Here is a 224394-nt window from a genome sequence, read left to right as displayed (position 1 = left end):
TTTCCCGCAACGGCGGCACCTCGCCTGTCGTCGAGGGCAGCTTCGGCCCGGTCATCCTGCGCATCACCAACATCAAGCCTGAGAGCGCGAAGAGCTTCGACGAGGTCAAGGAAGACCTGCGCAAGCAGCTCGCCGTCGCCAATGCATCGCAGCAGATGATCACCGTTCACGATCAGATCGAAGACCTGCGCAGCGCCGGCTCGACGCTCGACCAGATCGCCACGCAGCTGAAGCTCAAGGCCGTGACCATCGACGCCGTCGATGCAACGGGCCTCGACAAGGCTGGCAATGAGGTCAAGGACATCCCGGAGAAGCAGCAGGTGCTGGGCGCGGTGTTCCGTGCCGAAGCTGGCGCTGACATCCCGTCGCTCTCGATCGGTACGGATGGTTACCTCTGGTTTGCTCTCGGCGACGTCACGCCCGAGCGCGACCGCCCGCTTGCCGAGGTTCACGACAAGGCTGTCGCCGACTGGACCGCCGAACAGCAGAAGACGGAGCTCGCCAAGAAGGCGGATGAGCTGAAGCAGCAGGCCCAGAAGGGTACCTCGCTCGCTGACATCGCCGCACCGCTCGGCATTCAGGTCGAGAGCAAGAGCGGCATCACCCGCGGCATGGACGACGTGGTTCTTGGCACCGGTGGCGTCAACGCCTCCTTCTCCGGTCCGGTCGACACGATCGCGACCGCTATCGGCGCCGATCCGACGACACAGATCCTGATGAAGGTAACGGAAGTCAACACCGAGCCGACCGGTGACGTGCTTGCCAACCAGGACCAGCAGATCAACGCGATCGCCAACGCCGCCGGTGACGACATCCTGGACCAGATGGTCTCCCTGCTGCAGACGCAGTATGGCGTGTCGATCAACCAGCAGCTCGCCGAACAGGCAGCCTCGCGCTAAGGGGAAGATGAACGCATGACCGATCTGAAGCCCCTCCTGGCGAAGGCCGCAAGCCGCGAACCTCTGACACGTGAGGAGGCCCGCGAGGCCTTCGACATCCTGATGTCCGGCCAGGCCACGCCTTCGCAGATCGGCGGCTTTCTGATGGCGCTGCGCGTTCGCGGCGAGACGGTCGACGAGATCGTCGGCGCCGTCACCACCATGCGCTCGAAGATGCTGACGGTGGAAGCGCCAGCCGATGCCATCGACATCGTCGGCACCGGCGGTGACGCCAGCGGCACCTACAACATCTCGACGCTGGCGGCTCTGATCGTCGCCGGCGCCGGCGTACCGGTCGCCAAGCACGGCAACCGCGCTTTGAGTTCCAAGTCCGGGGCGGCGGACAGCCTTGCCGCGCTGGGCGTCAAGCTCGACGTGACGCCTGAGGTCATCTCGCGCTGCATTCGCGAGGCCGGCGTCGGCTTCATGTTCGCGCAGCAGCACCATTCGGCCATGCGCCATGTCGGCCCGTCGCGTGTCGAACTCGGCACGCGCACGATCTTCAACGTTCTCGGCCCGCTCTCCAATCCGGCCGGCGTTCGCCGCCAGCTGCTCGGCGTCTACTCGCCGCAGCTCGTCATGCCGATCGCCGAAGTCATGCGCGATCTCGGTTCCGAGAGCGTCTGGGTCGTGCACGGCAATGGCCTTGACGAGATCACCACGACGGGCAAGACCAGCGTCGCAGCACTCGAGAACGGCAAGATCAAAAGCTTCGAGCTGTCGCCGTCCGATTTCGGCGTCGATACGGTCGAGCTCCAGGCGATCAAGGGCGGCGACGGCGTGGTCAACGCGGCTGCGCTGCGCGATGTGCTGAGCGGTGCGAAGAACGCCTATCGCGATATCGCGCTTGCCAACGCCGCCGCCTCGCTCGTCATCGCCGGCAAGGCTGAGACTCTGCACGACGGCATGCGGCTGGCCGCCCAGTCGCTCGACAGCGGCGCCACCGCGGGTGCGCTCGACAAACTTGTCGCCGTATCCAACGACCTGGACTAGGATTGCGACATGACCGACATTCTGCAGAAGATCGAACTCTACAAGCGCGAAGAGATAGCAGCGGCGAAGGCCAAGGTTTCGCTCGCGGATCTGAAGGCGATGCAGCAGGACCAGACCGCGCCGCGCGGTTTCCACAAGGCGCTGGTCTCCAAGCGTGATGCGGGCCAGTTCGGTCTGATCGCCGAGATCAAGAAGGCAAGCCCGTCCAAGGGACTGATCCGTCCTGATTTCGATCCGCCGGCTCTGGCAAAGGCCTATGAGCTTGGCAGCGCCGCGTGCCTGTCCGTGCTCACGGATACGCCGAGCTTTCAGGGCGCGCCCGAGTTCCTGATGGCGGCCCGCGCAGCCTGCAAGCTGCCGGCTCTGCGCAAGGATTTCATGTTCGAGACCTATCAGGTGCAGGAAGCCCGTGCCTGGGGCGCCGATTGCATTCTGCTGATCATGGCCTCGCTCTCCGACGACGATGCAGAACGTTTGCAGGACGAGGCCTTCGGGCTCGGTATGGATGTGCTCGTCGAAGTGCATGACGCCGAAGAGATGGAACGGGCGCTGAAGCTCTCGTCCCCGCTGGTCGGGATCAACAACCGCAACCTCAGAACCTTCGAGGTCAGCCTCACGGTCAGCGAGGAACTGTCGGCGATGGTGCCGGATGACCGGCTGCTGGTCGGCGAAAGCGGCATCTTCACGCATGAGGATTGCAAGCGGCTGCAGGCTTTCGGCATCAACACCTTCCTCGTCGGCGAGAGCCTGATGCGCAAGGACGATGTGACGGCGGCCACGCAGGCGCTGCTGTTCGGCCAGGCATCGCTGGCGGCCGAATAAGATGAGTGGCGAGAAAGCCGGCCTGACCCATATCGACGCGGCCGGCGAGGCGCATATGGTCGATGTCAGCGACAAGGCCGAGACCACCCGTATCGCCACCGCTGAGGGCCATGTGAAGATGGCACCGGCGACGCTTCGGCTGATCCTCGAGGGTAACGCCAAGAAGGGCGATGTCATCGGCACGGCGCGGCTCGCCGGCATCATGGCCGCCAAGCAGACCAGCAATCTCATCCCGCTCTGCCATCCGCTGATGCTGACGAAGGTTTCCGTCGAGATTACCAAGGACAGCGCCCTGCCCGGCCTGCGCGTCACCGCGACCGCCAAGCTCACCGGCAAGACAGGCGTCGAGATGGAAGCGCTGACGGCCGTCTCGGTCGCATGCCTGACGATCTACGACATGGCCAAGGCGGCCGACAAGGCGATGGAGATCAGCGGCATCCGGCTGCTTGAGAAATCGGGCGGGAAGTCGGGCGATTTCCGGCATCCGGAGCATGCGAAATGAGCATGCTTCCCGTTGCCGAAGCGCAGGAACGCCTGCTGTCGCGTGCAAAGCCCATTATGGTGCCCGAAACCGTCTCCCTCGCCGAGGCCGAAGGACGCGTTCTCGCGACCGATGTCACCGCGCGCCTGACACAGCCGCCCTTCAATTCATCGGCGATGGACGGCTATGCGCTGCGCGGCGAGGATGCGCTTGAGCCCGGCAGCGAACTACTGATAATCGGGACGTCGTCCGCAGGACACGCCTTTGACGGCACGATCGGCGCCGGCGAGACCGTGCGGATCTTCACCGGCGCACCAGTTCCCGAGGGCGCCGACAGCGTGTTGCTGCAGGAAGATGCTGAGAAGACCGAAGGCGGCATCCGCACGACCTTTCCGGTTCGGCCAGGCCAGCATGTGCGTCCGCACGGGCAGGACTTTCGTGAGGGCGAGCCGGTGCTGATGGCGGGCACGGTGATCGATTTCTCGCGACTGACCGTTGCCGCTGGCATGAACCACGCGACGCTCGATGTCCGGCGCAAGCCTCTGGTGGCGCTGCTTGCCACCGGCGACGAACTGGTGACGCCAGGACAACAGCCCGGCCCCTCGCAGATCATCGCTTCCAGCACGTTCGGAATTGCGGCACTCGCACGTAAGGCAGGCGCCGAGGTGCTCGATCTCGGTATCGTTGCCGACGACAAGGCTGCAATCACTGCCGCCGTCGAGAGAGCACAGGAAGCCAAGGCGGACGTGATCGTGACACTGGGCGGCGCGTCCGTTGGGGACCACGATCTCGTGCAGGCAACGCTGCTTGCCGCGGGCATGGAGCTCGATTTCTGGCGGATCGCGATGCGACCGGGGAAGCCGCTTATGGTGGGCAGTTTCGGCGATACGCATGTGCTCGGTCTTCCGGGCAATCCGGTTTCCAGCCTCGTTTGCGGCCTGCTGTTTCTCGAACCGCTGATCCGCAAGCTCGCGTCCCTACCTCCAGTCAAGCGGAGCGCTACGGCCGAAGCTGCCATCAGCATGAAGGCGAACGACCAGCGGCAGGATTACGTCAGGGCAAGAGCGGTGCGTTCGCCAACGGGCGTTTTGCGGGTCGAGCCATTCGGCAAGCAGGATTCGTCGATGATGAAGATCTTCGCGGAAGCCGACTGCCTGATCATACGGCCGCCGCACATGCCCGAGCTTGCGGCCGGAGAAGCGTGCGAAGTGATGCTGATTCGCCCGGAGCTGCTCGGCTAAACGCTCGACCGGGCGCACCTGCCGACTAATTGCTGTTGTTATGGTGACTTGTGCGGATAGCGTGCGTGTTCCACACTTCATGCATCGTCACTCACAGCCGGAGAGCTTGATCATGACCACCCAGCCGGTTCGCGATACGAAGGCCATGCTGCGTGGCATGACGCCGAGCCTTGATGCCAAAGACTATGTGTTTTGCATGACCGAGGACGAGCAACTAGCCGTGCAGGCTGTGCCTTTGTCGCTCGGCTGGTTTCGCGAAGACGAAGGCGTGTCCTTGATACTGGCGCTCGGCGACGCTCAGCGGCTGGGATTCGACAACACTCTCCCGATGCGACGGATCACGCTCACTGTGTTCTCATCGCTTGAGGGCGTCGGGCTGACGGCCGCCGTTGCAACCGCGCTCGCCAATCACAACATTTCCTGCAACATGGTCGCCGCCTATCATCACGACCATGTATTCGTCCCAACGGCCGACGCCGAAGAGGCCATGCGGGTGCTGCTGGACCTGCAGGCTGCGGCGGGCTGACGTTGGAGCGCCTGGAATTGGCTAGCGGTCAGTAACCGTGGCCAAGCTGAAAATACCGGCGCGCACCTCTGCTCCTTCGCGACCCAGACCGAAATCCGGCACGGAATACTCGGCAATGCAGTGCAGCTTCTCCGTTGGCAGCGGCACGCGATAGGGATCGCCGATCAGGACGTCGATGCCGGCGGCGCGGCAGGTTTCGAGAAACGCCAGCGCGCGTTTTGCCAAAGCTTCGTCGTAGAAAAGATCACCGGCGAGAACGATATCGACCGCAGGCGGCGGACCGTCGAGGAGGTCGGTATGAACAAGATCGATCTCGACGCCGTTGACGCTCGCATTGAGGCGGGCGGCGGCGATGGCGTTTTCGTCGATGTCTGCGGCGACCACGGATGTCGCGCCTGCCTTGGAGGCGACGATCGCGACGAGACCGGACCCAGTGCCGAGGTCGAGCACGCGGCGGCCGTGCAAGAGGTGCGGGTTTTCAGCGATGTAACGTGCAAGCACCGCACCACCGCCCCAGCCATAGGCCCAGTAAGGCGCGGGCGCGTCGGGATCGGTGCCGCCGAGGCGTGACAACCGGCTGCCGGAATGGGCGGTGTAGAGCTGAATATTTGCGAGACCCGGGACGGGCAAAAGCCGCAGGTTCCTGGCGATGAAGGCGCTGGCGTCGAAAGACGACGTGCGCTTCTGTGGCTGGGCACCATCGTCAGTGGAAACGGATGTCATGCGCTCGGTCTTATCATGCATGGCGTCACCCGGTCCGGATCAGCAACCGCGAGATTCATGTTTCGCGATTGCTTGATATGAGGAACAGCAAGGCATGGCTGCCAAGTCGAACATTGCCCTGAAAATCAAGACCATCCGAACGACTGGCGGCGCATGCGATCCTCGCCGTCATGCTTCCGGGCCTCAGCCCTTCTTCTTGGAGAACTTGGGCTTCGGGCCGTTGCCGTCGAACTTAGGCTTGCCCTCGTATTTCGGCTTACCGTCGAACTTAGGCTTGCCGGGCTTGCTCCACGGCTTGCTGTCGCGCTCGCCGGACGGGGCGGCATCGCTGCGTGGTCCCTTCTTGAAGCCGCCGTCGCGCGGGCGATCGTCGTAGCTCTTCTTGGCAGCGTAAGGCTTCGGGCCGGACTTGTTGAAATCCGACTTGCCATAATCCTGGCGACCGAATTCCGGCGTGCCGGGGAGACGGCTGACGCGGATGCCGCGTTCCATCGTCTTGTTCGGGCCGGTCGCAGCCAAGAAGGCATCGGCGCTGCCGGCTGCGATCTCGACGAACGTCTCTTCCGGCTGCATCTTGATGGCGCCGATGTCACGCTTGGTGAGGTTGCCGTTGCGGCAGATCATCGGGATCAGCCAGCGTGGTTCGGCGTTCTGCTTGCGGCCGACCGACAGAGAGAACCAGACGCTGGGGCCGAAATCGTCGCGCGGGCCGCGTGGGCTGGTGTCGCGCGGGCCATCGGCGTTGTCGCGCGGCTTGCGCGGACCGGCCTGCAGGCTGATCTCCATCAGATCTTCCGGCGCCGACTGCTTTGCGCGGTAGAGATTGACGAAGGCGTTGGCGAGCTTCTCGGCGCCATGCGCGTCCAGCAGGCGCTTGACGATGTCCTGCTCTTCCTCGCGCGGCGCCTCTTCGAAGATCGGATCGGCGAGCAGACGTTCCTCGTCGCGGGCAATGACTTCCTCGGCAGACGGCGGCAGCGCCCAGGTGGCGGCGATGCCGGCATTGTCGAGCAGACGCTCGGCCTTGCGGCGGGCGTTGAGCGGCACGATCATGGCGCTGACGCCCTTGCGACCGGCGCGGCCGGTACGGCCCGAGCGATGCAGCAGGGTTTCCGGATTGGTCGGCAGATCGGCATGGATGACGAGATCGAGGCCACGAAGGTCGATGCCGCGGGCCGCGACGTCAGTCGCGATGCAGACGCGGGCGCGACCATCGCGCATGGCCTGCAGCGCGTGGCTGCGCTCGTTCTGCGTCAGTTCGCCAGAGAGCGCGACGACGTCGAAGTTGCGATTATGGAAGCGGGCGGTCAGATGGTTGACGGCGGCGCGGGTCGAGCAGAAGACGATGGCGTTGGTCGCCTCGTAGTAGCGGAGCACGTTGATGATCGCGTTTTCGCGGTCGCTCGGGGCGACGGCCAGCGCACGATATTCGATATCGACGTGCTGCTTCTCCTGCGTCGTGGTGGCGATGCGCACGGCATTCTTCTGGTAGCTCTTGGCGAGCTTGGCAATCGCTGCCGGCACGGTTGCCGAGAACATCAGCGTGCGGCGATCTTCCGGGGAGGCATCGAGAATGAATTCGAGGTCTTCACGGAATCCTAGGTCGAGCATTTCGTCGGCTTCGTCGAGCACGACGGCCTTCAGATCGGAGATGTCGAGCGCGCGGCGGCGGATGTGATCGCAGAGACGGCCGGGTGTGCCGACGACGATGTGGGCTCCACGCTCGAGCGCACGGCGCTCGCTGCGGATATCCATGCCGCCGACGCAGCTGACGATGACGGCACCGGTCAACTCATAAAGCCATTCCAGCTCGCGCTTGACCTGCAGCGCAAGCTCGCGGGTCGGCGCGATGACAAGCGCCAGCGGGGTGGCGGCCGGCTCGAAGCGATCTTCATCGCCAAGCAGGGTCGGCGCCATGGCGAGGCCGAAGGCAACCGTCTTGCCGGAGCCGGTCTGCGCCGACACCAGCGCGTCGGATGCGGCAAGCGCCGGATCGAGCATGGATTGCTGAACGGGGGTGAGCTCGGAATAACCGCGCTTCGCCAACGCCTTGCCGATCGCCGGAACGACGCCGCTTATCTCTGTCATTTTGTCTGTCTTTCGGAATAATCGGGCGCACGGTGCGCCGTCCGGAACTTGCCGGTTGAAAAGTTGGGCTGTTCCTACTGCGTCACACGACAAATGTCAAAGCGGATGTCCGCGCCACAGGAAGACATCGATGCTTTCGGCGCGGCCCCTGATCCTGGCTGAGACCGGCCCTTCAATATGCCCTTGATGGTTGGGTGCTGCCCCCGCCCCCGCCGCACTCATCAAGGGGGCGCTGAGCGCGAGCTCGAAACCATGGCTTGCCGCCACTTCCATGAGGCGGCTTGCGACGTTGACGGTATCGCCGGTCGCAGTGATCTGCTGGCGCGTGCCGGTGCCGAGACGCGAGGCAACGACCGTGCCGCAATGGGCGCCGACCTTGAAGCCGATCTTGCGCCCCGAAAGCCCGGGATCTGCTGAAAGCCAGGCCCTCAGGCGATTGCCGAGCCCGACAGCGCAGGCAGCCGCCCGCAAGGCGTCGTCATCAGCCGGTCGCGGGAGGCCGAAGAGGATCATCGCGCCATCGCCCATGAAACTGGTGATCGCGCCGCCATGGGCGCGCGCCTCGTCGTCGACCAACTCGAAGAAGCCGCTCAGGACCTCTTGCACGCGCGCAGCACCAATCGCCTCGCTCAATCCGGTGAAGCCCGACAGGTCGACGAACACCGCCGCGGCTTCCTGACGCACCGGGCGTGAGAGGAAGGTTGGATCGCGCGCCAACCATTCGCCGAGGCCTGGCGCCTCGATTCGCTGCAGCAGGTCGCTCTGCGCCGCGAAGTGCGTGGCGCGACGGCGGTCAAGCCAAAGTTCCATGGCGCCGAACAGCAGCACCGGCGGCAGGGTCGCGGCGATCGGAAGGGCGGCGCTGAACCAATAGCCATGCGAGAAGGCGACGATGTTGAATGTCAGCCAGGCCAGCACCGCAGCCGCGATGGCGCTATAGGCCACGGCGCTGCGGCGCCAGCCGAGCAGGCTGATGATCAGCACCGGCAGGGCAACGCCGAGCAGCGCATCGAACGAGCGTACATTGCCGTCGCGCACGATATTGTCGCCTGCAATCAGTCGGGTGATGGCCGTGGACATGACCTCGACACCGGGAAGCACCGGGTCAAACGGCGTCGGAAAGACGTCGCCGCCGCCGGTTACCGTCGAGCCGATCACGACCACCCTGCCCTCGACCATTTTGGCGTCGATCTTGCCGGCGAGCGCATCGGCGGCGCTGAAGGTGGGGATCGTTCCGCGCGGCCCGTAGAAGGTGAGCGGCAGGCGTTGGCCGATGTCTGTGGGAAGGCGCAGTTCGCCGAGGGCAAGAGCGGCCGGCGTGAACGCCGGATTGACGCCGAGCGCGACCGATGCCACGCGCAGCGGGAACGAGGCATCGACCCGCTGCGCGCCGCGCGAGATCAGCGGAATATAGCGCGGCGTTCCGCCCTGATCGGTCGACACATTGACGACGCCGATCGCCGCGGAATCGGCGAAACGGGCGATCGGCAGCATCATCCGATCGGCCACCGGAATGGTGGCGAGCGGATCCTCGGCACTCGATGTCACCGCTTGAAGACTTAACGGGAAAACGCCGGCTGCGGCGATGACTGTTGGTACGCCCTTCAGCGCATCGGCCAGCGCCTGATCGCCGTCCTGGGGCCCGGGATCGACGAGGAGCAGATCAAGCGCGATGACCTTTGGTTTCAGCGCGCCGATGGTTTCCACCAGCCGCGCGAGCGTTGCCCTGCTCAACGGATAACCGTTGGCGCTCGCGGTCTGATCATCGATCGCAACAATGGTGACGACCGAAGGCGCGCTGCTCGGGCCAATGAGATGGCTCCTGAGGTCGGCCAGCGACGCTTCCATTCGGTCTAGAAAGCCGGCATTGCCCTGCATGTGGAGATAGCCGAGCGCACCGCCCCAAAGGGCAGCCGCGATCAGCGATATGGTGATCAGAAGCCGTCTGGCCTGCATGGGCGACTACTGGCCCAGCCGCGCGAGAAGTGCCGCAGCGCGCGCCTGCGGCCAGCGCCGAACCGTGAGCGCACCACTGGTGCGCGACACATCCACGCCCTCGCCCGGCGCCAGCACGACCCTCGGCCCCGCCGATGGCCTGCCCACAGCCACACGCCCACGCACGACGAAGACAGATGTCGTGCCATTCTTGACGTCGACGGCCCAGCGCGTGCCGCGCACGGCGGCGATCGCCTGCGGTGTCACCACCTGGAAGCCGCCACTGTGCCTGGCGCTGTCGACATCAACGAGGACCGCCTTGTTGCGCAGCGACACCGAATCGGGGCGACCGTCGCCATTGCTGTCGACAAGCTGGAAGCGCGCGCCGCCTTCGGCGGTGACGGTCACGCCATCGGCGCAGCGCATGATCTGGCGCGCCGTGCCGGCGACGCGTTCAAGCGTGCAGCCGGCTGGCTGCGCCGATGCCAAGCCAGCCCACAGCCCCGCCCAAAGCAAAGTCGTCGCGGCGATGGCGGTGGCCAGACAAGGACGACCGTACGATACTGTCTCCATGATATCCCCCTGTAGCAATTTCCGCCCCACGACCGAATAGCGCACTCTAACCCCGCCTCGCCCGGCACCGCAATGCGCTTGGCGGCAGTTACACAGGCGATGAGACCATGTCGCGTTCCATCAAAGCGCCTCCGGCGATGGTCCGACATAGCGGGCACGCGGGCGGATCATAGTTCCACTGATCACCTGCTCGATGGCGTGCGCGAGCCAGCCGGCGGTTCGGGAAAGCGCGAAGATGACAAGTGGTGCGTCGTCAGGCAGGTCGAAGTGCCCGGCCATCGCCGCGAGCGCGAAATCGATATTCGCAGGCTCGCCCAACAGTTCCGCGCCGAGAGCGGCAATCTCGGCGTATAGCTTCGGCATCTCGAACGAACGCATGATCGCCGCGGCACGCGGGTCGCCGTCAGGATAGAGCTTATGGCCAAAGGCCCGCACCACGCCTTCCATCGCCAACATCGTCCTGATCGCCTCGCGCGCGCCGATTTCCCGCGACAACTCCATCAGCCGCACGGCGCCCTGCCAGGCACCACCGTGGCGAGGGCCGGTCAGCGTCGAGAGGCCAGATAGCGTGGCGGCGGCCAGTGAAGCGCCCGACGACGCGGTGACACGCGCCGCGAATGCGGAGACGTTGAGTTCGTGTTCGGCGGCAAGCACGAGTGCCCGCCTGATCGGTTCCGCCGCCTCCGGCCGGTCCCAGCTCTGTGCAAGGCGCTCGTGCAGCGGCAAGTCGATTTGGCTTGGAGCAAGTGCGGCTGCCACCGTGGCAAGCACCTGCCCCGCTTCCGACTTCAACGCGGCGCGCGCGCGGCCCAAAGCCGGCAGATCCGCCGCCGCTCTCCTCGCCAGCAAGACGAAAGCGCCAGATATCCTTGATGGCTCGCCTGCGGGCAACTCGATCGGCGGGCATATGGCTGCCGGGCTCTCCCACAACAACGCCGCCACCTCCTCGAACGTTGCCCGTTCGGACAAGGCGACGGCCTCGCGGCCACGATAGTAAAGCCGGCCATACGCGATCATCGAAATCGCGGTCGGCAGGACCGGCTCGCCCCAGTCGATCGTCTCGGCGGCTATCGCCTCCGCCTTTCGCCTGCCCGCATGGCGCTTGGCGAGACGCGCGACGTCCTCGGAGTGATAGAGGCTTCGGCGGCTATCAGCGGCATCGGGCTTCGCGCGGATGCGGCCGCGGCTGACATTGGCATAGAGCGTCTGCGGTTTCGTCCCGAGCCGTTCCAACGCTTCCTCGGCCGTCAGCCACGTCATGCGAGCCCCTTACATTGATCTATCTCATCAAGATTGACGTCAACTTATCTAGGCCCGATCTTTCTTGGCGTAAAGGAGAAACGCAATGAAGAACGGCTTGGAAGATGTGATTGCAGCGGAAACCCAACTGTCCGATGTGGACGGTGAACGCGGACGCCTGGTGATACGCGGCGTCTCGCTGGACGACCTCGTTCCCGGCGAGACATATGAGGGTGTCGCAGCATTGCTGCTCGACGGACTGATGGAGCGTCCGGTCAGCGCGACAACATTGCGGTCGCTGCTCGGGGCCGCGAGGGGCGAGCTCTATTCGCACATCACGCATCTGGACGAAGGGCTTCTGGCGCTGCCACCCGTCGACGCCATGCGCGCGATGATCGCGCACCTTGCCGATGGGCAGGATCTCGATACGGCTCTGCGCCTGATGGCAGCGCCCGCCGTATTCCTGCCCGCCATCCTTAGGCTGCAGGCCGGCCAGCGGCCGTTGGCGCCGAATGCGTCGCTGTCGCAGTCCGCGGATATATTGCGGATGTTGACCGGCAGGATGCCGAGCGCAGAGCAGACGGCGGCGCTGGACGCCTATCTGGTGACGATCTCGGATCATGGATTGAACGCCTCGACCTTTGCCTCGCGTGTCGTCGCCTCCACCCAGGCGGGGCTGACATCCTCGGTACTGGCCGCCATCGGCGCTCTGAAAGGACCGCTTCACGGCGGCGCGCCCGGCCCTGTACTCGATATGCTGGATGCGATCGGAACCGACGCCAACGCCCATGCATGGCTGACATCAGCACTTGATCGCGGAGAGCGGCTGATGGGGTTCGGGCACCGGATCTATCGTGTTCGCGATCCGAGAGCCGACGCGCTGAAGAATGCGCTATCGCCTCTGGTCCGCTCCTGCCAGGTCGATCGTGAACGGATGGCGCTGGCCGCGTCCGTCGAGCGAGTGGCACTTGCCATCCTCAGGGAGCGGAAGCCGGATCGGCCGCTCGACGTCAATGTCGAGTTCTACACGGCGTTGCTTCTCGAATCGCTTGGTTTCGAGCGGCAGGCCTTTACCGGCGTCTTCGCAATCGGGCGCACTGTGGGCTGGATCGCCCATGCCCGGGAGCAGGCACTCAACGGCCGATTGATCCGCCCCCGCTCGATCTATACTGGCCCTCTACCAAAGGTCGCATAATCCGAAAAACTCAACACTAATAGAGATTTAGCGAATATTTACTCAAATCCCATAGATTTGCCCGGCGTGCGGTTTGGCACGCTTGGCATATCGGGGTTTGTCCATGGTCGGATTTCTATCAAGCATCGGCTCCTCCAGCAGCGCCGTGCTGGACGCGTTGAACAAGTCGCAGGCAATCATCGAATTCGACCTCACCGGAAAGATTCTGACGGCCAACGAGAATTTCTGCAAGGCGGTCGGCTACGAGCTCAGCGAGATCGTCGGCAAGCATCACCGGATGTTCGTCGATCCGGCCGAGGCGAACTCGAAAGACTATGCGGATTTCTGGGCGCGTCTCGGCGAAGGCAAGTTCGACCAGCGCCAGTATCGACGCATCGCCAAGGGCGGCCGCGAGATCTGGATCGAGGCGACGTACAATCCGATCTATCGCGGCAACAAGCCATACAAGGTGATGAAGTTCGCGACCGACATCACCGCCGCCAAGAAGCAGGCGGCCGAGGACAAGGGCAAGCTCGAAGCGCTGTCGCGCGCGCAGGCCGTGATCGAGTTCACGCCTGAGGGCAACATCATCACCGCCAACGAGAATTTTCTGGCGACGCTCGGCTATTCCTTGTCCGAGATCGTCGGCAAGCATCACGCGATGTTCTGCGAAGCGGATTACAGCCGTTCCGCCGAATACAAGGCCTTCTGGGCGAGACTGGCAGCTGGCGAGTTCGCGGCCGACCAGTTCAAGCGGATCGCCAAGGGCGAGCGCGAGATCTATATCCAGGCGTCCTACAATCCGATCCTCGATGCGTCAGGCCGCGTCTTCAAGGTCGTGAAGTTCGCGACCGATGTCACCGAGCGGATGAAGGTCGTCAGCGATCTCGGCGCCGGACTTGCCCGTCTTTCCGAATGCAATATCCGCCAGACGATCGACGAGCCCTTCGTCGGCGAATTCGAGACCTTGCGCCGCGATTTCAACACTTCGATCGGCGCGTTCCAGGCAACGCTGGTGAAGGTCCTGCAGCAGACCAACGCGCTGAACGGCAATAGCCAGGAAATGCGCGACGCCGCCGAGCAGCTCTCCGCGCGCACGAAGGAACAGGCGGTCTCGCTGGAGGAAACGTCTGCGGCGCTTGAAACGGTGACGGCGACGGTCAAGTCCTCGACCGAGAACACACAGGCGACGCGCAAGCTGGTACAGAGCGCCCGCGCCTCGGCCTCGACCTCCGCTGCCGTCGTGCGCGAGACGATCACGGCCATGCAGCGGATCGCCTCGGCGTCGAAGGAGATCGGCCAGATCATCGGCGTCATCGACGAGATCGCTTTCCAGACCAACCTTCTGGCGCTGAACGCAGGTGTCGAGGCCGCGCGCGCCGGTGAAGCCGGCAAGGGCTTTGCCGTCGTTGCGCAGGAAGTGCGCGAACTGGCACAGCGCTCGGCCAAGGCCGCCAAGGAGATCAAGGGCCTGATCGAAAACTCCGGCAAGGAAGTCAACGAAGGCGTTCGCCTCGTCGACGCGACGGGAACGGCGCTCAACGAGATCGAGACTTTTGTCGAATCGATCGACACCAATATGACCGCACTGGCGAGCGCCGCCGCCGAGCAGTCTACCGGCCTCTCGGAGATCAACAATGCCGTCTCGCAGATCGACCGGATGACCCAGCAGAACGCCGGCATGGTGGAGCGCACGACGGGCATTAGCTCGGAGCTTGCTTCGGGTGCGGCTCTGCTGGCCGAGCTGGTCAACCACTTCAAGCTCAACCGGCGCGGCATGATCCGCGATCAGGGGACGGAAGCAGGTGTTCCTGCGCGGGGACAACGCGCGGCGTGAGGCGTCGGATGGCAGATTTGTGAATGAAAGAGCCGCCGCATCGTTGGATGTCGGCGGCTTTCTGCTTTCGCAAGCTGATGGGGCTTCCAAAGCGGCCGCTTAGGCAAACCCCAGAAAAAGGGCTAGAAGGCTGCTGATTGAAAGCATCGTATCACCGTCAAGTCTGCCGAACGTTGGGCCGACCTTTTCACGCCGAACGGTCATCGTTTTATCGATCATGACCTGCGAAATCTTCCTGAGTCCGTTCTCAGCGTTCGGCGCCACTGTCACGCGGACGAGCGGTGCATCGATCAAGGTGCCGGAGAGAAGCAGCACGGTAACGTTGAAAGTCAGATCGAATTGGTCGGCTTGAATGATGAGCGCGGGACGAGGTTTTCCAAAGTCCCCTTGCATCGAGACGGTGACAAGATCACCTCGTCTCATTCTTCGTCATCGATGTCGGCAAGTGCTTCGTCCATAAAGGAGCCGAGATCGGCATCCGTCTCATCAGCTTTTGCTATCAACAGTGATTGACGGCGGCATTCCTCAGAAAATCCGGGCTGACGTGTGTCAGGCACCCAAATTCGGATGGGCCGCAACCCGGCCGCCTTGAGCGCTTCCTGCCTCTTGCGCACTGCAGACGTCATCGTCGCCTCCTTCTGTTTTCTACAAGATGGAAGCGACGATGAAATTCGTCAAGCTTGGGCTGGATTAGACCAACCGGCTCTGCTCGGTTGCCGCTTCGATGAAGCTCTTGAACAGCGGGTGCGGTTCGAGTGGGCGGGACTTCAGTTCCGGGTGGTACTGGACGCCGATGAACCAGGGATGGTCAGGGTATTCGACGGTCTCGGGCAGCACGCCATCCGGCGACATGCCGGAGAAGACGAGGCCGCAGTTTTCCAGACGGTCCTTGTAGTCGATGTTGACTTCGTAGCGGTGGCGGTGGCGCTCGGAGATGTCGGTCGAGCCGTAGATCTCGGCGATCTTGGTGTCCTTCTTGAGCGCGGCCTTGTAGGCGCCGAGGCGCATGGTGCCGCCGAGGTCGCCGGCAGAGGTGCGCTTCTGCAACTCGTTGCCCTTGACCCATTCGGTCATCAGGCCGACCACCGGCTCGTCGGTCTTGCCGAACTCGGTCGACGAGGCCTTCTCGATGCCGGCCAGATGACGGGCCGCTTCGACGACCGCCATCTGCATGCCGAAGCAGATGCCGAAGTAAGGAACGTTGCGCTCGCGGGCGAACTGGGCGGCAAGGATCTTGCCTTCCGAGCCACGCTCGCCGAAGCCGCCGGGCACGAGGATGCCGTGGACCTTTTCGAGATACGGCGCCGGGTCTTCTTTTTCGAAGACTTCCGATTCGATCCACTCGAGATTGACCTTCACACGGTTGGCGATGCCGCCATGGTGCAGCGCTTCGATCAGCGACTTGTAGGCGTCCTTGAGGCCGGTGTACTTGCCGACGATCGCGATCGTGACCTCGCCCTCGGGCGTGCGGATGCGGTTGCAGACCTCTTCCCAGGAATCGAGACGCGGCTTTGGAGCGGGCTCGATGCCGAAGGCGGCCAGGACTTCGTTGTCGAGGCCTTCCTTGTGGTAGGCGATCGGCACGTCGTAGATGTTGGCGACGTCGAGCGCCTGAATGACGGCGCTCTCGCGGACGTTACAGAACAGCGAGAGCTTGCGACGCTCGGCTTCCGGGATTTCGCGATCGGCGCGAACCAGCAGGATATCGGGGTGAATACCGAGCGCCTGCAGTTCCTTGACGGAGTGCTGGGTCGGCTTGGTCTTCAGCTCGCCGGCTGCCGGGATATAGGGCATCAGCGTCAGGTGGACGTAGACGGCCGTGCCGCGCGGCAGGTCGTTGCCGAGCTGGCGGATGGCTTCCATGAAGGGCATCGCTTCGATATCGCCGACGGTGCCGCCGATTTCGCAGATGACGAAGTCGTACTCGTCATTGCCTTCGATCACGAAGTCCTTGATCTCGTTGGTGACGTGCGGGATGACCTGAACGGTCGCGCCGAGATAGTCGCCGCGGCGTTCCTTGTCGATGATGTTCTTGTAGATACGGCCGGTGGTGATGTTGTCGGTCTTGGTAGCCGAGCGGCCGGTGAAGCGCTCGTAGTGGCCAAGATCGAGATCGGTTTCCGCGCCATCGTCGGTGACGAAGACTTCGCCGTGCTGGGTCGGGCTCATAGTGCCCGGATCCACGTTCAAATAGGGGTCGAGTTTGCGCAGCCGCACCCGGTAACCACGGGCCTGCAGCAACGCTCCGAGAGCGGCGGCCGCAATTCCTTTACCGAGAGAGGAAACCACGCCGCCAGTGATGAATACGTATCGCGCCATGGGAGCTACCGCTTACCTTTTCAAAAACGATTCCACCAGCCCTAAAATTCATGTCCTGAATTTTAGGGCTCTAATTTAACAGCATTCTTCCCGCGCTTGCCGCGCGATCGCTGTCGGTGACTTCAAGACAAAAGAAAACCGGCAGACCCTGGGGCCTGCCGGCGGTTTATGCGTCGTTCGGCTTACTGCCCGCTGGGAGCAGTCGCCGGTGCCGGAGCGGCAGGCGTCGTGGCCTGCGGTGCTGCCGGAGCAGTTTCAGTCGCTGCCGGAGCCGGCGTGGTCGCGGCGGGAGCCGGTGCGGTGGCTGCAGGAGCAGCCGGAGCGGTCGCGGCAGGTGCGTCACCGCCGGTCGGAACGCCGTTGCCGGCGGGAGCCGCGGGTGCAGCCGGAGCGGCGGCGCCGTTCTGCTGCTGGCCGCCGAGCGAATCGAGAATGCCGTTGCCCTGCCCGCTCGTTGCCGGAATGCGGTTCAGAATATCCGTCGGACGGCTTTCGTAGCGGTTCAATACGCCCAGGCCGAGCGAGGTGATGAAGAAGAGTGCTGCGAGGATCGCGGTCGTGCGGGTCAGCGCATTGGCCGTGCCGCGCGCCGACATGAAGCCCGAACCGCCGCCGATACCAAGGCCACCGCCTTCGGAGCGCTGGATAAGCACAACGCCGACAAGCGCCAGCACGATCATGAGATGAATGACAATCAATACGGTCTGCATGGGTCCAGTCCTGCCGGCGCGAAGCGGGCATAAAGTAAAATTCTGGCGCTCTTTACATGAGGTGATCCGCTATTCCAAGCCCTTCAGCCCGGAATATACACGCATCTCAAGAGAGCAACGCCTCGTATGCGCCGTAGATGGCGAGGAAATCGGTTGCTTTCAAGCTCGCGCCGCCGATCAGCGCGCCGTCGACATTGGCGACGCCCATCAATTCCCTGGCGTTACCCGGCTTGACCGAGCCACCATAGAGGATGCGGAACTTGCGGCCGTTGTCGCCAAAGCGGGCGACGAGCTCGGCGCGCATGAAGGCATGCGCCTTCTCGACGTCCTCCACGGTCGGCGTCACACCGGTGCCGATTGCCCATACGGGCTCGTAGGCAATTACTGTCGTCTCCGGCGTGGCGTTCTCCGGCACGGAGGCCGACAGCTGACGCTTGATGATATCGAGCGCCTGGCCGGCCTGGCGCTCGGCAGCGGTCTCACCGATGCAGACGATCGCCGTCAGGTCGGCGGCGGCGGCGGCTTCAGCCTTGGCGCGTACCAGATGATCGGTTTCGGCATGATCGGTACGGCGCTCGGAATGACCGACGATGACATAGGTGCCGAAGCAATCGGCGATCATTTCAGCCGAGAGATCGCCGGTATGGGCGCCTTCGGGGTTCTGGTGGCAATCCTGCGCTCCGATCGCAAGCGGGCTGTCGGTGCAGAGCGCGGTCGCCACGTAAAGCAGCGTCGCCGGCGGGCAAATCAGCGCTTCCACTTTGTTGGAAAGAGGACCCTGGACACCCGAGGCGATCGCCTTGATCTGATCCAGCGAGGCACGCGTGCCATTCATTTTCCAGTTTCCCGCCACAAGCGGTCGCACGTCAGGTGTCATGCCGGCCTTCCCCATTTCTCCGTCAGCACGGGCCTTAGCAAAAGCATGCGGCAATGAAAAGGTTTGGGACGCTTACGTAAGGGAAATTGCGGCGTTTTGCGGCGCAAATGCTTAAAATTTGTCAGCCGTGTTGCCTAAACTATGGCTAGCCCTCTCAATTCTAGGAGGCCAATATCCAGTTCAGCGTCTGGCGCCAATCGATCATACGGATCGGCGTCCCGTGATTGCCGGTCTGGTACAGCGTGAAATGCGTGGGGTAGCGCGATTTGATCAGCGTTTCGAACAGCGCCTGCTGGTCGGCGGCGGCGTAGGTCGGGTCGCGGCTGCCGTGGGCGAACCAGAGCGGCAACTTGGCCTTGTAGAAGGCGCTCTTCATGAAATCGGGATCGGCGACGCCACTCATGATGACCATGCCCTTGAGGCGCTTGACCGTCTCGGCGTCGCGCGTCGCGCCCCAGCAGATCTGACTGCCCATGGAGGCGCAGGTGAGGATGATTGGCCGGCCCGGCGACTGGGCGCTGGCGTAGCGGATGAGGCCGGCGACAGCGGTAACGCCATCGCTGTCGAAGGTCTTGACCGAAGGTGCGTAATAGACGCCGCCATTGCCGGCGACGAGGTTTTTCAGCCGGTTGAAGTTGCCGCCGAAGGTGTAATCGTTGACGCCGAGGCGGCGGTCGCCATCACGACCGTGGATGAAGATCACCGTGAAGGCGGCGTCAGCGCTCGGCCCTACCCTTGCGACGTCCAGCTTGATGCCATCGAGCGACAGCGTTTCGTTGTTCTGGAGCTTGCGGATGCCGAGCGAGACGTATTTCTGCTGCGTGCGTTTTTCCGGGATCTGGTCGCGACCGTTGATATCGCGCATCTCGTCGTAGTCGATAACGTCGAAAGCGCCGCCATTGCCGGTCTGAAGCGTTGTCTGGCTGGAAAACAGGTCGTCCTTGAAGGGCGGCAAGGTGTCGGCAGCACTAAGATCAGTCGATGCGACCATGAAAAAGGCCGCAATTGCTGTGATAGTTATGCAATGACTTGTGGACATTCGCATGCGCAAGGTTCCCTGAGGCGTCTGGCCGCTTGCCATTCGGCGACCCAGGACGCAAATCATTTCTTAATGAAAGTCCGCCCGATGAGGTGGCGTCGCGTATCGAGGTGCTTTCTGGCAGACTCTGCCTGACTCGCAAACGTGACATGAATTGCGGTGATTTTGGGTCGGGCTCAAGCGCAAGCGGCCACCCCACGACAAGATGAAGATCTGAACGGCTCCATGGACGATAGCAACGACCTCTTTTCCGGAATGCCCCTGACCAAGAAGCAGGAGGATGCGCCAAAGCCGGCCGCGGCAGCCCCCGCGCCCGTCGCCGCTTCGGCTGCGCCGAGCGCTGCCGCCAGTGCCGCGCCACGGCAGGCGCCGCCGGCGAGTTCCACGTCCGAGGACTACGGCGCGTCGTCGATCCGTGTTCTGGAAGGCCTGGAGCCGGTGCGCATGCGTCCCGGCATGTATATCGGCGGCACCGACGAGAAGGCGCTGCACCACCTCTTTGCCGAAGTCATCGACAACTCGATGGACGAAGCGGTCGCGGGCCATGCCAACTTCATCGAAGTGCATCTCGACGCGATGGGGTTCCTCACCGTCAGCGACAACGGCCGCGGTATCCCGGTCGAGAACCACCCGCAGGTTCCCGGCAAGTCCACACTCGAAGTCATCATGACCAAACTGCATGCCGGCGGCAAGTTCGACGGCAAGGCCTACGAGACATCGGGCGGTCTGCATGGCGTCGGCGTGTCGGTCGTCAACGCGCTCTCGGATGTTCTCGAAGTCGAGGTCGCGCGCAATCGCAAGCTCTACCGCCAGCGCTTTTCGCGCGGCATTCCGCAGGGTGGCCTGGAAGAGCTGGGCGACGTTCACAACCGCCGCGGCACGCGCGTCCGCTTCCATCCCGATCCGCAGATCTTCGGCGATCACGCCAAGTTCGATGCCGGCCGGGTGTTCCGCATGGCGCGCTCCAAGGCCTATCTGTTCGGCGGCGTCGAAATCCGCTGGAGCTGCGATCCTGGTGTCGTGCAGGAAGGCGGCGAGATCCCCGACAAGGCGGTCTTCCACTTCCCCGGCGGCCTGAAGGACTATCTGCAGGCGACGATGGGCAAGGAGTTCACCGTCACCCGCGAAATCTTCGCCGGCAAGACGGAGAAGACCAGCGGCCACGGCTCGCTCGAATGGGCGATCACCTGGTACGGCGGTGATCCGCAGGTTCACTCCTATTGCAACACCATTCCGACACCTGAAGGTGGCACCCACGAGGCCGGTCTGCGCATCGCGCTGACCAAGGGCCTCAAGGCCTATGGCGAGCTGACACAGAACAAACGCGCCGCGCAGATCACCACCGACGACGTGATGATCTCAGCCGTCGGCATGCTCTCGGTGTTCATCCGCGAACCGGAATTCGTCGGTCAGACGAAGGACAAGCTTGCGACTGTCGAAGCCCAGCGCATTGTCGAAAACGCGCTGCGCGATCCCTTCGACCACTATCTCGCCGATAACCCGAACGAGACGGCAAAGCTGCTCGACTGGGTGATCGAGCGCGCGGAAGAGCGCCTGCGCCGCCGCAAGGAAAAGGAAGTCAACCGCAAGACGGCCGTGCGCAAGCTGCGCCTGCCCGGCAAGCTTGCCGATTGCTCGCAAAACACCGCCCAGGGCGCCGAGCTTTTCATCGTCGAAGGGGATTCGGCCGGTGGCTCCGCCAAGCAGGCGCGCAACCGCGCTAACCAGGCGATCCTGCCTCTGCGCGGCAAGATCCTCAACGTCGCCAGCGCCGGCCGCGAAAAGCTTGGCGCCAACCAGCAGCTCTCCGACCTCGTCCAGGCGCTCGGCTGCGGCACACGCTCGAAGTATCGCGAGGAAGATCTTCGCTACGAACGCATCATCGTCATGACCGATGCCGATGTCGACGGCGCGCATATCGCATCGCTGCTCATCACCTTCTTCTATCAGGAGATGCCCGAACTCGTGCGTGGCGGTCACCTCTTCCTTGCCGTACCGCCGCTCTACAAGATCACGCAGGGTGCGAAGTCGGCCTATGCGCGTGACGATCGTCACCGCGCCGAGCTGATGGAGACGGAGTTCAAGGGCAAGACGAAGGTCGAGATCAGCCGCTTCAAAGGTCTCGGCGAAATGCTGCCGGCCCAGCTCAAGGAAACCACCATGGATCCGAGCAAGCGCACCATGTTGCGCGTGCTGATCGACGAAGTGGATTTCGAGGGCACGCGCACGGCGGTCGACGATCTCATGGGCACGAAGCCGGAAGCCCGCTTCCGCTTCATCCAGGACCGCGCCGCCTTCGCGGAAAACCTCGACATCTGAGGTTTAGGATCAGGCTCAGTCGAGCCTGATCTCGATCACCGTCTTTACCGAGTTGGCGAGGAAGCAGAGTTCGTGTGCCTGGTGGTGCATCTGCTCCTCAAGTTCACGGCTTGGGACTTCGCCGGTGTAACCGACCTTCGGGCGCAGTTCGACGCGGCTGACCATCATGCGGCCATCGACCTTCTCCATCACGCCGATCGCATCATCGACATAGCTGTCGATACCGATGCGTTTCTTCGAGGCGAGCCAGAGATAGAACAGCATGTGGCAGCTGGAGAGCGCCGCGACATAGGCTTCCTCCGGATCGACATTCTCTGCGACCGCATAGGGCAACGGCACATTGTGCGGCGATGCGGAAGCCGGGACCGTGATGCCGCCGTCGAAGGTCCAGTTGTGGCCACGGCTGTAGCGCCCATCGACAAAGCTGCCCTCGCCCAGCTTCCACGCCACCTGTGCGGAAAACGTCGTCATTCCTTTTCTCCTTCGCAGGTAAGCCTTGCGGTCGTCAATTTCAGATGTTGCGAAAGCGCCTGGCGCGCCAGATCGGCGTCTCGCGTGGCGCATGCCTCGATGATCGCCTGATGCTCGCGATAAAGCGTCGGGCGGGCCTCCGAGCCTTTCGGTTGCCGCGCATACGCCCGACGCGATTCACGGCGGTATGTGTCGATCATGTCGAGCAGCCTCGCGTTGCCGCAGCGGCCGTAGAGGGTGCGGTGAAACGCAAGGTCTAGTTCCTCGAGCTGTTGCGGGTCTTCTTCGTCGAGCAAATCCTCGTTCAGCCGTCGAGCCTTGCGCAGATCGCTGTCCGTCAGCGCTTCGATCGAGGCCAGCAGCGCGGTCGTCTCCAAAGACAAGCGAATTTCGGCGAGCTCACGCGCCTGCTCCTCGTCGAGACCCGACACGGCAAGGCTGCGATCCGGGCGGCGCACCAGAAGACCGGAAGCCAGCAGCCTATCCAGCGCCTGTCTGATGGGCTGGCGGCTGACGCCGAAGCGTTCCGCCAGATGTTCCTGTTTGAGAACCGTGCCGGCGCCGAGATGTCCAGCTTCGATATCGCGTCGAAGCGATGTGATGATTTCATTTGTATCCATGGATCCAAACTAGCCGAGACATATGATCGCCGCAAGGTCTCGGAGTGGGATTGGTTCAGCGGATGAGGATCGACCGACGCTTCGCAGGCATGCGGCAGCCAAAAATTGCGGGATCACATTTCCGTCAGATGACGCCAGTTCGTTCCAATATCGGTCGAAACCGGCGCGATCTCGACGAAAATCGCCGATCGCGCAGACCGAGCGTGATCCATGACAAGGATGTCGAAGGGTTTCTGTCTTAATGATTGCGTGATGTAAGGTTATGAAGCCTGCGGATCAGGCCGATGGACCGGCGGCGGGGGCGTCATCGGGCTTAAATCGGTGATGGCGCTTGCGTGCAAAGGATGCATGGCCCATATCCTTAGGTGAAATAAGGGGGAAAAGGACGACGTGAGCCTTCCGAACAACAACATGCAGCGCGAGTCGCGGTGGATCGGTCCATCCTCTCCCGCACGTACGCCGCTCATCCCTTCGATCTCCGCGGCGCGCTGGCTTCTGATCCTTGTCGTGGCCGCAGGCGTCTATTTCTTCTACGGCTTCGTCGTGCCGGTGCTGGCCGCGCTTGTCATCGGGTTTGCAAGCTGGCCGCTTTATCGTCGGCTGCTGCAAAGGGTCGGCGGCAATACGACGGTCGCGGCGACCATTGCAATCATACTCATCGTCACCTTTCTCATCACTCCGATCGTGCTTGCCGTCACCTACACAACGGGCGAAGTGCGCGAATGGGTCGGCTGGCTTATCCATGTGAACCGCTTTGGCGAACCGACGCCGCAGTGGATTTCGGCCTTTCCATTTGTCGGGCCCTATCTCGATGAGCTCTGGGTCAAGTATATCGGCAGCCCCGGCAGCATGGGTGAACTGATCCAGGCGGTCAGCGGCGCGCATATCGGCAATATCTACCGCGCGGTGCTTGCCGCCGGCGGTGGCGCCTTCCATCTGCTGCTGACACTGCTTTTCATGCTGATCGCGCTGTTCTTCGTCTATCGCGACGGCGCGGATTTCTCCCGCCAGATCGACATGCTCGGCGAGCGCATTCTGCCAAACCGCTGGGAGCGGATCTCGCGCGTGGTGCCTGCCACGATCAGCTCGACCGTGATGGGAATGACGCTGATCGCCATCGGCGAAGGCATCGTGCTCGGTGTCGCCTATTGGGTCGCCGGCGTGCCCTCGCCCGTGACGCTCGGCGTCATCACCGGCATCATGGCGCTGATCCCCGGCGGCGCGCCGCTGTCGTTCACACTGGTGTCGCTGTACCTGCTTGCCAGCGGCTCGCCCGTTGCCGGCGTCAGCCTGTTCGTCTGGGGTACCGTCGAACTCTTCATCGTCGACAAGACGCTGCGCCCCAAGCTCGTAGGCGGCCCGATCAAGCTGCCGTTCCTGCCGACCTTCTTCGGTCTGATCGGCGGCGTGAAGACAATGGGCTTCCTGGGGCTCTTCATCGGCCCGGTGCTGATGGCGCTTCTGGTGGCGATCTGGCGTGAATGGATGCACGAGGTTCGCACGGCCGAAAAGCCCGATCTCGGTCCGCAGGTGCTGATCGACGAGCAGGCTCCGCCACCGCCGAGGGTCGCCGAAGGCTGATCAAGCCAGTCGCCGAAGGCTGATCGACGGCGTCACCTTTCCTGATTGTAATCTTGCTCCGCATGGATGCCGGAAAGCGGCCTTCATTTGGTTGAAATTGCTGCGTCTAAGGGGAACGGTTCAATATCGAAAGCGCCCCCATGCAAGCTGTTCTCATCGCCATGACCATCCTCGGCTGCAACGACTCGGTCACGCAGTGCAATTACGTGGCGACGGTGGGAAAGCACTTTGAGACGGTGGCGATGTGCGATGCCGATTCCGAACGGCAGTTGAAGCATTATTCCAGCATCAGCTATCCGACGGTCATCGCCGTCTGTGAGCCGCCGCATCCGCCGCTGCCGCCTGAGCCCAAGGTGGTCGCCGCAGCACCGGCGCCTGCCGTCACCGAGGAAAAGCCGCAGACCGGGGTTTCCGGTCTCGCGTCCAGAATGGCGGCAGAGGTACGCACGCACCTTCCCTCTGGCCATTCGATGAAATCCGCGCTCGCGACGCCTGTGCATTTCGTAACAGGAAGCTATTCCTGGGTCGTCAGGCGTTTGAGCAATTAACTAGGCGGCGGCGAGCGCCGTCATGTAGGCATAGCCGCGTGCCGACTGTCGCTGCTCGGCGACATGCAGCTTCTCGACCATCTCCAGCAGTTCCTGCACCGCGCCATGCGTGGTGTTGCGACTACGGAAGCTCTGCAGCAACCGGCCGCAGACATTGGCAAGCATCGTGCCTGATGTGGATTTCGACGCCTCGCGCCACAGCAAGGTGGCTTCGACGAAGATCACGCTGATGTCGCGCGCAAGGCCAGCCGATTCGTAAAGCGCGCGCACGGCATGCATGCGGCCGGTCGCCAGAATAGAGCGCACCCGCCGCTCGTCGCAGCCGGTCAGATTGACGATGGCGCCGGCGAAGAACTCGATCTTGCCGGAGCAGAGCGTGTGCATGAGGAAGGATGGCGTCAGGCGTCCGCTGACGCGCAGATGCTCCACCAGATCGGCAACCTCGCGCGGCGTGATCTCGCCGGCGATGGCGACGATCGCGGTTTCCGTTGCCTCGCGGGCGACGCGCTGCAGCCGACCGGTTCCGATCGCTGCCTGCGCCAGCGGCAGATTGATGAGGGCGTCGCTGACATGCTGCGTCAAGAGCAGACGGGCATCAGCCGGAAGGTCCGGGCGATCGAGCAGGAGGTTACGAACTTCACAGTCATCGCCCAGCCGTTCGGCAATGCGCTTCAGCGCCTGCGGGGCAATAGCGGCGCCTTCGTTTTCAAGCAGGCACAGCACGTCTTCCGCGCCGCCAATCTCGGCCAAGGCGGCTGCGACCGAGCGCGAAATGCTGGAGCGGGCGGCGATCAGCATGCGGGTAACGGCGCTGCCGCGTGCTGCGAGATCAACCAGATCGGCGTCCGACAGAAGCGGCGAGAAGGTGATGGCATGGCACGCGATCTCGGCCTGATCACCAGCCAGAGACAGGACGATGGCGCGGGGCGCGTCCGGCGACCAGGCGATCGCTTCGGCCATGGCGAGACGAACCTTCGGCGACGGGTCGTCGAGCAGGAAGGTCATGGCCATCTCGGCCGCCTTGCGCTCGTCTAGAGACATTTCAGACTGCAGGTAGGCCCGGCCGAGCGCGCTCGCCGCCTTCGCCCGGTCTCCAACCTTGGCAGTCTCAACCCAACGAAGAAATGCCTCTACGATCACCGCGAACCCCAATCCTCAAGTGCGATTCTCTCGCACCCCAAGTGTTGAGGATGACGGTAACGGCAAAAAGTTTATGATTGGTTCACCATATACTTTAACCGTTCAGCAGCACCGACGGACGATCAGGCCTTGGGTCGGAATAGCTCGAACACGTCGCTGCTTTCGCTGTAATCCATGTAGCCCAGGCGCGCGACCGGTCTCGCCAGCCCCATGTCGATGCGGCCATCGCGCAGGATCGCCTCGTCGATATGGATACCGACGACCTGGCCGAAGATCATGACATTCTCCGACGGCTCGCCATTCAGCGACTTCGGCTCGATGATCTCGGTGACCTTGCATTCCAGAACCGCGAAGGCTTGGGCCACATAGGGAGCATCGACGAGCTCGCCCTTCTTCGGCGTCAACCCGGACAAAGCGAATTCGTCGACGTCGTAGGCCACGGCCGCCGAGGACATGTTCATCTTGTCGATCAGGTTGCGGCTCACGAAGTTGCAGGTGAACTCGCCGGTCTCGCTGGCGTTCCGGTAGCTGTCCTTGCGGCCGCTCGATGAAAACATCACGAGCTTCGGACGATCCGACACGGCGTTGAAGAACGAGTATGGCGCGAGGTTGAGCGTGCCATCCCTGCCCTTGCTGCCGATCCAGCCGATCGGCCTTGGCGACACGATCGCCTTGAAGGGATCGTGCGCAAGGCCGTGCCGGTTCTGATCCGTCGTGTAGAACATCAGCCTTCCCCGCCGACCCAGGTGACCGTCTCGGAAAGCTCGGGGCGCGGGCGCTCGACGGGCGGAAACGTCGTCGAGCCCATGTGGATAAAGCCGGCGACCTTCTCGCCTTCCTCGACGCCCAGCAGCGGATAGGCGCGCTCGTCATAGGCGAACCACTCGGTCAGCCAATTGGCGACCCAGCCATGGGCGTTGGCCGCGAATATGATGTTGAGGCAGACGGCGCCAGCCGACATCAGCTGTTCCCATTCTGGGACCTTGACGTGAGGGCCGGCCTTGCTGACGACCGCGACGACGACGGGCGCGCGGGTGAAGCGGCTGCGCTCGACCTTGATCATCTCTTCGGAGAGATCGGGCTTCTTTTCCAGAGCAAGCTTCAGAAGCTCCTCGCCGATACGGGCACGCTCCTCGCCGCGATAGACGATGAAACGCCAGGGCGCGAGCTTGCCGTGATCCGGCACGCGCGAGGCAAGGCGCAGGATTTCCTCGATCTCGGGCTTTTCGGGACCGGGCTCGGACATCTGGAAGGCGGGGATGGAACGGCGGACGCCAAGGTAGTCGATCAGCTTGATATCAGATCTCATAGGCAAGAAACTCTCATTTTCATCGCGGTATCGGGGATGGGTCTTGAATTTGCCATCCGGTTGGTCTTGAAGTGGCCTCTGTCATTTCAGTTGTCAATTGGTTCGCAAAACACATGCTCGGCATTTTGCCATACGCCCGCTGGAGTGTTGCCGTAGCCCTCCTTGCCTTGATCCCTGCCAGCGCCGGCGCGCAGGAAGCCTTCAAGGAGTTCAAGCAGCTCGACACCACGACGAAGATGCCCAAGCTGAACGCCTTCATCGCGCCCGGCACGACGCCGCAGGGCGCGAAGCTGCATTCCGTCGCGCTCGAGGCGAAGCTCACGGCATCGGGCGAAGCCGTCAAGGACGGGCTCTCCTGGTATGTGTTCAGCCCTGTCGCGGGCAGCGACGGCAAGCTACCGCTGATCGCCAGCTCCCAAGGTGGCTCGGCCGACTTCCAACTGGCGCCGGGGGACTATTTCGTCAACGTTTCCTTCGGCCGCGCCGGCGTGACGCGCAAGCTCTCGGTTCCCGACGACGGCGCGCTTGAAAAGCAGACGATGGTTCTGGAGGCCGGCGGACTGTTGCTCAACGCGGTCTCCGGATCGGACGTAAAAATCCGGCCGGATCAGCTGAGTTTTTCGATCTATTCCGCCGATGTGCGCGATGACGGCGAGCGCGGTCTGGTGATGGCTGACGTGCCGCCGAATACCGTCGTGCGGCTCAACGCCGGCACCTATCACGTCGTCTCCGATTACGGCGAGACCAACGCATCGGTGCGCGCCGACATCCAGGTGGAAGCGGGCAAGCTCACCGAGGCGACAATCCAGCACAAGGCGGCGCAGATCACCTTCAAGCTTGTGTCCGACAAGGGCGGCGAGGCCATAGCCGATACCGCCTGGTCGATCCTGACGGCCGCGGGCGACAGCGTCGGCGAAAGCGTCAGCGCGTTTCCGACGATGGTGCTTGCCGAAGGCGAGTATTCCGCCGTCGCGCGCAACAAGGACAAGATCTATCAGCGCGAGTTCAAGGTCGAGGCCGGCAAGAACACCGATGTCGAGGTCCTGATGAAGGACGTGCAGCCGGACCAGGGTCCGGCCGCTACGACATTGCAGCAGCTGCCGCCGGAGCAGCAGACCCCGACGGAACAATCCCACGCCGCGCAGCCGCTGCCTTCGTTCGAGCAGCTGCAGAGCGGCGCCGCATCAGGCGGCGTCGATTCCGACTGACGCATCTACATCGCTGTCAATGCAAAACGCCCGGTCATTGCTGACCGGGCGTTTTCGTTTTTCAGTCCGGGATCACGAAGGCCTCAGGCGGCCTTCGCCTTTCTGGCGGCTGCCTTGCGCAGCACATCCGGCGGCGTCGCTTCGTGCGTCAGGGCAGCGATCGCGTCATCGAGCGACATCGAGCTCTGCTCCTGGCTGCCGAGACGGCGGATGTTGACCGTGCGCTCTTCGGCTTCTTTCTTGCCGCAAACGATGATGACCGGCACCTTGGTGACCGAGTGTTCGCGGACCTTGTAGTTGATCTTCTCGTTGCGGAAGTCGGTCTCGACGTGGAGGCCTGCCTCGCGCAGCGCCTCGGCCACTTCTTCGCCGTAAGCGTCGGCTTCCGACGTGATCGTCGCGACGACGATCTGCAGCGGCGACATCCACAGCGGCAGATGGCCGGCGAAGTTCTCGATCAGGATACCGAGGAAGCGCTCCATCGAGCCGCAGATGGCGCGATGGATCATCACCGGCTGCGTCTTTTCGGAGTTGCTGTCGATATAGAAGGCGCCGAAGCGTTCCGGCAGGTTGAAGTCGACCTGCGTGGTGCCGCACTGCCATTCACGGCCGATGGCGTCCTTCAGCGTATATTCGAACTTCGGACCGTAGAACGCGCCCTCGCCCGGCAGGATGCCGGTCTTGATGCGGCCTTCCGACTGCTCCTCGATCGTCTTCAGCACTTCGGTCATGACGGCCTCGGCGCGATCCCACAGAGCGTCGGAGCCGACGCGCTTTTCAGGACGGGTCGAGAGCTTGACGACGATTTCCTTGAAACCGAAGTCTTCATAGACCGACAGGATCAGATCATTGATGCGCAGGCATTCGGCCGCCATCTGCTCTTCCGTGCAGAAGACGTGCGCGTCGTCCTGGGTGAAGCCGCGAACGCGCATCAGGCCGTGCAGCGCGCCGGAGGCCTCGTAACGGTGCACCGTGCCGAACTCGGCCAGACGGATCGGCAGCTCGCGATAGGACTTCAAGCCGTGCTTGAAGATCTGCACGTGACCTGGGCAGTTCATCGGCTTCAGCGCGAAAACGCGGTTGTCGGCTTCCTTGTCCTCCGGATGCGTGAAGGCATAGGCCGACTTCACCGCGAACATGTTCTCCTGGTACCAGCCCCAGTGACCCGAGGTCTCCCAGAGCGAGGCATCGAGAACCTGCGGCGCGTTGACCTCTTCATAGGTGCCGGCAAGGCGGCGACGCATGTAGGAGGTCAGCGCCTGGAACATCCGCCAGCCCTTGCCGTGCCAGAATACGACGCCAGGGCCTTCTTCCTGGAAATGGAACAGATCCATCTCGCGGCCAAGCTTGCGGTGATCGCGCTTTTCGGCTTCCGCCAGCATGTGCAGGTAGTTGTCGAGATCCGCCTGCTCGGCCCAGGCCGTACCGTAGATGCGCGACAGCATCGCGTTGTTGCTGTCGCCACGCCAGTAAGCACCGGCAACCTTCATCAGCTTGAAGGCCGTGCCGATCTGGCCGGTGGAGGCCATGTGCGGGCCGCGGCAAAGGTCGAACCATTCGCCCTGATTGTAGATCTTCAGATCCTGTCCTTCAGGGATCGCGTCGACGAGCTCGACCTTGTAGTTTTCGCCCTTGGCGGCGAAGACTTCCTTAGCCTTCTCGCGCGACCAGATCTGCTTGGTGAAGGCAGCGTTGCGCGAAATGATCTCCTTCATCTTCTTTTCGATCTTCGGCAGATCGTCAGGCGTGAAGGGCTCGTTCTTGGCGAAGTCGTAATAGAATCCGTTCTCGATCACCGGGCCGATCGTGACCTGCGTGCCGGGCCAGAGCTCCTGCACGGCTTCGGCCATGACGTGGGCCGAGTCGTGGCGGATAAGCTCGAGCGCGCGCGGATCGGTGCGGGTGATGATCTCGATCGTGCCGTCGACGACGGGATCGGAAAGGTCGCGCACGGTGCCGTCGATCGCGATGGCGACGGCCTTCTTGGCAAGCGACTTGGAAATGGATTCAGCGACATCCTTGCCGGTTGCGCCAGCGTCGTAGCTGCGCACGGAACCATCGGGGAATGTCAGGGAAACGGATTGGGACATTTTAGACTTCTCCTTGTCCAGTCCCGCCAACGAATGCGGGTGGTTGCAATGATGCGTTTCGGATCACGAATACGCCGCCGCCTGATACCGGGATTTGCCGTCGCAGTAAAGAAAAAGACGGTTTAACCGAGCATTTCGGCGAGGCCGCGAACGGTGTTCCAGTTGCGCAGCGTGCCGACACCCATGCGCTTGGTCGTCAGGGCGGAAAGCAGTTTCCATTCGCTGGGCTTGCCGGCGAAATCGATCCAGAGATCGCCGCCGATGACGGCAAGGCGCTGGTTCGGCTGGGCGTAGGACTGCAGCCTCTCGATGACGGTACGGTCGAGCGGCTTTCGCATGACGCGCAGGATCACCTGGCTGCCATCACCATCAGGGAACGGATTGGCGGCGGCGATCTTGCGCCAATCCTCGGCCGTTCTGACGAGGATATCGACCGGCTTGCCGAAGCGCGTGAGGAACGCCTGCTCCAGCCGCGCCTCCATGTCTCCAATCGGTGACGATGGCGCCTCGAAGACCATGTTGCCCGTTGAAACGAGCGTGCGCGGATTGCGGTAGCCGAGCGACGTGGCCATGTCGCGGAGGTCGGACATGATCACCCTGCGGCCCGGCGCCAGAACGATGCTATGGAGGAGCGCGACGTAAACGGTCACGTCGGCTTGCGGCCGAACGCGAGATAGCGCCACGGCGTCCACCAATGGAAACGGTCACCCAGCACCTCCGGCACGCGGTCGAGACCGCTGGTGCCGCCGGGGCCGCAGCGGCCGACGCGAAACAGCGTCATCCATCCACCGCTCCACAGGCCGTGCCGGGCAATGGCCTCGTAGCCGTATTCGGAGCATGTCGGGATGTGGCGGCAGGAATTGCCGATGAAGCCGGATAGGGTCAGTTGGTAGAGCCGGATCAAACCCATGCCGAACAAGCGGTCCGGTGTCTTGCGGAAAGGGCCGGTATAATTGCGCGAGTGATGAACTGGTTTCTTCCGCGGCGAAGCGGCCGCGCCGCCTTCGTCCTCGTCGTCATCGTGGTTCAGCGAGCAGAACTGGCACATGGCGATCCGCTCAGGCTTCCACGGTCTCGGCACGCTTGGCCTCAACCTGCCCGATCGCATCGACCACGGCGTCGAAGGTCAGCATGGTGGAGGCGTGGCGGGCCTTGTACTCGCGGACCGGCCGGAGATAACGCATGTCCTCGAAACGCCCCGACGGCCCCTCGCCGTCTTCCTTCAGCATGGCGAGCATATCGGCGCGCGCCTGGCGCAACTCCTGCGCCGTTGCGCCGACCACATGCCGGGCCATGATCGAGGACGAGGCCTGGCCGAGCGCGCAGGCCTTGACGTCGTGGGCGAAGGCCGAGACCGTATCACCGTCCATCTTCAGCCAGATCCTGACCTTCGAGCCGCAGAGCTTGGAGTGCGCCTGGGCGCTGGCGTCGGCATCGACGATAGCGCCGATCAGCGGAATATTACCGGCAAATTCGAGAATTTTACTGTTGTAGATGTCGTCCATCGGGTATTCCGCTCCATATTTCATGCGGATAGGCGGCTGATTGTTTATTGTAGCACAAACAAAAACACACCGTGTCGCGCTGGAAGACTTACATAGCGATGCCGTTTTCCTATATGTATGTCGTTCGAAGGCCATAAAAATGCAATGGCCTCGGGTAAGTTTGAATGGGAAACCGTGCCGGATGGGCCGCAGAATTTCGCCCTGAAAGCCCCGGAGCCTGCCAAAGGTGCACTATTCCCGAGTGGGATTGCCAGTGGCTAGTCCGAAATACGGTCCGCATTGCGGATCAGGAGACAGTTGCAGATGGACGCCATCGTAAAGAACTTTCCGCAGACCACGCCAGACGCCAATCGCCCAAGCCAGAAGGAAGCCGAAGACGCGGTGCGTACGCTGCTCCGCTGGGCCGGCGACGATCCTGCGCGCGAGGGTTTGCTGGATACGCCGGCGCGTGTCGCGAAAGCCTATCGCGAGCTTTTCGCCGGCTATGAGATGGATGCCGAAGAGGTGCTTGGCCGCACCTTCGAAGAGGTCGCCGGCTATGACGACATGGTGCTGGTGAAGGACATTCCGTTCTTCTCGCATTGCGAGCACCACATGGTTCCGATCATCGGCAAGGCGCATGTGGCCTACATGCCCGACGGCAAGGTTCTAGGCCTGTCGAAGATCGCGCGCGTCGTTGAAATCTATGGCCGCCGCCTGCAAACGCAGGAAACCATGACCGCCCAGATCGCCCGTTCGATCGACGAAACGCTCGCTCCGCGCGGCGTCGCCGTGATGATCGAAGCCGAACATATGTGCATGGCAATGCGCGGCGTTCAGAAACAGGGCTCGACCACATTGACGACAACCTTCACCGGCACATTTAAAACTGAGCCGGCTGATCAAGCCCGGTTTATTTCCATGGTGCGGAGCCGCTGACCGGCTTCATTTCAGAAAGCCGCGATGATGCCATTTGCCTTCAATGCGCCGTCCGAAGACAAGTCCGAGCTCGAGGATGCCGGTGATTTCACGCCGCGGTTCGATGACCGCGGCCTGATCACCGCTATCGTGACGGATGCCCATGACGGCGAACTGCTCATGGTGGCGCATATGAACGCCAAGGCATTGGCGCTGACCATCCAGACCGGCCAGGCCCACTATTTCAGCCGCTCGCGCGGCAAGCTCTGGCTGAAGGGCGAAACCTCGGGCAACATCCAGACGGTCAAGGAAATCCGCACCGACTGCGACCAGGATGCAATTTGGCTAAAGGTCGAAGTTGCCGGTCACGACGCGACCTGCCACACTGGTCGCCGTTCCTGCTTCTATCGGACGGTGAGCCTGGAAGACGGCAAGCCGATGCTCGAAATCGCCGACGACGAGCGCCAGTTCGATCCTCACGAAGTCTACGGAAAAGAGCCGTAACAACGGCATGCCGTCTCTTTTTGGGTCAGGAGGGGCGGCCATATACCAATTCGAAAGGGTGGCGGCGCACTAATATTTGCCTGCGCGTCGTGCCACGGGGAGGTTTGCCATGGTGAGCTGGAGTTTGATCCGTCAAGGCTCCGAAGCCGTCGGTTCCGACGCTGGCATCGCCTCGCCCTCCGACATCAAGCTCCCCGCCCCTACACCGAAGAAACCGAAGCTGGCACTTGCCCTTGGTGGCGGCGCTGCGCGCGGCTGGGCGCATATCGGCGTGCTCAGGGCGCTCGACGAAGCGGGCATCGAGATCGGCATGATCGCGGGAACGTCGATCGGCGCGTTGGTCGGCGGTTGCTATCTGGCGGGCAAGCTCGATGAGCTCGAGAGTTTCGCGCGGTCGCTGACCATGCGCCGGATCGCCAGCCTACTCGATCTGACCATTGGTGGCAGCGGCCTGTTCGGCGGCATGCGGCTCACCAAGCGCATGCAGGAACACCTGGAAGGGCTGAATGTCGAGGATCTCGACCGCCCGTTCGTCGCGGTGTCGGCCGAAGTCAATAGCGGCCACGAGGTCTGGATCGCCAACGGCTCGCTGATCACGGCGCTCAGGGCGTCTTATGCCCTGCCCGGCATTTTCGAGCCGGTTCGCAGCAATCATCGGACGCTGGTCGACGGCGCGCTGGTCAATCCCGTTCCCGTCTCGGTCTGCCGTGCCTACGAGCAGCCGTTGGTCGTGGCCGTCAACCTGAACTACGACATTTATGGCCGCTCGGCCGTGGTGCGCCACAGCGCCAGCCTGACGCCGTCGGAAGTGCAGAAGCAGGAACACGCGCCTTACGCCAAGCTTGGCATGACAGGTGTGATGGTGCAGGCGTTCAATATCATCCAGGACCGCATCGCGCGGGCGCGTCTCGCGGGCGATCCGCCGGATATCTCGCTTCAACCGAGATTGAGCGATATCGGTCTCTCGGAGTTTCATCGCGCCGGCGAAGCAATCGAGCGCGGCTATCAGGAAGCCACGGCGCGGCTTCCCGAGTTGAGGCGCATGCAGGAGTTGTTCGCCGGCTCCAGCTGAGCAAGCCGGCGCGCCTTCATTCAGCCTGCGATATAGGCCTTGATGTCCTCGGCCTCGCGTTCGACCTCGGCGATACGGGTCTTGACCACGTCACCGATCGAGATGATGCCGGCAAGCTTGCCAGCGGTTTCGACCGGCACATGGCGGAAGCGCCGGCTGGTCATCAGCTCCATCAGTTCGTTGACGGTCGTTGCCTCGTTGCAGCGATAGACCTTCGCCGTCATCACCGATGCGACCGAGCTATCAAGACAGGCGGGGCCAGACTTTGCGATGGCGTGAACCACGTCGCGCTCGGTAAAAATCCCGGCGATCTTGTTTTCCATGCCGACGATGACGATGGCGCCGATCTTCTTCTTGCTTAGAATCGCGGCGGCTTCGGAAACGGTCGTGTTGGGGCCGGCGGTGACGACGTCCCTGCCCTTGGCATCCAGTATGGCTTTGACTGTATTGGACATTTGAACCTCCTATGTCGAAAGTGAGACACTTCAGCTGATCACAGGCATCCGCGGCGGTCTCTCCTCCCAACGCGGATCAGTTCGAATGGTGCACTTCAACGGTCAGGATTGCAATATATCCGCATCCTCTGAAATAGAGGGAAGTTCGGGCGGCGGGCGGTCGAAAAGCGAAAACAGCACGAAGCCGAAGAGAAAGCCGCCGATATGGGCGTCCCAGGCGATCGGCGCGCCGGTGTCACCGATCAGTGGGATGCCGACGGCGATCAAAATATTGCCGACGAACCAGAAGAGCATGAACATGACGACGGTGCGGCTGCGGAAGGTTTCCGCGATCGAGAGCCGAGGATTGAGATGGGCGGGAAGCGCCACGCGGCGCTCCGACGGGAACGCAAAGCGGCAGGCTGCGCCCATCAGGGCCGACACCACGCCGGAGGCGCCGATCAGCACCGTGGCCTGTCCCCAATTCAGCGCGGCGTGAAGAGCTGCCGATGCGACGGCGGCGAGCACCCAGAAGACCGTGTAGCGAACCCAGCCGATGCGGCGGGCGACCGGGGCGCCGAACGCCATAAGCCAAAGCCCGTTGAACAGGATATGCTCGATATTACCGTGCAGCAGCGAATAGGTGAGCGGCGTCCAGAACAATTGCGGGCCCTGCTCCGCCAAAGGCGTGATGTAGCGCAGCGGGATGAAGCCGAAATCGAAGAACAGCGTGTCGACGCCGCTTTCAGTCAGGAAAATCGCCTGCACGGCATAGATCGCCGCCAGGAGACCGATCGTTGCGACAATGGCGCCTGGAAGATTGAAAATGGGCGGACGCGGCGGCTTGGCGGCGGGCTCGGTCGGCTGGTGCGGCTCGTTCGTATCGTCCATTGCATTCCTCGTTCACTTCGCGTGCACTGGCTTACAGGACGACAGGTCAAAAAAAAAGCCGTCCGGCAATCTACCGAACGGCTTGCTGAGCGTCCCCCGAGAATGACCTCGCGCCCGAGCAATTCATGCTGAACTTCCAATACCGGAAGCAATGAAAAGATACTGGCACGAGAGGCCGCCACAGACAATCGAAACCCTTCCTTAACCTTAACTGCCCGGATCTGGCATGAAATCCGCATGGCATGGGGCAGGGTGGCCATGATGGCCGCTGTTTGAACCGAAATGAAACAGATCGGCAGTTCCATGCGCCTCAACACCACCATCCAGATCTTCGACTACTGGAACAAGCTACGCGGCAGCGAGATCGCTCCCCTGCGGACGCAGGTGGAGCCACGCGATATCAGGCAGCTTCTCTCCAGCCTCTTCATGCTCGAGACGTCAGGCGCCGGCCGCGTCACCTTCCGTCTCGCCGGCACGCGTATCTGCGATCTCTTCGGCCACGACCTTGGCGGCAGCTGTCTGTCGGAGCTTTGGGCGCACGGTCACGAGGACATCGAGAAGACGGCTGTCGGCGTCATGGAGCACGGGATCCCGGCCTTGCTGAACGCCACAGGATACAGCACTGCCGGCCATCGCGCCGCCTTCGAGATCATTCTTCTGCCGCTGCGCAATGCCGAGGGGGAATGCGACAAGCTGCTCGGTGCGATAGCGCCGGCCACGACCGCGAGCTGGCTGGAGGTCGTTCCGCTGCAGTTCCTGGCGCTCGACCGCAGCCGGTTGTTGCATGAGCAGCTCGACCCGGCGGAGAGCACGCAAAGCGGCGCGAACGAGCCCCGTGCGGCGACCAGCGGCAGCCGGTCGATCGCCGATACGGTGCGCCGTCTGATGTCCAGCCTGATGGATGAGCCCGTGAAACAGGATGCACCATTTCGGCACTACCGCTGAGCGGTAAATCACCCTCGCCTGAACAACCTTCTGTTAATGGATTGCGAGTAAAGCTTGGCGCCAAGCTATTTTTAAAAGAAGCCCTTTGATGCACGCTTTCCAGCAAGCTCAGACGCAAAAAACTGCGCCTCGCCTTGAACAAGGTGCATTCCAGCGCGTGCCCATCAATATGCAGGGCCGCCTGATGCTGGCAAATTACGAGGAATTCGAGTGCCTGGTCATCGATATGTCGCCCGGCGACATGTATGTGACCTGCCAGGGCCGCCCGCGCGTCAACGAACGCGTCGTTGCTTATATCGATCACCTCGGTCGCGTCGAAGGCTATGTCCAGACGCTCGACAGCCGTGGCTTCAACATGTCCATTCACGCCACCGAGCGCAAGCGCGAGAAGCTTGCCGCACAGCTGACGTGGCTTGCCAACAAGCACGAACTCGGCCTGCCGGAAGATCGCCGCCACGATCGCCTTATGCCTCGCGAGACGCAGACGGAAATCACGCTCGAGGACGGTACGCAGTATATGTGCCGGATCATGGACTTGTCGCTTTCCGGCGCCGCCGTCGACGTCGAGGTTCGCCCGGCGATCGGCACAGCGCTTCGCCTCGGCAACATGCGCGGCCGCGTGGTGCGTCACTTCGTCGAAGGTGTCGCGATCGAGTTCCTGTCGCTGCAATCGCGCGATACGCTGCGCGAATTTCTCTGATCACCGTCATCCCGGCTTCACAAAGCTGATGGATTGAAGCGCCTCTTCAGGAGGTGCGAACAATGTCGATTCTTTATCCCGAGATTGAAGCTTACGATCACGGCCTCCTCGATGTCGGAGACGGCCATCTGATCCATTGGGAGAGCTACGGCAATCCGCATGGACGGCCGGCGCTCTATCTGCATGGCGGGCCGGGCTCCGGCGCATCGCCCTCGGCGGCACGCTATTTCGACCCGTCCGCCTATCGGATCATCCTGTTCGACCAGAGAAATTGCGGCCGCAGTCTTCCCAATGCCGCTGACATGGGGGCGGATCTTTCCACCAACACGACTTGGCACCTGATCGACGACATAGAGAAACTCCGTTGTCATCTTGAGGTGACTGATTGGGTGCTGTTCGGGACATCCTGGGGATCCACGCTTGCGCTCGCTTATGCGCAGACCCATCCGGCCCGCGTCGCGGCCATGGTGCTCGCCGGCGTGACGACAACGCGGCGATCGGAAATCGAATGGCTGACACAGGGAATGGCCGCGCCGTTTCCCGAGGAATGGAATCGGCTCAACGCGTCCCTTCCCAGTGACATGAGAGCCAAGGGCGTTCTTGCGGGTTATCGAGAATTGCTCAATGGGCCCGATCTCGACGTGCGGTTGAAGGCGGCGCGGGACTGGCACGATTGGGAGGCGGCGTCCATCCTGCTTAACAATCCCTTGGGCTATCCGCGACGCTGGCGCAATCCGGAGTATCTGCTCACCCGCGCGCGGATCGTAACCCACTACTTCAGCCATGCGGCGTGGCTTGAGGAAGGTGCGCTGTTGCGGGACGCAGGAAAGCTGGCCTCGATCCCCGGCGTTCTCGTTCAGGGACGGCTCGACCTAGAGGCGCCATTGACCACCGCATGGGAATTGGCGCGCGCGTGGCCGGGAAGCGAGCTCATCATCGTCGAAAACGCCGCCCATGCACCCGATAACGACGGCATGGCGCGCGCAATTATCGCCGCGACCGACAGATTTCGCGAAATTTCTCAAAAATAATTTTCGACGCATCACCTTAAAAAGCGGCCCAAAACGCGTCATTTACGGGCGAATCCGGCCTTCCGGCGGCCTACAGAACGCCAATTCCCTCCAAGCCACATGATGAACGCAATATTACCGAAATCGCGCCGTGGCCGTCGGCGTTAATCTTTTGCCTCGAAACGAGCCATCCGATGGCGGCGAGGCTTTTCGAGAAAGATAAAAGTTGAAGCAATCTTGGTAAAGATTCCCCTCGAATTTCAGTAAAATTCGATGTTGATTTTAGTTGAATTCGACGCGCTTTTAAATCAACTAAGCCTTTAATTTTGCTTCTGAATTTTGCGTCGAGTAAAAACACGTCTGGCAATGTCTCCACACAAACGGGGACATACAAATGACGATAACAAACTTCATCAAGGGCGGCCTCGCCGCTGCTGCGATGCTCATGTCGATGGCAGGCGTCGGACAGGCCGGCTACCAGAGCATGACCGTTCTCGGCAACACCAGCCCGCCGATCGGCGCCTACCAGTTCTGCAAGGAAATTCCTGAGGACTGCAAGAACGCGGCCGGCGACCAGGGCACGATGGTGCTGACCGAAGACAGCTGGAAGACGATCCTGAAGATCAACTACCAGGTCAACTCGGAGATCACGCCGATGACCGACATGGAAATCTACGGCGTCGAGGAACGCTGGGCCTATCCGAAGACCGCAGGCGACTGCGAAGACTACGCGCTTCTGAAGCGCAAGATGCTGATCGAAGCCGGCTTCTCGCCGTCGAACCTGCTGATGACTGTCGTGCTTCAGCCGAATGGCGATGGTCACGCCGTGCTGACCGTTCGCACCGATCGCGGCGACTTCATTCTCGACAACATGCGCAACAAGGTCATGCTCTGGGCCGATACCGAGTACACCTACCTGAAGCGCCAGTCGTCCAGCGATCCGACCCGCTGGGTCAAGCTTCAGGACGGCCGCGCCGTGGCTGTCGGTAGCGTCAAGTAATTCCATCCGCCGGAGCAAATCCGGTGGGCAAGCAAGGCGCCTGGTCCCGTCCCCGCATGCACGTCCAGACCGGCGTCTCAAGAGCCGCTCCTGCTGTCCCAGGAGCGGCTCGCTTTTTATGGGCCATCGGCATGAGTTCGGCGCCCCGATTAACGATTAATTAACCACGCAAGCCCGATCATCGCCCCATAGATCAGCGACACCGGCGGCTCACGTTTTTCCTGCGACGGTCAGATATGCGAAAGCCGTCATGCGCCAGGCCATTCAGAGCTCCACAGAGGTCGAGGAATCCCCTCTCCTGTCGACTGGCTTTCTCATCCGCACAACCATTGCCATAGCGCTTCTGGCGGTGCTCACCGTTGCCATCAGCGTTGGCGGCCGATGGTTTGGCGCGCGCGTGTCGCTTGCTGGAAATACCGACAGCACCGCGCCGGTGACGCTGACGATCGGCCAGGACACGCTGCAGCTCCAGGAAAACACGATTCGCTTCCCCAGCCAGCGACATAGCGGCACCACCGAGCGCGCGGACGTCTATCTCGCTTGGCCGCAAATGCAGGGTTATTCGAGCGAGAATCGCGATCGCTTCGACGATATCGCCAAGTCCCCGGACCTGATTTTCCTGCAGGTCACGCAGGCGACCATGTCGCGTGACATGTCCGGCCGGTTCGAGCCGATCTACTCGCATCTGATCGACCCAACCCCGCAGCCATTTGCTAACGGCATGACGCTCCACAAGCTTCGGGCCGATACCGGATATGGCGACGAAGTGCTGCTGACGGCGCCGCGCCAGGGTGGTCCCGACTACGTCGTACGATGCCTGCTGCCGGCGAGCCCCGAGCAGACGACCAGCGGCGATTGCCAGCGCGACATCAAGGTCGGCCGCGATTTAAGTGTGCTCTACCGCTTCTCCAGCCGTCATTTGGCGGAGTGGGAACATATTGATGTCGCTATTGCCCAATTTGTGGAAACGCGCCTCATGAACCGTTCCGCGACATCCAGGTAGAATGGTCCGAAACGGTGAAACAAACGATTAATCATAAACGGATTGGTAACCCCGAAGAGCTACCTTCATTGAGGTTGATCGTGCGGGCGAAGCGCGGTCCCGATTCTTCTAAACTGCAAGCCAAGCAAAGAGTGAAATAGTGTCAAGGTCAGCTTCTTCCGCTTCCCCGTCCCGCTCCAGCAATTTCCTGATCAAGGCGATCGTTGCGCTGTCCATGGCAGTCGGTTTGGTTGGCCTGGATACGGTCAATTCCGACGCGGAAGCTGCCAATTCGAAGTATGCCGGCATAGTCGTCGACGCCAATACCGGCAATGTCCTCTACAGCGAAAACGCCGATCGCTTGCAGTATCCGGCTTCGCTGACCAAGATGATGACGCTCTATCTGACGTTCGAAGCGCTCGAGCAGGGCCGCATCCGTCTCGATAGCGCCGTTCCCTTCTCCGCCCATGCATCCGGCCAGGCGCCCACCAAGCTCGGCGTTCGCCCGGGCGCCACGATTTCGGTCGAGCAGGCCATTCTCGGCCTCGTTACCCTTTCCGCCAACGACGCCTCGACCGCGCTTGGCGAACTGCTCGGCGGTTCGGAAGACCGTTTCGCGCAGATCATGACAGCGAAGGCACACGCGCTCGGCATGACGCGCACCACCTACCGCAATGCCAACGGCCTGCCGAACACCGCGCAGATGACAACGGCGCGCGACCAGGCCCGTCTCGGCATCGCGCTGCGCCAGCATTTTCCGCAGTATTACGGCTATTTCTCCACGCAGAGCTTCAAGTTCGGCAACCGCATCATCCGCAGCCATAACCGCCTCGTCGGTTCGGTGCGCGGCGTTGACGGCATCAAGACCGGTTACACCCGCGCTGCCGGCTTCAATCTGGTGAGCTCGGTTCAGGTCGATGGCAAGTCGATCGTCGGCGTCGTGCTCGGCGGTGCTTCCACGCCTGCCCGCGACACCCAGATGCGCAACCTGATTGCCTCCTACCTGCCGAAGGCTTCGACCCGCGGTGGATCCGCACTGGTTGCCCAGGCACCGAAGATTTCGTCCGAAACCGTCATTCCAGTGACCGTTGCCAAGCAGGAAGTCGCGGAACTGCCGCCGACGCATCCGCTGCCGGTCAGCCGCACTGAAGTTGCCTCGGCGCAGGTCGCCTATGCCGGCACGTCGTCGTCCAAGTCCGACAATCCGCTTCTGCAGGAAATGCCGCAGCCAACGAAGGTGAAGACGCAGCCGATCAAGCAGGCCGCTGCCGCGCCGGTTCCCACGCCGACCACCGCCTACGTTCCGCCGGAACAGGGTGATACCTCGGTCGACAACGTTACGACCGCATCGACCAAGCAGGCGCAGCCGGAAGGCTGGGTCGTACAGATCGGCGTCTCGGCCAGCCGCGAAGCAGCCATGGACCTGCTCGACGGCGCCAAGAACAAGGGCGGCAAGGCACTGCGTTCCGCGAAGCCCTTCGCCGTCGCCTATGCCGGCAGCTATCGCGCACGCTTCGGTGGCTTCGACGACCAGAAGCAAGCCGTCAACGCCTGCAACTCGCTGAAGCGTGCCGGCGTGAAGTGCTGGGCCTCCGCCCAGTGATGAAGACCACCGCCGCCTATGGTGTTCAGGCGGCGGCCCGGAATTCGGCCTTGATCGGTGTTCGCGACAGGGCCGGCCTTCCTAGACCTGATTTGTATTGCGTACGGGGATAATTATGGCGATCAACGAGAATGTTCCGGAATTTCCGGCCGAAGGTCGGTTGACTGGCAAGAATCCGCGCTCGGTCCTGCATCCGCTTCACGAAGCGGCGATGCGTCTTGCCGAGATTGGCATGCCGCGGCCGAAGGCGAAGACGGCCAAGACCAAGGACCTGATCAATCTGCTCTTGTCGCATGGCGCACGCGCCTGGCGTTACTCGCAGCCCGAAGCCAGTATCCATCTTCACGTCACCAACCCGGAAGGCCGGGCGCCGGTGACGATGCGGCTCCGCTGAGCCGAAACGAACAGGTCTTTCTCTGACGTGATGCGTCGCGTCAGAGAAGGCCGAGTTCGGAGAGCTCGCGGCGCAGGTCCGCGGGCATCTCGGCGACGCCGTCGCCGAGCGTATCGAGATCACGCGGGCGATCCTCTTCCGGATAATAGCGCCACCCCTGAAAGGCACGTTTCGGCTGGACCGCCGTTTCGATGACCTCGGGGCCAAGCACCAGATGGCAGCGGCCAATGCCCTCGCCATCGGTAAAGCTCTGGATATCGAGCAGCTTCTGCCGCGCCTGAACCTGGCCCTTGATCACCCAATACAGCGAGCCGCCGTCGAGCAACTCTTCAACGCGCTTCGGGACCATTCGGGTCGTGTGGACGGAGTGCGGTTCCATGCCGGCGGCGATCGCCCTCAAAGAGCGTTCGGCCACCCATTCGCGCAGGTCGTCGATCGAGTCGGCGCCGACGCAGAGTTTGATAAGATGCAATGCCATACCGCCGTTCAAATCCTTTTGCGCGGCAGCGTCAAGCGGCTTGAACGCACCGGCGGCCTCTAGCCGCCGGTTTTCCAATCACAGTGTGATACGCCTTCCAGACCGCGGTAGCCGGCCCGGCCTATCAACACTCCACGACGTTGACCGCGAGGCCGCCGGTCGAGGTTTCCTTGTACTTCTCGCTCATGTCGTAGCCGGTCTGGCGCATGGTCTCGATACAGGCGTCGAGCGGCACGAAGTGGCGGCCGTCGCCCTTGATCGCGAGCGACGCGGCGGTCACAGCTTTCACCGCGCCCAGCGCGTTGCGCTCGATGCAGGGAACCTGGACGAGACCGGCGACGGGATCGCAGCTCATGCCGAGATGGTGTTCCAGCGCGATTTCGGCCGCGTTCTCGATCTGCTCAGGCGTGCCGCCCATCACGGCGGCGAGGCCCGCGGCGGCCATTGCGGCAGCCGAGCCGACTTCGCCCTGACAGCCGACCTCGGCGCCCGAGATCGAGGCGTTGTGCTTGATGATGCCGCCGACGGCCGCTGCCGTCAGCAGGTAGTCGCGGATGCCGTTCTGGTCCCAATCATCGTGGAAATGCTCGTAATAGCGGATCGTTGCCGGGATGACGCCTGCGGCGCCATTGGTCGGCGCGGTGACCACGCGGCCGCCAGCCGCGTTCTCCTCGTTGACCGCCATGGCGTAGACGCTCAGCCAGTCGTTGGCGAGCAGCGGATTGATACGGTTGCTGCGCCACTCTTCCTGCAGCTTGTCATGAATGGAACGGGCGCGACGGCGGACATTGAGGCCACCCGGCATGATGCCGTCGACCTTGAGGCCGCGCTCGATGCAGGAGCGCATCGCTTCCCAGATCCGGTCGAGGCCTTCGTCGAGTTCCTCGCGGCTCCGCTGACTTTCCTCGTTGGCACGCTTCATCTGCGCGATCGAGACGCCTGAGCGCGCCGCCATATCGAGCATCTGCTTGGCGGTAGAGAAGGGATACGGCACCTTGACGCCATCCGACGGCATCTTCTTCTTGGCGCGCATGGTCTCCAGTTCCGTATCTGTGACGACGAAGCCGCCGCCGACGGAATAGTAGATGCGGCGCACGAGCATCCGGCCGTCCTTGTCGAAGGCCGAGAAGGACATGCCGTTGGCGTGGCCCGGAAGCGGCTGCTTCTTGTCGAATACCAGATCGGTCTTCGGCTGGAACTGATAGGCCGGGTGTCCTGATGGCGTGATGCGGCCGGAGCGCTCGACCTTGTCGATGATGCCGTCCATCTGGTCGGGATCGACGCTATCTGGTTGCTCACCCATCAGGCCGAGAATGACGGCCCTGCCCGTCCCGTGGCCGATGCCGGTGTGGGCGAGCGAGCCGTGTAGGCTGACCTTGATCGCCGCGACATTGGCACCCGAAGACGGGCGCGGCCATTCATCCGACAGAATCAGATCGAGAAAGCGGTTCGCCGCCGTCATCGGCCCCATCGTGTGGGAACTGGAAGGGCCGACGCCAATCTTGAATACGTCGAAAACAGAAAGGAACATGTGTGCGTCCTGTTGAGATTTTACTGATTCAGGCTACGCCAGCGCAGCCTGCGATCCGTTCGGTTCCCCGACATAGCATTTCACGCGTGCGACATCATCCTATGAAAGGTTCCATGTCCGCCCGTTGTTGCGGTCAGCGCTTCTATCTATAGAGTGGGCGCGTGGAGAGGGACTGAATCAATATAATGATGACGACACCAGATTACATCGCCCTGTGCTTCTTCGCACTCATGTGGTTCGGTTATGCGCGACTGTTGCGCAGCGCAAGCCTCTTCGGCCGCACCAGCCTTACGCATGCGATGATCGAACGGCGGCGCGAGTGGATCTACAATTCTCTGCGCCGCGACCTGAAGATGATCGATACGCAGATCATGGCCGGCCTACAGAATGGCACGGCCTTCTTCGCCTCCACCTCGATCTTCGCCGTCGGCAGCTGCTTCGCGCTGCTTGGCGCGACGGAGAAGGTGGATGCTGTGTTCGCCGATCTGCCGCTGGTCCTCCATAGCGGCCACGCGGTGTTCGAGATGAAGGTCGGCGGCTTGGCCGCGCTATTCGGCTATGCCTTCTTCAAGTTCGGCTGGTCCTATCGCCTGTTCAACTACTGCACCATCCTGTTTGGCGGTATCCCGATGATGCGCGACACGGAAAACGACGTTCTGGCGGCCGAGCGGGCCGCTGAGCGTGTCATCCGCATGAACATCATCGCCGGTGGTCATTTCAACGAGGGGCTCAGGGCGATCTTCCTGTCGATCGGCTATCTCGGCTGGTTCATTAACCCCTACGTCTTCATGCTGACGACCGCCATCGTCATCGTCGTTTTGACGCGTCGGCAGTTCTTCTCGGAGGCGCGGCTGGCGATCATGGATCGCGAGCCGTCATCAAATCTCCACCTTTCTCCTATTCCCCGCAGCAATCCGTCGGCCGACGGAAGCGACTCACCTGGGGGAATGTGAATGACTGTTCCGGCGACGGAGACCACAGCGACGCCTAAGCCGCCGCGCATCGGCTTGCTCGACACGCTGCGTGGCGCGGCGCTGATCGCGATGGCGACCTATCATTTCACCTGGGACATGGAGTTCGTCGGCTACCTCACGCCGGGCACCGCAGAGACCGGCTGGCTGAAGCTCTATGCCCGCGCCATCGCCTCGACCTTCCTGTTCATCGTCGGCGTCAGCTTGGTGCTTGCCAATACGCCCGAGACACGCTGGAACTCGTTCTGGAAGCGGTTCGGGATGATCGCCGCCGCGTCGGTGGCCATTTCCGTGGCGACTTATTTCTTCATGCCGGGAGAATGGATATTCTTCGGGATCCTGCACTGCATCGCCGTGCTGAGCGTGGTCGGCGTACTGTTGTTGCGGTTGCCTCTGCCCGCTATCGTCGCCGTCACCATCGTGGCGGTCGCCGGCTGGATTGCCGATACGTGGGTATCGCCGGGTCTCCTGCGCTCGCCGTTCTTCGACCCACGCTACCTCGCCTGGATCGGCTTCGCCGAGATGCCGCAGCGCTCCAACGACTATGTTCCGCTGTTTCCGTGGATGGTGCCGTTCCTGCTTGGGCTGACGAGTGCTGCGATCGCTTTGCGCACCAAGCTGCCGGAGAAGCTAGCCGGTCTAGGGACCGGATCGAGCCTGCTTGCGCGATTGGGCCGACACAGCCTCGCCTTTTATCTGATCCACCAGCCGGTGCTGATCTCGATTGCGTTTGCTTTGGCTTACATCGTGCCGCCGGCTAAGCCCGATCCCGTGCAGACCTACCTGCAGCAATGCAACACGTCCTGCAGCCTGCAGGAAGGCGAAGCGCTGTGCCGTAGCTTCTGCCAGTGCACGCTCGACAAGCTTCAAGAGCAGAAGCTGTTCACGCCGTTTCAATCCGGCGAGGTCAAGGCCGATGATGGCCGCATCCTCAGCCTTGCCAGCGAATGCAGCGCCGCGCCCCAATAAGGGGCGCGTTGACTGATCAGGTGCCGACGCCGATTTCCGCAAGGCGGCCGAGGCAGGATTCTTCGATATTGTCGAGTTCGGCCAGCGTGTCGTCGATATCCTTGCGCTTCTGGCGCAGGTCCTCGCGCTTCTCGTCAACGCGCTTCATCAGCAGCTTCAGCTGACCGAGCTCGCCCGGCGGCTCCTTGTAGACCTGAATGATTTCGCGAATTTCGGCGATGGTGAAGCCGATGCGACGACCGCGCAGGATCTCCTGGATCAGGCGCCGGTCGGTCGGGCGAAACAGCCGAGTGCGGCCACGGCGCTCCGGATGAATGAGGCCTTCGTCTTCATAAAATCGAAGCGTGCGCGTCGAAACTCCGAATTCGCGCGTCAACTCCGTGATGCTGTAATATTTGCTTACCGGCATGGATCCCTCGATATTCAGGAACCCATAATATTGACTTTTACGTAATAGTCAATTTGTGCAACCCGGTTGCGAGTTGTCTATATGCCAAACCACCAGGTGGCGATCCCCAGAAAAGCGAAGAAGCCGGTGCAATCGGTGACCGTGGTCACGAAAACCGACGAGGCGATGGCGGGATCGGCGCCAACCTTATCCAGCAACAACGGCAAAAGAATGCCGGCGACGGCGGCTGCGAAGAGATTGATGATCATCGCCGAACCGATGACGAAGCCGAGCTGGTAGTCATGAAACCAAGTCGCGGCGATGGTGCCCATGATCACCGAGAACATGGCGCCATTGGCCAGACCGACCGCCACTTCTCTTCGGATGACGCGGCCGGCATTGTAGATGTCGAGATCGCCGGTCGCGAGCGCGCGCACGGTCACGGTCATGGTCTGCGTACCGGCATTGCCGCCCATGGAGGCGACGATCGGCATCAGCACGGCGAGCGCGATCATCTTCTCGATCGAGCCGTCGAACAGACCGATGACGCTAGCTGAAAGCAGCGCGGTACCGAGATTGATCACCAGCCACAGGAAGCGCGACTTGACCGTCGAGAAGACGTTATCCGACAGTTCTTCGTCGCCGACACCGCCGAGGCGCTTGATGTCCTCGTCGGCCTCTTCGTGGATGACGTCGACGACGTCGTCGATGGTGAGCACGCCGACCAACCGGTCGTTCTCGTCGACGACGGCGGCGGAGAGAAGGTCGTATTGCTCGAAAAGCTGAGCCGCCTCTTCCTGGTCCATCTCGGCCGGGATCGGGTGGTTGGTCTCGCGCATGATCGTTTCGATCTTGTTCTGCCGCTTGGTGCGCAGGATCTTGTCGAGATCGATTGCGCCGAGCAGCTTGAACGTCGGGTCGATGACGAAGATCTGCGAGAAGGAATCCGGCAGATTCTCCTCGTCGCGCATGTAGTCGATCGTCTGGCCGACCGTCCAGAACGGCGGCACGGCGACGAACTCCGTCTGCATGCGGCGACCGGCGGAGCTCTCCGGATAATCGAGCGCCCGGCGCAGGCGAACGCGCTCGGTGAACGGCAGCTGCGCCAGGATCTCATCGCGGTCTTCCTGGTCGAGATCTTCCAGAATGTAGACGGCGTCGTCCGAATCGAGCTCGCCGATCGCGGCTGCGATCTGCTCGTTCGGCATCTGGTCGACGATCTCGCGGCGGATCGCCTCGTCGACCTCCGTCAGTGCCGTCATGTCGAACTGGTCGCCGAGCAGGCGAACGAGTGCTAAGCGCTGATCGGGCTGGATCGATTCCAGCAGATCGCCCAGTTCCGATTCGTGCAGGCGTGCGACGTGCTGTCTGAGGAAGATCGTATCGCGATCGGCGATGGCCGCGCCGACAAGCGCCAGGAAGTCGCTGCGGACGTTTCCGTTCTCGTCGTAGAGGTCGGCTTCGCTGTCCTCCGGACGCGTGCGGACGAGCTCTTCTGCGTCGTTCGTCATCTTTGCCGCCCTCGCATCTCTTTCGAAGTTTAGAACGCTTCGATACGCCGGAATTCAACCCGTGCTAGCCGAAAGATATGGGAACGTCCAGCGTTAAACCGTTCATACGGATGACAATTCGCCAGTCGGAAGATAGTTTCGGCGCATCTGAAATCAGGAGAGGTTTTCGTGACCGTCCGCGCCATTCTACGCTTCCCTCACCCCGGTCTCAAAACGCCCTGCGCCCCGGTGACAACCTTCGACGACACATTGCGCACGCTTGTCGCCGACCTCCTCGACACGATGCGTGCGGCGCCCGGCGTCGGCATCACCGCCGCGCATATCGGCGTATTCGAGCGCGTGACCGTCATCGAGCTTAGCCGCGAGGATAGAGTGCGGGTTTACGTCAATCCGGAGATCGTCAACGCATCACAGGAGACAAGCCGTAATACGGAGGGCAGCGTCTCGATGCCTGGGGCGACCGACGAGGTGATCCGGCCGAACGCAATCCGGTTCCGCTATCAGGATGTCGATGGAAACACCCACGTGGAGGACGCGGAAGGCTTTCTCGCCATCTGCATCCAGCACGAAATCGACCAGCTCGACGGGATTTTCTGGCTGCAGCGTCTGTCGAAGCTGAAGCGCGACCGATTGGTGAAGAAGTGGGAGAAGGCCGGCGGCTGAGGCTGGATTACATCTCAACCGGTGCCGGCAGCGGCTTGCGTTCAGGTTCAGGTGCGGCGATCTGCGAGGCCAGTTCTTCCGGGGTCACGAGGCCGCCGGAGATCAAAAGCTTCGCGGCGTCTTCCGGCGACATGTCGAGCAGCACGATCTTTTCGCGCGGCACAAAAATCAGGAAGCCCGCCGTCGGCACCGGGGTCGGCGGTAGGAAGACGCTGACCATATCGTGGCCCATGGCGTTGAACTTCGAGGCAATCTCACCCTTCGCATCCGTCGCGATAAAGACCATCGCCCAGAGGCCCTGGCTCGGATACTCGATCAGCCCGACCTTCTTGAAAGAGTTGCTGCGCTCCTTGAGAACCGTCTCGAAGATCTGCTTGACGCTCTTGTAGATGACACGGACCAACGGCACGCGGCGCACGAGGGACTCGCTGAACATCACGATCTGCTGGCCGATCAGGTTCTTGCCGAGAAAGCCGATGACGGTGATGATGATCAGGCCGATCAGCAGGCCGGAGCCCGGAACGGCGAAATTCAAGTAGTTGTCGGGATCGTAGCGCGCCGGAAGGTAGGGTTTCACCCAGCTATCGGCCCAGCGCACCACCGACCATGTTAGCCACAGCGTGATGGCGATCGGCGCGCAGATGATGATGCCCGCCAGAAAGTTGTTTCTGATGCGCGATGCGACCGACAATCGGGGCAGTTTTTCCGTCATCGTATGCCGACGAACTCCGTTGAGTTTAGCTGCGATCGGAAATCAGTGCCCCCGTGCTTTCCGTGCCAAAAACTGCCAGAATTCGCCGCGCCGCACAAGCCTCGGTCGGACGGCCTCACTCGACCGTGACCGACTTGGCGAGGTTGCGCGGCTGATCCACATCGGTGCCCATGAAGACCGCCGTGTGATAGGCGAGAAGCTGGATCGGCAGCGAGAAGATCATCGGTGCGATGATCTCGTCGACATTGGGAAGAACGATCGTCGCCATGGTCGGCAGCTTGGAGTGGGCGGCACCCGCTTCATCGGTGATGAAGATGATGCGGCCGCCGCGGGCTGCCACTTCCTGCATGTTCGACACGGTCTTTTCGAAGAAGCGGTCATAGGGCGCGATGACGATGACGGGCATGTTCTCGTCGATCAGCGCGATCGGGCCGTGCTTCAATTCGCCGGCCGCATATCCTTCGGCGTGGATATACGAGATTTCCTTGAGCTTCAGCGCGCCTTCCATGGCGAGCGGATAGCTGGTGCCGCGGCCGAGATAGAGCACGTCCTTGCACTTCGACAGCTCGCGCGACAGGGTTTCCATCTGCGGCTGGATAGCGTTGAGCACACGGCTCATGATGCGCGGCATCTCGGCGAGATGGCGCACCAACTCCTTTTCCTGATCCGGGCCGATCGTGCCCCTCGCCTTGCCGGCGCCCAATGCCAGCGATGCAAGAACGGCGAGCTGGCAGGTGAAGGCCTTCGTGGAGGCGACGCCGATTTCGGGACCGGCCATGATCGGGAAGATCGCATCCGATTCACGGGCAATCGTCGATTCCTTGACGTTGACGACGGCGCCGATCTTCAGGCCATTGTCCTTGCAATAGCGCAGCGAGGCCAGCGTATCGGCGGTTTCGCCCGACTGCGAGATGAAGAGTGCTGCCTGCGTCGGCGACAGTGGCATTTCGCGGTAGCGGAACTCGGAGGCGACGTCGATCTCGACAGGCAGGCGCGCATAGCGCTCGAACCAGTATTTGCCGACGAGACCGGCGAGATAGGCGGTGCCGCAGGCGGAGATGGCGAGACCGGTCACCGACTTGAAATCGATCGCCGCCGCGTTGGCGCTGATCGTGTTGCTGGCGAAATCCACATACTGGCTGAGCGCGTGGGAGATGACCTCCGGCTGCTCGTAGATTTCCTTTTCCATGAAGTGGCGGTGATTGCCCTTGTCGACGACATAGGCCGTCGTCTGCGAGATCTGGCGCGGACGCGAGACTTCGTTGCCGTCGAAATCGAGGATGGTCGCGCCGTCCTTCGTCAGAACCGCCCAGTCGCCATCGACCAGATAGGTGATTTCGCTGGTAAAGGGCGACAGCGCGATCGCGTCGGAGCCGAGGAACATCTCGCCCTTGCCGTAGCCGACCGCGAGCGGCGGGCCGGAGCGCGCCGCCATGATCGTGTCGGGGTCCTTCTGCAGCATGACGGCCAGCGCATAGGCCCCGGTGACGCGGTTCAGCATCTTCATCATCGCCGCGCGCGGCTCAAGGCCCTCACCGAGATACTTCGCGACCAGGTGCGCCACGACTTCGGTGTCGGTCTGCGTTTCGAACACGGCGCCTTCGGCGGTCAATTCGTCGCGCAGCTCGGAGAAGTTCTCGATGATGCCGTTGTGAACGACGGCGACGCCCTTCACGAAATGCGGGTGGGCGTTGGTTTCGTTCGGAACGCCATGCGTTGCCCAGCGGGTGTGGGCGATACCCGTCATGCCGGGCAGCGGCTCGCTATCGAGGCGTTTTTCGAGATTGAAGAGTTTGCCTTCGGCGCGGCGGCGGTCCATGGCGCCATCGTGGATGGTGGCGACGCCGGCAGAATCATAACCGCGATATTCAAGCCGCTTTAGCGCATCGACCAGACGCACCGCTACAGGGCTGTTACCAACGATACCAACAATACCACACATAAAGAAATCCCCAGAGCCAGCAATCAATTGCAGGCAGTCGTAACAATTTTCACTTTTTACTCAATCGGCCCGGCGGTCACTTTCGGTGACCGCGCGTTACGAAGGCAATCAGCCTTTCGCCTTCTTGGCGGCCTTCTTCGCAAGCGCCAGTTCGCGCAAGATGGTGGCGCGGCCGGGCTTGATCTCCTGGCGCGCGCGTCCGAAAGCAAGCGCATCGGCCGGCACGTCATTGGTGATGACGCTGCCCGACGCGATGTAGGCGTTGTCGCCGATGCTGACGGGTGCCACCAGCGAGGAGTTCGATCCGACGAAAGCGTTTGCGCCGATGATCGTCTCGCTCTTGTTAACGCCGTCATAGTTGCAGGTGATCGTGCCCGCGCCGATATTGGCGCCAGCGCCGATGCGGGCGTCGCCGATATAGGTCAGGTGATTGACCTTGGCGCCCTCGCCCACCTTGCCGTTCTTCACCTCGCAGAAATTGCCGACCTTCGATCCCTCGGCGAGATCCGCACCCGGCCGCAGGCGTGCAAACGGGCCGACCGTCGCACCGGCGCTGACATGCGCGCCCTCGATATGCGAGAAGGCATGGATGATGGCGCCGCCATCGATCACCACGCCGGGACCGAAGACGACGTTCGGTTCGATCAATGCATCCTGGCCGATGACGGTGTCGTAAGACAGGAAGACGGTTTCGGGGGCGATCATGGTGACGCCCGAGATCATCAGTTCGTGGCGACGGCGCTCCTGCCAGAGCCGCTCGATGACGGCGAGTTCGGCGCGGTTGTTGGCGCCGGTCATTTCGACCTCGGGGGCATCGACGGCGGTGACGCGGCCGCCCTGCGAGCGGGCGATCTCGACGAGATCGGTGAGATAATACTCGCCCTTGGCGTTGTTGTTGCCGATGAGGGCCAGAAGCTCCAGCGCCTTGCGGCCGTTGATGGCCATCAGGCCGCTGTTGCACCAGGTGACGGCGCGCTCGGCGTCGGTCGCATCCTTTTCCTCGCGGATGGCGATCAGCTCGCCGTCCTTGACCAGCAGACGGCCATAGCCGGTCGGCTTGTCGGTGTGGAAGCCGATGACGACGATATCGCTGCCATCCGCCAGCGCCTGGCGTGCGGCCTTGAGCGGCGCTGCCGTCTGCAGGGGAACGTCGCCGTAGGTGACGATGACGTCGTCATAACCGCGCGCAATGGCCTCGCGCGCTGCAAGCACAGCATGGCCGGTGCCCAGGCGTTCCTTCTGGAGATAGGCCTCGATCTCGACACCGCCGACCGCGGCCGCCTTGGCGACTTCATCAGCGTCACGACCGACCACGAGTGCCACGGCACCGATATCGGTCTTGGCCACGGCTTCAACGACATGGGCGATCATCGGGCGGTTGGCCACCGGGTGGAGAACCTTCGACTTCGACGATTTCATTCGCGTGCTGTCACCCGCAGCGAGAATGACGGCAAGACAAGTGCGTTCCATGGTCTGCTCCCAAGAATCCGTTACAGGCGCGTTGCCGCCTCATAGCAGCAAGTCGCTAACGGAACAAAGATCAAAAAAGGATTAGGCTGGAACCTTGGTCATTCCGGCATAGGCGTCGTGGACGTGATCGCGGCCCTCGACGATGACCGCCTCCATCGCTGAACGCGCCGCCGGCACATCGCCCGCCGCGATCGCCTTGACGATGCGCATATGCGTTTCGGCGATGTTCGAGAAGCCGTTCTGCGACGGCGGCGTGCTGATGCGGAACATGCCGACGAGTGCGGCCTCGATGAGGCTTCCGAGCGTATGCATGAAAGGATTGTGCGCGGCGTCAGCGACGGCAAGATGGAACTCGAGATCGGCCATCGCGAGGCTCTCGGTCGTATGATCGGGCGCCGCCATCTCCTTGGCGAGATCGGTCAGAAGCGCGATCTCCTCAGGCGTTGCCCGCTCGGCCGCCAGACCCGCCGCGAAGGGTTCGACGGCCAGTCGGATATCGTAAAGCTGCAGCAGGAACTCCTCGGTCACGTCGTCATCGAAGTGCCAGGCGATCACCTCGCTGTCGAACATGTTCCACTGGCTCTTTTCGGTGACCCGAGTACCGACGCGCGCCTTGGCGACGATCATGCCCTTGGCGGCCAGCGTCTTCATCGTTTCGCGAAGAACCGTGCGGGACACCTTGAAGCGCTGCGCGAGCTCGATATCGCCGGGGAGAATGCTCCCGACGGGATAGGTGCCGGCGACGATGGAGCGGCCGAGTTCGTCCACCACCTGTGCGTGGCTGGTGCGAGATCGCCGTTGTGTCTTTCCGGTGTCCAGAATTCTATTGCGCAAGCCACGACCCCCGTCAGGCATACCTCTTGTTCAAACTCGAGAGGAACAGGATGGCCTTCTGCATCAGGATGAATGCAAAAAGCAGCAGGCCGATCAGTATCTTCGTCCACCAACTGGAGAGTGTTCCATCGAAGGTGATGTAGGTCTGAATCAACCCCTGTATCAGGAGCCCGATAAAGGTCCCTGCTACAAATCCCGCTCCACCCGTCAGCAAAGTGCCCCCAATAACAACCGCCGCGATGGCATCGAGCTCGACACCGACAGCCGCCAACGAGTAGCCGGCGGACGTATAGAGGGAAAAAACGATTCCGGACAGGCCGGCAAGGAAGCCGGAAAGCGCATAAATCTGAATTGTGGTGCGACCAACCGGCACACCCATCAACTGCGCCGTGTGCGCACCGCCGCCTAGCGCGTAAACGTTGGTGCCGAAGCGGGTGCGGTGCGCGATGAAGATGCCGACGGCGAAGACCAGGAGCATCACGGCGCCGATCAAAGTGAGTCGGCCGCCGCCCGGCAGCTTGTAATAGAGGCCTGACAGCGTGTTGTAATAATCGTGGCCGATCGGGATGCTGTCGATGGAGAGCACGAAGGCCATGCCGCGCGCCAGGAACATGCCGGCAAGCGTGACGATGAAGGCTGGCATCTGCAGATAATGGATCACCGCGCCCATCGCCGCCCCGAAGGCGGTGGTGATGACCAGCACCAGCGCGAAGGCGACCAGCGGATGGATGCTGGTGTTCTGCAGGATGACGGCGAGGAACACGCCGGTGAAGGCGATGACCGAGCCGATCGAGAGGTCGATACCACCCGAGATGATCACGAAGGTCATGCCGACGGCGGCGATCCCGAGGAAGGCGTTATCGGTCAGGAGGTTGCCGACCACGCGCGTCGACAGCATGCTCGGATACTGCATGGCGCAGACTGCATAAGAGAGGATGAAGATCACGATTGTCGCAAGCAGCGGCAGGTATTTCGAATTCATTTCTGCAGTTCCCCTCTCGGGCTGGAGCGACGCCCCATAAAGACGGCTGCCGATTGCACGGCCGGCGACTGGATCACCAGGATGACCAGAACGATCACCGCCTTGATGATCAGGTTGAACTCCGGCGGGAAGCCCGAGAGCAGGATGCCGGTGTTGACCGCCTGGATGATCATCGCGCCGATGAGCGAGCCGACGATGCTGAAGCGGCCGCCGAGCAGCGAGTTGCCGCCGACGACCACCGCGAGGATCGCGTCGAGCTCGAGCCAGAGGCCGGCATTGTTGGCGTCGGCACCCTTGATGTCGGCGGCGACGATGATGCCGGCGATTGCCGCGCACATCCCGCTCAGCATGTAGACGGCCATCAGGAGCACCGGCGTGCGGACGCCAGACAGCGTGCTTGCGCGGCGATTGATGCCGGTTGCCTCGACGAGCATGCCGAGCGCGGTGCGGCGGACAAGTAGCGTGACCAGAACGCCAACGACCAGCCAGATGACGACGGGCATCGGCATGAAGGCGAAGGAGCCGCTGCCGAAGAAGATCAGGCCGTCATCGTTGAAGGTCATGATCACGCCTTCGGTGATCAGCTGCGCGATGCCGCGACCCGCGACCATCAGCACCAGCGTGGCGATGATCGGCTGGATATTGAGGACCGCCACGAGGAAGCCGTTCCAGACGCCGCACGCGAGACCGATCAGCAGCGTCAGCACCAGCGTCCAGCCGAGCGAATTGCCTGAGACGATCGACGACGCGGCGACGGCGCCGCAGATCGCGATGACCGCGCCGACGGACAGGTCTATGCCCTTGGTGGCGATAACCAGCGTCATGCCGATCGCAAGAAGCGCGACCGGCGCACCGCGGTTCAAGACGTCGATCAAGCTGCCGTAGAGCCGGCCGTTTTGAATAGTGACATTAAAAAACTGCGGGAACATTATGAAGTTCAATAGCAATATGACTGCAAGCGCGATCAATTGCGGTGCCAGGCGGATGAGTAGCGCCTTCTGTGACGACGTCATGCGTCCTCCGTCTTCTTCTGCACGGCGGCGATTGCCTGGACGATGCGCGACGTACTGACGTTCTCACCCGTCAACTCCGCCACGTGCTCGCGGTCCCGCAATACCAAAATACGTGAACTATAGGCGATAAGCTCTTCTAATTCCGACGAAATAACGATCAGCGACATGCCCCTTTCGCAGAGCTCCTCGATCAGCTTTATGATCTCGGCATGGGCGCCGACATCGATGCCTCGGGTCGGCTCATCGAGGATCAGGAAATCGGGATTGGTCGCCAGCCAGCGGGCCAGGATCGCCTTCTGCTGGTTGCCGCCGGACAGCAGGCGGATCGGCTTTTCGCGGTCGGTGGTGCGGATATCGAGCGCCTTGATGTACTGGTCGGCGAGCGTGTTCTGCTCACCCCGCGACAACGGCCGCGCCCATCCACGGCGCGCCTGCAGCGCCAGCGCGATATTCTCGCGGATCGACAGATCGCCGATGATGCCGTCGGTCTTGCGATCCTCCGGGCAGAAGCCGAAACCGGCGCGGATCGCCGCGCGCGGGTTGGAAAGAGCGACCGGCTTGCCATCGATCTTGGCGGTGCCGCTATCGGCATTCTCGATGCCGAAGAGAAGCTCTGCCGTTTCCGTGCGTCCGGAGCCAAGCAGACCGGCGACGCCGACGACCTCGCCGACGCGCACGTTCAGGTCAAACGGCTTCACCTTGCCGCGCTTGCCGTATCCCTCGAAGCTGTATTTGACGGGCCCGGCCGCGACGCTGCGTTCCTTCACGGCGGCTTCCGCATGCGCCAGTTCATGGCCGAGCATCATCGAGATCAGGCCCTGGCGCGGCAGCTCGGCTTTCTCGCGGGTGCCGACCAGCTTGCCGTTGCGCAGCACCGTGATGCGGTCGCTGATGTCGTAGACCTGCTCAAGGAAGTGGGTAATGAAAACAATACCTAGCCCGCGTTTCTTAAGGTCGCGCAATATACCGAAGAGCATTGCCACTTCCTGCGCGTCGAGACTGGCCGTCGGTTCGTCGAGGATCAGCACCTTGCCGGAGAGATCGACGGCGCGGGCGATGGCCACGACCTGCTGGACGGCGACCGAGAAGCGATCGAGCTGCGCAGTGACGTCTATCTCCATGCCATATTGTCGCAGCAGTTCGCGCGCCTGGCGGTTCATGGCGGAAACGTCGATCATGCCGAAGCGCTTCGGCTGACGCCCGAGAAACAGGTTCTCCGCGACGCTCAAATTGGAGAGGAGATTGACCTCCTGATACACCGTTCCGATGCCAAGCCGCTGCGCAGCAAGGGTATCGGCCGGATCGATCTCGGCGCCATCAAGCGTGAGGCTGCCTTCGTCGCGGCGATAAGCACCGGTAATGCACTTGATCAGCGTCGATTTTCCGGCGCCGTTTTCACCCAGCAGCGCGTGCACTTCGCCCTTGCGAAGGGTGAAATCGACCTTGTCGAGAGCAACGGCTCCGGGGAAGAATTTCGATATGCCTGATGCGGCAAGGACGTTCTCGAAATTGTGAATCATCAAGTGGGCTTTTCCTGATATTGACCGACATGGCCTGATAGCAACCCGACATGATGTCTGGCAGCGTTCGCGGCAGTTCCGCACCGGTCCATGATGGACCGGTGCGGTTCATGCGTCAGATCAGTAGCCGAGGCCCTTCTTGGACTCGTAGACCTTCTTCGGATCGTCAGCCTGCGTGTAGAGCTTCGATTCGGTCTGGATCCACTTGGCCGGAGCCTTCTTGTCCTTGAGGTAGGCGTCGAGCGCGTCGAATGCCGGGCCTGCCATGTTCGGCGTCAGCTCGACGGTCGCGTTGGCTTCGCCCGCTTCCATGGCCTTGAAGATGTCAGGAACGGAGTCGATCGAGACGACGAGGATGTCCTTGCCCGGCTTCAGGCCGGCTTCCTTGATCGCCTGGATACCGCCGACAGCCATGTCGTCGTTATGGGCGTAGAGGGCGCAGATGTCCTTGCCGCCGTTCTCAGCCTTCAGGAAACTTTCCATGACTTCCTTACCCTTCGTGCGGGTAAAGTCGCCGGTCTGGCTGCGAACGATCTTGAAGTTCGACTTGCCGGCAATGGCTTCCTCGAAGCCCTTCTTGCGGGCGATAGCCGGCGAAGAGCCGGTGGTGCCCTGGAGCTCGACGATGTTGCACTTCTTGTCGGCAACGGTCTTCACGAGCCAGTCACCGGCAACCTTGCCTTCATGCACCTGGTCGGAGGTCACGGCCGTCAAGTAGAGATCCTCAGGCGCCTTGATCGTGCGGTCGAGCAGGATGACCGGGATGTTGGCTTCCTTGGCTTCCTTCAGAACCGCATCCCAACCGGTTTCAACAACCGGTGCGAGCAGGATGGCGTTGACGCCCTGGGCGATGAAGGAGCGGATCGCCTTGATCTGGTTTTCCTGCTTCTGCTGGGCATCGGCGAACTTCAGGTCGATGCCGCGCTTCTTGGCCTCTTCCTTGGTGACGGTCGTCTCAGCAGCGCGCCAGCCCGATTCCGAGCCGATCTGCGAGAATCCGACAACCAGTTCGGCGGCCTGTGCCGAGCCGAACATGCAGGCAGCAAAAACCGTGGCACTCATGAGTGCTGTCTTGAATTTCATGATTTCCTCCAAAAGCCGCCTCCCGCGGCACGCACTAGGAAAATCATATAGTATTACTTTTGTAAATGCACTTTCTGGTATGCAATGCAGCAAAAAAGGGCGCCCGAAACGAGCGCCCTTTTCGCATGTGCTAACAGTGAGAAATGCTCACTTCGGCAGCTTGTCGTCCACGCCTTCGACGTAGAAGTTCATGCCGAGCAGCGTGGCATCATCAGCCTTCTCGCCGGCCTTCAGCCACGGGGTGCCGTCCTGCTTGTTGATCGGGCCCGTGAAGGGGTGGACCTCGCCTGACTTGATCTTGGCTTCGGTATCCTGAGCCATCTTCTTCACGTCGTCAGGCATGTTGGTGTAGTCGGCCATCTTGAGGATGCCGTCCTTCAGGCCGTCCCAGCTCTGCTCGGACTTCCAGGTGCCGTCGAGCAGCGCGTGAACGCGCTTGGAGTAGTAGTTGCCCCAGGTGTCGACGATAGCCGTCAGCTGCGCCTTCGGGCCGGCCGCGATCATGTCGGAAGCCTGGCCGAACGCGTGGATGCCGCGCTCTTCGGCAACCTGCATCGGAGCCGTCGTGTCGGTGTGCTGCGTCAGCACGTCTACGCCCTGGTCGACCATGGCCTTGGCGGCATCGGCTTCCTTGCCCGGGTCGAACCAGGTGTTGACCCAGATGACCTTGAGCTTGAAATCAGGATCGATCGACTTCGCGCCCTGCTCGAAGGAGTTGATGCCCATGACCACTTCCGGGATCGGGAAGGAGGCGATGTAGGCAGCGCCGTGGTTCTTCGAGGTCTTGGCGGCGATCTGGCCGAGAATGTAACGGCCTTCGTAGAAGCGCGAGTTGTAGGTCGCAAGGTTCGGGCCGGACTTGTAGCCGGTGCCGTGCTCGAACTTCACATCCGGGAACTTGGCGGCAACCTTGACGGTGGCGTCCATGAAGCCGAACGAGGTGGTGAAGATCAGCTTGCAGCCGGAGCGGGCGAGACGCTCGATGGCGCGCTCGGCATCCGGGCCTTCAGGAACGTTCTCGAGATAAGGCGTGTCGATCTTGTCGCCGAATTCCTTCTGGATCTGCTGGCGGCCAAGGTCGTGCGCCTGCGAGTAGCCGCCGTCGGTATGCGAGCCGACGTAGACGAAGCAGACCTTGGTCTTGTCGGCGGCCTGTGCGGACGAGCCAACGCTGAGAATGGCAGCTGCCGAAGCGGCAAATGCGAATGCTAGTCTTTTCATGATAACCCCTGTGGTTTGGAATTTCTGAGTTCGTTTGTTCTTGTTCTATCGTTCCGGGACGAATGGTTTTCCCAGGGACGCCGGCGTGTTGATCAGCGTCGTACGCCGATTATGAGAAATGATGACGAGAACCACAATAGTGGCCGCGTAAGGCAACATCGACAGGAACTGCGCCGGAATACCGATGCCGAAGGCCTGGGCATGCAGCTGCAGGATCGTGACCGCGCCGAAGAGATAGCCGCCGGCGAAGACACGCCACGGACGCCATGACGCGAAGACCACCAGCGCCAGCGTGATCCAGCCGCGGCCTGATGACATGTTCTCCACCCATTGCGGCGTATAGACGAGCGACAGCTGCGCACCGGCAAGGCCCGCGCAGGCGCCACCGAACATCACCGCGAGATAGCGGGTGCGGATGACGCTGATGCCGAGCGCATGCGCCGAGCCGTGGCTGTCGCCGATGGCGCGCAGCTTGAGGCCGGCGCGGCTGCGGAACAGGAACCAGCTGACGCCGAAGAGCAGCGCTAGCGACAGGTAAAAGGTCAGGTCCTGCTTGAAGAGCACCGAGCCGACGAAGGGAAGGTCGGAGAGATAGGGCACGACGATCGGCGCAAGCCGGACGCCGGGCACGCTTACATAGCCCTCACCGAGCATGCCTGACAGGCCGAGGCCGAGGATGGTGAGCGCAAGACCCGTCGCCACCTGGTTGGCAACAAGGGTCAGCGTCAGGAAGGCGAAGAGCAGCGAGAAGATCGCGCCCATGGCGATGCCGGCGATGAGCCCGATATAGGGCGAGCCTGACATCTGCGCCCCGGCGAAGGCCGCGACGGCGCCCATGATCATCATTCCCTCGACGCCGAGATTCAGCACGCCGGAGCGTTCGGTCACCAGTTCGCCTAGGGCGGCGATGACAAGCGGTGTCGAGGCCGTGATGACTGTCAGCAGGATGGCTTCGAAAATGCTCATGCGACGCCTCCCCGGACACGCGACCAGACGATGCGGATCTTGTAGGCGATCAGCGTGTCGCAGGACAGGACGAAGAACAACAGCAGCCCCTGGAACACACGGGTGACCTTGTCGGAGACGCCGATAGACAGCTGCGCCGCCTCACCGCCGAGATAGGTCAGCGCCAGCACCAGGCCGGAGGCGATGATGCCGAGCGGGTTGAGGCGTCCAAGGAAGGCGACGATGATCGCGGTGAAGCCGTAGCCCGGCGAGATCGCTGGCTGCAGGTGGCCGATCGAGCCCGAGACTTCCGAGATGCCGGCGAGACCGGCCAGTGCGCCCGAGAACAGGAAGCTGAACCAGATCATCTTCTTCGACGAAAAGCCTGCAAAGCGCCCTGCCCGTTCCGATTGGCCGAGGACGACGATCTCGAAGCCCTTCAGCGTGTATTTCAGCATGAACCAGACGAGGATCGCGGCAATGATCGCGAAGATGAATGCCCAGTGAGCACGGCCGGATTCTTCCCAGATCGCGGGCAGCACCGCTTCGGGCGGAAAGGAGACGCTTTCGGGGAAGTTGAAGCCGGCGGGATTGCGCCAGGCGCCACGGATCAGCCAATCGAGAAACAGCTGCGCGATATAGACCAGCATGAGGCTGGTCAGGATTTCATTGGTGTTGAAATGCGCCTTGAGCAGTGCCGGGATGCCGGCGAATAGCGCTCCGCCCAACGCACCCATGATCAGCATCAGCGGCAACACGAGAGGCGAATGCCATTCAGTGAACAGGATCGGCAGGATCGAGCCTGTGATCGCGCCCATGGTGAACTGGCCCTCGGCGCCAATGTTCCAGTTGTTGGAGCGATAACAGACGGCAAGGCCGACGGCGATCATGATCAGCGGGGCCGCCTTGATCGCCAGTTCGTGCAGAGACCAGACTTCGAGCAGCGGCTCCAGGAAGAAGGCGTCGAGCGCCTCGACCGGATCCTTGCCCAGGATTTCGAACATGATCGCGCCGGCAACCAGCGTCAGAACGAGGGCCAAGAGCGGTGAGACGAGACCGTAGAGCTTCGACGCCTGCGGGCGCTTTTCGAGTTCAATGCGCATGCGTGGTCTCCGGCGCGGTCTTGCTTTCATGCAGGCCGCCCATCAGCAGGCCGATCTTCTCGCGCGTCAGCTCGCCCGCCGGGAATGGCGACGACAGGCGTCCTTCGGAGATGACGGCGATCTCTGTCGCGACCTCGAAGATCTCGTCCAGATCCTGGCTGATGACGACAACCGCCGAACCATTGCGGGCGAGATCGACGAGGGCCTGACGGATACGGCTTGCGGCGCCCGCGTCCACGCCCCAGGTCGGCTGGTTGACCACGAGGACGGCCGGCTGGCGGTCGAGCTCGCGGCCGACGATGAATTTCTGCAGGTTGCCGCCCGAGAGCGACCCGGCTGCGGGATCCTCGCCGCTCTTGCGGACGTCCATTTCCTCGGAAATGCGCTTCGTCGCATTCTTGACGGCACTGCGGCGGATGATCTTCAGGAAACCGCCCGACAGAAACGCCTTACGGTCGGATTTGCTGCGGGCGAGCACGAGGTTGTCGGAGAGCTTCATCGCGGAGACGGCGGCATGGCCGTGGCGCTCCTCGGGCACGAAGCCGGCGCCGAGCAGGCGGCGGGCGGTGATCCCTTGGTTTCCGACAGGCTTGTTGCGGATGACGACGGCTTCAGGCTTTGACACCGGATATTCGCCCGAGAGGGCATCGAACAACTCGCCCTGCCCGTTTCCGGCAACCCCTGCGATCGCCAGGATCTGGCCGGAACAGACCGTCATCGACACGTCCTTCAGCGGCATGGCGAAAGGCGTGCGCGGAGCGACCGAGAGGCCTGAGACGGCAAGCTGGACCGGCCCCTTGGCGCCGCGATCGGGGTGGGTGACGGATGCCACGTCGTTTCCAACCATCATGCGGGCAAGCGAGGCCGGCGTTTCATCGGCCGGTACGCAAGCGCCCGTGACGTTGCCGTGACGCAGGACGGTGGCGCGGTCGCAGATGCGCTGCACCTCTTCCAGGCGGTGGCTGATATAAAGCACCGAGCGGCCCTCGGCCTTGAGCTTAAACAGCGTCTCGAACAGCTTGTCGGCTTCCTGAGGCGTCAGCACCGAGGTCGGCTCGTCGAGAATGATCAGCTTCGGGTTTTGCAACAGCGCGCGGACGATCTCGATGCGCTGGCGCTCGCCGACAGACAGATCGGCCACATGGGCGTGTGGATCGAGCGGCAGGCCATAGGCCTGCGACAGCGCCCTCGCCTCCTCGGCGATCTTGCCGATCGGGATGCTGTCATCGAGAGAGAGCGCAATGTTTTCGGCAACGGTGAGCGCCTCGAACAGCGAGAAGTGCTGGAACACCATGCCGATGCCAAGCCTGCGCGCGGCTCCGGGCGAACCGATCGCCACCGGACGGCCTTCCCACACGATCTCGCCCTCGCTTGGCTCCAAGACGCCAAACAGCATCTTGACCAGCGTGGATTTTCCCGCGCCGTTTTCGCCGAGCAATGCATGGATTTCGCCGGGAGCGATATCGAGGTCTATATGGTTACAGGCAGCAAAGCTGCCGAAGAGCTTTGTCAGCTTCTGGACCGACAATAACGCGCCTGATGCCGGCACAGTCGATGACGACACTTTCCCCTCATTTCCCACTGCCGACCTGCCCCTTCGGGATCATTCTGGGATCAGCAGCGTCGTTCCGGTCGTTTTTCTAGCTTCCAGTTCCGTGTGGGCTCGCCCAACCTCGCGCAACGGATAGGTCTGATTGACATTGATACGCACTTTGTTGCTCAAAACAACATCAAATAATGCGTTTGCACAATCAGTTAGCTCATTGCGGGTGGCGACGTAGGTGAAAAGCGTCGGACGGGTCGCAAAGAGCGAGCCCTTCTGCGCCAGCAACGCAAGGGTGAAATCCTCAATCGGGCCGGACGACTGGCCGAAGGATACGAACATCCCCAAGCGCTTCAGGCAGTCGAGCGATTGCGGGAAGGTATCGCGGCCGATGGAATCGTAGACCACGTCCACGCCGTTGCCGCCTGTGATCTCCGAGACGCGAGCGACGAAATCCTCGGTGTTGTAGTTGATGACGTGGTCGTAGCCATGCTCGCGTGCCAACTCAGCCTTGGCGTCCGAGCCAACCGTGCCAATGACGGTCGCGCCAAGCGCCTTGGCCCACTGGCCGGCGATGAGGCCGACACCGCCGGCGGCGGCGTGGAAAAGCAGCGTGGTGTCATGGCCGACCTTGAAGGTGCGGTTCAGCAGATACTGCGCCGTCATGCCCTTCAGCATCATCGCCGCCGCTGTATCAAGCCCTATGCCATCGGGCACGGTGACCAGATGCCTGGTCTCGATGTTGCGCTCTAGGCTGTAGGCGCCGTCGGAGCCGGCATAGGCGACGCGGTCGCCGACCTTGAAATCCGAAACCCCGGGGCCGACCGCCGTCACGGTTCCCGCTGCTTCCTTGCCCGGAACGAAAGGCATATGCGGCGCCTTGTAGAGGCCGGTGCGGAAATAGACGTCGATGAAATTCAGGCCGATCGCGGCGTGCCTTATCTGAACTTCGCCGGCGCCGGGCGGCGGCAGGTCGATATCGACATAATCGAGAACCTCGGGACCGCCGGTCCCATTCAGCACGACCGCCTGTGTCTTCGTCATTCCAGCTCTCCTATGCCTAATTCTCCTAAGCGCGGCGTCCCAGCGCCGGCAGGAACTGCAGCACGGCGCCGATGCAATAGAGATAGATACCGCTCAGAACGAAAACAACGAGCGCCCATTGCGGCACGACGAAATGCATCAGCAGCGCATAGATACCGAGCGCCGACCACAGGAAGAAGATGCCGAGATTGAGCGGACGCAGGCGCTGGACGCGCACCGGATGCAGGAAGTTGATCGGCAGGAAGGTCAGGATCACGGAGACGGTGACGACGGCGAGCGCGGTCGTGGCGCTGGCATCCATGACGAACAGCGTGAAGACGATCATGTTCCAGACCACAGGGAAGCCTGAGAAGAAATACTCTTCGGTCTTCATGCCCATGTCGGCGTAATAGATGGCGCTCGACACGACGATCATGCCGGCGGCCACGAAGGACCACGGCTCGCCGATCATGCCGCTCTGATAGAGCGCAAAGGCCGGCAGCAGGACGTAGGTCACATAGTCGATGATATTGTCGAGCGTATCGCCCGACCAGTTCGGCAGCACTTCCTTGACCTTGACCTTGCGCGCGATCGGTCCATCGATACCATCGACCAGCAGCGCCAACCCCAGCCACCAGAACATATCGACGAAACGATGCTCGGCGGCGGCGACGACGCCGAGGAAAGCAAGGAAGGAACCGGAGGCCGTCAAAATATGGACGGAAAATGCGCGCATTTCCGCGTAGGGTACGCGCTTGTAATTGAAAATCTTCATGTTTCCCCGAGTTGCCATAAGCAATCCGCACCCCCGAGGCGCGATTTCGGCCTAATATGCATCCTTTGTCGGGCTTCGCCAGAGCAAAAGCGAATGATGCACATCGGGTTTCCCAAACCTGACGATAACATGCATATTTCATGCAACTCGCCACAGAGGGAATGGAATACCTTTAATCCGCCGCCTATTTGTAATATCTGGCTCGCATCGAATTGATGATCGACGAACTACGGGATCCGATACCGCAATGAACGCCCCTGCAAAGACCGAAGAATTCGCAGCCCCAATCCCTGCCGGCGTATTCGCCGAAACCGTTCTCAGCGTCACGCATTACACGGACAACCTGTTCCGCTTCACGATGACGCGTCCTGAAGGTTTCCGCTTCCGCTCGGGCGAATTCGCGATGATCGGTCTCATGGTCGACGGCAAGCCGATCTTCCGCGCCTACTCGATCGCCAGTCCCGCCTGGGCCGAAGAACTCGAATTCTTCTCGATCAAGGTTCCCGATGGTCCGCTCACCTCGCATCTGCAGGCGATCAAGCCCGGTGACCAGGTGCTGATGCGCAAGAAGCCGACGGGTACGCTGGTGCTCGACGCGCTCACGCCCGGACGTCGTCTCTACATGTTCTCGACCGGCACCGGCATCGCGCCCTTCGCGAGCCTTATCCGCGATCCGGAAACATACGAGAAGTTCGACCAGGTCATCCTCACCCACACCACGCGCAACATAGCCGAGCTGAAATACGGCTTCGACCTGGTTCACGAGATCCAGAACGACGAGCTTTTGCAGGAAGTGGTCGGCGACAAGCTGCTGCACTACGCAACGGTGACGCGCGAGGACTTCGAGTATCGCGGTCGCATTACCGACCTGATCTCCTCAGGCAAGCTGTTCACCGATCTCGGCGTTCCCAAGCTCGATCCCGAGATCGACCGCGGCATGATTTGCGGCTCGTCGGCGATGCTGAAGGACACCAAGGAACTGCTTGAGCAGGCTGGTCTGGAAGAAGGCGCCAACAGCAAGCCGGCGCAGTTCGTCATCGAACGCGCCTTCGTCGGCTGATCGCCGCGTCACATCCCTAGAACAACGGCTCCGGAAACGGGGCCGTTTTCATTTCTGGCCGAGGTAATCGATCAAGGTCGTCATCGCCTTGCGTGCCTCGCTCGCCTTGCCCTGCTGGATCGCGCGGATCACGGCGACGTGCAGCGAGATCGAGCGGTCCATGCGCTCGGGGCTGGCCTTCGAATACCAGAGACGACGCGAATGACTCTGCACCGGGCCGAGCGCCGAGGTGATGAAGGCGTTCGGACAGGACTCTTCGAGGATTTCGTCGAATGCCTTGTCGGCTGCGAAAAATCCCGCGAGATCGCCGCTGACGGCGCAATCGTTCATGGCGCGCGCGCATTCGACCAGCTGATTGCGCTGCCCGTCGGTCGCCTGTTCGGCAACGAGTGCTGCGGCGATCGGCTCGAGTTCGCGGCGAACCTGCATGACATGGGCGTGGTCGGTCGGCTTGATCTCGGCGATCTGCAGGCCGACGCGTGGCTTCACGACGATCAATCCCTGCCAGGCCAGCTTCTGGATCGCCTCGCGCACCGGCGTGCGGCCGTGTCCGGAGAGATCGATCAGCTGCTTTTCATTGACGAGCGCACCAGGCGTCAACGCCAAGGTCACGATGGCATGTTCCAGCGCCAGATAGGCAAGATGGCTCTGTGAGGAGTTCGGCATCGCGGATCCGTGATTCGACCTGATATATCATAAGCCCCGCGTTAACGGATTCAATGGCAGGTTGCCATGATATATTAGGCCGAAGGGAGAGCCGTTCGTTTACAACGGCTTACTCGTGCCTCAGCGCATCGATCGGATTGAGCTGGGCGGCGCGCCTTGCCGGGAAATAGCCGAAGATCATGCCGATCGCAGCCGAAAAGGCGAAGGCGACGATGATCATCGTCGGGCTCACCACGAACGGCACCTTGAGTAGCGATACGGCGCCGAAGCCAAGCCCCAGCCCCAGCAGAATGCCGCTCATGCCACCGAATATCGACAGCGCCACCGCCTCGACCAGGAACTGCATCAGCACCTGCCGTTCCAGCGCGCCGATCGCCAGGCGGATGCCTATTTCGCGCGTGCGCTCGGTGACGGAGACCAGCATGATGTTCATGATGCCGATACCGCCCACGAGCAGGCTGATCGCGGCCACCGCGCCAAGCAGGCTGGTGAGCAGTGTCGTCGTTCCCGTCATCGCGGCTGCGATCTGTGTCATGTCGTTGACGTTGAAATCGTCTTCGCGGCCGGGGATGATCTTGCGGCGTTCGCGCAGCAGGTTTTCCGTGTCCGACTGGACCTTGGATGTGGCAACGCCATCGCGCGCCGAGATCAGGATCATCGAGACATTGGCATTGGCCTTGCCGCCGATGCGGCGCTGGTAGACCTTGATCGGCACGATCACGACATCATCCTGGTCGGTGCCCATGCCGGATTGTCCGCGCTTGGCCAGAACACCGATGACGCCGCAGGAGACCTTGCCGACGCGCACCTGCTGGCCGATCGGATCGGCAGACCCAAAGAGTTGCGAGCGGACGGTCTCGCCCAGAATGCAGCGCGCGCGGCCGCGCTCTTCGGCGGCATCGAAGGTGCGACCGGAGGCGATGTCCCAGTCCTGTGCCGTGAAATAATCGTTGGTCGTGCCCATCACCGTCGTCGAGTGGCTCTGCCCGCCATAGATCACGGTTGCCGTGGTCTGGTTGAGCGGCGCCACGGCCCGCAGCCCGCTCACCTGTTCGCTGATGGCATCCACGTCAGCCACGGTGAAGCGTCGCGCCTCGGAACTCGCGCGGCCGGGGCCGAACTGGCCGGGGCGGGCAAACAGCATGTTGGTGCCGAGCCGCGACAGCTCGGAGGTGACCTGCGCGGTGGTGCCATTGCCGATCGTGACCAGCGCGATGACGGCGGCGACGCCGATGACGACGCCAAGCACTGTCAGGAACGAGCGCAGCATGTTGCGGCTGATGGCGCGAAGCGCGAGCTTGACCGTCTCAAGAAACATGATGACCCGCCCTTCCCTGATGCGCCGTTTCCGCTTCCAGCTTGCCATCGACGAAGCGCAGCAGCCGCTGCGCATAGGCCGCGATATCAGGCTCGTGCGTGACCATGACGATGGTGATGCCCTGCTCGCGGTTCAGCCGCGTCATCAGGTCCATGATTTCGATGCTGGTCTTGGTGTCGAGATTGCCGGTCGGCTCGTCGGCGAGAAGCAGGGACGGCTGGGTGACGATGGCGCGCGCGATGGCGACGCGCTGCTGCTGGCCGCCGGAAAGCTCCTGCGTTTTGTGATTTTCACGGCCGCCAAGTCCTACCAAACCAAGTGCTTCCTTCGCCAGACGATGCCGCTCCGCGGCCGGCATGCCGCGATAGATCAGCGGCAGCTCGACATTCTCGACTGCCGACGTGCGCGGCAAGAGGTTGAAGCCCTGGAAGACGAAGCCCAGCATGTGACGGCGCAGCATCGTCAATTGCGCGCGATCGAAACCGGTGGTCGAAATGCCCTGGAACAGGTAGTCGCCGGCGCTCGGCACATCGAGACAGCCGAGAATGTTCATGGCCGTCGACTTGCCGGACCCCGATGGTCCCATGATCGCGACGAATTCATGCTCGCGGATCGCGAGATCGACATGATCGAGCGCACGGATCGAGGCTTCGCCGCGACCGTAGATCTTTGACACCTTGCTGAACTCGATGAGAGGCGGCGTTGTCATAATACGCCTGCTATCTCGACCGCTCGGTCGAATCGGTGATGATCGCTTCGTTTTCCTTGAGATCGCCTGACGTCACCTGGGTGAACTGGCCATCGGAGGAGCCGACCTGGATGACAACAGGCGATGGCTTGCCGGATTTCAGCACCCAGACGCGACGCTTTGCACCGGTCAAGGTCTCGCCGCCGCCCTGATTGCCGCCGCGGGGGCCCATGCGTGGGGGAGCAAACATGCCGAAAAGCCCGCGATTGCGCCTGGTTTCAGTTGCCGGCGGCGCGTAACGCAAGGCGGCGTTCGGCACCATCAGCGTGCTCTTGACCGCTTCGACGGTGACGTCGGCGGTCGCGGTCATGCCCGGGCGCAACAGCAGGTCGGCGTTGTCGACGGAGAGGATGGCCTTGTAGGTGACGACGTTGTTGGTCGTTTCCGAGGCAAAGCGGATCTGCTTGATCTCGGCCGGGAATGTGCGATCCGGATAGGCATCGACCGTGAAGGTCGCTTTCTGGCCAACCGCGATCTGGCCGACATCGGCCTCATCGACATCGACCTGCAACTCCATCTGCCTGAGGTCGCCGCCGATGACGAAGAGAACCGGCGCCGAGAGCGAGGCCGCCACCGTCGCGCCCGGATCGACCGAGCGCGTGAGGATGACGCCGTCGATCGGCGAGACGATCTTCGACTTGGTGAGATTGACCTGGGCGAGCTGCAGATCGGCTTCCGCCGAGAGCACCGCCGCTTCGTTGATCTCCTTCGTCGCAACGGCCGAATCGTACTTGTAGCGCGCGTCCTCGAGGCTCTGCTGCGTCGTCACATTGCTTTGGACGAGATTGCGGTACCGATCGTAGGAGCTCTTGGCCGATTCCAGATCGGCCGTCGCCTTGACGACGTTCGCCTTCGCCGAATCGAGCTTGGCCTGCGTGCTCTTGACATCGGCCTCGACCTTGATCGTGTCGAGCACCGCGAGCACGTCGCCGGCCTTCACCTCGCTGTTATAGTCGACATTGACATCGCGCACGGTACCTGAGAGCTCGCTCGATATGTCGACCTGTTCGGTCGGCTGCACCGATCCGGTGGCGGTCACAAGCACGGTCAGGTCGCCGTTCTTGACCGGCTGCGTGGTGTAACTCACCTCGCTGCCGCCCTGACGCGCATAGAAATAGTATCCACCTGCCAAAGCCGCTACGACGACCAGCGATACCAACGAGCGCTTCCACCAGCGGCCCTTCTGCTTCTGCTGAGAGGCGGCAAGGACAGCGGCGAGATCGGCGGTTGCCGTGCTCTTGGGCTCCGTGCTCTTGGGTTTATTGGGCGTTGTCATATCGTTCATGCGGGCAGCCTCGGTCAGATACAGCCAATACGACTGTCAGCTTCGGGAATAACGATCTGAAGCTGAACGCAGGATTAGCAAGTTGACCGCATTGGCACGCAGCAACGTCAAATGGAAATGAAATCTTGGTAATGAAACTCGAGTTTGTCGCGGGACGTACGCCGCACATCACTTTACGCGAGCGCTGATTGCCCGCGTGATTCTGCCCCGGCGCGAATGGCGCCGATCAGGCGCCAAGTGATTCCAGCGAGACGGGCGGACGGCGCTTGGCGGCCATCAGCAGATCGAGTTCGGTGGCGGATGGGCCGAATTTTTCGAACAGGCGAACGGCTTCATCGTCGCCGAGCCTGTATTTGCGCGAGAATTCCGTGAGACTATAGGCACGGCCACGCAGTACCTTGCGGCTATTGGTGTGTTCGATCACGTTGGTCATGGTCATCTCCTTCTATAAGTGAGATTTAGGGCCAGCGATCGATTTGTTAAGTCGCGAATGCGATTGAACCGATTGATTTTCTTAAATATTTTCGGGAACTTTATTGCTGCTCGTGCATTTGATGCGCTCATTCGACCTGGGGCATCGACAATAGGCGACGGTCTCCATCGCTACGTCCCAGATGTCATCGCCAATCCGTAAGCCGCAGGCCTTCCCGCTGTATTGCCCCGCCCGCTTCGCGATCTCTCGCAAGAAATGTGCCTAATGCACAGGAAAGGTGGATTTTTCGGTTGACCGCAATGGGTCGTCTGCATATGTTCCGCGCACTTCCAGCCGGGGGTCCTAGAGGGATACTTTGGAACACGGGAGAGCGTAGCTCAGCTGGTAGAGCAACTGACTTTTAATCAGTAGGTCATGGGTTCGAGCCCCATCGCTCTCACCATTAAATCAATAACTTAAGTCTGATTCTGGTTTTGCGCGCGGTGGGCAATCGCCGCTTTTGGCTGCATTTCATCCGAGCAGCATCCTTGCACGATTTCCGTACGCCCTTAACTCAATTGGCTAAGGCGACGCAGCCCGCACTTGAGGCTACGTTAAGCTCAGGCACAGTGTGCATGGGGATCACAATATGGACGTCGCAGCAGCCCGCAATCTCTTTGTCAACAGCGACCGGTCGCTGGCCGCTCGCATTCGCCTGAAGCGCTGGGACATGATGCTCGCGCTCATGCCTGATCTTCCAAAGATGAAGATACTGGATCTCGGCGGGACGAGAGAATGGTGGCTGAGAGCCCCGATCCAGCCTCCGCATGTAACGGTCGTCAATCTCGACACCGACGAGCAACATGGCCGGATAACCGCAATCCGTGGTGACGCGTGCAAGGCCGATCAATTGTTCGGAGACGAGCGCTTCGACATCGTCTTTTCCAATAGTCTCATCGAGCATGTAGGTGGGCATCACTCGTTCTCACAGCTCGCGGAGGTGACCAGAAAAATGGCTCCGCGCTATCTCGTCCAGACGCCCTATCGCTATTTCCCTATCGAGCCGCACTGGCTGTTCCCCGGCATGCAGTTCATGCCGATGGCTTTGCGCGTCAAAACCGCCGAGTGGTGGCCTCTGGGGCATACATGGGGATGGCCGAAGGGGCAGGCCTTTGACGAAGTCTTGTCGACGCAGCTTCTTACGGCAACCGAGATGAAGCGCTATTTCCCCGATGCCAAGATTCATTGGGAGCGGTTCATGGGCCTGCCGAAGTCGATGATCGCGATACGATAGACCGCGCGGCGCCCGCCCGCGTCACATTCTCCGGAACATTTCACGTTGCCGCCAGTTCTAGCGAAGGAAAACATCGGAGAACATCATGGCAGACCGTGAAAAAGATATCCGCGACCGCGCCCATGCCATTTGGGAGCGCGAAGGCAGACCTGAGGGACGGCACGAGGAACATTGGTCGCAGGCCGAGCATGAGATCAATCATGGCGGCGACCAGATCGAGGGCGATGATGTGCCGAACCTTGAGGCGCTCAGGGAAGCGGCAAGACAGCATACGGATGCATTTATCGTGAAGACGGATCTGGAAGATGCCGACGAGCGGGAAGCGACGCCTGGGATGCGCGAGCAGCCATAAGCGGTAAGAATGCGTGAACGGCGATGGAATGCAACCAGCTGCGGGTCCATGCGTTGTGTCACAGGTTCCACGAAAAGGATTGTGACATGACTTCCTCCATCACCACGAAGATCGCGGCTGCTCTTTGCGTCATGCTGGCCCTCAGCTCTTGCGGCAATACGATCCGCGGCATGGGCAAGGATGCGGCCAACACCGTTGACGCAACGCAGAATGCCGGCAACCGGGTTGGCAACGCTGCCGCCAAGTAAGGCGGCTAGCTGAGGCTGGGTTATCACCATAACTCCGAAGAGCAGCGCCTCGGCCGGGGCATCTCGATTGCATCGGCGGCTATCTTTACCGGCAAGCTGATCACCCCTACTCTGTCACCGTATTCGCCAAACAAGCTACGCTCGCCCACAGTATAGGTGAGCGCGAGCATGAGGGTATGGTCGTGACCGTTCGTCCGCCGCAATCGCTGAGGCAGCCTTTCTCGGTCGAGAGCGGGTTCAATGTTCTCGAATACGAATTGAGAGCGGAGCGCGCGAGTTCACTGGGGCGTAGCGGGTTGAAGGCTGAGGCCGCCTTGGCCGAGCTTAACGCGTGGGATCCTGCGCGCCATAGCCAAGATGATCGCCACGTGCGGCTCCGGAAGGCAGCGGATGCCGTATGGGATTTGTTCGTCCAGCGTGAGATTTGCGGTCTTCGCAACAGCCGCGATGTCATCCAGCGGTACGGCATTCCGGACGAGGTCCTCGTGCGGCTTGGATCGACGCAGAAGTAGCGCGTACCTGCCCTTCAGGCGGAGCCAAGCCGCTTGCTATCCTCCGGCATCAGCACCGAGGCCATGACTGTCCTGTTGCGCCCTTGGCCCTTCGCTTGCAGCAATGCCGCGTCGGCGCGTGTCAGCAAAGTCGAGACGGCAGCGCCTTCCGTAAGAGAGCCGACGCCGATCGATACCGAGATCGGGCCGAGAATGCGGCCGCGATGCGAGAGCGCCAGGCCGCGAATGTTGGCGCGCACGCGCTCAGCGATATCGAATCCTTCCGCATCGCTGATATCAGGCAGCAGCACGGTGAACTCCTCGCCGCCGAAGCGGTAGGCGCGGCCGGCGTCGCCGATGGTGTCGAGAATGGTCTGCGCGACGTAGCGCATGACCTCGTCGCCGGCGTCATGGCCGAACTCGTCGTTGAAGCGCTTGAAGTGATCGATATCGACCATCATGCAGCTGAGCCGCTCCAGCTCGCGATCGCGTGCGTGATTGTTCATGTCCTCGTCGAGCGAGCGCCTGTTATAGAGCCCCGTCAGCGCGTCGCGAATGGAGAGGTTGGTGAGCTTGTCGCGAAGCTGCAGGTTGGCGGCAGCGAGGCCGATGTTCTCGGCGATCAGCTCCAGATAGAGCCGCGATGCCTCGGCCTCCATATGGCCCTGCGGCCGCTCCTCGAAATAGAGCAGTCCGACGACATCGCCCTGCGCCGTCAGCGGAACGCATAGTCCCATCGTATCGGATTGGTCGAGATGCTGGCAGCTGATGTCGCCGTGCTCGTGCGAGCTTACATGCGGCCGGCCGCGCCTGAGGCCCCAGCAGGCCGTCGCCGGAAATACAGGCTCGGAGCGCTGCGGCTCATGCCATGAGGAAATGCGCGACAATGTCGAGCGGCTTTCGTTCATGATGTAGAGGTTGCCGGCGAGATCCGGGAATATCTGCGGGGAGAAGAGGGCCACGACTTCGGCCAGCTCCTGCTGCGCCTGACAGGCCTGCAGGCGGTGCATCATCTGCAGGATCAGGTCCTTGGTCTGCTGGTCGCGACGGCGCTCGGCGTCCAGACGATCGCGTTCCAGACCGTTTTCGCGAAAGATATGGATGGCCTCGTTCATCTCGCCGATTTCGTCGCGGCGGCGATCGAGCGGCACGTCGACCGCGTAATCCTGCTTGGCCAGACGCGTGACGATGCCGGTCATGCGCATCAAAGGCATAGCGACGCGACGCTTCAGGATGAAATAAAGCACGCTCAGAAACAGGGCGGCAGTGACAGCGAGCAGCGTCTTGGCGATGAAGCCCCACCAGTCGCTGCGCAGCTGCGTGTCGTGCATGACGGCCTGGGTGCGGGCGTTCGCCAGATCGCGAAAGCGGGTGACAGCGGCGAGCAGCGCCGTCTGGAGGCGGTCGTGTTCCGGGCCGAACAAGGTCTGGCGGGCGCCCGCCTGATCGCCTTTGCGATACGCGGCGATCGCCTCTTCCTCGATCTTGTCGAGAACGTCGGCGCTTTTCTCCACGTCCTCGAGCGCCTGCAACTCGATAGGTGCTGCCCCCAAGTCGCGGACGCCCCGGATTGCGCGCTCGCGCCGGCGCTCCTCGCCTTCCTTGCCTTGGAAGGCATCGAGATGCCTGATGTCGTCGCGCATCACATAAAGGCGCGCCTCATCGCTGCGCTCTTCGGCGCCGAGCGCCAGCTCGTCAGCGAGATCGTCCAGCGCCAAATGCTCCTCGACCGCGATCCGTTCGCGGGTGGCACTTGTGGCAGACAGGATGAAGGCGGAGCCCGACAGCACGGTCAGAACAACCGTCACTCCGTAGGCCCAGTTGGTGATGACACTGATCCGCATGTGGGTATATTAGGGCATCCGAATTGCCAGACAATTAACACAGGTTGCATCGGCCACGCCAAGCTCCCGAGACGCGAGACGCAAAAAGGTGATTGGCGGCGGGCCACCGGCTGCGCTAGGACTGCGCTCGAATGCCCTGCGCCGGAGAACCGCGTGTCGATTGCCGATATTTCCCTGTTGAGTGCCTTGCTTGCCGGCGCCCTGTCATTTCTCTCGCCCTGCGTACTGCCGCTGGTGCCACCCTATCTCTGTTACATGGCAGGCATTTCCGTCGAGCAGTTCCGGGGTGGCGGGGCGGTGACGGTTGCGCCGGATGTGCGCCGCGGCGTGCTGTTTTCGGCGCTGTTCTTCACGCTCGGCTTTGCCACCGTCTTCGTGGCGCTTGGGGCCGGCGCGTCGAGCATCGGAATGGCGCTGCGCCAGCATCTCGATCTCCTCTCCAAGATCGGCGGGCTGATCATCATCGTCATGGGGTTGAACTTCCTCGGCGTCTTCCGCATCGGCGTTCTGGCGCGGGAGGCGCGCTTCCAGGGAAGCGGCAAACCGGCGACGCTGACGGGCGCCTATGTGATGGGGCTTGCCTTCGCCTTCGGCTGGACGCCATGCATTGGCCCGGTGCTCGGCGCGATCCTGGGCGTTGCCGCCTCGCGCGAAACAGTCGGCTCGGGCGCTGGCCTGCTTGCCGTCTATTCGCTGGGGCTTGCCATCCCCTTCTGGATCGCCGCCGGCTTTTCCGGCGCCTTCATGGGCTTCCTCACGCGCTTCCGCCGCCACCTCGGCACGGTGGAGAAAGTCATGGGCGCGTTCCTGATCCTCACGGGCCTCGCCTTCATCTTCGGTTTTGTCAGCGATGCCGCGATCTGGTTTCAGCAGACCTTTCCAATCCTGATGAAAATCGGCTGATCCGCTCCGATCCTGTGTGACGCGCACGTGAAAGCCCCCGATCCCAGGTCCATGATCGGGGGCTTATTTGCAGTCAGCGTTCTTATCAGAACGCGCGCTGCAGACGGAAGAAGCCAGTCGTCACGTCATCGCCGCGATCAGGATCGAGATAGTTGACCGTCGCCTTGGCATAGAGATTGTCGGCGATCTGATAATCGACGGTCACGCCGACCTTCCACGCATCGCCGAGGCCGTTAAACGTGTCAGGTACGCCGACCTTGTTCGCTCCATAATAATTGCCGAAGTACTGAAAGGCCGGCGTGATCTTGAGCTTGTCGGTCGCATCGATCGCGTATTGTGCGGCGACAACCCATTCGGCCTTGCTGTAGTAGGAGTTCGGGCCGGAGGAATAGACCCCAGCCAAGCCGAGCGTCCCCGGCCCCAGCTTCACATTGGCGATCGCGCGAATGGCGCCGTCGTTGTTGTCCGTATCAAAGCCGCCCGTGACCTGGTAGCTGAAGATGCCAGCTTTTCCGCCGACCGCGAAAGCCACGCCGACGTTGTTGCTGTTTTCGCCGCGCTGATAGACACCGTCTTCCAGTTCATCGACGCTCAAGCCTGCGTAGAAGCTCGACGTCTCATACTGATAGCGCAGCGAGTTGTGGAGCGTGACGGCCGAGCCGATTTCGTCGGTCTCCCCTGAAAGGCCGTCGTCCCACCAGGAATAGAAGAGGCCGGCACGAAGCCCGGCGACGTCGATATAGGCGGAGTCGAGGATCGCCGACTGGGAAGAGGCATTGTCGGCGTTCGTCTGCAGAACGATCACGCCCGTCAAAGGACCGTATTCCGTGTCGCTCTTGGCAGTGAACTGAATCTGACCGCGCGTAAACGCATCCCAATCGCTTCTATTGGCAACGGTTGAGCCATTGCCAACAGTTTCACTGCGGTTCGGACCTGCGCCTACCTGAAAGCGGATGTAGCCGCTGATCTTCAAGCAGGTCTCTGTTCCTGGAATATAGAAATAGCCCGAACCATAGGCGTCACAAACGCGAACATATTCTACAGGCTCGGGTTCTGCGGCGACAATCGCGTCGGCCGCATACACGCCAGAAGAAGCTGCAAGTGCAGCCGTGGAGCCGATGAGAAGGCTCTTGATACTCATAGTATGGATATCCCCAAATAGGACGACTTCCCGGTTCGATGTCAGACCGACATCACCCTCGAACTTGGTCGTCGAATGAAAAATCGAAGCGGATGCTTCACATATATAATCTATAATTTTAATAGACTACGAAATCGATAGGGTTCTAAATTGTCGGCAAAGGGGAGCAAAATCTGCTCTTTTTGAGCGGGTCGCGTCACAAAACGACTGCAACATGGAATGAACGGCTCTAGAATCTAATTATAATTCTAGTGACCAATTATCGAATGGCTCACTTTTCCCATTCGGATGAGAAGACGACAAAGGCTCTCTTTAGGACGTCGTTTTCGGCCTGAAGCTTCTCTATCTTCTTGCGAAGACTGAGAATCTCCGCCTCGAGCTGCGCGTGCGTCAGGTTTTTCGCCGGGCGTTCGGCTGGCTCGTCAGCCTCTCCCCCTTCCCTGGAGGCTACATCTCGGCTGTCGGCGTCATGCTTCTTGACCCACAGTCGCAAGGACTGCTCGCCGATATTGAACTCATCCGCCACTTCCCGGTAGATCGTACGGTCCATCGGGTTTTTCAGCCTGCGCTCATCGACTGCGGCAATGGCGTTCGAGCGCACGTCTTCCGCATAACGTCTCGCCGAAAACAAACCCTGGCTCTTTTCTTGCGACGAAGAGGACATCAGCACCTTCTGGTCGGGCAGACGTTGCCACCCTACTCCATCTCAGGCTTGCGAAGTGCGGCAAACCAACTAGAATTATTATTATAATTTTTGGGAGTCGTGTAAAGTGCGGCCCGCCCCTTCCTCAAAGGAGATGCTCGCTTTGGAGCAAGCAACCTTACCCCTCGTCTCAACCGACTGGCTTGCAAATCATATCAACGACAGCCGCATCGTCGTTCTCGAACCGACGATCTTCATGGAGCGCGGGACACCGAACGCACCTGCTTCGCGTTTTCGCAGTGGCGTCGATGAATTCGAGCATGAGGGACGTATCCCCGGTGCTCGGTTCGCCGATCTCTTCCTTCGCTTCTCCGATCCAGAAGCCGCGCTGCCGTTCACGCGCCCCACGCGAGAACAGTTCAGCGCCGCCTGCGGCTCGCTTGGCATCCGAACGGACAACACGGTGGTCATCTACGATCGACTGGCCGGGCAATGGGCATCGAGGCTCTGGTGGATCTTCAAGAGCTTCGGACATGAGAATGTCGCGGTTCTCAACGGCGGCTTCAAGAAATACAAGAAGGACGGGCTGCCGGTCGAAACGGGGCCAATTGTGCCGTTCGATAGGGTGCATTACGCGCCGACTGGCTCCGAGGACTTTGTCGCCTTCCAGGAAGACGTGAAGGAAATCGTCGCCGGTGAACGAACGGCATCGCTCGTCTGCCTGCTGAAACAGGATGATTATTCGGGCGCCGTTTCCGTGAGAAGCCGCGCCGGCCATATTCCAACCAGTGTCAATCTTCCCTTCACCGACCTTCTCAACGAGGCGGACAACACGTTGCGAGACGCGGAGGAGTTGAGAGCCGCGTTCTCCAGCGTCGTCCCGTTGGACGGGCGTCTCATCGTGACCTATTGCGGCGGCGGCATCGCCTCGACGCTCGGCGCCTTGGCGTTGGCGGCCATCGGCTACACCAACACGCTCGAATACGATGGCTCCCTCATAGAGTGGATCAGCGACCCCAATGCGCCAATGGAACTCGGCTAACACTCGAGTTGCGGCGCCAGCCGAGTCATCCCAAGACGCACCTTTGGCCACTTCACCTGAGCCTTGCGCCAAAGCGCTAGATCGATTCAGCCTCTAAGGCTGCGTTGAGCCTGACTGCATTCGGCAACGCAGTACGCTGCCCTGTTTTGGGCGTGACGCGCGACCAAATACGGAAAAATTTCCACGACAAAGCCGTTCGGACGAAAAAATCGACCTTTTATAATTATAATTATAATCTATAAAAACCATAGATTATAAAAATTATCAGCAGATCGATGATGAACGCAATGATGCCAATACCAGCCCAACGTCCGCAAAAACCGGCGGCAAGGCGTGTGATAGAGCTGCGCCAGGTGAGCAAGGCATATGGCTCGGCGTCCGGACGATGCGTTAAGGCTCTCCAGCCGCTCGATCTCGACATCGACGCCGGCTCATTCGTCGCGATCGTCGGCCGCTCCGGATGCGGGAAATCGACGCTTCTGCGGATGGCGGCAGGATTGGAGACGCCGAGCTCGGGCACTCTTTCGATCAACGGCTCGGACGGTGTGAAAAGCGTTCGCTATGTGTTTCAAAGCTACGGTGAATCCCTGCTGCCGTGGCTCAGCGTCGCAAAGAACATAGATTTCGGGCTGCGGCATGCGTTCACGCCGGCAAGCTCGCAGCGCACCGGAAATTCACACGACAGAGCAAGCCAGATCGATCGTCTTCTGAACGAAGTGGGGCTTCCTGGCACTGCCGCCCTTTATCCCTCGGAACTTTCGGGTGGAATGCAGCAGCGCCTCGCCATCGCGCGCGCGCTCGCGTCCGGGCCGGAAATCCTGCTGCTCGACGAGCCATTCAGTGCGATCGATGCGCTAAGCCGCGCGAGCATGCAGGATCTGATGCTTCGGATATGGCAAGAGCGTCGCATCACCATCGTCTTTGTCACGCACGACATCGACGAAGCACTCTACCTCGCCGACCGGGTTGTCGTGATGGGCGAAGGCGGGATCGGGATAGCACGCGACCTCCCCGTACCAATCCCCCGCCCGCGCGATCAGGTCGCGACCAGGGAAACGCCGGAATTCCTTCGCCTGCGCCGGGAAATACTCGAACTTGTGCTGGGTGGTGCGAGATGACGCTGCTCGGAACACGCGACGAATTCACCGACGACCGAACGATCGAGGGGCTGGGCAAACGGCAGCGCTCAAGCAAAGCGGCCGCGCCACGCCTGGTGCGACATTTCCTGCGCAGCCGCGGCTTTGGATGGTCCGTCCTGGCTTGCCTCATTGCGGCGTGGCAGATTTCTGCTTGGATCGACTACAATCCGACCGTTTCCTCGCCAGCCCTGATCGGCGAAACGCTCGCCGTCGAGCTATGGGGCGGCGACCTGCTGAAGGCGATGCTCGACACGCTTCGCCTGCTTTGCATCGGGTTCGTGATTGCCGCTCCCATCGGTATCGGTCTGGGCTTCCTCATGGGCCGCGTTCGCATCGTGTGGGCATTGATGGAGCCTGTCATCGAGATCGCCCGGGCCAAGCCGACGACCGCGATCATACCCGTGCTCATTCTCTTCTTCGGCGTGGGCGATCTGATGAAGATCCTCGTCTTCCTGCTGTCGGCCGTGTTTCCGCTCCTCATGACTGCCTATGCCGGTGCAAGGAGCCTCTCGCGAACGCTGAAAGAGACGGCGCAGACCTTCCAACTGGGATGGTGGGCCACCCAATGGGAAGTCGCCCTGCCCGCTGCGGCTCCCTACATTCTTGTCGGCATCAGGCAGGCGCTCGGCACCTCGCTGATGATGTCAGTCGTCGTCGGCATGGTCGCCGGCAATGACGGCATCGGCTACTACATCCTCGAAGCACAGCAGGCCTTCAACATACGCAAGCTGCTCGCGGCCACCGTTCTCGTGGCGCTCGTCGGATACACCATCAACGCAATCTTCCTGTTCCTGGAAAGCTACCTCGCGCGTCGTCGCGGGTCGCTTCGGGACGCCAACTAGAGTTCAAGACATGTTTGAAATCGGCATTTTCAGCTTCGGCGACACCTACCCGCACCCCCTGACAGGCGCACGCCAGTCCGCGCATGAAAGCCTTCGCGACCTTATCGATCGCATCGAACTCGCAGACCGGCTGGGTCTCGACTTCTACGGTGTCGGCGAACATCATCGCCCGGATTTCTCCGTCAGTGCCTGCTCGACGGTTCTTGCCGCCGCAGCCAGCCGCACCAAGACGATCAAGCTTGGCACGGCGACGATCGTCCTGACCACCGACGATCCCGTGAGGCTTTACGAGCAGTTCGCCACACTCGATCAAATCTCCGCAGGTCGTGCGGAGATCGGACTGGGAAGCGGCGTTTTCCTCGAATCCTACGACCTCTTCGGGGTCGACTATGAAGATCGGAAATGGATCTATGACGAGAAAATCGAACTCATCGCGGCAATCGATACGTCTGAAAAGATAACATTCGGGAGCAAGAGCCGGCCTCCACTCGACGACCTCATCGTCTGGCCGCGCGCATATGGTGAGCACCTCAGCATCTGGCAGACCACCGGCTTGACCGAGCAGAGCTTCGAAAGAGCCGCGCGGCTTGGACTATCGGTTCAGACCGGCGCGCCGGCCGCAGAATTCGATCGACTGGCCGGCCTCGTCGCGACCTATCGCAACAAGGGTGCCGAACGCGGATGGAAGCCAGAGCGCCTGAAAGTGGCGCTCAGTGCTCACGCCTATATCGGCGACGATCGACGAAAGGCGCTCGATACGTTCTTCCCGCACTATCAGGCCTACGTTTCCAACATGCGCCTCAATCGCGGAAAGCCGGCGCCGACGCGCGAGCAGTTCGAAGAGACGGCAGCGGATCTGAACTCGAACATTATCGTTGGCGACGCCGAACACGTGATTGCCAAGCTTGCGCACCAGAGAGCGCGCATCGGACACGACCGGCACATCTTCCAGATCGATTGGCGCGCTGTCCCGCAGGCCGATCAGGTTCGCGCGATTGAAACCCTGGCGAACGAGGTTGCGCCCGCCCTGCGCAAGCAGACGACAGCGACCGAAGCCGCCGCATAAACTTTCCCGCCCTTTATTTGAGAGAAGATCATAATGAGCATTTATCGCCGCCAGATTCTCGCGATCTCCATATCGGTCGTCGCCACGCTCGCCTCAAGCTCTGTTTTCGCGGAAGAACTGAAGACCATTCGCATCGCGCTCACGCCGCAGACCTACAATATCCCGATCGCCGAAAAGGAGGGATTTCTCGCGAAGCACGGCCTGAAGGTCGAACTGGTTCCGCTTGCGACAGGCACGGAAACGATCGCTGCGGTCAAAGGCGGAAGCGCGGACATTGCCTACGCCGACACCTTCGCGGGCGTGAACGCCATCCACAACGGTTTCGATATCAAGCTCGTCGCGGGCGCGAACCATCCGAGCCCGGCGGTGAATTTCCTCGTCAAGGAAAACAGCGACATCAAGACCATCGCGGACCTCAAGGGGCGCACGCTCGGTCTTGGCGGAGTGCCCTTCTTCCGGGTCTTCGCGTACAAATTCCTGAACGGCAATGGGCTAACCGCGAAGGACATAAAATTCAGCGTAATCAAGCAGGTGAGCGCGCTTCCTGAAGCGTTACAGAATGGCGCGGTGGACGCGGTCCAAACGCTGGGCTTCCAGGTTGCCTATCTCAACGACGGTGTCGGAACCGGATATCATTTCCGGTCGATCATCGACCCGGATAGCGCCAAGTACCAGAACCCGGCAGCGCTGCAAGCAGGCTGGTGGACGACGACCGAGTGGGCCGCCAAGAACGAGGATACCGCCAAAGCCTTTGCCAACGCCTACAAGGAATTCGCTGCCTGGTACAACGGCCAGGACGAGGCCAGGCGCGTCGAACTCGCCAAGGAATTCGACAAGCTCGACTTCAACGAACTGTCCGCCGGCGATCCGCAGAAACTGAAGAACCTCGCGTTTCTGACCACAGCCAAGTATGTCGCCGGCCCGGTGGACGTTGCCGCTACGCAGGAATGGATCGACTCGGGCGTTGCCGCGGCACCGGATCAGGTCGCCGCTGGTGTCTCCATCGCCGACCACCTCCTGCCGACCGCAAAGTAAATCACATGCATCAAGCCAGCACGCAGCCGGCGCGACCGGCTGCGCCTGCGGGGCTTTGAAGGAATTCAAGATGACCAAAGACAAGCGCCAACTGAAGATCGGATACTCGATCTGGCCAACCGGACACCACAGGACCGCCTGGAGGCTGCCGGAGGCGAGCAACACCGGAACCGTCGATCCCGAGTTCATGGCGGACACCATCCAGACCGCCGAGCGCGGCCTTTTCGACTATTACTTCATCGGCAACGCCGTGAAGAGCGATCCGGAATCGGCGCGCGCCAATGGAAACGAGGTTTTCAAGATCGAGGGCTATGCTCTCGGCGGCTACGCCGCTGCCCTGACGAAGAAGATCGGTGTCGTCGTCACCATCAACATCACCTATTCGGACCCCTACAACACGGCGCGCGCCATCGTCTCGCTGGACCATCTCAGCCGCGGACGAACGGGCTTGAACGTCGTCACCGGCGTCGCCGGCACCGATGCTTCGAAGAACTTCTCGCGCGAAGAGCATCCGCTGGCGGCCGAGAAATACGCCCATGCAGACGAATTCCTCCAGGTCTTCAATGCGCTGACGAACAGCTGGGAGCCTGACTGGCTTGTCGACGACCGCGAACGCGGCATCTTCCTCGACCCGGCAAAGGGTCATCGTATCGATCACGAGGGAAGGTTCTTCTCCGTGCGCGGCCCCTTGAACATTCCCCCGCCGCCGCAGGGCAGAATTCCCGTTATCCACGCCGGGACAAGCGACGAATCCTTCGAGCTTGGCGCCAAATACGCAGACATCCGCTTCAGTCCTTATCGCGGTCGCGATTGGAACAAGGCCTACTACAACGAAATCAAGGGTCGCCTGCCGAAGTACGGCCGCACCGAGGCGGATCAGTTCATCTTGCCGGGGTTCACGTTCTTCGTCGACGAGACCACTCGCGCGGCGAAGGCAAAGTATCGGGAAGTTCAGAACTTCACGCTGAACGAATACGCACCGAAGGCCGTCGTCGGTTTCCTTGGCCTGGAACTCGGCGCTCCTGCGCCGACGGAGAAGGTGTTGAGCGTCGTCGACTACGACAGGCTGAAGCGCGAGGCCGCGCAGCGCACGCCGAACTTCAACGGGCAGCCCGGACAGGCGGCTGACAAGCTCTGGGCGCTCGAGCTCGCGCTGGACGCCTATGGCGACTGGGAGAACGTCACGTTCCGCGACCTGCATGACTACATCGCCAACTTCCCAGGCAATCAGGCTCCGGTGGTCGGCAGCGGTCGCGATGTCGCGGAATGGATTCACGAGCGCTTCGAAAACCGCGAGTTCGACGGCGTGAAGGTGTTCCCGCCCTACTCGCCACAGCCGCTTGCCGCTTTGTCGATCTGGTGGTGCCGGAGCTGCAGCGCAGAGGGATCTTCCGCACAGAGTACGAGACCTCCACGCTCCTCGGCCATCTCGGCCTCGAGAAGAATTGAAAGGGACCCCAATGACAGGCCGCCCAGACGCCTTCGCCACCAACATCATTTCCGCCACGGACGCGCTTTCGGAGCAGTCCTCCGGACGCCATGTGGTCTTCCTCGACGTTCGCTTCAGTCCCAAGCAGCAGGATTTTCGGAGCGACTACGACAACGAGCACATTTCCGGCGCACATCATGTCGATCTCAAGACGCAGCTGCAGGGCAAGGGTGGTGGGGTGAACGGCTCGCGCCCCCTGCCCGAGATCGCCGATCTTCAGCGCAATGTGACCCAGTGGGGCATTCGGCCGGAAACGCTTGTCGTGGCCTACAGTGACCGCACTCCTGCCGCGGCAGCACGCGCCTGGTTCGTTCTCCAGTGGGCCGGTTTGCCCGATGTACGATATCTGGATGGTGGTCTTGCCGCTTGGAAGGCCGCCGGCGGGAAAACCGATGGTGAACTGCCGCCGGAGGTCCCCGGCACCTTCACGATCGCCCAGGCGGGTGGGCTCCCTACGCTTTCGGCGGACGACGTCGCTGGGTACATCAGGGCGGGCGGACCTGTGTTCGACGCGCGCGGTGGCGCTGAATACGCCGGCGACGGATCCCCGCGCAGTGGTCACATCCCAGGCGCGCGGAGCCTGCCGTCGTCCACCCTTCTCGACGCTGGCGGTCTTGTGTTGAAGCCGAACGAGGTTCGCGCGGTTCTTGACGCCCGCGGCGCCGACGGTGCCGACTATATCGGCGTCTATTGCGGCGGCGGCGTCGGCGGAGCGCTGGAGACGTTGGCGCTTCGATCCGCAGGTATAGACGCACGGCTATTCGTCGGATCGTTCTCGGCATGGTCCGCAGACCCCGACCGAGCTGTCGCGCACGGAAGCAATTGATCCACGCCGCGCATTTCGTGGCGTACCCCCTTTAGGAGTTTCCATGTCTTCGAAAGAAGCCGGTACCGTTCGTCGATCGAGCGGCAGGGCGAAGCATGCCCGAATGTTTGCTACCTTTTTCTCGGTTGCCCTGGTTGCCGGCGCATTCTGCTATGCGCTGCGCGGACCGCAGGCGGTCGCCAACAGCATCGGCGATGCATGGTCGGAGCTGATCGCGCTGACCCTTGAACTGGTTCTGGGGCTGGTGATCGCGTCCGCGGTCGGCATCCTTGTTCCAAAGAACAAGGTCTCCCGGTGGCTCGGCGAGAACTCCGGGTTTCGAGGCCTTGGCATAGCGACAGCGCTCGGAATGGTGACGCCAGGCGGTCCCTATGCCTCGTTTCCGCTCGTGCTCAGCCTTTCAAAAGCCGGCGCGGACACGGGAGCGTTGATCGCGTTTCTCACGGCGTGGGCCGCCAGCAGCGTGAGCCGCCTGCTGATCTGGGAAATCCCCATGCTCGGGCTGGACTTCGCGGTGCTGCGCTTTGTCGTCAGCATTCCACTTCCTTTCGTCGCCGGTTTTCTCGCGAGAGAGATTGCGGTTCGCTACCGCGCTTCGGGAGAGCAATCCCATGCTGGATAGTGGAACCATCATCCTGATCGGCGTCGCGTCGCTTCTCATTGGGTTGATCGCACTTCGGCATCCCGACAGGCTCGGCGAGCTGGTTGCAAATGTTCGCAACCAGGCCGGAAGCATTCTCATCAGCCTGCCGTTTGGGCTGCTGATCGCCGCGTTCGTCAGCCGGCTTCTGCCTGCCGAAATCGTGTCGGCGCTGCTTGGCCGGGACAGCGGATTTCTGGGGGTTATCATCGCCTCCATCTTGGGCGGCTTCATCCCCGGCGGCCCGATGGTCGCGTTTCCGATCGCCTTCGCGATGTTTCAGATGGACGCCGGCAGAGCCCAGATGATCGCGCTGCTCACCAGCTGGTCAGTGTTCGCGGTGCATCGCATCCTCACCTACGAACTGCCGTTGATGGGCAGACGCTTCGTCGTCGTACGTCTCGCGGCCGCAGCTCCACTGCCGTTTCTGGCTGCTGCCCTATCGCTTTCCTTCCACTGATTTAAACGCAAAGGAGATTTCATGTCACCGTTTCGATCTCATCCCCTTGGCCGAGCCCTGGCAGTCGCGACGATCGCGCTGATGACGGGCATGACCGGCCTCGCCTCCGCAGAACAGGCGAAGCCGCAGAACTTCCTTCAAACGCATCCGGTCGAGTTTCCGAATGGCACGCTGGCTTATAACGGCGTGACCTATTCGACCGAGGTGGGATATCGCCCGCTGCGCCTCGACATCTATCGCAATCCGAAGACAACAGCCCCGGCACCCGTCATTTTATTCATCCACGGCGGTGCCTGGGAAGGTGGCAACCGCCAGGCTCAAGGGAAGTTCGCCGACTTCCCGTCGGTTCTGGCAGACCTCGCGGCGAAGGGTTATGTCGTGGCATCAGCGGAACATCGTCTCAGCGGCGAGGCACCCTTTCCGGCCCCCTACGACGACGTTCAGGCTGCAATTCGTTTCCTGAAAGACAACGCCGCATCGTATGGAATCAATCCGGAAAAGTTCGGCATTTGGGGAAGTTCGTCCGGCGGACAGCTCGCGGCACTTGCCGCCGTCGCCTGCAACTCGAATACGCTTACTCGCGTCAGAGACAAGACGCCCAATACGTCCACCTGCGTGAACACGGCAGCCATCTGGAACGGCGTGTTTGATTTCAAGGCGATGGAACCAGCCCCCACGCCCGCTCAGAACGGCCACCCTCGCTCACGCCTGCTGGAATGCAATCCGGGCTATTGCACCAACACCGTCCTGGAGACGGCCAGCCCGATTTCCTATGTGGATGCCCACGCACCGTCCTTCTTCCTGGCTCATAGCCGCGACGACAATGTCGTTCCCTTCGCGCAATCGACGGAATTCGAAAAGAAGCTGAAGGAGAATGGCGTGGCCGTATCGACATACTATGTCGAAGGCCTGCAGCACGGTTTCGTCTCGGATGATCCGAAAGTGACAAAGGAAGCGGGCGAAGAGCTTTTGAAGCGAACGGTGGAATACTTCGACCACACGCTCAAGTGAACGCGCGATCGGTCATCTGTCTGGGCATGGCGCTAACCTTGTCCTGCCCGGACAGCTCCCCCATCCGGTGTTCGGGCGAACACAATGCCGACCAATCACTTCCGTTGAAGCCAGAATGAAGCAGTTCCTGAAATCCACACATTGCCGTCTCTGTGCGGCAAGCATCCTACTCTTCATTTTGGCGGCTGCGGCCGTTTCCGGCCCGCTTCAAATACCGGACTTCGTCTGGGCCGCTCTCATCGCCCTCGGAGTGGTGCTTCTCATATACAACTTCGGGCGTTTCGACGCCCGGACAAGGGCCCACGGCACGCAACCGAATTCCTGCCGGGCGCCACATCCATCAGCTCGGCGTCACGCTCGCACCACCAGGAGTGGGCGGCAGTCACGCCTTTGATCGCGATGAAGTCAGGCTTTCTTCCGACGTAGATGCTCCTTGATCGCATCCGGGATCGCGCGCAGGCCGCGCCCGGGCTCGACACCCTCGCGCATCACCATGCTGCGGAACGGCGGCACGGCGGCCAGGATATGCAGACCGGCTGCGCGCAACACCTGCATCGGCAGGAAATCGGAGAGAAGCGAGCGGTTCAGCACATCGACGCTCGCCGTGCGGGTCATGATATCGACGCGGCGCTTGCGGTCGAACTGGCTGCCGGCGTCCTTTGAGATCGGCAGTTCCGGCCGGTCGCAGAGGATATCGGTCAGCGCCATGACGTCGCGCAAGCTGAGGTTGAGCCCCTGCGCGCCGATGGGCGGAAACACATGCGCCGCCTCGCCGATGAGCGCCACCCGGCCCTTGCCCGAGCGATGCGCCATCATGCCCGACAGCGGCCAGATCTGCACACCCTCCTCGACCGTCACCTTGCCGAGCAGCGATTGCATGCGTTCCTCGACGACATTGCCAAGCTCGGCCAGCGAAAGCTCGCTGCGCGTCTCAGCATCCGACGGGCTCTGTACCCAGACGAGGCTGGAGCGATTGCCGGGAAGTGGCACTTGCGTAAAGGGGCCGTTTTCAGTGTGGAACTCGGTGGAGATGTTTTCGTGCGGCAGGGAATGCTGGAAATTCAGCACCATGGCCGATTGCGGATAGGACCACTTCTTGACGTCGATACCAACGGTTTCGCGCAGCTTCGACTTGCGGCCCTCGGCGCCGATCGCGAAATTGGCGGTGAGCGTTTCGCCATTGTCGAGCGAGATGGAGACGGCGTCTTCGGTGACATCGATCACATCGGCGAAGGCCGTGAAACGCGTGATGTTGCCCTCGGCGGCCGCGGCCGCTTCCAGCACTTCCATCAATGCCTTGTTGGGAAAATTGTAGCCGAAGGCTTCGAGCCCGACTTCGGCGGCGCGGAAGGTCGCGGTCGGCGCGCGCAGCAGGCGGTTGGTGCCGTCGATGATGCGCATGGTCGAAAGCGGCGCGGAGGAAGGACGCAGGCGCTCCCAGAGCGTCAGCCTGTCGATGAAGCGGATCGACTGGTCCATCAGCGCCGTCGTACGGCGGTCTTCCCTTGGTGCCGGCGGCGCAACGAGTGCAACGTTGCGTCCGCCGCGTCCTAGGGCGATTGCGGCGATCATTCCGGCCAGTCCGCCGCCGATCACCGCGATTTCGAAAGTCTTCATTGCACCGTTCCGCAAATTCTGAAACGGCGAGCCGGCCTTATGCCGCCGGCTTCGCCTGACGGCGCCAACTATAGCTCTTGCCCGGCTCCGCGTCACGCGCAGTCGGCTGATAATAATGCGGAATCTCCGGCAGGCGCTTTTCGGTGAGACGCTTTATCGCAGTCTCGTTGGTTACAGCGAAGCTATCGATGCCGCAACGCAGCATATGCGGCACCTGGTCGATCAGCACGTCGCCGACGGCACGCAGCTCGTTGGTGTAGCCGAGACGCTCGCGCAGCAGTGATGCATGGCTGAAGGCGCGACCGTCGTTGAAAGCAGGAAACGCTACAGCAACGAGTTCGAGGCGATAGAGATAGGGCTCAAGCTTACGCACGTCGTCAGCCGGCTTGATCAGCACGCCGAAGCCGACTTCGTTGCTCTCGTCTGCCTTGGCCACCAGTTCCTCAAGGCTCAGCAGAGGCTTCTGCCCCTCGCCCGCCTTCACCTCTTCGGTCTCGATGACCCACGGGTCGTTCTCGACGAAGCCGGTTTCTCTCCAGATCCTGGTCATCACGCAGCCTCCGCCTTGGAATCACCGTAGAGCGCATCCTTGAAGGGTTGCGGCCCGACGCGGCGATAGGCATCGAGGAAGATCTCAGACGGATCGTTGCGCAGGCCGAGATAGGTGTCGACGATCTTCTCGATCGCATCCGTCACCTTCTCCGGCTCGAAGCCACGGCCGATGATTTCGCCGATCGAGGTGTGCTCGTCACCGGAGCCGCCGAGCGTGATCTGGTAGAGTTCCGCACCCTTCTTCTCGACACCCAGCAGACCGATATGGCCGACATGGTGATGGCCGCAGGCATTGATGCAGCCGGAGATCTTGATCTTCAGCTCACCGATTTCGGCCTGACGCTCGGGATTGCCGAAACGCTTCGAGATTTCCTGCGCGACAGGGATGGAGCGCGCATTGGCGAGCGCGCAGTAGTCCAAGCCGGGACAGGCAATGATGTCGGTGATCAGGCCGGCATTGGCTTCGGCAAGACCGATGGCAACGAGGCCGCGATAGACGGCTTCGAGGTCGGCCAGCGCCACATGCGGCAGGATGAGGTTCTGCTCATGGCTGACGCGGATTTCGTCGAAGGCGTATTCCTCGGCGATATCGGCGACTGCATCCATCTGGCTGTCGGAGGCGTCGCCCGGGATGCCGCCGATCGGCTTCAGCGATATCGTCATCATGCCGTAATCGGGGTTCTTGTGCGGCTGGACGTTCTGGTGGACCCAGCGCGAGAACGCCGGATCGGCCTTCTTCCAGCGAGCGAGGTTTTCCCAGCCTTCGGCACGCTGCGGGAGCGCCGGCGGTGCGAAATAGGCCGTGATGGCGGCGACATCGGCTTCAGGAAGCTTCAGCTCAGTGTCCTTCAGAGCCGCGAACTCGACCTCGACCTGGCGAGCCAGCTCTTCGGCGCCCGTTTCGTGGACGAGGATCTTGATGCGGGCCTTGTACTTGTTGTCGCGGCGGCCGTGCAGGTTATACACGCGCATGACGGCGGTGGTGTAGGACAGCAGATCCTCTTCCGGCAGGAAGTCCTTGATCAGCTTGGCGATCATCGGCGTCCGGCCCTGGCCGCCACCGACATAGACGGCAAAGCCGATCTCGCCCTTGTCGTTCTTCTTCAGGTGCAGGCCGATGTCGTGAACCTGGATCGCGGCGCGGTCGCGCTCGGCACCGGTGACGGCGATCTTGAACTTGCGCGGCAGGAAAGAGAATTCCGGATGGACGGAAGACCACTGGCGCAGGATTTCAGCGTATGGGCGAGGATCGGCGACTTCATCGGCGGCAGCACCGGCGAAGTGGTCGGCCGTGACGTTTCTGATGCAGTTGCCCGAGGTCTGGATCGCATGCATCTCGACGGTGGCAAGCTCTGCCAGCACGTCAGGCATATCCGACAGCTTCGGCCAGTTGAACTGCAGGTTCTGGCGGGTGGTGAAGTGACCGTAGCCACGGTCGTAGGTGCGCGCGACGTGGGCCAGCATGCGCATCTGCTTGGAATTCAGCGTACCATAGGGAATGGCAATGCGCAGCATGTAGGCGTGCAGCTGAAGATAGACGCCGTTCATCAGGCGCAGCGGCTTGAACGCATCCTCGGCGAGCTCGCCGGACAGACGGCGCTCAACCTGATCGCGGAACTGCGCAACGCGCTCGGCGACAAAGGCGTGGTCAAATTCGTCGTAACGGTACATCGTATTCCTCAGACTGCAATGAATGCGGGATCGGCGGGCTTGTAGCCCGGCGCGTATTCCATGGTCGGACCCTGTGCACGAATGCGCTCGCGAAGGCGCAGCGGCCAGAGAACACCATCGGTCTCCTGCACGTCAACCACGGCGACATCGACGACCAGATTATCGGCGTATGACTTCTTGCCGATCGCCTCCAGCGCGGCAACGGCCTCGGCATGGCGCGCGACCAGCGCGTCCTGCAGCGACGTCACCCATGTGCCGTTGGCATCGAGCCAGACGGCGATGCCATCGGTCAGCCTGTTGGCGGTCAGAACCTTGTCTCCCATAGTCAGCTCCTTAGCAGTTCATCGGACCGGGCGCGTGCACGCACCAGCGGTTCGGACAGTTCGAAATTGGCGCCCGCAACGGCGTCGCCGATGATGACCATGACAGGTCCGGTGAGTTCATCACGGTTCTGCAGATCGGGCAGATCGCGCAGCGTACCATGCATCAGCCGGCGATCGGCGCGGCTGGCGTTCTCGATGACGGCGACCGTCGTCTCCGGCGCAATGCCGGCGCGCATCAAGCGCTCAGCAACCGACGCCGCGACCGTGCGGCCCATGTAGACGGCGATCGTAGCGCCGGATACGGCAAGGCTCGCCCAATCGGGAAGCACATCGCCGGTGAGATCGTGGCCTGTCGTGAAGACCAGAGACGAGGCGACGCCACGCAGCGTCAGCGGCAATTCGAAATCGGCGGCAGCGGCGAAAGCGGAGGTGATGCCGGGCACGACTTCATAGGCGATGCCGGCGGCGCGCAATGCGGCCATTTCTTCGCCGGCGCGGCCATAGACCAATGGATCGCCCGACTTCAAGCGGACGACGCGCTTGCCCTCGCGGCCGAGATAGACGAGCAGGTCGTTGATCTCTTCCTGCGACTTCGAATGACAGCCCTTGCGCTTGCCGACCGACAGGCGCTCCGCATCACGGCGGCCCATGTCGACGATTTCCTGCGGCACCAATGCGTCATAGACGATGACATCGGCTTCCATCATCACGCGCTGGGCGCGCAGCGTCAGGAGATCGGCGGCACCCGGGCCGGCGCCGACCAGCCAGATGCGGCCCTCGGCCTTATCGGCGGAGCGCAACAGTTCGTCGGCGAGGCGTTGTGCCTGCGGCATGTTTTCGTTGGAGACGGCGTCGGCCACGGCACCGGAAAAGAAACGGCGCCAGAAGAGACGGCGCGTAGCGCCCTTCTCAAGCGCATGCTCGACGCGACCGCGATAGCTGACCGCCAGTTCGGCAAGCCGGCCGAGCGACGGCGCCAGCAGTTGATCGACCTGGGCGCGGATCATCTGCGCGAGAACGGGCCCTGCCCCTTCCGTGCCGATGGCAACCGCGACGGGCGCGCGATTGACGAGCGCCGGGGTGTAGAAATCGCAGTAGTCGGGCTGATCGACGGCATTGGCCGGGATCTTGGCGGCGCGTGCGGCGTCGACGATGGCGCGATCGGCGGCGGCATCGCCGGTGGCCGCGAAGACAAGCGTTGCGCCCTCGACCTGCGCCGGCGCGAAGGCAGCGCGCACGGTCTCGATGCGGTTGGCGATCAGATGGGCGTGGTAATCGGCCTCGGGGCGATCCGTGTAGGCGACGATCCGGGCCTTGGTGTTCGACAGCAGGCGCACCTTGGCGAAGGCTTCATCGCCATTGCCGAAGACAGCCGCAATCTTGCCTTCGACACGAACGAAGGCAGGAAAAACCGACAGTTGCTCACTCTTGGAAGGCATCATCAATCCATTTCGAAGTTGCCGGAATATGCACCACCGGACCAGCCAAATGAAGAAACATAAATTCCAAACCCGCTACGACCGCGTATTGTTTTACCCGGCATGTCATTGATTTGAGCAAAACTCACCGATGCGGCGCCCGTGGCACGATGAATCACGCTGCAATGCGGCACAAAGCCTGTGACAAATTCGGGCTGGCCCAATAATCCTCGTTTGCCTCGCGCGGCACCGGCGATACAGTGCCGGCAACAAGGAGAACACCATGTCCGACACCACCATTGCCGCCCGACTGCTCGATATCATGGAGCACGATATTCTGCCGATGACCGAACGCGGCGTCGGCCTCGGCAACAAGGTCTTCGGCGCCGCGATCCTGCGCAAATCTGACCTTTCGCTCGTGGTTGCTGAGACCAACAACGAGCTGGAGAACCCGCTCTGGCATGGCGAGGTGCACACGCTGAAGCGCTTCTACGAGATGGGCGAAAAGCCCGCCACCAAGGACCTGATCTTCCTTTCGACCCATGAACCCTGCACCATGTGCATGTCGGCGATCACCTGGGCCGGCTTCGACAATTTCTATTACTTCTTCAGCCACGAGGATTCCCGCGACGCCTTCGCGATCCCGCACGACCTGAAGATCCTCAAGGAAGTCTTCGGGCTCGAGCCCGGCGGCTACCGGCGCAGCAACGCCTTCTGGAACAGCTTCGCGATTGCCGATCTGGTCGAGACAGAAGGCGATGCAAGAAAGGCCGACCTCAAGGCGCAGACGGCGCGGATCAAGGGGCGCTACGACGCGCTCTCCGAAAGCTACCAGTCGTCCAAGGGCGACAACGACATTCCGTTGAACTGACACGATCGGCCAGAGCACGATGGAAGCCTCCAAAGACATTTCCCGCCTGATCGAGATCATGGCAGCCCTTCGCAATCCCGAGACCGGCTGCCCCTGGGACATCGTCCAGACCTTCGAGACGATCAAGCCCTACACAATCGAGGAGGCCTACGAGGTCTCCGACGCGATCGAACGCAACGACATGGACGATCTCTGCGACGAGCTCGGCGATCTGCTTCTGCAGGTCGTGTTCCATGCCCGCATGGCCGAGGAGGCCGGCGAGTTCTCTTTTGGCGATGTGGTCGAGGCGATCACGCGCAAGATGATCCGCCGCCATCCGCATGTCTTTGCCCGCTCCGACGCGGATACGCCCGATGCGGTGAAGAAGCAGTGGGACGACATCAAGCAGGCGGAAAAGCGCGAGCGCGCGGAGCGCCGCGCCGCACGGGGTATCTCCGAAGATTTCAAGGCCGGCTTTCTCGGCTCCGTCCAGCGCAGCTTTCCGGCGCTGACGGAAGCGCTGAAGCTGCAGGAACGTGCCGCCAAGGTCGGATTCGACTGGTCGGCGCCGGAGCCCATTCTCGACAAGATCGAGGAGGAGATCGGCGAATTGAGGGAAGCGCTGGCCTCGGGCGACCACGCCAAGGTGAGCGATGAACTCGGCGACCTGATCTTCGCGGTGGTCAATATCGGCCGGCATGTGAAGGCGGATCCTGAGCAATCCCTTCGCGGAACAAACACGAAGTTCCGACGCCGTTTCAATCATATAGAAACGTCTCTTGAAGCGGAAGGTGAAACGCTGGAGGCCGCGACGCTGGAGCGGATGGAAGAGCTATGGCAGGCGGCCAAGGCCATCGAGCGACAGCTGGGCTGACTGGGCGCGCCATGAAGCTTGAAACGCTCGACATCGCGATTGCCGGCGCCGGCGTTGGCGGTCTTTCGCTCGCAGCACTGCTCTCGAGCCGTGGCGCCCGCGTCACCGTTTATGACCAGATGAGCGCGCCGCAGCCTGTCGGCTCCGGCTTCGTGCTGCAGCCGACTGGGGCTGCGGCCCTCTCGCGCATGGGCTTGCTTGATCAAGTCGAGGCGCGCGGCGCCCGCATCAGCCGCATGCATGGACGCCTGTCCGGCAACGGCCGTACCGTGCTCGACGTCGGCTATCGCCCGGGCGCCTACGGCATCGCCATCCAGCGCGTCGCGCTGTTCGATCTCTTGCTCGAAGCGGCGATCAATGCAGGGGTACGGTTCGAGACATCATCACGGGTGACTGACATCGAGGCGGGCAGCGCGCCGCGCCTGGTCCTCGACGGCGGCATCCGCACGGCAACCGCCGACCTCGCCATCGACGCCATGGGCGCTAACTCGCCGGTCGCGGCGAAAGCCGCCACCGAGCTCGGCTATGGGGCGCTCTGGGCGACGGTTCCGTGGCCGGAGCATGGCGTCTTCCGCAAGGACGAACTGGAGCAACGATACAAGAGGGCAAGCCAGATGGCCGGGGTGCTGCCTGTCGGCACGGCACGCGATGGCGCGGATCCGATGGCGACGTTCTTCTGGAGCATCCGCAACAAGGACTTCGAAGAATGGCGAGCTGCCGGGCGCGAGATCTGGATCGACGCGGTGCGGTCCTTCTGGCCGGAAGCGGAGGCACTTGCCGCCGTGGCCGAGCCGGTGCATGCGCGCTATCGGCATTTGACCCGCACGCCTGTCGCGGGGGAGCATGTCCTGAAGATCGGCGACGCCTGGCATGCGACGAGCCCGCAGCTCGGCCAGGGAGCCAACATGGCGCTGCTCGACGCAGCATCGCTCGCTTCGGCGCTCTGCCGTGAGGCAACGGTCGGCGAGGCCATCGAGCGTCACCTGAAGCAGCGGCAGATCCACATCTGGTTCTATCAGCTGCTCAGCCGTATCCTGACGCCGTTTTATCAATCAGACAGTTCAGTGCTGCCTTTCAGCCGCGACATTATGATCGGCCCGGCGACCAAGCTGCCGCTGGTGCGCAGCCTGATCACCACGCTGGTCACGGGTGAGTTGCTCGATCCGGTTGGACGGATCGAGCTTGATCAGCTCGTGTCAGAGAAGAAGGTCGCGGTTCAGGATGAGGGCGCGCTGGTCTAGCCGAGCGCCAAACATAGGTAGCAGGAGCGCCTGATCAGCGCTCCCAGTCTTCCTTCGGCCTGGTCGTGTTGCCAAGCCGGCGCTCAAGTTCGACGGCTTCCGTTTCAGACAGCCTGAGATCGAGCGTGACCGATCCATCCTCATTGTCTTCGCGGCTGTCGACGATGGCGTGATCGTAGAGCCATGGCAGCAAGGCCAGCTTGTCGACCGGGAGCACGACGGTGGTTTCCGTCAGCGCGCCGGACAATCTGCGGCTGATCTCTTCCATCAGCGTATCGACGCCCTCGCCCGTCACGGCGGAGACGGCCACGACATTGCGCGCGCCTTCGGCCTTCTGGACGATCGCTTCGTGGTTTTCCGGCTCAAGCCGGTCGATCTTGTTCCAGACCTCGATGATCCGCTTTTCACCCTCGGCTTCGTCGATGCCGAGATCCTTCAGGATGCGGAGCACGTCGGCGCTTTGCGCCTGGTTGTCCTCATCGGCCATATCGCGGACGTGTAGAACGAGGTCCGCTTCCAGCACCTCTTCCAGCGTCGCGCGGAAGGCGGCGACGAGGTGGGTCGGGAGATCGGAGATGAAGCCGACGGTATCCGACAGGATGACGGTGCGGCCATGTGGCAGCTTCATGCGGCGCAGCGTCGGATCGAGCGTCGCAAACAGCATGTCTTCGGCCAGAACGCCGGCGCCGGTGATGCGGTTGAACAGCGTCGACTTGCCGGCGTTGGTGTAGCCCACTAGCGCCACGATCGGATGCGGCACCTTGCGGCGCTTGGCGCGATGCAGCTGGCGGGTGCGGACCACCTGTTCGAGCTCGCGCTCGAGCTTGATGATGCGGTCCTGCAGCATGCGGCGGTCGGCTTCGATCTGGGTTTCACCCGGACCACCCATGAAGCCACCACCGCCGCGCTGGCGCTCAAGGTGGGTCCAGCTACGGACCAGCCGGCCCTTCTGGTAATTTAGATGGGCGAGATCGACCTGCAGCGTGCCTTCCTTGGTGGAGGCGCGGCGGCCGAAGATTTCGAGAATGAGACCCGTGCGGTCGATGACCTTGGCGTTCCATTCCTTCTCGAGATTGCGCTGCTGAACCGGCGTCAGCGGATGATCGACGATGACGAGGCCGGAATCGGTCTCATCAAGACTGTCCTTGATCTCCTGGATCTTGCCGGTGCCCATCAGCGTCGCCGGACGCGGCTCGCTGACGGTGACGATCGTGCCCTTGACCACATCGAGATCGATCGCCTGCGCTAGGCCTGTCGCCTCTTCGAGGCGGCTTTCCGGCGTGCGGGTCGTGGTGACGCTGTCGGCACTGCCGCGGCTGCCGCGGGCCTGCTTGAGCACGGGCACGACGACGGTCGCGCGCATGTCATCCCGGTGCTTCACAGCTTCCGGGATGATCGAATCATTCTTGGTATCACGTGTCGAGATGACGTCTGTCCTGTCAGGAAGCGGATTCTTCGCTTTCGAACATCTGCATCGGCTGGCCGGGCATGATGGTCGAGATCGCGTGCTTATACACGAGTTGCGAATGGCCGTCACGGCGCAGCAGAACGCAGAAGTTGTCGAACGACGTAACAACGCCGGTCAGCTTCACACCGTTAATCAGAAATATAGTCAGGGAAATCTTTTGCTTGCGAACAGTATTGAGAAATAAGTCCTGCAGGTTTTGAGAACGTTCCGCCATCGCGCCGATTCTTTCTTTATTGCCGGCCTTCACGTGCCGGTAAAATACTTCTTATTTTTCCATCAGGCAGCCGACAACCCTCATCCCTGCTGCCTGGAAAGCCTTTGGTATCAAATCGCAATCTTTTCCGCAACGGCGAAAAAGGCCTGTCTAATTTTATGCGGCGGCAGATCGCCTTGGGCCCCTGCCGCTGCCCTGCCCGCCCATCGAAAAGACACGCCGGCTACCGATCAAACCTCTGATCAGACACCCAGCGACTTCAACTTGCGGTGCAGCGCCGAGCGCTCCATGCCGACGAACTCGGCGGTGCGCGAGATATTGCCGCCGAATCGATTGATCTGGGCAATCAGATAATCCTTCTCGAACATCTCACGCGCCTCGCGCAGCGGCAGCGTCATGATGTGGTAGTCGTTCTTCGCCGATACTTTCGGCAGCATGTCGCCCAGGTCGGTCGGCAGCATCTCAGCGGTGATCGGCGCATCCGGGCCGTCGGAGCGAGCGAGAATCATCAGGCGCTCGATGTTGTTGCGCAGCTGGCGGATATTGCCCGGCCAGTCATGGGCCTGCAGAACCGCCATCGCGTCGTCGCCGATGCGGCGTGGACGAATGCCGGCCTGCTCCGAAATCTGGCGCATCAGCTGATCGACAAGGAACGGAATATCCTCGCGACGCTCGGCCAGCGACGGCACCTTGACCGGCACCACGGCGAGGCGGTGATAGAGATCCTCGCGGAACCAGCCTTCGGCGATGCGGCTTTCGAGGTTATAGGCCGTGGACGACACGATGCGCACATCGACCTTCACCCGCTTGGAGCCGCCCACGCGTTCGAACTGCTGATCGACCAACACGCGCAGGATCTTGTTCTGCGTCTCGCGCGGCATTTCGCCTACCTCATCGAGGTAGAGAATGCCGCGATGGGCTTCCTCGAGCGCGCCGATCTTGCGCGCCTGGCCGGGCGAGCCCTCGGTTCCGAAGAGCGCCACCTCCATGCGGTCGGGCGTGATGTTGGCGGCGTTGATGGCCACAAACGGACCACCCGCGCGCGACGACTTCTTGTGGATCATCCGCGCGACCAGCTCCTTGCCGGAGCCGGAGGAGCCGAGGATCATGATGCGGCTGTTGGTCGGCGAGACCTTCTCGATCGTCTGGCGCAGCTGCGAGACGGCGACGGAGGTCCCGATCAGCTCGACCGGATCGCCGGCCTTGCGCTTCAGTTCCGACACTTCACGCTTGAGCTTGGAGTTTTCCAGCGCGCGCTCGGCAATCAGGATCAGGCGGTCGGCCTTGAAGGGCTTCTCGATAAAATCGAAAGCGCCGCGCTTGATGGCCGAGACGGCTGTCTCGACGTTGCCGTGGCCGGAGATCATGACGACGGGAATATCGGGATGGCGCGCCTTGACCTCATCCAGCAGCGCCAGACCGTCGAGCTTGCTGCCCTGCATCCAGATATCGAGGAAGATCAGCCGCGGCGCGCGGTCCGAAATCGCAGCAAGGGCGCTGTCGCTGTCGTGGGCGGTACGGGTCTCGTGGCCCTCGTCGGAGAGAATGCCGGAGACGATCTCGCGGATGTCGTGTTCGTCGTCGACGACCAGAATATCAGAGGCCATATGGATTTTCCTTGTCACTTGCGGCCGAGGGGGCGGGCGATTGCTCCAGGCGTGGCAGATGCACGCGGATCATGGCCCCTCTTCCCTGGTCAAAATCAGCGGGTGCATCATGCAGTTCGAGCTGCCCGCCATGTTCTTCAATAATCTTCTTCACGATGGCGAGGCCGAGACCGGTCCCCTTCTCGCGCATCGTCATATACGGTTCCAAAATGCTGTGCCGGTTCTCGACAGGCAGACCGCGTCCGTTGTCGATGATATCGACGGTGAAGCGGTCACGCGGCTGGTCGAGCGATGCGCGCACCAGCACCTTGCGCTCCTCGCGCTCGTTGGCCGGCACGGCCTCGATCGCTTCCACCGCGTTCTTGATGAGGTTGCCGAAGGCCTGGCCGAGCATGCGGCTGTCGAACTGCCCTTCAAGCGGCGCATCCCCGAACTCCTGCAGGAAGGCGACGTGGCTGTTGCCCATCTCGCGCAGGAATACCGCGTCGTGGAGGATCTTGCGCAGATCGCTTGGCTCCTTGATCGGCTTGGGCATCCGCGCGAAAGAGGAGAACTCGTCGACCATGCGGCCGATATCGCCGACCTGGCGGATGATCGTTTCCGTGCACTGATCGAAAACGCCGCGATCGTCCTGGTTGATCTGCTTGCCGTAGCGGCGCTGGATGCGCTCGGCCGACAGCTGGATCGGGGTGAGCGGGTTCTTGATTTCGTGGGCGATACGACGCGCGACGTCGCCCCAGGCGGTGGAGCGCTGGGCGATGACGAGATCGGTGATGTCATCGAGCGTGATGACGTAAGATTCGCTCATGTCGCGCACTTCCTCGCGCGTCACCTGGACACTCAGCGTGCGCACGGTGCCGGCGCGCACCAGCGCGATCTGCTTGCGGAAATCTCCGCGATAGCGCGACGCTGCCTCGGTGAGGACCTGGTCGACCTCAGGCGCGATTTCGGAGAGCTGCTTGCCGAGCATGTCGCCAGCATCGAGCGCCATCAGCGTCTCGGCCGAACTGTTGACGATCGTGACGCGGCGATCGTGCTCGACGCCGATGACGGCAGCGGTGACGCCCGAGAGTACGGCTTCGATGAAGCGGCGGCGGTCGTCCACCTCGTCCTTGGCTTCGAGGATCTCGTCACGCTGGGTGCGGATCTCCGAGATCATCTTGTTGAAGGTGCGCGACAGGTTGGCGACGTCGCCATCGACGGCATGCACGGGGACGACGATGTCCATGTTGCCGGATGCGACGCTGTCGGCCGCCGTGATCAGCAGGCGGATCGGGCGGACAATACGGTCGGCGACGGCGATGGCCGTCCAGATGGCGGCGAGCAGCACGATCAGCGCGAAGCCGACATAGAGGATAGCGAAGGCGATCTGCAGCGAGAAACGCCCCGCCTCCATCGACCTGTATTCGGTAGCGTTCTCCTCCATCATCCGCATTGCGGTCATGACCTTGGGGTCGACCGCGCGCACCGTATAGAGGAAGGCGCCGTCGATGGATTCGAGCCTGATGATGGCGCCGACAAGGTTCGTCACACCCGGCGGAATGAGCGTCGGCTGGCCGGCCGACGCCTTGTTCAGGGCGTCCTGCGGGATCGCCGGCAGCGGTTTCTCGGTCTTGATATCGGCCTGCGTGATGACGGTACCGTCAGCCTGGACCAGGAAAGCGCCGAGCAGGCCGCGTCCCCTCGCCTGGCGCGTCATCAACTCGGCAAAGCCGGTGCGATCGAGATTGAACAGCTGGCGATTACGCTCCAGATCGTTGGCCATCGAGACCGTCTGGCCCTGCAGATAGCTCGCGTTCTCCATCATGTAGGCCTGCCCGATATTGCGGGAGGAACTGACGATCGATTGCGTTCTGAGCGCGAACCAGCGGTCGAGACCGGCGTTCAGCGTGATACTGGCAAAGAGGGCCACGAGAATGGCGGGCGTGATCGCGACGATCGAGAAGAGCACGACGATGCGGATATGCAGACGTGCCGCCGCGCGACCACGCTTGCGCGCCTTCAGGAGCCGCGAGACCTCGCGGCCGATCAGGGCCATCAGGCCGAGCACGAAGAAGGAATTGACGACGACCGAAGTGATGACGACTGGAGATGTCGGCGCAATCGGCGTCAGGCCGAGCAGCACGAAGAGCGTCATCGTCGCGCAGAGGAGCGCGCCCCCGGCAAGCACGAGACCGGGCAGAGCAAACAGCGCGCGGCGATCCGTTACCGTGGTAACTGCTTCGCCCTCCGCCGCCGGCGGCAACGCATCCTGCTTCATTCGTTTAACTCTCCACGCGGCGAAACACGTTTCGCCGCCGTCCTTGGGTCAGGGTGAAAGACCGCGCTCGATCTCCCGCTCGTCCATCGTCGAGCCGGATCTTCGGACGCAGAACTGACCGCAGGAACACAAACCCCTTGCGTGACTTATTGGCAACGCAATGTGGCGAAAATGCAACGCATCGCGTCACATTGTCAAGCGTTGCAGGGCGTCAAGCGGTGCGGGAGCTTCTGTAGACGGATACGCCGAGTTCGCGGATCTTCTTGCGCAAGGTATTGCGGTTGAGACCGAGCAGGTCGGCGGCCTTGATCTGGTTGCCGCGCGTGGCCGTTAGCGCTGCCAGGATGAGAGGATACTCCATCTCGGTCAAAACGCGGTCATAAAGGCCCGGAGGCGGCAGGTTATCGCCGAAAGTCGCGAAATAGGACCGCATGTTTTCTTCGACGGCCTGAGCAATGGTCATGTTGCCATTGCGGATCGGCCCCTTCTCGATCGGGCTGTCGGGCACGTCGGAGCGCAGCTCGGATTCGATGATTTCGCGGGTGATCACATCCTGTGGATAAAGTGCCATCAGGCGGCGGATGAGGTTCTCCAACTCGCGCACGTTGCCCGGCCAGGCATAAGCCTTCATCAGATCGAGCGCTTCCTGATCGAAACGCTTGGTGCCAAGGCCTTCCTTTTCCGCCTGCTGGACGAAGTGACGGACGAGATCCGGGATGTCTTCGGCGCGGTCGCGCAGCGGCGGCAGGCGTAGCGGTACGACGTTGAGGCGATAGTACAAGTCCTCGCGGAAGAGGCCCTGGTTGATCGCCTGCTTCAGATCCTTGTTGGTGGCGGCGACGATGCGCACGTCGGTGCGGATCGGCGTGCGGCCGCCGACGGTGGTGTATTCGCCCTGCTGCAGCACGCGCAACAGGCGTGTCTGCGCATCCATCGGCATGTCGCCGATTTCGTCGAGAAACAGCGTGCCGCCCTCGGCCTGCTCGAAACGGCCGGTGGAGCGGGTCTGGGCGCCGGTGAAGGCACCCTTCTCATGGCCGAACAGCTCGGATTCGATCAGATCGCGCGGGATCGCGGCCATGTTGATCGCCACGAAGGGACCGTTGCGGCGCTTGCCGTAGTCGTGCAGCGCGCGGGCGACCAATTCCTTGCCGGTGCCGGATTCGCCGGTGATCATCAGCGTCAGGTCGGTGAGCATCAGACGCGCCAGGACGCGATAGATTTCCTGCATGGCGGCCGAGCGGCCAACCAGCGGCATGCCGTCCTGCACGTCGTCCTCGACCTTGGCGGGCTTGCGCTTCGGTTCCGACAGCGCCCGGCCGATGATGCCGATCAGTTCGGTTAGATCGAAGGGCTTGGGCAGATAATCGTAGGCGCCCTTTTCCGAGGCCTTGATCGCCGTCATGAAGGTGTTCTGCGCGCTCATGACCAGCACGGGAAGGTCCGGACGGGCCTTCTTGATGCGTGGAAGCAGGTCGAAGGCATTCTCGTCAGGCATGACGACGTCGGTGACCACGAGGTCGCCCTCGCCCGCCGAAACCCAGCGCCACAGGGTGGCGGCGTTCGAAGTGATACGCACGTCATATCCGGCGCGGCTCAAGGCCTGATTAAGCACCGTACGAATTGCCGCATCATCATCCGCGACGAGGATCGTTGCTGTCATCGAGAAGGTCCTGTGGGGGTTATGGTTGCGTCCTCAAGCGATGCGTCCTTGGAGGCAGGCATGAGCACGCGGAATGTGGTTTTGTTGGTCTGGCTGTCGCATTCGATGATGCCGCCATGATCACCGATGATCTTGGCCACCAGCGCGAGGCCGAGGCCGCTGCCGTTGGTCTTGGTGGTGATGAAGGGGTCGAACAGATGCGGCAGGAGATCGGACGGAACGCCCGGGCCGTTATCCTGCACGCAGAACTCCAGCGGCAGCGAGATCTTCTCGCGGGTTCCAGCGACCGAGAGGCGGATGCCGGGACGATAGGCGGTCGTCAGCACGACCTCGCCATCCGGCCGGTCGCCGATCGCCTCGGCGGCGTTCTTGACGAGATTGAGGAAGACCTGCACCAGCTGGTCGCGGTTGGCATAGACCGACGGCAGCGAGGGGTCGTAGTTCTCGGTGATCTTGATGTGACGCGCAAAGCCCGCCTTGGCGACCGCCTTCACATGATCGAGCACGGAATGGATGTTCACGGGCACGCGATCGACTGGGCGCTCGTCGGAGAAGACCTCCATGCGGTCGACCAGCGAAACGATGCGGTCGGTTTCGTCGCAGATCAGCCGGGTCAGCGCGCGGTCATCGTCGGTCGCCGAGTGTTCGAGCAGCTGTGCGGCGCCGCGAATGCCCGAGAGCGGGTTCTTGATCTCGTGCGCCAGCATGGACGCGAGACCGGTGACCGAACGGGCGGCAGCGCGATGCGTCAGCTGCCGGTCGATCTTGTCGGCCATCGAGCGTTCCTGGAAGACGATGACGACGGAGCCAGGCTCGCTCGTCACCGGCGCCACATAGATATCGACGAGCTTGTCCTGGCCAAGCCTTGGCGAGCTCAGATCGACGCGATACTCGTTGATCGGCGCACGACGCTCGCGCACCTGGTCGATCAGCGCCAGAAGCGGGCTGCCGAAGGGAATGAAGGTCGAGATCTTGTAGCGCGCCAGATGCGAGGCGCTGGCCCCGAAGAAGGCCTCGGCCTCCCAGTTGGCAAAGGCTACAAGCCCTGCATCATCGACCATGATGACCGGGTTCTGGATGGCGTTGAGAACGGCCATGGCGACGGCACTGCCGGCATGGGCAGATGATAGCGACGCGTCGTTTGTCATGCAGCCTCCCGGGCATCTGTATTGTCTGCCGCCGCGACCAGGGCATCGTGGAATCGTTGCGAGACCTCGCGAGGATCGCGCGCGGTCATGATCGCCGCCTTGTCGTTTGCCGACACGGACGGTGCGAAGCGCTCCATATACCAGCCGAGATGCTTGCGAGCATGACGAACGCCGACGGCTTCACCATAAAAATCGAGCATCATGCGATAATGCTCGACGGCGATATCGGCGATCTCCCATGGCGGAGGCGCATCGGCGCCGGCGAGCACGCCGGCATGCCACGGACGCCCCTGGCATCCACGACCGATCATCACGGCATCGGCGCCGGAGCGGCGCAGGATTTCATGGGCGTCCTCGACCGTTTCGACGTCGCCATTGGCGACCAGCGGGATAGTGAGGACATCGCGCACGGCGCGGATCGCATCCCAATCGGCGCGTCCTTCGTAAAACTGCATGCGCGTACGGCCGTGGATCGTCACCAACTGGACGCCGGCCTCCTCGGCACGCTTTGCGATTTCGGGAGCGTTGATCGAATTTTCGTCCCAGCCAAGCCGCATCTTCAGCGTGACGGGAACATCGACGGCCTTGACTGTCGCCTCGATCAGTCCAAGGGCGTGATCCGGGTCGCGCATCAGCGCCGAGCCGGAATAGCCACCAATGACCTTCTTGGCGGGGCAACCCATGTTGATATCGATGATATCGGCACCGTGCGCGGCAGCGATCTTCGCGCCCTCCGCCATCCAGTGCGCTTCGCGACCGGCAAGCTGCACCATGTGCGGATTGAAGCCGGCGGTCTTCAGTCGCGCCCAGGATTGCTCTGTGTCGTTGACGAGCTCGCGGCTCGCCACCATCTCGGTCACCACCAGTCCCGCGCCATGGCGCCAGGCCAACTGACGGAACGGCATATCGGTGACGCCGGACATGGGCGCCAGCACGATACGGTTGCGCACCGCAACGGTTCCGATGCACAAAGGAGATGCGAGGTGTATGTCAGACAACTGATTATCTTTCAGGCACGCTAAGCAGGTGCACTATTTTTAGACAGATTTAAAAGACTTGCCAAGGGGGAAGTGCCCGGTTTGATATTTTTCGGGCAAATGCTGGAATTCGGTGCGCCAAGCCGTTAGAGCACCTCCAGAAATTCTGCTTTTTGGGGATTTATGCCGCAAATGCATCAAAAGCAACCGATATCGATCGGAATTATCGTGGTGGCCGCAGGCCGGGGCGAGCGCGCCGGCGCATCCGTCGAAGGCCCAAAGCAGTATCGCCGGATCGGTGGCCGGCCCGTCATTGCCCACACGCTCGAACTTTTCGCGACATGGCCTCAAGCGACCGAGATCGTCGCCGTGATTCACGCCGATGACGAAGCTCTGTTTGCGAAGGCAACCGCTGGTGTGACTTCCAAGCTGCCGATCGCGACCTTGCACGGAGGCTCGACGCGCCAACGATCAGTGCTCTCAGGGCTTCGGCATCTGAAGGACAAGGGGATCACCCACGTCCTGATTCACGACGCCGTGCGGCCGTTCTTCGATCACGATCTGCTCGACCGCGTGGCGGCCACGCTGGCTGAGGGCGCGCCTGCCGTGCTGCCGGCCATGCCGGTTGCCGATACGCTGAAGCGCGCCGATCAATCCGGCATCGTGGTCGAGACCGTGCCCCGCGCGCAGCTCTTTGCTGCGCAGACACCGCAATCCTTCGACTTCGGCATCATCCTTGCCGCGCATGAGAAGGCGGCGGCCGCCGATCGCAACGATTTTACCGACGATGCGGCGATCGCCGAATGGGCCGGCCACCCCGTGACGATCGTCGAGGGCATGGCCGACAATGTAAAACTGACAGTGAGGCGTGATATCGCAATGGCCGACCAGAGACTTTCCAGCACACGCCTTCCCGATGTGCGCACCGGCAACGGCTACGACGTGCACCAGCTCGAGGCCGGCGATGGCGTGACGCTCTGCGGCGTGCTCATTCCGCACGACCAGAAGCTCAAGGGCCACTCAGACGCCGACGTCGCGCTGCATGCGCTGACGGATGCGCTGCTTGCCACCTGCGGCGCCGGCGATATCGGCGACCACTTCCCGCCGTCGGATCCGCAATGGAAGGGCGCTCCATCGCGCATCTTCATCGAGCATGCGGCCAAGATCGTGCGCGAGCGCGGCGGCACCATCATGAACGCCGACGTGACGCTGATTGCCGAAGCGCCGAAGGTCGGGCCGCACCGCGACACGATGCGCGCAATGCTTTCCGAGTTCCTCGGCATCTCGATCGACCGCTGCTCGGTCAAGGCGACGACCAACGAGACGATCGGCTTCGTCGGCCGCCGAGAGGGGATCGCCGCCATCGCCACCGCCACCGTCGTCTATCAGGAGATCAGCCAATGAGCCTCTATCCCGCCGATATCCTGTCCGAGGCCGAAGCCATTGTCAGGACATTCGGAGCGTCGGGATTGATGGTGTCGACGGCGGAATCGTGCACGGGCGGGCTGATTGCCGGCGCGCTCACGGAAATTGCCGGCTCGTCGGCGGTCGTCGACCGGGGCTTCGTCACCTATACGAACACCGCGAAGATGGAGATGCTCGGCGTCCAGGAAGCGACGCTTGCGCGTTTCGGCGCGGTATCGGAAGAAACGGCGCGGCAGATGGTGCATGGCGCCCTCTTCCGCTCGCGGGCATCGATCGCCGTCGCGGTCACGGGTATTGCCGGGCCAGGCGGTGGATCGGCGGAAAAGCCTGTCGGTCTGGTGCACCTTGCCGCAAAGTCACGCCACGGTGACCTCATTCACAACAAGATGCTGTATGGCGATATCGGCCGCGGTGAGGTTCGTCTCGCCACCGTCCGGACGGCGCTGGCGATGATCCGTCAGCTCGGACCACAGTGAGTTTCGCTCAGCTGTAGATCTTGCCGGCGCGCGTTTCGAAGGCTTCGGTGAACATCCGGAAGGCGCGGTCGAACATCGAGCCCATCAAAGCGCCGAGGATGCGGCTCTTGAACTCGTAATCGATGAAGAAATGCACGTTGGAGCCCGACGCCGTATCTTCGAAGCGCCAGCGATTATCGAGATACTTGAAGGGGCCGTCGATGTATTTGACGTCGATGACGCGCTCGGCCTTGTTGAGCAACACCTGCGTCGTGAAGGTCTCGCGGATCGCCTTGTAGCCGACCGTCATGTCGGCGATGAGCAGAATCTTGCCATCGCGCTCCTTGCGGCTGCGGATCGCAAGTCCTTCGCAGAGCGGCAGGAATTGCGGGTATTTCTCGACATCGGCAACGAGATCAAACATCTGGTCTGCGGAATGCGGGACGGGGCGGTGCGTTTCGAACTGAGGCATGACCGGCAGTTAAGCGGGCGCGCCGAGAAGATCAAGAAGGCGGCGCATTTCACGGTGCGATTTCAACTGAAGGACGGGCACATCGGGCTTGTATCGCTCGATGCCCGCGAGGATGAGCGGCGCCCATCGGCGCTCGAAATTCCAAATGTAGGTCAGGAACTCACCGTCAAGCCTTTCCGGGCAACCCGGCGCCATCTCCGGCCGCGCCTTGCCCCGCCAGCGAAGCCACCTTGTGGTGACACCTAGCAGGCAACGCCAGCGCGGCAGCCGCACCCAGAGCACCATATCGGTGCGCGGCATCCTGAGATCGAAGGTCGAGGCGCCGGTCCCGTCCATCAGCCACCGCTCTTCGGCAACAGCGGCCGCGATCATCTCGCGCTCCTCGGCCTTCGGCCGTTTCACCCAGCCGGGCAGCCAATAGAAGTCGCGATCCATCGAGATATGCCGCACGCCGAGCAGCGCGCCGAGGCGTTTGGATAGCGTCGTCTTGCCGCCGCCGGAGCAGCCGATCACGAGAATGCGGTCGGCGCGGCTGACGAGGTCGGCGGCGCTGGTGATATCGGTGACGAAATTCGGCATGTCTTTCCCTCCCGCAAGCAAAGACCGAATCAGGCCATCATCCTAGCCGATGGCTTCGAGGCGCTGAAGCAGCAGCGCCATCTGCGCCCTGCTCGTCAATTCGACGAGTGGTACATCAGGCCCGTGCAGGCGGATGCCTTCCATGAATTCGGGCACATCGTCCCTCTCGAAATTCCAGACATAGGACATGAACTCCCGGTCCGGCCACTGCTCCAGGCACCCAGGCGCCATGTCGGGACGCGTCCTGCCGCGATAGACGATGCCGCGCTTGAAGATGCTCCACAGGCATAGCCAGCGCGACACCCTCACCCACAGGATCACATCGGCGCGCGGCAGCCTGAGATCGAGTGTCCTTGGGTTGTTTCCGTCGATGATCCAGCGGTCCTCGGTCACGATCCTGGCGATGATCTCGCGCTGCTCCGGCCTCGGTCTCGACGTCCAGTCCGGAAGCCAGAAGACCTCGCGGTCCATGGAGACGTAGCGGACGCCGAGGATGCGCGCGAGCTTCTGCGCCAGCGTGCTCTTGCCGCCACCTGATGAGCCGAAGATGACGATCCGGTCGGCACGCTTCAGGAATTCAGCCGCCTCAGCAAGACTGGTGACGTTCAGCCGATGCTTCGGTTGTTGCAACACGATGGCCTCTTGTCTGATTGCGGGGAAGATCAGGCCGCCTGGACGGGCGTGATCCCGCTAAGATCGCCGGCGGCCCGTCGTGCGACCGCAAGGTCATAGGTGCGCTGCAGATTGAGCCAGAATTCCGGGCTGTTGTTGAAATAGCGGGAGAGACGCAACGCCGTGTCTGCGGTAATGCCGTTTTCGCCGCGCAGGACCCGTTCGATCCGCGTGCGTGGAATTCCCATATCCTCCGCCGCCTTATAGGCGGAGATGCCATATTCCTGCAGGAAATCCTCCTTGAGAATTTCACCGGGATGGATGGGGTCGACAGGAATGATCTGCATCCGCATCTCCTAATGGTAGTCGCAGAATTCGACATCATCTGCATTGCCGTCTTTCCAGACGAAGCATATGCGCCACTGATCGTTGACACGGATAGAATGCTGGCCGGCCCGGCTGCCCTTCAAGGCTTCAAGACGATTGCTTGGCGGAACACGCAAATCGTCGAGGCTTATCGCAGCGTCGAGTGCCATCAACTTCCGTCGCGCCCGCTCAACGACATCCGCCGGGAAATGGCGGGCATCGCGTCGCAGGAAAAGGCCTTCAGTCTGCTTGTTGCGAAAGCCAACGATCATCCGATATCCGTATCGGAAAACGATACGGATATCAATATATCGTCGTTAGGCTGATTACTCCGCAGCCACCAGCAGCTTCTTCTCACGCGCAGCGCGCAGGCGGGCGAAGTCGTCGCCGGCGTGGTGCGAGGAGCGGGTCAGCGGGCTGGAGGCGACCATGAGGAAGCCCTTGGTGTAGGCGACAGTCTCGTAGGACTTGAATTCCTCGGGCGTGACGTAGCTCATCACCGCGTGGTGCTTGCGGGTCGGCTGCAGGTACTGGCCGATCGTCAGGAAGTCGACGTCGGCGACGCGCAGGTCGTCCATCAGCTGCAGCACTTCGTTGCGCTCCTCGCCGAGGCCGACCATGATGCCCGACTTGGTGAACATGGTCGGATCCAGTTCCTTCACCCGCTGCAGCAGGCGAACGGAGTGGAAATAGCGCGCGCCGGGGCGGACCGTCAGATAGTTGCCCGGGACGGTTTCCATGTTGTGGTTGAAGACGTCGGGCTTGGCGGCAACGACACGCTCCAGCGCACCGGGCTTCTTCAGGAAGTCGGGTGTCAGGATTTCGATCGTGGTCGTCGGCGACGCGGCGCGGATCGCCCAGATCACTTTTTCGAAGTGCTCGGCGCCGCCGTCTTCCAGATCGTCGCGGTCGACTGACGTGATGACCACGTGGCTGAGGCCCATCTCCTTGACGGCCTTCGCCACGCTCTCGGGCTCGGCCATGTCGAGCGCGTTCGGCTTGCCGGTCGCGACGTTGCAGAAGGAACAGGCGCGCGTACAGATCTCGCCCATGATCATGAAGGTGGCGTGCTTCTTGTCCCAGCACTCGCCGATATTCGGGCAGCCGGCTTCCTCGCAGACGGTGACGAGCTTGTGCTCCTTCACGATCGAGCGGGTTTCGGCGTAGCCCTTGGAGGTCGGCGCCTTGACGCGGATCCAGTCCGGCTTGCGCATGACTTCCGTGTCCGGGCGATGTGCCTTTTCCGGGTGCCGCACGCGCTTTTCAGCGCTTGGATTGATCCTGTCGAGAATAGTTACCATCAATAACCTGCCTTCAAACCGCCGAAACGGCCTCTTTCGTCAGCGTCTGACGAGTTTTGCCAGAAATAGCAAGATACAAGAGCCGATGAAACCCGTCACAAGGTAACCCTGCCAACCGCTGGCGACATAGATGCCGGCGCGGGCAAAGATTGCGCTGCCGATGACAGCACCGACGATGCCGATGACGATGTTCATCAAAACGCCGAAGCGTATGCCCATCAAGATGCCCGCGAGCCAACCCGCCAAGCCGCCGACGATGATCGCCGTAATCCAGCCCACACCTTCCATGCAGTCCTATCCCCTCAAGCTATCGCCCTTGCGATCAACACCACGATTATGGCGCCGACGGTGGCGTGAATGATCTGCACCACGATGGCGCTGTCTATGCCCAGGTTGATCCCCAGCGCGTTGAAGAGAAAGCCTCCGACGAACGCGCCGATGATGCCGCTGAGCAGGCACCGTATCAATCCGCCTCCGCCAACGATCAGGCTGGCGAGGAACCCCGCGACCAAACCGATCAGGAGGAAGATGACGAGTGCCTGCGTACCCATAGACATGATGATTTCCTTTCGCTTTTTCCAGTCCGTGATTGAACGTGGTTCAATCCGTCATAGAGAGCGGCGAAGAAAATTATCAAGCGTTGAGGACGCGACCGTAAGCATCCAGAACCGCTTCCTTCATGGTTTCTGAAACCGTCGGATGCGGGAAGATGGTGTGCATCAGTTCTTCTTCGGTCGTTTCCAGGTTCATGGCGACCACGAAGCCCTGGATGAGTTCGGTGACTTCGGCGCCGACCATGTGGGCGCCGAGCAGTTCGCCGGTCTTCTTGTCGAAGATCACCTTGCAGAGACCCTGGTCCTCGCCGAGCGCGATCGCCTTGCCGTTGGCGGCAAAGGAGAAGCGGCCGACGCGGATGTCACGGCCGGCTTCCTTGGCCTTGGCTTCCGTCAGGCCGACGGAGGCGACCTGCGGGTGGCAGTAGGTGCAGCCCGGGACCTTGCCCTTGTCGGTGGCGTGAACGTTCGGCAGGCCGGCGATCTTTTCGACGCAGACGACGCCTTCGTGCTCTGCCTTGTGGGCGAGCATCGGCGGGCCGGCGACGTCGCCGATGGCGTAGATGCCGGCGATGTTGGTCTTGCCGTAGCCATCGATGACGACGCAGCCGCGGTCGGTCTTGACGCCGACGGCTTCGAGGCCGAGGTTTTCGATGTTGCCCTGGACGCCCACGGCCGAGATCATGCGGTCGGCGGTGATCTGCTGGACCTTGCCGTCAGCCGTCTCGACATGGGCGGTCAGGCTATCAGCAGCCTTTTCGACCTTGGTGATCTTGGCGCTGGTGAGGATCTTCATGCCGCGCTTCTCAAGCTGCTTGCGCGCGATCGCGGTGACTTCGACGTCCTCGACCGGCATGATGGTCGGCATGACTTCGACGACAGTGACGTCGACGCCCATCGAGCGATAGAAGCTCGCGAACTCGATGCCGATGGCGCCCGAGCCCATGACGATCAGCGACTTCGGCAGCGCTGCCGGCTTCATCGCTTCGAAATAGGTCCATATCAGCTTGCCGTCCGGCTCGATGCCGGGCAGCGCGCGCGGACGGGCGCCGGTTGCGATGATGATGTGCTTGGCGGTGTAGGTGCCCTCGCCCTTGACGTTCTTCGGAACCGGGTTCTGCGGCTCGACGACGGGCTTGGAGGACTTGCCGACGACGATTTCACCCGGCTTGGTGATCTTGGCTTCGCCCCAGATCACATCGACCTTGTTCTTCTTCATCAGGAAGCCGACGCCGCCGTTGAGGCGCGCGGAAACACCGCGCGAGCGGGCGACAACGGCTTTCACGTCGGCGCTCATCTTGCCCTCGAGCACGAGGCCGTAGTCCTTGGCGTGGTTGGCGTGGTCGAGGATCTCGGCCGAGCGCAGCAGCGCCTTGGTCGGGATGCAGCCCCAGTTCAGGCAGATGCCGCCCAGGTGCTCGCGCTCGACGATCGCGGTCTTGAGACCGAGCTGGCTGGCGCGCACAGCGGCCACATAGCCGCCGGGACCGGAGCCGATGATGATGACGTCGTAATTCTCAGCCATGTTTTCCTGCCTTTGTTATCGGGCGTCGCGGGTGAGAAGCACCCACTCGTGTTTCCTGCTGCTTTCGAAAAGAGACATTGCGTTTTGGCGCGCCGCTTCCGAAAATCCATTCTTCTTGTAAAGCGACAGAGCCGCTTCATTGTCGCTTGCGGTGATCAGACTGACCGGCAGCGACCCTGCCCTGTCGATCTGACCTCTAAGTATTTCCCTGCCGATCCCGATGCCGCGCAGATGGCTATAGACGCCGAGCGTTGCAATGAACCAGCTGCCAACAACCATCTTCTGCAGGTCGATCACCGGCTGCAAAGCCACGCGGTCGACCTCCATGTTCCTTACGTCATCGCCAAGCGCGTAACCGATCGCCGCGCCTGCCGCCTCTCCGTAGGCTTCGGCCAGCACCGCGTGGCGCCATGTGCCGTAGCCTTCGTCCTGACGCATCTTCAGCCGGCCAAGCTCCATCGGCGTATCGCTGCCGGTGCCACCCAGTTCGCCCAGCCAGAGCCAGGAGGCGAAGCCATGCGAGGCGATGTCCGAGAGGATCGCCAGTTCGGCCGCGTCATCCCGTGTGGCGGGACGCAGCGTCACGAAAGACGCCACCGTCAAAGCCCCAACATCATCCGTACGGTCGATTCCATGCCGCGCCCGAGAGCGCGGGTATTGTCGGCGTCGAGATGGATGCCGTCGAGCGGCGTCGTCTTGGCGACCGAATTGCCGTCGAAGAAACCGCAGCCGAGTTCGTCAGCAAGATCCCGATAGAGCGTCGCCAGCATCGCCGATTTCTCGATGCCGCCGATGAAGGAGGCCGCGAAGGGCACGTTGGCCGTCTCGCAGATCCTCGGCGGCGCGACGATCAGGATATCCGGCACGTCGAAGTCGAACGGCCAGGCGTGGTTGCGGATCAACCGCACCAGCCGGGCAATACCCTGGCAGGCGGCGAAGGCCGATCCGGCCACGACATTCTTCATGTCGTTGGTGCCGAGGAGCAGAATGACGAGATCGAGCGGCGCATGCGTCTGCAGGATGGTCGGCAGGACACGGGCGCCGTTGCGGTCGCAATCGGCCAGATGGTCGTCGAAGGCGGTGGTACGCCCGTTCAATCCTTCGGCGATGACCCGGACCTCGTTGCCGAGTGCAGCCTGAAGCGCACTCGGCCAACGATCCTTGTACTCATGACGGCCGACGGACGCGGCGTCATAACCCCAGGTCAGGCTATCACCATAGCAAAGAACGGTCTTCGTCATTTCCGCCTCCGCCGTTTGATCAGACGAGCATGCCCATCGGGTTTTCGATGTAGCCCTTGAACGCCTGCAGCAGCTCCGCGCCCAATGCGCCATCGACGCAGCGGTGGTCGGTCGACAGCGTGACCGTCATCACGGTTGCGACGGCCAGCTGGCCGTTCTTGACGACCGGGCGCTGCTCGCCCGCGCCGACCGCGAGGATCGTTGCGTGCGGCGGATTGATGACGGCGGCGAAGTGCTTGACGCCCATCATGCCCATGTTGGAGACCGACGAGGTGCCGCCCTGATATTCCTCAGGCTTCAGCTTGCGGTCCTTGGCACGCTTGCCGAGGTCACGCATCTCGTTGGAGATGGCCGACAGGGTCTTTTCCTCGGCCTTGCGGATGATCGGGGTGATCAGGCCGCCCGGGATCGAGACAGCAACGCCGACGTCGGCGTGCTTGTGCTTGACCATGTTGGCTTCGGTCCAGGAGACGTTGGCATCCGGAACGTCGCGCAATGCAAGCGCCATGGCCTTGATGACCATGTCGTTGACCGACAGCTTGTAGGCCGGCGCGCCTTCCTTGCGAGGAGCGGCGTCGTTGAGCTGGGCGCGCAGCGCCAGCAGCGCATCGAGCTCGCAATCCACGGTGACGTAGAAGTGCGGCACGGTCTGCTTGGATTCGACCAGGCGCTTGGCGATGACCTTGCGCATGCCGTCATGCGGCACGAGTTCGTAGGAACCCGGCTCGAACAGCTTGAGAACGGTCTCGTCGGATGCGCCCTTCGGTGCGGCGGCAGGAGCCGGTGCGGCAGCCTGCGGAGCAGCGGCAGATGCAGCCTTTGCACCACCACCAGCGACAGCAGCTTCGACGTCGCTCTTGACGACCCGGCCATACGGGCCGGAGCCTGCGACAGCTGCGAGATCGATACCGGCTTCCTTCGCCAGACGACGCGCCAGCGGCGAGGAGAAGGTGCGGTTGCCGGTGGAAGCAGCGGCAGGCGCTGCTGCTGGTGCAGGAGCAGCCGCGGGGGCTGCGGCCGGAGCCGGAGCGGCTTCGGTCTTTCCCTCGGCCTTCGGCGCTTCGGCAGCCTTCGGTGCCGGAGCAGCCGAGCCAGCGCCGCTTGCGGCAGCAGCGACATCTTCGCCATCGGCGGCCAGAACGGCGATCAAGGCATTGACCTTGACGCCTTCGGTGCCGGCGGGAACGACGAGCTTGGCGACGACACCTTCGTCGACCGCTTCGACTTCCATCGTCGCCTTGTCGGTTTCGATCTCGGCGATGACATCGCCAGACTTAACCGTATCGCCTTCCTTGACCAGCCACTTGGCGAGGTTGCCCTCTTCCATGGTCGGAGACAGGGCAGGCATCGTGATGTTGATAGGCATCGAAATACCCTTCCCTTGTTACTTGTAGCAGACGGCTTTCACGGCCTGGACGACTTCGTCGACGCTTGGCAGCGCAAGCTTTTCGAGGTTGGCGGCGTAAGGCATCGGAACGTCCTTGCCAGCGATCGTCAGAACCGGCGCATCGAGATAATCGAAAGCCTGCTGCATGACGCGGGTGGCGATTTCGGTACCGACCGAGTTCTGCGGGTAGCCTTCCTCGACGGTGACGAGACGGCCGGTCTTCTTGACCGATTCGATCACGGTCGGCAGGTCCATCGGACGCAGCGTGCGCAGGTCGATCAGTTCGACGTCGATGCCGATCTTTTCGAGTTCGGCGACAGCCTTGGTGGCATAGGTCATGCCGATACCGAAGGAGACGATCGTGACGTCCTTGCCCTGACGGTGGATGCGGGCCTTGCCGATCGGGAGAACGAAATCGTCCATCTTCGGCACGTCGAAGTGCTGACCGTAGAGGATTTCGTTTTCAAGGAAGACGACCGGGTTCGGATCGCGGATAGCAGCCTTGAGCAGGCCCTTGGCGTCGGATGCCGTGTAGGGCATGACGACCTTGAGGCCCGGGATCTGGCTGTACCAGGCCGAGTAGTCCTGGCTGTGCTGGGCGCCGACGCGGGCAGCGGCACCGTTCGGGCCACGGAACACGATCGGTGCACCCATCTGGCCGCCGGACATGTAGAGCGTCTTGGCGGCGGAATTGATGATCTGGTCGATCGCCTGCATGGCGAAGTTGAAGGTCATGAACTCGACGATCGGCTTCAGGCCGGACATCGCAGCACCGACGCCGACGCCGGCAAAGCCGTGCTCGGTGATCGGGGTGTCGATGACACGGCGGGCGCCGAATTCCTGCAGCAGACCCTGGGTCACCTTGTACGCGCCCTGGTATTCGGCCACTTCCTCGCCCATGACGAAGACGTTGTCGTCGGCGCGCATTTCCTCGGCCATGGCGTCGCGAAGCGCTTCGCGCACGGTCATGGAGACCATTTCGGTGCCGGCGGGGATTTCAGGATCGTTCGGAACCTGAGCCTTGGGCTCGGCGGGAACCGGAGCTGCAGCAGCGGCAGGCGCTTCAGCAGCCTTCGGTGCCTCAGTGGCGGCCGGTGCGGCAGCAGCAGGTGCAGCCGAGATGTCGGATGCGGATTCGCCGTCCTGCAGGAGAACAGCGATTTTGGCGTTCACCTTGACGCCTTCGGTGCCGGCTGCAACGAGCAGCTTGCCGATGACGCCTTCGTCGACGGCTTCGACTTCCATCGTCGCCTTGTCGGTTTCGATTTCGGCAATGATGTCGCCGGAGGTGACCTTGTCACCTTCCTGCTTCAGCCACTTGGACAGCGTGCCTTCTTCCATCGTCGGAGAGAGGGCGGGCATGAGAATATCGATTGGCATGGGTCTACCCTCCCCGATTACAGCAGAATGTCGGTGTAGAGCTCGGATGCATCCGGCTCCGGTGCGGCCTGGGCGAAGTCGGCGCTATCGGCGACGATGTCGCGAACGTCCTTGTCGACCGCCTTGAGATCGTCCTCTGAGGCCCAGCCCTTTTCGATGAGGCGCGCCTTGACCTGCTCGATCGGATCCTGCTCGGAGCGCATCTTCTGCACTTCTTCCTTGGAGCGATACTTGGCCGGGTCGGACATGGAGTGACCGCGATAGCGATAGGTCAGCATTTCGAGAATGATCGGACCCTTGCCGGAACGGCAATGCTCGAGCGCCTCGTCGGCCGCAGCCTTGACGGCGCGAACATCCATGCCGTCGACCTGGACGCCGGGAATGCCGAAGCCGGAACCGCGCAGCGAGTAGTTCGACTGCGCCGTGGCGCGGGCCGTGGACGTGCCCATGGCGTAACGGTTGTTCTCGATGATGTAGATGATCGGGAGCTTCCAGAGAGCAGCCATGTTGAAGCTCTCGTAGACCTGGCCCTGGTTGGCTGCGCCGTCACCGAAATAGGCGATCGAGACGCTGTCATTGCCGCGATAGCGGTTGGCGAAGGCGAGACCGGTGCCGAGCGACACCTGGGCGCCGACGATGCCGTGACCGCCGTAGAAATGCTTCTCCTTGGAGAACATGTGCATCGAGCCGCCCTTGCCACGGGAGTAGCCGTCGATGCGGCCGGTCAGCTCGGCCATGACGCCGCGTGCGGTCATGCCGGTTGCCAGCATGTGACCGTGGTCGCGGTAAGCGGTGATGACCTGATCACCTTCCTTCTGCGCCATCTGCATGCCGACGACGACAGCTTCCTGGCCGATATAAAGGTGACAGAAACCGCCGATGAAGCCCATGCCGTAAAGCTGGCCCGCCTTCTCTTCGAAACGGCGGATGAGCAGCATTTCGCGATAGGCCTTGAGCTCTTCGTCACGATCGAAATCGGCCACCGGGCCACCATTCGATGCCTTGGCTGCAGGCTTTGCGCTTGTCTTACGGCTGGAAACGGTCGCGTTTTTTCGCGGAGCCATTCAACCCTCCCTATGGGTTTATCGGTTCTTGGGTGGTGCGCACCATAGGGAAGAATTTTCGCCACAGCAATGCCATAAATGCATGGCTCATATTCTGGCGCAAGCTGTTGATAAATATCAATTTATTTCGATTAACCGGAATCCGGTTAATTCGAATAATGATTGAATATGACGATCTCGTCGGCGCGGGAAAAGTTCAGCTGAAGACGGGCCTTCTCGTCCAGCATGTCCTTATCCATGGAACCATCACTTAGGAGCGCCACCTGCTTTTCAAGGTGTTCGCGCTTATTTTTAAGCACGGCCAACTCTCTTTCGCGCGTGATGCGCTGACGCTCGAACACTTCGGTCGCGCGCAGGCCGTAGTCGCCATGGATGCAATGGTAGCCGAAGTAGGAGAGAAACGCGACCGTCATCGCCGGGATGACGAAACGGCCGATCTTTTTCTTCTTATGATGCTTGGTCCACATACACGCATTCTCGAAACGCATTACCCTTGACCAGAAGACTACCGGGCAGAGATTAACCGTCCGTTGACTATGAACGCGGCGCAACAAAAAACCCGCGCCGGTGAAGGCGCGGGTTCCAAATGCTTGAAATGCAGACGATCTTAGCCGCGGATGATCGAACGGCCGGCGTACTGCGCCTGCGGGCCGAGACCTTCTTCGATGCGGATCAGCTGGTTGTACTTGGCAAGACGATCCGAGCGCGACAGCGAGCCGGTCTTGATCTGACCGCAGTTGGTGGCAACGGCGAGATCGGCAATCGTCGAATCTTCGGTTTCGCCCGAACGGTGAGACATGACGGCGGTGTAGGCTGCCTTGTGCGCGGTGTTGACGGCGTCGAGCGTTTCCGTCAGCGAACCGATCTGGTTGACCTTGACGAGGATCGAGTTGGCGACGCCCATCTTGATACCGTCGCGCAGGCGAGCCGAGTTGGTGACGAAGAGATCGTCGCCGACCAGCTGAACCTTCTTGCCGGCCAGATCCGTCAGAGCCTTCCAGCCATCCCAGTCGTCTTCGGCCATGCCGTCTTCGATCGAGATGATCGGGTACTGGGCAGCGAGCTGCGCCAGGTATTCAGCCATTGCGCCCGGCTCCAGCGTGCGGCCTTCGCCTTCGAGAACGTACTTGCCGTCCTTAAAAAATTCGGTCGAGGCGCAGTCGAGGCCGAGATGGATGTCTTCGCCAGGCTTGTAGCCGGCTTTCTCGATCGACTTCATGATGAAGTCGAGGGCTTCCGGAGCGCTCTTCAGGCCCGGTGCGAAACCGCCTTCGTCGCCGACGTTGGTGTTATGACCCTGGGCCGCGAGTTCCTTGCGGAGCGTGTGGAAGACTTCAGAGCCCATGCGAACGGCTTCGCGGATGGAATCAGCGCCAACCGGCAGAATCATGAATTCCTGGAAGTCGATCGGGTTGTCGGCATGCGCGCCGCCGTTGATGATGTTCATCATCGGAACCGGCAGCAGGTGCGCGGAAGCGCCACCAACGTAGCGGTAGAGCGGCAGGCCGGCAGCTTCAGCGGCAGCCTTGGCAACGGCGAGCGAAACGCCGAGGATGGCGTTGGCGCCGAGACGCGACTTGTTCGGCGTGCCGTCCAGCTCGATCATGATGTTGTCGATCTGGATCTGGTTTTCAGCGTCGATGCCGCCGATGGCGTCGAAGATTTCCGTGTTGGCAGCTTCGACGGCCTTTTCGACACCCTTGCCGAGATAACGCTTGCCACCATCGCGAAGTTCGACGGCTTCGTGCGCGCCGGTCGACGCGCCCGACGGAACGGCGGCGCGGCCCATGCTGCCATCTTCGAGATAGACATCGACTTCGACGGTGGGATTACCACGGCTGTCGAGAATCTCGCGGGCGATAATATCGGTAATAGCGGTCATCGGCTCTTCTCTGCTTGAGGGTGGATAAATCGTTTGAAATTCGTCTTTAATCGAAGATGCGCAAATTACAATGGCAGTTTAGGGCCGTTTTGCGCATGCTTCGCCGCTTTATTCCTCGTGGCCTAATACACGAACGTGTCAGTCTTTTGAACGTCAGCCCTTGGCGATGGCGTCGAAGGCCAGCAGCTTCTCAAGCAGGCGCGGCATATCCTTGAGATAGACCATGTTCGGGCCATCCGACGGCGCGTTGTCGGGATCTTCGTGCGTCTCGACGAACACACCGGCGACACCGACGGCAACGGCGGCACGCGCCAGCGTTTCCACGAATTCGCGCTGCCCGCCACTGGAGCCGCCCTGCCCGCCCGGCTGCTGCACCGAATGGGTCGCGTCGAAAACAACAGGCGCGCCCATGGCTTCCATGATCGGCAGCGAGCGCATGTCGGAGACCAGCGTGTTGTAGCCGAAGGAAGCGCCGCGTTCGCACAGCATGATGTTCGGGTTGCCGCTGGCATTCAGCTTGGCAAGCACGTTCTTCATGTCCCAAGGCGCCAGGAACTGGCCCTTCTTGACGTTGATGGCGCGGCCGGTCTTGGCGGCGGCGACCAGCAGGTCCGTCTGCCGGCTAAGGAAGGCCGGGATCTGCAGCACATCGACGACAGTGGCGACTTCGGCGCACTGCTCCTCGGTGTGGATGTCGGTCAAGACAGGAAAACCGTATTCCTTCTTGAGATCGGCGAACACCTCAAGCGCCGTTTCAAGCCCGATGCCGCGCTGGGCCGACAGCGACGTGCGGTTGGCCTTATCGAAGGAGGACTTGTAGACAAGGCCGATGCCGAGCTTGTCGCAGAGCTCCTTCAGCGTGCCGGCGATCATGAAGGCATGGTCGCGGCTTTCCATCTGGCAGGGGCCGGCGATCAGCGACAGCTTGCCGGCGTTGGAAAACACCACACGGCCGGCGCCTTCGCCAACGGCCACTTCGGAATTGGTTTCAGTCATCGTTTCTCCTCGAAGGCGAAGAGCGCACCCTGGCCGGGTGCGGCCTTCACCAGAATTCGATTGTTCTTGCGTGTATAGGTGATCCCGTTAGCAGCCAAATGCGCCTCTGTCACGGCGAGATCGGCAACGGAAAAGACAATCGCCGCGCCGCGCAAGCCGCGATCGGCCTTGGGCTCGGAGAGATCGTAGTAGGCGTTCAAGCCATCCGGCGACAGGATATTGATACAGGCGTTGCCGGCATCGAGGCTGACACCGAACGCCTCCTCGCGGGTCGCCTGCGCATCAGACGCCAACTGCAACAGCGGCGCGAACGCCTTCGGATCGGACGACGAGAGCACGATCGACAAGATGCCCAAAACGCCGTTCGCGTGCGTTTCCAACGCCTTGCGGTCGCTGGGCAGGGGGTTGACGCGCTGGCAGGCGAAGAGGAAGAAATCGGGCGCGCGTAGATCGGCCGCGAAAGCGAGGCGGAACGCGGCGGTCGCCTCGGAACCATCCGGCATCTTCATCTGCCGGGCGAACTCTAGCATGTCGCCGCCGCTCATGCTATCGGCAGTAAAGCGGGCGTGATCGCTATCGGCATCCGGCGTGCCGAAGACGATAGCCGACAAGCCGTCGTCGCCGCAGCGGAAGCGAAAGGCGCGGTCGCGAGCGGTGAAAACGTTGCCGTCTCCTATGGCCGCCTCGTAAGTCTCCAGACTGGCGACGCCGAGCGGCTCGAGATAGGTTTTGTCGGCGAAGAAGACGCAGGCATTCTCGGTGCCGAATGGGTGCCGCGCATCGACGGCGACGGTGAAACCGAGCTTGCCCAGGCGCTCGCGCGCCATCTCGATATTGACGACCGGCAGCACCACGTGGTCCAGAGGATGGGGGTCACGCATCAGCAAATCCTCCCGAAATCGGCAGAGATGTGCGCTGGCTTTCGCCACAATGCAAGAGGCGAGCGCGGTTAAATCGAATGAAGTGCAAAATCGCGACGATTCCGAGCCAAGTTTTACGAAAATTTAGGCACTTGCGGAACACATATGGAACATATAGTGTCCGTTCTGGCTTTGTTTCACGACTCTGGGGTTCATTTCGATGCTGACACGCAAGCAACAAGAACTGCTTCTGTTCATTCATGAGCGGATGAAAGAGTCGGGCGTTCCGCCATCCTTCGACGAAATGAAGGATGCACTCGATCTCGCATCAAAATCCGGCATTCACCGGCTGATCACGGCTCTGGAAGAGCGCGGCTTCATTCGCCGGCTGCCTAACCGGGCGCGCGCGCTTGAGGTCATCAAGCTGCCGGAGGCCTATAATCCGAGCCTGCAGCCGCGACGCGGCTTTTCGCCGAGCGTCATCGAGGGCAGCCTCGGCAAACCGCAGCCGGTGGCCGCAGCCCCTGCCCCGAAAGCCGCGCCAAGCGCCGACAACGGCAACTCGGCTTCCGTTCCCGTCATGGGCCGCATCGCTGCCGGTGTGCCGATCTCGGCGATCCAGAACAACACCCACGACATCACCGTCCCCGCCGACATGCTCGGCTCCGGCGAGCATTATGCGCTCGAGGTCAAGGGCGACTCGATGATCGAAGCCGGCATTTTCGACGGCGACACCGTCATCATCCGCAACGGCAACACCGCCAACCCCGGCGATATCGTCGTGGCGCTTGTCGACGATGAAGAGGCAACGCTGAAGCGTTTCCGCCGCAAGGGCGCGTCGATCGCGCTTGAGGCGGCCAACCCGGCTTATGAGACCCGCATTTTCGGGCCTGACCGCGTCAAGGTTCAGGGCAAGCTCGTCGGGCTTATTCGCCGGTATCACTGAGTGGTGACGGATCATCGCTGAAGCTGTCGTTGCGCCAGTCATAGGCGCGATGGCGCATCCAGGGGCGACCGAGACTTTCATAGGCTGCTTTGACGACGGGTGTCCCCTGCTCGTCGATGCGGATTTCAACGGCGCCCGATCGTCTGAGGGTTTCGCCGGTCAATAGCATTGCGCCGGAGCGGCATGTCGCCTGGCGGAGGCGCACCGGCGTGATGACGATATCGGCCACATCGCAGGCGGGACCGAGATAGGCGGCGTTTTCGAGCGTCGCGATGATGTAGCCGCTGTCGAGCGCTGTCACGCACCAGGCCGTTTTGAGGCATTGGAAGCCATTGTCGTTTGTGGAAGCCGCAGCAGCGCGCATCATGGCGCGGGCTTCGCGTTGTTGTTTCAACGTCAGTCTTGGCCTTGGCTCGCCCCTTCTCAGAATGGGCAAGGCCTCGCCGTCGAGCATCTCGGGCGGCTTGTGGTCTTCGATGGCGAGCGCGCGCTGCCATTGCCCGAAGATGAAGTCGGGCGGCCGTTCGCGGTTGCTGGCGAGGCTGTCGCTCTTGACTGATGCCACGAGGCTTCCATCCTCGGAGACAACCAGCTCTGGCGCCGGTGCGGCCGGGAGCAGGACGACGACAAGCGTTGCTAGCGCGGCAACCGCAGCGCCGATCCATCGCAGGCGTGTGCGCATCAGACCCCAGACGAGGAAGCCGAGGACGGCTAGCGCAAAATACCACTCCGGTATCCGCCCGATATCGACACTGCCGCCCCAGCCGGAAACCATCTTGGCGATATCGATCACCAGATCCAGCCCGAAGCCGGCGACGATCCATGGCGCCGCATCGAGGCCAAAGGGCGTCGCCAACATCGCGAGCATTCCGAAGGGCATGACGATGAAGGAGATGACGGGCATGGCGAGCAGGTTGGCGGGCAGGCCGTAGCCGCTCAGCCTGTGAAAATGCTCGATCGAAAACAGCGCCGTCGAGAAACCACCGATCATCGAGGTCAGCGCGATGCCGCCGAAGAAGCGGAACGTGGCCATAACCGGCTTAATTGCGGGGTGCGTCAGGAAGACGCTCTCTCGGTGCCGTCTCCTGGTCCAGACGGCAAAGCCTGCGACCAGCGCCAGCGTTGCGGCGTAGGACATCTGGAAGCTGGGGCCCAGCACCTCCGATGGCGACATCAGGATGATCAGCAGCGCCGAGAGCGCGATGTTGCGCAGGCTGATCGAGGGGCGATCGAACAGCACGGCGACCAGCATGATCGCCATCATGATGAAGGCGCGCTCGGCGGATACGGCAAAGCCTGAGATCATGTAATAGGCCGTCAACGCCAGAAGCGCGCTGCCGGCGGCGAGCTTCTTGGTCGGAAAGGCCTGCGCGAAACCGGGGAAGAGGCCGAAGAACAGGCGCAGCCCGACGAAGCAGATGCCTGCAGACAGCGCCATGTTGAGGCCCGAGATCGCCACGATATGCGCGAGGCCGGATTGGCGCAACGCCTCCGTCGTCTCGTTGGAGATGGCACGTCTCTCGTCGGTGACCAGCGAGGCGGCGAAGGCGCCGGTGTCGCCAGGCAGGATGCTGCGGATACGGTCGCCGATGCTGCTGCGCAAACCGTAGAGCCATTCCATGGCGCGATCGACGGCGGAGAGATCGATGGCATCCGCCTGCGAGGGGTTGGGCTGCGGAACGCCGTAGAAGAAGCCGTTGGCGCCAATGCCGTCGAAATAGGCAGAGAAGGCGAAATCGTTGAGTTCGGGCAACGCCGGTCCCGCCGGCGGCGTCAGGCGCACACGGCCGGTCAGCCAACCGCCGACCGCGACGGGCTCACCGGCACGCGCGACAAGTGAGACCTGCTGCGGCGGACGCTTGAGCGCAGGCTCATCAGTGCGTGTCACCCTGACGATATAGCGCCAGCGGCCGTTATCGTCGCCCTCCCGCCGTTCCACGCGGCCGGTCACAGTCGTTGTCACCGCCGTATCGAGAACGACGGTATCAGCGCGCCACGTCTCGAGTTGCGCCGCGAACATACCGAGGACGACAAGCAGGCCTGAGATCGCCACACGGCGTGTCGCGACGCGCGCGGAGCCCGCCAAGACGAAGACGATACCGAAAAGGATAGCCCAGGCTAGGAGCCGCATAGGGGGCACATCGACGGCGAGCCGGAACCAGGCGACGGCGCCAGCGCCGAGGAAGACGGGTGACGCCAGGAAGGAGCGGCCGTGGTCGAATTCGGTGCTGAATGCTTGCGCTGCAGCTGTCGCCCGACGGTTGGCTTGCCGGCTTGTGCGACTCAGAAAACCTGCCGTTGACTGCGTCAATGGCGCGCGCGTCATTATGGCACGGGCATTTTGCCCTGTTACGGTCGGCAAATTGGCAATTTGCGCCGCTTCGGGTGGCATCAAAACGACGTGACTGCCATTCAACTCCGGCATGCAACGACACCCGAAAGCCACCCTGAACTGCAATCAGAATGAGGCCAGCGGACCCTAAACGCAACTATAATCGTTTGAATTCAAACGGGAAATAAAACCATCAAAAATGTCAGGTTTATCATTGACTTCCGCTATGCGGAGACGACATCGCTGGAGTGCTTAAAAGTTGATACTGCGATGCACAAAATGGCATCACGGTAACTTGGCATTAGGCGCGCGATCATATAGCTATCGCAGACGACGCTTAACCCTATGGCGCTTTTAAGGCGCCAACCGCCAGTTTGGAGGATCAGAATGACGGATCAAAGCGCAACACTGAAACTCGGTGAGAAAACAGTCGACCTGCCGGTCAAGAGCGGCACGATCGGCCCTGATGTCATCGATATCGGCGCCCTCTACAAGAACACGGCTTCCTTCACGTACGATCCTGGTTTCACCTCGACCGCATCCTGTGAATCGAAAATCACTTACATCGATGGCGACGAGGGCGTTCTGCTCCATCGCGGTTACCCGATCGAGCAGCTGGCCGAACAGGGCGATTTCCTCGAAGTCTGCTACCTGCTTCTCTACGGCGAACTGCCGACGTCCGCGCAGAAGAAGGACTTCGACCATCGCGTGACGCATCACACCATGGTGCACGAGCAGATGAGCCGCTTCTTTACCGGCTTCCGCCGCGACGCGCATCCGATGGCCGTCATGTGCGGCTGCGTCGGCGCTCTGTCGGCCTTCTACCACGACAGCACCGACATCACCGATCCGCACCAGCGCATGGTCGCTTCGCTGCGCATGATCGCGAAAATGCCGACGATCGCCGCCATGGCTTACAAGTACCATATCGGCCAGCCCTTCGTTTACCCGAAGAACGACCTCGACTACGCGTCGAACTTCCTGCGCATGTGCTTTGCTGTTCCTTGCGAGGAATATGTGGTCAATCCGGTGCTTGCCCGCGCCATGGACCGCATCTTCATCCTGCACGCCGACCACGAGCAGAACGCTTCGACTTCGACCGTTCGCCTCGCCGGCTCCTCGGGCGCAAACCCGTTCGCCTGCATCGCGGCCGGCATTGCCTGCCTCTGGGGCCCGGCTCACGGCGGCGCCAACGAAGCGGCTCTCAACATGCTGCAGGAAATCGGCACGGTTGACCGCATTCCTGAGTACATCGCCCGCGCCAAGGACAAGAACGATCCGTTCCGCCTGATGGGCTTTGGCCACCGCGTCTACAAGAACTACGACCCGCGCGCCAAGATCATGCAGAAGACGACGCATGAAGTGCTCGGCGAGCTCGGCATCAAGGACGATCCGCTGCTCGACGTCGCCATGGAACTCGAGCGCATCGCGCTGACCGATCCATACTTCATCGAGAAGAAGCTCTATCCGAACATCGACTTCTATTCGGGTATCACGCTCAAGGCTCTCGGCTTCCCCACGACCATGTTCACCGTTCTGTTCGCTCTCGCGCGCACCGTCGGCTGGATCGCACAGTGGAACGAAATGATCGAAGATCCGCAGCAGCGTATCGGCCGTCCGCGCCAGCTCTACATCGGCGAAGCGCAGCGCGACTACGTTCCGGTTTCCAAGCGTTAATCTCGACGCATCGAAGCTTAAAAAGAAACCCGGTCAGTTCTGACCGGGTTTTTTGTTTTTCAGGACATCCAGCACGATTTCCGCGGCGTGGACACCAGGCGGCTTTTCGGTCTGCATCCGCTCCCAGACGAGATCGTAACCTTCCATCATCGAGCGGCGCGGCAAGGTGTCGGATGAGAGCTTTTCTACCCAGCGGGTGAAACTCGCGCCGCGCACGACCTCGTTGATATATTCGGGCACGACAGCGTAATCCGCGACGACGTTCGGGATCGCTGCCGTCCAGATCTTGATCTTGCCGGTCATCAGCTTGATGATCCAATCGACCTTATAAGCCGAGACCGTGGGCACGCCTGCAAGCCCCAGTTCAAGGATAACAGTGCCGGATGCGGCCATGGCGGCGTCGGCCTCGGCGAAGGCTTTCCACTTGTCGTCCTTGCCCGTCACCACCTCGGGCTTGACCGGCCAGTCCTTGATGATCTCGCGCACCATGGCCTCGCGGCGCGGCGCCGTCGGCAGCACAAAGCGCATGCCTTCATTGCGGGCGGAAAGCTCAGCCACCGCATCGCCGAAATAGGGCAAGAGCTTCGTGATCTCGGATCCGCGCGAGCCCGGCAGGAGCATGATCGTCTTCGGCTCATTTGCCGGGCGCGGCTTGCTTGCCGCCCTCGCCTTGCGGGTCGCGAGAACATCCGCATCAGCGGTCAGGCGATGGCCGACATAGCTTGTCGGCGGACCGCCCAGCTTGCGCATCACCTCGGGTTCGAAGGGCAGCACAGCGAGCACATGGTCGATATAGGGCAGCATGCGCTGCGCGCGGTATTCCTTCCACGCCCAGACGCTTGGACAGACATAGTTCACCACGGGGAGGTCAGGCAGCGCCGTGCGCACACGCTTGGCCACGCGGTGGGTGAAATCGGGGCTGTCGACAATGACGAGCACGTCGGGCTTGGCGGCGATCACGGCCGCCGCTGTTTGGCGGATGCGCTTGACCAGCGTCGGCAGCTTGGCGAGAACCTGGGTGATGCCCATGATCGACAGCTCGGAGAAATCGAACAGCGACGTCAGGCCCTGCGCTTGCAGGCCCTCGCCGCCAACGCCGATGAGTTCCACCGGACCCACATATTGCTGCTTCAACGCGGCGATCAGATCGGCCGCCAGAAGATCACCGGAGACTTCGCCCGCGATGATCGCGACCTTCAATGCACGCACGCTCATTCAAGCCCCCAGGATGGCAATCCACGATCCAGACCGCAGACGAAGATACCGGCTTCCTTTGCCGCCGATATGACTGCCGGGCGATCCAGGATCAGCGCGCGGCCCGCCTCGATCGCCACGCCTGCCAGACCGGCTTTGCTGGCATTCTCGATGGTCGAGATGCCGATCGACGGTAGATCGGCGCGCAGGTCCTGCTGCGGCTTGCAGAGCTTGACCAGGACGCCGCGCCGACGCGCCGAAATGCGACCGGCGGCGCGCAAATCGGCCACGCGCTGCAACATGCTATCGGTGCCCTCGACACCCTCAAGCGCCACGATGCGGCCACCGACAGAGACGGCGCCCTGCCCCACATCCAGCCGGCCGAGCGCGTCGGCTGCCGAACCCGCCTTGGCGATATCCTTGACGTCCTCGGATGACGGAGCGACAGCGCCGAGCGGACCGACGGCGGCCAGAAGATCCGGTGCGATCTCCTGCACGCCGATGACGCGACGGCCGTTCTTTTCGATCAGCCCGATCACCATGCGCAGCACAGTGTCATCGCCGCCAGACAGCAGCGTGCGAATGGTCGAGGGGATGCTTGCGAGCGTCTTCAGCGTCGGGCGAACCTCGCGCCATTCCGGTCGCCTGCGCACGGCGCCGGACATAACGACGCGGTCGATGCGATGGCTATCCAGCATGCCGTCAATGGCGGCGAAATCGCCGACGCCGACGATGGCGTGCTCGAAACCTTCCCATGAGCGGTCGGTCTCGTTCTTCAGCGCGATGATCAGCGGATCTTCGCCGGCGCTCTTGGCCGCCTCGGCGACGTAGGACGGCAGAAAGCCGCTGCCAGCGATGATCGCCAGGCGGCCTTTTGCCGTGTCACTTGCTGGAGACAAGATTTATCCCTTCTGTCCCCGCGTCGGAGAAGAGAGCGCGCGATCGCTTTCGGCGGCAATGAAGTCGAGGATCTGGACAACCTGCTCGCAATCGGCGAATTCCTCGCGGATGGCGGCGGCGTTGTCGCGCAGATTGCCTTCGGTTTCGAAGATCGCCTTGTAGGCACGGCGCACGATATGGATCGTTGCACGATCGATACCCGCACGCGTCATGCCGACGACGTTGAGGCCGCCGAGAAGACCCGGATTGCCGTTCAGCATGCCATACGGAATAACGTCGTAGCTCACGGCCGACAGACCGCCGACGAAGGCATGACGCCCGACGCGGGTGAACTGGTGCACGGCGCAACCGCCGCCCAAGATCACGCGATCCTCGATGACGACATGGCCTGCCAGCATCACGTTGTTGGACATGATGACGTGGTTGCCGACGCGGCAATCATGGGCGATGTGCGAATTGGCGAGAAACAGATTGTTGTTGCCGACGATGGTCTTGCCGCCGAAATCGGCGGTGCCGGTGTTGATCGTCACACCTTCGCGCATCGTGCAATTGTCGCCGACCGTCAAGGTCGTCTCTTCGCCACCGTGATGAACGCTCTGCGGATCGCCGCCGATAACGGCCATCGGGAAAATCCGGCATCCCTTGCCGAGCGTGGTGATGCCGCTGACGATCGAATGCGGAAGCATTTCGGTGTTGTCGCCGAGCACGACCCGTGGGCCGACATGGCAGAACGGACCGATCTTGACGTTCTCGCCGATCACGGCGCCGTCTTCGACGACCGCCATCGGATGAATGCTGGCACTGGCTGCGATCGTGCTCATGCCTGATCCTTGCGCACAATCATCGCACCGATATCGGCTTCGGCGACCAGCGCTCCATCGACCTTCGCATCACAGTGGAACTTCCAGATGTTGCCACGCTGCTTCTGCTTGACGACATGGTACTCCACCCGGTCGCCAGGAACCACAGGCTTGCGGAAACGGGCGTTGTCGATGGTCATGAAGTAGACCAGATTGCCGCTTTCGCCTTCCTTCTTCGCACAGATCGCGCCGGCCGTCTGGGCCATGCCTTCGACCAACAGGACGCCTGGCATGATCGGCTGCTCCGGGAAGTGCCCGGTGAAATGCGGTTCGTTGGCCGTCACGTTCTTGATGCCGATCGCGGAATCGTCGCCGTCGATGTTGATGATCTTGTCGACCAGCAGGAACGGATAGCGATGCGGCAGCAACTTCATGATTTCGATGATGTCAGCCGAGGAAAGCGACTTCTTGACTTCTTCAGCCATTCTTTTCTCCCGTTTTCTTGGGGCCCGTCGTCCGCATCATGACTGCCGCGACTTCGCGCAAAAAGTCATGCGCCGGCCGTGCAGGTATGCCGCCGTAGCGCTCCCCGGCGGGGATGTCGGACACTACGCCGCTCATGGCAGCGATCTGGGCACCGTCGTTAATTGTTATATGGCCTCGAATGCCGGAATGACCACCGATCTGCACGCCATCGCCGATAATGGCGCTTCCGGCGATGCCGACCTGCGAGACAACGGCGCAGTGACGGCCGATGCGAACATTGTGGCCAATCTGGACGAGGTTGTCGATCTTCGTCCCCTCGCCGATGACAGTGTCATCCATCGTGCCGCGATCGATCGTCGTGTTGGCACCAACCTCGACGTCGTCCTGCAGGATGACCCGGCCGATCTGAACAATCTTGATCATGCCGCGCGGGCCCGGCGCATAGCCGAAGCCGTCCTGGCCGATGCGAGCGCCGTTGTGGACGATCACGCGATTGCCCACCAGCGAGCACAGGATGCTGGCGCCGCTGGCGATCGTGCAATCACGACCGATCTTGACGCCTGGCCCGATGACGGCGCCGGCGCCGATGCGCGTGCCCTCACCGATCTCGGCGTGGGCGCCGATTACGGCGAACGGCTCAATCTCGACATTCGCTTCCAGTCTCGCCGTCGGATCGACGGACGCACGGTCGGAAACATCAGCGCTCGCAGAGCGCAACCGCTGAGGCGTCAAGGCGCTCGGATAAAGCAGGCCACCAGCCATCGCGAACGCGGCATGGGCGTTTTTCGACACGAGAACAGGCACATGCGCCGGCACGATCGACTGCAATGCCGAACTCACCAGCACAGCGGACGCCTCGCAAGTCACGAGTTCGTCCTTGCTCTTCTTGGAAATGACGTAACAGAGATCGCCCGCCTTCGCCCGGTTTACGGGCGAAACGGAACGGATCACGATGTCGGCATGATTGGGGTCGGCAAGTTCCGCCCCAAGAAATTGCGCTAGCTCCGAGAGCTTCACACCGTCATGGGGCGGAAAGAAATAGGTTTGCTCCATCGGCAAATCTCCAGAACGGAATTCGATTTTACGGTTCCGGACTGCCGATATCAGAATTGGTTGTTGATGCCAAACTTGAAGTGCTGAACCTTGTCGTAGTCTTCCTTCAGGACCGGGATCGCGTAGTCGACGCGCAGGGCGCCGAACGGCGAGTTCCAGACGATACCGACACCGACCGAAGCGCGCAGCGAAGCATCTTCGCCGTTCACGAACTCGCCGGCACCGGCACTGACCTTGTTGCCGAAGAGCGTACCAGCATCAGCGAACACCGCGCCACGCAGACCGAAGTCACGCGGGAAAGCCGGGAGCGGGAACGATGCTTCGGCCGAAACCGTGAAGTAGGTCGTGCCGCCGAGCGGGTCATCCGGACCACCGCCGATGCGTGGGCCGATACCCTTGTTCTCGAAGCCGCGGATGTCGCCGTTCGTCAGCGTGAACTGGTCGAAGACATGCAGATCCTTGCCGAAGCCGACGACGTAACCGGCAGAACCGGCAACCGAGCCGATGATGTCGGCGTCGTCAGCGAGCGTGTGGAAATAGCGCGCCTTGCCGTAGATCTTGTAGAACTGCGAGTCACCGCCGAGGCCGGCGATTTCGTGCGTCAGGCTGGCGTAGATACCTTCACGCGGCAGAACCATGTCGTCCAGCGTGTTGTAGGTCAGCGTCTGCGATACAGACGACTTTACCCACGGGCTGTTGTTGACGAGGTCCTGGTACGGCGTGGACAGATCGGAGAGCGATCCCGACGGATCGTACTTCATCTGCTTGTAGTTATAGCGGAACGTGGTCGCCAGATCTTCGGTGATCGGAGCGGTCGCGCGCAGAACGACGTTGTTTTCTTCGTAGTCGTAGTTGTCGTTGCTCGACGTCTCGCTGTGGTTGATGTCGAAGCCGACAGCCAGACGATAGCCGAGGAAGTAAGGCTCGGTGAAGTTCAGGCCGTAAGTACGCGAACCTTCCTGACCACCACCGGCAGACACCTTGATGTACTGGCCGCGTCCGAGGAAGTTCTTTTCTTCGATCGAGGCTTCGAGCAGCAGGCCGTCGCCGCCGGCAGCGTAACCCGCGCCGATACCGAACGAACCGGTTGCCTGGTCCTGAACGTCGACAACAACAACAACGCGGTCTGGCGAGCTGCCAGGCTGGGTCGAGATGTTGACGGTCGAGAAGTAGCCGAGAGCCTCAAGACGACGCTTGGCTCTGGTGATCATCTGCTGATTGAAGGCGTCGCCTTCACTCATGTCGAACTCGCGACGGATGACGTAGTCACGCGTACGGCTGTTGCCGCGGATTTCGATACGCTCGACGTAGGCCTTTTCGCCCTGGTCGACGAGGTATTCGACGCCGATGGTGTTGTTGTTCAGGTCGCGGTTGCCACGGGGCGTGACACGAGCGAACGGATAGCCCGCCGAAGCGACCTGATCCGAAATCGCTTCCATCGACTTCTGAACTTCCTTGGCGTTGTAGACCTGGCCTTCATGGGTACGAACGAGACCCTGAAGCTGCGCGCCGTCTATACCCTGAACGGTGGACTGAACGGAGATTGCGCCGAAATCGTAGCGCGGGCCTTCTTCGATGTTGAAGGTCAGCGTGTACTTGTTGGTCGCCTCATCGAACGCAGCGTCCGAGGACACGATGCGGAAGTCGGCGTAACCACGGTTGTAATAGAACTGGCGGAGCGCTTCTTCGTCTGCGTGCAGCTTGTCAGCGCTGTAGACGTCCTTGCGGGTCAGGAAGGACAGGAAGTTGCTTCGCTTGGTGGCAATGACCGATGCGAGGCGCCCAGAGCTGTAGGCGTTGTTGCCGACGAAGTTGATCGAGTCGATCTTCGTGCGGTCGCCTTCGTTGATGACGAATGCGAGGTTGACGCGGCCCTGACCGAGGGGAACGACCTGCGTCGTCACTTCGACTTCGCTGCGACCGGTCGCTGCGTAAGCGTCCTTGATCGACTGGATGTCGGCCTGGATCTGGGTTTCGTTGTAAGCGCCCGAAGACTGCGTCTTGACGACCGCTGCGAGCTTGTCGTCCTTGATCTTGCGGTTGCCGTTGAACACGACCTGGTTGATCAGCTGAGCTTCCTCAACTGTCACAACCAGCGTGCTGCCGGAAACGGAGATCTTGACGTCGGAGAAGTAGCCCGTGTCGTAGAGCTGCTTTACGGAGTCGTCGATGTCGGTGTTGGAGAAGCTCCGGCCGGGCTGGATCGTGAGGTTGGACCGCACAGCTTCGGCGCCGACGCGGTTTGCACCACGAACGTCAACACGCTGAATGACTGCAGCCTCGGCAGCAGAAGCCGAGATGAACACTGTCGCACCCGCTCCCGACGCAACGATACCTGCAGACAGCGCAACCGCCGATACTGCGTTCAAAAATCTTGAACCAGCCTTCATTTCACCCATTACCTTTTTTCTCGTCCCCATCACCAGGCGTCCCCCGATTCCGGTCACGTGTGTCGTTTTACCCGCTTTTGATATACAAGCAAGGGAGCTAGTTAATTTCTGTTTACTTCATTTCAAAGCGTGACGCTTTCGCCACTACAGCTTTGAAACATCGTAAATAAATCGTAATTTTCCCTCGTCCCGCAATCAGCCGATCAGAGCACTAATATCGTTCCACGTGGCAAAAACCATCAGGCTCAGAACCATGGCCAGTCCGATGCGAAACGCAACTTCCTGTGCCGACGATCCCAATGGCTTTCCCCTCACTGCTTCAATCGCATAGAACATCAGATGGCCGCCATCAAGTACCGGAACCGGCATCAGGTTGAGTAATCCGATCGAAACCGACAATACGGCGGCCAGCTGAAGCAAAGCTGCAACGCCCAGCGTCGCCATCTGGCCGGATGCCTGCGCGACACGGATCGGGCCGCCGAGCTGGTCGGGCTTCATGTAACCGGACACCAGATTGCCAATATATTTGAAGGTACCGGTGACGATGTGCCAGGTCTGCAGCGTTCCCTCATGCAGCGCTTCAAGCGGCGTGTAGGTCTGCTGGCGGAAGTGTCCGACGTCCTGGTTGGTGACGATGCCGATCAGGCCGATCTCGATCTTGTTGCCGAACTGGTCGGTCATTTCGGTGCGTTCAGGCACCATCGGCACATCGATCTTCTCGCCGTTGCGTTCGATCGTGACGACTATCTTCTGCATCGGGCGGATGCTGACGTAGCGGCGCACGTCGTCGAAAGTCTGCACCTTGGAGCCGTCGATCGCGATCAGGAGATCACCCGGCACGACGCCGGCCGTGGCAGCAACGCTACCCGGCTTGACTTCCGCGACGACGGGATCGGCGACCGAGCGGCCGTAGATCGAAAACAGGACGGTGAAGATGGCAATCGCCAGGATGAAATTGGCGATCGGTCCGGCGGCGACGGTTGCCGCGCGCTTCCAGAGCTTGGCACCGGCGAATGACCGCGCGCGCTCCTCGTCCGACATCTGCGCGAGCTTGCCCTCATCCGGCTTGCTCGACGCATCCTCGTCGCCGAAGAAGCGGACATAGCCGCCAAGCGGGATCAGGGAGAGCTTCCAGCGCGTTCCGTGCTTGTCGGTGAAGCCCAAGAGTTCGGGACCGAACCCGACCGAAAACGCCAGAATGCGGATGCCGCTCCAGCGACCGACGAGGTAGTGCCCCATCTCGTGCACGAACACCAAGAGAGAAAGCACGAGCACGAAAGGAACGATATATCCCGTCAGAAACCCAAAAATTTCGGTCAAGCCTGCCATAAAATCCTTCCGTCAGCCTCTCGACATTATCCGCCGAACAAGGCTGCGCCCAGCGACGCCATTTCTCCGCCCTTTATCAGCGAAAAAAGCCCGGCAAGCAAGAACGCCGCAAAACAGGCGAAAATGAGCCCGTCAACCCGGTCCATGACCCCGCCGTGCCCCGGAATGAGACGGCTGGAATCCTTGACGCCGAAGCGGCGCTTGATGAAGGATTCGAAGAGGTCGCCAGACTGGCTGCAGACGGACAGTACGAGAGCCACGAAGGCCGCGAGAGCGATGCCATCGGGAAATGCCGCGTAGGCCACCAGCACACCGGCAATGACCGCGCAGACGGCACCACCGATCGCACCCGACCATGTCTTGCCGGGCGAGATCCTTGGCGCGAGCTTCGGCCCACCAATGGCGCGGCCGATGAAGTAGGCCAGAATGTCGGTTGCCCAGACGACGGCGAAGACGAAGAGCATCGCGTGCAGGCCGGCTGCATCGCTGCCGCGAATATTCGCAAGCGCGATCCCCGTCAGCCCGGCATAGACGATACCCGCCGGGAACCAGCGCGATACGCCGCGGGTGACGACAAAGCCGACAGCGATGGCGAGGAACAACAAGAGAAGGATCAGCGAGTAGCCGACAGTGCCGGATACGACAGCAACGGCGATGGCCGCCTGCCCGATCCAGCCGATCGCATTGGCGACCGGCTGCTCACTCGCAAGACGGGTGATCGTCGACCACTCATAATAGATCAAAAGCCCGATCAGGGCCGCCAACAGGCTGAAAGCGAGCCCGCCATACCACGTCGCGGCAAGCACGATGACGGCGAGGATGATGCCCGAGATGATACGAAGCTGCAGTTCGCGGTGCATCAGGTTCCCACCGCCGCCGCGGTTTCGGCGACCAGGCCACCAAAGCGGCGATTACGCGACGCGAAGGTCTCGAGCGCAGCGTAAAGCGTCTCACGGCTGAAATCCGGCCAGTAATCGGGAATGAAGATGAATTCCGAATAGGCGGCCTGCCAGAGCAGGAAGTTCGACAGGCGCTCTTCGCCGCTGGTGCGGATGATGAGATCGGGATCCGGGATGCCTGCCGTGTCCAGCCGCGCATTGATCAGCGCCGGCGTGATATCCTGCGAGCGCAACCGCCCCTGCTCGACATCGCGTGCAAGGCTTGCCATTGCGCGGGCGATCTCGTCGCGCGAGCCGTAGTTGAAGGCGATGATCAGCGTCAGCGCCGTGTTGGCCTTGGTGGTCTCTTCGGCGTCGATCAGGAGGTCGAGAATGTCGTTCTGCAGGCTGTGGCGATCGCCGATGATCTTCACGCGCACGTTCTGCTTGTGCAGTTCGGCGAGGTCGCGGCGGATGAACGCCTTCAGCAGGCCCAAAAGGTCCGACACCTCGGTTTCCGGACGGCGCCAGTTCTCCGACGAGAAGGCGAAAAGGGTGAGATACTTGACCCCGATGTCGCCCGCTGCGCGCACGGTCTCACGCACGGCGTCAACGCCCTTGCGATGCCCCATGGTGCGCGGCAACCCCCGCTGCTTTGCCCATCGACCGTTGCCATCCATGATGATGGCAACGTGTTCTGGCACAGTCACAAATGTTCTTTCCAACATTTCCCGTCCGGTTTTTACAGTCCAAGGCGCAGGCGCTTTGCGCCTTAGACCTGCATGATTTCCTTTTCCTTCTCGCCAAGCAAGCGGTCGACCTCAGAAATCGTGTCGTCTGTCATTTTCTGCACACGATCCGACTGCGAGCGGCTCAGGTCCTGCCCTATGACACCGTCCTTTTCGGCTTTCTTAAGGCCGTCCATGCCGTCACGGCGAACATGGCGAATCGCAACCTTGCTTTTCTCGGCATAGTCGTGTGCGACCTTGACGAGCGACTTGCGGCGCTCTTCGTTGAGTTCGGGCAGCGGAATACGCAGGTTCTGGCCGTCGACGATCGGGTTGAGGCCGAGATTGGCTTCGCGGATCGCACGATCCACGGCGCCGACCATCGACTTGTCCCAGACCGAAATGCCGAGCATGCGTGGCTCCGGTACGGTCACGTTCGCGACCTGGTTGAGCGGCACACGCGAACCATAGGCTTCGACCGTTACCGGGTCGAGAATGTTCGCCGATGCGCGACCGGTGCGCAGCGATGCGATATCGCTCTTGAACGCGTTGATCGCGCCATCCATGCGGCGCTTGATATCGTTGATGTCGATGCCTTCACTCATAGCAGTGCTCCCGTCTCGGTAGAAGCTGCGGCGCGCTTTGGGCGCCGCCACTCTGTCAGTTGTCGGTAACGATGGTCTTCAGACCGCCGCCCCGGAGGATTTCAGCAAAACCGCCCTTCTCGTGGATCGAGAAGACGATGATCGGAATGGAATTTTCACGTGCCAGCGCGACTGCCGCAACGTCCATGACGGCGAGGCCCTTGTCGAGCACTTCCTTGTGCGTCAGCTGGTCGAAGCGCGTGGCATCGGGCACCTTCTTCGGATCGGCCGAATAGATACCGTCGACCTGTGTGCCCTTGAAGATCGCCTCGGCGCCCATTTCGGCGGCGCGAAGGGCTGCAGCCGAGTCGGTCGTGAAGAACGGGTTGCCCGTACCACCGGCGAAGATCACCACGCGGCCCAGCGAAAGATGATAGAGCGTGGCGCGCTGCGAGAAGCTCTCGCAGATCTCCGGCATGGCGATCGCCGACAACACCACCGTGTCGATGTTGAGCTTGCGCAGCGAGGTCGCCAGCGCCAGCGCGTTGATGACGGTCGCGAGCATGCCCATGTGGTCGCCCGTGACGCGGTCACCGCCCTTGGAAGCGACGGCCACGCCGCGGAAGATGTTGCCGCCGCCGACGACGACGCCGACTTCAACACCCATCTGCCGCGCTTCGGCTATGTCGGCCGCAATGCGGTCGGCCACCGCTACATCGATTCCAAATCCCTGGCTGCCCATGAGGGCTTCGCCGGAAGCCTTGAGTAGAACACGTTTGTAGACAGGCTCTGACGACATCTTGGCTCCTCGTATATTACCGCTGAGTGCCGGATACACGAAGGGCACCGCGTTGTCACGCGATGCCCTTCTGTTTTCACATATATAGGACGATCAGCTCTTGGCGACAGCAGCCACTTCAGCAGCGAAATCGCTCTCTTCCTTCTCGACGCCTTCGCCGAGCAGGAGGCGCGCCATGCCGACGACTTCGATCTTGGCGCCAGCTTCCTTGGCAGCGGCTTCAACCGCAGCACCGACCGTCAGGTCGGGGTTGATGACGAAAGCCTGCGAGAGAAGAGCGACTTCTTCGAAGAACTTGCGCATGCGGCCGTCGACCATCTTTTCGATGATGGCTTCCGGCTTGCCGGATTCGCGAGCCTGCTCGATGAAGACGTTACGTTCGCGTTCTGCAACGGTAGCGTCGACCTCTTCAGCGCGGATCGCGAGCGGGTTGGTCGCAGCGATGTGCATGGCAACCTGGCGACCGATCGAGGTCAGGACAGCCTTGTCGCCTTCCGACTTCAGGGCAACCAGAACGCCGAGCTTGCCGATGCCGTCGCCGGCAGCGTTGTGGATGTAGGTCGCGACAACGCCGTGCTCGACTTCGAGCTTGGCAGAGCGGCGCAGCGTCATGTTTTCGCCGATGGTTGCGATCGCGTCCTTGATGGTGTCGGCGACCGGCTTGCCGGATGCCGGGTAGGTCGCAGCCGAGATGGCTTCAACCGTGCCATCGGTCGTCAGAGCAACGTTGGCGATGCCACGAACCAGATCCTGGAAGGCGTCATTACGGGCAACGAAGTCGGTTTCCGAGTTCAGCTCGACGACAACAGCCTTGTGGCCGGCGCCGGCGATGGCAACGAGGCCTTCAGCAGCAGCGCGACCAGCCTTCTTGTCGGCCTTCGAGATGCCCTTTGCGCGGAGCCAGTCGATCGATGCTTCGATGTCGCCGTTGTTTTCCACCAGCGCCTTCTTGCAGTCCATCATGCCTGCGCCGGACTTCTCGCGCAGTTCCTTCACCAGTGCAGCCGTAATCTCGGTCATAAGCTTCCTCTTGTCGGTTCAAACGGTGGCCCGCGAAGGCGGTGCGGCACCGGATTGAGGCACGAAATGTACCTGTATGTATGACAGCGTGATGAATGACGCGTCATAACGAAACTCAAATGGCGAGAGACTTTTTCCCCTCGCCTGAAATGGTCAAGGCCGCCCAACTTCATGAAAGTCGCGAGCGGCCTTTTCCCAATCTCTGGAAAGCATGGCGGACCATTCGATCCGCCTGCTTCTTTTATCAGGCTTCGGCTTCGCCTTCGAGCGCCGGCTCAGCCGGAGCTTCGATCGATGCACCGAGGTCACGGCCCGACGAGCTCTGCTGACGAGCGATACCGTCGATGGCAGCGCGCGAGATCAGGTCGCAGTAGAGAGCGATGGCGCGCGAAGCGTCGTCGTTGCCGGGGATCGGATAGTCGATCAGATCCGGGTCGCAGTTCGAGTCGATGATCGCGACAACCGGGATGCCGAGGCGCTTGGCCTCGTCGATCGCGATCTTTTCCTTGTTGGTGTCGATGATGAACATCAGGTCCGGCGTGCCGCCCATGTCCTTGATACCACCGAGAGCCTTGTCGAGCTTTTCGCGCTCGCGCTCGAGGTTCAGGCGCTCTTTCTTGTTGTAGCCGGACTGTTCCGAAGACAGGATCTCGTCGAGCTTGCGCAGACGCTGGATCGAGTTCGAAATCGTCTTCCAGTTGGTCATCATGCCACCGAGCCAACGCGAGTTGACGTAGTACTGAGCGGAACGCTTGGCCGAGTCAGCGATGAGCTCGGAAGCCTGGCGCTTGGTGCCAACGAACAGAACGCGGCCGCCACGGGCTACGGTGTCGGAAACAGCCTGCAGAGCGCGCGACAGAAGCGGAACCGTCTGTGCGAGGTCGATGATGTGGATGTTGTTACGATCGCCGAAAATGTACGGCTTCATCTTCGGGTTCCAGCGGTGAGTCTGGTGACCAAAGTGGACGCCTGCTTCAAGCAGCTGGCGCATAGAAAAATCGGGCAATGCCATGCCTTGTTATCCTTTTCCGGTTGAACCTCCGCAAGGCGAACAGCACTCTCTTCGAGAATGCCACCGGGCGGAACCATCCGGATTTCTCCCGGACAATCCCATGCCTTACGTGTGGAATGCGGGGGCCATACCCTCCCCGCCCCGGAAAATCAAGCCTTATCGGCAAAATAACCGCTATGCCCGGTCCCACAGGCACGCGCGAGGCGGCCTTGGACCCCTTGCCGGCTCAATCGGCGTCGCAGGGCCAGCTTGTCGGCGTGGCCATGCCCTGGGGCAGCTTGGTCTTCGAATCGCCGCAGGCGAGCGCCACCTGCGCCTCGTCGAGGCCGGTCGCCTGGGACAGATCCAGTCCGCTTATTCTCGTCAGGAACAGGAAGGCGCGATCGAAAGAGAGCGGGCCGGTAAAGGTGGCGCCGCTGAGGTCAGCGCGCGACAGGTTGGTGAGCGAGAAATTCGCGCCCGTTACGTCCGCGCCCTTGAAGTTCACGCGGCTGAGTTCGGCTTTTTCGAAATTGACGCCCTTCAGCGTTGCGCCACTGAAATTGGCTCGCTGCAACTCCGCGCCCGAGAAATTGGCACCCTCGGCCTTAACGCCCTCGAAGCCGGAGCGATAGGCCTCGACCTTGGAGAAGTTGGCCTTGGTCAGGTCGGAGCCGGTGAACCAGGTGCGCACCAGGGTCGCCTTCTCCAGGTTGGCGGAGGCGAGGTTGCTGTGGCTGAGATTGGTCAGCGTGAAATCGGCATCGGCGAGGTTTCCCTTCTGGAAATCGCCGTCCTGCAGCATCAGGTTCTTCTTGGTGCAGCCACCCCAATCGATGCCCGCCGAAGCGGTCGAACCGCAATCGGCCGCGGAGATCGAACTGGAAAACGCCGCCGCCCCGATGGCGACAGCCAAGGCCATCAAGGCCACGATCGATACTCTAAAGCCTGGCAATATACGCACTCCGCCTGCCGTCAACGCTCACTGTCGAGCGATGTCTAGCACAGAGCGAGTCGCTTTGCATACCGTGTCACGCTAATACGTCCAAATCTTTCAACGCGTGCAATTACTTACAGGCGACGTTTTCGCATCGAGAAGCTCGAGTTTCGACAGCTTGCCGGTGAGCACGAAGTCACCGTAATCCATCGTCAGATCGCGCGTGATGCCATTTTCATAGAGCTTGAACGACATGCGATAGACCGGAAGAGCATCCGTCTTGGTGTTCTCGTTGAAATAGGAGATGGTCACCGGCCAGAAGCTCGTCTTGGAAAAGGCGCCTGCATTGCCGGCATCGGCCTCGACGCTGACAGGTGTCACGGGCTTGCCGACGACAGTTGTCGTCGCCAGCGCCTTGTCACCATCGTCAGAGCCATCGAAGACGCGGGCTTCGAACAGACGGGTGCCCGCCTTGGCGTTCTTGATGACATCCATCATGTGCTCGGTGGGGAAGCGGCTGGCGGCCAGCTGCAGCTCCTTGCTCGATGGCTGCTTCAGATCGACCTTGGTCCCGTCGGCCTGATCCTGGGCCGCGCCGTTGACTTCCTTGTCGAGCTGGTCGTCGGTGAAGGACTTGGTGTCGAAGGTGAACTTGCGGTCCTTCAGGTTCTCGAACGTATTGGTCTGCTGATCGCTGACGCGCACGGCATCGCCGGTGTCAATCTGCGTCACGAAGCGGAACTTCGTGGTGTAGCCGGTGCAATAGTCGCCGTCGAACTCGTAGACCATGCGGCCGGACATGCCCGAAATGCCGGAGCGCTCCGACGCATCCTTCAGTTCCAGATCGTAGATCGCCCGATGCGCGATCAGGCCCGTGGCCATCACGGCGCCGGCAGCGGGTGTCGCCGCATGAGCGGTTGCCGAAACGCCTGCAAGCAACAGCGCGGCAAGACTCGATCGGACCATAGATAATCTCCTGTTGGACTCACCAACGATGTTATAAGAACGCATCCGGCTAAATCGAGGCTCGATCGTGTCACAAAATTGATTCAAGCCCAGATGCATAGTTTTAGAACTATTCACAACAAAAGCGGAGAGAAAAATGTCCGATCAGATCGCAGCACGGCTCAAAGAGATGGGGATATCCCTGCCCCAGGCTGCAGCACCCGCAGCCAACTACGTTTCCTACGTCATCTCGGGCAACGTCCTCCACATTTCCGGCCAGTTGCCGATCGAAGACGGCAAGATCGCCGTCACCGGTCATCTTGGTCGCAATGTCGACGTCGCCACGGGCCAGCGCGCCGCTGAACTCTGCGTCATCAACATCCTGGCGCAGGCAAGTGCCGCACTCGGCGGCGATCTCGGCCGCATCAAGCGCGTCATCAAGCTGAACGGCTTCGTGGCCTCCGTGCCTGAATTCGTCGAACAGCATCTCGTCATCAACGGCGCATCGAACCTGATCGCCAATGTGCTCGGCGATGCCGGCAAGCATGCCCGTGCCGCCGTCGGCATGGCAGCGCTGCCGATGAATGCCGCCGTCGAAATCGATGCCATCATGGAAATCGCGTAATGACCCCTGCAGCATGGCTTAAGGAACGTCCCGTCGCCCACCGCGGCTATCACGACCAGAACAAGGTCGTGTGGGAGAACACGCTTTCCGCCTTCGCGCGCGCGGTCGAGGCCGGCTTTGCGATCGAGTGCGACCTGCACTACGCCTCGGATGGCGTTCCTGTCGTCTTTCACGATGAGAATCTCGAGCGCCTCTGCAACCTCAAGGGCGACGTGCGCGAGCGCACCTCGAAGGAACTCGGCATGCTCTCGGTCGGCGGAACGGCCGACAAGATCCCGACGCTTCGCCAACTTCTCGAACTTGTGAAGGGAAAAGTGCCGCTCGTGATCGAGCTCAAGGGCCGCGAAACCGACGATGAAGGCTTCGTCGAAGCGGTGCTGGAAGAGCTCGAGGGCTATGAAGGCCAGGTGGCGCTGATGAGCTTCGATCATTGGCTCTTGAAGGAACTGAAGGCGCTGAACGCGCCCTACCCGATTGGGCTAACGGCCGGCGGAAACAAGCCGGAGGAGTTCCAAGCCCATGAAAAGGCTATGAAACACGGTCTCGACTTCATTTCCTATTTCTATGCCGACCTGCCCAACCCCTTCATCACCGCAGAGCGAGAGAAGGGCATCGTCGTCATCACCTGGACGGTTCGCGACGAGAAGGCGCGCAAGCATACCTTCGAAAATGCCGACCAGATGACCTTCGAGGGCTTTGACCCGCGCGCGTCCGTTTGACGCTCGCTTTTTCAACAAGCCCTCGCTTTTTCATCAAGATATGCGCAGACTGACAATGCCCCCAAATCATTGAAACGGTCTCGCATTCGCTCCATGACTGATGAACTTTCAATCCGCATAGAGCGGTCGTTCACCGCGATTTCCCCGGAGAGCTGGTCCAAGCTCGCCGGGGCCTCCCGATCAAACACATCGATCGCCTACAATCCCTTCGTCTCGCATGCCTTCCTGTCGTCGCTTGAGGAATCGGGATCGGCAACCGCGGAGACGGGCTGGCTCGGGCATCACATGCTGCTCGAGACGGACGACGGACGCCTCGTCGGCGCCCTGCCCGGCTATCTCAAGAACCACAGCCGCGGCGAATATGTCTTCGACCATGGCTGGGCCGACGCCTTCGAGCGCGCCGGCGGACGCTATTATCCGAAGCTGCAATGCTCCATCCCGTTTACGCCCGCCACCGGCCCGCGCCTGCTGGTCGCCGAGGATTATCCGCGTCTGGCCGTACAGGACGCGATGGCAGAGAGCCTGAAGGAAGTCGTGCGTCGCCTCGGCGTCTCCTCCGCGCACATCACCTTCGTGCCCGACGACGAGATGGCGGTGCTGGAGAGCGAGGAATATCTGCACCGCACCGACCAGCAGTTCCACTTCATCAACGAAGGCTATGCCAACCACGATGAATTCCTGGAAACGCTCGCCTCGCGCAAGCGCAAGGCGCTGCGCAAGGAACGTCGGGCGGCGCTCGAAAACGGCATCAGCATCGATTGGCTGACCGGCAGCGACCTGACCGAGGATATCTGGGACCAGTTCTTCGCCTTCTACATGGATACCGGCAGCCGCAAATGGGGACGACCCTACCTGACGCGGGAATTCTACTCGCTGATCGGCGAGCGCATGCCCGAGGATATCCTGCTTGTGATGGCCAAGCATAATGGCCGCTATGTCGCCGGCGCAATCAACTTCATCGGCTCCGAAACGCTTTACGGCCGGCACTGGGGCTGCATCGAGGATCATCCCTTCCTGCATTTCGAGGTCTGCTATCACCAGGCGATCGATTTCGCGCTCGCCAAGGGGCTGAAGCGGGTGGAAGCCGGCGCGCAGGGAGAGCACAAGCTCGCCCGAGGTTACCTGCCGGTGACAACGCATTCGGCCCACTATGTCGCCCATGCGGGCCTTCGCCAGGCGATCGGCGATTACCTCGCCCGCGAGCGCGATGACGTCGAGCACATGAACGAGATTTTGAGCGAGCACAGCCCGTTCCGTCGCGGCGAGCGACTACAGGAGGATTGACGCCCTCGCCTCAGCCGCGCTACGCGAACACGACACCATCAGGAGAGATAAGATGACGAGCGCGGCCTACGACACCAACAACATCTTCGCCAAGATCCTGCGTGGCGAGATCCCCTCGGTCAAGGTCTACGAGGACGAACATACGCTGGCCTTCATGGATGTGATGCCGCAGGCGCCGGGCCACGTGCTTGTCGTGCCGAAGGCCGCCTCGCGCAACCTTCTTGACGCTGATCCGGCAGCGTTGGCCAAGACCATCCCCGTCGTCCAGACGATCGCCAATGCGGTGAAGGATGCGTTCGACGCCGACGGCGTGTTCGTCTGCCAGTTCAACGAACCGGCCGCCGGCCAGACCGTCTTCCACCTGCACTTCCACGTCATCCCGCGCCACGACGGCATCGCGCTGAAGCCGCATTCCGGCCAGATGGAAGATGGCGCCGTGCTGGCTGCGAATGCGGAGAAGATCAAAGCGGAGCTTTGATCGATGATGAAGCGGTTCGCGTCTTAACCGAACTGCTTTCCGCCTGGCGCAAGGCGACGGCAGCAAGAGCATAGGAAATGGCAAAGACCGCCAGTCCTCCGAAGACGTCCACCAGATTGTGCCCGCCCTGAATGACGATGGCGGGCATCATCGTCGCGTTGAGAACGAGAAAGATCGGGCCGATCCAGCGGATTCGCATCATAAACACCGCAGACATCGCGGCCATGACCGTGTGGAACGAGGGAAAGCCGATGACGCCGAGCACGTTCTTCGGCGAAATATAGGTCGCACCGGTCCGGCCGAGTGCCACCAGTTCAGCACCATACTCCGGTCCAACCGCCAAGGGCACGGCATCGGTCACGGCCTTGGGAAGGCTGTAGATCGACGATGCGCCGAATGACGGGAAGAACGACCAGCAGATGATGGCCAGCAGTGCGCCGACGACACCCGTCAGAAGGAAATGCTGCAGAAGCCGCAGCCGTCCGGAAAATCCCAGAACGAAAATGACGACCAGCAGCTGCGGCAGCGATGTCGCATAGACTGCCTGAAGCGCCATCCCGATGCGCGGATAATGCGATGCCCATTCGACGAAGCGCGGCCAGTCAAAGCCGAAGAGCGCATCGAAACGCGCCAATGCGAGATCGACAGGCTCGCGTGCGATCGGAAACAGCAGATAGTTGAAGATCGATCCGGCGATGGTGAAGAGGATGAAGAGGCCGGCGGCGGTTGCTGTTGCGGCAATCGAAGGGTTGCGCCTGACGTGGCGATAGAATTGCCCGAGTGCCAGCGCTCCAAGGCCGCAGCCAATCATACCGGCATAGCCGACGACATCGATCCCGACGTCCTTCGACCACAGCAAGATGCCGTCAAGCACCGCAAGGGCGGCGATGACAGTGACGATGATGCGTTCGGCGGGCAGAAACACCATGGATCAGGCTCCTAATATCGCCCGATATAGCCGATCGTTTTTAAGATTCGCCTAAGTCAGTGCTGCTCGATGCGCGATATAGACAAGAAAAAGGCGGCCCGGGAGCCGCCTTTTCTATTCGCTTTACTTCTTCGGCACCCTCGGCACCGCGCCCTTCTTCGGCGCGCTCTTGACCTCGGGCTCGGCAACCGCTGCCTTCGACTTCTTGACCGTGGCCTTCTTGGCCTTGGCCTTCGTCTTCAGCTCGCCGTCATCCTCGTCGTCTACCTCGGGGTGCACGACCTCGGCTTCCGGCTTCGGCTTGATCGGCGCGGTGTCCGATACGGCTTCCAGGATGATGCCCGGCTTGCCGTCTTCCTTCGGTCCGACGGTGACGTTGACGACGCCGCCCTTCTTCAGCTTGCCGAAGAGGATCTCGTTGGCCAGCGGCTTCTTGATGACGTCCTGGATGACGCGCGCCAGCGGACGGGCGCCCATCTTTTCGTCGTAGCCCTTCTCGGCCAGCCACGAAATCGCATCCTCGTGCAGGTCGAAGGTGACGTTCCGTTCGGAAAGCTGGGCTTCGAGCTGCATGATGAACTTCTGCACGACCTTGTGGATGACCACCGTCGGCAGCGGTGCGAACGGGATGACCGCGTCGAGACGGTTGCGGAATTCCGGCGTGAAGATGCGGTTCAGCGCTTCCTCGTCCTCGCCCGTCCGCTTGGACGAACCGAAGCCGAAGGCGGCCTTTGCCATTTCCGACGCGCCCGCATTGGTCGTCATGATCAGGATGACGTTGCGGAAGTCGATCTTCTTGCCGTTGTGGTCGGTCAGCGTGCCGTGGTCCATCACCTGCAACAGGATGTTGTAGATGTCGGGATGGGCCTTTTCGATTTCGTCGAGCAGAACCACGCAATGCGGATGCTGGTCGACGCCATCGGTTAAGAGACCGCCCTGGTCGAAGCCGACATAGCCGGGAGGTGCACCGAGCAGACGCGAAACCGTGTGCCGCTCCATGTACTCGGACATGTCGAAGCGCAGAAGCTCGACGCCGAGCGACGAGGCCAGCTGCTTGGCAACTTCCGTCTTGCCGACGCCTGTCGGGCCGGAGAAGACGTAGGAGCCGATCGGCTTGTTCGGTTCACGCAGGCCGGCGCGCGCCAGCTTGATCGAGGTCGAGAGCGCTTCGATCGCGAGGTCCTGGCCATAGACGACCGAACGCAGTTCCTGCTCGAGATTGGCGAGAACGGCTTCGTCGTCCTTCGACACGCTCTTCGGCGGGATGCGGGCCATCGTGGCGATCGTCGCCTCGATTTCCTTCTCGGTGATCAGCTTGCGGCGCTTGGATGGCGGCAGCAGCATCTGGGCCGCACCGGTTTCGTCGATCACGTCGATCGCCTTGTCCGGCAGCTTGCGGTCAGAGATGTAACGCGCCGACAGTTCGACCGCCGTCTTGATGGCGTCGTTCGAGTAGCGCAGGTGGTGGTATTCCTCGAAGTAAGGCTTCAGCCCCTTCATGATCGCGATGGCATCGTCGATGGACGGCTCAGCCACGTCGATCTTCTGGAAGCGGCGCACCAGAGCGCGGTCCTTCTCGAAGAACTGACGATATTCCTTGTAGGTGGTCGAACCGATGCAGCGGATCGCGCCCGAAGACAGAGCCGGCTTCAAGAGGTTCGATGCATCCATCGCGCCGCCAGAGGTGGCGCCGGCGCCGATCACCGTGTGAATTTCGTCGATGAACAGAACGGCGCCCGGATACTCCTCGAGTTCCTTGACGACCTGCTTCAGGCGTTCCTCGAAGTCACCGCGATAGCGGGTGCCGGCGAGCAGCGTGCCCATGTCGAGCGAGAAGATCGTCGCATCGGCCAGCGCTTCGGGAACCTTGCCTTCCATGATCCGCTTGGCCAAGCCTTCGGCAATCGCCGTCTTGCCGACGCCGGGATCGCCGACGTAGAGCGGATTGTTCTTCGAACGGCGGCACAGGATCTGGATGGTGCGGTTGACCTCGGCGTGGCGGCCGATCAGCGGATCGATCTTGCCGGTCTTGGCTTTCTCGTTGAGATTGACGCAATAAGCCTTCAGGGCGTCCTGCTGCTTCTTGGCGCCGCCTTCTTCCTCGGTGCCGCGCGCGGCATTGGGCTTGCTCTCGGCTTCGCCTTCCTCGGCGCCACGCGGCGTGCGGTTTTCCGAAGAGCCGGCGCGCTTGCCAATGCCATGCGAGATGTAGTTGACCGCGTCGTAGCGGGTCATTTCCTGCTCCTGCAGGAAGTATGCAGCGTGGCTTTCGCGCTCGGCGAAGATGGCGACGAGCACGTTTGCGCCAGTCACTTCCTCGCGGCCGGACGACTGCACATGGATCACCGCACGCTGAATAACACGCTGGAAGCCGGAGGTGGGCTTCGAGTCTTCATCGTATCCGGTGATCAGGTTGGAGAGTTCATTGTCGACGTATTCGACGAGCGTCTTCTTCAGCGCGACGAGATCGACGTTGCAGGCACCCATGACGGCTGCCGCATCGGCGTCGTCGATCAGGGCGAGCAGCAGATGCTCGAGCGTCGCATATTCGTGATGCCGCTCGTTGGCAAAGGTCAGTGCCTGATGGAGCGCCTTCTCAAGACTAGGCGAAAATGTTGGCACGTTCAGATCCTCACTTCTTTTCCATGACGCATTGCAGCGGATGCTGGTGCTGTCGGGCGAAGTCCATCACCTGGCTCACCTTGGTTTCCGCCACCTCGTATGTAAATGTTCCGCATTCGCCAACGCCGTGGTTGTGGACATGCAGCATGATGCGGGTGGCACTTTCACGGTCCTTCTGAAAAAACCGCTCCAGGATGTGGATGACGAATTCCATGGGCGTGTAGTCGTCGTTCAGAATAAGTACGCGGTACAGGTTAGGCTTCTTGGTCTTCGGTTTGGTGCGCGTTATGACCGAGGTGCCGCGATTTCCGTTGTCCCCGTTCCTTTCGCTATCATCCTGCATCCGGACGGGCGTTGCGATCATTTTCATTCGTTCCTCGATCAACCCGGCGGAGCATGGGAGATGTGCTTTACCCGCCGAATGTCTGTCTACTAACTTAGTTCATAATAGAGCGATTTTAAGCCCCTTGCTTCACACTGCAATCACAATTCGCCCGCGTCAGGCGCAAAGACACAAAAATAGCGCGCAGATTTGAGACTGCCTGGCGGCAAAACAAAAAGACCGGCTGCAGATGCGTAGCCGGTCTTTGTATTTCAAGAGGTAAGAGACGTGTGCGCTAAGCTTAGGCCGCCGTCTGCGTCGCCACCGGCGCCGGCTTCATTGCCTTGGCGGCGGCCGCAACCGGCGCCTCGTAGGGCTTGTAGGCGCTCTTGGCGATGTCGGAGTACATTTCCGTCAGCTTCGTCGCTTCGGCGACAAAGTTTTCATAGGCGGACTTCACATAGCTGGTCTGCAACTCGAAGACGGCTTCGAAGCTGCGGGCGCCCGAGAGCGTCTCGAAATGCGTGACAGCGTCCTGAAAAGACTTCTTGGAATATTCGGTGGTTTCCGTGGCGATCGCCTGCATGCCCTTGGCGGTTTCCGAGTAACTTTTCAGCACCGCGTCCATGGCTTCCTTGCTCTTGCGATTCGTGTCCTCAAAATTCAGCATGACTATCCTCCTTGTCTTGCGTACTTGATCTTGCGTACTGGCCGTGCGTGGGCCTCCTTGCCCTGCCTCGACATCGAAGGTTAGCTGCACCGCACACGAAGTCAAGCGACTTTGTGCAATGCAAAACAATCATTGGTTGCGGCGGCAATTGTAACTGCGGCCCGGTTTTCGAGCGACGTACGTCTTTAATTGATTTCGCTAAAATATATCAGGCGCCCGCAACCGTAAGCTTTCAATAAAAACTCGGTTGCGAGCCGCGAATACTTTCTCGACGACTATCAGTCGAGCAGATCGGCCGGAACCTTGCCGCCGTTCTCCGACAGCTTCTTCAGAAGCGCCTTGTGCAAGAACATGTTCATCGTCGCCGAGTCGTTCTTGTCGCCGGTGTAACCGAGTTCGGTCGCCAGTTCCTTGCGCTCGGTGAGGCTCGCATCCATGCCGACCGCCTTCATCAGATCGACGATTGAGCGGCGCCAATCGAGCTTCTGGCCGTTCTTCTTGACGGCGGCGTCGAGCACCATGGCGATATCGACCGAGGTCGATGGCGCGGAGGTGGCTGGCGATGTGGGTGCAGGGGTCGGAGACGGGCTCGGGGCGGCTGAGGGCGATATCGGTGCCTGCGCGGGCTCGATCTTAGGTGCAGCGGCCGGCGTTGCCTCGGCGGCGTGCGCTTCACCCCAGATTGCGTGTTTGATCTTGTCGAAAATACCCATGTCCGGTTTCCCCTTGATGGCGCTCGAGCACATGCTCAAGCCCAAGATGGGGCGCAAGACCGGGTGGTCCAGAGCGGGACCAGCAATTTCGGCCAGGCCGCGACGCTGCGGCCCAGGCACAATCGGTGCGAGAAGGACCTCGCGACGGGATCAGAGGTCGACGTCGAGGATCGCCATCGAGAAGTTGTACGAGCGGTCGCCGTCCTCGTCATCGATGTAGACGACGCCCAGAAATTCCTCGCCCATGTAGACTTCAGCGGAGTCGTTCTTGCGCGGACGTGCCTTGACGATCATTTCCGGGTTGAACGTGCGTTTGAAATAGGCGTCGAGTTTCTTGATTTCTTCGGGCTTCACACTGCATCTCCTGAGCGGTCTCAATGGCCGCTTTTTGCATGGGAAAGATGGGCCTGTAAAGGCGCGGAGCCGGCTGTGATACCGCTTTCCCCGCCGTTCTTCAGGCCATGTTGTCGCTATGAGCGACGCGAAAACGCCTAGATGTCGGCGCCCATCACCTGGTCCACGATCACTTGATCCATGATCACCTGATCCATGAGCCTGGATGGTTCCGAACAGCCGGCCGTGCCGACCACCTTGGCGGGTACGCCCGCGACCGTCGTCTTCGGCGGCACCGCCTTCAGCACGACAGAGCCGGCGGCGATGCGCGAGCAATGACCGATCTCGATATTGCCGAGGATCTTGGCGCCGGCGCCGATCAAGACGCCGCTGGCGATCTTCGGATGGCGATCGGCCCCCTCCTTGCCGGTCCCGCCGAGCGTGACGCCGTGCAGGATCGAGACGTTGTCGCCGATGACGGCGGTTTCGCCGACGACGAGGCCCGTCGCGTGATCGAGGAAGATGCCGCGGCCGATGCGTGCGGCCGGGTTGATATCGGTCTGGAAGACGCTGGAGGAGCGGCTCTGCAGGTAGAGCGCCAGATCACGGCGGCCGCGATTGAGCAGCCAGTGCGCGAGGCGATGGGTCTGCAGCGCGTGGAAACCCTTGAAGTAGAGCAGCGCTTCCATGAAGCGCAGGCATGCCGGGTCGCGGTCGTAAACGGCCTGGATGTCGACGCGCAGGATGGCGCCCCATTCCGGCCAGTCGGCCAACATCTGGTCGAAGGTCTGGCGCAGCAGGATCGCCTGCATATCGGGATGATCGAGACGCTCGCAGATGCGGTAGATCACGCATTCCTCGAGCGAGCGATGGTTGAGCACGGTCGAATACAGAAATGCCGCCAGCACCGGATCGGCTTCGGCGGCAAGACGCGCTTCCTCGCGCAGGCTATCCCAGATCGGGTCCATCGCCTTGAGCGAACCTTGGGTCTCAAGAGGACGAATGTCTGACTTCGCGACCATCGAGGTCTCCTTGTCTTCCGAATGGCACTCCATCCGGGCATTGTATTCCGGCCGGATCGCGCGATCCGGCCACGCCACTGGCGCTTGAGTGTCACCCTATATAGGGCAAAATCCGGCTGATATAAATGGGGCGGCGGAAACAGCTTTTCGCTATTTCCGCATTTTGGTGAACGATCGTCCTTGCGCGCTCACCCTGATGTCACCGGGCGGAGAGCTCCGCGTAGAAGTCCAGCACGGCCGCCTTGAACACCTTGTCGCCGACGGCAAGCATGTGGTCGCGGCCGGGGATATCGAGCGCGCTTGCATCGGGCATCAGCGCCGCCAGTTCCTGCGGAGAGCCGGCGATATCGTCCTTGGTTCCGACGGCGACCAGCGTCGGCGCCTCGATCTTTGCCATGTCACTCCGTTCCACCAGATCGCGCGATCCCCTGATGCAGGCGGCGAGCGCCTGGCGGTCGCTCTTCGTCTGCTCGGCGAAAGCGCGGAACATGCGGCCGCGGGCATGGGTGACGCCATCGATCGACGGCGCGAGAAGCGCGTCTGCGATCGGGTCCCAATCGCCGACACCATCGGTCATGCCGATCCCGAGGCCGCCGAGCACCAGCGAACGGACGCGATCGGGCCTGCTGAGCGTCGCGAAGACCGAGATGCGCGCGCCCATAGAGTAGCCGATGAGGTTGGCTTCCGGAATGCCGAGATGATCGAGCAGCGCAATGGAATCAGCCGCCATGATCCAAGGACGATAGGCTTCGGAATCATGCGGCTTGTCGCTTGCACCGTGGCCTCTGTTGTCCATGGCGATCACCCGGTATCCGGCCTCGCCCAGCGTTTTCAGCCAGCCCGGGTAGACCCAGTTGACGCTGGCGGTGGAGGCGAAGCCGTGGATGAGCAGCACCGGCGGCCCCTCGGGACTTCCCTCATCGAAATAGGAAAGGTTGAGGCCGTCGTGCACAAAGGTTGAAAAGGCAGGCGTATTCAAGTTCATCGGGGCAGTCCTGTTTTGCCGGGACCATATTTTATCGGGCCGCTGACGGGAACCCCTGCCCCAATCAAAAAGCACGGCCCATAAGCGCCTCCAAAAACTATCGGGCGCGCCTCTCCTTTGGCTCGACACATTTCCGGCGACGCACTATAAGGTGCGCACGTTTTCAAAGGCATTCGGAGATCCCTCATGGCCGGTCACAATATCCCTCACTTCCAGAACGACGGCGGACACCGTGTCATCGAAGTCGGCGTGAAGGAATTCATGTGCACCGGCGCCTCCGTTCCCTACGACCATCCGCATATCTTCATCGACATGGGCGACGAGAACGAGAAGGTCTGTTCCTACTGCTCGACCCTTTACCGCTTCAACGGCGCGCTGAAGGCCACCCAGACGAATCCGGCCGGTTGCGTCTTCCATTTCCAGGTCGCCTAAGTCACACGTCGCTTAATTCACCGAAACACAGATTGGATCGACCATGTCGGTCGAACATGCCGCTATTATCGGAGCGGGCGTCGCTGGTCTGACGGCGGCGCTGGCACTCGCCAGGCATGGCATTCGCTCCGAAATCTTCGAGCAGGCGCCCGAGCTGACCGAGGTGGGCGCCGGGCTGCAGATATCGCCCAATGCATCGCGCATCCTCGACAAGCTCGGTGTTCTCGACCTGTTGACGCCGATCTGGCTCGAGCCGAACAACATTCGCCTGATCTCCGGCACGACCCTACATGAGTTGGCCGCCGTGCCATCGGGCCCCGCCGCCCGCGCACGCTGGGAAGCGCCCTACGGGGTGTTGCATCGCACCAGCCTGCAAGGCGCGCTGCTTACCGCCGTAAAAGACAATCCGCTCTGCACGCTTCATCTCGGCTCGCGGATCGAAAGCGGCGACATTGCCGCGATTGCCCGCGCCGGCGGCGTGATCATCGGCGCCGATGGCGTCTGGTCGAAGACGCGCGACCTTGTCGCCGACAGCCCCTCCTCTCGCTTTTCCGGCAACATCGCCTATCGCTTCACCGTCTCGGCAGCGGATGCGCGGGGCGTCCTCAACCGCGAGAGTGTTTCGGCCTTTCTCGGGCCATCGGCGCATCTTGTCGCCTATCCGCTGCGCGAGACCGACAGCTTCAACATGGTGGCGATCACCACGGGCCATGCCGCTACGCGCGAATGGCTGGCGCAGCCGACGCAGGCGCAGCGCCAGCAGTTGCTTGCCGGCTTCTCGCGCTGGAACCCGGCGCTGCTTTCGCTATTCGACAAATCGGGTGAAATGACCTTCTGGCCGCTTTACGAGGCGACGCGCGGCAAATGGCAGAACGGCCGCGACACGGTGCTGATCGGGGATGCGGCGCATGCGATGATGCCGTTTGCCGCACAGGGTGCGGCAATGGCGATCGAGGACGCCTATGAACTGGCGTCGTTTCTGGCCAAGCGTCCCGTTTCAGAAGCGCTGCCGCTCTTCGAAGCGCATCGCGTCCCGCGCGTGAACCGGCTGCGCCAACGCGGCGCTTTCAACCAGTTCGTCTATCACGCCCGCGGTCCATTCCGGATCGGGCGTGATATCGTTCTCTCACTGAAGCCGCCGCAAAGTCTCGCGGCGGATCTCGACTGGATCTACGCTTATCGCGCGATCGATTGATCAGACCGCCTTGGCGGCCGCGAAGCCGCGCTCGATATCGAGCTTGATATCGGCGACATCCTCCAGACCGATCTGCAGGCGGATCACCGGCCCCTCGGTCGGCGCCTTGGTGACGCGGCGATCGTTCAGGTTGACATGGACCGCCAGGCTTTCGAAGCCACCCCAGGACCAGCCGAGACCGAAGATCCTCAGCGCATCGAGGAAAGCATGCGCCTTCGGCTTGAAGGCGGCCTGGCCATCGGCCTTCAGCACGAAGGAGAAGATGCCGCTGGCGCCCTTGAAGTCGCGCTTCCAGAGCTCGTGGCCCGGGAAGCTCGGCAGTGCCGGATGCAGCACGGTGGCCACGTCTTCATGGCCTTCCAGCCATTTGGCGATGGTGAGCGCGCTTTCGTAGTGACGCTCGAGGCGCACGCCCATGGTGCGCAGGCCGCGCAGGATCTGGTAGGCATCGTCAGGCGCGCCGCAGATGCCGAGCGTGATGTTGGCCTCGTGCAGCTGCTCCCAGTGCTTGGCATTGGCCGAAACCGTGCCCATCAGGATATCGGAGTGACCGGACGGATATTTCGTCGCCGCGTGGATCGAGATATCGACGCCGTAATCAAGCGGGCGGAAATAGACGGGTGTCGCCCAGGTATTGTCCATCGTCACCACCGCGCCATGCTTGTGGGCGATCGCGGCGATAGCCGGAATATCCTGCATCTCGAAGGTGTTGGAACCCGGCGCTTCCGTGTGCACCAGCTTGGTGTTCGGCTTGATCAGCGTTTCGATGCCGACGCCGATCGCCGGATCGTAGTATTCGACGGAAACGCCGAGACGCTTCAGCATCGTGTCGCAGAAATGGCGGGTCGGGCCATAGACCGAATCGACGACCAGCGCATGATCACCCGACGACAGGAAAGCCAGGAACGGCACGGTGACGGCGGCGAGACCCGACGGAACGAGGATCGTTCCGGCCGATCCCTCAAGCGCGTCAATCGCTTCGCAAAGAGCATCGGTGGTCGGCGTTCCGCGTGTTCCGTAGGTGTATTTCTGCGCCCGCTGGTCCATCGCCTTGGCATTGGGAAACAGCACTGTCGACGCATGCACGACGGGCGGATTGACAAAGCCATGATAGTCGGAAGGGTCATTGCCGATATGCGAAAGGCGGGTGTTGATGCCGGCGTTTTGAAGCAGGCCGTCTCTATCTGTCATGTCTAATTAAGCCTTTGGAATGAACGCTCTTTGCGGAAGTCTTGGACCTCTCCCGAGGCGGGGTCAACCCCGCTCACGTAACGTAAAGTCGACGAACAGAACCGGCCGGTACGGCAATTATCCAGATATATCAGTGAGTTTACGCGATTTTTTTCGCCAAACGCTGCCTTTTGGGTAATCAATTGCTCATTTTGTGAGCCCCGCTCAGCAAATTGCCGAAATATCACGCAATCTTGTGGCGCGAGACTTGACCGTGGTGACATTTCCGACTGTGATAGACCCACTCGCGCCGGGAGGGTGTCGGGTCGCTTGGGGGGTCTGCATGCTTCTGCGGATGCTCCCACAATAAACAAAAGATAACGGAAAAAAGGTTGGGAAAAATGAAGATTAAGCTTCTGTCGGTCGCCATTGGCGCAGCAGTCTTCGCACTTGGCGCTTCGGCAGCTTCGGCGACGACGCTTGGGGACGTAAAAGCAAAAGGGTTCGTTCAGTGCGGCGTCAACACCGGCCTGACCGGCTTCGCGGCACCTGACGCTTCCGGCAACTGGGCCGGTTTCGACGTCGATTTCTGCAAGGCCGTTGCATCCGCCGTCTTCGGCGATCCGACCAAGGTGAAGTACACGCCGACCAACGCCAAGGAGCGCTTCACGGCGCTGCAGTCCGGCGAAATCGACGTTCTGTCGCGTAACACGACGTGGACCATCAATCGTGACACCGCTCTCGGCTTCAACTTCCGCCCGATCACCTATTATGACGGTCAGGGCTTCATGGTTCGCAAGAGCCTGAACGTGAAGTCGGCTCTCGAACTCTCCGGCGCAGCCATCTGCGTACAGTCCGGCACCACGACCGAGCTCAACCTCGCCGACTACTTCAAGGCCAACAACCTGCAGTACAATCCGGTGGTTTTCGAAAAGCTCGAGGAAGTCAACGCGGCCTATGATTCGGGCCGTTGCGACGTCTACACCACCGACCAGTCCGGCCTCTACTCGCTGCGTCTGACGCTGAAGAACCCCGACGAGCACATGATCCTGCCTGAGATCATCTCCAAGGAGCCGCTCGGCCCGGCCGTTCGCCAGGGCGACGACCAGTGGTTCGACATCGTTTCCTGGACGGCTTACGCGCTGATCAATGCCGAGGAATTCGGCATCACCCAGGCCAACGTCGACGAAATGAAGAACTCGCCGAACCCAGACATCAAGCGCTTCCTCGGTTCCGAGGCTGACACCAAGATCGGCACCGATCTCGGTCTCACCAACGACTGGGCTGCAAACGTCATCAAGGGCGTCGGCAACTACGGCGAAATCTTCGAGCGCAACATCGGCCAGGGCAGCCCGCTGAAGATCGCTCGTGGCCTGAACGCGCTGTGGAACAAGGGCGGCATCCAGTACGCACCTCCGGTCCGCTAATCGGCCCCATATGAAAGCCCGGAAAGGCGGCCAAGCCGCCTTTCCGTCTTCCAAAAAAGAAAAGCCCTAAAAGGGGCACACAGGGGAAAGGCTCGGCATGGCGCAGCAAGAGGCGGCTCACACCACACCCATATCCGAAAACGGCTGGAACTACCGGTCCGTACTCAACGACCCGAAATATCGGGGCATCTTCTTCCAAGTTCTCACCGTCGTCGCACTCGTCGGCCTCGTCTGGTGGATCGCGCACAACACCGCGGCCAACCTCGCACGCAGCAACACGGCCTCGGGCTTCGGCTTCCTGCGCGGCCGCGCCGGCTTCGAAGTCGGCCAGTCGCTGATCAGCTATTCCAGCGATTCGACCTATGGACGCGCGCTTGTCGTCGGTATCCTCAACACCATGCTGGTGGCCATCACCGGTATCATCACAGCGACCATCATCGGCTTCATCGTCGGCATCGGGCGCCTGTCGCACAACTGGCTGATCGCCAAGCTGTGCCAGATCTATGTCGAGGTGTTCCGCAACATCCCGCCGCTACTCGTCATCTTCTTCTGGTATTCCGGCGTTCTCGCCGTTCTGCCGCAGCCGCGTGAATCGCTGCATCTGCCCTTCAGCATGTTCCTCAACAATCGCGGCCTGGCCTTCCCTCGCCCGATCTTCGAGAGCGGCATGCTCGCGGTGCTGGCGGCCTTCGTGATCGCGATCATCGCCGTCATCATCATGGCGCGCTGGGCGCACAAGCGGCAGGCGGCCACCGGCAAGCCGTTCCACACCATCTGGGTGTCGATCGGGCTCATCGTCGGTCTGCCGGTCGTGGCCTTCCTCGCATCGGGACTGCCGATGTCCTTCGACATTCCCGTCGCCGGCAAGTTCAACCTCACCGGCGGCTCGGTTGTCGGGCCTGAGTTCATGTCGCTGTTCCTGGCGCTGTCCTTCTACACCGCATCCTTCATCGCCGAGATCGTTCGCGGCGGTATCCGGGGTGTACCGAAGGGCCAATCCGAAGCGGCCGGCGCGCTTGGTCTGCATCCCTCCAGCGTCACGCGCCTCGTCGTCGTACCGCAGGCCATGCGCATCATCATCCCGCCGCTGACGAGCCAGTATCTGAACCTCACCAAGAACTCGTCACTAGCCATCGCCATCGGCTTCTCGGACCTCGTCGCGGTCGGCGGCACCATCATGAACCAGAGCGGTCAGGCGATCGAGATCGTCTGTATCTGGGGTATCATCTACCTCGGACTGAGTATCCTCACCTCGCTGTTCATGAACTGGTTCAACGCCAAGATGGCCCTGGTGGAGAGATAAGACGATGTCCGTATCCAAGAACTCCTTCGTCAGAACCACAATGCTGTCGCCCGAACCCGCTCCGGCGGGACAAAAAGGCGTCACCGCCTGGGTCCGCAAGAACCTTCTGGCGACGCCGAAAGACGTCGTGCTGACGGTGCTTGCGCTGGCGCTGATCCTCTGGGCGGTGCCGCACATCGTCAACTGGCTGTTCATCGAGGCCGTCTGGTCCGGTCCCGACCGCACCTTCTGCGCCACCACCGTGCAAGGCGGCGTTCAGCCTGATGGCTGGAGCGGCGCCTGCTGGGCCTTCGTGCAGGCCAAGTACGACCAGTTCATCTTCGGCCGCTATCCGATCAGCGACCGCTGGCGCCCGACCATCGTCGGCATCCTGTTCGTTGCACTCCTGGTGCCGATGCTGATCCCTTCGGTGCCGCGCAAGGGCCTGAACGCCATCCTGCTGTTCCTTGTCCTGCCGATCGTCTCCTTCTGGCTGCTTTACGGCGGCTTCGGTCTCGAGGTCGTGGAAACGTCGCTCTGGGGCGGCCTGATGGTGACGCTGATCCTGTCCTTCGTCAGCATCGCGGTCTCCTTCCCCTGCGGCATCCTGCTCGCGCTCGGGCGGCGATCGAAGATGCCCGTCATCCGCATGGTCTGCGTGGCCTTCATTGAAATCGTCCGCGGCGTGCCGCTGATCACCGTCCTCTTCATGGCCAGCGTCATGCTGCCGCTGTTCCTGCCGACAGGGTGGACCATCGACAAGCTGCTGCGCGCGCTGATCGGGGTGTCGATCTTCACCTCGGCCTACATGGCAGAAGTCATCCGCGGTGGCCTGCAGGCCATTCCGAAGGGGCAGTTCGAGGGTGCCGATTCGCTCGGCCTCGGCTACTGGCAGAAGACCCGGCTGGTGATCATGCCGCAGGCGATCAAGCTGGTTATCCCCAGCATCGTCAACACCTTCATCGGCACCTTCAAGGATACGTCGCTGGTGTCGATCATCGGCATGTTCGACCTGTTGAACATCGTGCGCCTGAACTTCTCGGACGCCAACTGGGCAAGTGCCGTAACGCCTTTGACCGGCCTGATCTTCGCGGGCTTCGTTTTCTGGCTTTTCTGCTTCGGCATGTCACGCTATTCAAACTTCATGGAACGCCACCTCGACACTGGCCACAAACGATAAGAGCAAGGGGAAAAATCATGGCTGAAGCCCAACCCAAGAAGATGACCGTGTCGGCAACCGATGTTGCCATCGAGATCATCGGCATGAACAAGTGGTACGGTGATTTCCACGTGCTGCGCGACATCAACCTGAAGGTCATGCGCGGCGAGCGCATCGTCATCGCCGGCCCTTCGGGCTCCGGCAAGTCGACGATGATCCGCTGCATCAACCGTCTGGAAGAACACCAGAAGGGCCAGATCATTGTCGATGGCACGGAACTCACCAACGACCTGAAGAAGATCGACGAAGTGCGCCGCGAAGTCGGCATGGTCTTCCAGCACTTCAACCTCTTCCCGCATCTGACGATCCTTGAGAACTGCACGCTGGCGCCGATCTGGGTGCGCAAGATGCCGAAGAAGCAGGCCGAAGAGATCGCCATGCACTTCCTGAAGCGCGTCAAGATCCCCGAGCAGGCCAACAAGTATCCGGGCCAGCTTTCCGGCGGCCAGCAGCAGCGCGTGGCGATCGCCCGCTCGCTGTGCATGAACCCGAAGATCATGCTGTTCGACGAGCCGACCTCCGCACTCGACCCTGAAATGATCAAGGAAGTGCTCGACACCATGGTCGGTCTCGCCGAAGAAGGCATGACGATGCTGTGCGTGACCCACGAAATGGGCTTCGCCCGCCAGGTCGCCAACCGCGTCATCTTCATGGACCAGGGCCAGATCGTCGAGCAGAACTCGCCCGCCGAGTTCTTCGACAATCCGCAGCACGAGCGCACCAAGCTCTTCCTCAGCCAGATCCTGCACTAGGACTGCGACAGTAACGCTCAATGAAAACCCGCCGGGCGAAGGCCGCGGCGGGTTTTTTTATGCGCGGGGGGCGCGTGGAAATGATAGCGCCTCCTCACTCTCGGCGTCATCCTCGGCCAACGTGCCGAGGATCTAAGCACACCGCCGGGAATGCAACGGTGCTGCTCAAGGCGAGCGAACGAAGCAAAGGCGCTGAATGAGGCCGCCGGGTGCCAAGTGTCGATTGCCGTCGAGCAAATGGAGAGGCCGGCAGATGCTCGGCACAAGACCGAGCATGACGACGGAGAGGCTGGCTGACGCCGGAAACCCTTTGAAACAAAGCCCTTCCCCGCCTTGCCGTAACAGGCCGGCGGGACGGCGGATGCCGTCCCGGGGACGTTCGGCTAATCCGAAATCAGCCCTTCAGCTTGGCATTGCAGAGGCTGTAGAAGCCGCCGCCCTTCTGGATCCACTTCAGGCCGTTCAGCGTGTTGGCGTCCTTGTTGGTGTGGTAGGAATCGACGCAAGTGTGCATGCGGCCCTTGCCGGGAGTTTCCTTGGCGTATTTGGGGGAAATCGCCGTCGGGAAGGTCACGCCCTTGGGAGCGTCCATCGTCGGCTTTTCAGGCTCGGCGCCGGTCGCCATCGTAACGTCAGGCTCAGCGGTCGCATCCGGGCCGCACTGCGCCTTGCGGAAGTCGTTCCACTTCATGTCCTTGGCGGAACCATCCGCCTGCGCCGACTTGTACTTGGCGCTGCACTCTTTCATCGAGAGCGCCGAGGACGGCGTGGCAAAGGCGAGCGCGCCGAGCAGGGAAACAGAGGCAAGAATTGTCAGATGCTTGATCATGGTCATTCCTCCAAAGCCTAACATGCAGGCTAAGCCACTCTTATCCCGGCGCATTTTCTTGTCAACGCGGCTTTTTCGATGGTTGCGCGAATATTGCGTGACACCGATCCGCGTCGCCTCCAGCGTCACCGCTTGGATCGCCCTCGCCGCGCGCTATCCTTTCACGCGACCGTGAGCGGGTGTATAGTCGCGCCGCTGGTTCTTCCCTGCATTTTTATGGAGGATGACATGCGCCAACCCGACATGCAAAAAGTGGATGCCCTCGTCGGCCGGTTGGTCGGCGATATCGGCGCCGCCGTATCCGGCTCCCTGGTGGTGCTCGGCGACGACGTCGGACTGTTCAAGGCGATGAGCGACGGCGAGCCCGTGACCGCCGCCGAGCTTGCGAAAAAGACGGCGGTCAAGGAGCGTTATCTGCGCGAATGGCTCTCGGCGCTCGCCGCCGCCGATTACCTCACCTATGACGAAAAGACCGACCGCTTCCGGCTGACACCGGAGCAGGCGCTTGTCTTCGCCGACGAGGACAGCCCCGCCTTCTTCACCGGCGCGTTCCAGCTGGTGCAGGCGATGTGGACGGACGAGCCGAAGGTGGCCGACGCTTTCCGCACCGGCAAGGGGCTCGGCTGGCACGAGCACAGCAACTGCCTGTTTCGCGGCACCGAGCGCTTCTTCCGCACCGGCTACAACAACAGCCTTGTCACCGAGTGGATACCGGCGCTCGATGGCGTCGAGACCAAGCTGAAGGCCGGCGCCAAGGTGGCCGATGTCGGCTGCGGCCATGGCAGTTCGACCATCCTGATGGCGCAGGCCTATCCCGCCTCGCGTTTCGTCGGCTACGACTATCACATGCCGTCGATCGAACGCGCCCGGATGGCGGCCAAGGAGGCCGGCGTTGCCGATAGGGTGAGCTTCGAGCAGGCGTCGGCCGCAAGCTTCCCGGCCGGGCGCTACGATCTTGTCGCCATGTTCGATTGCCTGCACGACATGGGCGATCCCGTCGGCGCCGGAAAGCATGTGAAGGAAACGCTTGCGCCGGGCGGCACCTGGATGATCGTCGAACCCTTCGCGCATGATCACCTGAAGGACAATCTCAACCCTGTCGGCCGCGTCTATTACGGCGCCTCGACGATGATCTGCACGCCCGCCTCGATGTCGCAGGAGGTCGGACTGGCGCTCGGCGCGCAGGCCGGCGAAACGCGATTGCGCAAGGTGGCACTCGACGCCGGCTTCAAGCATTTCCACCGCGCAACCGAAACACCGTTCAACATGGTGTTCGAGGTTCGCGCTTGAAAGAGGCCGCACTCCACGGCCCGGACAGGATCGACGCATCGCATACGCTGAAAATAGCCATTAACTATCAAACGGATAGGGAAAAGATCAGCACATCGCCATTTTTATGCGTTTTGCCGCTTGCGGGAATCCAAGTGCCTGATTATAAGGGCGCCACCACGAAGGAAGCGCCCTTCGTCTATCGGTTAGGACACCAGATTTTCATTCTGGGAAGAGGGGTTCGACTCCCCTAGGGCGTGCCACTTCTCTCTTCGTTGCCATTGATAACGAACGACTTTTTCCAAATTTCTCCATAAGTGACATAGCGGACGAACCGTTCGGCTCGATACGTTATTTCGCATCGGGCATCGCCGTCTCGTATCAGGCGCGCACCCTGCGGACGCGCGCCCTCTACCGACCTCAATCGCGATATTGCGGCTCCTCGGCGTCGAGCATGCGCTTGATCGCCTCCAGATGCAGCCGCGCGGATTCCGGGTCGCCCTCGCGCATCTGGCGGTAGGCGGCCTCGGCGATATCGGGGGCGACCGGCAGGACCTCGCGGCCGGTGGAGAGCGCCAGCGTCTGCACCTGGCAGGCGCGCTCGAGATAATAAAGATCGTCCCAGGCTTCGGCGATGTTGGGCGCCAGCACCATGACGCCGTGATGCTTCATGAAGACGATGTCGGCGTCGCCGATCGCATTGGCGATGCGGTCGCCTTCGCGCTCGTCCAGCGCCAGGCCGTTGTAATCGCGGTCATAGGCGGTGCGGCCGTAGAATTTCAGCGCCGTCTGGCCGGCGAAGATCAGCGGCTCGCCCTCGGTCATCGACAGCGCCGTCGCATAGGGCATGTGGGTGTGGAAGGCGACGCGGGCGCGCGGAACGCGGGCGTGGATGCGGGCATGAATATAGAAGGCGGTCGCCTCCGGCTCGCCCTCGCCCGAGACGACGTTGCCGTGAAAATCGCAGATCAGAAGCTTCGAGGCGGTCAGCTCGCGGAAGGCATAGCCATAGGGATTGACGATGAAGAGGTCGTCATAGCCGGGAACGAGCGCCGAGAAATGGTTGCAGATCCCCTCTTCGAGCCCATGGCGCGCCGCCATGCGAAAGCAGGCCGCCAGATCGGCGCGAGCCTGCCAGACCTCCTCGGTGTCGAGCTCCGGCTGGTTGGCGCCGGAGACGCCGCTCGCCGCGGAGGACTTGTTCAGGGAATGCGCCATATCGATGCTCCATTGCGATTGAATGTCAGGCAGTAAAAATATGCGGGCGGAAACTCAGGCCATCGGCAAGCGTCGCCTGACGATCGCGGCATGGTAGCGTGCTCCGGGCAGAAGGCCAGCGTCGTTGAAATCGAAATCGGGATTATGCAGCGGCGCCGAGCTTTCGCCATTGCCCATGAACACGAAGCAGCCGGGCACGTGTTCCAGGAAGCGCGCGAAATCCTCCGATGCGGTCATCGGTTCGACGGCGACCTTGACGTGGTCAGCCTGCAGGACGGTGCGGGCGGCGGCCATCGCCTCCTCCACCAAGGTGGCGTCGTTGATGAGCGGCACGAATTCGCGCGTGTAGCGGGTTTCGGCCGTCACGTTGTGGGCCATCGCCGTACCCTCGGCGATGACGCGCATCTGCCGCTCGATCTCGGCGCTCACCTCCGGGCGGAAGCTGCGGGCATCACCGAGAATGCGGGCGAGCCCCGGCAGCGCGTTGCGGGTGCCGTCGGTGAGGAGTTCGGTGACGGAGACCACGGCGATATCGGCGGGGCTCAGCCGGCGGGAGACGATGGTCTGCAGGTTGGTCACCAGCGCGCAGGCGGCGACCAGCACCTCGTTGCCCGATTGCGGCCGAGCGGCGTGGCCGCCGAGCCCCGTGAGCACGATCTCGAAGTTATCCTCCGCCGACATGACCGGCCCTGCCCTGGTCTCGAAATGCCCGACCGGCAGTCCCGGCATGTTGTGCAGGCCGTAGATTTCCTCGAAGGGGAAGCGCTGCATCAGCCCGTCGTCGAGCATGGCGAGTGCGCCCTTGCCCCACTCCTCCGCCGGCTGGAACACGAAGCGCACGGTGCCGTCGAAACCTCCCTCCTCGGCCAACAGTTTGGCGGCGCCGAGCAGCATGGCCGTGTGCCCATCATGGCCGCAGGCGTGCATCGTGCCTGGCACCTGCGAGCGGTAGTGTGCCTGTCCCCGCTCGGTGATACGCAGCGCGTCCATATCGGCGCGCAGTGCAATCGCGCGATTACCGGTGCCGCGTTTGAGCGTGCCGACAACGCCGGTGCCGCCGATCCCTTCCGCGACCTCGAGGCCGAACGAACGCAGCTTATCCGCCACGAAGGCCGCGGTCCTGGTCTCATCAAAGCCGAATTCCGGATGCGCGTGCAGATCACGTCGCCATACGGTCATTTCATCGCTCAGCGCTTTCAGGTCGGTCATGTCATCGTCTCCCGATCATGCAGAGAGGTCGCGGACGACATCAAGCAGGATGTCGGCGCCGGCGACAAGGTCATCGGCATCGGTATGCTCTCTCGGATTGTGGCTGATGCCGTCGCGGCTCGGAACGAAGATCATTGCCGAGGGCGCGATGCGGGCAATCATTTGCGCGTCGTGGCCGGCACCTGATGTCATCCGGCGCGACGACAGACCGCGTCGGTCGGCTGCCTGCTCTACCAGCGCCACGATAGCTTGGTCGAAGGTCACCGGCTGGAAACGCGCCAGCCGCTCGACGGAAACGCCGAAACCATCGCGCAATGCCAGCGCATCGAGAAAGGCGGCAAGGGTCGCCTCCTCCTCGCGCAGACGCTGCTCGTCGGGACTGCGGAGATCGACGGTGAAGCTTGCAAACGACGGGATGACGTTGATGGCGTTCGGCTCGAAGGCCATGCAGCCAATAGTGGCGACCACGGGAATGTCTGACGCCGTGGCGCGCTGGCGCAGGAAAACCATCACCTCGGCGGCGGCCTGACCGGCATCCGAGCGCATCGACATCGGCGTCGTGCCGGCATGGTTGGCCACACCTGATATCGTAACGCGCTGCCAGGAGATGCCCTGCAGGGTCTCGACCGCGCCGACCCGCAGCCGCTCGCGCTCCAGCACCGGCCCCTGCTCGATATGCAGCTCAACATAGGCTTTCGGCCTGAGAAAGCCGGGCTCGAGATCGCCGGCATAGCCGATGCGCGAAAGCTCCTCGCCCAACACCGATCCGTCCGTTCCGACGCTTGCAAGCGCCGCCTCGACCGAGAGCCCGCCGGCATGAACCAGCGAGCCCATCATGTCGGGCGCGTAGCGCACGCCCTCCTCGTTGGTGAAGGCCGCCACCGCGATCGGCCGCGATGGTACGAAGCCGTTTCGTTTCAGCGTTTCGATCACCTCCAGCCCGGCGATCACGCCGTAGCAGCCGTCATAAATGCCGGCGTTGATCACGGTGTCGATATGCGAGCCAAGCAGCAGCGGCGCTTCGTCGGCGGTAGGCTCTTCCGTCCAGATCCCGAAGATATTGCCGATGCGATCTATTTTAACCTCAAGCCCGGCGCCTTTCAGCCAGGAGACCAGCAGATCGCGGCCAGCGCGGTCCGCATTCGATCCGGCGAGCCGCGTCAGCCGGCCATCCTCACGCCCGACCTCGCCCAGTTCGCGAATGCGCCCGAGCATGCGCTCGCGATCGATGGAAGCAAGGCTCATGCGGATATCTCCATGCGGTGACCGACCTTATCCGGTGCGATCCCGACCAGCTCCTCGTAGCGTTGCGGATCGGTGGCGCCCTCGGTGTTGATGACGAAGACGCGCGCCGTCTCATCGAGCCCGAGCGCCGCCTTGGCCTCCGGGTCGGACAACGCCGCGATCAGCCCGGCCAGGCCCGCGCCGCCGCTTTCGCCCGAAACGATGGCCGGATCGCCGGCAACGGGGCGCGCCAGCCGGTTCATCACCGCGATCGCGTCCTCATCCTCCACAGTCATGAAACCATCGGCAAGCCGGCTAAGGATACGCCAGGCGATCGGCGACGGCTCGTAGCATTCGAGCATCGCCATGACCGTCGGCTCCGAATGGGCGACGGCGACAGGCCGCCCCGCTCTGGCCGCCTCCAACATGCAGGCGGCGCGGGCCGGATCGACGACGGTGAAAACAGGCTTGTTCTCACCGAACTCAAGCGCCAGATGCGCGGCCACGGCCGCCGCGATGCCGCCGACGCCGCATTGCACGAAGACATGGGTCGGCACTTCGGGAAGCTGTTGCAGCGCCTCGCGCACCAGCGCCGTGTAGCCCTGCATGACAAGGCCGGGGATGCGCTCGTAGCCCGGCCACGCGGTATCGGACACGATCGTCCAGCCGTTTTCGGTGGCGACGCGGGCGGCTTCCGCCACCGAATCGTCATAGGTGCCTTCGACGCGGACCATCTCGGCGCCATAGCGGGCGATGGCGGCGACGCGCTCGGCGCTGACGCCTGCATGAACCGAGATGACTGAGCGGGCGCCGACCAGCTGCGCACCCTGCGCCACCGAGCGGCCATGATTTCCGTCCGTGGCGCAGGCAAAGGTCATCGCGGCGGCCACGGCTCTCACCTCAGGCGCCTGCAGTTCCGCCATGTCGACCGCGCGGCCCAATCGCTTCGACGCCTCGTCGAGCACCATGCGGGCGACCGCATAAGCGCCGCCGAGCGCCTTGAAGCTGCCGAGCCCAAGCCTGTGGCCCTCATCCTTGACGTGTATGGAGGCGATGCCGAGCGCCTGCGACAAGCCCGGCAGGGCATGCAATGGCGTCGGCTTATGGCCCTCGCGATGGCTGAGATAGTTTTGCGCCTGGTCGGCGCCCTCGGGGCCGAGCATGTCGGCATCGGTTGCGGATAGCGGCTTGCCGAAATCGATGTGCGTGTTCTTCAAAAACATGTCGATCCCTCCTGTCCATAAAGATATATTGCAGGAGGCGCGAAAAAGGCGCTGCAAAACGGCCCTTGTTTTGCAAGTTTGTTTCGTGGAGCCACCATGTCCGCCGATGGTCTCGACCAATTCGACATCGCCATTCTGAAGATCCTGCAAGAGGACAACACGACGCCGCAGCGGGTAATCGGCGAGGCGGTCAACCTGTCAGCGCCGGCGGTGCAGCGGCGCATCAAGCGGATGGAGCAGAGCGGCGTCATCCGGCAGAATTCGGCCCTGCTCGATCCCGCGAAGGTCGGCCAGCCGATCACCATCTTCGTCGAGGTGGAAGTTGACAATGAGCGGGCCGATCTGATCGATGCGCTAAAGCAGAGCTTCGCCGAGGCGCCCGAAGTGCAGCAGTGCTACTACGTGACCGGCGAGGCGGATTTCGTGCTGGTCGTGCTCGTGCCCGACATGGCTCATTATGAGCGGCTGACGCGGCGGCTGTTCTTCGACAGCGGCAACGTTAAGAAATTCAAGACCTTCATCGCCATGGACAACGTCAAATCGACGCTGACGGTGCCGCTCTGACGGGAATGGCTCAGCGCGCGATGGCGCCATCCATCACTCGCAGCTGGACGCGGCGCGAGCCCTGATAGTGATTGTCGCCGAGCGAGCCCGCCACATGAAGGTTGGCGCCGCGCGAGTTCAGGAGCAGGTTTCCGAGCTGCGTATCGGCGGCGCGGAAGGCGATGCCGTCGAGGCGGGCGCCGTCCATGGCTTCCAGCGTCACCTTCACATGCTTCTCTCCGACGATCCTCGAATCGCGAACGCGATGGGCGGGGATGGCGAAGATCGGCTGCGAATGGCCAGAGCCGTAAGGGCCCGCCGTTTCCAGGCGATCGATCAGATCGATCGTCGCGCCGCTGGCGCCGATCGCGCCGTCGATCTTCAGCGTCTCGTTGGCCACCAGCGCTGCCACGGTCTTTTCGGCGCGTTCCGAGAAGAAGCCACGCAGCCGGCCGAGCTTGTCGCGTTCGACGGTGAGGCCAGCCGCCATAGCATGGCCGCCACCCTTGACCAGCAGCCCTTCGTCGACCGCCGCGCGGACCATCTTGCCCATGTCGAAGCCGTTGATGGAGCGGCCGGAGCCGGTGCCTTTGCCATTGGGGTCGAAGGCGATGGCGAAGGCCGGGCGCTTGAACTTTTCCTTCAGTCGCGCCGCGATCAGGCCGACGATGCCGGGGTGCCATTTTTCATGCGCGGTAACGATGACGGAGGCGCCGCTGCCATCGCCATATTCGGCGTAGGCCTCGGCTTCGGCCTCCTGCAGCATGTTGGCTTCCATCACCTGGCGGTCGCGGTTGAGCTCGTCCAGGCGCTCGGCGATGGCCTCGGCTTCGCCGGTATCGTCGAGTGTCAATAGCCGGCTACCGAGTGCCGCATCGCTGATGCGGCCGCCGGCGTTGATGCGGGGGCCGATGAGGAAGCCGAAGTGATAGGGCGTCACCGGCCCGGCCAAGCCCGCCTTGCGAAACAGCGCCGAGAGACCGGCATTGCCCTGGTGGCGGGCGGCGATCAGGCCCTTGACGACATAGGCGCGGTTCAGGCCCTTCAGCGGAACGACGTCGCAGACGGTGGCCAGCGCCACGATGTCGAGCCATTGCAGGAGGTCGATGCTGCGCGCCTTCGGATGGCCGGCCTCGCGCAGCAGCCTCAGTGTGGCGACCAGCACGAGGAAGACGACGCCGGCGGCGCAGAGATGCCCCTGCCCCGACAGATCGTCCTCGCGGTTCGGATTGACGAGCGCATGGCACTGCGGCAGGTCATGTGTCACCTGGTGGTGATCGATGACGACGACGTCGACATGACGCTTGGCGGCCGCCGCCAATGCCTCGTGGCTGGTGGAGCCGCAGTCAACGGTGACGATCAGGCGGGCGCCGTTGTCGATCAGCTGATCCATGGCAGCGGGGTTCGGGCCATAGCCTTCGAAGACGCGGTCGGGGATGTAGATTTCGGATGTCACGCCGAAATGGCTGAGGAAGCGGTACATCAGCGCCGAGGAGGATGCGCCGTCGACGTCGTAATCGCCGAAGATCGCCACCTGCTGGCGCGTGTTGATGGCATCGACGATGCGCTTGGCGGCCTTCTCGCAATCGGTCAGCTTGTAGGGATCGGGCATCAGCGAGCGCAGCGTCGGGTCGAGGAATTCGACCGCCTCGTCGACGGTGACGCCGCGGCCGGCAAGCACGCGGGCGATCAGATCCGGCAGGCCGTGCATCTGCGACATGGCGAGCGCCCGGTTCTGCCCGGCCTGGTCCAGCCGCGAGATCCAGCGATTGTCGAGAACGGATTTCTCGACACCCAGAAAGGCGCGCTGTACCGGATCGGCCGGGATATCCATTGTGTCGTCCGAGTGTCTTCGTGTTTGCCGTCGTTAGATGGTTCTAACGATCCTGAAGCGCAAACGAAAGGTGGCGAGCCGATCGGTGTTCCGCTTCCCACAGGATAGATCACCGCACGGTGACCCACTCTCAACCCTCATTCTCGCCCTTGTGGCGGGAATCCAGCCACGGCGCGTCTGCGCCGTGAAAAGACTCTTTCTGGCCCAAGGACTTGGGCCTGCTGGATTCCTGTGACAAGCACAGGAATGAGGTGAGAAGGAGAAACCGCGCGCCCAGTCGGTAAGATAGACCTCAGTCTTCCTTCGGACGCTCGATGCGGATCACCTGCGGTTCGCCGACCAGATAGCCCTCGGTCTTGATCGCCTCGACGGCCTTGCGCACCGAATCCTCGGTGGTCGCATGGGTGACGAGGATGATCGTCTGGTGATGCGATGGCGAAAGGTGCTGCTTGGAGCGCTGCACGATGGATTCGAGCGAGATGTGGTTCTCGGCCATGCGGGTGGCGACGCTAGCGAAGACGCCGGTGCGGTCGAGAACCGTCAGGCGGATGAAATATCCGCCCTCGTGGCTCTGGATCTGCGCCTTGCGATAGGGCTCGAGCGACTTGGCCGGATGGCCGAGCACCGGAACCTGCTGGGCGCCCGGGCGGCTCTTGGCGATGTCGGCGATGTCGCCGAGCACCGACGAGGCCGTGGCATTGCCGCCGGCGCCGGGGCCGACCATCAGCAGTTCGCCGAGAATGTCGGATTCGATCGCAACCGCATTGGTGACGCCATCCACCTGGGCGATGACGCTGTCGACGGGCACCATGGTCGGGTGCACGCGCTGCTCGATGCCGGTATCGGTGCGCTGGGCAACGCCGAGCAACTTGATGCGGTAGCCGAGATCGGCGGCCGCATGGATGTCGTCGATCGAGATGTTGGTGATGCCCTCGAGATAGATGTCGTCGACGGCGATCTGGTTGCCGAAGGCGAGCGTCGTCAGGATGGAGAGCTTGTGGGCGGTGTCGTTGCCCTCGATGTCGAAGGCCGGATCGGCTTCGGCGTAGCCGAGGCGCTGGGCTTCCTTCAGGCAATCGGCGAACGACAGGCCTTCCTTCTCCATCTTGGTCAGGATGTAGTTGCAGGTGCCGTTCATGATGCCGTAGACGCGCGAGATCGTGTTGCCGGTCAGCGATTCACGCAGCGCCTTGATGACCGGGATGCCGCCGGCGACGGCCGCTTCGAAGTTGAGCAGCGCGCCCTTCTCTTCGGCGATCCTGGCAAGCTCGACGCCGTGATAGGCGAGCAGCGCCTTGTTGGCGGTCACCACATGGAGACCACGATTGAGCGCAGCGTGGACGGCGATGTTGGCAGGCCCCTCGGCGCCGCCGACGAGTTCGACGAAGACGTCGATGTCACCCTTGGTCGCCAGTTCCTCGGGCGTATCGAACCACTCGATGCCGCCGACGTCGATGCCGCGGTCCTTGGTCTTGTCGCGGGCGGAAACGCCGGTAATCAGGATCGGCCGGCCGCACGTCGCGGCAAGCACGTCGCTGCGCTGCTGAATGATACGAACGAGAGAGGCACCAACGGTACCCAAGCCCGCAACGCCGATTTTAAGGGCATCTGCCATGGATCGATCCTGAAATATGTCATGAATGGCAGCCGCCGGAGCGGCTGCCGAAAGAACTGATTGTATCAGCGGTGAGCGTTCAACGAGACGACGTTGTGCATCGTCTCATCGGCGGTGGACATGAACTTCTTAATGTTGCGCGCCGCCTGACGGATGCGGTGCTCGTTTTCGACGAGCGCCAGACGAACGTAATCGTCGCCCATTTCACCGAAGCCGATACCCGGCGCCACGGCAACGTCAGCCTTCTCGACGAGGAGCTTGGAGAACTCAAGCGAACCGAGGTGGCGGAACTTTTCCGGGATCTTCGCCCAGGCGAACATGGTGGCTGCCGGAGGCGGCACTTCGAAGCCGGCCTTGCCGAAGCTGTCGACCATGACGTCGCGGCGGCGCTTGTAGACGCCGCGGACCTCGGCGATATCCGAGCCGTCGCCATTCAGCGCGTGCGTTGCGGCGACCTGGATCGGCGTGAAGGCGCCGTAGTCGAGGTAGGATTTCACGCGCGTCAGCGCCGCGATCAGGCGCTCGTTGCCGACGGCAAAGCCCATGCGCCAGCCGGGCATGGAGAAGGTCTTCGACATCGAGGTGAACTCGACGCAGACGTCCATGGCGCCGGGCACCTGCAGTACGGATGGCGGCGGGTTGTTGTCGTCGAAGTAGATTTCCGAATAGGCAAGGTCGGAGAGCACGATGATGTCGTGCTTCTTCGCAAACGCGATGACGTCCTTGTAGAAATCGAGCGTCGCGACATAGGCCGTCGGGTTCGACGGATAGTTGACGATCAGCGCCAGCGGCTTCGGGATCGAGTGCTTCACGGCGCGTTCCAGCGGCGGGAAGAAGCTGTCATCCGGCTCGACCGGCAGAGAGCGGATCACGCCGCCCGCCATCAGGAAGCCGAAGGCGTGGATAGGATAGGTCGGGTTCGGGCAGAGGATGACGTCGCCGGGCGCGGTGATTGCCTGCGCCATGTTGGCGAAGCCTTCCTTGGAGCCGAGGGTCGCGACCACCTGCGTATCCGGGTTGAGCTTCACGCCGAAGCGGCGGGCGTAATAGGCGGCCTGGGCGCGGCGCAGGCCGGGAATGCCCTTGGACGAGGAATAGCGATGCGTGCGCGGGTCCTGGACCACTTCGCAGAGCTTGTCGACGATCGCCTTGGGGGTCGGCAGGTCAGGGTTTCCCATGCCGAGATCGATGATATCGGCTCCGCCCGCTCGCGCGCTTGCTTTCAAACGGTTGACCTGTTCGAAAACATAAGGCGGCAAACGCCGGACTTTGTGAAACTCTTCCATCTCTTTCCCCACGGAAACGCGGCCACCATGACCGCAAATCGAAGTTCGTCCTAACTTCCGGCTGCTTGCGACACGAACTTCAGAATCGCCAAGGCCGTATTCATCAGACGTCCAGCGCACGGCGATTCTTTGACGGACCGCCTCGGGGCTGACGCTTTATCAGGAAAATTTCATCTTCCGCACCTGACGGAAGGCTTTGCTTGCAAACGCCAGAGAAGGCAAGGCCTTATTTGGTGATTTCGGACAGCGTTTCCGGGCCGTGGTCTTCGGCGAGCTTGCGGTATTCCGCAACGCGGCGCTGGTATTCGGCTTCCGAGATGGTGCCCGCCTTGCGCCGGTTGCTCAGCGCCGTCAGCTTCTGCTGCAGGCCGGAGGCTTCCTCGTCGTTCATCTGAACGTTGGCGGCGGTCAGCGGCGCGCCGAAGCCCGGATAGCCATCGCGATAGTGCGACAGACCGCTTTCGGTCGGCGCTTCGCCCTTGGTGGCGTTCATGACCACTGCCGTCGGGGCCGCCTGCTTTGCGGCAAACGCGGCCTTCTCCTCGGGCGTTCGCATGCATCCGGCAAGCGCCATGGCCGCGGCGGCGCCGATGAGGGCGATGCGGGTGACGTTTGCGATGGTACGAATGCCTGTGTTGGTCATGCCAGAGGTTCCAAATCCTTAAGCTGCTTCGACTTGTTAAATTCGCAGCCTGCACAAAGCAATAGCATGAAGGCATGTCTGCGGAACTTGTTTTCTTGATCCGAGCGGATACAACTTGATTTGGATAGAGATGCTGCCGCCGGAGGAACCGCGTGACCGACAGCAACCAGGACAAGAGCGATAAGGGCCAAGGCCCGGGCTTCGAGGCAAAGGATTTCGATCCTTACATGCTGAAGGACCCGGAAACGATGGCGCTGAACTTCGCCCGCGCCCTGGAAAACCTGGGCAAAGCGGCATCCGCCTGGCTTGGCCCGCGCGAAAGCGGCGAGATTCGCGAAAACACCGCCGACCCCGTCACCGACATGGTCAAGACGCTCTCCAAGGTCAGCGAATACTGGATTTCCGACCCGCGCCGCGCCTTCGACGCGCAGACCAAGCTGATGACCAGCTTTTTCGGCGTATGGATGCGCTCGATGCAGCGCATGCAGGGCGAATCGCTCGAGCCGGAGCCCGATCGCAAGGACAAGCGCTTCGCCGACCAGGACTGGGAGAAGAACCCTTTCTTCGAATTCCTGAAGCAGGCCTATTTCATTACCGCGGACTGGGCGGAAAAGCTCGTCACCGAGACCGAGGGGCTGGACGAGCACACGCGGCAGAAGGCCAATTTCTACGTCAGGCAGATCACGGCGGCGATCTCGCCGACCAATTTCGTCGCCACCAATCCGCAGCTCTATCGCGAGACGATCGCGAGCAGCGGGGAAAACCTGGTGCGGGGCATGAAGATGCTGGCCGAAGACATCGTGGCCGGCCATGGCGACCTGAAGCTCAGACAGACCGACATGACCAAGTTCGCCGTCGGCCGCGACATGGCGCTGACGCCGGGCAAGGTGATCGCCCAGAACGAGATCTGCCAGATCATCCAGTACGAGCCGACAACCGAGACGGTGCTGAAGCGCCCTCTCCTCATCTGCCCGCCCTGGATCAACAAGTTCTACATCCTCGACCTCAATCCGCAGAAGAGCTTCATCAAGTGGTGCGTCGACCAAGGGCAGACGGTGTTCGTCATCTCCTGGGTCAATCCGGATGCGCGCCATGCGGCCAAGGACTGGGCGGCCTATGCGCGCGAAGGGATCGATTTCGCGCTCGAGACCATCGAGAAGGCGACCGGCGAGAAGGACGTCAACGCCATCGGCTATTGCGTCGGCGGCACGCTGCTCGCCGCGACGCTGGCGCTGCACGCTAAGGAAAAGAACAAGCGCATCCGCTCCGCGACGCTGTTCACCACCCAGGTCGATTTCACCCATGCCGGCGACCTCAAGGTGTTCGTCGACGAGGAACAGCTGACGCGGCTTGAGAACTATATGAACGTGACCGGCTATCTCGACGGCTCGAAGATGGCGACCGCTTTCAACATGCTGCGCGCCTCCGAGCTCATCTGGCCCTACTTCGTCAATAATTACCTCAAGGGCCAGGAGCCGATGGCCTTCGACCTCCTGTTCTGGAACGCCGATTCGACGCGAATGGCGGCGGCCAATCACGCCTTCTACCTGCGCAACTGCTATCTGAAGAACGCGCTGACCAGGGGCGAGATGGTGCTGGACGGCCAGGCCGTGTCGCTGAAGAGCGTCAAAATCCCAATCTACAATCTCGCCACCCGCGAGGACCACATCGCGCCGGCGAAATCGGTGTTCCTCGGCAGCCAGTTCTTCGGCGGCAAGGTCGATTTCGTGCTGGCCGGCTCCGGCCACATCGCCGGCGTGGTCAATCCGCCGGACAAGAAGAAATACCAATACTGGACCGGCGGTCCAGCCAAGGGCGAATACGAAGACTGGCTCATCGACGCCGAGGAAGCGGCCGGCTCCTGGTGGCCGCACTGGCAGGCCTGGATCGAGGCCAAGGACGGCAAGCGAGTAGCGGCACGTAAGCCGGGCGGCGACGCGCTCAATGCGCTCGAGGAAGCGCCGGGCAGCTACGTGCTGGAGAAGGCTTGAGCGGCGCTTATGCGCCATCACCGATCGGTGACGTCAATCTACTCAAACACAATCACACTCGCCGGCGATGGCGGCAGCGGGCTGATTGATATGTCGCGAAAGCCTGCCATCGATGCCATCTCGCGCAGGTTGGACGCCGTGTAGGCGTCGCCTTTCGGTGTCGTCGCCAGCATCTCGAAGGCGAAGGCGGCGGGAAAGTCGGGGGAGACGCGGTCCTCGTTGGGGACGAACTCGACGGCGATCAGCTTGCCATTGGCGCTCAAGCTTGGGCGTGCCTTCTTCAGCAGTTCCGCGCAGCCGGCGATATCGAAGTGATGCAGGAAGTTCGGCAGCATGATGAGATCGTAGTCGCTGCCCCAGTCGACATCGAAGGCGCTGCCGGCGATGAAGCTGAAACGATCGGCCACGCCTGATGCCGTCGCATTCTCCCGCGTCAGTTCCAGCACCGGCTTCCAGTCGAGCGCGACGATCCGCGCTTGCGGAATGGCCCTGGCGAGCTCGATGCCGAAATAGCCGGGGCCGGCTGCGATATCGAGCACCTTTGACGGTGGCTGCGGCCATGCCGCGACATCGGCGGCGAGCGTCCTGCCCGCCCCGCCGGTAAAGGCACCCATGGCGCGGGCAAAGCGCACCCAGACGGGATTATCCGCCGAAAGGTTCGCCAGCCCTTCGGCGCCGCCATTGCGCACGCAGGCGGCGGGGTCGTTCAGAAAGAGCGAGAGCATCTGCGGTGCCGCGATAAAATCGATCGCCGAGCCCATATAGGCGGGCGAATGGCGATCGAGGAACACGGCGCTCGAGGGTGTCAGCGCGTAGACGTCCCCGCTCTTGTTGAGGAAACCGGCAACGACGAGATAGTCGCATAAAATGCGGACGCCGCGCTCGGCGCATCGCATCTCGGATGCCGCCGCCTTGGCTGTCTGGCCCGTTCCGATGACGGTGAAAAGGTCGAGCTCGATCGCCGCTTTGATGGCGGCCGTCTTGCGGACGGCGAACATCGCATCGACAAGCAAGGCCGGCGAAATCTCGTTAACGGAAGCGGTTTGTGCCGAAGACATTGGCGTTTCCCCTCGAAAGCCTTCGATGCCTTTTCATAGCACATCCGCAATATCTTTTCCCGCTAATATTTATGTCAAAACGGCGACATAGGTCACATTGCCGGACGGGCGCCGCGACACATTAGAAAAAATCAAGATCAATATGGTTAGCGGACAAGGTGACGAATTTCGAAACAGACGACGCCGCCGTAAAGGGTTTGGTTACCATAATTCGGCATCATCTGAGCCAACCGGAAATCACGCACAGGCCGCATTTTGGCCCTGTTGCTCCATTACCGGCCCCGGCGAAGAAGTATCCATCTATCTGTACCGCCGGCCTTAGTAACGAGTTGTGAAAGACGAGTGTTATGGCGTTTGCGGTCGATGTGTTTGCCAATACCAGGCCAGTAGGTACGTCCATTTCTCGTTTCAGTCGCTCATTCCGCCTCATGTCCGGGGCGGGTCTCATCGGTGCTAGTTTTGCTGCCTCGGCATGGGTCGTGACGTCGATCGCGACGATGCACGCCGTCGCTCCCGCACCCTACAAGAACGCTATCGGCGATATCGCGCTCGTGCAGCACACCGCCGCGGCCGCTCCCAAAGAGCGCAACATTCATGTCAGCAAGTTCTCGCGCCTGCAGCCGCTGACGGCGGAAAACCAGTCGTCGAAGCGCGATCGGCTGCTGACGCCTGACGTTCTGAGAGCCGCCTTCGTCGGCACCTCCGGCCCTGTCATCGCTGACGCCCTGCCCGCACGCACCGTCGTTGCCGCAGCACAGCCTTCGAAGGTCAAGGACGACGCCGTTGCTGCGGCAACTCAGGTCGCCGGCGCCAGCTCGTCCGATCGCATCGTCATTCCGTCCAAGGCTGAGATCGCGGCACTCGAAGGCCCTGCCCTTCTCGCGCTTGCCGCCATGCCGAAGGCCGCTTCGGATGAGCAGCCGGCCCGCGTAGCCGTCAACGCGCCTGCTTCCATTCCCGCGAAGCCTGCGGCTGTCGAAGTGGCGAGCGTCGATGTCGAAAGCGATGCCAGCAAGGGCGACGACGCCGGCAACGCCTTCGGCCTCGTTCTCAACGACAACAATTCCGTACCGCTGCCGATGGCCCGTCCCGACGGCATGAGCAAGCGCGCGCCGGCAAACGACCGCGCCAACCGCCCTGCCGAACCGGTGCTCGCCTATGCACGGCCTGATATCGGTGATGACGAAGGCGAAATCCCTGTTGTGCCGAAGCGCCAGGCAAGCCCTGCCGCGCGCGCCGGCGTTGCCGTCTATGACATCTCCGCAAGCATGGTCTACCTGCCGAACGGCGAACGCCTCGAAGCCCATTCCGGCCTCGGCAAGATGCGCGACAATCCGAAATATGTTCGCGAGAAAATGCGCGGCCCGACCCCGCCGCACACCTACCAGCTGACCATGCGCGAAAGCCTGTTCCACGGCGTCGAGGCAATCCGCCTCAACCCGCTCGGCGGCGCCGGCAACATCTACAACCGCGTCGGCCTGCTCGCCCACACCTACATGCTCGGCGCGCGCGGCGACTCCAACGGCTGCGTCTCCTTCAAGGACTACAAGCGCTTCCTCGCCGCCTTCAAGCGCGGCGACATCCGCCAGCTCGTCGTCGTCGAAAGCATGCCTGACAAGCCGCGCTCCACCTTCGCCTCGCTGTTCTCGTCGCGGTCCTAAGACCGCGACGTCACTGGCTTCACTTCACCTCAGCGGCCGCCGGCGGCCTCGATGATCATCTGGGTGATCTCGTCGGGATGCGAGATCAGCGACAGGTGGCTGGACTTGAGCTCGATGGTCTTGGCGCCCATGCGTTTGGCCATGAAGCGTTCCAGATCCGGGTTGATGGTCCGATCCTCCGTAGACACCGCATACCAGCTCGGCTTCGAGCGCCATGCCGCCTGGGTGGTCTTGCCGGTCAGCAGCGCCTTGTGGAACGGCTGCTGCACGGCGTAGAGCACCTTGGCCTTCGCCTCCGGCAGATCGCCGGCGAAATCGCGCAGGAATGCCTCCTCACTCAGACGTCCTTCATCACCATCGAAGACGATCCCGGCGGAGGCAGGCGGCGTCGGGTAGGTCTTTGCCAGCGCCGTATAGTCCTCGCCCGCATCGGGCGCGCGGGCGGCGACATAGACGAGCGCCGACACCCTGGGATGCACGCCAGCCTCGGTGACCAGCATGCCGGAGAAGGAGTGGCCGACGAGGACGGTCGGGCCATCCTGGCGATCCAGCACCTTCTGGACCGAGGCGACGGCCTCCGGCAGTGTGGTCAGCGGGTTCTGCACGGCGGTGGCGTTGAAGCCGGCTGCCTGCAGGCGCCCGATCACCTCCGTCCAGCAGGAACCGTCGGCGAACAGCCCGTGGGCCAGAACGACATTGCGCGCCTTGGCGGGCTGCGCCATCGCGGCCATGCCGCGTGTGGAAATGAGGGAAGCGGCAGCACCGGCGAGAAGCGCTGTCGAGAAAGTCCGTCTGTTGATCATCATGGTCTTTACCTTCGGCTTTGATCCATCCGACCCCGCGGCAGGCTGTGACCCCGCGCATGATCGGCACCGTTCGATCTGGATCGGCCTGCCGGTTCTCTTCCGGACACCGTCGCGACACCATTGATAGTGTCGCCGTGCCTTGGCCAAGACCTGCAGCCAAGACACGATCGCCGGCTGGCGCAGGTGAGGATGCCCCTCGTTCAGGCATGCCGTTTATGCCTGATTGTCCTGACGCGACCCGTATACGCCGGCGTCGGCGGTTTTGTTACAGGTCGGGTTCGCGGCAGGACGACTTTAGACGATCAGATTTCCTTCAGGCTCGGCGCATTGTCCAGCCGGCCGATCAGCGTCGCGCTCGCCTCGTTGAGGCCGTTCACCTCGACGGCAACGCCGTGCGCCTTGAAGCGCTGCACCACGCGGTCCAGCGCCGCCACGGCGGTGATGTCCCAGAAGTGCGCATGGGTGAGATCGATCGTCACCGCCATGCCCTCGGCATCGGCGATATCGAAGGCGTCGATGAAGACATCGGCGGAGGCGAAGAAGACCTGGCCGGTGACATGGCAGGCGATGCGCTCGCCGGCCTCGTCCGTGTCCTTGCGGACCGACAGCAGCTTGGCGACCTTGAAGGTGAAGAAAACGCCGCTTAGCAGCACGCCGACGGTGACGCCGAGCGCCAGGTTGGCGGTGAAGACGGTGACGACGACGGTCGCCAGCATGACGATGCTCGAGGTCTTCGGATGCACCACCATGGTCTTGACCGACGACCAGTCGAAGGTGTCGATCGACACCATGACCATGATCGCGACCAAGGCCGCAACGGGCACCTGCGAGACCCATGGCTTCAGGAGCACCATGAGGATCAACAGCAGCGCGCCGGCGAACAGCGTCGAGAGACGGCCGCGGCCGCCGTACTTCACGTTGCTGACCGTCTGGCCGATCATGCCGCAGCCGGCGATGCCGCCGAACAGGCTGGCGGCGGCGTTGGCGATGCCGAGGCCGGCGCATTCGCGGTTCTTGTCGCTCGTCGTGTCGGTGAGATCGTCGACGACGCTCGCCGTCATCATCGATTCCAGCAGGCCGACCATGGCGATGGCCAGCGCCGGACCGGCGATGATCTCAAGCGTCTCCAGGTTCAGCGGCACCTGCGGCAAGGCGAAGATCGGCAGCGAATCCGGCAGCTTGCCGAGATCGGCGACGGTCAGCACCGGCAGATGCAGGCCGACGGAGGCAAGGGTGAGCAGCAGGATGCAGATCAGCGGCGACGGGATGGCGGTGGTGATGCGCGGCGCGATGTAGATCACCGCGAGGCCGGCGGCCAGCATGGCATAGGCGATCCAGTCACCGCCGATGATATGCGGCAGCTGGGCGCCGAAGATCAGGATCGCCAACGCGTTGACGAAACCGGTGCGCACCGATTTCGACACGAAGCGCATGAGCACGCCGAGGCGCAGCAGGCCGAACACGACCTGGATGACGCCCGCAAGCAGGCCGGCGGCGAAGAGATAGGGCAGCCCGTGGGCATGCACCAGCGGGGCTGCGACCAGCGCCACGGAGCCGGCGGCGGCCGAGATCATCGCCGGGCGGCCGCCGGTGAAGGCGATGACGATGCCGATGACGAAGGAGGCGAAGAGGCCGACCTGCGGATCGACGCCGGCGACGAAGGAGAAGGCGATGACCTCGGGGATCAGCGCGAAGGTGGCGACGGCGCCGGCAAGCATTTCGCGGGTCGGATTGGAAAACCAATCCCGGCGGAAGGAGGATACGTGCATGTTGGTGATATCTCGCAAAGCGTGGCCCAACGCGCCCTGACGGGCGGTCGAAATATGGCGTGCAGGTTTTGCGTTGTCTGGCGGATCGGCGGCCAGAAGAGCCACCCGGAGTTTCACCGGGTCCGTGGTGAGTGCATTCTTTATAGCTCGCCTTTTTGCCGCGATGCAATATCGCCAAGCCATTTGATGACCACAGACATCCAGCGTCGAAAGCGCTAAAATCCGTTTCCCTTTTGTACTCTTTGCCTCTTCCATTTCGCGCTGACTCTCTCCATATTCCGGCCATGGCCAAATCTCCGAAAAAGTCCCCCGCCCCCGATGGTTTCGAGGAAGCTCCCCAATCCGCATTCGAAGGCGCGCCCCTAGAGGGTTCCGTCGCCGATTGGGTGAAGCAGCTGGAGGCCGATGCGGAGGCATCCGGTGTCGAGACGCAGCGCCAGATCGCGTCCAAGGCCGGCAAGCACCGCAAGAAGGTGGAGATCGCGGCGTCCAAATCCGCGCGTGGCACGTCGATGGGCGGCTCGACCGATCCGAAGACGCGCGCCGCCGCCGGCCTCAACCCGGTTTCCGGCCTCGACGTCTCGCTTGAAGACGCCGCCGCGCTGAAGGCCGGCACGGCGGTGACCGCCACGGTGGAGGCGCTTTCGGCGCTGATCGAGAGCGGCAATCCGCTGTTCAAGGACGGCAAGATGTGGACGCCGCATCGCCCGGCCCGGCCGCCGAAATCCGAAGGCGGCATCGAGATCCGCATGAATTCCGAATATTCACCAGCTGGTGACCAGCCGACGGCGATCAAGGATCTCGTCGAGGGCCTCGACAATGGAGACCGCAGCCAGGTGCTGCTCGGCGTCACCGGCTCCGGCAAGACCTTCACCATGGCCAAGGTGATCGAGGCCACGCAGCGCCCGGCCGTCATCCTGGCACCGAACAAGACGCTGGCCGCCCAGCTCTACAGCGAATTCAAGAACTTCTTCCCCGACAACGCGGTGGAATATTTCGTCTCCTACTACGACTACTACCAGCCGGAAGCCTATGTGCCGCGCTCGGATACCTTCATCGAGAAGGAAAGTTCGATCAACGAGCAGATCGACCGCATGCGCCACTCCGCCACCCGCTCGCTGCTCGAGCGCGACGATTGCATCATCGTCGCCTCGGTCTCCTGCATCTACGGTATCGGCTCGGTCGAGACCTACACCGCCATGACCTTCCAGATGGAGGTCGGCGACCGCCTTGACCAACGCCAGCTGCTGGCCGACCTCGTGGCGCAGCAATACAAGCGCCAGGACATTAACTTCGTCCGCGGCTCTTTTCGCGTTCGCGGTGATACCATTGAAATCTTTCCCGCCCACTTGGAAGACGCGGCCTGGCGCATCTCCATGTTCGGCGACGAGATCGACGCCATCACCGAGTTCGACCCGCTCACCGGCCAGAAGACCGGCGACCTGAAGAGCGTGAAGATCTACGCCAACAGCCACTATGTCACCCCGCGCCCGACGCTGAACGGCGCCATCAAGTCCATCAAGGAAGAGCTGCGCCTGCGCCTCGCCGAGCTCGAAAAGGCCGGCCGCCTCTTGGAAGCCCAGCGCCTGGAACAGCGCACCCGCTACGATGTCGAGATGCTGGAGGCCACCGGCTCCTGCGCCGGCATCGAGAACTATTCGCGCTATCTCACCGGCCGCAGCCCCGGCGAGCCGCCGCCGACCCTGTTCGAATATATCCCCGACAACGCCCTGCTCTTCATCGACGAAAGCCACGTCACCATTCCGCAGATCGGCGGCATGTACCGGGGCGACTTCCGCCGAAAGGCGACGCTCGCCGAATACGGCTTCCGCCTGCCGTCCTGCATGGACAACCGGCCGCTGCGCTTCGAGGAATGGGACGCGATGCGCCCCGACACCGTCGCCGTCTCGGCCACCCCGGGCGGCTGGGAACTCGACCAGTCCGGCGGCGTCTTCGCCGAGCAGGTCATTCGCCCGACCGGCCTGATCGACCCGCCGGTCGAGGTCCGCTCCGCCCGCAGCCAGGTCGACGACGTGCTCGGCGAAATCCGCGAGACCGCCGCCAAGGGTTACCGCACGCTCTGCACCGTGCTCACCAAGCGCATGGCCGAGGACCTCACCGAATATCTGCATGAACAGGGCGTGCGCGTCCGCTACATGCACTCGGACATCGACACGCTGGAGCGTATCGAGATCATCCGCGATCTTCGTCTGGGTGCTTTCGACGTGCTCGTCGGCATCAACCTTCTGCGCGAAGGCCTCGACATTCCCGAATGCGGCTTCGTCGCCATTCTCGACGCCGACAAGGAAGGCTTTCTGCGCTCAGAGACCTCGCTGGTACAGACCATCGGCCGCGCGGCGCGTAACGTCGACGGCAAGGTCATCCTCTATGCCGACAACATTACCGGCTCGATGCAGCGCGCCATGGACGAGACCGCCCGCCGCCGCGAAAAACAGGTGGCTTACAACACCGAACACGGCATCACACCGGAATCGGTGAAGGCGAAGATCTCCGACATCCTCGACAGCGTCTACGAGCGCGACCACGTCCGCGCCGACATCTCCGGTGTGTCAGGCAAGGGCTTTGCCGACGGCGGCAACCTCGTGGGCGGCAACCTGCAGACCCACCTCAACGCGCTCGAAAAACAGATGCGCGACGCCGCCGCCGACCTCGACTTCGAAAAAGCCGCGCGCCTGCGCGACGAAATCAAACGCCTCAAGGCCGCCGAACTCGCCGTCATGGACGATCCGATGGCGCGCGAGGAGTCCAAGGCCATGGAAGGCATCAAGCGGAACGCCAAGGCGACCCGCGAGTCCCTTCTCCCCAGCGGGGAGAAGGTGCCCGGCAGGGCGGATGAGGGGGCCACGCCCTCAACCTCCCTCTTCCAGAAACCCACCCTCGACGACATGGGCCCAGGCACCGACACCGCCATCCCGTCCCGCACCTTCCGCAGGAACGACCTCGACGAAATGACCGTCGGCCGCACGGAAAAGCCCGTATCCGGCAAGCTCCCGGACAAGCCCGACGCCGCCAAGAGCACCAAGCGCTTCTCCCCCCTCCTCGAAGGCCAACCCGACCGCGACGACCCACGCCCCCTGGTGCGCGGCAAGACTGGTGTCGGCAGCTATGAGGATGCGGGCGATGTGAAGAGGCAGAAGCGGACGAAGGGCAAGACGGGGCGGCCGGGGCGGTAGGTGGGCGGGCCGCAGCCCCTGCACCTCCCTCATTCCTGTGCTCGTCACAGGAATCCAGCCGCCGCGCGTCCGCGCGGCGAAGAGAATCTATTGCGATCAAGGACTTGATCGCGCTGGATCCCTGTGACGAGCACAGGGATGAGGGCATTCAGTGAAGCCTCCGCACAGGCGCCGTAGGCGCATCCGGTTGACGCGATATGCCAACTTCCATAATCGCCTGAACCGGAGGTTTTCAATGAACACGATTACCGTCCATCTCCCCGAAGAGACCGCCGCCCGCCTCGACCGCCTGGCCGACAAGCTGTCGAAGCCGGCGGACAGCGTCGCCGCCGATGCAATCGAGGATTTTCTCGCCCGCGAGGAATGGCATTTGGCCGAAATCGAGGCCGGTCTAGCGGAAGCCGACCGGGGAGAATTTGCGAGCGAAGACGAGGTGAACGCGGTTTTCGCCAAGTATGGCGTAAAAACGCGCGGCGCCTGATGCCGCCAATCCGTTACACGAGGCGCGCGCTCGGCAATCTAAGGCATATCGGTGAATGGATCGGGCAGGATAACCCCACTGCCGCGCAACGCGTCATCGCCCGACTTGCCGCCGCTATCGATCTCCTGCTTGCTCAAACTTCTCTTGAAACAGTCGCGACGCATTGGGTTGCATGAGGCATGCAATCAAAATACCCTAGATAGCATCTGGGGGATTCGCATGGACAAATCGAAACACGACTTATCACTTATGTCTCTACATGTTGGAGACGTACTCGTACTATTTGCTTACTATTTAATTTTATTGATTTTGTCTCTTGTCTTTTTGATAGAGCAAATAATAAGCGCCGCAGCGCTGAACAATATTGGGCAATTTGACGCAATAATTTCTGTTATAGCGGCATCTATTTCCGGATCTACGATTTTTTATAGCCGAAAGCTCTATAAGGCCTCGATAAACAGCTCTTATGAATTCATAGCGGACAACAAAATATCCCCGGCAAGGGTAGGCACTTTTTTCTTTTTTGTTTTGAGACCAATATTTGGCGCGGTTTTTTCCATGGTTGTTTATGCCCTTTGGCGCGCATCAGTTCATGCGTCTACAAGCGGTGGAGACACCCCCAAAGAGTTCATCTTTATCGTCATTCCGATAGGCTTCTTCGCAGGATTCTCTGCGGGGCGCTTACTGGAGCAATTCGAAGAAAAATCAATTAACGACCTTGTTGGGAAGACTGACGACAAATGAAATCGAAGGCTGAGATCGACAAAAGGATAGTAGAGCTTGAAAAGCTGGCTGCAACTGTTCTCGAAATAAAGCGTAGGTCTCGTCCAAGAAGACCTATCGTAATAGAATTTGCAGGATCGCCAAAAGCAGGAAAATCAACTTGCATTGGATCGCTAGATATATTTTTGCGGAGAAACAACTTCCGGACAAAAATACTTACTGAGAGGGCAAGTGTTTGCCCCATACCTAATAAATTTGATCCGATTTTCAACGTGTGGACAGCATGCGCGGCTCTAAACCAGCTTTCAGAAACGTTGGCAAATTCCGCTAAGAAACTCGACGTCATAATCTTAGACCGTGGATTCTTCGATGCACTCTGCTGGTTTGAGTGGCAGCGCGAAGAAAAGTTGCTTCGCAATGATGACTTTGAGCGATTCACGAGCTTTTTCACGTCAAATCGATTTCGTATGTGCATCGATCTCGTGCTAATATTTGAGGCCTCTCCAAATACTTCTAGCGAACGGGAATACAAAAACCTTTTGACTCGAAAGGAGGGAAGTATCATGCGAAGCGAAGTTTTGAGTTCTTACCTTGAGTCAATCAAGAAAACCAAATTGAAGTACACTTCATATTTCAGAAATATTACCGAGTACAACACAGACGATCAAGATCAGAATGCGGTAAGCTATAACATAACAAAGACAACATTAAACCTGTTGAAAAACCTCGCTGATGAAAAGATAGGATACATACCAAAGTCTGAAATTTCTCACTTGCCGACGATCTTCGATTACAGCGAGATATCGGATTACGTCGAAAAAAACCTTAGTTTCAACGATAGAAACGAGGTTGAGGAAGATAAAACACTTCTGCAGCTTATCCCAATTGCCGTTATCAAAGAAAAAGGAAAAGATGAGTTTCTGGTGGGGACCAAGGCTGTGCGGGCTACTTCCTCATCGTCACCCGAGAAGGGTAAGACGCTTTGCTATTTCGGTGGTCATGTAAGAGAAGAGGACGCCAATCTGTTGGGTTCTGGTAGTAAACTCGACGTCCTGAAGCAATGCGTATATCGCGAAGTCAAGGAAGAGATCGGGATTGACCTCGATCCTGACCAACTAAATCCAAAGTGTATATGGGTTCGCGATGGCACCAAATCCGACCACCATCTAGCGGTTGTATTTATCATCGAACTGTCCTTGTCGAGAATATAGCTCAGCGTCGACGGAGAGGAATTTGCTCGTTATGAAAAAAAGGGGCGGACCGGAACTGGAGACATAGTTTCGGCCTACGAGTTGATGCAATCGAAGATAGATACATGGACACAGAATATCATCAAGAACGTTGCGGCGGCTAATTACCGCGAAAAAGACCCAACTCAACCGACGCTGTTCAGCGGAAAAAGATAGTTGCAAGGGTTTGACTGATAGCCGAATCCGGCAATTGGTTTACTTGTCTTGCCTTCGACGTGGCATCGAAATCGGAGCAAACGGTCGATATCGTTTGCTCCAGTTTCTGTTATCGAATTTTCCCCACCCTCCCCACCCATGCCATCATCCCCTCACCCCACCACGGATACACCGGCAGGCGTGCCGGCGAGGTGGGGTCGGCGCTGGGTGTTTGAGGAGGACGCAAGCTCTCTCATCCGGGGTTTGCAGAAAATGGTCTCCCTCCGGTGACGGCGGGTTCCGTCGCAAGACGGGCCTGAGTTGAGCCCGGACGTGCCTGTGAGGCACACATGGTTCCGCCGCGAAGTTGGGCGGAAAGGCAGAGAGACCGGAGTTGCGTTCATAAACCGCCGAACGGGGTGCTGGAAGGCACCATATTTTTTACTCTATCGAGGTGATTTCCAGCGCCCCGTCCGAGTGAAGCCTGAACCAGCAAACCACGGGTGAAACCAGCCGCGTGACGGCATCGCCGCGCCGGAGCCGAAGAGGACCGCAATGCCGCAGCACGCTCATGAAAATCCCGGCAAGGACCTTAAGGACCGCCTCGGTCTCGAGTTGATCGTTGCGCTGGCGGCGAGGACATCGGAGATGCTGTCCATGCCGGTCTTAACCTGCCCGATCAACCGCTGCCGCCGCGCTCGCGCCTGCCAGCGCATCGCCGTCAAGGGAAGCAAGCTCGCCTGCGTCCATACGCTGCCCTCGGAATACACACCCTGCTTCACCGACTATCTCGGCTGGGCCGGGATGGCCTGCGCCGATGCTCGCGATGGAGAGCACGGCGCGATGTTCCGGCTCCTTGACCTCCCGCCGGACCTGCGCGGCCATACGGTGTCGGTCGTCCGTGATTGCCTTGCCGGCGACGCCCGGGCGCTCGCCTGCCTTGATGAGACACTTGCCCTTATCGCCGAGAAAGCGCCACCGGTCTTCGAGCACCCGCAGGAGGAAGCGCAGGCCACACCCTGATGCGATCGCGATCGCCACCGCCCCCGGCGCCCCCAGCGCCCCGCCCTGCCCGCCGACATCGCGTTAAACTTGCGTCAACGCCCGCGTGGCATATCTCTCCAGGCGACAGGTAGGAGACTTTTTATGGCATTCGTCGGCTTCAAGAACACCCACAATCACACGATCTACGTCAATCCGGCCCAGGTGCTCTATGTCTCGACCTATGAGGAAGACGTGACGATCATCGCCTATGCCGCCGCCGATGCCGCCGGCAAGCCTGCCGTCTCCTATGTGCGTGGGAGTGCCGACATGGTGCAGCACAAGCTCAGCGCCGGCGCGGCCCGCTGAGATCACTCGCGTCTACCGGGAATTCCGCTCGCGTTTAGCGAGCATCCGCCCAACAGTTGGGCATTCGCACGGATTGGGGATGTGAACGTGCCGTTCCGGTACGCATTCCCGGAATGGGTCAGCGATACCGGCTCAGCGTTACCAATCGTCAAGTGTTTGAATCTTTGGCCATTCCCGCTTTGGAGCGGCTGGTGTCAGAATAATGTCGCTTGCATTTTGCTCCGTTTACTGGCACCAATTGTGTACTCGGGCATTTGCATGCCGGTGACTGGACTGATGTGGCTGAGCCCTTCTTTGAGGGGCGGCGTGGGGGGACCTTCACGCGCGTAGACGTTCTTTCCCCGTTCGTGAACTACTCGACTGACCCTTCGCGTTCTGAGTTAAGATGAGGGAGCGCGAAAGTGAAAGCCGTCCATTTCCTCTCGGGGGGATGGATACCAGACAGACTACAGGGAAAAGGACCTATCCCAATGGCCACCAAAGGCGTCGTAAAATTCTTCAACCAGGACAAGGGTTTTGGTTTCATCACTCCTGATGGCGGTGCGAAGGACGTATTCGTTCACATCTCCGCTCTCCAGGCTTCCGGCATCCAGTCGCTCCGCGAAGGCCAGCAGGTTACCTTCGACACCGAGCCGGATCGCATGGGCAAGGGCCCGAAGGCCGTCAACATCTCGGCCAACTAATACTGGTTTCTGCCTCGGCAGGACTGCGAACGGCGCTCCGCAAGGGCGCCGTTTTCGTTTTCCGGCTTGCTGGTGCCGGGTGGCTCGTTCGGGTGCCGATGGGATGGCAACGTGCGATAAGGCCGTGATAGCTTAAATGCGCCTCCCCCATTGATCGCAATGGACGAACCCGGCATAGCTGCATTATGAATGACGACAATTTCCGCTAAGGCCCCCGCAATGGTAAACTATATCGAAGCCTCCTCCGCGCCATCCAAGAATACCGGCGCCATCAGGCTCTACGGCGCCGATGCCTTCGCGGGCATGCGCAAGGCGTGCCAGGTCACCGCCCGGTGTCTCGATGCGCTTGACGATATCGTCAGGCCGGGTGTGACAACCGATGCGATCGATCGTTTCGTCTTCGATTTCGGGCTTGAGAATGGCGCCGTTCCGGCGACGCTCAATTACCGCGGCTATACGAAATCCACCTGCACCTCGATCAACCATGTCGTGTGCCACGGCATCCCGGATGCCAAGCCGCTGCGCGAGGGCGACATCGTCAATATCGACGTCACCTATGTGGTCGATGGCTGGCACGGCGATTCCAGCCGCATGTACACCGTCGGCACCGTCAAGCGGGCCGCCGAACGGTTGCTCGAGGTGACCTATGAATCGCTGATGCGCGGGATTGCCGCCGTGCGCCCCGGTGCCCGGACCGGCGCCATCGGCGAGGCGATCCAGACTTATGCAGAGGCCGAGCGCTGCTCCGTGGTGCGCGATTTCTGCGGCCATGGGGTCGGCGCGCTGTTTCACGACAGCCCGAATATCCTGCACTACGGCCGCGCCAGCGAAGGGCCGGAGCTGCGCGAGGGCATGATCTTCACGATCGAGCCGATGATCAATCTCGGCCGCCCGCATGTGAAGGTGCTGGCCGATGGCTGGACGGCCGTTACGCGCGACCGGTTGCTGTCTGCGCAATACGAGCACACGGTCGGCGTCACCGCCGATGGCTGCGAGATCTTCACGCTGTCGCCCGGCGGGCTCGACCGCCCGGGCCTGCCACCCCTCACAAAATGAGCCGCTGATGGCAAAAGGACCGGTTTCCCATTCCGAAGACCTGCAGCCGCCTTTCGCGGCGGATGAGGACGATGGCATGGACGAGCGGTCCTTCTTCGCCGAGCAGGCCGGCAAGCCCGCAGCGCTGCGGCCCTCGCCCGCCAAGGAAGAGCACTACCACGGCCACCGCGAGCGGCTGCGCCAGCGCTTCCGCGATCATGGCGATACCGCTCTTGCCGATTACGAGATGCTGGAGCTGATGCTGTTCCGGCTGATCCCGCGCCGCGATACCAAGCCGATCGCCAAGGCGCTGCTCGACCGCTTCGGCTCGCTCGCCGCCGTATTCGGCGCGCCGATCGCGCTGCTGCAGGAGGTGAAGGGTGTCGGCGAGGCGGTCGCGCTTGATCTGAAGCTGATCTCGACCATCGCGCACCGGACGCTGAAGAGCGAGCTGCGCGGCAAGCAGGTGCTGTCGTCGTGGTCGTCTGTGATCGAATACTGCCACGCCGCCATGGCGCATGAGACCCGCGAGCAGTTCCGGATCCTGTTCCTCGACAAGCGCAACGCGCTGATCGCCGACGAAGTTCAGGGGCATGGCACCGTCGACCACACGCCAGTCTATCCGCGCGAGGTTGTGCGCCGGGCTCTGGAGCTTTCGGCCACCGCGATCATTCTGGTCCACAACCACCCGTCCGGCGACCCCACGCCGTCGCGCGCCGATATCGACATGACCAAGATGATCATCGATACCGCCAAGCCACTCGGGATCACGGTGCACGACCACATCATCATCGGCAAGGACGGCCATGCCAGCCTCAAGGGGCTGCGGCTGATCTGAAACCGCCGCCGGGATTTTCCCTACACGGGTCGGATCCGTTATTCTGGAGCGACCTGTTCTTTCTCATCGTCGGTGGCGGACTTCCTTTATGGAGGTGTCTCTGGCGCAACCGGCACCGCCGCCCTTATTTCGTCTCGCTCATTCCTAATATTCGGGCGTAAATCAATCTGCAACATTGACCGGATACCTGTGAACGCGCCATTTTGCGTCGCAATATGATTCCAGCTTTTCAACCGGGGCCTGCTTCCATGTTTCAATACGATCTCGTTGTTGTGGGGAGCGGCCCGGCCGGTCGCCGTGGTGCTATTCAGGCCGCCAAGCTCGGCAAGAAGGTGCTCGTCATCGAGCAGGGCAAGCGCGTCGGCGGCGTCTCCGTCCATACCGGCACCATCCCCTCGAAGACCTTGCGCGAGACGGCGCTCAATCTCTCCGGCTGGCGCGAGCGCGGCTTCTACGGCAAGGCCTACCGGGTGAAGCAGGAGATCAGCGCCGAAGACCTGCGTCGTCGCCTGCTGATCACGCTCGATCATGAAGTCGAGGTACTCGAGCACCAGTTCGCGCGCAACCGCGTGCAGCATCTGCGCGGCAAGGCGAGCTTCATCGACGCCTCGACGCTCGAGATCGTCAAGGACGACGGCGAGGTCATGCGCGTCTCGGCCGCCAGCATCCTGCTTGCGGTCGGCACCAAGCCGTTCCGACCGGATTATATCCCCTTCGACAACAGAACGGTGCTCGATAGCGACGAGCTGCTCGATATCGAGGAACTGCCACGCTCCATGGTCGTCATCGGCGCCGGCGTCATCGGCATCGAATATGCGACGATCTTCAGCGCGCTCGACACCGCCGTCACGCTGATCGATCCGAAGTCGACGATGCTCGACTTCATCGACAAGGAAATCGTCGAGGACTTCACCTACCAGCTGCGCGACCGCAACATGAAGATCATGCTCGGCACCAAGGCGGAGAAGGTCACCAAGCTCGATGACGGCAAGGTCGAGCTCATTCTCGACAATGGTCGCCGCCTGGTGACAGACATGGTTCTCTTCGCCGCCGGCCGCATGGGCGCCACCGATGCGCTGAACCTGAAGGCGGCGGGCCTCGAGGCCGACAGCCGTGGCCGGTTGAAGGTCAATCCCGAGACGTTCGAGACATCGGTGCCCGGCATTTACGCTGCCGGCGACGTCGTCGGCTTCCCCAGCCTCGCGTCCACGTCGATGGAACAGGGCCGCATCGCGGCGCGCGTGGCCGTCGGTGCCGTCGCCAAGGAGCCGCCGAAATACTTCCCGTACGGGATCTACGCCGTGCCGGAGATTTCGACCTGCGGCCTGACCGAAGAAGAGATGAAGGAACGCGGCATTCCCTATGAATGCGGCATCGCCCGTTTCCGCGAGACCTCGCGTGGCCATATCATGGGCCTCGATACCGGTCTCCTGAAGCTGATCTTTTCCTTGAAGACGCGCCGCCTGCTCGGCGTCCACATTGTCGGCGAAGGCGCGACGGAGCTGGTGCATATCGGCCAGGCCGTGCTGAACCTCAAGGGAACGGTCGAGTATTTCGTCGAGAACACGTTCAACTACCCGACTCTCGCCGAAGCCTACAAGATCGCCGGCCTCGATGCCTGGAACCGGATGGGCGATATCAAGTCGGAATTGTGATCGCGCGGCCGGAGCGTCCGACGCTGCAATCACGGCACTGATATGACAGCTGAAACAATAGCTTAGACACATAGGATGCGCCCGATCTTGGGCGTGTCGACGTCGCAAAAGCGTCCCTTGTATAATCCGCAGTCTCTGGTAGCGTCGCTGATGGGGGTTCTCTCTTACCAGTGAGTGAACGTGCGCGAACAATCCGAGACGTCTGACCGGAATTTTCAACTCATCCTCATCAAGCCGTCGCACTACGACGACGACGGCTACGTTATTCGCTGGTGGCGGGCCATGATCCCGTCCAATTCGCTGGCGGCGCTCTATGGAATTGCCGCCGATTCCGCCGAGCGGCGGGTGCTCGGATCCGGTGTCGGGATCGACATTACTGTCATCGACGAGACGAATACGCAGGTGAACACATCCGCATTGCTGCGGCAGCTGAAAGCCAACGGCAATTTCGGCATGGTTGCGCTGGTCGGCGTGCAATCGAACCAGTATCCGCGCGCGCTTGATATCGCCCGGCCCTTCCGCGATGCCGGCATCCCTGTTGCGATGGGCGGCTTTCATGTCTCCGGCTGTCTCTCGATGCTCGACGGCCACGCCGTGGGCCTCGATGAATGCCGCGAGATGGGCATCTCGATGTTCGCCGGCGAAGTCGAGGGGCGGCTGGACAAGGTGCTGCAGGACGCGGCATCGGGGACGCTGGCGCCGCTCTACAATTTCATGAACGACCTGCCGAGCATCGAAGGCGCCGCTGTTCCGTTCCTGCCGAAGGTCAATGTCGCGCAGACGCTTGGATTGAGCACCAGCTTCGATGCCGGGCGCGGCTGTCCTTACCAGTGTTCCTTCTGTACCATCATCAACGTGCAGGGCCGCAAGTCGCGCTTCCGCACGGCTGATGATGTCGAGAAGCTGGTGCGGATGAACTGGGCGCAGGGCATCCACAAATTCTTCATCACCGACGACAATTTCGCGCGCAACAAGGACTGGGAAGCGATCTTCGACCGGTTGATCCAGTTGCGTGAAAAGGATGGCATTCCGCTCGGCCTGATGATCCAGGTCGATACGCTGTGCCACAAGATCCCCAACTTCATCGAGAAATCGAAGCGCGCCGGCGTCACCCGCGTGTTCATCGGTCTGGAGAACGTCAACCCCGACAACCTGACGGCGGCGAAGAAGAACCAGAACAAGATCACCGAATATCGCAAGATGCTTCTCGCCTGGAAGGCGCAGGGCATCATGACGCTGGCCGGCTACATTCTCGGCTTCCCGGCCGATACGCCGGATACCATCCGCCGCGATATCGCGATCATCCAGCACGAGTTGCCGCTCGACGTGATCGAGTTCTTCGTGCTGACCCCTCTTCCGGGCTCCGAAGATCACCAGACGCTGTTCCGCAAGGGCGTGGCAATGGATCCGGATCTCAACATCTATGATGTCGAGCATGTCTGCACCGACCATCCGAAGATGAGCAAGCAGGAGTGGGAGAGCATCTATCAGGAGGCATGGTCGCTCTACTATTCGCCTGATCATATGAAGACGCTGCTGCGCCGGGCGGTGACGACGGGTGTGCCGCTGGCGCGGCTGGTCAAGGTTCTGGTGTCGTTCGCGACCACGGTGCCGCTCGAAAACGTGCATCCTCTGCAGAGCGGCCTGTTGCGCTTGAAACATCCCTCCGAGCGCCGGCCCGACCTGCCGCGCGAGAGCGCGCTGGTCTTCTGGCCGCGCTTCATCGGCGAGACGATCGCCAAGCACCTGAAGCTCGGCGGCACGATCGCGCGGCTGGCGGTTACCGCCTTTATGATTTCACGCGACAAGAATGCCAAGACCTATATGGACCAGGCGTTGACACCTGTTGGTGACCACGAGGACGAGACGCTGGAACTCTTCACCAAGACGGCGGGCGGACAGGCGGCGGTCTCGCATATCAAGAAGGTCAATGAGCTCACGCATGCGCATCGGGCGGGCTGATTGCGGGCCTTTTTGCTGAAAGCGCATGCACCCTCACCCGCCCTCATTCCTGTGCTTGTCACAGGAATCCAGCAGCCCAAGTCATTGGGCGGAAAGAGTCTTTTCACGGCGCAGACGCGCCGTGGCTGGATTCCTGTGACGAGCACAGGAATGAGGGAGGATGCGGTGCCCCGCCCGCGCAAGGCTTGCCCCGAAACATCGCCCAAAATGAAAAACCCCGCACGAGGCGGGGTTCATCAAAATCCAGATTGGCCGGAGATTACTCGGCGCCTTCCTCGGAAGCCTTCTTCTTCGGAGCGGCCTTCTTCTTCGGAGCAGCTTCTTCGCCTTCAGCGGCTTCAGCCTTGGCAGCAGCCTTCTTCTTCGGAGCGGCCTTCTTGGCTTCCTTCTCGGAGCCTTCGCCTTCTTCGTCGGCGAGCAGCTCTTCCTTGGTGACCTTCTTGTCGGTGACGTCGAGTTCGGTCAGCAGATGGTCGATGACCTTCTCTTCGAAGATCGGCGCGCGGATCGAAGCGGCCGCACCCGGCTGGCTGCGGAAGAATTCGAGGATCTGCTTTTCCTGGCCCGGATACTGACGCAGCTGCTCGTAGATGGCGCGCTGCATTTCGTCTTCGCTCACTTCAACGCCGGCCTTTTCGCCGATTTCGGAGAGAACGAGGCCGAGGCGGACGCGGCGCTCAGCGAGCTTCTTGTACTCTTCGCGAGCCTGCTCTTCCGTCGTGTCTTCGTCTTCGAAGGTCTTGCCGGACTGTGCGAGGTCGTTGGCAACCTGGTTCCAGATGCCGTTGTACTCGGCGTCGACGAGCGAAGCCGGGGTCTCGAACTTGTACATTTCGTCGAGCTGGTCGAGGATCTGACGCTTGACCTTCTGGCGGGTCATCGAGCCGTACTGCGATTCGATCTGGCCGCGAACGATTTCCTTCAGACGGTCAGCCGATTCCAGGCCGAGCTTCTGAGCGAGTTCGTCGTTGATTTCAACGTCGGCAGGAGCAGCAACGTCCTTGACGGTGACATCGAAGGTGGCTTCAGCGCCAGCGAGGTTCTTGGCCGGGTAGTCAGCCGGGAACGTCACGTTGATGGTCTTTTCGTCGCCAGCCTTGGTGCCGACGAGCTGTTCTTCGAAGCCCGGGATGAAACGGCCCGAACCGAGAACGAGTTCGGCGCCCTGGTCGGTGCCGCCTTCGAAGGCAACGCCGTCGACCTTGCCGACGTAGTCCATGGTGATGCGGTCGCCGTCTGCGGCCTTGCCCTTCTTGGTCTCGTAGGAACGGGCGCTTTCAGCGACCTTGAGAACCTGCTCGTTGACTTCCTCGTCGGAGATATCAACGACTTCGCGGGTGATCTTGACGCCCTTGACGGACTTCAGTTCGATCGGGGGCAGAACTTCGTAGGAGAGCGTGAACTCGAAATCCTTCTGAGCCGACAGGATCAGTTCTGCTTCGTCCTTGTCTTCCGTCATCGCGATTTCAGGCTGCGTGGCGGACTTTTCGCCGCGCTCGGCGAGAATGGAAGTCGGCTGTTCGCGGACGATCTCGTTGACGAGGTCGGCCATGATGGACTTGCCGTAAACCTTCTTGAGGTGAGCGGCCGGAACCTTGCCCGGACGGAAGCCGTTGATCCGGACCTTGTCCTTCACGTCGGCAAGACGCTCGTTCATCTTGGTTTCCATGTCCTTGGCCGGGATTACGACCTTGATTTCGCGCTTCAGCCCTTCAGCGAGCGTTTCGATAACCTGCATGTCTTCCTACCTTCAATTCGTGGCGGCCGTGCCCAGACGCCGTTCGTTTCGATGAGCACGACGCCGGAAAGTGCCGGGCGTGGCTTGTTCTCAATTCTTCTTCGTTCTGCGTGAGCGGAACGGCGCTTGGCTCCGGGCAATCGAGGGGCACCGTTTTCGGTCCCTCGCCTGCAAGCCAGCTTTGGTGCGGGTAGAGAGACTTGAACTCCCACGCCTTGCGGCACCAGAACCTAAATCTGGCGTGTCTACCAATTTCACCATACCCGCGTTCTCAAAAACCGCATGCATATGCCTGCACATGAGGCCTTCCGGAGCGCGGCGTCTCTATATCACCCGATTTGGAGGAGGCAAAGGAAAAATGAAGGCCAAATGACAGCGATTTTTCCCGCCACCGCGCGGACTTGCCCCGCAACCGGTCAAACTCAGTAAAGCGGCTCCTCATAGGCCGGCTTGCCGTCCACCAGCAGGCTTTTGATCTGCGCCATGCCATTGGCGCCAACGCTTGCAGCAATCGACACCTGCCCATCGCGGCGCGCCTCTTCCAGCGCATGTCCGGCACCCTCAGGAACATAATAGCGCTCGATACCGTATTCGACACGGATGGTTTCGGCCTGCGATGTCTCGCCGTAACTATAGAAGGGCTGGGTGTGGAGCACGGCCGTACCTTCGGTTGGCGGGAGCTTATCGAAGGATGATTCGGCGATCTGCCAGAAACCGCCCTCGCCCGGCTTGATGCGCACCCAGAGGCTGCGCTCGGCCGCCTCCTTCGGCATGGCGCCTGATATCGAGGAGACGGGCACGGAGGAGATGTCGTAGTTCAGCACCACGTAATCGCCGCGCAGGAAGTCGCGCGGATCGACCGGCGCCGTCTTCAACAGAACCTGCGTTCCATTGCGCAGGACGGATGCCCGGCTCTGGACGATATAGCCGAGCACTGCCGTCTGCAGCAGCGCCACGGTGACGGCGGCGGTAACGCAGCGGCGTTTCGAATAGCCCTTGAAGGAGAATATGCTCATTGGATCGCCTCCCTGGCCTTGCCGGCAAATCGTCGTTCAAGACGGATGACGATCCACGCAACGGCGGCGACGAAGAGACCGGAGCATAGGAAGAGCCCCGAGGTGCCGAGGATGGAACCAACCGTTACCGAGCCGAGATAGAGGATTTCGACGGCGAAGACCGTGTAGGCCAGATAGCGGACGGCGCCGTTATCACGCCCCTGCAGCGCGATCGCCAGCACGGAGGCGGCGAGTGTGACGATACCGAGCGGGAGAACCCATTTGCTGGCATCGAGCTCGACATGCAGCAGGAACAGCCCGATGACGGCAAGCAGGAAGGAATAGAAGGCGGGTGCGGCGCCGGCACCTTTGATCAGCGAGGACAGGCGCGCAACCGGCAGGCTGACCAGAACGAAGACCGCCATGCCGCCGATGACATAGATCAGCGCCAGCCACAGGTCGGAATTCAGCGTGTAGAGCCAAGCGAGCCAGCCAAGCAGCAGCAGATAGGCCAGATGGCGCACGCGGCCGGCGCCGGTGTAGCGCACCAAAGCCACGACGATCGCCGCCATGACGGGCGCCGCCCATGAATCGAGCGTCATCAGGCGCATGTCGGAGCCGCTGAGATAGAGGCCGAAGCTGCCCCAGGCGAGGAAGCCCGCCACGCCCGACACCACGCCCGAGCGGAACAGCACCGCCGAGACCACGGCCATGGCGAACCAGAGATACATGACCGTCTGCTCATCGCCCGACAGGTGATACATCTGCCCGACCAGCGAGATGGCGCCGCCGAAGGTGAGCGTGCCGATGACGAGCAGCGCGTTGGCGGCGGCGATCTGGCCACGGACGAGGGCAGCGCCGGCGCCGAGATGGACTGACCAGATCAGCGCGACGATGAAGAACATCCTGACCAGACGCGGTATCGCCTCCCAGTTGGACGCGACGACCAACAGAATGGCTGCGCCGAGCAGGATGGCCGCGAGAATCATCAGCACATTGCCGAGGCTGAAACTTGCCGGACGCCCGTCATATTCCTTGAGCAACGCCTCGGCGGTCTGCTCGGTGAGCAACCCCTTGCCGACCCACTGTGACAAATCCCTCTCCAGACGTCCGCGATACATGCCCTACCCCGCAAATCGCGCGCAAACAGCCCTCCGGCGCGCCTCATTTTCAACCTTATAGACGCGGTTTGGCGATTGAGGAAACGGCTCCGTGCGATTTCCTTCACAGACCCTTTCGGCAAAGGCCTTTCGGAGTGGCTGTTAATCGCCCGGCAAGACTTTGCTCTTACGCTACGTCATGCCATGCATATTGCGCATGGAGACGGCCAAGATACTGCATCGCACTCCTACTCAAAACCATTGAGCATGCGCGCAGCCGGGATGTACCCGGACCGGATTACCGGACGCCTTCGGATATGATTTCCGCCGACATGATCGGGATTTGGATCTATCCTCCCTTCCAAACAATCCGATCGACCTGCAACATCCTCCTCCCAGTTGCCGGTCAAACGTATGGACGCCCATCGGATTGCGCATCCGGTGGGCGTCTTCGTTTTATCCTCCGCAGGGCGGCTCATGCGCGCCGACGCCGCTGGATTGCTCATTTTGCCTATTGATTGACCAGAACGTGACCCAATAGTGCGATTTACAGCTTGAGAAATGCAGCGCGCGCATATGTGCGTTGAATTCTTGTCTCTGTTAGCTCTTCGCAGTGCAATATATATTTAGCTCATCAAATAGAGGTCAGCGCCGATAGGCGGCAGCTGGCAGACGCAAGCCCTCGGAAAGGGGATCGACATGAACATTTCTCGCTCTTTCAACAACTGGCGCAAGTATCGTCAGACGGTTACCGAACTCGGCCGCATGACCAACCGCGAATTGCACGACCTCGGCATCGACCGCGCTGACATCCAGCGCGTTGCTCGCGACGCCGTTCGCTAATATCTTCGCTGATCTCAGGGCGGTTCGCTTCCTCCCAAGCCAATCGCCTCACCAAGACGCCCGCTGCCACCAGGCAACGGGCGTTTTCTTTTTTCTTAACGTCTCATTAACGCCTGGGTTGCGCCACGCCCGGGATTCCGCCTGCTCAAAAAGTGACACTTGCGCTTTATCTGTGCATCGTACTGCACAATTGCATGGCAGGAGCCTAATAAATGCACTGCACAATATGACCGGGATCACCTATATCAGCGTCAACCACTGAGACGGCAATCGCGCCGCTCACTGAACTGATCTTGAGGAACTACCCCATGAACCCGATCCGCATTGCAAAGAGCTGGATTAGCTACCGCCGTACCCTGAGCGAACTCGGCAGCCTCTCCAACCAGGCCCTGGCCGACATCGGCGTAAGCCGCTACCAGATCCACAACATTGCTTCGCGCGCTTTCCGCTAATAGCGGAACGCCTGAAGTACCCAAAACGGCGCCCACAAGGCGCCGTTTTCGCGTTTTAAGTTATTGATTTTATGGCGTATGAGTTATTTCGACATAGGCCGTGTATGGTCGATTTGGTCGCGGTTTGAGACTGATAAGCGGTTTGCTTCCAACTCTCTGGAACCATCTTGGCTGCTACCAGTTATCTTGTTGCAAGGTTTGAAATCCACCTTGCCACGGATGCATAGCCCTATGCGATCCGTCAGAAGCCCGGCGTCGGATTAGTCCGCACCGGGCTTTTCCTTTGTTGGCGCCCCGGTCGCGCCGCCTCAATATCTCGATTGCCTAATACACAACTGCCGAATAAAGTGTGCCGCGCACTCGGCCAAAATGCGGGCCAGCGCGCACAATAGCTCATTACAGCATTCTCGGGCGTGGCTCGCCCATAGCCGAGCTGCATGCCCGATCCCCCAGTGCATCCAAGTGCTCCGATCAACTTTCCCAAGGACAACGTGATGGCTGACCCCAATGCTAAAACTCGTGCCTGCCCGATCTGCAAGGAAGAGATCAAAGTCGCCGCTACGCGCTGCATTCACTGCCATTCCGAAATCCCTCCAGGCGCCGATGGACGCGCCAGGCCGCCAATGATCATGGGCCGGCGCATTCGCGCGAAGGCGCATACGGCGCCAAAGGCAACATTCAATGCGGGCCCATCTTCAGCCTGTAACGATCTTGAGATCGATGACGCCGGCGTCTGGGAGTACATCGGCGAGGATGAGGACTACTGCTATTACTGGGGGCCTTCCTGAGACCTAGCGGCGATTGGATCATCGCAGTTCATTGTTCACCTACATCTCCAACGCCCGCAATTTCGCCACCGCGAAATCGACGAAGGCTCTTGTCTTGGCCGAGACGTGGCGGCCCTCGGCATGGACCACATGGATCGGCACCGGCGGTTCCTCGTAATCTTCGAGCGTCAGACGCAACTGGCCGGCGGCGACGTGACGGCTGACTTGATAGGAGAGCGGGCGCGATAGTCCCCAGCCGGTGACCGAGGCGGCGATCGCGGCGTCTACCGTGTTGCAATAGAGGCGCGGATGGAGCGTTGCGGCTGCGCCGTCGGGGGCGAAGTGCCAGTCGAGCGGTGCGGACGAGCCGGTGTTGACGATCGTGGCGTGGTTGGCGAGGTCGGCGGGTGTCTTGGGTTCGCCATGGCGTTCGAAATAGGAGGGCGCGCCGCAGACGACGCGGCGGACACTGCCTACCTTGATTGCCGTCTGGTCGGAATCCTGCAGGCGGCCGATGCGGATCGCGACGTCGATCCCCTCCTCCACAAGGCTGACGATCCTGTCGAAGAGCAGAACACGGCCGGTCACGCCCTTATGGATATCGAGAAACTCGGTCATGACAGGCATGATATGCAGCTGTCCGAACTGCACGGGCGCGGTGATCGTCAGCATGCCTGATGGTGTCGCGTGCGATCCGCCGGCGGAGGCCTCTGCTTCATCGATCTCGGCCAGGATGCGTTTGCAATCATCGGCATAGCGCCGGCCGGCCTCGGTCAGGTTGACCGATCGCGTCGACCGCACGAAGAGGCGCGCGCCGGTGGCATCCTCGAGAAAGGCCACCGCGCGGGTGACGGCGGGCGGGCTCATGTGCAGCTGGCGCGCCGCTTCCGCGAAGCTTGCCGTCTCGGAGACCCGCACCAGGACTTTCATGCATTGAAGCCGATCCATATCGCAGCCTTTATTCCACACAGAGAAACAGTCCCTTTCTCATAATCGAAATTCCATACGAAATCAGGAACAATTATTCTCCTCGCCAATATCAACGGAGACCAGTTCCATGAAGCTCTATTCGCACCCGCTTTCCGGCCATGCGCACCGCGCCTGCCTGTTCATCTCGCTTGCCGGGATCGACGCCGAGATTGTCGACATCGATCTCGCCGGTGGCGAGCACAAGAAGCCCGCCTTCCTGGCGCTCAACCCGTTCGGGCAGATCCCGGTGCTCGATGACAATGGGCTGGTGCTTGCGGATTCCAATGCGATCCTGGTCTACCTCGCCAAGAAGCATGCGCCGGATTGGCTGCCTGAGGATGCCGTGGGCGCCGCTTCCGTGCAGCGCTGGCTTTCGGTGGCTGCCGGCGAGATCGCCTATGGCCCGGCCGCCGCGCGGCTGGTCACGGTGTTCGGCGCGAGCTTCGACACCGAAGAGGTGATCGGGCGCGCGCACCGCATTCTGGCGCTGATCGATGCGGAACTGGCCGGCAAGACATGGATCGCCGCGGATCGGCCGACGATCGCCGACGTCGCGCTCTACAGCTACATCGCCCGCGCGCCGGAGGGGAATGTCGATCGCTTCCGCTACGGCAATGTCAGCGCCTGGCTGAAGCGCATGGAAGCGCTGCCCGGCTTCCGGCCATTCCAGAAGACGGCGATCGGCATTCCCGACGCGGCCTGAGACAGGCCACGCGCCGCCGCCGATCCTCACAAACCCACGAAGGAGAATGTCATGCTTGCCTTGAAGCAGACGGAAAAGCCTTCCCCGTGGCATGACGGGGAGATTGCCCTGCAGGAAAAGGCCGGCGTCGCGGCGCGCATGAAGGATGTGGGCGCGCGCGTGCTGCGCGACCACCTGATCGACCAGCACCGCCAGTTCTACCCGCAGCTGCCCTTCATCGTGCTCGGCACGGTGGATGCCGATGGCGACGCCTGGGCGACGCTGCGGGCGAACTATCCTGGTTTCCTCGACAGTCCCGATGTGCACACGCTGAGCGTCAAGCTTGCGCGCGAGCCGGGCGATCCGGCCGATCGGGGGATGGAGGATGGCGATGCGATCGGCATGCTCGGGATCGAGCTGCAGACGCGCCGGCGGAACCGGCTGAACGGCACGATCGCACGCAACGCGGCGGATCGCTTCGACGTCACCGTCGGCCAGTCCTACGGCAACTGCCCGCAATATATCCAGCTGCGCGATTTCGGCTTCAGCCGCGAGCCTGAAGTCTCCTCTGCCGTGCCGCCCGTCGTTTCGGAGGCGCTGGATGCGCGGGCGGTGGCGCTGATCTCGAAGTCGGACACGTTCTTCGTTGCTTCCTATGCCGATCGTGACGATGGCGAGCGCCAAGTGGATGTTTCGCACCGGGGCGGCAAGCCGGGCTTCGTGCGGATCGGCGAGGATGGGGTTCTGACGATCCCCGACTTCGCCGGCAATCTGTTCTTCAATACGCTCGGCAATATCCTCATCAATGGCCGCGCCGGGCTTGTCTTCGTCGACTTCGACAGCGGCGACCTGCTGCAATTGTCTGGTGATGCCGAGGTCGTTCTGGATTCGCCGGAGATCGCGGCCTTCCAGGGCGCGGAGCGTCTGTGGCGCTTCCGTCCGCGTCGTGTCGTCTATCGGGCGGATGCACTGCCGCTTCGGTGGAATTCGCGCGCCGACGGGCAATCGCCGAACGCGCTGATGACCGGCGATTGGAAGGCCGCCGCCGGGCGGATCATTGCCGCCGAGATGGCGAGCCGCTGGCGGCCGCTCAGGGTGGCACGGATTGTCGATGAGAGTGCCGGCATCCGCTCGTTCCACCTGGAGCCCGTCGATGGCGGCGGGCTGATCGCGCATGCGGCCGGGCAATATCTGCCGATACGCGTGACTGTCCCCGGCGAGGACCGGCCGCTGATCCGGACCTACACGCTGTCGGTCGCGCCGTCCGACAACAAGTATCGTATCAGCGTGAAGCGGGAGGGCGTCGTCTCGCGCCACTTGCACGACCACATTGGTGTCGGCGATATCATCGAGGCGCGCGCGCCGGGTGGCGCCTTCGGCATCGATGCGGCGGAGCAGCGGCCGGCGGTGATGCTGGCGGCGGGCATCGGCATCACGCCGCTGCTCGCCATGCTCAGGCATGTCGTCTACGAAGGGTTCCGCAAGCGCGGAATGCGGCCGGTATGGCTGTTCTATTCCGCGCACAGCAAGGGCGAGCGTGCCTTTGACGATGAGATAGCTGCGCTGGTCGCGGCCTCTGGCGGTGCCGTCAGGCTGGTCCGGCTGCTTGGGGATGTCTCTGGCGCCGTCGAGGGTCGAGACTATGACGCGCAGGGGCGGATCGACATGGCGCTGTTGCGCGCCGTGCTGCCGTTCAACGATTACGACTTCTACCTCTGCGGCCCGCCGGGCTTCATGCAGTCGGTCTATGACGGGCTGCGTGGGCTGAATGTCGCGGATGGCAGGATCCATGCCGAGGCGTTTGGTGTTGCATCGGTTGCGCGATCGGGTGGCGTTTCGGCCGAGGCTGCCCCGGTGCAGGCTCGGGCGGCGGCGGATGTGCCGGTGCCTGTCTACTTCACGCAATCGGCCAAGGAAGCGCGGTGGGAGCCTGAAGGCGGCACGTTGCTGGAGCTTGCCGAGGCGCGCGGGTTGCAGCCGGAGTTCAGCTGCCGGCTCGGCAATTGCGGCAGCTGCCGGACCAAGGTGCTGTCGGGCGCGGTTGCCTATGTGAGGGAGCCGACGGCCGAGGTTGCCGAGGACGAGGCTTTGATCTGTTGCGCGGTTCCGGCCGAGGGCGAGACGCGGCTGGAGCTCGATCTCTAGAGAATGGCGGGGCCACCGAGGTGCGGCAGATGCTGCTCAAATATCCGGTTTCCTGCCAATATCCAGTTTGCTGTCATGGCGCGGCGTGATAATCAGCCGCGCATGACCCAGATCTCTTCCCATTCTCCCATCCACGTCGTCGGCGGCGGGCTCGCGGGCTCCGAAGCCGCGTGGCAGATCGCAAACGCCGGCGTTCCCGTCATCCTGCACGAGATGCGCGGCGTGCGTGGCACCGATGCTCACAAGACGGACCACCTGGCCGAACTCGTCTGTTCCAACTCGTTCCGCTCGGACGACGCGACCGCCAATGCCGTCGGCGTCATCCATGCGGAAATGCGCATGGCGGGATCGTTGATCATGGCCTGCGCCGACAAGCACCAGGTGCCGGCCGGCGGCGCGCTGGCTGTCGATCGCGACGGGTTCTCGGAAGCCGTCACCCGCGCGGTGCACGATCATCCGCTGATATCTGTGGTGCGCGAGGAGATCACCGGTCTTCCGCCGAAGGAGTGGGATCTCGCGATCGTCGCCACCGGCCCGCTGACCGCGCCGTCGCTTGCCAGCGCCATTCAGGCCGAGACCGGCGCCGATGCGCTCGCCTTCTTCGACGCGATCGCGCCGATCGTCTACCGCGAGAGCATCGACATGGATATCTGCTGGTATCAGTCGCGCTACGACAAGGTCGGCCCCGGCGGCACGGGCAAGGATTACATCAACTGCCCGATGGATGAAGCGCAGTACAATGCCTTCGTCGACGCGCTGATCGCCGGCGACACGGTCGGTTTCAAGGAATGGGAAGGCACGCCCTATTTCGACGGCTGCCTGCCGATCGAGATCATGGCCGAGCGCGGCCGCGAGACGCTGCGCCACGGCCCCATGAAGCCGATGGGGCTCACCAACGCGCATAACCCGACGGTGAAGGCCTATGCCGTCGTGCAGCTGCGCCAGGACAATGCGCTCGGCACGCTCTACAACATGGTCGGCTTCCAGACGAAGCTGAAATACGGCGCGCAAACCGAGATCCTCAAGATGATCCCGGGTTTGCAGAATGCCGAATTCGCGCGTCTCGGCGGCCTGCACCGCAACACCTACATCAACTCGCCGACGCTGCTCGACGGTTCGTTGACGCTGAAGTCGCGGCCGGGCCTGCGCTTCGCGGGCCAGATCACCGGCTGCGAAGGCTATGTCGAGAGCGCCAGCGTCGGCCTGCTCGCGGGCCGGTTCGCGGCTGCCGAGCGCAAGGGCGAGACGGTATCGCTGCCGCCTGCGACGACCGCGCTCGGCTCGCTGCTCGGCCATATCACCGGCGGGCATATCAGCAACGACGAGGAACCGGGCAAGCGCTCGTTCCAGCCGATGAACATCAACTTCGGGCTGTTTCCGGAACTCGAACCGGGCTCGATCGTCAAGCCGGAGGGCGTGAAGCGCTTTCGCGGCAAGGACAAGACGATCATGAAGCGGCAGCTGATCGCCAAGCGGGCGCTCGCCGATTGCGCGACGTGGCTCGGCGATACTGTGCCGGTGGCGAAGACGGCCTGATCAGGCGGCTTTGTTCACAAGCCAAGACAGGTCAGTGGGTGACCGGCCCATTGGCCTTCTTCCAGGCGTCAATGCCGCCTTCGATGTGGCAGGCGGATGCGATGCCGGCATCGTGCGCGGCCTGCACGGCCATGGCGGAGCGTTCTCCGAAGGCACAGTAGAAGACCAGGCGCTTGGTGGTGGATACGCCCAGTTCATGCAGAACGCCGCCGGCGCTGATGCTTTCAGCGAGCGCCGGATAGGGAAAATGCAGCGATGACGGGATGACGCCGTGGCGCTGGCGTTCGCTGTCCTCGCGAAGGTCGATCAGCGCGACATCGGGCCGGCCCATAAGATCGAAGACCTGTCGGACGCTCAGTGACCATCCGTGGCTATCGACGTCGTGATGATCCATGCCGATCTTCATGTTGGCCGGCACCGCCACGTCCATCATCTTCGGATTGGCGAGCTTGAGATTGTTCATCAGGTCGGCATATTCGTCGGCCGAGCGCACCTGCAGGCGCGGGTTGAAGGCCTTCTCCTCGCCGATCGTCGAGACCGTGTCGCCCTTGTAATCGTGTGCTGGGTAGACCAGCGTCGTATCGGGCAGCTTCAGCAGGCGGCCGAAGATGGATTCGAACTGGGCGCGCGGATCGCCGTTCTGGAAATCGGTGCGGCCGGTGCCGCGGATCAGCAGCGTGTCGCCGGTGAAGACACGGTCAGGAAGGACGAAGCTGTAGCTATCGTCGGTATGGCCGGGCGTATAGATGACATCGAGCGACAGGCCCTCGATCGTCAGCCTGTCGTTGTCGGAGAGGCGCATCGAGACGACATCGGCCTTGGTCTGCTCGCCCATGACTGTTGTGCAGTGGGTCTTGTCGCGCAAGGCGCCAAGACCGGTGATGTGATCGGCGTGCAGATGCGTGTCCACGGCCTTGACCAGCTTCAGGTCAAGTTCATGGATGAGCTGCAGGTAGCGATCGACCTTTTCAAGGACCGGATCGATGATCAGCGCCTCCCCGCCCCGCCTGCTTGCCATCAGGTAGGAGTAGGTGCTGGATGCGGGGTCGAAAAGCTGACGGAAGATCATCTTCGCCTCCTGCGTTCTGTCCGATATCGATGTCCCGCGATCGGGCTTAGCCCTTCGGCTGCGGCACGATGCGGATGTAGGGCTTGGGCGACACCCAGCCGTCAGGGTACTGCTTCTTGGCGTCTTCGTCGGAGACCGAGCCGGCGATGATGACGTCGCCGCCGTTCTGCCAGTTGGCCGGCGTCGCGACCTTGTGCTTGGCCGTCAGCTGCAGAGAATCGATGACGCGGATGACTTCATCGAAGTTGCGGCCCGTCGTCATCGGGTAGACGAGGATGAGCTTGATCTTCTTGTCGGGGCCGATGACGAAGACGTTGCGGACCGTCTGGTTGTCGGCCGCGGTGCGGACGGTCGGATCACCCGACACGGCTGCCGGCAGCATGTGGTAGAGCTTGGAGACGTTGAAATCGACATCGGCAATCATCGGGTAGTTGGGGCGCGTGCCTTGCGTTTCCTCGATGTCGTTCATCCAGCCGTCGTGGCGATCCAGCGGATCGACGGAGAGGCCGATGATCTTGACGTCGCGCTTGTCGAACTCCGGCTTGATCTTCGCCATATAGCCGAGTTCCGTGGTGCAGACCGGCGTGAAATCCTTGGGATGCGAAAACAGAACCGCCCAGGAGCTGCCGATCCAATCGTGAAAATTGATCGTGCCTTCGGTCGTCTGCGCTTCGAAATCGGGAGCAATGTCGTTGATCGCAAGCATACTTACCTCCAATAAGTTGTAGGAAAATTCATGGGGCCTCGCGGTGTGCGCGAAACATGCTCCACTTTGAGGACTAAGGCAATATGACACGAAAGAGGTAGCGCGGTTGGAAAAACGCCAAAAGCCCGGCGCATGGCCGGGCATTGCTCGACTGAAAATTGGGGGCGGTTTACCGGTGGTTCGCGGCGGTCGGGTCGGCCAGCGGCAGTTCGCGATCTGGTTCGGCGACGTAGTTGCCGAGCAGCCAGAGGGCCACTTCCGAGGCTTCCTTCGGCGAGGCGAATTCGAAGGTGCCGTTCTGGTGCGGCGTATCGAGGAAATCGACCGTCAGGCCCTTGCCGCTGTCGGAGCTCTGAACGCGCACCCTGCCCGGCTGGATGACCTGGCAGGAATAATGGCGCTGCATGCTGCGCATGAAGCCGGCCTTGTTATCGTGCAGGCGAACGAAGACCACCTGGCCGTTGGCCGTTGCCTGCAGCGAGCGGATCGCTTCCGTCGGGAAGGCGCGGTTGAACTCGATGATCGCAAGGCCGGTATCGTGCAGGCCCTGCTCCTCATGCTTCGCCGACATGCGCACGGCGATGAAGGCCACGATGACGAGCATCACGAAAAGAGTGGCCCAGATCATTATGCTCACGTCACACTCCATTCAAAGCAAGCGATGATGACAGCTATAACGCGCGAGGCTTGCGCGAGTTTGAACGAGCCTCAGATTTTCTTGCGCATCAGCGCCATGGTCATGCCGATCTGGCGGCGCCATTGCGGTTGCTGCGCCGAGCGATCGAACAGCCCTGCCCCCAGCTTCTGCGCCTTCGACAACACCGGCGCGGCCAGTGCTGCGGGCAGGAAGGCAGGGAAGACCGCCTGCGGGATGGCGACCTTGCGCGCTTTCGCGAGATGGTCACGGCCAAGCCCGGCGAAGGCCTCGATGGCGGCCGAGATGCGCGCCTTGTCTTCGCCAGCAAGGAAGATGTCTCGGTCGAGCCCCGTCGCCGCCAGGATCTCGAGCGGGATGTAGATCTGGCCGCGGTGGCGATGGAGCGGTATCAAGAGCAGCAATCCCGCGATCGCCTGGGCGACGCCGGCATGGCCGGCCGCTTCGGCCGACTGCGGCGCCTCGTCGGGCGACAGGATCAGGCTTGCGAGTTGGATCAGCGCCGAGGCCGTCTCGCCGGCATAGCCTTCCAGCGCGCCGCGCGATTCCATCGGATCGTCGTAGAGATCGAAGATGCGGGCGTCGATCATATCCGACAATGTCTTGCGCGGAAGGCGATGCGCCTCGATCGCGGCCAGCAGCGCGGCCGCCACCGGGTTCGCCTCGGTGGAACCGTGCGCGGTTCCCTCCAGAAGATCGCGCCAATATTGCATGCGGACTTCACCGGGAAGCGGCTCGTGCACGAGATCGCGGATGCGGGCGAGTTCGGCGTTGAAGGCGTAAAGCGCCGCCAGCGCGCCGCGCTTGTCTTCGGGAGACAGGAGGCAGGCGAGATAACGGTCGCGATCGCTGTCGCGCAGCATCGCCAGGCAGATGTCCTGGTTCGTCGAGGATTGATCGGCCATGCGTCAGACCGCGATCAGCGCCGCTGCGACGGCGCGCGATTCCATCAGCATGATGTTGAAGGTGCGGACCGCCGCACCCGTGCTCATCGAATCCGAGGAAATGCCGGCAGCCTTCAGGGCGGCTTTCAGGTCGGCGGGGATCGGGCGCATGTCGACGCCGGTGCCGAGCAGCAGGAATTCGATCTCGGACGCTTCGTTCAGGACGCGCTGCAGATTTTCGATCGACAGCGGCATGGTTGCATCCATGTTCCAGCCGTGGATGCCCGACGGCAGGCAGAGGATGGAGCCGCGATGCGACATGTCGGCGAAGCGGAAGCCGCCGTTCCCGTAGGTATCAATCGGAGCGCGACCGGGAAAATGCGCTTCGCGTATTTCAATGCCTCTTGCCATATTCTCACACTGCCGGCTTGCCGGGCTGGGCGGCCGGCTCCGGTACTTTCTTGTCGTTATCGTTATCGAGCGCATCCGGGCGGAGCTTGAAGACGATCAGCACCGGTGCAGCAATGTAGATGGAGGAAAACGTGCCGATGGCAACGCCAGCCAACATGATGAAGGCGAAGGAGCGGATGACCTCGCCGCCGAAGATCGCCAGCGCGAGCAGTGCCAGCATGGTGGTGGCAGCGGTCAGCACAGTGCGCGACAGCGTCTGGTTGATCGACGCGTCGATCAGGATCGGCAGCGGCATCTTGCGGTAACGCTTCAGGTTTTCGCGCATGCGGTCGTAGACCACCACGGTATCGTTGAGCGAATAGCCGATGATCGTCAAAAGGGCGGCGACGCTGGTCAGGTTGAACTCGATGCCTGTGAGCACGAAGAGCCCGAGGATCAGGATTATGTCGTGCAGCGTGGCGACGATGGCGCCGACGGCGAACTGCCATTCGAAGCGCATCCAGATATAGACCAGGATGACGAGGAGCGAGGCAAGCACGCCGAGCGAGGCGGCGCGGGTGAGTTCGCCCGAGATCGCGGGGCCGACCACTTCGACGCGGCGAAAATCATAATCGTTGGCGAGTTCGTCGCGTACCAACGTGACCGCCGACTGTTCGGCATTCTCGCCGCCACCCTGCGCTTCCAGCTGGATCAGCGCGCCGGCGGGATCGGCCAGCCTGCGGGCAAGGATGTCGCCGATCGGCAGATCGCCGAGGCGGGCGCGGATATCCTCGAGGTCGGCAGGACCCTGCTTGGCCTTGACCTCGATGATCGAACCGCCGGCGAAATCAATGCCGAGATGCATTCCGACCGCCGCGAAGCCAACCATGGCGGCGACGCAAAGGGCGGCCGATGCGGTGAAGACGTAGCGGCGGATGCCCATGAAGCGGATGTTGGCGCGATCGAAGATGCCGGTGTGGACATCCTTCGGCAGATGCCGGGGATGGCGGCGGTGCAGCCAGGTGACGACGATCCAGCGGGTGAGCGTGACGGCCGTGAAGATTGTGGTCAGGATGCCGGCGGCGAGCGTGACGGCAAAGCCGCGCACCGCGTCGTTGCCAAGGAAATAGAGGATGACGGCGGCGATGAAGATGGTGACGTTGGCATCGAGGATCGTCATGATCGCGCGGGAGAAACCGTAGTCGATCGCCTCGAAGAACGGCCGGCCGGTTTTTGCCTCGTCGCGGATGCGCTCATAGATCAGGACATTGGCGTCGACAGCCATGCCCATGATCAGCACGATGCCGGCAATGCCAGGCAAGGTGAGCGTGGCACCGATGAGGCTCATCACCGCGAGGATGAGGATGAGGTTCAGGAGCAGCGACAGGGCGGCGATCAGGCCGAGGCCGCGATAGAAACCGAACATCAGGCCGATGACCAGGATGGCGGCGACAATGCCGGCGACCAGCCCTGCCCGGGCCGATTCCGCACCGAGCGCCGGGCTTACCGTGCGCTCCTCGACCGTCGTCAGCGTGGCCGGAAGCGCGCCGGCGCGCAGCATGAGGGCTAGGTCGCTGGCGCCTTCCTCAGTGTAGCTCACCGGGATCTCGCCCTTGCCGTCGAGGATCGGAGCGCTGATCGGTAGCGATGCCATAACCTGATCGTCGAAGATGATGGCGAGGTGGCCGCCGGCGTGCTGCTGCGTCTTCTCGGCCAGGCGTTTGGTGCCTTCAGCGTCGAGCGCGTAGCGGATCGCTACCGTATCGGCCTGCGCGTCCGCGAAGGATTGGACATCGACGATATTGGCGCTGGTGATGAAATCGGTGCGGTCCACGAGATAGGGGATCGGCGGATCATCCAGCGAATAGAGAACCTCGGAGCTCGCCGGCCAGCGGCCGTTGACCGCGTCCTGCCCCGACATGGTCTCGTCGAGCATGCGCACGGAGAGCTTTGCGGGCTCGTTGAGGATATTCTTCAGACGCTCGGCATCGATGACGCCGAAGACCTGGACATCGAGACGATCGGCACCCTCGGGCTTGATCGCGAAATCCGGATTGCCGAGGCCGGCGATGCGGCGGCTGACGATATCGACGGACTGGGCCTGCGCCTCAGAAATGGCGGCGTCGATGGCGGCATCCGCGATCTCGATCGTGAGGTCGCCGCTATTGCTCTGCTTGAGCGTGACACCTTGTGTCGAGGTCAGATTTTTAAGCGCGGCGACGGCGGCGGCGACTTGCGCGGGGTCGGTGATCTTGACGGTGACCGTCTGGTCGTTGCCCGTAAGCCCGGTGTAACGGATATTGGCCTGGCGCAAGGAACGGCTGATCTCGCCGACGGTGGCGACCAGCTTCTGGCGCGCGACATCGGCGCGATCGACCTCAAAGACGACATGCGTGCCGCCGCGAAGATCGGAGCCCAGAACGACGCGGTGCTTGGACAGCCAGGAAGACAGCAGGCCGGACTGGCCTACCGGCAGGAAATTGGGGGCCGCGATCAACACGGCCACCAGCACCACAAACCAGATCAGAAGGGTCTTCCAGCGGGAAAAATGAAGCATTTTCTCTCGACTATGTCAGATCCGGGTGATCCGGTTCGTGGGATATGCGTGATGATTATGCCGCGTCTGCCTTTACGGGCTCGCCCTTGACGCGGATCTCGGTGACGCCGGTGCGGACGACGCGAACGCGCACGCCATCAGCAATTTCGACTTCGATTTCTTTTTCGTCAATCACCTTGGTGACCTTGCCGACGAGACCGCCTGACGTGACGACCTGGTCGCCGCGACGGATCGCCTTCAGGGCTTCGTCACGCTTCTTGGCCTGAGCGCGCTGCGGACGGATGAGCAGGAAATACCAGACGACCATCAGCGGCACGAACAGGATGATCATTTCGAAGCCGGAACCGAACGGCGACGCCGCGCTGTCGGTGGCCTGGGCGAATGCCGGGGTGATGAACATGCTAATCTCCTCAAACTTTTCCGGAGGCGGATTGTCGCCTTTTTTCTCGGTGGCCGGACTATAATTATGGTCTTTGCGATTGCAACTGAAACAGCCGAAAACCGTACCGATTCCGCTGCCTCATAACCTTTCCGCTTATAAAAGGCCATGCTACCCGGCTAGGAAAAGCGATTGGCACACAGCCGCATACGCCCCAAGGAGGAAACGCCATGGCCGAAGACGTCAACAGCATCATTCTCGGCGAACTGCGCCGTCTTGCCGATGCCGTGGAACGGCTCGCCGGACCGCCGCCCGCCACCAACGACTGGAACGCAGCCGATTGCTTCGTCTGGGCCCCTGCCCGCCAGCATTTGCAGCCTGTCCAGCGCCCCAACCGCGTGGCGCTGGCGCTGATCCGCGGCGTCGATCGCGTGCGCGACATCCTGCACGAAAATACGGTGCGTTTCGCCGAAGGCTATGCCGCCAACAACGTGCTCCTGTGGGGCGCGCGGGGCATGGGCAAGTCGTCGCTGGTGAAGGCCGTTCACGAAGATGTCAGACGTAAAAGCGGCGTTTCGCTGAAGCTGGTCGAGGTTCACCGCGAGGATATCGCCAGCCTGCCGGTGTTACTCGACCTTCTGAAAGACACGCCGCACCGGGTCATCGTCTTCTGCGACGACCTCTCTTTCGACCATGACGACACGGCCTACAAGTCTCTCAAGGCAGCGCTCGACGGCGGTGTCGAGGGACGGCCCGATAACGTGCTCTTCTACGCGACCTCCAACCGTCGCCACCTGTTGCCGCGCCACATGATGGAGAACGAACAGTCGACGGCAATCAACCCGTCGGAGGCTGTCGAGGAGAAGGTGTCGCTGTCGGACCGTTTCGGGCTGTGGCTCGGCTTCCACAAGTGCAGCCAGGAAGACTATCTGACGATGATCGACGGCTACGCCGCCCACTTCAAGCTGCCGCTCGACCGCGAAACGCTGCATGCGGAAGCGCTGGAATGGGCAACCACGCGCGGCGCCCGCTCGGGCCGCGTCGCCTGGCAGTATATCCAGGACCTCGCGGGCCGGAAGCGGATCGCGCTCGACAGAGCCTGATGGCCGCTTTCACGATTGCCTGAAACGACAAAAGCCCGGCGTCTGCCGGGCTTTTGCATTGTCCTCGATACACAATACCTATTCGAGGAAACTCTTGACCTACTCGAGGCCTAACCTACTCGAGGCCCAACCTACTCGAGGAAAGTCATCGGGTTCACCGGCGTCGCGTCCTTGCGGACTTCGAAGTGAACCTGCGGCTGCTTGACGTTGCCGCTCATGCCTGACACGGCGACCGTCTGGCCGCGCTGGATCTTCTGGCCGCGCGTCACGCTCAGCGTGTCGGCATTGCCGTAGACGGTGACAGTGCCGTCGTCGTGGCGAACGAGAACCGTGTTACCGAGTTCCTTGAGGCCGTTGCCGGCGTAGATGACGACGCCGTTTTCAGCGGCCTTGATCGCCGTGCCCTGCGGAACCGAGATGTCGATACCGTCGTTGCGGCTGCCGTTGACGTTGGCGCCGTAGGCGGCGATCACGGCACCGCGGACCGGCCAGCGATACTTGCCAATGCCGGTGGCTTCAGGTGCGGCCGAGGCCACTTCCTTCTTGGCGGCATCGCTGACGCTTTCGGTGGCGACTGGCGCCTTGTAGGTCGCGGGCTGGGCTGCGGCCGTTTCAGGCGCGGATGCCGGCTGTGCGGCGGGCTTGGGCTCCGCCTTCGGCTGGATCGACGCCGTCTTCATGGTGTCGGCGGAGCCGCTGCCGTTCGGGATGTTCAGTTCCTGACCGATGCGGATCGAGCCGGCCGTGAGGTTGTTGGCGGCCTTGATGTCGTCGATGCTGTTGCCGGTCGCCTTGGCGATCTTAGCAAGCGAGTCACCCGACTTGACGACGTAGGTGCCGCCCGCGCCCTTCGGGCCGGCGCCGACGGGCGCCTTGCCGGACTGGTCGGCGCTTGCCATCGACTTGTCACGCGAGGCGTTCGAACCATTCGGGATGACCGCGAGGTTCTGTTCCTGGCCGCGGGCCGGCTGCGGCGCCTGACCACCCTTCGCGAGATCGTTCGACTGCGCGGCCGCCTTGGCAGCGTTGCCGCCGTTGAAGGTCGGGATCAGGATGGTCTGGCCGGGCCTGGCGGCGGCTGCACTCTTCAGGCCATTGGCGCGCAGGATTTCCTTTTCCGGAACGCCGTAGCGGTTGGCGAGGATCGCGACGCTTTCGCCGGGACGCATGGTGACCGAGGGAGCGTTGGTCGAGGACCAGCCGGAGACCTTCGGGGTCGAGCCCGTGACGATGTTGTCGGCGTTGCGCTTCGGCGGAACGATGACCTGGCTGGAATGCTGCGGCGCGTTGGCGGCCGGGAACGGCTGAGCGAGAGCGACCTGCTTTTCGCGAGCAGCAGATACGTTGCCGGAAGCCATGGGGGCCTGCGACACGGCGCCGGGAGCGGCAAGCTCGGAGCGCTGGACGGAAACCGGAGCCGATGCCATGCGAGCGCTCGAGCCGTAGGTCGACTGCTGGCTAGCATAGGGCTGATTCATCGACTGATTGTTGTTGGCATAGTTGGGCTGCATCGCGCCGCCCTGCATGTCCGCCTGCGGCACTGGGTCAGCCTGAAGGCCACTCATGCTCCGACGAGGAATGGAATTTGTCGTCATCTGGTCCTGACCGGACGAAGAAAACAGACCGCCGAAACGTGTCACATCGGAACTGCAACCTGATGCAGCACTCGCCAGGAGAGCCACGATCAGGGCATTACCGGCAGACTTCCCGAACTTAGGCGAAACGCTGAAACGCATGACACTCGACCCACTGAATAACGCAACCATTTGTGGGTATGATTAAAGCGCGTTAGCATTACCAACCGGTTAAGGCAGAAGCATCGGCTTGCGATTTTTGACAAATCGCTAACCATAGCGACGATGCGATCAGAGCTGCGAGGCGACGCGCGGAACAATCGGCAGGTATGGGGAGTTGAACAACTCCTCGCGCTCGAAGCGGCTGCCGGTCTTGGTCAGGCGCACGAGGCGACATTCGGTCTCGGAAATGATCAGCGGCGCGATCATCGAACCGCCGGAAACCAGCTGGTCGGCATAGAAGCGCGGCATGCTCTCGAAGGCGGCAGTGACGAGGATACGGTCGAAGGTGCCCTCGCCCTGCAGGCCGGCGCTGCCATCAGCCTGGCGCACGATGATGTTGCGGATACCAAGCGTCTCGAAACGCTTCTGGGCGTTCGAGGTCAGCGTCTTGTAGCGGTCGATGGTGAGTACGCGCTCGGCCATGCGGGCGATCACAGCGGTCATGAAACCGCTGCCGGTGCCCACTTCCAGCACACGCTGGCCGGGCTTCACCCTCAGGTGATGCAGGACGCGGACGGCGAAATCGACGCCTTCGAGGAAGGAGCCGCATTCGATCGGGATGGTGCGGCTGGAATAGGCCTGTTGGGCGAATTGAGGCGGCACGAAGAGCGAGCGCGGCGCCTGCTCGACCGCCGTCAGCAGATCAAGATCGGACACGCCTTCGGCCCGCAGCCTCAAAACGAGTGCTGCAAACTCTTCCTTCTCCACCAGACGTGCCGCCAATGCGATTTACTCCGTACCCGAAAGCGCCCGCGCCACGCGGTCCTGTACGGAATAATCGGTCAGATCCAGTTTCAAAGGCGTTACCGAAATCTTTCTATTCTTGAGCGCGTTGACATCAGTGCCGTCAACGAAGGCGCCGGCGCGCTCGCCGAACTTCAGCCAATAGTAGGGAAAGCCACGACCATCGGCGCGGGCGTCGACCTCCAGATTGAAGGCGAGCTTGCCCTGCGCGGTCACTTCCGTGCCCTCGACTTCGTCAGGCGCGCAGTTCGGGAAGTTGAGATTGAGGAAAGTGCCCTCGGGCAGATCGACCGACATCAGCTTATTGAGCAGCGCCGGCGCATGCGTCTCGCAGACTTCCCAGGGCAGGATGCGCTGGTCGCCTTCGCGAATGTAAGCCTGGCTCAACGCAAAGGAGCGTACGCCCTGCATCGTGCCTTCGATCGCGCCGGCGATCGTGCCCGAATAGGTGACGTCGTCAGCGACGTTCGAACCGGCGTTGACACCTGACAGCACGAGATCGGGCTTGATCTCCATCACCTGCTTGATGCCCATGATGACGCAATCGGTCGGCGTCCCGCGCAGCGCGAAGTGCTTGTCGGAGATCTTGCGCAGACGCAGCGGCTCCGACAGGCTCAGCGAATGGGCGAGACCGCTCTGGTCGGTCTCGGGCGCGACGATCCAGACATCGTCGGAGAGTGTGCGCGCAATCCGCTCCAGCGCCGCAAGGCCTTCCGCGTGAATGCCGTCGTCGTTGGTAAGCAGAATGCGCATGGTCTCAAGCCGCCTTTTCGATCTTCGTCAGGCCGCCCATGTAGGGCACCAGCACGTCGGGGATGGTCACCGAGCCATCCTCGTTCAGATAGTTTTCCAGAACCGCGATCAGGCAGCGGCCGACGGCGGTGCCGGAGCCGTTCAGCGTGTGAACGAAGCGGTTGGTCTTGTCTTCCTTGCCGCGATAGCGCGTGTTCATGCGCCGCGCCTGGAAATCGCCGCAGACCGAGCAGGACGAGATTTCGCGGTAGGTGTTCTGGCCGGGCAGCCAGACCTCGAGATCGTAGGTCTTGCGCGAGCCGAAGCCCATGTCGCCGGTGCAGAGCGTCAGCGTGCGGAAATGCAGGCCGAGGCGCTTCAGCACCTCCTCGGCGCAAGCCGTCATGCGCTCATGCTCGGCGATCGAGCTTTCGGCGTCGGTGATCGAGACCAGTTCGCACTTCCAGAACTGGTGCTGGCGCAGCATGCCGCGGGTGTCGCGGCCGGCCGAGCCCGCTTCCGAGCGGAAGGACGGGGTGAGCGCAGTGAAGCGCAGCGGCAGCTTGTCATGCTCGAGGATTTGCTCGCGTACGAGGTTGGTGAGCGTGACTTCTGCCGTTGGGATCAGCCAACGGCCGTCCGTCGTGCGAAACATGTCCTCGGCGAATTTCGGCAACTGGCCCACGCCGAAGACCGCTTCGTCGCGCACCATCAGCGGCGAGCTCACTTCGGTGTAGCCGTGCTCGCTGGTGTGCAGGTCGATCATGAACTGGCCGAGCGCCCGCTCCAGCCTTGCCAGCGGGCCGGTCAGGACGGTGAAGCGCGAGCCGGAGAGCTTGGCGGCGGTTTCGAAATCCATGTAGCCGAGCGCTTCGCCGATTTCGTAGTGCTCCTTCGGCGTATGGTTCCAACGCGGCTTCTCGCCGGTGACACGCGTCACGACGTTGTCGGCCTCGTCCTTGCCGACTGGGACGTCGTCATGGGGAACGTTGGGGATGCGCGAAAGGGCGTCGTTCAGCTCTTCGGAGAAGGCGCGATCGTCTTCCTCGGCGGCCGGCAGCAGGACCTTGAGGTCGGCGACCTCGGCCTTCAGCTTCTCGGCCAGCTCGGTGTTCTTCTGCGCCATGGCAGCACCGATCTCCTTGGAGGCGGCGTTGCGGCGGGACAGCATGTCCTGGACCTTCTGAACGGCCGTGCGGCGCTTTTCGTCCAGCGCGATCAGGCTTTCGGACAGGGGCTCGGCACCACGCTTGGCAAGTGCCGCGTCGAGGGCTTCGGGATTCTCACGGATCCATTTGATATCGAGCATCGTCGTTCCAGGTCGTTACAAAAAGGATGACCCGGCCAAAGCCTGACCGGGCCTCGACCGGATATTGGAAAGCGCTCATCGAGGATTTGCGGTTACGCTAGACGTTGTCCGTCTTGGCAACGTCCTGGGACCCTTCAGCCTCGGTGGCCGCATCGCGAGCACGCTGGCGTTCCACGAGTCGCGCCGCGTAGATGGCAATCTCGTAGAGAATGATGGTCGGCAGCGCAAGGCCGATCTGGGACATCGGATCGGGCGGGGTCAGCACCGCCGCGACGATGAAGGCCATGACGATCGCGAACTTGCGCTTTTCGCGCAGCCAGTCCGAGGTCAGCAGGCCGACGCGGGCAAGCAGCGTGGTGATGACGGGGAGCTGGAAGACCAGGCCGAAGGAGAAGACCAGCGTCATGATGAGGCTGAGATATTCAGAGACCTTCGGCAGGAGCGAGATGGCGACGTCGCCCTCGCCCGGCGCCTGCTGCATGGTCAGGAAGAACCACATGACCATCGGCGTGAAGAAGAAATAGACGAGTGCGGCGCCCATCAGGAACAGGATCGGAGAGGCGATCAGGAACGGCAGAAAGGCCGAACGCTCGTTCTTGTAGAGGCCGGGGGCCACGAACTTGTAGATCTGCGCGGCGATGATCGGAAAGGCGATCACGAGACCGCCGAACATGGCCACCTTCACCTGCGTGAAGAAGAATTCCTGCGGCGCCGTGTAGATCAGCTGCGCCTTGGAGACATCGAGATGCGCCCACTGGACCGCCCATTTGTAAGGGAAGACCAGCGCATTGAAGAGATGCTTGGCGAAAATGAAGCAGACGATGAAGGCAGCGAAGAAGGCGCCGATCGACCACATGAGCCGCGTGCGCAGCTCCATCAGGTGCTCGATCAACGGCTGCGGCTTGTCTTCGATATCACCGCTCATGCTTCATCTTTCTTTTTCTTCGCCGCCGGCTTCTTCGGCGCGGCCGTGGCGACAGCTGCCGGCTTGGCGGCGGCCGTCTTCTTTGCGGGAGCAGCCTTGGCTGGCGCAGCACTTGCTGGCGCCGGCGCTGCCTTGACAGCTGCGGGCTTGGCGGCAGCACGCTTAGGCTTTTCGGCCGGCGTCACCGCGACGGCGGCTACAGCGTCCGACTTGTCGGCGGCCTTGGCGCGTGGCTTGCGGGCGGGCTTTGCCGCTGCAGCCTCGGGCACGGCGGCCGATGCCGCAGGTACCGGCGTCGGAGCCGGCATGACTGCAGGCGTCTCGGTCGGAGCGACTTCAGGCGCCGGCATCAGGCCGAGCGGCGCTTCCGTCTTGCTATCGACCGTTGTCGCGCGCTGAAGATCGGCCTTGATCTCGTTCCCCATCTGGCGAAGCGGGTTCATTGCCTCGCGCAGCGTGTTCACCGGGTTAAGCTTCTGCGCGTCGCTCAGCGTCTGGCGCACGTCGTCCATATCGGCTTCGCGCAGCGCTTCGTCGAACTGGGCACGGAATTCGCCGGCGACCTTGCGGGCGCGCTGCGTCATCTTGCCGAAAGCACGAAGCATCGGGGGCAGATCCTTGGGACCCACCACGACAATCAATACGACCGCGATGACAAGCAGCTCGGTCCAGCCAATATCGAACATTCAAGGCTCCTGAACGGGAAACGCGGGGGCGGCGCTGCCCGGACGTGGTTACTTCGTTTCGTCGGCCTTGTGATCGACGGTCTTGCCTGCAGTGGTCGTGCTCGAAGCTTCAGGCGCGTCCTCGTCGTTCATGCCCTTCTTGAAGCTCTTGATGCCCTTGGCAACATCGCCCATCAGTTCCGGAATTTTACCGCGACCGAAGAGCAACAGCACGATGACCAGAACGATCAGCCAGTGCCACATGCTAAAAGAACCCATTACGCTAACTCCTGTTGTGATGCCCTATTGATGTAAGAATACCCGACATCAAATCCAACATCTAATTCCCCGTAGATAGACGCTTAATGTCACGGTATCGACCGTCGTGACAAGATAGTCCCCGGTCGAAAAGTCGTGAAGACAATTGTTTTCGCTTGGCGTGGCGAAACAAAGACACGGAGCCGGCTATTCCTCGGACGCCCCACCGGGCGCAAGAAGGCCCAGTTCCTCGAGATCCATCTGCGTGATGGGGTCTTCGTCTTCGGTCAGCTCGTCGTTCATCGACGGCGACGGAATGCTGAAATTGGCCGGGATGCGGCCGGAGAGCAGCCCTGCCCCCTTCAACTCCTCAATACCAGGCAGATCGCGCAGTTCCTCTAGCCCGAAGTGATCGAGGAAGTCGCGGGTGGTACCGAGCGTAACGGGACGCCCCGGCGTGCGGCGGCGGCCGCGAAAGCGCACCCAACCGGCTTCCATCAAGACATCAAGCGTGCCGCGCGACGTCTGCACGCCTCGGATATCCTCGATCTCGGCGCGCGTCACCGGCTGGTGATAGGCGATGATAGCGAGAACCTCGAGTGCGGCGCGAGAGAGCTTGCGCACCTCGTTTTCATCGCGGCGGATGACGAAGGAGAGGTCGGCGGCGGTGCGGAACGCCCAGGCATCGTCGACCCTGACCAGATTGACGCCGCGATGGGCGTATTCTTCCTGCAGCCGCAGCATGATGGCGCGCACGTCGAACGCTTTCGGCAGGCGATCACTGATGAAGGCTTCCGACACGGGCTGGGCGGAGGCGAAGACCAAGGCTTCGGCGATGCGCGCGGCCTCGCTCACGTCGTGAACGGTGTCATCCCCGGCGCCGTCGTTGTCGCGCTCGGCGTCGCCATTTTCCAGATCGATGTCTTCCAGATCGCTCAAGCCGGCAACTCCTGTTCGACGACCTGCACCGTGGCATGGTTCGGTCCGCGCCGCATGTAGATCGGCTCGAAGACGCCTTCCTGGCGGATTTCGATCTTGCCTTCACGTGCGAGTTCGAGCGAGGCGGCAAAGGCGCTGGCGATCGCCGTCACCCGGTCCTCGGGCGAAACCATGTAGGTCAGGATATGCTGCTCGAGCGCCGTCCAGTCGCCGATCTCACCGATCAGGCGGGTCAGCAGCTCGCGCGCTTCGGTGAGCGACCAGACAGTACGGCGCGCGATCGTGACCTGCGTCACCGCCTGGCGCTGGCGCAGCGAGGCATAGGCCGTCAGCAGATCGTAGAGGCTGGCGTCGTAGGCCGATTGGTGGCGATCGGGGATATGTTCGGGTGCGCCACGGGCAAGGACGTCGCGGCCGAGACGATTGCGGTTCACAAGTCCGCCGGCAGCCTCGCGCATCGCTTCCAGGCGCTTCAGACGAAACGCCAGCGACGCCGCCATTTCCTCACCCGAGGGGCCGTCGTCCTTGACCTGCTGCGGAATGAGCAGGCGCGACTTCAGGTAGGCGAGCCATGCCGCCATGACCAGATAGTCCGCCGCGAGCTCGATGCGGATGCGGCGGGCGCTATCGATGAACAGCAGATATTGTTCGGCGAGCGCCAGCACGGAAATGCGGGATAGATCAACCTTCTGCGTGCGGGCGAGATGCAGCAACAGGTCGAGCGGGCCTTCGAAGCCGGCGACATCGATCAACAGCGCCGGATCGGTCGAGGCGCGGTCGGCGCTGCCGTCCTGCCACAGCTTGTCCATCGGCGTTGCCGATGTCTGCGGGCGCTCCTGAGCCTTTGTCGTCGTTGTCACGTCGTCTCGTTCCTTTCGCGATCAGGCCGTCGCAAACATCGCATTGAATTCGGCGCGGATCGCGGCCTCGTCGGCGCCATCCGCCGCTGGGAACCCCTGCTCCACGCGCTTGGCGCGCTCAAGTGCAGCACCCTGGAGCAGCGGCACGTTGGCGACCACCTCAAGCATCTCATCCATATGACCGTTGCAATGCAGCACGATATCGCACCCGCCCGCAATGATATTCGCCGCCCGCTCACCAAGCGTGCCGCTTAGCGCGTTCATCGAACTATCATCGGAAAGCAACAGGCCTTTGAAGCCGATATACTCGCGGATGATCCCGTCGATGACCTTGCGCGAGGTGGTCGCCGGATTTTCCGGGTCGATCGCGGTGAAAACGAGATGGCAGGTCATCGCCATCAATTCGTCCTTCATGGTGATGAATGGCGGGAAGTCGTGGGCTTCGAGTTCTTCGCGCGAGACGCGGACGACCGGAAGCTCGTGATGGGAATCGGCAAAGCCGCGGCCGTGGCCGGGCATATGTTTCATCACGGAGAGCACGCCGCCCGCCTTCAGGCCTTCGGACGCGGCGATGCCCATGTCGGTCACCGTCTTCGGGTCCATGCCATAGGCACGGTTGCCTATGACATTGCTGCTGCCTTCGACCGGGACATCCAGCACGGGCAGGCAATCGACGTTGATGCCGAACTTCGAGAGATCGAAGGCGTGCAGGCGCGACATCAGCCAGGCCGCGCGCTTGCCCTTTTCAGCATTCTCTCGATAGAGATCGCCGAGCTGCTGGCCGGAGGGATAATGCGGCAGGATCGGCGGGCGAACGCGCTGGACGCGACCGCCCTCCTGATCGATCAGCACCGGCGCGTGCCAGCCGACGCTCTCGCGCATCTCGGCTACGAGGTCCGATATCTGCTGCGGTTCGGAAATATTGCGGCCGAACAGAATGAAGCCCCAGGGGCGCTCGCCCGCGTAGAAGGCCTTCTCTTCGGGCGTCAGGGAAAGGCCGCTACAGCCAAGGATCATCGCTTTTGATTCGGTCATACCCGAATCATAGAGACGCCCTCGCGAAATGCGAGCAGCGTCAACTGCCATTCACAAAAAAGAAGGGCACAAAGAGAGCCCCACAAACGAAAAGAGCGGCGGGTTGCCCCGCCGCTCTCTATCAATTCAGTTTCGAGACTTACTTCGAAATCAGGCAGGAGCCACCAGCTGCACGGTACTTCTCGCAGATCGCGGCTGCTTCGTCCTTGGAACCGGCAGTGATGCGCAGGCGGTAGTAGGTGCCCTTGCCTGCGATGTCGGCCTTGCGGATTTCGTAAGGCATGCCAGCCAGCACGCCGCCGAACTTCTTCGACAGGCTTGCATAGGACTTCTTGGCTTCGGCTTCAGACGGCAGCGATGCAATCTGGACGCCGTAGCTGCCAGGAGCGGCCGTGGTCGGCTGGGCCTGTGCCGCTGCCGGCGGAACCGCCGCGACTTCCTTCGGTGCCTGGGCAGCTGGTGCCGGTGCTGCCGTCGCGGGTGCGAGAGCCGAAGCACCCGGACGCGATGCCGGGGTCGGCGCGGTGTCGGTCTTGGTGCTGGTTACGGCACGGACCGGCGGGTTGACGCTGTCAGGCGTTGCCGCCGCGGCCTTGGCAAGCACGTTCTCGGAAGTCTGCTTTGCGGTCGGCGTAGCACCTTCGACCGGCGTCGAGCGAATGTCGGCGGACGCCAGCTGTTCGATCGTCGGGGCAGAAGCCGATGCACCACCTGCGGCAATCTTCTGCGTCTGCACCGAGGTGGGCTTCGGCAGCGAGGATGCAGCAGGCTCCGGCGCCGGCTCGTCGCGGGCGACCAGCGTGCCGTCCGGCTTGACGATCATGGTGCGGACCTTGCGGGCCGAGACCGACGGCGAACGATCGGCATCCGACGGAGCGGCAGCAGCCGTATCCGTCGCACTGTCGTTCGGCAGCAGACGCGGATCCTCGGTGTCGCCGACCGGCGTCGCCATGGATGGCATCGGGGCGTCGTTATCTTCAGGCAGCGTTTCCGGCGTCAGCGTGCGCTGAACGACATCAACCGGCTGCTCGTCGCTTGATACCAGCGACTTCTGCTTCGGGGCTTCGGTGGCGGCGCCACCAACGCTGTCGTAGACAGCCTTGTCCTGGTTCGGAACGGTCTTGCCACCCGGGTTTTCCGGAACGACCTTGACCGGGTCCTTGTCGGCCACGATGACGCGCGGTTCGCCGCTGGCGATACCGAGGCCGCCGTCGCGCGCCAGGAAGGAATAGCCGGCATAAGCGACGCCGCCGAAGATGACGATGGCAGCGGCTGCCGCCAGCATGCGCTTCATCGAGCGGGCGCGGCTCATATCCTCGGCGTCGCTCGCCGACTGGATCTGAACTTCGGACACCGTCTCGCGACGCTGCTGCACGGGCTCGTTGACGCTGCGGCGGAAATCTTCCTCCAGAGCGCGTTCGAATTCATCGAAGCTCTGGGCTTGCGGCTGCGACGGCTGCGGCCGTGCGACGGATGCCACGGCGGCGACCGAAGCCTGGGCGCGAGCACGGATGTCCTGAGCCGGCTTTGCGGGTGCTTCGACCGGCTTGGCTGGCGTCAGCAGGTTGGCGATTTCCGAATCGACGTCGAAATCGAAATCCGACATCGCGGGAACGGGTTCATGCTTTTCGACCGGCGGCAGCGTCGGGACATGCATCTCGACTGCTTCCATCTGATACTCCGCATCGGAGATCATCGACGGATCGAAGGGCAGCTCTTCCGTCGTGTCGACGGCAGGTGCCGGCGCACGGTACGACGGCGCTGCGGGCTCCGGCGAACGGTAGACCGGGGCGGCTGCCTGATAGGCGGGCGCCTGGTAGGCCGGCGCCTGATAAGCCTGTGCCGGGGCGGACGGCTGGTAAGGTGCGGGTGCCGGCTGCGCGGCAGGCTCAGGCTGGCGGACTGCCGGCTGGTAGGCCACCGGTGCTGCTACAGGCTGCGGCTTCGGCTGCTCGATCTCCTCAGCCACGACGGGCTCGACGAAATCCAGGTCGGCGAGTTCAAGCTCGATGCCTTCGAGATCCAGCTCGAAGTCATGGCCGGCAAACGGGTCTTCCGCGTCGGGTGCGGACTTGGCGGCGACCGGCTGCGGCTCGGGTGCATAGTGAGGCGCTACGGGTGCTGCCGCGACAGGAGCGACGGCGACGGGCGGCTCGGGCACATAGGCGGGCGCAGGGATCGGCTCGTGGACGACCGGGGCGACCGGCTGGGCCTCCACGGGCGCGGCTTCGCGAGCGGTAACCGGATACTGCGAAACATCGGCCAGGAGGTCATCGATATCGAAAGCGATATCATCGACTTCGGATACGGCTTCCGTCAGCGCGGCATCGGCCTTGACGTCGCCATCCTTGGCAGCAGCGGCCAGATCGAAGGCGCTATGATCGACAACGGGTTCGACGATCGGCTCGGCGACGGGCTGTTCGAAAACGACGGCTGGCTCATGACGATCGATCTCGGCGGGGAAGCTGGCAGCTGCCGGCGCTTCAAAGCGCGGAGCAACAGCCACCGGCTCGGCGGCAACAACAGGCGCCAGGGCAGAAACAGGCGTTGCGGCCGGCTCTTCGCGGCGAGACGTATGGAAATTGGCGATCGGCAAGCGAATGCTTGCGGCCGACCATTGCGGGGCCTTGGCAGGCTGAACCGGCGTCGGCGCGGCGCTGATCGAAAGCTCAAGCTCCTCGATCAGATCGCGGGCGCCGCCGGAGACAGGCTCCGCAGGGCGCGAGACGCTGGCCGCCCAATCGGCGGACGAGAGAATCGCGCGGGCATCGGGCTGTTCGACGACAGGTAGAGCCTCGTCTTCGACCCGTTCCGAGACAACCGGCGCTTCGTAATGAACCGGCTCGGCCTCATAGCGCGGGGCTTGTTCGTAGTGCTGCGCAGGCTCGTAGTGCTGTGCGGGTTCGTAGTGCGGCTCGGGCTCGTCATAAGTGACGGGCTCCGGCTCGGCATAAACTACGGGCTCAGGCTGAGCGTAAGCCGTCTCGATCGGATGAGCGACGACTGCAGGCGCGGTCGGAGCGTCGTAACGCTCGAACTCGCGCAGCAGTTCGTCTTCGAGATTGAAGGCAGGCTCCTGCCTTGGCGCCGCTTCGACGGTGTTTGCCGCTACACGGGGCTCAAAACCGACGATACGCGCAAGCTCCGCAAGGGGATCG

Annotated in this window: 217 protein-coding genes, 3 tRNA genes, 2 pseudogenes and 1 other annotated feature (2 of these 223 only partly in view); of the genes and pseudogenes, 83 read left to right on the top strand and 139 right to left on the bottom strand. The window is 61.9% G+C overall.

Going from position 1 to position 224394, the window contains the following annotated elements; genetic code table 11:
* The 6 genes from QTL96_RS01495 to QTL96_RS01470 form a co-directional block, all read left to right on the top strand.
* Positions 1–899 carry the final stretch of a peptidylprolyl isomerase gene (locus tag QTL96_RS01495; RefSeq protein ID WP_289726422.1) on the top strand. 994 nt of this gene lie to the left of the window's left edge, so 899 of the gene's 1893 nt are visible here — the last part of the coding sequence; the start codon falls outside the window, past its left edge; it ends in the stop codon at positions 897–899.
* A 15-nt stretch (positions 900–914) separates the two neighbouring features.
* The gene (gene trpD, locus QTL96_RS01490; protein WP_113011787.1) at positions 915–1931 is read left to right on the top strand and encodes an anthranilate phosphoribosyltransferase; all 1017 of its coding nucleotides are present in this window, start codon (positions 915–917) and stop codon (positions 1929–1931) included.
* Positions 1932–1940: 9 nt separating this feature from the next.
* Positions 1941–2753, top strand: coding sequence for an indole-3-glycerol phosphate synthase TrpC (gene trpC / locus QTL96_RS01485; RefSeq protein WP_289726421.1), 813 nt, complete (start codon positions 1941–1943; stop codon positions 2751–2753).
* Position 2754: 1 nt separating this feature from the next.
* Entirely contained in the window at positions 2755–3255 is a 501-nt protein-coding gene (gene moaC / locus QTL96_RS01480) for a cyclic pyranopterin monophosphate synthase MoaC (protein WP_289726420.1), read from the top strand.
* Entirely contained in the window at positions 3252–4475 is a 1224-nt protein-coding gene (glp, locus tag QTL96_RS01475; protein WP_289726419.1) for a gephyrin-like molybdotransferase Glp, read from the top strand. The genes moaC and glp overlap by 4 nt, the downstream gene beginning before the upstream one ends.
* 112 nt (positions 4476–4587) lie before the next feature.
* Positions 4588–5001 (top strand): ACT domain-containing protein, encoded by a 414-nt coding sequence (locus tag QTL96_RS01470; protein ID WP_289726418.1) that lies wholly within the window; start codon positions 4588–4590, stop codon positions 4999–5001.
* A 21-nt stretch (positions 5002–5022) separates the two neighbouring features.
* Here the strand turns inward: QTL96_RS01470 and QTL96_RS01465 are convergent, their stop codons facing one another.
* The 5 genes from QTL96_RS01465 to QTL96_RS01445 form a co-directional block, all read right to left on the bottom strand.
* Positions 5023–5745, bottom strand: a complete 723-nt coding sequence (locus QTL96_RS01465) for a 50S ribosomal protein L11 methyltransferase (RefSeq protein WP_289726417.1) — start codon at positions 5743–5745, stop codon at positions 5023–5025.
* 162 nt (positions 5746–5907) lie between these two features.
* Positions 5908–7812, bottom strand: coding sequence for a DEAD/DEAH box helicase (locus QTL96_RS01460; RefSeq protein ID WP_289726416.1), 1905 nt, complete (start codon positions 7810–7812; stop codon positions 5908–5910).
* Between the two features lie 96 nt (positions 7813–7908).
* Positions 7909–9768: an adenylate/guanylate cyclase domain-containing protein gene (locus tag QTL96_RS01455; RefSeq protein ID WP_289726415.1), complete on the bottom strand. Its 1860-nt coding sequence runs from the start codon at positions 9766–9768 to the stop codon at positions 7909–7911.
* Between the two features lie 6 nt (positions 9769–9774).
* On the bottom strand, positions 9775–10320 hold the full coding sequence (locus QTL96_RS01450; RefSeq protein ID WP_289726414.1) for a FecR family protein: 546 nt from the start codon (positions 10318–10320) through the stop codon (positions 9775–9777).
* A gap of 120 nt (positions 10321–10440) precedes the next feature.
* Complete coding sequence (locus tag QTL96_RS01445; RefSeq protein ID WP_289726413.1) at positions 10441–11580, bottom strand: citrate/2-methylcitrate synthase; 1140 nt, start codon at positions 11578–11580, stop codon at positions 10441–10443.
* Between the two features lie 85 nt (positions 11581–11665).
* Between QTL96_RS01445 and QTL96_RS01440 the strand changes: the two genes are divergently transcribed.
* Together QTL96_RS01440 and QTL96_RS01435 are read left to right on the top strand one after the other, a co-directional pair.
* Positions 11666–12754, top strand: a complete 1089-nt coding sequence (locus QTL96_RS01440) for a citrate synthase/methylcitrate synthase (RefSeq protein WP_289726412.1) — start codon at positions 11666–11668, stop codon at positions 12752–12754.
* 103 nt (positions 12755–12857) lie between these two features.
* Positions 12858–14570 (top strand): PAS domain-containing methyl-accepting chemotaxis protein, encoded by a 1713-nt coding sequence (locus QTL96_RS01435; protein ID WP_289726411.1) that lies wholly within the window; start codon positions 12858–12860, stop codon positions 14568–14570.
* Positions 14571–14669: 99 nt separating this feature from the next.
* Here the strand turns inward: QTL96_RS01435 and QTL96_RS01430 are convergent, their stop codons facing one another.
* The 6 genes from QTL96_RS01430 to QTL96_RS01405 all read right to left on the bottom strand — a co-directional run bounded on the left by QTL96_RS01430 (position 14670) and on the right by QTL96_RS01405 (position 19521).
* Positions 14670–14993, bottom strand: coding sequence for a type II toxin-antitoxin system PemK/MazF family toxin (locus QTL96_RS01430; RefSeq protein ID WP_289726410.1), 324 nt, complete (start codon positions 14991–14993; stop codon positions 14670–14672).
* A complete protein-coding gene (locus QTL96_RS01425) occupies positions 14990–15196 on the bottom strand; it encodes an antitoxin MazE family protein (RefSeq protein WP_289726409.1) in 207 nt (68 codons plus the stop codon). Before QTL96_RS01425 ends, QTL96_RS01430 begins: the two co-directional genes overlap by 4 nt.
* 64 nt (positions 15197–15260) lie before the next feature.
* Positions 15261–16889, bottom strand: a complete 1629-nt coding sequence (locus QTL96_RS01420) for a CTP synthase (RefSeq protein ID WP_289726408.1) — start codon at positions 16887–16889, stop codon at positions 15261–15263.
* Positions 16890–17071: 182 nt separating this feature from the next.
* Positions 17072–17599, bottom strand: coding sequence for a preprotein translocase subunit SecG (gene secG / locus QTL96_RS01415; protein ID WP_289726407.1), 528 nt, complete (start codon positions 17597–17599; stop codon positions 17072–17074).
* Between the two features lie 106 nt (positions 17600–17705).
* Complete coding sequence (tpiA, locus tag QTL96_RS01410) at positions 17706–18476, bottom strand: triose-phosphate isomerase (protein WP_289726406.1); 771 nt, start codon at positions 18474–18476, stop codon at positions 17706–17708.
* Positions 18477–18636: 160 nt separating this feature from the next.
* Positions 18637–19521, bottom strand: coding sequence for an alpha/beta hydrolase (locus QTL96_RS01405; RefSeq protein WP_289726405.1), 885 nt, complete (start codon positions 19519–19521; stop codon positions 18637–18639).
* Positions 19522–19740: 219 nt separating this feature from the next.
* Here QTL96_RS01405 and parE point away from each other — a divergent pair, with 219 nt between their 5' ends.
* A complete protein-coding gene (gene parE / locus QTL96_RS01400) occupies positions 19741–21834 on the top strand; it encodes a DNA topoisomerase IV subunit B (protein ID WP_289726404.1) in 2094 nt (697 codons plus the stop codon).
* 15 nt (positions 21835–21849) lie between these two features.
* Here parE and QTL96_RS01395 read toward each other — a convergent pair whose 3' ends face one another.
* Together QTL96_RS01395 and QTL96_RS01390 are read right to left on the bottom strand one after the other, a co-directional pair.
* Complete coding sequence (locus QTL96_RS01395; protein WP_289726403.1) at positions 21850–22305, bottom strand: OsmC family protein; 456 nt, start codon at positions 22303–22305, stop codon at positions 21850–21852.
* On the bottom strand, positions 22302–22925 hold the full coding sequence (locus QTL96_RS01390) for a GntR family transcriptional regulator (protein ID WP_289726402.1): 624 nt from the start codon (positions 22923–22925) through the stop codon (positions 22302–22304). The genes QTL96_RS01395 and QTL96_RS01390 overlap by 4 nt, the downstream gene beginning before the upstream one ends.
* Before the next feature lie 411 nt (positions 22926–23336).
* On the opposite strand from QTL96_RS01390, the gene QTL96_RS01385 reads away from it, so the two are divergent.
* Together QTL96_RS01385 and QTL96_RS01380 are read left to right on the top strand one after the other, a co-directional pair.
* Positions 23337–24506 (top strand): AI-2E family transporter, encoded by a 1170-nt coding sequence (locus QTL96_RS01385; protein WP_112945729.1) that lies wholly within the window; start codon positions 23337–23339, stop codon positions 24504–24506.
* Between the two features lie 140 nt (positions 24507–24646).
* Positions 24647–25054 (top strand): hypothetical protein, encoded by a 408-nt coding sequence (locus QTL96_RS01380; RefSeq protein WP_289726401.1) that lies wholly within the window; start codon positions 24647–24649, stop codon positions 25052–25054.
* On the opposite strand, the gene QTL96_RS01375 is transcribed toward QTL96_RS01380, so the two are convergent.
* The 3 genes from QTL96_RS01375 to QTL96_RS01365 form a co-directional block, all read right to left on the bottom strand.
* Positions 25055–26194, bottom strand: a complete 1140-nt coding sequence (locus tag QTL96_RS01375; RefSeq protein ID WP_289726400.1) for a DUF2336 domain-containing protein — start codon at positions 26192–26194, stop codon at positions 25055–25057. It lies immediately after the preceding gene.
* A 122-nt stretch (positions 26195–26316) separates the two neighbouring features.
* Complete coding sequence (locus QTL96_RS01370; RefSeq protein ID WP_289726399.1) at positions 26317–26919, bottom strand: flavin reductase family protein; 603 nt, start codon at positions 26917–26919, stop codon at positions 26317–26319.
* Positions 26919–27503: a nitroreductase gene (locus QTL96_RS01365; RefSeq protein ID WP_289726398.1), complete on the bottom strand. Its 585-nt coding sequence runs from the start codon at positions 27501–27503 to the stop codon at positions 26919–26921. The genes QTL96_RS01370 and QTL96_RS01365 overlap by 1 nt, the downstream gene beginning before the upstream one ends.
* A gap of 113 nt (positions 27504–27616) precedes the next feature.
* Here QTL96_RS01365 and QTL96_RS01360 point away from each other — a divergent pair, with 113 nt between their 5' ends.
* Positions 27617–28711: a hypothetical protein gene (locus QTL96_RS01360; protein ID WP_289726397.1), complete on the top strand. Its 1095-nt coding sequence runs from the start codon at positions 27617–27619 to the stop codon at positions 28709–28711.
* Between the two features lie 83 nt (positions 28712–28794).
* On the opposite strand, the gene thrS is transcribed toward QTL96_RS01360, so the two are convergent.
* The 4 genes from thrS to QTL96_RS01340 all read right to left on the bottom strand — a co-directional run bounded on the left by thrS (position 28795) and on the right by QTL96_RS01340 (position 32306).
* Complete coding sequence (thrS, locus tag QTL96_RS01355; protein WP_289726396.1) at positions 28795–30801, bottom strand: threonine--tRNA ligase; 2007 nt, start codon at positions 30799–30801, stop codon at positions 28795–28797.
* A 122-nt stretch (positions 30802–30923) separates the two neighbouring features.
* On the bottom strand, positions 30924–31451 hold the full coding sequence (locus tag QTL96_RS01350; protein WP_289726395.1) for a DUF1697 domain-containing protein: 528 nt from the start codon (positions 31449–31451) through the stop codon (positions 30924–30926).
* Positions 31448–31849, bottom strand: a complete 402-nt coding sequence (yidD, locus tag QTL96_RS01345; RefSeq protein ID WP_289727148.1) for a membrane protein insertion efficiency factor YidD — start codon at positions 31847–31849, stop codon at positions 31448–31450. The genes QTL96_RS01350 and yidD overlap by 4 nt, the downstream gene beginning before the upstream one ends.
* A gap of 10 nt (positions 31850–31859) precedes the next feature.
* Complete coding sequence (locus QTL96_RS01340) at positions 31860–32306, bottom strand: iron-sulfur cluster assembly scaffold protein (RefSeq protein WP_289726394.1); 447 nt, start codon at positions 32304–32306, stop codon at positions 31860–31862.
* A 303-nt stretch (positions 32307–32609) separates the two neighbouring features.
* On the opposite strand from QTL96_RS01340, the gene folE reads away from it, so the two are divergent.
* The 3 genes from folE (at position 32610) to QTL96_RS01325 (ending at position 34779) form a co-directional block, all read left to right on the top strand.
* Positions 32610–33224: a GTP cyclohydrolase I FolE gene (gene folE / locus QTL96_RS01335; protein WP_018899913.1), complete on the top strand. Its 615-nt coding sequence runs from the start codon at positions 32610–32612 to the stop codon at positions 33222–33224.
* A 24-nt stretch (positions 33225–33248) separates the two neighbouring features.
* On the top strand, positions 33249–33707 hold the full coding sequence (hisI, locus tag QTL96_RS01330) for a phosphoribosyl-AMP cyclohydrolase (protein WP_018899914.1): 459 nt from the start codon (positions 33249–33251) through the stop codon (positions 33705–33707).
* Between the two features lie 109 nt (positions 33708–33816).
* Entirely contained in the window at positions 33817–34779 is a 963-nt protein-coding gene (locus tag QTL96_RS01325) for a patatin-like phospholipase family protein (RefSeq protein ID WP_113200216.1), read from the top strand.
* A 20-nt stretch (positions 34780–34799) separates the two neighbouring features.
* Here the strand turns inward: QTL96_RS01325 and QTL96_RS01320 are convergent, their stop codons facing one another.
* The gene (locus tag QTL96_RS01320) at positions 34800–35234 is read right to left on the bottom strand and encodes a CBS domain-containing protein (protein WP_047510387.1); all 435 of its coding nucleotides are present in this window, start codon (positions 35232–35234) and stop codon (positions 34800–34802) included.
* Between the two features lie 102 nt (positions 35235–35336).
* Positions 35337–36104 carry a rhomboid family intramembrane serine protease gene (locus QTL96_RS01315; protein ID WP_289726393.1) on the bottom strand — a complete coding sequence of 256 codons (768 nt, stop codon included), beginning with the start codon at positions 36102–36104 and terminating at the stop codon, positions 35337–35339.
* Positions 36105–36407: 303 nt separating this feature from the next.
* On the opposite strand from QTL96_RS01315, the gene QTL96_RS01310 reads away from it, so the two are divergent.
* The 7 genes from QTL96_RS01310 to QTL96_RS01280 all read left to right on the top strand — a co-directional run bounded on the left by QTL96_RS01310 (position 36408) and on the right by QTL96_RS01280 (position 42738).
* On the top strand, positions 36408–37049 hold the full coding sequence (locus QTL96_RS01310; RefSeq protein ID WP_183794724.1) for a PAS domain-containing protein: 642 nt from the start codon (positions 36408–36410) through the stop codon (positions 37047–37049).
* An 88-nt stretch (positions 37050–37137) separates the two neighbouring features.
* On the top strand, positions 37138–37749 hold the full coding sequence (locus QTL96_RS01305; RefSeq protein WP_289726392.1) for a PilZ domain-containing protein: 612 nt from the start codon (positions 37138–37140) through the stop codon (positions 37747–37749).
* A gap of 62 nt (positions 37750–37811) precedes the next feature.
* On the top strand, positions 37812–38780 hold the full coding sequence (pip, locus tag QTL96_RS01300; RefSeq protein WP_289726391.1) for a prolyl aminopeptidase: 969 nt from the start codon (positions 37812–37814) through the stop codon (positions 38778–38780).
* Positions 38781–39153: 373 nt separating this feature from the next.
* Positions 39154–39759: a transglutaminase-like cysteine peptidase gene (locus QTL96_RS01295; protein ID WP_018899921.1), complete on the top strand. Its 606-nt coding sequence runs from the start codon at positions 39154–39156 to the stop codon at positions 39757–39759.
* Between the two features lie 250 nt (positions 39760–40009).
* Entirely contained in the window at positions 40010–40762 is a 753-nt protein-coding gene (locus QTL96_RS01290; protein WP_289726390.1) for a hypothetical protein, read from the top strand.
* Between the two features lie 139 nt (positions 40763–40901).
* A complete protein-coding gene (locus QTL96_RS01285; protein ID WP_289726389.1) occupies positions 40902–42344 on the top strand; it encodes a serine hydrolase in 1443 nt (480 codons plus the stop codon).
* Positions 42345–42459: 115 nt separating this feature from the next.
* Positions 42460–42738, top strand: a complete 279-nt coding sequence (locus QTL96_RS01280; RefSeq protein WP_018899925.1) for a hypothetical protein — start codon at positions 42460–42462, stop codon at positions 42736–42738.
* 40 nt (positions 42739–42778) lie between these two features.
* Here the strand turns inward: QTL96_RS01280 and QTL96_RS01275 are convergent, their stop codons facing one another.
* A complete protein-coding gene (locus tag QTL96_RS01275) occupies positions 42779–43216 on the bottom strand; it encodes a DUF1489 family protein (protein WP_289726388.1) in 438 nt (145 codons plus the stop codon).
* A 124-nt stretch (positions 43217–43340) separates the two neighbouring features.
* Entirely contained in the window at positions 43341–44747 is a 1407-nt protein-coding gene (locus QTL96_RS01270; RefSeq protein ID WP_289726387.1) for an L-serine ammonia-lyase, read from the bottom strand.
* 188 nt (positions 44748–44935) lie between these two features.
* On the opposite strand from QTL96_RS01270, the gene QTL96_RS01265 reads away from it, so the two are divergent.
* On the top strand, positions 44936–45700 hold the full coding sequence (locus QTL96_RS01265; protein ID WP_289727147.1) for a DUF599 family protein: 765 nt from the start codon (positions 44936–44938) through the stop codon (positions 45698–45700).
* Positions 45701–46687, top strand: coding sequence for a DUF1624 domain-containing protein (locus QTL96_RS01260; protein ID WP_289726386.1), 987 nt, complete (start codon positions 45701–45703; stop codon positions 46685–46687).
* A 16-nt stretch (positions 46688–46703) separates the two neighbouring features.
* Here the strand turns inward: QTL96_RS01260 and QTL96_RS01255 are convergent, their stop codons facing one another.
* Both QTL96_RS01255 and mgtE read right to left on the bottom strand, forming a co-directional pair.
* Complete coding sequence (locus QTL96_RS01255; protein WP_018899930.1) at positions 46704–47096, bottom strand: MerR family DNA-binding transcriptional regulator; 393 nt, start codon at positions 47094–47096, stop codon at positions 46704–46706.
* Positions 47097–47173: 77 nt separating this feature from the next.
* Positions 47174–48586: a magnesium transporter gene (mgtE, locus tag QTL96_RS01250; protein WP_018899931.1), complete on the bottom strand. Its 1413-nt coding sequence runs from the start codon at positions 48584–48586 to the stop codon at positions 47174–47176.
* 168 nt (positions 48587–48754) lie between these two features.
* Between mgtE and QTL96_RS01245 the strand changes: the two genes are divergently transcribed.
* Positions 48755–49249, top strand: coding sequence for a peptide deformylase (locus QTL96_RS01245; RefSeq protein ID WP_289726385.1), 495 nt, complete (start codon positions 48755–48757; stop codon positions 49247–49249).
* A 7-nt stretch (positions 49250–49256) separates the two neighbouring features.
* Here QTL96_RS01245 and QTL96_RS01240 read toward each other — a convergent pair whose 3' ends face one another.
* From QTL96_RS01240 to pcsA, 14 genes are all read right to left on the bottom strand, one after another.
* Complete coding sequence (locus tag QTL96_RS01240; protein ID WP_289726384.1) at positions 49257–49961, bottom strand: DUF502 domain-containing protein; 705 nt, start codon at positions 49959–49961, stop codon at positions 49257–49259.
* 115 nt (positions 49962–50076) lie between these two features.
* Entirely contained in the window at positions 50077–51903 is a 1827-nt protein-coding gene (gene glmS, locus QTL96_RS01235) for a glutamine--fructose-6-phosphate transaminase (isomerizing) (protein ID WP_047510363.1), read from the bottom strand.
* Positions 51904–52011: 108 nt separating this feature from the next.
* On the bottom strand, positions 52012–53373 hold the full coding sequence (glmU, locus tag QTL96_RS01230; RefSeq protein WP_289726383.1) for a bifunctional UDP-N-acetylglucosamine diphosphorylase/glucosamine-1-phosphate N-acetyltransferase GlmU: 1362 nt from the start codon (positions 53371–53373) through the stop codon (positions 52012–52014).
* A gap of 81 nt (positions 53374–53454) precedes the next feature.
* Entirely contained in the window at positions 53455–54207 is a 753-nt protein-coding gene (locus QTL96_RS01225) for a FadR/GntR family transcriptional regulator (protein WP_289726382.1), read from the bottom strand.
* Between the two features lie 13 nt (positions 54208–54220).
* Positions 54221–55189, bottom strand: coding sequence for a galactofuranose ABC transporter, permease protein YjfF (gene yjfF, locus QTL96_RS01220; RefSeq protein WP_047510358.1), 969 nt, complete (start codon positions 55187–55189; stop codon positions 54221–54223).
* Complete coding sequence (locus QTL96_RS01215) at positions 55186–56202, bottom strand: ABC transporter permease (RefSeq protein ID WP_289726381.1); 1017 nt, start codon at positions 56200–56202, stop codon at positions 55186–55188. The genes yjfF and QTL96_RS01215 overlap by 4 nt, the downstream gene beginning before the upstream one ends.
* Positions 56199–57722 (bottom strand): galactofuranose ABC transporter, ATP-binding protein YtfR, encoded by a 1524-nt coding sequence (gene ytfR / locus QTL96_RS01210; RefSeq protein ID WP_113200229.1) that lies wholly within the window; start codon positions 57720–57722, stop codon positions 56199–56201. Before ytfR ends, QTL96_RS01215 begins: the two co-directional genes overlap by 4 nt.
* Before the next feature lie 120 nt (positions 57723–57842).
* The gene (ytfQ, locus tag QTL96_RS01205) at positions 57843–58805 is read right to left on the bottom strand and encodes a galactofuranose ABC transporter, galactofuranose-binding protein YtfQ (protein ID WP_112945640.1); all 963 of its coding nucleotides are present in this window, start codon (positions 58803–58805) and stop codon (positions 57843–57845) included.
* Between the two features lie 147 nt (positions 58806–58952).
* Complete coding sequence (locus QTL96_RS01200) at positions 58953–60026, bottom strand: BMP family ABC transporter substrate-binding protein (protein WP_289726380.1); 1074 nt, start codon at positions 60024–60026, stop codon at positions 58953–58955.
* Between the two features lie 45 nt (positions 60027–60071).
* On the bottom strand, positions 60072–60992 hold the full coding sequence (locus QTL96_RS01195) for an ABC transporter permease (RefSeq protein WP_113235789.1): 921 nt from the start codon (positions 60990–60992) through the stop codon (positions 60072–60074).
* The gene (locus QTL96_RS01190; RefSeq protein ID WP_289726379.1) at positions 60989–62074 is read right to left on the bottom strand and encodes an ABC transporter permease; all 1086 of its coding nucleotides are present in this window, start codon (positions 62072–62074) and stop codon (positions 60989–60991) included. Before QTL96_RS01190 ends, QTL96_RS01195 begins: the two co-directional genes overlap by 4 nt.
* On the bottom strand, positions 62064–63638 hold the full coding sequence (locus QTL96_RS01185; RefSeq protein WP_289726378.1) for an ABC transporter ATP-binding protein: 1575 nt from the start codon (positions 63636–63638) through the stop codon (positions 62064–62066). Before QTL96_RS01185 ends, QTL96_RS01190 begins: the two co-directional genes overlap by 11 nt.
* A 39-nt stretch (positions 63639–63677) precedes the next feature.
* Positions 63678–64661, bottom strand: coding sequence for a quinone oxidoreductase (locus QTL96_RS01180; protein ID WP_289726377.1), 984 nt, complete (start codon positions 64659–64661; stop codon positions 63678–63680).
* A 25-nt stretch (positions 64662–64686) separates the two neighbouring features.
* Positions 64687–65415: a phosphatidylcholine synthase gene (gene pcsA, locus QTL96_RS01175; protein ID WP_289726376.1), complete on the bottom strand. Its 729-nt coding sequence runs from the start codon at positions 65413–65415 to the stop codon at positions 64687–64689.
* 247 nt (positions 65416–65662) lie between these two features.
* Here pcsA and QTL96_RS01170 point away from each other — a divergent pair, with 247 nt between their 5' ends.
* A complete protein-coding gene (locus QTL96_RS01170; protein ID WP_047510339.1) occupies positions 65663–66475 on the top strand; it encodes a ferredoxin--NADP reductase in 813 nt (270 codons plus the stop codon).
* Positions 66476–66523: 48 nt separating this feature from the next.
* On the opposite strand, the gene QTL96_RS01165 is transcribed toward QTL96_RS01170, so the two are convergent.
* From QTL96_RS01165 to QTL96_RS01145, 5 genes are all read right to left on the bottom strand, one after another.
* Positions 66524–67141 (bottom strand): GntR family transcriptional regulator, encoded by a 618-nt coding sequence (locus QTL96_RS01165; RefSeq protein WP_289726375.1) that lies wholly within the window; start codon positions 67139–67141, stop codon positions 66524–66526.
* A gap of 109 nt (positions 67142–67250) precedes the next feature.
* A complete protein-coding gene (locus tag QTL96_RS01160) occupies positions 67251–68459 on the bottom strand; it encodes an ABC transporter permease (protein ID WP_018899949.1) in 1209 nt (402 codons plus the stop codon).
* The gene (locus QTL96_RS01155; protein ID WP_113200235.1) at positions 68449–69168 is read right to left on the bottom strand and encodes an ABC transporter ATP-binding protein; all 720 of its coding nucleotides are present in this window, start codon (positions 69166–69168) and stop codon (positions 68449–68451) included. Before QTL96_RS01155 ends, QTL96_RS01160 begins: the two co-directional genes overlap by 11 nt.
* Before the next feature lie 10 nt (positions 69169–69178).
* The gene (locus tag QTL96_RS01150; protein ID WP_289726374.1) at positions 69179–70492 is read right to left on the bottom strand and encodes an efflux RND transporter periplasmic adaptor subunit; all 1314 of its coding nucleotides are present in this window, start codon (positions 70490–70492) and stop codon (positions 69179–69181) included.
* A gap of 226 nt (positions 70493–70718) precedes the next feature.
* Positions 70719–70925 carry a hypothetical protein gene (locus tag QTL96_RS01145; RefSeq protein WP_289726373.1) on the bottom strand — a complete coding sequence of 69 codons (207 nt, stop codon included), beginning with the start codon at positions 70923–70925 and terminating at the stop codon, positions 70719–70721.
* 366 nt (positions 70926–71291) lie between these two features.
* Here QTL96_RS01145 and QTL96_RS01140 point away from each other — a divergent pair.
* The 5 genes from QTL96_RS01140 to QTL96_RS01120 all read left to right on the top strand — a co-directional run bounded on the left by QTL96_RS01140 (position 71292) and on the right by QTL96_RS01120 (position 73310).
* Positions 71292–71367 (top strand) — tRNA-Lys (locus QTL96_RS01140).
* A 186-nt stretch (positions 71368–71553) separates the two neighbouring features.
* On the top strand, positions 71554–72198 hold the full coding sequence (locus QTL96_RS01135) for a hypothetical protein (protein ID WP_289726372.1): 645 nt from the start codon (positions 71554–71556) through the stop codon (positions 72196–72198).
* An 85-nt stretch (positions 72199–72283) separates the two neighbouring features.
* Positions 72284–72550, top strand: a complete 267-nt coding sequence (locus tag QTL96_RS01130) for a DUF2934 domain-containing protein (protein ID WP_289726371.1) — start codon at positions 72284–72286, stop codon at positions 72548–72550.
* An 86-nt stretch (positions 72551–72636) separates the two neighbouring features.
* Positions 72637–72798, top strand: a complete 162-nt coding sequence (locus QTL96_RS01125; RefSeq protein ID WP_018899955.1) for a hypothetical protein — start codon at positions 72637–72639, stop codon at positions 72796–72798.
* A 182-nt stretch (positions 72799–72980) separates the two neighbouring features.
* Entirely contained in the window at positions 72981–73310 is a 330-nt protein-coding gene (locus QTL96_RS01120; RefSeq protein ID WP_354669117.1) for a DUF6665 family protein, read from the top strand.
* Between the two features lie 14 nt (positions 73311–73324).
* Here the strand turns inward: QTL96_RS01120 and QTL96_RS01115 are convergent, their stop codons facing one another.
* Positions 73325–75133, bottom strand: coding sequence for a sensor domain-containing diguanylate cyclase (locus QTL96_RS01115; protein ID WP_289726369.1), 1809 nt, complete (start codon positions 75131–75133; stop codon positions 73325–73327).
* A 153-nt stretch (positions 75134–75286) separates the two neighbouring features.
* On the opposite strand from QTL96_RS01115, the gene QTL96_RS01110 reads away from it, so the two are divergent.
* Positions 75287–76036, top strand: a complete 750-nt coding sequence (locus tag QTL96_RS01110) for a cytochrome c biogenesis CcdA family protein (protein ID WP_289726368.1) — start codon at positions 75287–75289, stop codon at positions 76034–76036.
* Between the two features lie 85 nt (positions 76037–76121).
* Here the strand turns inward: QTL96_RS01110 and QTL96_RS01105 are convergent, their stop codons facing one another.
* Entirely contained in the window at positions 76122–77177 is a 1056-nt protein-coding gene (locus QTL96_RS01105) for a porin (protein ID WP_289726367.1), read from the bottom strand.
* Between the two features lie 271 nt (positions 77178–77448).
* Positions 77449–77841, bottom strand: a complete 393-nt coding sequence (locus tag QTL96_RS01100) for a hypothetical protein (RefSeq protein ID WP_289726366.1) — start codon at positions 77839–77841, stop codon at positions 77449–77451.
* Between the two features lie 142 nt (positions 77842–77983).
* Between QTL96_RS01100 and QTL96_RS01095 the strand changes: the two genes are divergently transcribed.
* The 10 genes and pseudogenes from QTL96_RS01095 to QTL96_RS01050 all read left to right on the top strand — a co-directional run bounded on the left by QTL96_RS01095 (position 77984) and on the right by QTL96_RS01050 (position 87370).
* Entirely contained in the window at positions 77984–78862 is an 879-nt protein-coding gene (locus tag QTL96_RS01095; protein ID WP_289726365.1) for a sulfurtransferase, read from the top strand.
* Positions 78863–79215: 353 nt separating this feature from the next.
* Positions 79216–79980 carry an ABC transporter ATP-binding protein gene (locus tag QTL96_RS01090; protein ID WP_289726364.1) on the top strand — a complete coding sequence of 255 codons (765 nt, stop codon included), beginning with the start codon at positions 79216–79218 and terminating at the stop codon, positions 79978–79980.
* A complete protein-coding gene (locus tag QTL96_RS01085; protein WP_289726363.1) occupies positions 79977–80843 on the top strand; it encodes an ABC transporter permease in 867 nt (288 codons plus the stop codon). The genes QTL96_RS01090 and QTL96_RS01085 overlap by 4 nt, the downstream gene beginning before the upstream one ends.
* A gap of 10 nt (positions 80844–80853) precedes the next feature.
* Entirely contained in the window at positions 80854–81909 is a 1056-nt protein-coding gene (locus QTL96_RS01080; protein ID WP_289726362.1) for an LLM class flavin-dependent oxidoreductase, read from the top strand.
* 33 nt (positions 81910–81942) lie between these two features.
* Positions 81943–82944: an ABC transporter substrate-binding protein gene (locus tag QTL96_RS01075; protein ID WP_289726361.1), complete on the top strand. Its 1002-nt coding sequence runs from the start codon at positions 81943–81945 to the stop codon at positions 82942–82944.
* Positions 82945–83014: 70 nt separating this feature from the next.
* Positions 83015–84229, top strand: a pseudogene (locus tag QTL96_RS01070) (NtaA/DmoA family FMN-dependent monooxygenase); the annotation flags it as partial.
* Positions 84230–84404: 175 nt separating this feature from the next.
* On the top strand, positions 84405–85259 hold the full coding sequence (locus tag QTL96_RS01065) for a rhodanese-like domain-containing protein (RefSeq protein ID WP_289726360.1): 855 nt from the start codon (positions 84405–84407) through the stop codon (positions 85257–85259).
* A 43-nt stretch (positions 85260–85302) separates the two neighbouring features.
* Positions 85303–85881 (top strand): permease, encoded by a 579-nt coding sequence (locus QTL96_RS01060; protein ID WP_289726359.1) that lies wholly within the window; start codon positions 85303–85305, stop codon positions 85879–85881.
* Positions 85871–86359, top strand: a complete 489-nt coding sequence (locus tag QTL96_RS01055) for a hypothetical protein (RefSeq protein ID WP_289726358.1) — start codon at positions 85871–85873, stop codon at positions 86357–86359. Before QTL96_RS01060 ends, QTL96_RS01055 begins: the two co-directional genes overlap by 11 nt.
* A gap of 21 nt (positions 86360–86380) precedes the next feature.
* The gene (locus tag QTL96_RS01050) at positions 86381–87370 is read left to right on the top strand and encodes an alpha/beta hydrolase (RefSeq protein WP_289726357.1); all 990 of its coding nucleotides are present in this window, start codon (positions 86381–86383) and stop codon (positions 87368–87370) included.
* Between the two features lie 405 nt (positions 87371–87775).
* Here QTL96_RS01050 and QTL96_RS01045 read toward each other — a convergent pair whose 3' ends face one another.
* From QTL96_RS01045 to QTL96_RS01020, 6 genes are read right to left on the bottom strand one after another with little or no spacing between them, the layout of a single operon-like run.
* Complete coding sequence (locus QTL96_RS01045) at positions 87776–88987, bottom strand: UbiH/UbiF family hydroxylase (protein ID WP_289726356.1); 1212 nt, start codon at positions 88985–88987, stop codon at positions 87776–87778.
* Positions 88988–89024: 37 nt separating this feature from the next.
* The gene (locus QTL96_RS01040) at positions 89025–89537 is read right to left on the bottom strand and encodes a DUF934 domain-containing protein (protein ID WP_113012017.1); all 513 of its coding nucleotides are present in this window, start codon (positions 89535–89537) and stop codon (positions 89025–89027) included.
* Complete coding sequence (locus tag QTL96_RS01035; protein ID WP_289726355.1) at positions 89537–91210, bottom strand: nitrite/sulfite reductase; 1674 nt, start codon at positions 91208–91210, stop codon at positions 89537–89539. Before QTL96_RS01035 ends, QTL96_RS01040 begins: the two co-directional genes overlap by 1 nt.
* A gap of 8 nt (positions 91211–91218) precedes the next feature.
* Positions 91219–91533, bottom strand: a complete 315-nt coding sequence (locus QTL96_RS01030) for a DUF2849 domain-containing protein (protein WP_111561437.1) — start codon at positions 91531–91533, stop codon at positions 91219–91221.
* Between the two features lie 2 nt (positions 91534–91535).
* The gene (gene cysG, locus QTL96_RS01025; RefSeq protein WP_289726354.1) at positions 91536–92972 is read right to left on the bottom strand and encodes a siroheme synthase CysG; all 1437 of its coding nucleotides are present in this window, start codon (positions 92970–92972) and stop codon (positions 91536–91538) included.
* Between the two features lie 2 nt (positions 92973–92974).
* Positions 92975–93175 carry a hypothetical protein gene (locus tag QTL96_RS01020; RefSeq protein WP_289726353.1) on the bottom strand — a complete coding sequence of 67 codons (201 nt, stop codon included), beginning with the start codon at positions 93173–93175 and terminating at the stop codon, positions 92975–92977.
* Between the two features lie 59 nt (positions 93176–93234).
* Here QTL96_RS01020 and QTL96_RS01015 point away from each other — a divergent pair, with 59 nt between their 5' ends.
* The 3 genes from QTL96_RS01015 to QTL96_RS01005 are packed head-to-tail and all read left to right on the top strand — an operon-like array spanning position 93235 to position 95916.
* Positions 93235–93822 carry a nucleoside deaminase gene (locus QTL96_RS01015; RefSeq protein WP_289726352.1) on the top strand — a complete coding sequence of 196 codons (588 nt, stop codon included), beginning with the start codon at positions 93235–93237 and terminating at the stop codon, positions 93820–93822.
* Between the two features lie 19 nt (positions 93823–93841).
* Complete coding sequence (gene mazG / locus QTL96_RS01010) at positions 93842–94675, top strand: nucleoside triphosphate pyrophosphohydrolase (protein WP_289726351.1); 834 nt, start codon at positions 93842–93844, stop codon at positions 94673–94675.
* Between the two features lie 11 nt (positions 94676–94686).
* Positions 94687–95916: an NAD(P)/FAD-dependent oxidoreductase gene (locus tag QTL96_RS01005; RefSeq protein WP_289726350.1), complete on the top strand. Its 1230-nt coding sequence runs from the start codon at positions 94687–94689 to the stop codon at positions 95914–95916.
* A 34-nt stretch (positions 95917–95950) separates the two neighbouring features.
* Here QTL96_RS01005 and hflX read toward each other — a convergent pair whose 3' ends face one another.
* The 7 genes from hflX to dusB form a co-directional block, all read right to left on the bottom strand.
* Positions 95951–97279, bottom strand: coding sequence for a GTPase HflX (hflX, locus tag QTL96_RS01000; RefSeq protein ID WP_289726349.1), 1329 nt, complete (start codon positions 97277–97279; stop codon positions 95951–95953).
* Between the two features lie 76 nt (positions 97280–97355).
* A complete protein-coding gene (gene hfq, locus QTL96_RS00995) occupies positions 97356–97598 on the bottom strand; it encodes an RNA chaperone Hfq (RefSeq protein WP_018325164.1) in 243 nt (80 codons plus the stop codon).
* A 242-nt stretch (positions 97599–97840) separates the two neighbouring features.
* Positions 97841–99205 (bottom strand): sigma-54 dependent transcriptional regulator, encoded by a 1365-nt coding sequence (locus tag QTL96_RS00990; protein ID WP_289726348.1) that lies wholly within the window; start codon positions 99203–99205, stop codon positions 97841–97843.
* Positions 99195–101465, bottom strand: a complete 2271-nt coding sequence (locus QTL96_RS00985) for a PAS domain-containing sensor histidine kinase (RefSeq protein ID WP_289726347.1) — start codon at positions 101463–101465, stop codon at positions 99195–99197. The genes QTL96_RS00990 and QTL96_RS00985 overlap by 11 nt, the downstream gene beginning before the upstream one ends.
* A gap of 211 nt (positions 101466–101676) precedes the next feature.
* Complete coding sequence (gene ntrC / locus QTL96_RS00980; protein ID WP_018899972.1) at positions 101677–103128, bottom strand: nitrogen regulation protein NR(I); 1452 nt, start codon at positions 103126–103128, stop codon at positions 101677–101679.
* Positions 103125–104276, bottom strand: a complete 1152-nt coding sequence (locus tag QTL96_RS00975; protein ID WP_018899973.1) for a nitrogen regulation protein NR(II) — start codon at positions 104274–104276, stop codon at positions 103125–103127. The genes ntrC and QTL96_RS00975 overlap by 4 nt, the downstream gene beginning before the upstream one ends.
* Positions 104273–105289, bottom strand: coding sequence for a tRNA dihydrouridine synthase DusB (dusB, locus tag QTL96_RS00970; protein ID WP_289727146.1), 1017 nt, complete (start codon positions 105287–105289; stop codon positions 104273–104275). The genes QTL96_RS00975 and dusB overlap by 4 nt, the downstream gene beginning before the upstream one ends.
* Before the next feature lie 147 nt (positions 105290–105436).
* Here dusB and QTL96_RS00965 point away from each other — a divergent pair, with 147 nt between their 5' ends.
* Positions 105437–106657 carry a bifunctional 2-C-methyl-D-erythritol 4-phosphate cytidylyltransferase/2-C-methyl-D-erythritol 2,4-cyclodiphosphate synthase gene (locus QTL96_RS00965; RefSeq protein WP_289726346.1) on the top strand — a complete coding sequence of 407 codons (1221 nt, stop codon included), beginning with the start codon at positions 105437–105439 and terminating at the stop codon, positions 106655–106657.
* Complete coding sequence (locus QTL96_RS00960; RefSeq protein ID WP_289726345.1) at positions 106654–107154, top strand: CinA family protein; 501 nt, start codon at positions 106654–106656, stop codon at positions 107152–107154. Before QTL96_RS00965 ends, QTL96_RS00960 begins: the two co-directional genes overlap by 4 nt.
* 7 nt (positions 107155–107161) lie before the next feature.
* Here QTL96_RS00960 and QTL96_RS00955 read toward each other — a convergent pair whose 3' ends face one another.
* The 18 genes from QTL96_RS00955 to QTL96_RS00870 all read right to left on the bottom strand — a co-directional run bounded on the left by QTL96_RS00955 (position 107162) and on the right by QTL96_RS00870 (position 121373).
* Positions 107162–107605, bottom strand: a complete 444-nt coding sequence (locus QTL96_RS00955) for a type II toxin-antitoxin system RatA family toxin (RefSeq protein ID WP_289726344.1) — start codon at positions 107603–107605, stop codon at positions 107162–107164.
* 9 nt (positions 107606–107614) lie between these two features.
* Positions 107615–108184, bottom strand: coding sequence for an AAA family ATPase (locus QTL96_RS00950; RefSeq protein WP_289726343.1), 570 nt, complete (start codon positions 108182–108184; stop codon positions 107615–107617).
* A 42-nt stretch (positions 108185–108226) separates the two neighbouring features.
* Complete coding sequence (locus tag QTL96_RS00945) at positions 108227–108814, bottom strand: AAA family ATPase (protein ID WP_289727145.1); 588 nt, start codon at positions 108812–108814, stop codon at positions 108227–108229.
* A 32-nt stretch (positions 108815–108846) separates the two neighbouring features.
* Positions 108847–109143, bottom strand: coding sequence for a HigA family addiction module antitoxin (locus tag QTL96_RS00940; protein ID WP_289726342.1), 297 nt, complete (start codon positions 109141–109143; stop codon positions 108847–108849).
* Positions 109144–109152: 9 nt separating this feature from the next.
* On the bottom strand, positions 109153–109434 hold the full coding sequence (locus QTL96_RS00935) for a type II toxin-antitoxin system RelE/ParE family toxin (protein ID WP_081993028.1): 282 nt from the start codon (positions 109432–109434) through the stop codon (positions 109153–109155).
* Positions 109435–109488: 54 nt separating this feature from the next.
* Positions 109489–110463: a lipoyl synthase gene (gene lipA / locus QTL96_RS00930; protein WP_018899982.1), complete on the bottom strand. Its 975-nt coding sequence runs from the start codon at positions 110461–110463 to the stop codon at positions 109489–109491.
* 39 nt (positions 110464–110502) lie between these two features.
* Positions 110503–110751, bottom strand: coding sequence for a GlsB/YeaQ/YmgE family stress response membrane protein (locus tag QTL96_RS00925; RefSeq protein WP_047510257.1), 249 nt, complete (start codon positions 110749–110751; stop codon positions 110503–110505).
* 14 nt (positions 110752–110765) lie between these two features.
* Positions 110766–111020 (bottom strand): GlsB/YeaQ/YmgE family stress response membrane protein, encoded by a 255-nt coding sequence (locus tag QTL96_RS00920; protein WP_018899984.1) that lies wholly within the window; start codon positions 111018–111020, stop codon positions 110766–110768.
* A 76-nt stretch (positions 111021–111096) separates the two neighbouring features.
* Positions 111097–112542, bottom strand: a complete 1446-nt coding sequence (gene lpdA / locus QTL96_RS00915) for a dihydrolipoyl dehydrogenase (RefSeq protein WP_289726341.1) — start codon at positions 112540–112542, stop codon at positions 111097–111099.
* A 15-nt stretch (positions 112543–112557) separates the two neighbouring features.
* Positions 112558–113139, bottom strand: a complete 582-nt coding sequence (locus QTL96_RS00910) for a GNAT family N-acetyltransferase (RefSeq protein WP_289726340.1) — start codon at positions 113137–113139, stop codon at positions 112558–112560.
* A 2-nt stretch (positions 113140–113141) separates the two neighbouring features.
* Entirely contained in the window at positions 113142–113783 is a 642-nt protein-coding gene (locus tag QTL96_RS00905) for an SGNH/GDSL hydrolase family protein (RefSeq protein ID WP_289726339.1), read from the bottom strand.
* A 19-nt stretch (positions 113784–113802) separates the two neighbouring features.
* Positions 113803–115149, bottom strand: coding sequence for a pyruvate dehydrogenase complex dihydrolipoamide acetyltransferase (locus QTL96_RS00900; protein ID WP_289726338.1), 1347 nt, complete (start codon positions 115147–115149; stop codon positions 113803–113805).
* A gap of 18 nt (positions 115150–115167) precedes the next feature.
* Positions 115168–116550: a pyruvate dehydrogenase complex E1 component subunit beta gene (locus QTL96_RS00895; protein ID WP_018899989.1), complete on the bottom strand. Its 1383-nt coding sequence runs from the start codon at positions 116548–116550 to the stop codon at positions 115168–115170.
* A 17-nt stretch (positions 116551–116567) separates the two neighbouring features.
* Complete coding sequence (gene pdhA, locus QTL96_RS00890) at positions 116568–117614, bottom strand: pyruvate dehydrogenase (acetyl-transferring) E1 component subunit alpha (protein WP_018899990.1); 1047 nt, start codon at positions 117612–117614, stop codon at positions 116568–116570.
* 146 nt (positions 117615–117760) lie between these two features.
* Positions 117761–118081 (bottom strand): septum formation initiator family protein, encoded by a 321-nt coding sequence (locus QTL96_RS00885; protein ID WP_018899991.1) that lies wholly within the window; start codon positions 118079–118081, stop codon positions 117761–117763.
* A gap of 140 nt (positions 118082–118221) precedes the next feature.
* Positions 118222–119496: a phosphopyruvate hydratase gene (gene eno, locus QTL96_RS00880; protein ID WP_018899992.1), complete on the bottom strand. Its 1275-nt coding sequence runs from the start codon at positions 119494–119496 to the stop codon at positions 118222–118224.
* A 153-nt stretch (positions 119497–119649) separates the two neighbouring features.
* Entirely contained in the window at positions 119650–120492 is an 843-nt protein-coding gene (gene kdsA / locus QTL96_RS00875) for a 3-deoxy-8-phosphooctulonate synthase (RefSeq protein WP_112945682.1), read from the bottom strand.
* Positions 120489–121373, bottom strand: coding sequence for a VOC family protein (locus tag QTL96_RS00870; protein WP_289726337.1), 885 nt, complete (start codon positions 121371–121373; stop codon positions 120489–120491). Before QTL96_RS00870 ends, kdsA begins: the two co-directional genes overlap by 4 nt.
* A gap of 199 nt (positions 121374–121572) precedes the next feature.
* On the opposite strand from QTL96_RS00870, the gene lexA reads away from it, so the two are divergent.
* Positions 121573–122298, top strand: coding sequence for a transcriptional repressor LexA (gene lexA, locus QTL96_RS00865; protein ID WP_018899995.1), 726 nt, complete (start codon positions 121573–121575; stop codon positions 122296–122298).
* Here lexA and QTL96_RS00860 read toward each other — a convergent pair.
* Complete coding sequence (locus QTL96_RS00860; RefSeq protein ID WP_289726336.1) at positions 122279–124624, bottom strand: ComEC/Rec2 family competence protein; 2346 nt, start codon at positions 124622–124624, stop codon at positions 122279–122281. The genes lexA and QTL96_RS00860 overlap by 20 nt on opposite strands.
* Before the next feature lie 393 nt (positions 124625–125017).
* Between QTL96_RS00860 and gltA the strand changes: the two genes are divergently transcribed.
* Positions 125018–126307, top strand: coding sequence for a citrate synthase (gene gltA / locus QTL96_RS00855; RefSeq protein ID WP_112945686.1), 1290 nt, complete (start codon positions 125018–125020; stop codon positions 126305–126307).
* Between the two features lie 33 nt (positions 126308–126340).
* Here gltA and lpxB read toward each other — a convergent pair whose 3' ends face one another.
* The 15 genes from lpxB to QTL96_RS00780 form a co-directional block, all read right to left on the bottom strand.
* Positions 126341–127522: a lipid-A-disaccharide synthase gene (gene lpxB / locus QTL96_RS00850; protein ID WP_289726335.1), complete on the bottom strand. Its 1182-nt coding sequence runs from the start codon at positions 127520–127522 to the stop codon at positions 126341–126343.
* On the bottom strand, positions 127519–128400 hold the full coding sequence (locus QTL96_RS00845; protein ID WP_289726334.1) for an LpxI family protein: 882 nt from the start codon (positions 128398–128400) through the stop codon (positions 127519–127521). Before QTL96_RS00845 ends, lpxB begins: the two co-directional genes overlap by 4 nt.
* Positions 128401–128403: 3 nt before the next feature.
* Positions 128404–129222 carry an acyl-ACP--UDP-N-acetylglucosamine O-acyltransferase gene (lpxA, locus tag QTL96_RS00840; protein ID WP_047510232.1) on the bottom strand — a complete coding sequence of 273 codons (819 nt, stop codon included), beginning with the start codon at positions 129220–129222 and terminating at the stop codon, positions 128404–128406.
* Entirely contained in the window at positions 129219–129686 is a 468-nt protein-coding gene (fabZ, locus tag QTL96_RS00835; RefSeq protein ID WP_289726333.1) for a 3-hydroxyacyl-ACP dehydratase FabZ, read from the bottom strand. Before fabZ ends, lpxA begins: the two co-directional genes overlap by 4 nt.
* Positions 129679–130740 (bottom strand): UDP-3-O-(3-hydroxymyristoyl)glucosamine N-acyltransferase, encoded by a 1062-nt coding sequence (gene lpxD, locus QTL96_RS00830; RefSeq protein ID WP_289726332.1) that lies wholly within the window; start codon positions 130738–130740, stop codon positions 129679–129681. The genes fabZ and lpxD overlap by 8 nt, the downstream gene beginning before the upstream one ends.
* Before the next feature lie 50 nt (positions 130741–130790).
* On the bottom strand, positions 130791–133130 hold the full coding sequence (bamA, locus tag QTL96_RS00825; protein ID WP_113200312.1) for an outer membrane protein assembly factor BamA: 2340 nt from the start codon (positions 133128–133130) through the stop codon (positions 130791–130793).
* 195 nt (positions 133131–133325) lie between these two features.
* Positions 133326–134459, bottom strand: a complete 1134-nt coding sequence (gene rseP, locus QTL96_RS00820) for an RIP metalloprotease RseP (RefSeq protein ID WP_112945691.1) — start codon at positions 134457–134459, stop codon at positions 133326–133328.
* Positions 134460–134485: 26 nt separating this feature from the next.
* Entirely contained in the window at positions 134486–135319 is an 834-nt protein-coding gene (locus QTL96_RS00815; protein ID WP_289726331.1) for a phosphatidate cytidylyltransferase, read from the bottom strand.
* Positions 135319–136065: an isoprenyl transferase gene (locus QTL96_RS00810; protein ID WP_026283284.1), complete on the bottom strand. Its 747-nt coding sequence runs from the start codon at positions 136063–136065 to the stop codon at positions 135319–135321. The genes QTL96_RS00815 and QTL96_RS00810 overlap by 1 nt, the downstream gene beginning before the upstream one ends.
* 44 nt (positions 136066–136109) lie before the next feature.
* Positions 136110–136670 (bottom strand): ribosome recycling factor, encoded by a 561-nt coding sequence (gene frr / locus QTL96_RS00805; protein ID WP_018900007.1) that lies wholly within the window; start codon positions 136668–136670, stop codon positions 136110–136112.
* A 55-nt stretch (positions 136671–136725) separates the two neighbouring features.
* The gene (gene pyrH, locus QTL96_RS00800; RefSeq protein WP_018900008.1) at positions 136726–137448 is read right to left on the bottom strand and encodes a UMP kinase; all 723 of its coding nucleotides are present in this window, start codon (positions 137446–137448) and stop codon (positions 136726–136728) included.
* Positions 137449–137541: 93 nt separating this feature from the next.
* Positions 137542–138468, bottom strand: a complete 927-nt coding sequence (tsf, locus tag QTL96_RS00795; protein ID WP_111561405.1) for a translation elongation factor Ts — start codon at positions 138466–138468, stop codon at positions 137542–137544.
* A 244-nt stretch (positions 138469–138712) separates the two neighbouring features.
* On the bottom strand, positions 138713–139480 hold the full coding sequence (gene rpsB, locus QTL96_RS00790; protein ID WP_112433827.1) for a 30S ribosomal protein S2: 768 nt from the start codon (positions 139478–139480) through the stop codon (positions 138713–138715).
* 226 nt (positions 139481–139706) lie between these two features.
* Positions 139707–140381: a pentapeptide repeat-containing protein gene (locus QTL96_RS00785; RefSeq protein ID WP_289727144.1), complete on the bottom strand. Its 675-nt coding sequence runs from the start codon at positions 140379–140381 to the stop codon at positions 139707–139709.
* 132 nt (positions 140382–140513) lie between these two features.
* Positions 140514–141362 (bottom strand): cell envelope integrity EipB family protein, encoded by an 849-nt coding sequence (locus QTL96_RS00780; RefSeq protein ID WP_289726330.1) that lies wholly within the window; start codon positions 141360–141362, stop codon positions 140514–140516.
* 136 nt (positions 141363–141498) lie between these two features.
* Here QTL96_RS00780 and QTL96_RS00775 point away from each other — a divergent pair, with 136 nt between their 5' ends.
* The 4 genes from QTL96_RS00775 to QTL96_RS00760 all read left to right on the top strand — a co-directional run bounded on the left by QTL96_RS00775 (position 141499) and on the right by QTL96_RS00760 (position 144447).
* Entirely contained in the window at positions 141499–141966 is a 468-nt protein-coding gene (locus QTL96_RS00775) for a RidA family protein (protein WP_112945693.1), read from the top strand.
* On the top strand, positions 141966–142685 hold the full coding sequence (locus tag QTL96_RS00770; protein ID WP_289726329.1) for a glycerophosphodiester phosphodiesterase: 720 nt from the start codon (positions 141966–141968) through the stop codon (positions 142683–142685). Before QTL96_RS00775 ends, QTL96_RS00770 begins: the two co-directional genes overlap by 1 nt.
* Positions 142686–142778: 93 nt before the next feature.
* Positions 142779–143969 (top strand): GNAT family N-acetyltransferase, encoded by a 1191-nt coding sequence (locus tag QTL96_RS00765; RefSeq protein WP_289726328.1) that lies wholly within the window; start codon positions 142779–142781, stop codon positions 143967–143969.
* A 52-nt stretch (positions 143970–144021) separates the two neighbouring features.
* The gene (locus QTL96_RS00760; RefSeq protein ID WP_289726327.1) at positions 144022–144447 is read left to right on the top strand and encodes an HIT family protein; all 426 of its coding nucleotides are present in this window, start codon (positions 144022–144024) and stop codon (positions 144445–144447) included.
* On the opposite strand, the gene QTL96_RS00755 is transcribed toward QTL96_RS00760, so the two are convergent.
* The 8 genes from QTL96_RS00755 to QTL96_RS00720 form a co-directional block, all read right to left on the bottom strand.
* Entirely contained in the window at positions 144431–145375 is a 945-nt protein-coding gene (locus QTL96_RS00755; RefSeq protein WP_289726326.1) for a phosphatase PAP2 family protein, read from the bottom strand. The two genes, QTL96_RS00760 and QTL96_RS00755, sit on opposite strands and share 17 nt — an antisense overlap.
* A 123-nt stretch (positions 145376–145498) precedes the next feature.
* A complete protein-coding gene (clpA, locus tag QTL96_RS00750; protein WP_112945698.1) occupies positions 145499–147997 on the bottom strand; it encodes an ATP-dependent Clp protease ATP-binding subunit ClpA in 2499 nt (832 codons plus the stop codon).
* A gap of 10 nt (positions 147998–148007) precedes the next feature.
* Complete coding sequence (gene clpS / locus QTL96_RS00745; protein ID WP_018900019.1) at positions 148008–148361, bottom strand: ATP-dependent Clp protease adapter ClpS; 354 nt, start codon at positions 148359–148361, stop codon at positions 148008–148010.
* A 259-nt stretch (positions 148362–148620) separates the two neighbouring features.
* A complete protein-coding gene (locus QTL96_RS00740) occupies positions 148621–148989 on the bottom strand; it encodes a phasin family protein (protein ID WP_111561398.1) in 369 nt (122 codons plus the stop codon).
* A 278-nt stretch (positions 148990–149267) separates the two neighbouring features.
* Positions 149268–149702 (bottom strand): DUF3597 domain-containing protein, encoded by a 435-nt coding sequence (locus tag QTL96_RS00735; protein ID WP_111561397.1) that lies wholly within the window; start codon positions 149700–149702, stop codon positions 149268–149270.
* Between the two features lie 150 nt (positions 149703–149852).
* Positions 149853–150056: a DUF3126 family protein gene (locus QTL96_RS00730; protein ID WP_018900022.1), complete on the bottom strand. Its 204-nt coding sequence runs from the start codon at positions 150054–150056 to the stop codon at positions 149853–149855.
* A gap of 137 nt (positions 150057–150193) precedes the next feature.
* Positions 150194–151057: a serine O-acetyltransferase gene (gene cysE / locus QTL96_RS00725; RefSeq protein ID WP_289726325.1), complete on the bottom strand. Its 864-nt coding sequence runs from the start codon at positions 151055–151057 to the stop codon at positions 150194–150196.
* Between the two features lie 199 nt (positions 151058–151256).
* Positions 151257–152042 (bottom strand): alpha/beta hydrolase, encoded by a 786-nt coding sequence (locus tag QTL96_RS00720; protein ID WP_289726324.1) that lies wholly within the window; start codon positions 152040–152042, stop codon positions 151257–151259.
* 186 nt (positions 152043–152228) lie between these two features.
* On the opposite strand from QTL96_RS00720, the gene QTL96_RS00715 reads away from it, so the two are divergent.
* A complete protein-coding gene (locus QTL96_RS00715) occupies positions 152229–152474 on the top strand; it encodes a zinc-finger domain-containing protein (RefSeq protein WP_018900025.1) in 246 nt (81 codons plus the stop codon).
* Positions 152475–152517: 43 nt separating this feature from the next.
* Positions 152518–153669 carry an FAD-dependent monooxygenase gene (locus QTL96_RS00710; RefSeq protein ID WP_289726323.1) on the top strand — a complete coding sequence of 384 codons (1152 nt, stop codon included), beginning with the start codon at positions 152518–152520 and terminating at the stop codon, positions 153667–153669.
* On the opposite strand, the gene QTL96_RS00705 is transcribed toward QTL96_RS00710, so the two are convergent.
* Positions 153670–154860, bottom strand: a complete 1191-nt coding sequence (locus tag QTL96_RS00705) for a cystathionine beta-lyase (RefSeq protein ID WP_289726322.1) — start codon at positions 154858–154860, stop codon at positions 153670–153672.
* A gap of 380 nt (positions 154861–155240) precedes the next feature.
* Here QTL96_RS00705 and QTL96_RS00700 point away from each other — a divergent pair, with 380 nt between their 5' ends.
* The 4 genes from QTL96_RS00700 (at position 155241) to QTL96_RS00685 (ending at position 159519) form a co-directional block, all read left to right on the top strand.
* On the top strand, positions 155241–156266 hold the full coding sequence (locus QTL96_RS00700; RefSeq protein ID WP_018900028.1) for an amino acid ABC transporter substrate-binding protein: 1026 nt from the start codon (positions 155241–155243) through the stop codon (positions 156264–156266).
* Positions 156267–156363: 97 nt separating this feature from the next.
* Complete coding sequence (locus tag QTL96_RS00695; RefSeq protein WP_289726321.1) at positions 156364–157569, top strand: amino acid ABC transporter permease; 1206 nt, start codon at positions 156364–156366, stop codon at positions 157567–157569.
* A 4-nt stretch (positions 157570–157573) separates the two neighbouring features.
* Entirely contained in the window at positions 157574–158728 is a 1155-nt protein-coding gene (locus QTL96_RS00690) for an amino acid ABC transporter permease (protein WP_047510196.1), read from the top strand.
* Positions 158729–158745: 17 nt separating this feature from the next.
* The gene (locus tag QTL96_RS00685; protein ID WP_018900031.1) at positions 158746–159519 is read left to right on the top strand and encodes an amino acid ABC transporter ATP-binding protein; all 774 of its coding nucleotides are present in this window, start codon (positions 158746–158748) and stop codon (positions 159517–159519) included.
* A gap of 394 nt (positions 159520–159913) precedes the next feature.
* Here QTL96_RS00685 and QTL96_RS00680 read toward each other — a convergent pair whose 3' ends face one another.
* The gene (locus tag QTL96_RS00680) at positions 159914–160348 is read right to left on the bottom strand and encodes a hypothetical protein (protein ID WP_289726320.1); all 435 of its coding nucleotides are present in this window, start codon (positions 160346–160348) and stop codon (positions 159914–159916) included.
* Between the two features lie 228 nt (positions 160349–160576).
* Between QTL96_RS00680 and QTL96_RS00675 the strand changes: the two genes are divergently transcribed.
* Together QTL96_RS00675 and QTL96_RS00670 are read left to right on the top strand one after the other, a co-directional pair.
* The gene (locus tag QTL96_RS00675) at positions 160577–161638 is read left to right on the top strand and encodes a class I SAM-dependent methyltransferase (protein ID WP_289726319.1); all 1062 of its coding nucleotides are present in this window, start codon (positions 160577–160579) and stop codon (positions 161636–161638) included.
* Between the two features lie 167 nt (positions 161639–161805).
* Positions 161806–161880, top strand: a tRNA-Glu gene (locus tag QTL96_RS00670).
* Positions 161881–162037: 157 nt separating this feature from the next.
* Here QTL96_RS00670 and QTL96_RS00665 read toward each other — a convergent pair.
* From QTL96_RS00665 to QTL96_RS00650, 4 genes are read right to left on the bottom strand one after another with little or no spacing between them, the layout of a single operon-like run.
* Complete coding sequence (locus QTL96_RS00665) at positions 162038–162835, bottom strand: aldolase (RefSeq protein WP_289726318.1); 798 nt, start codon at positions 162833–162835, stop codon at positions 162038–162040.
* A 54-nt stretch (positions 162836–162889) separates the two neighbouring features.
* The gene (locus tag QTL96_RS00660) at positions 162890–164044 is read right to left on the bottom strand and encodes a M20 aminoacylase family protein (protein ID WP_289726317.1); all 1155 of its coding nucleotides are present in this window, start codon (positions 164042–164044) and stop codon (positions 162890–162892) included.
* A 15-nt stretch (positions 164045–164059) separates the two neighbouring features.
* Positions 164060–165289, bottom strand: a complete 1230-nt coding sequence (locus QTL96_RS00655) for a Zn-dependent hydrolase (protein ID WP_289726316.1) — start codon at positions 165287–165289, stop codon at positions 164060–164062.
* Positions 165286–166491: a diaminopropionate ammonia-lyase gene (locus QTL96_RS00650; RefSeq protein WP_289726315.1), complete on the bottom strand. Its 1206-nt coding sequence runs from the start codon at positions 166489–166491 to the stop codon at positions 165286–165288. The genes QTL96_RS00655 and QTL96_RS00650 overlap by 4 nt, the downstream gene beginning before the upstream one ends.
* A 96-nt stretch (positions 166492–166587) precedes the next feature.
* Between QTL96_RS00650 and QTL96_RS00645 the strand changes: the two genes are divergently transcribed.
* A complete protein-coding gene (locus QTL96_RS00645; protein WP_018900038.1) occupies positions 166588–167055 on the top strand; it encodes an Lrp/AsnC family transcriptional regulator in 468 nt (155 codons plus the stop codon).
* 10 nt (positions 167056–167065) lie between these two features.
* Here the strand turns inward: QTL96_RS00645 and recJ are convergent, their stop codons facing one another.
* The 4 genes from recJ to QTL96_RS00625 form a co-directional block, all read right to left on the bottom strand.
* Positions 167066–168868, bottom strand: a complete 1803-nt coding sequence (recJ, locus tag QTL96_RS00640; protein WP_289726314.1) for a single-stranded-DNA-specific exonuclease RecJ — start codon at positions 168866–168868, stop codon at positions 167066–167068.
* Positions 168869–169160: 292 nt separating this feature from the next.
* A complete protein-coding gene (locus QTL96_RS00635) occupies positions 169161–170483 on the bottom strand; it encodes a homoserine dehydrogenase (RefSeq protein ID WP_289726313.1) in 1323 nt (440 codons plus the stop codon).
* Between the two features lie 65 nt (positions 170484–170548).
* A complete protein-coding gene (locus tag QTL96_RS00630) occupies positions 170549–171769 on the bottom strand; it encodes an LL-diaminopimelate aminotransferase (protein WP_018900041.1) in 1221 nt (406 codons plus the stop codon).
* A gap of 226 nt (positions 171770–171995) precedes the next feature.
* Positions 171996–172412, bottom strand: a complete 417-nt coding sequence (locus tag QTL96_RS00625; protein ID WP_047512040.1) for a hypothetical protein — start codon at positions 172410–172412, stop codon at positions 171996–171998.
* A gap of 152 nt (positions 172413–172564) precedes the next feature.
* Here QTL96_RS00625 and phaC point away from each other — a divergent pair, with 152 nt between their 5' ends.
* Positions 172565–174403, top strand: a complete 1839-nt coding sequence (phaC, locus tag QTL96_RS00620; RefSeq protein ID WP_289726312.1) for a class I poly(R)-hydroxyalkanoic acid synthase — start codon at positions 172565–172567, stop codon at positions 174401–174403.
* A 38-nt stretch (positions 174404–174441) separates the two neighbouring features.
* Here phaC and QTL96_RS00615 read toward each other — a convergent pair whose 3' ends face one another.
* Positions 174442–175461, bottom strand: coding sequence for a class I SAM-dependent methyltransferase (locus tag QTL96_RS00615; protein WP_289726311.1), 1020 nt, complete (start codon positions 175459–175461; stop codon positions 174442–174444).
* Positions 175462–175808: 347 nt separating this feature from the next.
* Between QTL96_RS00615 and QTL96_RS00610 the strand changes: the two genes are divergently transcribed.
* Positions 175809–177122, top strand: a complete 1314-nt coding sequence (locus QTL96_RS00610) for a tlde1 domain-containing protein (protein WP_289726310.1) — start codon at positions 175809–175811, stop codon at positions 177120–177122.
* 29 nt (positions 177123–177151) lie between these two features.
* Here the strand turns inward: QTL96_RS00610 and QTL96_RS00605 are convergent, their stop codons facing one another.
* A complete protein-coding gene (locus QTL96_RS00605; protein ID WP_289726309.1) occupies positions 177152–177928 on the bottom strand; it encodes an alpha/beta hydrolase in 777 nt (258 codons plus the stop codon).
* Between the two features lie 302 nt (positions 177929–178230).
* Complete coding sequence (locus QTL96_RS00600; RefSeq protein ID WP_289726308.1) at positions 178231–179697, bottom strand: SulP family inorganic anion transporter; 1467 nt, start codon at positions 179695–179697, stop codon at positions 178231–178233.
* Between the two features lie 71 nt (positions 179698–179768).
* Positions 179769–179824: a sequence feature (sul1 is cis-regulatory element that is thought to sense ions involved in sulfur or methionine metabolism; They are found in Alphaproteobacteria), on the bottom strand.
* Between the two features lie 157 nt (positions 179825–179981).
* Here QTL96_RS00600 and uvrB point away from each other — a divergent pair.
* The 12 genes from uvrB to QTL96_RS00540 all read left to right on the top strand — a co-directional run bounded on the left by uvrB (position 179982) and on the right by QTL96_RS00540 (position 193003).
* The gene (gene uvrB / locus QTL96_RS00595) at positions 179982–182891 is read left to right on the top strand and encodes an excinuclease ABC subunit UvrB (protein ID WP_289726307.1); all 2910 of its coding nucleotides are present in this window, start codon (positions 179982–179984) and stop codon (positions 182889–182891) included.
* Positions 182892–183126: 235 nt separating this feature from the next.
* The gene (locus tag QTL96_RS00590; protein ID WP_289726306.1) at positions 183127–183372 is read left to right on the top strand and encodes a CopG family ribbon-helix-helix protein; all 246 of its coding nucleotides are present in this window, start codon (positions 183127–183129) and stop codon (positions 183370–183372) included.
* On the top strand, positions 183255–183548 hold the full coding sequence (locus tag QTL96_RS31235; protein WP_354669113.1) for a type II toxin-antitoxin system RelE/ParE family toxin: 294 nt from the start codon (positions 183255–183257) through the stop codon (positions 183546–183548). Before QTL96_RS00590 ends, QTL96_RS31235 begins: the two co-directional genes overlap by 118 nt.
* 43 nt (positions 183549–183591) lie before the next feature.
* The gene (locus QTL96_RS00580) at positions 183592–184116 is read left to right on the top strand and encodes a hypothetical protein (RefSeq protein WP_209190320.1); all 525 of its coding nucleotides are present in this window, start codon (positions 183592–183594) and stop codon (positions 184114–184116) included.
* Positions 184113–185306, top strand: a complete 1194-nt coding sequence (locus tag QTL96_RS00575) for a hypothetical protein (RefSeq protein ID WP_289726305.1) — start codon at positions 184113–184115, stop codon at positions 185304–185306. The genes QTL96_RS00580 and QTL96_RS00575 overlap by 4 nt, the downstream gene beginning before the upstream one ends.
* 729 nt (positions 185307–186035) lie before the next feature.
* A complete protein-coding gene (locus QTL96_RS00570; protein WP_289726304.1) occupies positions 186036–186503 on the top strand; it encodes a hypothetical protein in 468 nt (155 codons plus the stop codon).
* A gap of 123 nt (positions 186504–186626) precedes the next feature.
* On the top strand, positions 186627–186830 hold the full coding sequence (locus QTL96_RS00565; RefSeq protein ID WP_111563609.1) for a hypothetical protein: 204 nt from the start codon (positions 186627–186629) through the stop codon (positions 186828–186830).
* Positions 186831–187300: 470 nt separating this feature from the next.
* Entirely contained in the window at positions 187301–187513 is a 213-nt protein-coding gene (locus QTL96_RS00560; RefSeq protein ID WP_018900054.1) for a cold-shock protein, read from the top strand.
* A 219-nt stretch (positions 187514–187732) separates the two neighbouring features.
* Positions 187733–188569, top strand: a complete 837-nt coding sequence (map, locus tag QTL96_RS00555) for a type I methionyl aminopeptidase (protein ID WP_289726303.1) — start codon at positions 187733–187735, stop codon at positions 188567–188569.
* Between the two features lie 7 nt (positions 188570–188576).
* Entirely contained in the window at positions 188577–189386 is an 810-nt protein-coding gene (gene radC / locus QTL96_RS00550) for a DNA repair protein RadC (RefSeq protein ID WP_289726302.1), read from the top strand.
* Between the two features lie 248 nt (positions 189387–189634).
* Positions 189635–191041: a Si-specific NAD(P)(+) transhydrogenase gene (sthA, locus tag QTL96_RS00545; RefSeq protein WP_112941440.1), complete on the top strand. Its 1407-nt coding sequence runs from the start codon at positions 189635–189637 to the stop codon at positions 191039–191041.
* A 180-nt stretch (positions 191042–191221) separates the two neighbouring features.
* Entirely contained in the window at positions 191222–193003 is a 1782-nt protein-coding gene (locus QTL96_RS00540; RefSeq protein ID WP_289726301.1) for a radical SAM protein, read from the top strand.
* 259 nt (positions 193004–193262) lie between these two features.
* Here QTL96_RS00540 and tig read toward each other — a convergent pair whose 3' ends face one another.
* The 4 genes from tig to QTL96_RS00520 all read right to left on the bottom strand — a co-directional run bounded on the left by tig (position 193263) and on the right by QTL96_RS00520 (position 196857).
* A complete protein-coding gene (gene tig / locus QTL96_RS00535) occupies positions 193263–194741 on the bottom strand; it encodes a trigger factor (protein WP_018900059.1) in 1479 nt (492 codons plus the stop codon).
* Positions 194742–194923: 182 nt separating this feature from the next.
* A tRNA-Leu gene (locus QTL96_RS00530) sits at positions 194924–195008 on the bottom strand.
* A gap of 155 nt (positions 195009–195163) precedes the next feature.
* A complete protein-coding gene (locus QTL96_RS00525; protein WP_289726300.1) occupies positions 195164–195757 on the bottom strand; it encodes a GDYXXLXY domain-containing protein in 594 nt (197 codons plus the stop codon).
* Complete coding sequence (locus QTL96_RS00520) at positions 195754–196857, bottom strand: DUF2157 domain-containing protein (RefSeq protein WP_289726299.1); 1104 nt, start codon at positions 196855–196857, stop codon at positions 195754–195756. The genes QTL96_RS00525 and QTL96_RS00520 overlap by 4 nt, the downstream gene beginning before the upstream one ends.
* 678 nt (positions 196858–197535) lie before the next feature.
* On the opposite strand from QTL96_RS00520, the gene QTL96_RS00515 reads away from it, so the two are divergent.
* The 3 genes from QTL96_RS00515 (at position 197536) to QTL96_RS00505 (ending at position 198919) form a co-directional block, all read left to right on the top strand.
* Positions 197536–197679: a DUF1127 domain-containing protein gene (locus QTL96_RS00515; protein WP_018900062.1), complete on the top strand. Its 144-nt coding sequence runs from the start codon at positions 197536–197538 to the stop codon at positions 197677–197679.
* 308 nt (positions 197680–197987) lie between these two features.
* Positions 197988–198131 carry a DUF1127 domain-containing protein gene (locus QTL96_RS00510; RefSeq protein ID WP_018900063.1) on the top strand — a complete coding sequence of 48 codons (144 nt, stop codon included), beginning with the start codon at positions 197988–197990 and terminating at the stop codon, positions 198129–198131.
* Between the two features lie 494 nt (positions 198132–198625).
* A complete protein-coding gene (locus tag QTL96_RS00505) occupies positions 198626–198919 on the top strand; it encodes a hypothetical protein (RefSeq protein WP_155947784.1) in 294 nt (97 codons plus the stop codon).
* 39 nt (positions 198920–198958) lie between these two features.
* Here the strand turns inward: QTL96_RS00505 and QTL96_RS00500 are convergent, their stop codons facing one another.
* The gene (locus QTL96_RS00500) at positions 198959–199846 is read right to left on the bottom strand and encodes a LysR family transcriptional regulator (RefSeq protein ID WP_289726298.1); all 888 of its coding nucleotides are present in this window, start codon (positions 199844–199846) and stop codon (positions 198959–198961) included.
* A 109-nt stretch (positions 199847–199955) separates the two neighbouring features.
* On the opposite strand from QTL96_RS00500, the gene QTL96_RS00495 reads away from it, so the two are divergent.
* The 3 genes from QTL96_RS00495 to trmFO all read left to right on the top strand — a co-directional run bounded on the left by QTL96_RS00495 (position 199956) and on the right by trmFO (position 204230).
* Positions 199956–200570 carry a glutathione S-transferase gene (locus tag QTL96_RS00495; RefSeq protein WP_289726297.1) on the top strand — a complete coding sequence of 205 codons (615 nt, stop codon included), beginning with the start codon at positions 199956–199958 and terminating at the stop codon, positions 200568–200570.
* A gap of 51 nt (positions 200571–200621) precedes the next feature.
* Positions 200622–202694 (top strand): pyridoxamine 5'-phosphate oxidase family protein, encoded by a 2073-nt coding sequence (locus QTL96_RS00490; protein ID WP_289726296.1) that lies wholly within the window; start codon positions 200622–200624, stop codon positions 202692–202694.
* A gap of 102 nt (positions 202695–202796) precedes the next feature.
* Complete coding sequence (gene trmFO, locus QTL96_RS00485; protein ID WP_289726295.1) at positions 202797–204230, top strand: methylenetetrahydrofolate--tRNA-(uracil(54)-C(5))-methyltransferase (FADH(2)-oxidizing) TrmFO; 1434 nt, start codon at positions 202797–202799, stop codon at positions 204228–204230.
* Between the two features lie 31 nt (positions 204231–204261).
* On the opposite strand, the gene QTL96_RS00480 is transcribed toward trmFO, so the two are convergent.
* The 7 genes from QTL96_RS00480 to yajC all read right to left on the bottom strand — a co-directional run bounded on the left by QTL96_RS00480 (position 204262) and on the right by yajC (position 210891).
* Positions 204262–205299: an MBL fold metallo-hydrolase gene (locus tag QTL96_RS00480; protein ID WP_018900069.1), complete on the bottom strand. Its 1038-nt coding sequence runs from the start codon at positions 205297–205299 to the stop codon at positions 204262–204264.
* Between the two features lie 46 nt (positions 205300–205345).
* Positions 205346–206005 (bottom strand): peroxiredoxin, encoded by a 660-nt coding sequence (locus QTL96_RS00475; RefSeq protein ID WP_289726294.1) that lies wholly within the window; start codon positions 206003–206005, stop codon positions 205346–205348.
* Positions 206006–206174: 169 nt separating this feature from the next.
* Positions 206175–206642, bottom strand: coding sequence for a hypothetical protein (locus QTL96_RS00470; RefSeq protein WP_026283291.1), 468 nt, complete (start codon positions 206640–206642; stop codon positions 206175–206177).
* A 71-nt stretch (positions 206643–206713) separates the two neighbouring features.
* Positions 206714–207565 (bottom strand): phytoene/squalene synthase family protein, encoded by an 852-nt coding sequence (locus QTL96_RS00465; protein ID WP_289726293.1) that lies wholly within the window; start codon positions 207563–207565, stop codon positions 206714–206716.
* Between the two features lie 3 nt (positions 207566–207568).
* Complete coding sequence (locus QTL96_RS00460; protein ID WP_113012207.1) at positions 207569–207955, bottom strand: Mth938-like domain-containing protein; 387 nt, start codon at positions 207953–207955, stop codon at positions 207569–207571.
* Between the two features lie 4 nt (positions 207956–207959).
* Entirely contained in the window at positions 207960–210491 is a 2532-nt protein-coding gene (gene secDF, locus QTL96_RS00455) for a protein translocase subunit SecDF (RefSeq protein WP_289726292.1), read from the bottom strand.
* A 55-nt stretch (positions 210492–210546) separates the two neighbouring features.
* Positions 210547–210891, bottom strand: a complete 345-nt coding sequence (gene yajC / locus QTL96_RS00450) for a preprotein translocase subunit YajC (RefSeq protein ID WP_047510188.1) — start codon at positions 210889–210891, stop codon at positions 210547–210549.
* A 209-nt stretch (positions 210892–211100) separates the two neighbouring features.
* Here yajC and QTL96_RS00445 point away from each other — a divergent pair, with 209 nt between their 5' ends.
* Entirely contained in the window at positions 211101–211973 is an 873-nt protein-coding gene (locus QTL96_RS00445; protein ID WP_289726291.1) for an ATP-binding protein, read from the top strand.
* Between the two features lie 131 nt (positions 211974–212104).
* On the opposite strand, the gene QTL96_RS00440 is transcribed toward QTL96_RS00445, so the two are convergent.
* From QTL96_RS00440 to QTL96_RS00390, 11 genes and pseudogenes are all read right to left on the bottom strand, one after another.
* Positions 212105–213709, bottom strand: coding sequence for a peptidoglycan DD-metalloendopeptidase family protein (locus tag QTL96_RS00440; RefSeq protein ID WP_289726290.1), 1605 nt, complete (start codon positions 213707–213709; stop codon positions 212105–212107).
* A gap of 129 nt (positions 213710–213838) precedes the next feature.
* Positions 213839–214492 (bottom strand): protein-L-isoaspartate(D-aspartate) O-methyltransferase, encoded by a 654-nt coding sequence (locus tag QTL96_RS00435; protein ID WP_113199541.1) that lies wholly within the window; start codon positions 214490–214492, stop codon positions 213839–213841.
* A gap of 6 nt (positions 214493–214498) precedes the next feature.
* Positions 214499–215266 (bottom strand): 5'/3'-nucleotidase SurE, encoded by a 768-nt coding sequence (gene surE / locus QTL96_RS00430; protein WP_111561384.1) that lies wholly within the window; start codon positions 215264–215266, stop codon positions 214499–214501.
* Positions 215267–215270: 4 nt separating this feature from the next.
* Positions 215271–216554 carry a serine--tRNA ligase gene (gene serS / locus QTL96_RS00425; protein WP_209233311.1) on the bottom strand — a complete coding sequence of 428 codons (1284 nt, stop codon included), beginning with the start codon at positions 216552–216554 and terminating at the stop codon, positions 215271–215273.
* A gap of 97 nt (positions 216555–216651) precedes the next feature.
* Entirely contained in the window at positions 216652–217479 is an 828-nt protein-coding gene (gene tatC, locus QTL96_RS00420; RefSeq protein WP_018900081.1) for a twin-arginine translocase subunit TatC, read from the bottom strand.
* Positions 217480–217610: 131 nt separating this feature from the next.
* A pseudogene (gene tatB, locus QTL96_RS00415) lies at positions 217611–218165 on the bottom strand (Sec-independent protein translocase protein TatB); the annotation flags it as partial.
* Positions 218166–218213: 48 nt separating this feature from the next.
* A complete protein-coding gene (locus QTL96_RS00410) occupies positions 218214–218423 on the bottom strand; it encodes a twin-arginine translocase TatA/TatE family subunit (protein ID WP_047510174.1) in 210 nt (69 codons plus the stop codon).
* 186 nt (positions 218424–218609) lie between these two features.
* Positions 218610–219317, bottom strand: coding sequence for an SMC-Scp complex subunit ScpB (scpB, locus tag QTL96_RS00405; protein ID WP_289727143.1), 708 nt, complete (start codon positions 219315–219317; stop codon positions 218610–218612).
* 20 nt (positions 219318–219337) lie between these two features.
* Positions 219338–220150, bottom strand: a complete 813-nt coding sequence (locus tag QTL96_RS00400; RefSeq protein WP_052214097.1) for a ScpA family protein — start codon at positions 220148–220150, stop codon at positions 219338–219340.
* Between the two features lie 72 nt (positions 220151–220222).
* Positions 220223–221236: a beta-N-acetylhexosaminidase gene (gene nagZ, locus QTL96_RS00395; RefSeq protein WP_289726289.1), complete on the bottom strand. Its 1014-nt coding sequence runs from the start codon at positions 221234–221236 to the stop codon at positions 220223–220225.
* A gap of 139 nt (positions 221237–221375) precedes the next feature.
* Positions 221376–224394, bottom strand: partial view of an SPOR domain-containing protein gene (locus QTL96_RS00390; protein WP_289726288.1) — the 3' portion only. The gene runs 59 nt beyond the window's last position; the window shows 3019 of its 3078 coding nt (coding positions 60–3078); its start codon lies off the right edge, out of view; the stop codon is at positions 221376–221378.

Origin of the sequence: Rhizobium sp. S163 (assembly GCF_030380805.1) — a bacterium.
Classification (GTDB): domain Bacteria; phylum Pseudomonadota; class Alphaproteobacteria; order Rhizobiales; family Rhizobiaceae; genus Rhizobium.
The sequence above is the reverse complement of the archived record's forward strand: the minus strand, read 5'-3'. Positions and strand labels throughout refer to the sequence as shown.

What these genes read in the sequence shown, in the direction of transcription:
- QTL96_RS01215 (WP_289726381.1), bottom strand. Translation starts at nt 56,202, where the DNA reads ATGACGTCGTCACAGAAGGCGCTACTCATCCGCCTGGCACCGCAATTG.
- QTL96_RS01390 (WP_289726402.1), bottom strand. Translation starts at nt 22,925, where the DNA reads ATGGATACAAATGAAATCATCACATCGCTTCGACGCGATATCGAAGCT.
- QTL96_RS01195 (WP_113235789.1), bottom strand. Translation starts at nt 60,992, where the DNA reads ATGAGCATTTTCGAAGCCATCCTGCTGACAGTCATCACGGCCTCGACA.
- QTL96_RS00625 (WP_047512040.1), bottom strand. Translation starts at nt 172,412, where the DNA reads ATGACCAACACAGGCATTCGTACCATCGCAAACGTCACCCGCATCGCC.
- QTL96_RS01050 (WP_289726357.1), top strand. Translation starts at nt 86,381, where the DNA reads ATGTCACCGTTTCGATCTCATCCCCTTGGCCGAGCCCTGGCAGTCGCG.
- QTL96_RS01255 (WP_018899930.1), bottom strand. Translation starts at nt 47,096, where the DNA reads ATGCCGGTAAGCAAATATTACAGCATCACGGAGTTGACGCGCGAATTC.
- QTL96_RS01295 (WP_018899921.1), top strand. Translation starts at nt 39,154, where the DNA reads ATGACGATAACAAACTTCATCAAGGGCGGCCTCGCCGCTGCTGCGATG.
- rseP (WP_112945691.1), bottom strand. Translation starts at nt 134,459, where the DNA reads ATGGCAGGCTTGACCGAAATTTTTGGGTTTCTGACGGGATATATCGTT.
- QTL96_RS00940 (WP_289726342.1), bottom strand. Translation starts at nt 109,143, where the DNA reads ATGCAGATCATTCCTGTCGACCCCATCCATCCCGGTGAAATTCTCAAG.
- QTL96_RS01180 (WP_289726377.1), bottom strand. Translation starts at nt 64,661, where the DNA reads ATGACGAAGACACAGGCGGTCGTGCTGAATGGGACCGGCGGTCCCGAG.
- QTL96_RS00760 (WP_289726327.1), top strand. Translation starts at nt 144,022, where the DNA reads ATGACGAGCGCGGCCTACGACACCAACAACATCTTCGCCAAGATCCTG.
- mgtE (WP_018899931.1), bottom strand. Translation starts at nt 48,586, where the DNA reads ATGACGAACGACGCAGAAGAGCTCGTCCGCACGCGTCCGGAGGACAGC.
- QTL96_RS00810 (WP_026283284.1), bottom strand. Translation starts at nt 136,065, where the DNA reads ATGTTGGAAAGAACATTTGTGACTGTGCCAGAACACGTTGCCATCATC.
- QTL96_RS01430 (WP_289726410.1), bottom strand. Translation starts at nt 14,993, where the DNA reads ATGAGACGAGGTGATCTTGTCACCGTCTCGATGCAAGGGGACTTTGGA.
- QTL96_RS00925 (WP_047510257.1), bottom strand. Translation starts at nt 110,751, where the DNA reads ATGGAAGGTGTGGGCTGGATTACGGCGATCATCGTCGGCGGCTTGGCG.
- QTL96_RS01100 (WP_289726366.1), bottom strand. Translation starts at nt 77,841, where the DNA reads ATGTCCTCTTCGTCGCAAGAAAAGAGCCAGGGTTTGTTTTCGGCGAGA.
- QTL96_RS01450 (WP_289726414.1), bottom strand. Translation starts at nt 10,320, where the DNA reads ATGGAGACAGTATCGTACGGTCGTCCTTGTCTGGCCACCGCCATCGCC.
- frr (WP_018900007.1), bottom strand. Translation starts at nt 136,670, where the DNA reads ATGAGTGAAGGCATCGACATCAACGATATCAAGCGCCGCATGGATGGC.
- QTL96_RS00630 (WP_018900041.1), bottom strand. Translation starts at nt 171,769, where the DNA reads ATGGAAGAGTTTCACAAAGTCCGGCGTTTGCCGCCTTATGTTTTCGAA.
- QTL96_RS00975 (WP_018899973.1), bottom strand. Translation starts at nt 104,276, where the DNA reads ATGACAAACGACGCGTCGCTATCATCTGCCCATGCCGGCAGTGCCGTC.
- QTL96_RS00665 (WP_289726318.1), bottom strand. Translation starts at nt 162,835, where the DNA reads ATGGCGCATTCCCTGAACAAGTCCTCCGCGGCGAGCGGCGTCTCCGGC.
- QTL96_RS00935 (WP_081993028.1), bottom strand. Translation starts at nt 109,434, where the DNA reads ATGATCGTTGGCTTTCGCAACAAGCAGACTGAAGGCCTTTTCCTGCGA.
- tig (WP_018900059.1), bottom strand. Translation starts at nt 194,741, where the DNA reads ATGCAGGTTATCGAAACGCTCGCTGAAGGGCTGAAGCGCGAAATCAAG.
- sthA (WP_112941440.1), top strand. Translation starts at nt 189,635, where the DNA reads ATGTTTCAATACGATCTCGTTGTTGTGGGGAGCGGCCCGGCCGGTCGC.
- QTL96_RS00770 (WP_289726329.1), top strand. Translation starts at nt 141,966, where the DNA reads ATGACCCCTGCAGCATGGCTTAAGGAACGTCCCGTCGCCCACCGCGGC.
- QTL96_RS00780 (WP_289726330.1), bottom strand. Translation starts at nt 141,362, where the DNA reads ATGGTCCGATCGAGTCTTGCCGCGCTGTTGCTTGCAGGCGTTTCGGCA.
- QTL96_RS01385 (WP_112945729.1), top strand. Translation starts at nt 23,337, where the DNA reads ATGCAGCGCGAGTCGCGGTGGATCGGTCCATCCTCTCCCGCACGTACG.
- QTL96_RS01365 (WP_289726398.1), bottom strand. Translation starts at nt 27,503, where the DNA reads ATGAGATCTGATATCAAGCTGATCGACTACCTTGGCGTCCGCCGTTCC.
- yidD (WP_289727148.1), bottom strand. Translation starts at nt 31,849, where the DNA reads ATGTGCCAGTTCTGCTCGCTGAACCACGATGACGACGAGGACGAAGGC.
- folE (WP_018899913.1), top strand. Translation starts at nt 32,610, where the DNA reads ATGGACGCCATCGTAAAGAACTTTCCGCAGACCACGCCAGACGCCAAT.
- map (WP_289726303.1), top strand. Translation starts at nt 187,733, where the DNA reads ATGGTAAACTATATCGAAGCCTCCTCCGCGCCATCCAAGAATACCGGC.
- QTL96_RS01340 (WP_289726394.1), bottom strand. Translation starts at nt 32,306, where the DNA reads ATGGACGACATCTACAACAGTAAAATTCTCGAATTTGCCGGTAATATT.
- QTL96_RS01105 (WP_289726367.1), bottom strand. Translation starts at nt 77,177, where the DNA reads ATGAGTATCAAGAGCCTTCTCATCGGCTCCACGGCTGCACTTGCAGCT.
- QTL96_RS01040 (WP_113012017.1), bottom strand. Translation starts at nt 89,537, where the DNA reads ATGACCAGGATCTGGAGAGAAACCGGCTTCGTCGAGAACGACCCGTGG.
- QTL96_RS00570 (WP_289726304.1), top strand. Translation starts at nt 186,036, where the DNA reads ATGCCGCAGCACGCTCATGAAAATCCCGGCAAGGACCTTAAGGACCGC.
- glmS (WP_047510363.1), bottom strand. Translation starts at nt 51,903, where the DNA reads ATGTGTGGTATTGTTGGTATCGTTGGTAACAGCCCTGTAGCGGTGCGT.
- QTL96_RS01080 (WP_289726362.1), top strand. Translation starts at nt 80,854, where the DNA reads ATGTTTGAAATCGGCATTTTCAGCTTCGGCGACACCTACCCGCACCCC.
- uvrB (WP_289726307.1), top strand. Translation starts at nt 179,982, where the DNA reads ATGGCCAAATCTCCGAAAAAGTCCCCCGCCCCCGATGGTTTCGAGGAA.
- tatC (WP_018900081.1), bottom strand. Translation starts at nt 217,479, where the DNA reads ATGAGCGGTGATATCGAAGACAAGCCGCAGCCGTTGATCGAGCACCTG.
- QTL96_RS01315 (WP_289726393.1), bottom strand. Translation starts at nt 36,104, where the DNA reads ATGGACGATACGAACGAGCCGCACCAGCCGACCGAGCCCGCCGCCAAG.
- QTL96_RS01290 (WP_289726390.1), top strand. Translation starts at nt 40,010, where the DNA reads ATGCGCCAGGCCATTCAGAGCTCCACAGAGGTCGAGGAATCCCCTCTC.
- QTL96_RS01160 (WP_018899949.1), bottom strand. Translation starts at nt 68,459, where the DNA reads ATGTTTCTTGAGACGGTCAAGCTCGCGCTTCGCGCCATCAGCCGCAAC.
- QTL96_RS01150 (WP_289726374.1), bottom strand. Translation starts at nt 70,492, where the DNA reads ATGAACGATATGACAACGCCCAATAAACCCAAGAGCACGGAGCCCAAG.
- QTL96_RS00985 (WP_289726347.1), bottom strand. Translation starts at nt 101,465, where the DNA reads ATGAAGCAGGATGCGTTGCCGCCGGCGGCGGAGGGCGAAGCAGTTACC.
- QTL96_RS01055 (WP_289726358.1), top strand. Translation starts at nt 85,871, where the DNA reads ATGCTGGATAGTGGAACCATCATCCTGATCGGCGTCGCGTCGCTTCTC.
- QTL96_RS01145 (WP_289726373.1), bottom strand. Translation starts at nt 70,925, where the DNA reads ATGACCAACGTGATCGAACACACCAATAGCCGCAAGGTACTGCGTGGC.
- QTL96_RS00720 (WP_289726324.1), bottom strand. Translation starts at nt 152,042, where the DNA reads ATGAACTTGAATACGCCTGCCTTTTCAACCTTTGTGCACGACGGCCTC.
- QTL96_RS01200 (WP_289726380.1), bottom strand. Translation starts at nt 60,026, where the DNA reads ATGAAAAGACTAGCATTCGCATTTGCCGCTTCGGCAGCTGCCATTCTC.
- QTL96_RS01465 (WP_289726417.1), bottom strand. Translation starts at nt 5,745, where the DNA reads ATGCATGATAAGACCGAGCGCATGACATCCGTTTCCACTGACGATGGT.
- QTL96_RS00590 (WP_289726306.1), top strand. Translation starts at nt 183,127, where the DNA reads ATGAACACGATTACCGTCCATCTCCCCGAAGAGACCGCCGCCCGCCTC.
- fabZ (WP_289726333.1), bottom strand. Translation starts at nt 129,686, where the DNA reads ATGGCTGAAGAAGTCAAGAAGTCGCTTTCCTCGGCTGACATCATCGAA.
- QTL96_RS01380 (WP_289726401.1), top strand. Translation starts at nt 24,647, where the DNA reads ATGCAAGCTGTTCTCATCGCCATGACCATCCTCGGCTGCAACGACTCG.
- QTL96_RS01045 (WP_289726356.1), bottom strand. Translation starts at nt 88,987, where the DNA reads ATGAAGACTTTCGAAATCGCGGTGATCGGCGGCGGACTGGCCGGAATG.
- ytfR (WP_113200229.1), bottom strand. Translation starts at nt 57,722, where the DNA reads ATGATTCACAATTTCGAGAACGTCCTTGCCGCATCAGGCATATCGAAA.
- QTL96_RS01135 (WP_289726372.1), top strand. Translation starts at nt 71,554, where the DNA reads ATGGACGTCGCAGCAGCCCGCAATCTCTTTGTCAACAGCGACCGGTCG.
- recJ (WP_289726314.1), bottom strand. Translation starts at nt 168,868, where the DNA reads ATGGATATCCCGGCCGATCCGGTACAGCGCGCCTTTCTGGGTGTCGAG.
- kdsA (WP_112945682.1), bottom strand. Translation starts at nt 120,492, where the DNA reads ATGACTGAAACCAATTCCGAAGTGGCCGTTGGCGAAGGCGCCGGCCGT.
- QTL96_RS00705 (WP_289726322.1), bottom strand. Translation starts at nt 154,860, where the DNA reads ATGACAGATAGAGACGGCCTGCTTCAAAACGCCGGCATCAACACCCGC.
- QTL96_RS00690 (WP_047510196.1), top strand. Translation starts at nt 157,574, where the DNA reads ATGTCCGTATCCAAGAACTCCTTCGTCAGAACCACAATGCTGTCGCCC.
- QTL96_RS01115 (WP_289726369.1), bottom strand. Translation starts at nt 75,133, where the DNA reads ATGCGGATCAGTGTCATCACCAACTGGGCCTACGGAGTGACGGTTGTT.
- QTL96_RS00520 (WP_289726299.1), bottom strand. Translation starts at nt 196,857, where the DNA reads ATGTATCGCGGACGTCTGGAGAGGGATTTGTCACAGTGGGTCGGCAAG.
- tpiA (WP_289726406.1), bottom strand. Translation starts at nt 18,476, where the DNA reads ATGACACCTGACGTGCGACCGCTTGTGGCGGGAAACTGGAAAATGAAT.
- hflX (WP_289726349.1), bottom strand. Translation starts at nt 97,279, where the DNA reads ATGCGCGCGACCGTCGTCGTGCCCGTGCTCAAGCAGGCCCGCGGCAGC.
- QTL96_RS00445 (WP_289726291.1), top strand. Translation starts at nt 211,101, where the DNA reads ATGGCCGAAGACGTCAACAGCATCATTCTCGGCGAACTGCGCCGTCTT.
- QTL96_RS01260 (WP_289726386.1), top strand. Translation starts at nt 45,701, where the DNA reads ATGACTGTTCCGGCGACGGAGACCACAGCGACGCCTAAGCCGCCGCGC.
- lpdA (WP_289726341.1), bottom strand. Translation starts at nt 112,542, where the DNA reads ATGGCTGAGAATTACGACGTCATCATCATCGGCTCCGGTCCCGGCGGC.
- QTL96_RS31235 (WP_354669113.1), top strand. Translation starts at nt 183,255, where the DNA reads ATGGCATTTGGCCGAAATCGAGGCCGGTCTAGCGGAAGCCGACCGGGG.
- QTL96_RS00895 (WP_018899989.1), bottom strand. Translation starts at nt 116,550, where the DNA reads ATGCCAATCGATATTCTCATGCCCGCCCTCTCTCCGACGATGGAAGAA.
- secG (WP_289726407.1), bottom strand. Translation starts at nt 17,599, where the DNA reads ATGCAGACCGTATTGATTGTCATTCATCTCATGATCGTGCTGGCGCTT.
- QTL96_RS00860 (WP_289726336.1), bottom strand. Translation starts at nt 124,624, where the DNA reads ATGACGCGCGCGCCATTGACGCAGTCAACGGCAGGTTTTCTGAGTCGC.
- yjfF (WP_047510358.1), bottom strand. Translation starts at nt 55,189, where the DNA reads ATGAATTCGAAATACCTGCCGCTGCTTGCGACAATCGTGATCTTCATC.
- QTL96_RS00645 (WP_018900038.1), top strand. Translation starts at nt 166,588, where the DNA reads ATGTCCGCCGATGGTCTCGACCAATTCGACATCGCCATTCTGAAGATC.
- QTL96_RS00685 (WP_018900031.1), top strand. Translation starts at nt 158,746, where the DNA reads ATGGCTGAAGCCCAACCCAAGAAGATGACCGTGTCGGCAACCGATGTT.
- QTL96_RS01005 (WP_289726350.1), top strand. Translation starts at nt 94,687, where the DNA reads ATGAAGCTTGAAACGCTCGACATCGCGATTGCCGGCGCCGGCGTTGGC.
- QTL96_RS01435 (WP_289726411.1), top strand. Translation starts at nt 12,858, where the DNA reads ATGGTCGGATTTCTATCAAGCATCGGCTCCTCCAGCAGCGCCGTGCTG.
- QTL96_RS01360 (WP_289726397.1), top strand. Translation starts at nt 27,617, where the DNA reads ATGCTCGGCATTTTGCCATACGCCCGCTGGAGTGTTGCCGTAGCCCTC.
- QTL96_RS00885 (WP_018899991.1), bottom strand. Translation starts at nt 118,081, where the DNA reads ATGTGGACCAAGCATCATAAGAAGAAAAAGATCGGCCGTTTCGTCATC.
- QTL96_RS00610 (WP_289726310.1), top strand. Translation starts at nt 175,809, where the DNA reads ATGGCGTTTGCGGTCGATGTGTTTGCCAATACCAGGCCAGTAGGTACG.
- QTL96_RS00735 (WP_111561397.1), bottom strand. Translation starts at nt 149,702, where the DNA reads ATGGGTATTTTCGACAAGATCAAACACGCAATCTGGGGTGAAGCGCAC.
- tsf (WP_111561405.1), bottom strand. Translation starts at nt 138,468, where the DNA reads ATGACCGAGATTACGGCTGCACTGGTGAAGGAACTGCGCGAGAAGTCC.
- eno (WP_018899992.1), bottom strand. Translation starts at nt 119,496, where the DNA reads ATGACCGCTATTACCGATATTATCGCCCGCGAGATTCTCGACAGCCGT.
- glmU (WP_289726383.1), bottom strand. Translation starts at nt 53,373, where the DNA reads ATGGAACGCACTTGTCTTGCCGTCATTCTCGCTGCGGGTGACAGCACG.
- QTL96_RS01155 (WP_113200235.1), bottom strand. Translation starts at nt 69,168, where the DNA reads ATGACAACGCCGCCTCTCATCGAGTTCAGCAAGGTGTCAAAGATCTAC.
- QTL96_RS00635 (WP_289726313.1), bottom strand. Translation starts at nt 170,483, where the DNA reads ATGGCAGATGCCCTTAAAATCGGCGTTGCGGGCTTGGGTACCGTTGGT.
- QTL96_RS00560 (WP_018900054.1), top strand. Translation starts at nt 187,301, where the DNA reads ATGGCCACCAAAGGCGTCGTAAAATTCTTCAACCAGGACAAGGGTTTT.
- QTL96_RS01075 (WP_289726361.1), top strand. Translation starts at nt 81,943, where the DNA reads ATGAGCATTTATCGCCGCCAGATTCTCGCGATCTCCATATCGGTCGTC.
- QTL96_RS00615 (WP_289726311.1), bottom strand. Translation starts at nt 175,461, where the DNA reads ATGTCTTCGGCACAAACCGCTTCCGTTAACGAGATTTCGCCGGCCTTG.
- bamA (WP_113200312.1), bottom strand. Translation starts at nt 133,130, where the DNA reads ATGAAGGCTGGTTCAAGATTTTTGAACGCAGTATCGGCGGTTGCGCTG.
- QTL96_RS00740 (WP_111561398.1), bottom strand. Translation starts at nt 148,989, where the DNA reads ATGCTGAATTTTGAGGACACGAATCGCAAGAGCAAGGAAGCCATGGAC.
- cysG (WP_289726354.1), bottom strand. Translation starts at nt 92,972, where the DNA reads ATGCCTTCCAAGAGTGAGCAACTGTCGGTTTTTCCTGCCTTCGTTCGT.
- QTL96_RS01060 (WP_289726359.1), top strand. Translation starts at nt 85,303, where the DNA reads ATGTCTTCGAAAGAAGCCGGTACCGTTCGTCGATCGAGCGGCAGGGCG.
- QTL96_RS01240 (WP_289726384.1), bottom strand. Translation starts at nt 49,961, where the DNA reads ATGACGGAAAAACTGCCCCGATTGTCGGTCGCATCGCGCATCAGAAAC.
- QTL96_RS00580 (WP_209190320.1), top strand. Translation starts at nt 183,592, where the DNA reads ATGGACAAATCGAAACACGACTTATCACTTATGTCTCTACATGTTGGA.
- QTL96_RS00600 (WP_289726308.1), bottom strand. Translation starts at nt 179,697, where the DNA reads ATGCACGTATCCTCCTTCCGCCGGGATTGGTTTTCCAATCCGACCCGC.
- QTL96_RS01470 (WP_289726418.1), top strand. Translation starts at nt 4,588, where the DNA reads ATGACCACCCAGCCGGTTCGCGATACGAAGGCCATGCTGCGTGGCATG.
- pyrH (WP_018900008.1), bottom strand. Translation starts at nt 137,448, where the DNA reads ATGTCGTCAGAGCCTGTCTACAAACGTGTTCTACTCAAGGCTTCCGGC.
- pcsA (WP_289726376.1), bottom strand. Translation starts at nt 65,415, where the DNA reads ATGAAGATTTTCAATTACAAGCGCGTACCCTACGCGGAAATGCGCGCA.
- secDF (WP_289726292.1), bottom strand. Translation starts at nt 210,491, where the DNA reads ATGCTTCATTTTTCCCGCTGGAAGACCCTTCTGATCTGGTTTGTGGTG.
- lpxD (WP_289726332.1), bottom strand. Translation starts at nt 130,740, where the DNA reads ATGGAGCAAACCTATTTCTTTCCGCCCCATGACGGTGTGAAGCTCTCG.
- QTL96_RS00920 (WP_018899984.1), bottom strand. Translation starts at nt 111,020, where the DNA reads ATGTCTATGGGTACGCAGGCACTCGTCATCTTCCTCCTGATCGGTTTG.
- QTL96_RS01405 (WP_289726405.1), bottom strand. Translation starts at nt 19,521, where the DNA reads ATGCGAATGTCCACAAGTCATTGCATAACTATCACAGCAATTGCGGCC.
- QTL96_RS01455 (WP_289726415.1), bottom strand. Translation starts at nt 9,768, where the DNA reads ATGCAGGCCAGACGGCTTCTGATCACCATATCGCTGATCGCGGCTGCC.
- cysE (WP_289726325.1), bottom strand. Translation starts at nt 151,057, where the DNA reads ATGGTCGCGAAGTCAGACATTCGTCCTCTTGAGACCCAAGGTTCGCTC.
- QTL96_RS00965 (WP_289726346.1), top strand. Translation starts at nt 105,437, where the DNA reads ATGCCGCAAATGCATCAAAAGCAACCGATATCGATCGGAATTATCGTG.
- ntrC (WP_018899972.1), bottom strand. Translation starts at nt 103,128, where the DNA reads ATGACAGCAACGATCCTCGTCGCGGATGATGATGCGGCAATTCGTACG.
- QTL96_RS00785 (WP_289727144.1), bottom strand. Translation starts at nt 140,381, where the DNA reads ATGGCCTTGGCTGTCGCCATCGGGGCGGCGGCGTTTTCCAGTTCGATC.
- QTL96_RS00500 (WP_289726298.1), bottom strand. Translation starts at nt 199,846, where the DNA reads ATGGATCGGCTTCAATGCATGAAAGTCCTGGTGCGGGTCTCCGAGACG.
- QTL96_RS01030 (WP_111561437.1), bottom strand. Translation starts at nt 91,533, where the DNA reads ATGGGAGACAAGGTTCTGACCGCCAACAGGCTGACCGATGGCATCGCC.
- QTL96_RS00660 (WP_289726317.1), bottom strand. Translation starts at nt 164,044, where the DNA reads ATGACCGACCTGAAAGCGCTGAGCGATGAAATGACCGTATGGCGACGT.
- QTL96_RS00905 (WP_289726339.1), bottom strand. Translation starts at nt 113,783, where the DNA reads ATGACGAAGACCGTTCTTTGCTATGGTGATAGCCTGACCTGGGGTTAT.
- QTL96_RS01395 (WP_289726403.1), bottom strand. Translation starts at nt 22,305, where the DNA reads ATGACGACGTTTTCCGCACAGGTGGCGTGGAAGCTGGGCGAGGGCAGC.
- serS (WP_209233311.1), bottom strand. Translation starts at nt 216,554, where the DNA reads ATGCTCGATATCAAATGGATCCGTGAGAATCCCGAAGCCCTCGACGCG.
- QTL96_RS00900 (WP_289726338.1), bottom strand. Translation starts at nt 115,149, where the DNA reads ATGCCTATCAACATCACGATGCCTGCCCTGTCTCCGACCATGGAAGAG.
- hfq (WP_018325164.1), bottom strand. Translation starts at nt 97,598, where the DNA reads ATGGCGGAACGTTCTCAAAACCTGCAGGACTTATTTCTCAATACTGTT.
- hisI (WP_018899914.1), top strand. Translation starts at nt 33,249, where the DNA reads ATGATGCCATTTGCCTTCAATGCGCCGTCCGAAGACAAGTCCGAGCTC.
- QTL96_RS00515 (WP_018900062.1), top strand. Translation starts at nt 197,536, where the DNA reads ATGAACATTTCTCGCTCTTTCAACAACTGGCGCAAGTATCGTCAGACG.
- glp (WP_289726419.1), top strand. Translation starts at nt 3,252, where the DNA reads ATGAGCATGCTTCCCGTTGCCGAAGCGCAGGAACGCCTGCTGTCGCGT.
- QTL96_RS00765 (WP_289726328.1), top strand. Translation starts at nt 142,779, where the DNA reads ATGACTGATGAACTTTCAATCCGCATAGAGCGGTCGTTCACCGCGATT.
- pip (WP_289726391.1), top strand. Translation starts at nt 37,812, where the DNA reads ATGTCGATTCTTTATCCCGAGATTGAAGCTTACGATCACGGCCTCCTC.
- QTL96_RS00775 (WP_112945693.1), top strand. Translation starts at nt 141,499, where the DNA reads ATGTCCGATCAGATCGCAGCACGGCTCAAAGAGATGGGGATATCCCTG.
- QTL96_RS00710 (WP_289726323.1), top strand. Translation starts at nt 152,518, where the DNA reads ATGTCGGTCGAACATGCCGCTATTATCGGAGCGGGCGTCGCTGGTCTG.
- QTL96_RS00410 (WP_047510174.1), bottom strand. Translation starts at nt 218,423, where the DNA reads ATGGGTTCTTTTAGCATGTGGCACTGGCTGATCGTTCTGGTCATCGTG.
- QTL96_RS00525 (WP_289726300.1), bottom strand. Translation starts at nt 195,757, where the DNA reads ATGAGCATATTCTCCTTCAAGGGCTATTCGAAACGCCGCTGCGTTACC.
- QTL96_RS00575 (WP_289726305.1), top strand. Translation starts at nt 184,113, where the DNA reads ATGAAATCGAAGGCTGAGATCGACAAAAGGATAGTAGAGCTTGAAAAG.
- trmFO (WP_289726295.1), top strand. Translation starts at nt 202,797, where the DNA reads ATGACCCAGATCTCTTCCCATTCTCCCATCCACGTCGTCGGCGGCGGG.
- yajC (WP_047510188.1), bottom strand. Translation starts at nt 210,891, where the DNA reads ATGTTCATCACCCCGGCATTCGCCCAGGCCACCGACAGCGCGGCGTCG.
- ytfQ (WP_112945640.1), bottom strand. Translation starts at nt 58,805, where the DNA reads ATGAAATTCAAGACAGCACTCATGAGTGCCACGGTTTTTGCTGCCTGC.
- clpS (WP_018900019.1), bottom strand. Translation starts at nt 148,361, where the DNA reads ATGATCGCAACGCCCGTCCGGATGCAGGATGATAGCGAAAGGAACGGG.
- QTL96_RS01425 (WP_289726409.1), bottom strand. Translation starts at nt 15,196, where the DNA reads ATGACGTCTGCAGTGCGCAAGAGGCAGGAAGCGCTCAAGGCGGCCGGG.
- trpC (WP_289726421.1), top strand. Translation starts at nt 1,941, where the DNA reads ATGACCGACATTCTGCAGAAGATCGAACTCTACAAGCGCGAAGAGATA.
- QTL96_RS00400 (WP_052214097.1), bottom strand. Translation starts at nt 220,150, where the DNA reads ATGGACAAGCTGTGGCAGGACGGCAGCGCCGACCGCGCCTCGACCGAT.
- QTL96_RS01265 (WP_289727147.1), top strand. Translation starts at nt 44,936, where the DNA reads ATGACGACACCAGATTACATCGCCCTGTGCTTCTTCGCACTCATGTGG.
- QTL96_RS00700 (WP_018900028.1), top strand. Translation starts at nt 155,241, where the DNA reads ATGAAGATTAAGCTTCTGTCGGTCGCCATTGGCGCAGCAGTCTTCGCA.
- QTL96_RS01370 (WP_289726399.1), bottom strand. Translation starts at nt 26,919, where the DNA reads ATGTTCTACACGACGGATCAGAACCGGCACGGCCTTGCGCACGATCCC.
- pdhA (WP_018899990.1), bottom strand. Translation starts at nt 117,614, where the DNA reads ATGGCTCCGCGAAAAAACGCGACCGTTTCCAGCCGTAAGACAAGCGCA.
- QTL96_RS01280 (WP_018899925.1), top strand. Translation starts at nt 42,460, where the DNA reads ATGGCGATCAACGAGAATGTTCCGGAATTTCCGGCCGAAGGTCGGTTG.
- QTL96_RS00815 (WP_289726331.1), bottom strand. Translation starts at nt 135,319, where the DNA reads ATGCACCGCGAACTGCAGCTTCGTATCATCTCGGGCATCATCCTCGCC.
- trpD (WP_113011787.1), top strand. Translation starts at nt 915, where the DNA reads ATGACCGATCTGAAGCCCCTCCTGGCGAAGGCCGCAAGCCGCGAACCT.
- QTL96_RS01325 (WP_113200216.1), top strand. Translation starts at nt 33,817, where the DNA reads ATGGTGAGCTGGAGTTTGATCCGTCAAGGCTCCGAAGCCGTCGGTTCC.
- QTL96_RS00440 (WP_289726290.1), bottom strand. Translation starts at nt 213,709, where the DNA reads ATGCGTTTCAGCGTTTCGCCTAAGTTCGGGAAGTCTGCCGGTAATGCC.
- mazG (WP_289726351.1), top strand. Translation starts at nt 93,842, where the DNA reads ATGGAAGCCTCCAAAGACATTTCCCGCCTGATCGAGATCATGGCAGCC.
- QTL96_RS00605 (WP_289726309.1), bottom strand. Translation starts at nt 177,928, where the DNA reads ATGATGATCAACAGACGGACTTTCTCGACAGCGCTTCTCGCCGGTGCT.
- QTL96_RS00990 (WP_289726348.1), bottom strand. Translation starts at nt 99,205, where the DNA reads ATGGCCTCTGATATTCTGGTCGTCGACGACGAACACGACATCCGCGAG.
- thrS (WP_289726396.1), bottom strand. Translation starts at nt 30,801, where the DNA reads ATGTCCCAATCCGTTTCCCTGACATTCCCCGATGGTTCCGTGCGCAGC.
- QTL96_RS01170 (WP_047510339.1), top strand. Translation starts at nt 65,663, where the DNA reads ATGAACGCCCCTGCAAAGACCGAAGAATTCGCAGCCCCAATCCCTGCC.
- rpsB (WP_112433827.1), bottom strand. Translation starts at nt 139,480, where the DNA reads ATGGCATTGCCCGATTTTTCTATGCGCCAGCTGCTTGAAGCAGGCGTC.
- QTL96_RS00475 (WP_289726294.1), bottom strand. Translation starts at nt 206,005, where the DNA reads ATGCTTGCGATCAACGACATTGCTCCCGATTTCGAAGCGCAGACGACC.
- QTL96_RS00695 (WP_289726321.1), top strand. Translation starts at nt 156,364, where the DNA reads ATGGCGCAGCAAGAGGCGGCTCACACCACACCCATATCCGAAAACGGC.
- QTL96_RS01085 (WP_289726363.1), top strand. Translation starts at nt 79,977, where the DNA reads ATGACGCTGCTCGGAACACGCGACGAATTCACCGACGACCGAACGATC.
- QTL96_RS01270 (WP_289726387.1), bottom strand. Translation starts at nt 44,747, where the DNA reads ATGTTCCTTTCTGTTTTCGACGTATTCAAGATTGGCGTCGGCCCTTCC.
- QTL96_RS00675 (WP_289726319.1), top strand. Translation starts at nt 160,577, where the DNA reads ATGCGCCAACCCGACATGCAAAAAGTGGATGCCCTCGTCGGCCGGTTG.
- QTL96_RS00565 (WP_111563609.1), top strand. Translation starts at nt 186,627, where the DNA reads ATGGCATTCGTCGGCTTCAAGAACACCCACAATCACACGATCTACGTC.
- lipA (WP_018899982.1), bottom strand. Translation starts at nt 110,463, where the DNA reads ATGGTAACTATTCTCGACAGGATCAATCCAAGCGCTGAAAAGCGCGTG.
- QTL96_RS00960 (WP_289726345.1), top strand. Translation starts at nt 106,654, where the DNA reads ATGAGCCTCTATCCCGCCGATATCCTGTCCGAGGCCGAAGCCATTGTC.
- QTL96_RS00495 (WP_289726297.1), top strand. Translation starts at nt 199,956, where the DNA reads ATGAAGCTCTATTCGCACCCGCTTTCCGGCCATGCGCACCGCGCCTGC.
- QTL96_RS00490 (WP_289726296.1), top strand. Translation starts at nt 200,622, where the DNA reads ATGCTTGCCTTGAAGCAGACGGAAAAGCCTTCCCCGTGGCATGACGGG.
- QTL96_RS01165 (WP_289726375.1), bottom strand. Translation starts at nt 67,141, where the DNA reads ATGCCGAACTCCTCACAGAGCCATCTTGCCTATCTGGCGCTGGAACAT.
- QTL96_RS01420 (WP_289726408.1), bottom strand. Translation starts at nt 16,889, where the DNA reads ATGGCGCGATACGTATTCATCACTGGCGGCGTGGTTTCCTCTCTCGGT.
- QTL96_RS01320 (WP_047510387.1), bottom strand. Translation starts at nt 35,234, where the DNA reads ATGTCCAATACAGTCAAAGCCATACTGGATGCCAAGGGCAGGGACGTC.
- QTL96_RS00510 (WP_018900063.1), top strand. Translation starts at nt 197,988, where the DNA reads ATGAACCCGATCCGCATTGCAAAGAGCTGGATTAGCTACCGCCGTACC.
- QTL96_RS01310 (WP_183794724.1), top strand. Translation starts at nt 36,408, where the DNA reads ATGCGCCTCAACACCACCATCCAGATCTTCGACTACTGGAACAAGCTA.
- QTL96_RS00715 (WP_018900025.1), top strand. Translation starts at nt 152,229, where the DNA reads ATGGCCGGTCACAATATCCCTCACTTCCAGAACGACGGCGGACACCGT.
- QTL96_RS00950 (WP_289726343.1), bottom strand. Translation starts at nt 108,184, where the DNA reads ATGCCGAATTTCGTCACCGATATCACCAGCGCCGCCGACCTCGTCAGC.
- QTL96_RS00505 (WP_155947784.1), top strand. Translation starts at nt 198,626, where the DNA reads ATGGCTGACCCCAATGCTAAAACTCGTGCCTGCCCGATCTGCAAGGAA.
- QTL96_RS00650 (WP_289726315.1), bottom strand. Translation starts at nt 166,491, where the DNA reads ATGTTTTTGAAGAACACGCACATCGATTTCGGCAAGCCGCTATCCGCA.
- nagZ (WP_289726289.1), bottom strand. Translation starts at nt 221,236, where the DNA reads ATGACCGAATCAAAAGCGATGATCCTTGGCTGTAGCGGCCTTTCCCTG.
- QTL96_RS01440 (WP_289726412.1), top strand. Translation starts at nt 11,666, where the DNA reads ATGAAGAACGGCTTGGAAGATGTGATTGCAGCGGAAACCCAACTGTCC.
- lexA (WP_018899995.1), top strand. Translation starts at nt 121,573, where the DNA reads ATGCTGACACGCAAGCAACAAGAACTGCTTCTGTTCATTCATGAGCGG.
- QTL96_RS00480 (WP_018900069.1), bottom strand. Translation starts at nt 205,299, where the DNA reads ATGATCTTCCGTCAGCTTTTCGACCCCGCATCCAGCACCTACTCCTAC.
- QTL96_RS00680 (WP_289726320.1), bottom strand. Translation starts at nt 160,348, where the DNA reads ATGATCAAGCATCTGACAATTCTTGCCTCTGTTTCCCTGCTCGGCGCG.
- QTL96_RS00755 (WP_289726326.1), bottom strand. Translation starts at nt 145,375, where the DNA reads ATGGTGTTTCTGCCCGCCGAACGCATCATCGTCACTGTCATCGCCGCC.
- QTL96_RS01130 (WP_289726371.1), top strand. Translation starts at nt 72,284, where the DNA reads ATGGCAGACCGTGAAAAAGATATCCGCGACCGCGCCCATGCCATTTGG.
- QTL96_RS01015 (WP_289726352.1), top strand. Translation starts at nt 93,235, where the DNA reads ATGTCCGACACCACCATTGCCGCCCGACTGCTCGATATCATGGAGCAC.
- QTL96_RS01305 (WP_289726392.1), top strand. Translation starts at nt 37,138, where the DNA reads ATGCACGCTTTCCAGCAAGCTCAGACGCAAAAAACTGCGCCTCGCCTT.
- QTL96_RS01445 (WP_289726413.1), bottom strand. Translation starts at nt 11,580, where the DNA reads ATGACGTGGCTGACGGCCGAGGAAGCGTTGGAACGGCTCGGGACGAAA.
- parE (WP_289726404.1), top strand. Translation starts at nt 19,741, where the DNA reads ATGGACGATAGCAACGACCTCTTTTCCGGAATGCCCCTGACCAAGAAG.
- QTL96_RS00870 (WP_289726337.1), bottom strand. Translation starts at nt 121,373, where the DNA reads ATGCGTGACCCCCATCCTCTGGACCACGTGGTGCTGCCGGTCGTCAAT.
- QTL96_RS00655 (WP_289726316.1), bottom strand. Translation starts at nt 165,289, where the DNA reads ATGAGCCTTGCTTCCATCGATCGCGAGCGCATGCTCGGGCGCATTCGC.
- QTL96_RS01035 (WP_289726355.1), bottom strand. Translation starts at nt 91,210, where the DNA reads ATGTACCGTTACGACGAATTTGACCACGCCTTTGTCGCCGAGCGCGTT.
- QTL96_RS00460 (WP_113012207.1), bottom strand. Translation starts at nt 207,955, where the DNA reads ATGGCAAGAGGCATTGAAATACGCGAAGCGCATTTTCCCGGTCGCGCT.
- lpxA (WP_047510232.1), bottom strand. Translation starts at nt 129,222, where the DNA reads ATGAGCACGATCGCAGCCAGTGCCAGCATTCATCCGATGGCGGTCGTC.
- gltA (WP_112945686.1), top strand. Translation starts at nt 125,018, where the DNA reads ATGACGGATCAAAGCGCAACACTGAAACTCGGTGAGAAAACAGTCGAC.
- QTL96_RS00465 (WP_289726293.1), bottom strand. Translation starts at nt 207,565, where the DNA reads ATGGCCGATCAATCCTCGACGAACCAGGACATCTGCCTGGCGATGCTG.
- QTL96_RS00955 (WP_289726344.1), bottom strand. Translation starts at nt 107,605, where the DNA reads ATGCCTCAGTTCGAAACGCACCGCCCCGTCCCGCATTCCGCAGACCAG.
- QTL96_RS01460 (WP_289726416.1), bottom strand. Translation starts at nt 7,812, where the DNA reads ATGACAGAGATAAGCGGCGTCGTTCCGGCGATCGGCAAGGCGTTGGCG.
- QTL96_RS01190 (WP_289726379.1), bottom strand. Translation starts at nt 62,074, where the DNA reads ATGCGCATTGAACTCGAAAAGCGCCCGCAGGCGTCGAAGCTCTACGGT.
- moaC (WP_289726420.1), top strand. Translation starts at nt 2,755, where the DNA reads ATGAGTGGCGAGAAAGCCGGCCTGACCCATATCGACGCGGCCGGCGAG.
- QTL96_RS01065 (WP_289726360.1), top strand. Translation starts at nt 84,405, where the DNA reads ATGACAGGCCGCCCAGACGCCTTCGCCACCAACATCATTTCCGCCACG.
- surE (WP_111561384.1), bottom strand. Translation starts at nt 215,266, where the DNA reads ATGCGCATTCTGCTTACCAACGACGACGGCATTCACGCGGAAGGCCTT.
- radC (WP_289726302.1), top strand. Translation starts at nt 188,577, where the DNA reads ATGGCAAAAGGACCGGTTTCCCATTCCGAAGACCTGCAGCCGCCTTTC.
- QTL96_RS01125 (WP_018899955.1), top strand. Translation starts at nt 72,637, where the DNA reads ATGACTTCCTCCATCACCACGAAGATCGCGGCTGCTCTTTGCGTCATG.
- QTL96_RS01275 (WP_289726388.1), bottom strand. Translation starts at nt 43,216, where the DNA reads ATGGCATTGCATCTTATCAAACTCTGCGTCGGCGCCGACTCGATCGAC.
- lpxB (WP_289726335.1), bottom strand. Translation starts at nt 127,522, where the DNA reads ATGAGCGTGCGTGCATTGAAGGTCGCGATCATCGCGGGCGAAGTCTCC.